A 230,686-nucleotide genomic window follows, 5' to 3' on the forward strand; every position below is an offset into this window, starting at 1 on the left:
CTGGTGAAGAGATTTGCACGGAGGAGTAGCGCTTTTGATAAAATAACTGCTGCCATTGCCGAACCATACCGAGATATCCATTATTCAATATGGCGATTTTGATCGGCAAATCATAGTCAACAGCAGTCATCAATTCCTGCAAGTTCATCTGGAAGCTTCCATCGCCCGTAATGCATAACACGGGTTGGGAAGAATCCGCGATGGCTGCTCCTATCGCCGCCGGGAAGCCAAAGCCCATTGTGCCAAGACCTCCTGAGGTCAGAAAACGCCGCGGGCGAGCAAATTTATAGTGATGGGCCGTCCAGATTTGATGCTGCCCGACATCCGTAGCCACAATGGAACTCCCCTGTGTAAATTGATCCAGCAGCGAAATGACCTCGCCTGGGCTCAACAGTCCCTCTTCACTAGTATAATGGGGGACCTTCTTGGGCCACCCTGTTGCTTCGACTAACCATGGTGAAGGAGTGTGTCTGCTTCCAGCCAAGGGCAGCAGACGGTTTAGCAGCTCGCGGAGATCGGCCGTAATACCGATTCCTGCCGGGATATTTTTATTTAATTCCGCATTGTCGATATCGATGTGAATTTTCAAAGAACCTGGCGAGAAGGATTGAGCCTTGCCTGACACACGATCATTAAAGCGCGTTCCGAGACAGAGCAGGAGGTCTGCTTGGTGAACTGCCCGATTAGCGGCAAATGTGCCGTGCATACCAACCATTCCTAAATACCAGGGATGCCTTGCTGGGAAGGCACCGATTCCCATCAAAGTGCTTACGACGGGGATGCCGGTTTGTTCGACCAGAGCGAGTAGAGCCTCGGCCGCTCCAGAGGAGATGATGCCACCGCCGGCAAGAATGACTGGTCGCTGTGCCTGCGTGATACAATCCCAAACCTGAACGATCTCTTCTTCCGTGATGCGCGGGATTGCGGAATAGCCACGGATATTCAGGTGCTCAGCGGGCAAGAGGCCATCTGCTGCTGCGGTCATTACATCTTTAGGTAGGTCAATGAGCACAGGGCCTGGTCTTCCCGTAGAGGCAATATGGAACGCTTCTTTGATGATACGTGGAAGCTCTGCGACATTCCTGACAACATAATTATGCTTAGTAACGTCCATGGTCATCCCATAAATGTTCACTTCCTGAAAGCTATCGCGTCCAATGAGTTGAGTGGATACCTGTCCTGTCAAGATGACCAGTGGAACGGAATCCATAAATGCGTTGGCGATCCCAGTAATGGCGTTCGTTGCTCCTGGTCCTGAGGTGACCAGCGCGACACCAGGTTTGCCCGTCACCCGGGCGTAGCCGTCTGCTGCATGGATGGCCGCCTGTTCATGCCGAGTTAATATATGCCGGATATGAGGGCAGTCGTACAGCGCATCGTAAATAGGAATAACCGCCCCACCGGGGTAACCAAAGATCGTGTTGACTTTCTCTTCGATCAGACAATCCAGTAGCAATTGGGCACCGATGGACGGAGCTTGCCGGACAGTATTGTTTTCTCTCATCAAGATCCCTCCATTTTGTTATTTTGACTATTTTACTGCGTTTCACGAACCCCGAAAGTGACCCTGGTCATACAGAGGTGCTACAGATATCAAAAAAGGAGAGCCGCAGCCCTCCTTAATGAATGGATGATTAGTTCTGTAGATGATGCGAATTTATGCTCGGTTCTGGCTAATTATGCCGCTTAACATTTTCATTCCTCCATACAAAGTGTAGAAGAAGGAATCAGGCGCATGGAGTGAGAAGGAAAGATATTGCTTAGGGTCGATCCCTAGCATTTTTTCAAATAAAGCCGCGGTATCATAGGCATAGAAGCAGAAGTAGGTATATTGAAACTCCGGCATTTTCTCTGCAATCGTCACAATCTCATTGGCATATAAATTGACATTATTACCAGCCTCAGCAATCATAGTCAGCGCATCGTCAAGATCTACAGAGATTTCGATTTTCTTCTGGTTGATGACTGTAATTTTGGCCACGTGTTAACGCTCCTTCCAGTCTTAGATTTTGCCGATTTTCACTTGAAAGGTTTCTGGCCCCTGTTCAATATACTCCCAAGTAAATTTGCCAGGATGCATAGATTCAAACTGAAAACGAAGAGGCACAGGGTCGTGATCATTAATAAGGAGCATGGCTTCTCCTTGTTGAAGGTCGTTGTATGCGGCAAAAATGGTCTTGTGCTTTAGTTGTGGCGGATATTCTGTTGCATTGACTGTCGTCTTAATATTGTTCATGGTTGAATCCTCCTGTAATTAAAATTTGATGTGTTTGCGATCATTATATCAAGCCAGCCTGATGACATTGTGATACAAATCACTTGTTGAGAATAAAAATAATGCTCTAAAATTAGGTATTTAGTCGTTGTTTAGCTTGAATAACACGAAAATCGACTCATTTAGACAATCTTCGACAAAGGATATAATGGTTAGAAGTTAAAAAGAAAGGGGGAAATGGCAGCATAATCCATAATTCCAAACACATCTAGGAGGTTTTACATCAATGAAACGGAGTGTGGCTATTCTATTATCCAGTGCCATGGCACTATCTATTTATTCGGCTATGCCGGCGGCAACGTCGGTGGCTGCGACCCAACAGAGCGCAGTGCAGACAGGAATTATTGTGGGCGGCGTCAATTTGCGTGACAAGCCCTCTGTGTCTGGAAAAGTCATTGGCTTTTTGAAGAAGGGTACAGCGGTTGAAGTTCTGGAGAAAAGTAACGGTTATTTCTATAAGGTGAAGAATGCTGAGGGAAAGACCGGTTATGTCAGCTCAGCGTCTAAATATATCTCGGTTCAAGGAGCAGCAACAACACCAGAGGTTTCAAGCTCCCAATGGAACGGCCGCGTCATATATGGAGTGAATCTGCGCAGCTTGCCTTCCACGTCGGGCAAGGTTATTAAAATGCTGAAGAAGGGTACTCGCGTAACGATTTTGGAGCAAAGTAACAGCTCTTTCTATAAAGTAAAGACCGATGAAGGCTTGACTGGTTATGTAAGTTCATCGAGTAAATATATACAGCGAGACGCATCCCAAGGGGGAGGTAACTCATCCCCTGCACCGCAGCCGACATTACCAGCGAATGTCAATAAGCAGGTAGATCAGGTGATCCAGACCGGGAAGAAATATTTGGGGACTCCCTATGAGTACGGATCCAATCGGAGAACGACAGCAACTTTTGATTGTTCTGACTTTGTAAAGCACATATATAAGGAGGCCCTGGGCATTACGCTGCCATCCGATTCCCGGAAGCAGGGGGCATGGATCAAGGAGAACAGCCAGGCAGTCCATCGCATAAGTGATTTGAAAGCAGGCGATCTTGTTTTCTTTATGAGCTATAGAGGCTCATCCGCTTCAGCCTATGCAGGAGTTAACAAGAATAGCGCACGGATAACTCATGTGGCCATGTATATCGGGAATGGGCAAATAATGCATACCTATTCTGTTAAATCTGGCGGCGTCCGGATCGATAAACTAAGTGGTTCATGGGAACATCGATTCTTATTCGGTGGAAGTGTACTGCGATAAGTCCTCAATCCTATCTTGAATATCAAATCGCTCCGCAGAACTTAGGGATTTCCTTAGTTCAGCGGAGCGATTTGTGCATCCTGGGTTTATTCTGTGTAATATATTAGTTATAGTCTGGAGTGTAGTTTGGCACTATAATCCAGGCTTTGCCGAGCCAAGTGTATATCTCAACCCAATAATCGTTGATGACTTGACCGGTTGGATGTACAAATTGCGGAGCAAGGGAGTTCAATAAATCTCCGTTCGGATTACTATACATACTAGTGATGCTCAGTAATTCAATAGGATTTGGGGCAATCACGGTTTCACCAGCCTGAATGATAGGCTCCTCCAGATTCTGCAATGGCGTTACTGTCTCTGCCTCTTCAGCTGCGGCTGAGGTAGCCAGAGCGGCAGAGACAAGCAGGGAAGCGGTAATAACTGATAATTTTTTCAATCGAAGTTCCTCCTTGAATATATATTTGGTTGTTTTCTTGCTCGTACTTATGTAATAAACAATCAAGCAACTTAAGAATCACTTAAAATGGTAGATTTTAATAAATGGTTGAAAAGGAGAGATTAAGGTGAGAAAAAAGCGGCCTAATTGGGGATTGCGCTTGCTCTTGTTTCTGCTGATTTTAATCGTGCTAGCGGCAGCTGCCATATGGTATATACGTCCGGAGCATGCATTGGATATGAATTATTCGAGAATACAGTGGAAGGATAAGCTGGTCAGGATGATTGAAACCCGTAAGCCGGAAATCGAGATTACAGAGGAAGAGTTCAATCATTTGGCTAAGCAGAAGCTTGTTGAGGAAATACGCGGACAAGAGCTCCCTGTTACGGTCACCGGAATGCAGCTTCAGCTTGCTGACAACCTGCTAACGGTTCATATCAACGCCGCATGGGGAGCTATAGAGTTCGGGGCAGCGATTCAGTATGTCCTCGAGTATTCAACCGGGCAATTCATCATGACGCCTGAAGCAGTGAAGGTAAGGGAGCTGTCCTTATCTCCGACCCTATTTGGGCTGAAGCAGGTGAAAATTGATCCAGGTCCTTATGTGCCCGATCCAGTTACGGTAGAGGATGTGCTTTTCCAAAATCGTCAAATTACGGTCAAGCTTGCGCTGGATTGGCTCGAAATTGCTGAGTATTTAGCTTCTTACTAAGAAAAAAGGCAGTCGCTTCATAGGAAGGGCTGCCTTTTTATTCTAACCTTTTACATAACACGATGGCGTGATCTATATGATGTCGCTTTGGATGAGCCTGCTAGTTAAAGTGAACGGCTGCGCCCCGTGAATAGGGAGATCACAAATAGTACGAGGAAGATAAAGAATAGCACTTTGGCGATTGAAGCCGCGGCCGCTACAATGTTAAAGAATCCGAAAATACCTGCAATGATTGCAACGATTAGAAAAATAACTGACCATTTCAACATGATAATCACCTTTCCTTCATAGTAAAATAGTGTAATATGAGGATTAAAGCGACAAAGGTGGAGTGGTGTAAATGACCTATGCCGGAGTAATTCCAAAATTGGTGCTCCGTCGCTGTAGTTGTCATTAACCGGGGGAAATCCGGATGAAACAGGTGGCAATATTTCGAGAATTGTCGACGCAGGGGTGTTGTTTCGCCCCGAAAAACCAAGGGTAACTAAGGAGTAGCGACTCCAAAGCCAGGGCTGGAAAGAGAGGGAATGGTATGATTTGGCAATTAAGTGTAGCACTTATCGCGGTAGCATTTGTAGTCCTAGTCATATTCGTGGTGAAAACTTTGAAGGCAGCCGAGAAGTCTCTAGATAAAACGACCCAGACGCTGCAGGAAATCCATAAGACAGTTGACGAGCTTAGTTATGAAGTTAAGCAGGTCGTTAGACAGGCCAACAGTATTACCGAGGATGTCGAGCATAAGATGAAACAGCTCGATCCTGTGCTGGAATCTGTAAAAAATGTAGGAGACGTACTGAATGAAGTGACGCTTGCCGCCAAGCAGGTATCTACTTCGCTGATCGGTAGAGTGAAGAAACCCCCACATCATACAGCAGGCAAGACGGGGGCGAAGCAAGTAGCGGCGGAGGATCCGATCGACTCTTCCACGTCTACCTATGGCTCGACTTACAATCGTGAGACAGCTTCTAAGTCAGAGCCCGGTTGGATGAAGTGGGTGGACATCGCTTCCAGCGTATGGCATAAATACCGCTCATAAATTTATGAAACAGGATCGAATCGGCAAGTCTTCAAAAAGAGGTGAGAACGATGCTGAACATCATGTTACTGTTAGGATTTCTTACTGCTGTAAGCCATTATCCGACAACTGTAGACAGTATTCCGCAGCTTTCCGTGAAACTTGCCTTTTCGCCGCAATCCTCCTCCGAACGCTCCGTGCCGGATGAGAACAAAGCAGCTTCACCGATTGATGAGTTTCATTCCATGGGCGACGTGACGTTGCATGATGATCGGGAAAGTGTCGTCCAGAAGAAAGGAAGACCGTTATCGATCCATAAGAATGCTTATTCCGGTTATACCGAATATCAATATGCGGATATTACGGTCGGGTTGTACGAGGATTTGGTTTATTATGTGCATATCGCCGCATCCCCCGAGAAAATCAAAGTGAATGGAAGATGGTTGTCTTTGCAGAAGCCGGGGCTTGATCAGGTCTTCGGTGAGCCGGACTATGTGGCAGAGGACGGGGATGTGTACATCCGTGATTTGGCGGCAATCAAAATATACCGTGATCCGGAGACAAGGGGGATTGTCGGTGTGGATTTGTTTGATACGATCGCATTTTAGAAATTGTTTAGGAAGTTAACATAAGCGTGTTTCAAGTCGCTGAGAGTAGGGTAATTACAGCCATAGCAACAGAGAAGGATAGGATTTCATCATAGACAAAGGAGAGTGCTGACGATGAGTATGACGGATAAGAAGTCTTATGCCAAGGTTGTGCAGAACGGAGTTCAAGCGGTAGAAACCGTTAATGAGCTGCGAGCTGCAGGATATGTAGGAGATCATATCTATGTTCTTGCTCATGACCAGGATCGTACAGAACGAATTGCAGACACATCCAATGCTAATGAAATCGGTATTAAGGAAGAAGGCGTATTTGATGCCATTGCCAACTTGTTCCGTTCCCGGGGTGACGAACTGCGTGCAAAAATAGTTTCGCTTGGCTTTACACATACAGAGGCTGCCTTTTATGAGAAGGAACTGGATTTAGGCAAAGTGTTGGTAATCGCAAGATATACGGCATAAATGAACAGGATCTTCCGGCCTGACACTATAATCTTAAACATAGATAAGGAATGGGGAAACTGCACCCATTCCTTATCTATGTTTATTGAGATAGAGTAGGATAGTAGTTAGAGTTTGAAAATTTTGGTTTTGATGTGAGGAGAAATCAATGAAAATTTTAATCGTGGACGATAATCCGACAAATATAATCATCATTAGAGAGATTTTGAAGAAAGAAAACTATAGAAATACAGTGGCCGCATCTTCGGCCGCGGAGATGTTCCAGCTGTTGGGGATCGAGCAGGCCAATTCTGAGATAATCCCTGTTTCATCGGATATTGATTTAATATTGCTCGATATGATGATGCCGGAAATGGATGGTATAGCTGCCTGCCGTGTTATTCAGCAATATGAGGGACTTAAGGATATTCCGATTATTATGGTTACCGCCATAGGGGATTCCAAGAAGCTGGCGGAAGCGCTTGACGCCGGTGCGGTTGACTATGTGACCAAGCCGATCAATAAAGTGGAACTCATGGCGCGAATACGGCTGGCGCTAAGGCTAAAGCAGGAGAAAGACTGGCATAAAGAAAGGGATCAGCGGATACAGGAGGAACTGAAGCTAGCTGCCTTAGTACAAAATGCAGTTTTAAGCTCAGCCATTGCGGATTCGCATTTTGAAATTGACGCCTTGTACAAGCCGTCCTTTGAACTGGCTGGAGATTTGTATTCATGGTATCCGCTCGGTGAGGGGAGATACGGCATTATATTATTGGACATGATGGGACACGGAATTTCCTCGTCCTTATTTTGCATGTTCATCGCTTCTGTCCTTAAGGATACAGTCAGCACCTACGTGGAGCCTGAAAAAGTCATGCAGGAGTTAAATCGGCGCTTTAATCAGCTCCATATTGAGAAACAATTGATTCAGTATTATTTTACGGCGATCTACCTTGTAGTCGATACCAAGCATAAGAAGATCGATTATGTGAACGCCGGCCATCCGCCTGCTTTATTTTTTCAAAAGGGAGGAGAGGCGATCAGATTGGAAACAGTATGTCCGCCCGTTGGCCTGTTTGAAAAGATGGATACTACGACCCACACGATTACATATGAAGGGGAAGGCCATATCGTCCTGTACACTGATGGCTTAATGGAGGTCATGGATGGAACGCAAGAGGAGCAGATTGAATTTTTGGAGCAGACCTTAAGTGGGAGCCATAGGCTGGACAAGGATAAAATGCAGCGTCTATTTTTTGATGAAGGGTATCCGCAAGAACGGGAGGACGATAAGTGTCTTGTGTGGATCAGGCTCAAAGAGGGAGAGGGAAGCGAATGAAGATCAGGAGCAAGTTAATTATCGGCTACAGTTCACTTTTGATCATTATGCTGATGCTCACATTCGCCAGCTACGATCGTCTGCATTTTATGAATGATCAGCTACAGCATGTGTATTCGGAAGGCTACTTGAAGGTTAAGGCCTCCACCGATATGCGCGGCGATGTGAACGATATGGCTCGAATCCTCACGAATATGGTGCAAGTGAAGAACCAGGACTATATCATTCAGGAGCGAAACAAGCTGGAGAAGAGGGGAGAATCAGCAAAGAAAAAACTGCAGCAGCTGCAGGATAGTTTGACTACTGGCGAAGATCGCCAGATGATGACAAAGATTGAAGAAGCAACTCTGGACTTCGAAAGCTATCAAAACCGGCTAATGACCCTGCTGCTTAATGGTGAGTTTGACAGGGCCAATGATTATCGGATTTCCTCTGGTCAAGGCATTCAGGATCGCTTGCTAAATACGCTGAATGAATTGAGGGATTATTTGGATATCCAAATTGAAACCGAAATTAATAAAGCGAACCAGGCTTATAACGATTCGATCCAGGTAACGATCATAACGATGGCCGTCGGCTTGTTGCTAGGCTTAGCGATTGTACTGTGGGTACTGCCAAATATAACCAAGGGCTTGAACACTGTAAATAGCATGATTAAGCATTTCGGAAAAGAGCAGTGGGATGAAATCAGATCCATTCCGGTACAGTCCAAAGATGAAATAGGCAGTGTAGCCCGGGTGTTTCAAGAGCTGGCGGACGATCTTCGAGAAAAGCAAGAACTTGAGAAAAAGTTCCTGCAGCAGCAAAAGGATTTGACGTGGATCAACTCTAACTTAGCGCGAATTACCGAACTGCTTCACGGCATTAATTCGCTGGAGCAAATATCTCAAATGTTCATTAACGAGTTTACTCCGATCCTTGGCGGCAATGTGGGTGCCGTCTATATTCGGAAGGAGAGCGAAAATCCGGACGAACTGCATTTGGGAGCTGCTTATGCCAGAAATGGGGAATTGAATTCTCCGGCGATGTTTAGAATCGGCGAAGGTCTCATAGGACAGGTGGCTCTGGATCAGAAGCCGTTATCGCTGAAAGAGACGCCGCCTAATTATTTATCCGTACGCTCTGCCCTAGGGGAGGCCAAGCCGGCACATGTTCTCATTTATCCGATCTTATTCGAAGATGAATTGCTGGGTGTCGTTGAGTTGGCTAACCTGGATCAATTTACATCGTTGGAAGAGCAACTGCTGTCAGAGCTGACAATTAGTTTGGGCGTTGTACTGAATAACGTGAACCGCAGGCTGCGGGTTGAAGAGCTTCTACGCGAATCGCAGGCTTTGACGGAAGAACTGCAGGTTCAATCAGAAGAACTTCAAACACAACAGGAGGAGCTTCGCCGTTCCAATGAAGCCATGGAGAAGCAAACGGCGGCATTGAAGCGCTCCGAGGAGCTGCTGCAGCGGCAGCAGGAGGAACTGGAGCATTATAATACGGAGCTGATTGCCAAGACTCGCGCCCTTGAGGAACAGGTGCAGGAAGTCAAGGAGAAGAACGAGGAAATTGAGAAGACGAGAGATGAATTAGAACGTCATGCAGCCCAGCTGGCTGTAACGAGCAAATATAAATCGGAGTTTCTGGCCAATATGTCTCATGAACTGCGGACACCTCTTAACAGTCTGCTTATTTTGTCACAGCTGCTCTCGGAGAACAAGGATAATAATTTGACCCCCAAGCAGGTGGAATATGCTCATACCATTCATATGTCAGGATCGGATTTGCTGAAAATGATCGATGAAATTCTCGATTTATCGAAGGTCGACGCAGGCAAGATGGAAGTGAACGAGGAACAAGTTGATATTAAAGAGCTGGAGAGATTTGTGGAGCATAATTTCCGGCCTGTCGCGGAGAGCAGAGGGATTAGGCTGCGCATAGAAGTCAGTTCGCAGGTACCGAAGCGAATTACGACCGATGGGCATCGTGTGAAGCAAATATTACGCAATTTGCTCTCTAATGCCTTTAAATTTACGAATGACGGTGAAGTCGCGTTCTTGGTTAAAGTGGCTGCCCCGGATGAACTTCCAAACGAATTGGAGCGTAATCGCCAGTATCTGGCGCTGACCATCAGGGATACAGGGATTGGCGTGCCTGAGGATAAAATGGACTTCATTTTTGAGGCCTTTAGGCAAGTGGATGGAACGACGAGCCGCAAATATGGTGGAACGGGATTGGGACTGTCGATTAGCCGTGGGCTGTCCGCCCTTCTTGGCGGTGGAATTGGTCTGGAGAGCAAGCAAGGGGAGGGCAGCAGCTTTACGCTTTATTTGCCGAGGGAGCCTCGCTCCGAGATATTCAGAGCTAGCAGGGAAGCGGCTGCGACTTCCCCTGCAGCTGTTGAAGAGCCAATGAGACTGGAAGCTTACGCTCCGTCTGTACCGGCAGATGAGCCAACTCCAATATTCAATCCGATTGTCGATGATCGGGAAGCCATTGCGGCAGAGGATAAAGTGCTGTTAATTATCGAAGATGATGTTGTATTCGCCAAAATCCTGCTTGAAATGACTCGTCATCATGGTTTCAAGGGGATTGTAGCTGTTCAGGGGGACGAGGGGCTCCGGCTCGTTCACGAATATTTGCCGGATGCGATCATTTTGGATATTCAGCTGCCAGTGATGGATGGCTGGTCGATTCTTAATGAATTGAAAAGCAATGCCAAGACAAGGCATATTCCGGTGCATGTCATTTCCGTTGTGGATGATGTGAAACAGGGATTAATGATGGGAGCTATCGCTTATTTGCGCAAGCCATCCTCAAGGGAGCATCTCGAACAGGCCTTTACTTATATCGAGTCTTATACGGAGAAGAGCCTGAAACATTTGCTTGTCGTCGAAGATGATGAAATCCAGCAGAAGTCCATTATCGAATTGATTGGTCATGATGATGTAGCAATTACCGCTGTATCGACTGGTGCAGAAGCGCTGCGAGAGCTGCGTATGAAGCATTATGATTGTATGGTTCTCGACTTAATGCTGACGGATATGACCGGGTTCGAGCTGCTGGATCAAATCCGCGATGATGAGAAGTTAAATGATTTGCCGATTATTATTTATACAGGCAAAGATTTGGATGCGAAGGAAGAGACCAAGCTGCGCAAGTATGCCGAATCGATCATTATCAAGGATGTTAAATCGCCGGAGCGGCTACTGGACGAAACGACATTATTTCTGCATCGTATCGAGGCTAACCTTCCGGAGGACAAGCGGAAAATTTTGCAGAAGCTGCATAATAAAGAAGAATTATTCGAAGGCAAGAAAATCCTGCTTGTCGACGATGACGTCCGCAATGTATTCGCCCTCTCCAGCGTGCTAGAAGGCTACCGGATGAACGTTGTATACGCAGAAAATGGCAGGGAGGCACTTGAGATTTTGGAAGAACAGAGGGACTTCGACCTCATTTTGATGGATATGATGATGCCGGAAATGGATGGATATGAAGCGATGCGTCGCATACGCGAGAAGACGGAGTTTGCGAAGCTTCCGATTATTGCATTGACTGCCAAGGCGATGAAAGAGGATCGTTCCAAATGCATTGAGGCTGGTGCCTCTGATTATGTGAAGAAACCGATCCAAACGGATCAATTACTCTCATTAATGCGTGTTTGGTTGTATTCGTAAGCTGACTTACGGGGTAATAGTATTTATAGAGACAGTAACATGTATTTATATTGGAAAGCGGAGTTGAACACATGTCATCCAGTGAATTCACGAATTTTGAAGATGATATACCTTACGACGATAGCCAAAGCGAGCGGGAGAGTATTGAGATTGAGCTGCTGTTAGAGGGGATTCATCGGCTTTACGGGTATGATTTCCGAAATTATGCAGTCCCCTCCCTGCGCAGAAGAATATGGCATCATGTCTATTCCGAGCAGCTCAAGACGATATCCGGGCTGCAGGAGAAAATATTTCATGATCGGGAGTGCTTTGAACGATTCGTCTACAATTTGTCTATCCCCGTAACGGAAATGTTCCGTGATCCGAACCTGTTTCGGGTATTTCGGGAGAAGGTAATCCCCTTGCTGCGAACCTATCCATATATTCGTATTTGGCATGCCGGATGCTCCACGGGCGAAGAGGTGTATTCCATGGCCATATTGCTTCATGAAGAAGGCCTCTACGACAAAGCCCGCATTTATGCTACCGATATGAATGATAGATCTTTGCAAATCGCCAAAGAGGGGATTGTCGGTATTCAAAAAATGAAGCAGTACACGAAAAATTACTTGGAGGCGGGGGGAACGCGTTCGTTCTCCGAGTATTATACAGCAAAATATAACTCGGTTATTTTCCAGCCTTTTTTGCGCAAGAATATTATTTTCGCCGAACATAACTTGGCGACAGATCGATCCTTCAACGAATTTAATGTCATTTTTTGTCGTAATGTGATGATTTATTTTGATGAAACGCTGCGAAACCGTGTTCATGCCCTGTTTCACGAAAGCCTGAATCATTTTGGCATACTCGTGCTTGGGGCTAAGGAATCAATTCATTTTACGGACTTCACGGACAGCTACGAGGCCTTGGATCGTGAAGAGAAAATATATCGAAAGATCAAGTGATCTCTCGACAGTATGATTGGCAGGGGGATTTCATGGGGGTTGAAGAACCGATTCACATATTGTTGGTAGACGACCGTCCTGAGAATTTAATGGCTCTGGAAGCTGTGTTGGGTAGCGAGAAGTACAAGCTTGTAATGGCTACTTCGGGTCAAGAGGCGCTCAAATATTTGCTTAAGGATAATTTTGCGGTGATTGTGCTCGATGTGCAGATGCCCGGCATGGATGGTATCGAAACGGCCAAGTTAATTAAGGCCCGCGATAAGACGAAAGATATTCCGATTATCTTTATTTCAGCGAATAGCAAGGACGCTGAGCATTTGTTCGAAGGCTATTCGGCGGGGGCCATCGATTATATGGTTAAGCCGTTTATTCCGCAGATTTTAAAATCGAAAATCGATGGGTTTGTCGACATGTACATCACGAATCAACGCCATAAAACTCAGAGCATGCTGCTGCAGCAGAAGACTCAGGAACTGGAGCGGATCAACGATGAATTGGTGCAGGCCAAGGAAGCGGCGGAGATTGCCGCGAAGGCTAAGACGGAATTCCTAGCCATGATGAGCCATGAGATCCGCACTCCGATGAACGGTGTCATTGGCATGATTGATTTATTACTTGAAACTGAGCTGCAGGAAGAACAGAAGGAATATGCGGAAATTATCCGCAACAGCGCGAACACATTAGTAACAATTATTAACGATATTCTTGATTTCACTAAGATGGAATCCGGTAAGATGGAGCTGGAGGAATGTCCATTTGAACTACGGGCCGGAATCCAGGAGGTGTTCAATCTATTCTCCATGGATGCGCACCGGAAGGGGCTGGAGCTTGTATATTTCATAGATGACAGCATTCCGCAAATTCTATATGGGGATATGGGAAGAATACGTCAAGTGCTGATCAATTTAATCGGAAATGCGATTAAGTTTACCGAGCAGGGCGGTGTTTATTTGGTCGTGTCCGCCAGCGAGAACAAGGACGATCAGGATAATCTCATGCTGGAATTCACGGTAAAGGATACAGGCATCGGCATTGCTCCCGATAAGGTAGATAAGCTCTTCAAACCGTTCTCCCAATTGGATTCGTCCATGACGCGGAAATATGGTGGAACCGGTTTGGGCCTCGCTATTTGCCAGACACTGGTGCTGTTGATGGGAGGCGATATTTGGGTTGAGCCCCAGGAGGAGAAGGGGGCGACTTTTGCTTTTTCCGTTCAGGTACGTAATTGTACAGAGGAGAATGAAGCGTTGCGTTATTGTCCAGGCATTTCGGTAGAAGGACAACCCCTGCATACAGATCGCATGCTCGTCGTCGATGATCATCCGATCAATCAACGCCTCATGGTCAGTATGCTGAATAAGCTGGGCTATGAAGCCGACGTAGCGGAAGATGGTGCCCAAGCCGTTCAAATGACTTTAGAAGGAAAGGCTTATTCCTTTATTTTTATGGATTTACAAATGCCTGTAATGGATGGACTTGAGGCCACAAGCCGGATTCGTGAAGCTGATCATTCTGGATGGTCGCCTGTCATCATTGCGATGACTGCCAATGTCATGGAGGGTGTCAGGAGCAAGTGTCTGAAGGCAGGAATGAATGACTATATCAGCAAGCCGGTGAAGCTCAGCTCCGTGAGAAAAATAGTCGCTAAGTACATCAACGGGTCAGATCATGGGTCTATGAAGCATTTTCCACAGGTATATCAGGAGAGCTTGGTTGATTCATAAGTAGTTCGATTGGGTTATGAATAGAGAAAACATTTTTCAGGAGAGAGTGTCTATGAATACAAATAAAAATGATAAATTTTCAGCTACATCGCAACTGGAGAACGACACTTGCACGGTGTATTTACGGGGAGAGCTGGATTTGTCTGTAGCTCCAGACTTCCGCCAGGTTATGGAACCTCTCGTTGGAGATGAGGCACTGCATCTCATTATCAACATGAAGGACTTGAAATATATCGATAGTACGGGCATCGGAATTCTGTTGTCTATTCTAAAAGCAAGACATGGCATGAAGGCCGAATTTCTGGTAAAAGAAGTGCCAGACCAAATTCAGAAGCTGTTTGACATGACCGGGATTGCCAAGTTTTTTGCCGCACAAGAGAATTCCCAATAGGAAAGGATCGAAGTAAGAATGAAAGACGAAGTTCAGAGAGTGGTTATAAGTTTGCCAGCGACTGCGGAGTATGTGGATATCGTCAGATTGAATCTTTACGGTGTAGCCTCTAAAATCGGATTCTCTTATGAAGAAATTGAGGATATGAAGGTAGCGGTGTCGGAAGCCTGTAACAACTGTGTGCTGTATGCATACAAGCACAAGCCGGGGATAATGGAAGTTACTTTTGAAGTGCAAGAGGATGCATTATCCATTACGGTGAAAGATGAAGGGGAGAGCTTTGATTCTTGGCGGAAGACGGCAGATCGGGCATCTTTACATGACAAGGATTTGAGCGAAGCTCAAATTGGCGGACTCGGCTTTTATCTAATGGAGGCGCTCATGGATGAGGTAAGCGTAGAGAGCGTTGCCGGACAAGGAACTAAGGTTGTTCTGACTCGCCGGCTCGTTAAGAGCGAGGAGAAAGTATGAGCGACAAATTGACTCCCCCCGAGTCTTTGAATGAATCAACCAGCCTGATCTGGCAATATCAGCAAACGAAGGACAACGAAATTGCTACTGCTCTCATTCAGAAATATGAGCCGATGGTCAAGGTGGCTGCAGGTAAAATCGCCCGCAATCGACCTGATTTATACGAGGACTTGTATCAGGTAGGCCAAATGGCGCTGATCCGGTTGCTGCAGCAATACGATATCGAGCTGGGTATACCATTTGAGCCATATGCTATGAAGAGCATGATCGGGCATATGAAGAACTTTCTGCGGGACAAGTCCTGGTATATCCAGGTGCCGCGCCGCATTAAGGAGAAGGGAGCACTTGTCCAGCAGGCTATTGATGAATTGACAGTGAGATTGGAACGTTCCCCCGATGTGAAGGAGATCGCCGAATACTTGGATCTTTCGGTGGAGGAAACGGTCGAAGTGCTTGCGGGTCGAGAATGTTATCACTATGTATCTCTCGATTCTCCGCTGTCTCAAGATGAAACCGCGGCAACGCTTGGTGAATTAATTAGTTCTGAAGCTAATGATTATGATACTGTGGAGAAGCGAATGGATTTACAGCAAGCGCTTAGCCAGTTAAAGGAACAGGAGCAGCAGGTTCTATTGCTGGCCTTTCAAGAGGGGCAATCTCAGCGTGCCATCGCTCAGCAGCTGGGGGTATCGCAAATGAGTGTTTCCCGGATACAAAAACGAGCGACCGAAAAGCTGAAGCAGATTATGGCAAACTCTAATTTATATTAAGCGGTTGCTCACCGCTCTCAATGAATTGCACGAAAAAGGCGCGCTTTCTTCTCTAAGGAACAGCGTGCCTTTTCAATGAGAGGAGGACGAAACTTGAACTACGGGAAACAAGGGGAACGCATTATCTCCTTCGATCAGGGATGGAGATGGTATGATCTTGAAGCCGAAGGTTTGGAGGATTCCATCTTCCATAAGCTTCGTCAGGATGTCCCGGACACCGAGGAATGGTTGGATATTATTCCTTCCGTGGATACGAATTATTTATCGGTACGTTTTCCCGACGGAAGAAATCCAATAATATTTGGTTCGCTCGTCTATTCGGTAGAGGAGGAGATGCAGAAAATCAAAGATTGCGTGCAGATTCACTTTTTTGTGAATCAAGATCGTTTTATTACGCTTAACCTGGATGGTCACACCCGGCAAAGGATGCATATGCATGAGAAAATGAAGATGCTGCACGATTGTAAGCTGCCGATCGAAGGAATGTTCGTACTCATTCGCACGATTTTACATTATATTCATGTCGGCATGGATCGGTTTGAGAACAATCTGCGTAAAGTTGAGGAAATGATGAAAAAGCACAACAAGAAGCATCTAATGGATCAAATTTTAACTTCGCGTTTTGAACTGCTTTACTGGTCGAATTTATTCATTCCTTTTCAAGAAATAGTAACGGCCGCACAAGAAGCTTACTTGGAGAAAGAGTTAGAGAATAGCGTTTATTTTAGACGGTTGGTATTCCGTACAGAGCGAATGAATGTATTGTTCAGGCATTATGAGAAGGAGATTGATACGCTAATTTCGATTGACGAGGCAATTTCTGCTTTTCGCGGCAATGATATTATGAAGACGCTGACCATCATGACGGCGATCTTTACTCCGGCAACGGTGATCGGGGCCATATGGGGCATGAATTTTGACTTTCTGCCTTGGGTAAAGACGGGAATTACCGGATTCTTGATCATTAGTGCAATTACGATTATCAGTACATTGGCCTTCTATCTATGGATGAATATGAAGGGCTGGACGGGAGATTTGCTGCAGGTAGACAAGAAGGATTCGCATTTGTAGAGGGATCAAATGTGAAAGAACCTGGCGCTAGAGAAGGCAGCAGGTTCTTGATTTTCCAGTGTTAAGCATCGTAATGGTACCAGTTATTGTTCCGGATCGGGCTTAAGCCCGCGAGCCTCATCCTCGCTATTGGTGGACATTTCATCCATATCCTCACTGAGCTGCTTTAAATCTTCCATATCGTTGACCATGGAGCCATTCTCGGCATCTTGAATGCTTTTATGCTCAGGATACTCGCCTTCACGCGCTTCCCTGATTTGTTTGTTTACATATTCTTCTTGTTCCTCTTCCGCATTGAATTGGACCATTTCTATCATCTCCTCTGAAGTATAGGGTGTTATCCCTTATACAGAGTGTGCCGTTATGGCTTGGATTTAATGTAATCCTGCAATTCTTTAATATAATCACCGATCATCGGGAGATCTACGAACAGACTCAGAAACCAGCCGAGCAGACCGAGTACGACAAAGGTGCCGACGCTCAGGCCGAGACCGCGTGACAGACCGGCCATAAAATTGGTAAGTATCCGTTTCTTGGGGCTAGTATAGTTCTCTAAGATGTCTTTAAACTCTGCTCTATTTAGCAAATCCGCGATATAGTCCAATCTCCCATTCAAACGCTTTACTTCGTGGCGTAATTCAAAGGGATGCTCCTGCGGGTCCATCGGTTGAGTGCGCGCCATACGGTACGGTACCTCCTTGGAAGTGGTATAGGCTAGCTCATACGATTGAAAAGATAAGTAGCCAGCTCTTTAGAGCTGGCTACGCAGGGAACAGCCCCATTATTGCTTCGCTTCAGTAATTACCTCATCCGAGGCGTTCTTTACATCTTCGGCTATATCGGCGGATGCTTCTTTGGCACTGTTCAAAATAGTTGACGCGCCTGCACTTACCGTCTTAGCCAAATCCGTCGTTTTTTCAGTCACATTTTTAGCAAGATCGGTCGCTTTCTCGCCTACGACAGTAGCGACTTCTTTTGATTTATCTGTCGCAGTGCTCAGTTTTTCGGATAGATCGCTGCGAAGCTCACGTCCGGGTTTTGGTGCGTATAGAAGAGCGGCGGCCGCCCCGAGCAATGCGCCGATCACGAGTCCTTTAGTAAAAGTAGAACCGCTTTGAACCGGATGATCCATTTCTTCTTTATTCATGTTCTATCGCTCCTTATATGTCATTTGTAGTGATTGACAGAAGTTGTCCTGCTTACTTCCTATATAAACGTCTGAGGAAGTGCTGAAACAAAAGATCCAGGCGCTAGTGCTTTCGAAGACCGCGCTGGACCCAGCGATTTGGTACCTGTCAAGCTGCTGTACTATACTGTAATGGCACGGTCTTTAGGAAAGGGGACATTAAGAGCGATGGACAGCTTTAGAGATACAATATTGGTTGAAGAATATCGTGGGGACATACTGGAGTGCAGTCATCGCGGATTTATTTGCGTGGTTGATGAAAAGGGACGCATTTTTAAGTATGCTGGCGCCCCCTATACCCAGGTGTTTACCCGTTCTGCTGCAAAGCCTCTTCAGGCGATTCCAGCAATTCGGGCAGGTATTCAGGAAGCTTATCAGCTTACCGATGCTGAGATCGCCGTAATGACTGCTTCGCATCGCGCCGAGGACGTTCATATGGATGTGCTGAAGTCCCTGATCTCCAAAATCGGCGTGGAAGAAGAGGGGCTTGTATGTGCTCCAAGCTTGCCTCTGGATCGTAAGTCCAGGGAAGCTCTTCTTCGATCAGGAGGAGATCGAAGAAGATTATATCATAACTGTTCTGGTAAGCACTTAGGTGTGCTCGCATATTGCAAAATGATGGGCTTCGATTTGAAGAGCTACCATGCTCCGACCCATCCTGTTCAGCAGGAAATTGTCGACACTATAGCTTCTCTTGCCGAAATGGCGGTGGAAGACATTGGCCGTGGCACGGATGGCTGCGGCTTTCCAGTATTTGCACTGCCCTTATCGGCATTAGCAACAGCTTATTTGAAGCTGGTTTGTCCTGATCTGATCAAGGATACCCGGACGGCTGAAGCCGTACGACAAATCACTCGGGCGATGAATGCACGTCCAGAGCTGGTCGGAGGGAGTGGACGCATTGACTCTGTCTTAATGGAAGATGACAACATCATTGCCAAAGGTGGCTTTAAAGGCGTGTATTGCTTCAGTTTGAAAAGGGAGCGCCTTGGGATCGCTTTTAAAGTATCGGATGGTTCGGAAGAAGAATGGGGCAGGATCGTTCTGGAAATACTGCACCAGCTCAACTATGCCAACGAAGAGCTTCTACTCAAACTGCAGGAGCAATTTCCTTCCCGTATCCTGAATGACGAGGGCAGCTCTGTAGGGCACATGGAGACGGTATTTACGCTTATAAATTAGTTATCTGCTCTCAGCTCGCACTTTCTGGAGATGTACTTTGATTAATGTTTTCACGTTACGGGTAAGAAATATCAAAACCACCCATCAAAACAATGAATCCAAGTATTGATCTTGATAGAGAGCGAGGAGGATAACGATGATCAAAGTGGTCACCGCTGAGGAGCGCCATACTTCGGACAAAGGTGCCGTTCATAGTGAATTCAGCTTCTCCTTTTCCGATTATGATGATCCGAGCAATGCTCATTTCGGTTGTTTGCTAGCATTGAATGATAACGTGGTTCAGCCTGGCCAAGGTTTGGCTTCTCATCCGCACCACGATCTTGAGATCGTCACATATGTAGTATCTGGCACGCTGCGTCATGAGGATGATCTCGGAAATAAGCGAGATTTGGCGGCTGGGAGTGTACAGGTGATAAGTGCCGGCGAGGGTATTCGTCATTCCGAGAGTAATCCTTCAGATACAGAGCCTGTGCGTTTTATCCAAATGTGGTTCCTGCCTGCGCAGAGGAACTTGAAACCGGATTGGTCTAGCGGATGGTTCCCATGGCAAGACCGGAGAGGGTGCCTGAAGCCTCTTGTGGCACCGCTGCCTCTGAAGGGAGGTCTGCGCATCAATCAGGATGTGCAGCTATATATTCCAACATTGGATACCGCGGAAGAATTGACAGTTCCTTCAGGCGATGGGCGTCGAAAGCATCTATTCATGCTGTCGGGCCATATCGATTTACACTGCGGACAACAGAAATTTGCGCTCCGGCCAGGCGATGCAGCGAGAATACGGAATGCCGAGGAACTGACCGTTCGCGGTACGGGCAGCGATGGTGCCGCAGAGTTTATACTGATCGATTTGCCTTAGCCTAAATAAGAAATGAAAAGAGTCCAATTTCCTGCTTCCTGATTTAACTGGAGCGGGAATTGGACTCTGATTTTATTCTGATCTAGTGTTGACCTGTGCCGAGACTAATTACCTCTTAGTTGGCCGAGTTCTTTGGCAAGTGCCTCCACTTCCGAAATGCTCAGGCGTTCCTTGCTCATAACGATTTCATAAACCTCCAGAATGTCTTCATAACGATCCACATGAAATGCTGAAGCTGACATGGCAGCCCCGGTGGCCATCCTTAATTTCGTCTTTATTGCTTCGATCATATATTCCACATTTTCTTGAGTCTTTTGCGTTAAATCTACCATGATCGTTCATCCTCTCTATAATATAATATGCTTATCCATAATGCTCATCGTTCCCGCTTCATGTATTGTATCATGACAGTTGATCCGGTTCTATGTTTTGCGGTGTATGTCTGGTTAGGGTACAATCAGAATACGTTTATACAGGGGGGATGAAGATGAAGTTAAAGGGTCAAGGGCTTCATAATGATTCTGCCTTTAGCCAGAGGAGACTGACAGGTAAGGAATTGCCTGTATTTATGCGTAACATTCGCCAGAAGCATCTATCAGATAATGTCACGTTTTTATGTATCGGGACAGATCGCTCCACAGGAGATTCGCTTGGCCCCATTGTTGGTACCCGGCTGGAGGAGCACGGGTTCCCTTCCGTTGTAGGTTCGCTTCAGCATCCCTGTGATGCTGACAATCTAGTTCATCGTATGAATGCTATTCCCAAGGATCATGTCATTATTGCGATTGATGCCTGCCTGGGAGTTCCTGCTTCGGTAGGCTCCTATATCGTATCGGGGAAACCGCTGCTCCCTGCGCAGTCTGTGGGCGGTGGATTGCCGGAGGCAGGGCACTACAGCATCGCGGCCGTAGTGAACGTAAATGGCCCAAAGCCTTATTGGACACTTGGAATGACTTCACTGTACCAGGTCATGCAAATGGCGGACGAAATCGTGCGTGCGGCGGTGGAAGGATTTCATAATTCATAATCTAGCCAGCATCATATAATTTGCAGCAACGTTTCAGAAGAGAGAAAATGGCTTAATTATATATATTCAATACATAGACAAGAAAGAAGGGTGAACGATGGACAAGCTAACGATAAGCGGAACGACACTCGCATATGAGGATCAGGGTAAGGGAGACGTTGTAGTGCTTCTACATGGTTTTTGCGGTAATGCATCTTATTGGGAGCAAGTGATGCCGCTGCTGACTAAGCAATATCGTGTCATCGCTCCTGATCTACGCGGGCATGGATTGTCCGATGCGCCGCTCGGCGCCTATACGATAGAACAAATGGCTGATGATATAGCCGGCCTGATGAAGGAATTGTCAGTTGATAAGTATACCCTGCTGGGCCATTCGATGGGCGGATATGTCACATTATCCCTGGCTCAGCGATACGCGGGCAGTCTGAGTGGGTTTGGCCTGATCCATTCCACGGCCTATCCTGACAGTGAGGAAGCGAAGGAAAAAAGGCTTCAGGCCGTTTCGGTTATTAGCACTGAGGGGATTACCCGATTTGTCGACGGCCTGGTCCCTGGGTTGTTTGCCCCTGCAAATGCAACCTCGCATGAAGCGGCCCTGGATCGTGTTAAAGAAATTGGCTACAAGACTCCCCCGCAAGGAGCCTCTGGAGCTGCTTTGGCTATGCGTGAACGAATTGATCGCAGAGATGTCCTATCATCGACGACATTGCCCGTCCTACTCGTGGCAGGAGAGAATGACAGGCTCATTCCGATTGATCGGACATTTACGACGGAAGGTAGTAATGTGACGAAGGCTGTTATTAAAGGAGCCGGACATATGAGCATGTACGAGGCCCCAGAACAGCTGGCAGTTGTCATTAACGATTTTCTACGTCAGATCCATAAAGAAAAGGAATAAGATTTCAAACGGGTATCCAGATTGGTTGCCCTGGAATATAGAGTAGCCGGACATCTCCTGAGGGAGAGTCCGGTTATTTGTGTAAAGCTGGACAATATATTTACTGACGAAAATAAGCTCCAAGCAAAGGGAGCTGGAAATGAAGATCGAAATCATATAAAATCGGTCTCTATACAAGTTAATTTACCGTAAGTGACTGATGGAAAGGGGGGCTATTGTATGTTTCGAAAAGATTACCTCGTCCGAGCCATTGAGGGGATTACGGAAGCTCTGGGTACCATTTTTGGTTTGAAGCAGCAGAAGAAGCACCCCGAAGCTCTACAGGAGCTTGAAGATTTGTTCAAAACGCAGTTTCGCTTAAATTCTTTGCTGCTTGGAACGCTGTCGCCTAAGGATATTACCGAGTTATTTCGCAGCGGCGGAATTATCGAGGCGGATAAATTACAAACTTTGGCCCGGCTGTTGAGAGAGGAAGCGGACATTATCCTGGATAGCGGGGGTGTGAATGAGGGCAGAGTACGGCAGCAGAAAGCACTCCATTTATTTCTGGTAGCAAGACAGCATGGCGCGGATCTATCCTTATGGCAATTGGATGAGGAAATTTCCAGTCTGTTGGCTCAGCTCAAGGGCCATCCTCTTCATCCGGATACAGAACGGCTGGTATTTAGCTTTGCTGAGGTGAAGGGCAGATATGCCCTGGCCGAAGATGCCTTGTATCGCTTGATGGATCAGCAAGTGATGGACGTGCAAGAGGGAATTGCCTTTTACGAGCGCTTGATAAACGTAGATTCGCGGGACTTGGAAGAGGGCGGTCTGTCTGCAGCCGAGGTGCTGGAAGGGCTTGTTGAACTGCGAAATCGCTTGTAAAATGACATAATTGCCGATGAGGTTGGAACAATTATTTGAAAAGCGAAAGAGAGTTGTCTAATTATGGAGTCTTTGCGGAATCTAGTCCATCAACTGGCGGAAGAAGGCACCCTGATCTCCGCTACGCTCAGTCAGCGCCGCAAAACGGGAGAGACCAGTTATACCAAGGTGGTCGTAAAACCCGTGGAACTGAAGAAGAGCCTTCATTATCAATTAGCGTATCATTATGCCAACAAGGTTACTCATGAGAATATAGCGGCTGCTTTATTCGAGGAACGGATGATGGCCATGTTCGAAGACACGTTTCGGCAGGGGCTGTTATGTACCGTAGATGCCGACTATCAGGTGTTGATCAGCAAGAAATATAAAGTGTCGATTCTTAAGAAGTCTCCTTCCAAGAAGCCCGGTGCACTGTCGCACAATCGGCAGAAGCAGTATATTTTGGAAGAGGGAACCCCGGTACCGTTCCTGGTGGAACTCGGTATTATGAACACGGACGGGAAGGTGTTTGCCAAAAAGTACGATAAGTTTCGGCAGATCAATCGTTTTTTGGAAATGGTGCAGGACGTTATTCCTCATCTTCCTGAAGATCGTCCGCTAACGATCGTTGATTTCGGCTGCGGCAAATCGTATTTGACATTCGCGCTCTATCATTATCTGAGCGTCCAGCAGCGTAGGGAGCTAAACATTGTAGGGCTTGACCTGAAAGCCGATGTGATCGAGCATTGCGGGACGTTGGCGCGGAATTTGCACTATGATCAACTGCGTTTTCTCGTGGGCGATATTGCCGATTATGACGAATTAAGCCAGGTCGATATGGTCGTTACTTTGCACGCATGTGATACAGCGACAGATGCCGCCTTAGAGAAGGCAGTGCGTTGGGGGGCATCTGTCATTCTGTCCGTGCCTTGCTGTCAGCATGAGCTGTTTAAGCAGATAGAGACTCCTGTACTTGAACCTCTACTGTCGCATGGCATTCTGAAGGAGCGCTTCTCGGCACTGGCTACTGATGCAATCCGAGCCAAATTATTAGATTTGCTTGGCTATAAAACACAGCTGCTTGAATTCATCGATATGGAACATACGCCGAAGAATATTTTGATTCGGGCCGTGAAATCGCCTGGTGCCGATATGGAGCGGTTGTGGCGGGAATATACCGCTTTCCGCGATTTTCTGAGCGCTGATCCTTATCTGGAGAAAGCGTGCCGGGACTTGCTGCCCCAGGGCTAAGCGAATTTGACAGGCTGAAGTCTTCAATGGCATCGAAATGGCATAATGGCTACGGTGGAACGTCGTGGTGTAGCATACTATTGCGATGGTGAAATAGCGAAATGGCGTAATAGCGCAATGGTGTAGCGGTGTAATGGTGTAGAAGCGTAATAGCATAATGGTGTGGCGGTGTAATGCGTAGAAGTGTAATAACTTAAAGGTATATCGACGCAATAGTAGAGAATAACAGTAACAGCACAGCGCAAGTAAAATCGTAATGGGACATGCGACAGCCCGAGGCTGCTCCAACTTGCGTAGTTTGAACTGCTTATGTGAGGTCAACACTTAAGGTGTTGGCCTTTTTTTATGAGAAAGCACATCTGTGGTGTCATACCTCCTATATTCAAGAGAAACAGGCTAAATCGCGTTATGTGAACCTGAAGGATGTTGAATTAGTGAGGGAAGGGAGCAGCATGCATGAAATGCGTAAAGAAAGGGCAGGAGACACCAAAATAAGGGCAGGTACTTTTGGAATGAGGCACGAAGCAAGATCTTGGCTATCGATATTAGTGGCATTCTTTTGTACGTTGACAGGGGGCTTCGCCTGCTTGAACCGCGGATTATATTTTGATGACACGTTGCTAACCCTGGGGTTAATGCTGATTGGCATTACGATGACAGCCCTAATATTAATGGGAAAGGCGGTGAGTGGACAGCGGATAAGCCGGAAGCTTTTGGACGAGAGACAGTCTGTTTATAAAATTCAGCTCACACATATTTTTGTGCTGGGTGGGTCGTTCTTAATAGCTGGGTTGTATGCGGCTCACCTTGTCTTCAGCCCGTTGTCTCTGCAGGCGACTGGGGAAGCTATGCTTAAGTGGTGCTTTTACGGCTGTTTTGGCCTGCTTATTTATTGCGCTGGGCGCTGCACCCGAGGCAAAGAGGTTCTTGAGACAGGCTGGAGTTTTCTTGGCCTGCTGCTTGGCGCAACGGCTTTAGCATCTGTGTATGGGCTGTTACCCTATCCCGAGGCTATTTTTCGGACGGATCAGAGCGAATTGTCCGCAAGCGGGGCAAGATTGGCCGGACTGCTGCAATATCCGAATACCTTCGGAGCGGTGATGGGGGTATTTCTCTTGGAACGGCTGATCTATCTAGCTCAAATCTCGGCCGCGAATTATACTCGTCAGCAGAGATGGAGAATATATGCTGTGGCAGGCAGCTCTTATATTTATATTGTTTGTTTATTGTTAACGGAATCACGTGGTGCTTATATAGCGGTTGCAACAGCCGGATTGGCTGGGTTTCTCCAGCTTCAAGGAGCTGATCGCTATCGTTATGCGAGGCAAAGCGGCGTGCTATTTTTCTTTGGATTAGTAACTGCAGGTCAATTGTTCTCTGCACGGCTTGCTCCACCATTGCTTTCTGGGCTACTCATATTTGTTACCATCATGTGTGCAGCCTTGGCCGGAGTTCAGCATCTTACTAGCTTTGGAGCTGGCAGGATAGCGCTTCGATCCTTTGCGGGGTCTGGATTGGCCCGGATAACCAGAGATCCTTTGATTGGTCGCGGAGTTCGTTGGTTAGCAGCTCCTTCCTTAATTGAGCCCGGAATTCGCCACGGCATCGCCGGGTGTCTGGAAGGCGCAAGGGTTCGCCGGGTTGCCGCTAGCAGCATTGTGCTGGTAACGGTTCTACTTATAGCCTGGTTGAGCATTGGCCCGCTTGAGAGGATGTATTCACTAGCGACAGCTTCTAGTCGCCTTCTTATGTACCGCGATGCCTGGAGGCTGTTCCTCACCTCCCCTTGGTTTGGACAAGGAGGGGGGACTTGGGATGTGATGTACCGGGCGATTCAGGCTACTCCTTACGTCGGGCGAGAAGTGCATAGCGGTTATATCAATATCCTGTTGGAGATCGGTCTAACGGGGCTTGTGGTTCTGATGCTATGGCTTGCCGTTTTCGGAGTTGTTCTAGCTCGTCAACGATGTCGTATATGGCCATCAAGCCTGGTGATCCTTCTCCACAGTATAGTCGATTTTGATATGAGCTATGGCCTGATTTGGTTGTTGATGATTTGGATGGCTTGCTCCGGGATCTCGCAACAGTCTGATTTGCCCCTAACTTCTTCGCAGCCGCAGTCTGATCAGCCCAAACCTCCGATACGGTCTATAGAACCTGTAAACCGCAAGGAGCCAGCACAATTCGTACAGCCCCATCAGGCTGTATATACTGTTCGGCTAGTGACTCGGCATATATGGTATATCTTCGTCCTTGTTGTTATGTCCGTATTCCTGCTGCTTGCAAGCCTGCTGGGAGCACGGCAGGCGACCAGCCTAGCATGGGAACGGCAGGCCTTGGCCGCGAAAGCCTCGGGCATGACGGAGCAGGCCAAGGCTTTCTTGGAGCAGTCGCTATCTATCTATCCAGCCAGAACATCAGCACGGCTGCAATTGGCTGGTTTGTCCGATGATTTGGGGGCAGCTAAAATGCTGCAGCAAGGGCTTGTCTACGATCGGGCCGAACCTGATTTATGGGCGGCCTTGGGACGAGCCCTTTCCGGATTGCACCCGAAGGATGCTGTTTCAGCCTGGGAGCATGCCGTCAGACTTGATCCCTTCAGTAGGACGAGGCAGACGGAGGCGATAAGCCATCTTACATCTCTTGTCCACCGGCTGCAGCGGGAGCAACGTCTGCAAGAGGCAGTGGCAACAGCCCTCATTGGGTACCGGCTATATGTTCGTTACGAGGAGCTTGCTAATAAGCTCGCTATGACAATAATGAAGCGTAATGATCGAAGCTTTATGGTGACTGCAGAAGCGAAATATCTGGGACGTCAGCTGGGAGAGTACGTCTTCCGTCACCCTCCCGGTCATCGTTAGCCGCCGAAAGCTGCCCGGAATGCTTTGCACAAAGCTTCGCGCTCGAGGTTCCATAGCTCGGCGAGCTCAGGGCCGACCTCGTCATCCCACCAATTCGCAAGCAGTTTGCGGTTGCTGCTGTTCTCGCTGATCCAGAGCAGGTTGGCAATCACTCTTTTGTAGTAAAGATCTTCTCCTTCTTTGAGGAGGTTATCGGGAATGTAAATCCCAAGCCTTTTGATCGTTCGGTATAATTCCTTGCTGCAGCCCCGGCGGATTTTGCGCGGCGTAGGAAGGGCGGCTTGATGCTTGTCGTGCATTTTATTCAGATTGATCGCCTCCTTTGTAACAGCATATGCTGGCTGAAGAGGGCGGGACACAGCAGCGCCATTCAATATTGAGCTATAGGCTACTAAGTCAGACCGTTCCTAGCAGGACATGATAGAGTCGAATGTAGTCTGGCGGTTCCTTAACTAGAAGGCATGTCTAAGGCTATGTTAGAATAGATTGGAAGTAAGAAGATTTTGGGGAGAGGACGAGTCGTGGAATGGTTGTCGAATGCAATCGGAGCATTGTTTGAATGGATACAACAGCTAGGTTATATTGGGATTATGCTGGGGCTCATGATTGAGGTCATACCGAGTGAGATCGTACTCGCCTACGGGGGCTATCTTGTGTTTACGGAGCGAATTAGCTTCACTGGGGCGGTTATATTCGGGGTGATTGGCGGTGTAATTGCCCAGCTGTTCGTGTATTGGATCGGACGATACGGAGGACGGCCCATTTTGGAACGATTCGGCAAATATATTCTGATCCAAAAAAAGCATATCGACTTATCCGAGGCCTGGTTTTTAAAATATGGATCGGGGGTTATTTTTACCGCTCGATTCATACCGGTAGTCAGACATGCTATTTCTATTCCGGCCGGCATGGCTAAAATGCCCGTGAGCCAATTTCTTTGGCTGACAACTCTTGCAGCCATTCCATGGTCAATATTGTTTGTTTATTTAGGTATGATGCTGGGTGAACAGTGGCAAGCGATCGATGAGAAGGCAGGGCCGTATATTATGCCGATTCTGCTCGTCGCCCTTGCACTGCTGATCGGGTATTTTATCGTGAAATGGTACGGGGCGAACAAAAGGAAAGGAGAGGCTTGATATGAGTGTGAATCTTAGAGCTAAATTCGGCAAGGGCATTTCGCCGAAGCAATTTATGGAGGGAATGCAGCGGAATAAAGAAGCGTTTCACTCCGGGTATGATGATTTTAAATGGGTGAACGAGGAAGATAGATTATATTTCGAGAGCCTGAAAAGACGGGATGATTTGCGGGTGTTGATTCTAGCGGCGGATTGGTGCGGCGATGTAATACGAAGTATTCCTGTTGTTTTTCGAGCGCTTGAAACGGCTGGAATCGAGACGGAGATCCTCATTGTGGAGGAGCATCAGGATGTTATGGATCACTTCTTAACGATGGGCGGCCGTGCCGTTCCGATCGTTATCGTAGCGGATGCGGGAGGAGATGTGCTTGGCCATTGGGGGCCGCGTCCGACAGATGTGCAGGAGATCATGATCCGATTCAAGCAGGAGAATCCGGATCGTGAAGCAGCGGACTATAATGAGAAAATAGCTGTAGTTCGTAAGCAAATGGCTGAGAAATACGATGAAGGAGCAGGAGTTAACGGCAAGGTCGTATCCGAACTGCGTGAGTTACTCTTGAAATTTTAATATGTTGAACATTGAGACATTTTCATTAGGACCATTACAGACAAATGCTTATTTGATTCGAGGGGAAGATGAGGGCAAGGCCATAGTTATCGATCCTGGAATGAACCCGGCCCCCCTGATTCGTAGAATCGAAGGACTAGAAATCGAAGCCATCCTGCTGACGCATGCCCACTTCGATCACATTGGGGGAGTCGAGGAAATCCGCCGGTTGAAGAAGTGCCCAGTATATTTGCATTCGCTCGAAAGCGATTGGTTGACGACGCCTGCGCTTAACGGCTCGCTCCGCTGGGCGGAAGTATCACCACCGATTCAGAGTGGGCCTGCGGAGTATGAGCTGGCTGAAGGACAGAAGCTGAAATTGATTGGCCATGAATTTACCGTATTTCACACCCCGGGCCATTCCCCGGGCAGTGTTAGCTTCCTTTGCGGAAACCACCTCTTTTCCGGCGATGTATTGTTTCGGATGAGCGTGGGACGTACGGATTTGCCAGGTGGCCGCGAGGCTGATCTTTTTAATTCTATTCGCGGAAAGTTATTCACCCTGTCGGATGAGGTTATCGTCTATCCAGGCCATGGCCCCAAAACGACGATTGGATTCGAAAAAGCTAATAATCCGTACGTTTCCTGAGCAAGAAATACGAATTAGTGAGAATTTGCTACAAAAAGTGCAAAAATACTAGACAAAGCTGCATTCTTTTGCTAGGATGTATCTTAATTAATTGTTTGTAACCTTTGCGAAGCACGCAAGCTGTGGAATAATCCCGGTTTGCGTTCTTTTTTTGTCTTTTTTCGGGTATGCGAGACAGTTGCAGATAGATATCAGGCGAGTCGGCAGGATCAGGAAGGAGAGGTCAATGTGAAACGCAGTGTATCATATGTTACGGATGATGGTTCCGGTCATCTGCAGAGGAAGAATAAAGAAGGTATGACAATTGCAGAGGCCTCCACATCCGATATCCCCCCTATGTGGCGCCAGGTTGTTATTGCTTCAGGCACAATCAGGCAGCCATGGCATCATAAGTTGATGCAAATACGCAGAGAACTATATAAATAAGTGTGCCCGGTAGAGCTGAATGAGTGACGGTGTATCCCTTCTTTCAGCTCTATTTCTTTTATATTTATTTTTACTCGTCGTTGAACGATCTGGGTTACCTGAACGTACTATAGATGCTATGGACAAGAAGGGGTGACACGATGCCGCAGGAGAGGGAATGGATCAAACAAGCGAAACAAGGCGATGCCACCGCTCTCGCTTCACTAATACAACATCATTATTCTTATGTGTACAAATATTTGGTGAAGGTGACCATGGAGCCCAAGATGGCCGAGGATTTGACTCAGGATACGATGCTTAAATGTATAGAAAATATACAACGTTACGATGGAACGTCTGCTTTTTCCTCTTGGTTAATGACGATCGGAACCCGGTTGTTCATTGATGTAACCCGCCGCCGGAAGAGAGAAAGGCAATGGCTAGTGCAGGATGGGGCGGCGAATCGGTTGAAATGGCATTTTGAAGCCAATCAAGAGGAATGGAGCGATTTACTTGAGCTGCTGTCCAGGCTGTCTCCTGAGCACAGGATAGCCATCCTGCTAAAGCATTATTACGGGTATAGCTACGATGAAATCGGAGATATGCTCAACATTCCAGCAGGTACGGTCAAATCTCGAGTTGCTTATGGACTACGCGAATTGCGAAAGGAGTTGAATCCACATGAGTCATAACGGACAAGACAAGGAATTAGAGGATGAGCTTATTCGAGAACTCTTGAAGGATTTACAAAGCTTGGAACGCGTCGTTCCGGAGAAGAACGGGCCTTCTGTAGAGTCATGGGAGCTGATCGTAAAAGAGCGCTGGCGGATGACGGCTTGGATGAGAAAATGGGAAGTCATGCTGTTCTGTTTGGTTGCCCTATTAATGATAAGTGGCGGCTTCCTGTTCCTATTAACGATTCCGGTAGTTTACGCTTTATTGCAAGGGCTTGGAGTTATCGCGGCGGTAGCGGTGATCATGGCGCTGCGCCCAGCCCGGAGGGAGGGAGCAGAATGAATATGTCGCAGATGATTCATACAGAGCCGCTTCCGCCATGGTGGATGCTCATTCTAGTAGCACTGCTGTTGCTAACTCAAGGTACGTGGATGTTTATAGATGCCCGCAAACGGGGGAGAAGAGCCTGGTTATGGGGATTATGGGGAGTGATTAATTGCCCCACTTCATTAATTGTATATTTGCTTGTCGTCGTATGGGCTGATTATCGAAAAAAGAAGAGAAGAATGGGGGAGAGATAATGAATATTAATTGGGGATTGCTCGCGCCCGTTATAGTATTGCAGTTTTTGCTTATGATTACGGCTTTCATTTCGCTGGCTCGGGCAGAATCGGTAAGGGGAGCCAAATGGATTTGGGTTTTTGTTATCCTTTTCGGAAATATTGTCGGGAGCATCGTTTATTTTATAATCGGAAGGAAAGAAGCCTAAATGTCATTTCTTCGTGTGGATCAATTGACTAAGAGTTTTGGTTCGCGTACCCCGGTTAGAGGAATTTCTTTCGAGCTGGAGCCGGGAAGCTGCACTGCGCTGCTCGGGCCAAACGGAGCAGGCAAGACGACGACAATGCGGATGATTGCCGGGTTGATCGCTCCGTCCGCGGGGCGGATTTCCGTGCAGGGACGACAGCATTCCAGCGGGGAATACCGCTCACTCATTGGATATTTGCCGCAGCATCCTGCATTTTACGGCTGGATGACCGGTGAGGAATTCGTTATGTATGCCGCATGTCTCAGTGGAATGAGCCGAAAAGAGGCTCGGAAACGGACGTTGTCTGTGCTAGAACGGGTTGGCTTGGCAGAAGCAGCAAAGCGGCGGATCGCAGGATATTCCGGAGGGATGAAGCAGCGGCTCGGCTTGGCACAGGCGCTGGTTCATCGGCCGCAACTGCTACTGCTCGATGAACCGGTATCAGCGCTTGATCCGATCGGGCGGCGCGAGGTTATGGATTTATTGCAGTCCCTGCGTGCGGAGGCGACGATTCTATTCTCGACGCATGTGCTGCCTGATGCGGAGGAGGTCTGTGACCGGATCATGATGATGCGGGACGGAGAAATTGTAGAAAACGGTGAGCTGCAGGTGCTTGCTGATAAATATCGTCTTCCGCAGCTGACTATTCAGGTGGAAAAGCTTGGTTCGGCAAATGCTTGGCTGCAGTCGCTGCAGAGCCGTCCGTATGTTCAAGATGCGCAAATTCAAGGCAGTACTGCCCTGCTGACTGTCCGTGATATGAAAGAAGCGAGACGGCTCATTTTAGAAGAGGTCTCTTCGAAAGGTATCCCTCTATTAAGTTTTCAGGCAGGTACTACCTCGCTCGAGGATATGTTTATGAAGGTGGTTACAGCATGAGGCAAGCATTGTACATGTACCGCAAAGAACTGTTAGGCATGACCCGAAACTACCAGCTTCTTTGGATTCCGATTGTTTTCATGCTGCTTGTAGTAATGCAGCCCGTAACTTCATATTATATGCCGGACATACTGGCTGCTTCAGGCAGTGTTCCTGCAGAGTTGATATCGAAGATTCCGATCCCCGGGCCTGCTGAAGTGATGGGAAGCGTCCTCGGACAATATAGCACCTTTGGGGTACTTATTCTCGTGATCGCGGGAATGCAGGTCGTGGCTGGCGAGCGTTATGGAGGAACGGCTGCCTTGGTTCTTGTTCGGCCCGTAAGTTCAGCCTCCTTTATTTCTGCCAAATGGGCGGGCCAAATGACCTTGATGCTAGTTTCCTTCATAGCGAGCTATGCGATGGCGTGGTACTATACTGCGTTATTGCTCGGCCCTGTGCCTTGGCGGATAGGGTTTATTGCAGGTGGGCTATATATTCTATGGCTTATGTTTGCTCTCTCCTTGAACCTTCTACTTAGCACATTGTTGCGCGGCAGTGCAGCTGCCGTAATATCCCTTCTCGTTGTTGCCGGATTATCGCTAGGCCATAGTCTTGCGCCTGCTTGGTTTGCCTGGAGTCCAGCTCGACTGTTAATGCTAGCAAATGCGGTAATCATAGGCTCGTCGGTAGAGTCGGCATTTGCATCAGTTATAATGACCTCCTTATTATGTCTTGCTTGTATAGGCATTGCCATTTGGAGCTTGCGCCGGCAAGGTATACCTGATTTAAGGGGAGATTGAGTGGAATTCTCACAATTTGCTCTACAAGTTTAATAAATCCCTGAAATGCTTGACCAATCTCGCTTATTTTTAGTAGGATAGTAAAATAACAGACAGTAATAATCAGGGAGGTAGACGATGCTGCAATTGGGAGAGAAGGTTGTTATCGTCGGCGATGCTTTTGAGCAGAATCTTCCTGTTGGGGAATATGGCTATATTATTGCTTATGACCGTAATCCGGACAATGTGTTTGATTATGTTGTTCGGGCTCCAAAGACTGGACGGAATTACTTTGTCCCATCACAGGATGTGGAATCCGAAGAGCGGCTGATTGAGCAAGAAGTAGAGCGCACCACCCAGGAAGCGTTGATTGACTACGCACTGGCCACGCATAATGAGAAGCTGTTCCATCAGGTCATCAATGGAGAAGATCCTTACGCGGAGGAGCAAGAAGAACCAACAAAGGAAGTTATGTCTCAGGCAGAATTCATCAAACAGGTGAATTTACGAGCTTGGATTTAGGGAAAGAGGTCGGCAGGTGCCGGCCTTTTTTGAATTTATTTTTGCTTTGCGTTCACCTTTGAGCTTATAGAGGCTTCGCGTTAATGGATTGAATTGTGGGATAATCTACAATATAATTTTAATCATCTATGCGGACATGTTAAAATGGACGAATCAAGTCCCGTGAGGGAAGGTTACGAGGAGGATTCACGTAAATGAGCATCGAGACTAAAGATGTTGAACATGTGGCCAAGCTGGCCCGTTTAAATTTAACGGATGAAGAGCGGGATCTATTCACGGAGCAATTGAATGCGATTTTACAATATGCCGAGAAGCTGAATGAGCTGGATACCGATGGCGTAGAGCCGACGACTCATGTACTTCGTCTCAGTAACGTTATGCGCGAGGATGTCGTGCTCGATAGCTTGACGCAAGAGCAGGTATTCCGCAATGCTCCGGAGGAAGAGGATGGGCAATTCAAGGTGCCTGCCGTTCTGGAATAATTGAACCGATCCGGTGCTGAATGAGGAGCAAGCAAGGCAATAAATGGATCAAGCTATTGATTTGAACTATGAACTTAATTAAGGCGTTAGGCAACACATATGCTGTCCTAGTGGACGAGCTGCCCAATTTTGGAAGGAGGAAGCGGTTGTGACGCTTTTTGATTTACGCTTACAGGATATACATAACCAGCTCCGCAACAAGGAGTTATCGGTTACCGATTTGGTTGGAGAAGCATTTGCCAAGATCGGGGAGAGAGATGAACGGATCGGCGCTTTTTTGACGTTGAATGAAGAGAGCGCACGTGCAGAAGCGGCACGAATGGATGACAAGCTGGTCAACGGGGAGGCATTGGGTCTCTTGTTTGGACTGCCGGTCGGAGTGAAAGATAATATGATCACAGAGGGACTACGCACAACTTGCGCAAGCCACTTTCTGTCTAATTACGATCCGATCTACGACGGAACCGTCATTTCGAAGCTGAAGCAAGCTGAATCGATTTTGATCGGGAAATTGAATATGGACGAGTTCGCGATGGGCGGCTCCAATGAAAATTCAAGCTTCCATCCCGTTCGGAATCCATGGGATTTGAACCGGGTACCCGGTGGCTCAAGCGGCGGATCGGCAGCTGCTGTAGCTGCGGGTGAAGCTTATTTTGCATTGGGCTCGGATACGGGCGGCTCGATCCGTCAGCCAGCTTCGTATTGCGGAGTCGTAGGCTTGAAGCCAACCTATGGCCTTGTATCCAGATACGGCTTGGTTGCATTTGCTTCGTCGCTCGATCAGATCGGACCGCTTACGAAGAATGTAGAGGATGCTGCATATGTGCTGCAGGCCATCGCGGGGTATGATCCGAAGGACTCCACATCGGCTCAAGTCGACATCCCGAATTATGCAAGTGCCTTAACTGGGGATGTTACTGGGCTTCGCATCGCGGTGCCGAAGGAGTATTTGGAAGGCGTTGATCCGCAAATCAAGGCTTCTGTTATGGAAGCTTTGCGCTTGCTCGAAAGTCTGGGCGCTGTATGGGAGGAAGTATCGCTGCCTCATACGGAATATGCCGTTGCCGCCTATTATTTGCTGGCCTCCTCAGAGGCGTCTTCCAACCTGTCGCGCTTTGACGGCATTCGCTATGGAGTACGTGCTGATCATGCGGGCAGTTTGATTGATCTCTATCATGAATCCCGCAGCCAAGGCTTCGGGCCGGAAGTGAAGCGGCGTATTATGCTTGGCACCTACGCGCTTAGCTCCGGATACTATGATGCTTATTATTTGAAAGCACAGAAAGTACGCACCTTAATCAAGCGTGATTTTGATCAAACGTTTGAGAAATATGATGTTATCGTTGGGCCGACGACGCCAACGACAGCGTTCGCGTTAGGATCCCAAGTGGATGATCCCCTGACGATGTACTTGAACGATATATTGACGATTCCGGTCAGCCTTGCTGGAATGCCGGCGCTTACCGTGCCTTGCGGATTTGCCGATGGGCTTCCAATTGGGTTGCAATTTATCGGCAAAGCGTTTGATGAGAGCACTATATTACGGTTAGCTCATGCCTTTGAAGCGAATAGTGATCATCACAAACGGCGTCCGTCGTTGTAAAAGGATGATAGCAGGATTGTTTCACTAAAGTGTTCAGGAGGATCAATATGTCAACGTCCAAATATGAAACGGTAATTGGGTTGGAAGTGCATGTGGAGCTGCACACGAAATCAAAAATTTTTTGCGGCTGTTCCACCGAGTTTGGCGCTCCGCCTAACAGTCATACATGCCCGATCTGTCTCGGGCATCCCGGAGTGCTGCCTGTGCTTAACCGCCAGGCGGTGGATTATGCGATGAAAGCCGCAATGGCTTTGAATTGCGAAATAGCAGATGTTAGCAAGTTCGACCGTAAAAACTATTTTTATCCCGACTCCCCGAAGGCTTATCAGATTTCTCAATTTGACCAGCCGATCGGACAAAACGGGTACATTGATATCGAAGTTGATGGCAAGACGAAGCGCATAGGCATCACCCGTCTTCATTTGGAAGAGGATGCGGGCAAGCTGACCCATATCGACGGGGGGTATGCTTCGCTTGTCGATTTCAACCGTGTGGGTACTCCGTTGGTGGAGATCGTATCTGAGCCGGAAATTTCTACTCCGGAGGAAGCACGCGCTTATTTGGAGAAGCTGCGGGCCATAATGCAGTACTGCGGCGTGTCCGATGTGAAGATGGAAGAGGGCTCGATGCGCTGCGATGCAAATATCAGTCTTCGTCCGGTAGGGCAAAAGGAATTAGGTACACGTGCTGAGCTTAAAAATATGAACTCTTTCCGCGGTGTTCTGCGCGGATTGGAATATGAACAATACCGTCAAGCTGAAATTTTGGATGACGGAGGAGAGGTCGTGCAGGAAACGCGGCGGTGGGACGAGACTCAAGGCAAGACCTTCTCAATGCGTGGTAAGGAAGAAGCGCATGACTACCGCTACTTCCCGGACCCGGATCTTGTCACGCTGCATATTGACCAAGCCTGGAAGGATCGGATCAGAGCTTCTATTCCTGAGCTTCCAGATGCCCGCAAGGCACGCTATACGGAGCAATTTGGGCTTCCGAGCTATGATGCTGAGGTTATTACCTCTTCCAAAGAGCTCGCTGATCTGTTCGAGAGCAGTCTGGAGTTCACCAAGGATGCTAAATCGGTATCCAACTGGATTATGGGCGATTTGCTTGGATATTTAAATAGCACCGGTCAAGAACTATCCGATGTGAAATTAACAGGTCAAGGGCTCGGCGAAATGATTGGTTTGATCGAAAAAGGAACTATTAGCTCTAAGATCGCTAAGACAGTGTTCAAAGAAATGCTGCAAAGCGGTAAGCGGCCTGAGCAAATTGTTGAAGAACAGGGATTGGTTCAAATTAGCGATGAGGGTGCGATTCTGGCTATTGTTAATGAGGTCATTGCCGATAATCCGGCTTCCGTCGAAGATTATAAGGCGGGCAAGGAGAAGGCGATTGGTTTCCTGGTTGGCCAAGTTATGAAGCGCAGTAAAGGGAAAGCTAACCCAGGACTCGTTAACAAGCTCTTGGTGGATATTTTGAAAGGCTAGGTCTTCCCGTCGGTAGGAGCTTCTCAAGTGTTGCTCTATGAAGAAGGGGGTGGGCGCGTGATCGTACCACTATCCGTGCGGGATCCGGAGATCGTTGAACAAATTTGGAGCCTGCAGCACGCAGCTTATCGCCTTGAGGCATGTGCGATAGGAGTTAAGTATATGCCCCCGCTTCCAGATACGTTTGAAACAATCATGAACAGTACTGAAGTTTTCTATGGGGATGTCACCTCGGATGGAGAGATCATCGGAGTGATCGCTGTTTCCACGGAAAAAGAGGGAACTACCGAGATTACACGTCTGATGGTGCATCCCGAGCATTTGCGTCAAGGAATAGGCAGGACGCTGCTGTGTTATGTAATCGAGCGTTATTCAGAAGCAACGCTGTTCGAGGTTACAGCCGGTACATTAAATGCCCCGGCTGTAGCACTATATACGCAGCAGGGTTTTGTAGCTGCAGGTACGGCTATGGCCATGCCGAATGTGGAATTAACGATATATCAGCTTGTTCCTGTGAAACTCTCCTCTTAGTAGGAGGGTTTCTTTGTATTTGCGCCAGTACATTCCAAGTTACGAATGGGTGTGAAATCGGTTATTATTAATATAATTAGTCAAAGAAGGTTTAATCGCTCACGGCAGCTTGCTAATGAGGAGGATGGATATGATGCAAGGCAGAATGAATATGAATGATGCCATGCAGCAGAGTCAACAGCTTGCGGCAAAAAAGGCGAATAAGCGCTACAGCCCCAGACGACTCAAACGCAAGTTTATGGCGTGTATGCTGTCGGCCTTGTTCCCGGGCCTCGGCCATCTCTATTTGCGGATGTTTTGGCGCGGAATAGCTATCATATATTTTTTAATCCTGGATGCTTCAGCATTGATTTATTTTTCGTCCGTTCGAATGACGATTAATATACCATTTTTATTTTTACTGGGAATTCTAATCCCTGTTATGTATTTCTACAGCATTTATGATGTGCTTCAATCTACCGATGCTGTCAATGCGAGGGTAAAGGGCGAGAAGGATGATTCCCGGGTAGGAATCCCTCGATCGGCTGATCATGTCTGGAAAGGGACTCTCTCTGGACTTGGGCTAATGGCAGGCGGTGGGGTCATATTTTTGCTTAGTCAGAAGCCGCCTTGGCTTGCAGACATCATTCAAGCAAGTGCAGGATATGTGGTATCCATGCTGTTGATCCTGAACGGCGTGTTGTTTATGATCCGGGAGTGTCGCCGAAGGAGGTATAGAACCGGCCGGCTGACGGCCGCCTTACTGCTTATCGGTGTAGGTCTTATTCTCCTAACGGATGTTGCGTTTGGCAGCAATTTTATGCTTCATCTGTTGAATTGGTGGCCACTGCTGCTTGTAGTTGCTGGGATTGAGCACATATATGTGATTCTGTGGAACCGTCGAAAAACCGCTCATGCGTTAAGACTGCTTCGTGTTGACATTAAAGGACTGTTGCTTTCGCTGTTTGCAGCATTCTCTGTGTTCGCGGTAACGCAGCAGGATCATTATATGCATTTATGGAACCGAGTCAGTCTCGATTTGACAACTGCCAGCACAGACTTCAGCGCGGAGGAAGGGTACAACTTAGTGAAGGAGTCCCTGGAAATTCCTATCGATTTAAGTACCGAGCAAATTATTATTAATGGCATAAATGGAAATATCGACGTAAGAAGAGCAGAGATTGAAGGGATTCGCGTGGAGAGCACGGTGTGGGTAGATCAGCTGCCGATTGAGGAAGCTCGGACTGTGGCAGAGGATACAGAGCTCCAGGCGACGACAGGGAAGGCGTTAACTCTGAATGTGAAAGATAGGGTCTATGGTGCTTCCGGCAAAAGGCATCCTCGTTTGAATATGACGGTATATCTGCCGGAGAATCGTTTTTTGGATATCGATATCAGTACTTCAAGCGGAAAAATCAAAATGAGTGGAGTTCGCGCCTTAAAGCAAATTAAGCTGCAAACGGGTAATGGTGATGTGAGGCTGTGGGACGTTAATGGTGATGTGACGGCAAAGACGCTAAATGGAGATGCGGAAATGTATCGGATCTTTGGAAATGTCCATGCAGAGACCCAGGGCGGAAATATGATGGGAAACTTGATTACGGGAAAAGTCTCCATGTCCACATTAGTCGGCAATATCGCTTTGATGAATGTGGATGAGGATATCCATGCTACGACGAAGAATGGTAATATTACTATTAAAGGTGTGGCCGCTTCGTTGAAGGCTGAATCTTTGAATGGTAAGGTTGAGATTGAATCCCCACTAATTGCAGGAGATTGGAATGTCTATAGCGCGGTAGGAGAAATGATCTTAACTATTCCTGAAGAAGGAGATTATATGCTTCAGGGATCGAGCGGGTATGGCGATATTACAACGGACTTGCCATTTATCGTTGATAATAAAGCAATAAATGGAATTGTTGGCACGGGAGAATATTTAGTAAAGATTGAAGGAAACAGCAATTTGTTTGTCATTAAACAATGAACTCGTTGTTTGTCAGGTTCACACTCTAGCCTGCGGGCTCGCCACTCAATTGACAAACGAATTATTGTAAAAGTACAATAAGTTTTAAGAAGATAGAAGAGGATGAGCAACCAACCTCTTAAAGGCGGTGACAATATGACTACGCGGGTACAGCATGCTCTGGATCAATTGAAACAGAGCGGGGTTCGAATTACACCGCAGCGTCATGCCATTTTAACGTTTCTTATGGAATCGATGGGCCATCCGACGGCAGACGAAATCTACCGTGCATTAGCGCCTCGTTTTCCCAATATGAGCGTGGCAACAGTATATAATAATCTCAAAATGTTTATTGAAGCTGGTATGGTTCGGGAATTAACATATGGTGATAATTCCAGTCGTTTTGACGCGGACGTCTCGAATCATTATCATGTAATATGTGAGAAGTGTGGCAAAATTAAAGACTTCACATATTCCTCGTTGGAGGATGTGGAACAAAAGGCCGAAGAGATGACCGGCTTCCAGGTGCATGGTCACCGAATGGAGCTTTATGGGGTTTGCGGCGATTGCCGGGAACAATAATCATTTGACCTGCGGGTTTGGAAGAACGTGACGGATTCCTTCGTGAATTCTTCACGTTTTTGTTTTTTTGAGGCTGTATGAGTTTTGCTACGTCGCAATTAATACTATATTTATGGAGGTACTGTGCATTGAAAAGTAAAAAAACGGCTCGCCCGAGGCGTAGACGTGGAGGGCGATTCAAGTGGTTTATGGTGTTTATACTGCTTGTGGCCGGTGCATACTGGGCGTCGTCTGAGCTATTGCCCAGTCGGGAGCATGCTGAACCAGACTGGAAAGGTAAGATGGATAAGCCGATTTTTGTGTCAGGCGAGGTGATGGAACTGCCCGCTTTGGGTAGCGGGGAAGGGTTGCAGCTTCCCTTTAGCGTAATTCAATCGGTGATTGATCCTAATGTAAGATATGAAGAGGAAACGAAGTCAGTCATTCTTACTACGCAGCGGAAGCTAGTATTGATGAAGACGGACGACGTGAAGGGAAAGATCAATAATAAGCCGGTGCAATTGCTGTTTGCCCCGATGGAGAGAGATGGTAATCTCTACTTGCCGACATATCTCTTGAAGGATTTATATGGTATTGAGGTTCACGAAGATAGCGGATCGGGTGCTGTTTTATTGTATCGGGCAGGCGAGTCAATTCAAATGGCGCACGTACAGTCCTCTAGCAAGAGGAAGGATGTCACGGTAACTATGCGTCAAGGCAACAGTATTCATACCCCGATTTTGGCGGAGATGAAGCCGGGAGAGAATCTGCGGATTTTGGACGAGGTTGATGATTGGTATTATGCCCAATTAGATAACGGCTATGCCGGATATGTGAAAAAAAAGAATGTAGCGTTAGATGAGCTCGTGACCATTCCAGCCCTGGAAGAGCAGTCTATACCTCCAGCAAAGCAAAAATGGCAATCCAAAGTTGTCAATTTAACTTGGGAGGCCGTGTACAATGTTGCGCCCAAGCCTTCTTCGATCGGGGAAATGCCGGGTGTGAACGTCGTCAGTCCTACGTGGTTCTCGCTCGTGGATGGAAAAGGGAATGTCCAGAGCAAAGCTGATCGAGCTTATGTGAATTGGGCGCATGGCCGTGGCATGCAGGTATGGGGATTATTTAGCAATAGCTTTGAACCCGAAATCACTTCGGAATCCTTAGCAACTTTTGAACGACGCATGACTACCATTGTGCAAATGCTGCATTACGCAAAACTATATGATTTAGACGGCATTAATATTGACTATGAGAATGTTCATACAAAGGATGGGGCTAATTTAACTCAATTTATGAGGGAGTTATGGCCGCTGGCACAGGAGCAGGGACTCGTAATTTCCATTGATGTGACTCCGAAGTCGAATAGTGAAATGTGGTCGGCGTTTTTGGATCGCAGGTCTTTGGCGGAGGTTACTGACTATTTAATTGTTATGGCATATGATGAGCATTGGGCTGCAAGTCCAGTATCGGGTTCAGTTTCCTCTCTGCCTTGGGCTCGCTCTTCGATGACGCGGATTATCGAGGAGGATGACGTGCCTCCTGGCAAGCTGATTCTGGGGATACCATTATATACGCGGGTCTGGACGGAGACGCAGGTGGATGGATCTACGAAGGTAAAGTCGAAAGCGATCGGTATGAAAAAAGCTCAGGAGATCATTAAGGAGAAATCGCTGGAACCGAAACTATCCGAGGAAACGGGTCAGAATTACGTCGAGTATCGAGAAGATGGCGCTCTTCATCGGATTTGGCTGGAAGACAAGGACTCTTTGGCTCGGCGGGTCGAATTGGCCAAGTCGCTCAAGCTTGGGGGTATTGCAACGTGGAATCGGAGTTTTGCTTCGAGTGAGGCTTGGGACGTGCTTAGTAAAATCGCAGAATAATTGGTTGATAGCAGAGATTATAGTGGGGAATAAAAAGGCGGGCACCTAGGGTGCTCGCCTTTTTGTTAGGTTTCGGCTGAAGGTGCAGCGGCAGTTTTTTGCTGCTGTAATTGTTCGGCAGTAATATTTGCCCGATCCGGATCTAGCGTCAACATGGTTTTGCAGAACATGCAGCGATCTGTCTTGCCTAGCATTTTCGTCAATTTATGGCACTCTGGACATTCTAGCTGAACCGCAGAGGTAGACAGCATGCCGGCGATGAAATAGATGGCCAGGCTTCCGAGCATAGCGATGAGTCCGATGACAAGTCCGATACCGGCAACAACTTTGCCGGATTGTCCCCAGAAGACGACGCCTGCTGTGCCGAGAACCATCAGTCCCATTCCCAGCATAGTGAGGAGAAGGCCCCATAATCTGAATTCATTGATTTTGCTTGATTTGAAGAACATTTGAGCAAACCTCAATTCATGATTATTTTTTTAAAACGCTGCCGCAAAAAAAGCAGGAAACTTCAATATAGCGTAGAACTATATTATAACGAATTGGCGGGATAACGCCAAGGTAGGAGGATATCGTGGAACCTACTATTTATTCATTAGTCGATGAAGGTAGTGTCGGTCGTCAAGTACTAGGCGCTATCGGATACCGCCACAACGGTCGAGATTTTCACAGCTCGGCAATTTACGATTTTGAATTGGTTGTTATAACGGTATGCGAAGGAATGAATGAAGCGGGAGTAGAAATCGAGCACTGCACGAATGGAGATATTCATTATCAATTGCTTTATATGGGGATCGAGGATTTGAAACGCTGGGTAATGGCCGGTGAGAACCGGGAAATTGTACAGTGTTTTTTACGTGGAGAAATCATTTGGGATGTTGAAGGAGAGTTAACTCGATTGCGTAATGAAATCATTGGTTTTGGAGATGATATCAGAGGACAGCGCAAGTTTATTGAGTTTGCTAAATTTCTAAAGATGTACATAGAAGCCAAGCGCTATACTCAAGATCGTGATTTCCTCGACGCTTACTATAATGTGCTACAGGCATTGAAGCATTATGCCAGAATTGAATTGATTGAACAGGGAATCTTGCCCGAAAATAGTGTATGGGAGCAGTTGCGTCCGTTGAACTCCGTCGTCTACAAGTTGTTTGATGAACTAACAGATAATAAGGAAACATTGGAGCAGCGGATTCAATTAGTACTGCTGGCTTGCGAATTTACGATTATGTCCAAAATGGCCGATTGTTGCTCCATATTGCTGCGTATTTTATCCAGCCGCAAAGAAGCTTGGAGCATTCAGGAGCTCCGACAACAGCCCGAATTAGAACATGTGCGGGAAGAAGTTCCGTTATTATTGAGAAAACTGGTGTATCATTCCCATGCATCTGAAGTAACCAGTGAGTCGAAGGGAAGCGCTGGAGAGGAACGCGAGATCAAGTATTTAGCGGAGAAATCCTTATTGTAGTTAATTTCCAGATAAGTATTTATAAATATAGATTGACTCTTATGTATGATCTGTGTTAAATTAAATCTCGCCCCTTCAAGGCGGCAAGTTCAAAAATGGTATGCAGGATTCACCTGAAAAAAGATTTTAAAAAAAAGTTGTTGACTTAACTCGGGTGGTCGTGATATATTATAAGAGTCGCTGCTGAAACAACGGCGGCACACGAAATAAGGTTTGATCTTTGAAAACTGAACAACGAGTGAGCGGGTTTCACGGAAGTGAAATCTAAAAATAGAGTCAGATGCAAATCTGATCTCGTCAGATTCAAAATGAGCAAGTCAAACACTTTGGATGGAACACCTCATCACCTTCGGGTATGAGCCTCCTTCCGATCTTTATTGGAGAGTTTGATCCTGGCTCAGGACGAACGCTGGCGGCGTGCCTAATACATGCAAGTCGAGCGGGATTATTTTGGAAGCTTGCTTCCGAAATAATCTAGCGGCGGACGGGTGAGTAATACGTAGGCAACCTGCCCCTCAGCCTGGGATAACTAGCGGAAACGTTAGCTAATACCGGATAATTTATTTCTTCGCATGAAGGAATAATAAAAGACGGAGCAATCTGTCACTAAGGGATGGGCCTACGGCGCATTAGCTAGTTGGTGAGGTAACGGCTCACCAAGGCGACGATGCGTAGCCGACCTGAGAGGGTGAACGGCCACACTGGGACTGAGACACGGCCCAGACTCCTACGGGAGGCAGCAGTAGGGAATCTTCCGCAATGGACGCAAGTCTGACGGAGCAACGCCGCGTGAGTGATGAAGGTTTTCGGATCGTAAAGCTCTGTTGCCAGGGAAGAACGTCTTGGAGAGTAACTGCTCTAAGAGTGACGGTACCTGAGAAGAAAGCCCCGGCTAACTACGTGCCAGCAGCCGCGGTAATACGTAGGGGGCAAGCGTTGTCCGGAATTATTGGGCGTAAAGCGCGCGCAGGCGGTCATTTAAGTCTGGTGTTTAATCCCGGGGCTCAACTCCGGGTCGCACTGGAAACTGGGTGGCTTGAGTGCAGAAGAGGAGAGTGGAATTCCACGTGTAGCGGTGAAATGCGTAGATATGTGGAGGAACACCAGTGGCGAAGGCGACTCTCTGGGCTGTAACTGACGCTGAGGCGCGAAAGCGTGGGTAGCAAACAGGATTAGATACCCTGGTAGTCCACGCCGTAAACGATGAATGCTAGGTGTTAGGGGTTTCGATACCCTTGGTGCCGAAGTAAACACATTAAGCATTCCGCCTGGGGAGTACGGTCGCAAGACTGAAACTCAAAGGAATTGACGGGGACCCGCACAAGCAGTGGAGTATGTGGTTTAATTCGAAGCAACGCGAAGAACCTTACCAGGTCTTGACATGCCTCTGACCGCTCTAGAGATAGAGCTTCTCTTCGGAGCAGGGGACACAGGTGGTGCATGGTTGTCGTCAGCTCGTGTCGTGAGATGTTGGGTTAAGTCCCGCAACGAGCGCAACCCTTGATCTTAGTTGCCAGCATTTCGGATGGGCACTCTAAGGTGACTGCCGGTGACAAACCGGAGGAAGGTGGGGATGACGTCAAATCATCATGCCCCTTATGACCTGGGCTACACACGTACTACAATGGCCAGTACAACGGGAAGCGAAGCCGCGAGGTGGAGCGAATCCTATCAAAGCTGGTCTCAGTTCGGATTGCAGGCTGCAACTCGCCTGCATGAAGTCGGAATTGCTAGTAATCGCGGATCAGCATGCCGCGGTGAATACGTTCCCGGGTCTTGTACACACCGCCCGTCACACCACGAGAGTTTACAACACCCGAAGTCGGTGAGGTAACCGCAAGGGGCCAGCCGCCGAAGGTGGGGTAGATGATTGGGGTGAAGTCGTAACAAGGTAGCCGTATCGGAAGGTGCGGCTGGATCACCTCCTTTCTATGGAGAATCGTTTCCTGCAACGGAAACATTCAAATCAGGTTGACGAAAGTCGCCGATCCCTTTGCAGATGCAAAGAGGTATATGCTTTCGAAGTAGCTTTACTTCGTAAAGCTTTTAGCTCACTCGTTGGTCAGTTTTGAGAGGTTAAGCCTCTTATGCGTTTGGTGATAATGGCGGAGGGGTTCCACGCGTACCCATCTCGAACACGACCGTTAAGCCCTCCAGCGCCGATGGTACTTGGACCGCAGGGTCCTGGGAGAGTAGGACGTCGCCAAGCGCAGCCCATTTAATGGGTTGCCTTTTAAATTTAACATTTTTTTGGGCCCTTAGCTCAGCTGGTTAGAGCGCACCCCTGATAAGGGTGAGGTCGGTGGTTCGAGTCCACTAGGGCCCACCATACAACTCCATATTTGCTTATACGTACTTATTGGAGTGGCGTATGGGGCCATAGCTCAGCTGGGAGAGCGCCTGCCTTGCAAGCAGGAGGTCAGCGGTTCGATCCCGCTTGGCTCCACCATATCTTTTCCATAACTTGCCGCTTGATTGGTGATTGTGGATTTGATAAGATAGTCTTCCGCCAGTCAAATGGCGAAGAAACTTGATCCTTGAAAACTGGATATACGAAACGAAATTTGCGTTTTAGAAACAATCCTTTTCTGATGAATTTAAATAAGCTGCAAAGCCAAATTTAAATTCATCATAGCTGAACTTGTGTCAAGTGATTGACCAAGGAAGTGAATAAAGGTAGTGATACTAGCGAACGTTTTGGGATAGGCGATCCTTTGTGAGTTGATTTCTTCCTTATATGAATTTATAAGATCAAGAAATCAAGGAGCAACAGAGCGAATAGCCCAAAATGCGAGCGATTATGGTTAAGCTACTAAGAGCACACGGAGGATGCCTAGGCGCTAGGAGCCGACGAAGGACGTGGCGAACAACGAAACTGCCTCGGGGAGCTGTAAGCAAGCTTTGATCCGGGGGTGTCCGAATGGGGAAACCCGGCTGTGGTCATACGCAGTCACTCACATCTGAATACATAGGGTGTGAAGAGGCATACCAGGGGAACTGAAACATCTAAGTACCCTGAGGAAGAGAAAACAAATGCGAATGCTTACGAAGTAGCAATACTTCGTATTGCTTTCAAGTGATTCCGTCAGTAGCGGCGAGCGAACGCGGAACAGCCTAAACCAGAGAGCTTGCTCTCTGGGGTTGTGGGACGTCTCACATGGAGTTACAAAGGAACTGATTAGACGAACAGGTCTGGAAAGGCCGGCCATAGAAGGTAAAAGCCCTGTAATCGAAAGTCTGTTCCCTCCGAGACGGATCCCGAGTAGTGCGGGGCACGTGAAACCCCGTATGAATCTGCCAGGACCATCTGGTAAGGCTAAATACTCCCTAGCGACCGATAGTGAAGCAGTACCGTGAGGGAAAGGTGAAAAGCACCCCGGAAGGGGAGTGAAAAAGAACCTGAAACCGTGTGCTTACAAGAAGTCAGAGCCCTATGTGGAAACTTGTTTCCGCACGGGTGATGGCGTGCCTTTTGTAGAATGAACCGGCGAGTTACGTTCCCGTGCAAGGTTAAGGTGAAGAGCCGAAGCCGCAGCGAAAGCGAGTCTGAATAGGGCGATTTAGTACGTGGACGTAGACCCGAAACCGGGTGATCTACCCCTGTCCAGGGTGAAGGTGCGGTAACACGCACTGGAGGCCCGAACCCACGTATGTTGAAAAATGCGGGGATGAGGTGGGGGTAGCGGAGAAATACCAATCGAACTCGGAGATAGCTGGTTCTCCCCGAAATAGCTTTAGGGCTAGCCTCGGTGGGACAGTCGTGGAGGTAGAGCACTGATTGGGTGCGGGGCCCGCCAAGGGTTACCAAGCTCAGTCAAACTCCGAATGCCATAGACTGATTAACCGGGAGTCAGACAGTGAGTGCTAAGATCCATTGTCAAGAGGGAAACAGCCCAGACCATCAGCTAAGGTCCCCAAGTGTGTGTTAAGTGGGAAAGGATGTGGAGTTGCACAGACAACCAGGATGTTGGCTTAGAAGCAGCCATCATTTAAAGAGTGCGTAATAGCTCACTGGTCGAGTGACTCTGCGCCGAAAATGTAACGGGGCTAAACACACCACCGAAGCTATGGCTTGAATCGACTTCACTGCTTCTTTGAAGCGGTGGATACTACGAGACATTTTTGCCGAAAGCAACCTTTGAAATGGTTCATGGGTTTCGGCCAAATGCTCCAGGGGTTAAACCGATCACTTCGAAGCTGGAGTGAAGTCGATTCAGGGGTAGGGGAGCGTTGTATGTGGATTGAAGTTGGACCGGGAGGACTGGTGGACTGCATACAAGTGAGAATGCCGGTATGAGTAACGAAAAGATCAGTGAGAATCTGATCCGCCGAAAGCCCAAGGTTTCCTGAGGAAGGTTCGTCCGCTCAGGGTAAGTCGGGACCTAAGGCGAGGCCGAAAGGCGTAGTCGAAGGACAACAGGTTGAAATTCCTGTACCACCGTAATCCGCTATGAGCGATGGGGTGACGCAGTAGGGTAGTGACGCGAGCGGATGGATGCTCGTCCAAGCAGTGAGGCTGATGTGTAGGCAAATCCGCACATCGTTAAGGCTGGGCTGTGATGGGGAGGGAAAATTTACAGTACCGAAGGTCATGATCTCACACTGCCGAGAAAAGCCTCTAGCCAGGAGAAGGTGCCCGTACCGCAAACCGACACAGGTAGGCGAGAAGAGAATTCTAAGGCGCGCGGAAGAACTCTCGTTAAGGAACTCGGCAAAATGACCCCGTAACTTTGGGAGAAGGGGTGCCCCGGTAGTGTGAATAGCACGAGGGGGCCGCAGTGAAAAGGCCCAAGCGACTGTTTAGCAAAAACACAGGTCTGTGCGAAGCCGTAAGGCGAAGTATACGGGCTGACGCCTGCCCGGTGCTGGAAGGTTAAGGGGAGCGGTTAGGGAGCAATCCCGAAGCTGTGAACCGAAGCCCCAGTAAACGGCGGCCGTAACTATAACGGTCCTAAGGTAGCGAAATTCCTTGTCAGGTAAATTCTGACCCGCACGAATGGCGTAACGACTTGGGCGCTGTCTCAACGAGAGATCCGGTGAAATTTTAATACCTGTGAAGATGCAGGTTACCCGCGACAAGACGGAAAGACCCCATGGAGCTTTACTACAGCTTGATATTGAACTTTGATGCGATTTGTACAGGATAGGTGGGAGCCTAGGAATCCGGAGCGCCAGCTTCGGTGGAGGCATCGTTGGGATACCACCCTGATCGTATCGAAGTTCTAACCTAGGACCGTGATCCGGTTCGGGGACAGTGTCAGGCGGGTAGTTTGACTGGGGCGGTCGCCTCCTAAAGAGTAACGGAGGCGCCCCAAGGTTCCCTCAGAATGGTTGGAAATCATTCGCAGAGTGCAAAGGCAAAAGGGAGCTTGACTGCGAGACTGACAAGTCGAGCAGGGACGAAAGTCGGGCTTAGTGATCCGGTGGTACCGCATGGAAGGGCCATCGCTCAACGGATAAAAGCTACCCTGGGGATAACAGGCTTATCTCCCCCAAGAGTCCACATCGACGGGGAGGTTTGGCACCTCGATGTCGGCTCATCGCATCCTGGGGCTGAAGTAGGTCCCAAGGGTTGGGCTGTTCGCCCATTAAAGCGGTACGCGAGCTGGGTTCAGAACGTCGTGAGACAGTTCGGTCCCTATCTGTCGTGGGCGTAGGAAATTTGAGAGGAGCTGTCCTTAGTACGAGAGGACCGGGATGGACGCACCGCTGGTGCACCAGTTGTTCCGCCAGGAGCATAGCTGGGTAGCTACGTGCGGATGGGATAAACGCTGAAAGCATCTAAGCGTGAAGCCCTCCTCAAGATGAGATTTCCCAATTAGTAAGACCCCTTGAAGACGACGAGGTTGATAGGCCTGAGGTGGAAGTGCAGCAATGTATGGAGCTGACAGGTACTAATCGGTCGAGGGCTTATCCAAACTTTACCCCAAAAAGTGAAGCGGAGGCTTCGAAGAGTATACCGAATACTGAAGGTTTGCAAAGCAAACTACTTCGGAAGGATAAACTTCGGGGGCCCCGGTGAACCAAGTAAGGGCTAACACGCAAATGAAGTTTCGTATCCAGTTTTCAAGCGATCAAGCTTGAGGTGAATATTGTTCCCTGATAGCTCAGTCGGTAGAGCACTCGACTGTTAATCGAGTTGTCACAGGTTCGAGTCCTGTTCGGGGAGCCATATGGAGAGGTGTCCGAGTTGGCCGAAGGAGCACGATTGGAAATCGTGTAGGCGTCACAAGCGTCTCGAGGGTTCGAATCCCTCTCTCTCCGCCATTATTTATTTAAGTATTATTGAAATGTGATACATATATGGCCCGTTGGTCAAGGGGTTAAGACACCTCCCTTTCACGGAGGTAACAGGGGTTCGAATCCCCTACGGGTCACCACTTTCTTTAATACTACGGATAAAGTATGAGAAATAACGAGTACCATAAAAATAACTTGATTTCTAGATGGGTTATATGGTACAATAGAAATTGTCTTTCCTTGGAGGCTTAGCTCAGCTGGGAGAGCATCTGCCTTACAAGCAGAGGGTCAGCGGTTCGATCCCGTTAGCCTCCACCATATAATTTTATAACTGACGCGGGGTGGAGCAGCACGGTAGCTCGTCGGGCTCATAACCCGAAGGTCGCAGGTTCAAATCCTGTCCCCGCAATTGTATTACCTAGTGTGGAGCCGTGGTGTAGAGGCCTAACATGCCTGCCTGTCACGCAGGAGATCGCGGGTTCGAATCCCGTCGGCTCCGCCATTAACTTCCTTGAATAAAGGATCAGAATCCGTTAAGGATTCGCAAGCTTGGCTCTGGAAACTGTCACTCTAATGAGCTGATCGCAGCGGAATAGGTGAAGGATCCAAGGGAACTATCCTATATGGCTCGGTAGCTCAGTCGGTAGAGCAGAGGACTGAAAATCCTCGTGTCGGCGGTTCGATTCCGTCCCGAGCCACCATTGATAATTGAAAATGCCGGTGTAGCTCAATTGGTAGAGCAACTGACTTGTAATCAGTAGGTTGGGGGTTCAAGTCCTCTCGCCGGCACCACATGGAGGCTTAGCGAAGTGGCCAAACGCAGCAGACTGTAAATCTGTTCTCGTACGAGTTCGGTGGTTCGAATCCATCAGCCTCCACCAGTTTTACCATAGGGGCATAGTTTAAAGGTAGAACAGCGGTCTCCAAAACCGTTAGTGTGGGTTCAATTCCTGCTGCCCCTGCCAGTTCTACAATATCATACTTTTATTATGGCGGTCGTGGCGAAGGGGTTAACGCACCGGATTGTGGCTCCGGCATTCGTGGGTTCAAGTCCCATCGATCGCCCCATTTTCATCTAAAAAATCATATATTGGGGATTAGCCAAGCGGTAAGGCAACGGACTTTGACTCCGTCATTCCATAGGTTCGAATCCTATATCCCCAGCCATATGTTGCGGACGTGGCTCAGCGGTAGAGCATCGCCTTGCCAAGGCGAGGGTCGCGGGTTCGATTCCCGTCGTCCGCTCCATTTATATATATGGCGCCATAGCCAAGTGGTAAGGCACAGCTCTGCAAAAGCTTTATCCCCAGTTCGAGTCTGGGTGGCGCCTCCATTATTACTCTGCGGGAGTGGCGGAATCGGCAGACGCACAGGACTTAAAATCCTGCGGTAGGTTACTACCGTACCAGTTCAAGTCTGGTCTTCCGCACTTGTATTGAGTTGAAGTTACACTATGCCGATGTGGTGGAATTGGCAGACACGCCGCACTCAAAATGCGGTGCCGAGAGGCTTGCCGGTTCGAGTCCGGCCATCGGTATTATGAATAAGAAGGTATATAAAATGGCTTACGTAAGCCATTTTATATACCTTCTTTATTTTGATAAATTTTTCGCATAGGCATAGGAGAAGGAAGTTTGACTTTAGTACTTGTAAAGTATATTTTGGGTATGAGATAGTTCTTAGCAAAGATTTTTTAACTTATTAAGGAGGCTTGCTACAGAATGAGGAACATGCAATCCACAGTAACCCTGTCGAATGGAGAACAGATGCCATGGCTAGGTCTTGGCGTGTTCAATTACAACAAAAGTATGGAACTCTGATCAAGGCTATGAAAATACACTGAAGGCATTCGATACTAGCATGAATAAGCTGGGGCTGGATTATCTGGATCTGTATTTAATTCATTGGCCAGTTAAGGGTAAATATAAAGAGACTTGGAAAGCACTTGAGAAACTACATAGAGATGGACGTGTTCGCTCCATTGGAGTTTCTAATTTTCAAATTCATCACCTGCAGGATTTGCTGGAAAATGCTGAAATCAAGCCAGTGATCAATCAGGTAGAACTACATCCCTTGCTTAGCCAGGTGGAGCTAAGGGATTATTGTAAGTCTCAGGGAATCCAAATTGAAGCATGGTCACCTCTAGCTCAAGGTCAACTATTGGATAATGAAGTCCTTAAAACTATAGGAGCCAAATACGGCAAGTCGACAGCACAGGTTATAATTCGCTGGGATCTGCAGAATGAAATTGTTACGATACCTAAATCCGCCAAGGAACATCGTATCATTGAAAATGCAAATGTATTTGATTTCGAATTGACTCAAGAAGAGATAGAGCAGATTAATAATTTGAATCAGAATAAGCGTATTGGCCCGGATCCTGACAATTTCGATTTCTAGTCAAGCGGTGTAGTAACATATACTGCGGGCTATATAAGAAAGAAGCGCCTTGAGTTCTATTAGAACTTACAGCGCTTCTTCTGATTTTAATTGGCTAGTTGTAAATAACCGCCAGGCTAGTATTCAGTTAGAAGGCAGAACATTAAGCACTTCCATTCAATAAAATCTGTCTAATCTGCTGCTGGTGCAGACGCTCGCCGATAACGACAACTAATGCGCCCGCTGTAAGTAGCAGATCCGGACCAGGATTGATGTGTTTGGAATGATTGCTCTCCACAACAGCGATGATCGTGGCGCTGGAACGCTGACGTACGCGCAGTTCGCCAATCGTTTTGCCGATAGCTTTGTAGTGAGGCTCTAGTTTGTACCACTCTATAATGAGATCGCCTAATGCGACTTCTATATTTTCCAATGGAGTAGGCTTATAAGTGACTCCGCCGATAATGGCAGAGACATATCGCGCTTCCTCGTCGGTTAAAGATATTTTGGAGATGCTGTCCTCAGGATTGTCAGCGCCATAGTGATAAACCTCGCGTCGACCATCATCGTAGATCGTAATGGTTAGTTTTTCGCCGCTGCGAGTTTCAATTTCAAACTTTTTGCCTGTGCCCGGTAAATCAGTTTCTTTTAGATTCATTAGCTTCCGACCTCCAATATAAGAAATATTATTGTTATAAGTTGTGTTCAATCGCCGTCAATCTTCTTTCACGAACGTGAATCAAAATCTTCCTAGTTACTTATCACTTACGTGTATCAAGCTGTATAAGGCTAGTAATTGAAAGGTAACATAATGACTCGTTTTCATGAGTTTATAGAAGAATGGACGAAAATAAGCCCCTGCCAAGCAAGCAAAGACTGGCTGCAGCAGGGAGGAATAACAGGTGAAGCGGGCATAATCATTGCTAAATTAGTATGTGCCGTGGCAAGAAGCAGTTTTGTGTACGGTCTTCCAAAGCGCTCAATCAACCCCAATGGCAGATTGGCCTAATTTTGCAATAAGTCATTCTTAATTTAGAGCTTGGGAAGCAATAGAAAAATCATGAAAAGCGTAATGAAAGCGGTAGAAAACCGGTGTCATCGATCGCCGAATATGTATCATGATACGTATCCCCTCTCTAACAATAGCTACTAACCTTAAGGATAGCATACAATCCCTTGTATCTCAAAAGAATGATGATAATTTATTTATCCAATTTAATGATAATTAGACACGAGCTGACGAGGATTTGGCGGACCGACATGGAAATTACTTTTTTTACTATAGAAAGTGGCTTACTTAATGGAGTTATATAAATGACGTTATATTCTCGGTTACAGCTATTAGTAATCTAGAGTCTTAAATCGTACTCGACTTAGGTCTAGGATGAAAAACCGTCCGTAGTCCGTTTTGAATTAAAGCATTTCCACCTACAATAAGGACATAAGGTTGAAACTTACGAAAGGCGGTGATGGATAAATGAGAACAAATCGATCAAGCGGCTTCGCAATCGTACTTATTGTTCTAGGAGCATTGATCTTGCTGGGCAAGCTAACTCCGCTTCTGGGCAGTCTTTTCGGATTGTTGTTCGCAGTAGCATTGATCGGTCTTGGTTACTATGGTATTCGCCGGGGCAATGCTTTTTTTGGATGGATCGTCCTCTTCTTTGGGATCATATCCTTAATGAACAAATTAGCTTGGCTCATCGTACCGGCAATCGGGATCGGCTTAATCCTCTTCGGCATTTATTCACTGAATGGAAGACGACGGGGGTATTGATCACATATATCGAATAATGATGATGACCGAATTGGTTAGGAGGGATGGGATGTCATGAGTGTATTTCGTCGAGTACGGGATATTACGGTAGCTAATTTAAATGAACGATTAGAGCAATCTCAAGATCCAGTGCGGCTAATCGATCAATTCTTGATTGAGACTCGTCAGGAAATTGCCGAGGCAGAGAAGCTGCACCAGCAGTATGCGGGACATACCAAGCAATTGAAGCAGCAAGTGGATCAGGCCAAGGTGATGCGCGATCGAAGAGAAGAGCAGGCGTTGCTTGCCCTTAAAGCCGAGGAGGAGCACTTGGCAAAGTTAGCACTGCAGGAGAAGATGCTCTACGAGGAGAAGATCGAGCAGTATTCCGGATTGTATGCTCAGAGCTTGGAGTCTCTGCAGGAATTGGAAAGCCAACTGAATGAATTAAAAACGGAATATCAAGTGGTATACAGCAAGCGGCAGTATTATTATGCCAGAATGGAGACGCTCCGTCTGCAGCAGCGTATGAACCAACGGATGAGTGGGTACGGTACACAAGACGTACCAAAAATGTTCCACCGTTTGGAAGACCGGGTATCTGATATGGAGTGGGAAGCCCGCAGCCTTCGCGATCTAAGAAGATCAGGCGAAGATATCTTAAACCAAGCCGGATCGGTTCTACAATCGACTTTAGAACAGGAGCTCTCTCGTTTGAAGCAGAAGCTGAATAACAAGGGAGAGGAGTAGAATCGATGGGAACACTATACCGTTCCAGACGTGATCGTTGGTTCAGCGGCCTAATTGGTGGGTTGGGCGAATATTTCGGCATTAGCGTTACCGGACTTCGCGTGCTAATGATATTTAGTATATTCATTACTGGTGGAGCAACGATCCTGATTTATTTAATTGCATCGCTTGTCATTTCCAAAGAGCCTTACGTTCCTCGTGAACCATACGGCGGGGGCTGGCAAGGCGGTCACGGCGGGTATGGCGGTTATGGGAACCCCGGCGGTCATGGAGGCCATGGATACGGGAATCCAGCCAATCAGCAGTACCGTGAACCGCAATATGCGAATCCGCACTACAGCGACCCAAGATACAATGATCCGCACTACCAGCAGCAATCCGCATTTGGCGGCAATGCATCGAATCTGGATTCGATGATGGAAGATATTGAGAAGAAGGCTATGGAGAAAGAGCTGGAGGAGCTCCGCAGAAAATTATCAAAATACGAGAACGAGAAGGGAGATAAATAACATGGGAGTATTCAAAAGAATTAAAGACATTACGAAGGCGTCTGTCAACGATATGCTTGATAAAGTCGAGGATCCGGTAGTGATGCTCAATCAATACCTGCGCGACATGGAGGCGGAAATCCGCGATGCTGAGGTGACTGTAGCGAAGCAGATGGCGAACGAGCGCAGAATGAAGCATCGTTTGGAAGAGGCGATTCGCATCTCTGCACAAAGAGAAAGCCAGGCTGAGGCTGCATTGATGAACGGTCAAGAGGAAGTAGCCCGCAAGCTGTTGGAAGAGAAAATCCTGTACGATCAGAAGCAAGTGGAGTTCAGCGACCTGCATGCTCAATCCGAAGCACAGGCCCTGGAGCTCAAGCAGCAGCTTCATGATATGAAAGATGAGTTCTATAAGCTGCGCAACAAGCGCAATGAGCTGGTCAGCCGTGCGCAAATGGCCAAAGCCAGAAAACAAATGTCTCAAATCAATACGCTTAATACGATTGAGAGCGGCAGCGCGTCTTTGGGCTTCCACCGTATGGAAGAGAAAATTATGCAGCTGGAAGCTGAAGCAGAAGTAGCCGGAATCGGTTATCGCAGCGTAAGCAGCTCTACTTCCTCCTACATTAGTCCGGCGGACGCTGAGAAGCAGCTTAAGGTGGATGCACAGCTAGAAGCTTTGAAAGCAAAGCTCAACCCATCTGCTAAACGCGAGGAAGACAAGGAATAACAGCTACACGACTACAGGGCAATGTGATATGCTATGTAATGGTTAAGCCATGCGGTATGAATATTTATACTGTTATGGCTTTTCCACTTACAATCTCACATATGAACTGATCTGGAGGTGCGGCATGGATAGGCATAGAAGCTTATTGGCCATCGGATTGATCGGACTTGGCGTATTTATCATCTTCGGCCAGTGGCTGAGCTTTTTTACCATCGTCGCGATTTTAATATTGGGCTTTGGCATTTATAAAATCCGTCTTGGTGATGACGTAAAAATAGGTTATATATTGCTTGCCATTGGTGGCGGAATGATTTTGCTGCATAATTTTATGCTAGTGATTGCTATTTTGATGATTTCACTTGGGTTGTATTATGCCAAGATGAAGAAGATGCATCCGGTCAACAATTATATTCAAAAGCAAAATGTGACATCCAGCATTCATTGGGATCGTGACCCATGGACGCTTCGTAATACTAGTATGTGGCATGTGCTCGGGGAAGTGAACATCGACCTGTCGCTTGCTATGGTAGATGATCAAGATAATGTGCTGATGTTTCAGGGTGTTGTCGGTGACATTGACTTGATCATATCTGAAGACTATGGTGTGGAGATTGAAGCGTTTGTTCTGTTCGGACAAATTGATTTAGGCGATGAGAAGGAGACCGGGATGTTGAACCGTGTCTACTGGAAGTCTCCGAACTATGAGCATCGCGATCAAAAGGTGAAAATTATTATTTCCTATCTTGTAGGAAATGTCGATATACATTTAACTTAATCACAGGAGGATTGACCAGGCATGAGAAAGAAAAAACCGTCCAACATGGTCTCTCGCAGTATGCGGGATGGGATCCTCCTGTCTTTTGTGCTGCTTGTAGGCATCATTTATGTTTTGTATACATATGGGTATTTCTTGCCGTCTTCCTCATGGAAGACCGGTATCCAGGCTGGTTTGACCATGCTTACGCTGCTACTTATAATCGGCGCGGTCTATGGATTCCTTCAGGGCTATCGCGCCAAGCGAAGGATAGATTTGCTTCGCGATTCCCTGTTGCAGTGGGAGAAGGGAAATCAGACCGGAACCGTACCCAAGCTGGGGGAGGATGAGCTGGGTCGACTCGGGGAGCAGCTTGAGCGAATAGGGAAGCGTTGGGAGGAGCAGGTAACTTCCTTGCAGCGATTGTCTACGGATAATGCTCAACTGGCTGAGCAGGCGAGGGTGTCGGCGATCGTCGAGGAACGGCAAAGGTTGGCTCGCGAGCTGCATGACGCGGTATCCCAGCAGCTGTTCGCGATATCGATGACAGCGACGGCGGTAGGACGTACATTGGAGAAGGATTTCGATAAAGCGCAGCGTCAGGTCGAGCTGATTGAGGAGATGGCCTCGGTCGCTCAGTCCGAGATGAGGGCCTTGCTACTGCATCTTCGCCCGGTTTATTTGGAGGGCAAGGAGCTGTCGCAAGGGTTGCTTGAACTTGTGCGCGAGCTGAAGACAAAGGTGCCTATGGATTTGACACTGGAAATCGATGAAGATCTGAAGCTTAGTAAAGGGATAGAGAATCATTTGTTTCGGATTATTCAGGAAGCCATGTCCAATGCGCTGCGGCATGCCAAGGCAGATAAACTGGAAATACGCATTCATCGCAGGGCAGAGACGGTCAAGGTCATCCTCCGCGACAATGGCGTAGGGTTTGAGTTAGACGAGAAGAAGCAGGCCTCTTACGGCTTATCTACGATGCAGGAGCGCGTGCGCGAGATTGGCGGCTCGATTCAATTTATAACTGCACCGGGCAAAGGGACGCGAATTGAGATTACAGTACCGCTAATGACCGAAGAGAGTGGAGGGGAGGAGTATCATGGAGATGGACAATGATATTAAAGTATTGTTGGTAGATGATCACGAGATGGTTAGAATCGGCCTGGCAGCGGTGCTTGGCACTGAGGATGGAATCGAAGTAGTCGGCGAGGCCAGCAGCGGAGAAGAGGGCATCCGGCTGGCTCAAGAGTATAAGCCGGACGTCGTGCTCATGGATCTTGTGATGGAAGGTATGGATGGGATTGAGACGACGAGGCAACTGCTGAAGCTCTATCCCGAATGCAAAGTCATCGTTCTGACGAGTTATTTGGATGATGAGAAAATGTATCCTGTCATCGAGGCAGGCGCGTTCAGCTATCTTCTCAAGACATCCCGTGCTTCCGAGGTAGCCGATGCGATCCGCGCTGCAGCACGCGGGCAGTCTGTTCTGGAGTCGCAGGTAGCCTCTAAGATGATGAACCGATTCAGACAACCGAAGGCAGAAGCTGCAGCCCATGATGAATTAACGGATCGGGAGATGGACGTACTGCGCCTGCTCGCGCAAGGAAAATCCAATCAGGACATTGCTGATGATTTGATTATCGGGATTAAAACCGTAAAATTTCATGTGACGAATATTTTAGCTAAGCTAGGCGTGGAAGACCGCACGCAAGCCGCCATTTATGCTTATAAAAATGGGCTGGCAGAATAACTTTCAGAAGACAGAAGAAGATGATCTTGGCATGGTTGCCTGTGATCATCTTTTTTATTTCTTGTTGGATTGGCGCCAAGCTGTGCATATCCTCTCTGATTTAATTTTTGTTTTTCAATCAGAGTAGAGTTATGCAAGTATAAATTACCGCTCCTATGGAGAACCTGTTGATAGAATCATAGAATGGTTCGGGAGAGAGGGTATCGTATTCATGAAAAAATTATGGGGAATTATCGTAATGATTATTATAGGTGGAGCAGTCATAATGGAATTTTTGAACAATGCTGGGGCAACCGCTAATGCGAATGCTGCTTCTTCGGCCGAGGCAGAATTATCGAGAGTGCAAGCAGAATTATCAAGAGTGCAATTTGAGAAAATATTGGCTGCCGGCGAGATGACGACTCAGGGAGAAATATGGGCCACTGTGAAATGGCAGGGAGAATGGCATACAGAACTGTCTTTGGATGAGGCGCAAAGGACTCTAGCTGAGGGTCTGGGATGGTCGGACAGTTATGTAGAAGAGGGGCATGAACGGAAAGTGTTCTATGTTGAAGGGGACGCTGGAGAACTCGAAGGAAAGCTCACGATCATGCATCAAGAAGAAGGGCAGTATTATGTTGTCCTCCGCCTTGAGAATCAAACGATGATGGGGCTGGGGCAACTGGCGGAATACGGCGAAGAGTATGGTAGAATGCTTCTTGCAGAGGGTGTCGATGCAAAATGGAATGCAGCACTACAAGGAGCAAGCGTGGATGTAACGGATGCGTTGGCTCTCCCGCGCTCCGGTGCTGCTATGATCAATGGTCAGGAGTTGGGACGACAGGGCGTCCCTGTGACAGCTGCCTTCGAAGCGATCGAGTCTCGTGCCGGGGAACGGTTGAAGCTGCGACAAGTGGAGAGCTTTGAGGATGAGCGTACGATCAGCCGCTCTTATACAGTGGAAGAGTTGCCGATCAAGGTGCAAAGCGCTGGCCAAAATATCAATTTGCAGCTTGCGCTTCATTGGAATACGGAGATGGAAAGATATGACTTATCTATAGGTACCCCACTGCTGACAGTTGAATATTAATGAATATCAGATAAATATTAGATGAATTTTCAAAGAATATAACTAATATTGATATGAATTTGATGGCATCCTTGTAGTGAATATGCTAAAATATCATCACATGCCGTGATGCCGTGTACGGTTATGGCATTGATGGGTGATTGAATAAATATACACTATATTACATAGAAAGAATGAGGAGCCATGACTGAAATTCAAAATCTAGAGTCAGTGAAGACACCAGGAGCGGTATATTTCATTTTCGGAGCAACCGGAGATTTGGCACGGCGCAAGTTGTTTCCCGCAATATATTCCTTGTATCGCGAGGGGAAGCTCGGAGAAGATTTTGCGGTTATCGGCGTGGCGCGGCGTCCCCGCTCACTAGAAGAATTCCGTGATGATGTGTATCGTTCCATTCAGGAGTTTTGTCGTTATTCCGTTGATGATCAATCGGAGTGGAGTCGCTTTGCAGAGCATTTCTCGTATAAATCACTTGACATTAACAATATAGATGGATATCGGGAGCTGCTTCAGCAGACAGAGGAAGTGGAAACACGCTTTGGCATTCCTGGCAACCGATTGTTTTATCTGGCCCTTGCGCCGGAGCTGTTCGGCAGCGTATCCTTCAATTTGCGGAAGGGCGGCATGCTGGATAGCAGCGGCTGGCATCGCCTCGTAATCGAGAAGCCGTTTGGCTATGATTTGATCTCCGCTCAGAAGCTGAATGAAGAACTGAATCAGGTGTTCAAAGAAGAAGAGATTTATCGGATCGACCACTATCTTGGCAAAGAGATGGTTCAGAACATCGAGGTAATTCGCTTTGCGAATGCGTTCTTCGAGCCGCTTTGGAATAACAAGCATATTTCTAATATACAGATTACGCTTAGCGAAACTGTTGGCGTTGAGGAGCGTGGCGGGTACTATGATAATGCCGGGGCTCTTCGTGATATGGGGCAGAACCATATGCTGCAATTGCTTACGATGATTGCGATGGAGCCGCCAAGCCGACTGCTTCCCGAGGATATTCGGGATGAGAAGGTAAAAGTGCTTCGTTCGCTTCGTCCATATACTTCTCCACAGGAAGTGAAGGAGAATGTTGTACGGGGACAATATTCCGAGGGCGAGAGCGGCGGCAAGGCGCTGCCAGGCTACCGTCAGGAGGAAAAGGTAGACCCGAACTCCGATACGGAGACGTATTTCGCGGCTAAGGTCTATGTGGACAATTTCCGCTGGGCGGGAGTTCCATTCTATATTCGGACAGGTAAACGCCTTCCGGTGAAGACAACGGAGGTCGTTGTGGAATTCAAGCAAATGCCAACTAACGTCTATCTCGGTCAAAAGCATAAGCTTGAGCCGAATCTGCTCGTCATCCGCGTCAATCCTATGGAAGGGATTTATATTAAGATCAACGCGAAGAAGCCGGGAACGGAGTCGCAAATCAGTCCGCTCGCAATGGAGTTCTGCCAAAGCTGCCAAGTAGGCATTAACTCTCCTGAGGCATATGAGCGTCTCATCCATGATGCAGCCAATGGCGATTCCACTTACTTTACGCGGTGGGATGAGGTTGCTACAGCATGGGCATTCGTTGATCGTATTGCATCTGCGTGGGCGCAGGAATCTGGCGACATCAGCACTTATCCCGCAGGTTCCTGGGGGCCGGAGGAAGCTGATAAATTGTTGGCGAAGGATGGTTTCCATTGGTGGCCGGTAAATGGCCAGGAAGAGGATAATGTCATTTGGATCAAAGGTTAGATTGATACGATTTGGATATAGAGTTAGCTAGCTAGAAGGTTAAATACAAGCCGCTGATCAGCTGAATTGTTGGTTGGCGGCTTTTTTTATAGAATATCGTTATTATGCATAAGCTAATACTAGGGCAGAGCAAAGGCATCCTCAATATCTCCCAAGATGTGAGGGTGTTTTTGCGTACAAAGAGACAAAATATGTTACAATATACAACGTGAATTTGTGGAATGAGAGGACTAGTGATATATGAGCAAAGCATTGGGACAAGTGCTGCAGCAGGAAGTGGACAAACGGCGAACGTTTGCAATTATTTCCCACCCGGATGCCGGGAAAACAACATTAACCGAGAAGCTGCTGCTGTTCGGCGGGGCGATCCGTTTGGCCGGGTCAGTAAAGGCTCGAAAAGCAAGCAAGCATGCAACAAGCGACTGGATGGAAATTGAGAAGCAGCGCGGTATCTCCGTTACTTCCTCCGTCATGCAGTTTGATTATAACGGTCACCGGGTGAACATTTTGGATACACCAGGTCACCAGGACTTTAGTGAGGACACGTATCGAACGTTGACCGCCGCGGATGCTGCCGTCATGCTGATCGACGTGGCCAAAGGCGTCGAGGTGCAGACAATCAAGTTGTTCCAGGTTTGCGCCAAGCGGGGCATTCCGATTTTTACCTTCATAAACAAGCTGGATCGGGAAGGCCGGAATCCGTTTGATCTGATGGAGGAGTTGGAGCAGGTACTGGGCATTCGCTCTGTGCCGATGAACTGGCCAATCGGCTCGGGGCGCGAGCTGTCGGGCATTTACGACCGTATGAATAATCAGGTTGAACTGTTCCAAGGGAACGATCATTCCCAGATTCAAGTGAAGAAGGTCGAGAATTATCATGACCCTGCGATCCGTGAATTAGCTGGGGAATTTCTTCATGATCAGCTCTGTCAGGATTTGGAGCTCCTGGATGTAGCGGGCGACCCCTTTGATATGGAAAAGGTGAGCCGGGGTGAACTCACTCCAATCTTCTTCGGCAGCGCTGTAAATAACTTCGGTGTTCAGACGTTCCTGGAGAGTTTCCTGCGCCTTGCTCCGAAGCCGGAGCCGCGCCATAGTTTAGCCGGGTTGGTTGAGCCGACTCATGAAAAGTTTTCGGGTTACGTATTTAAAATCCAGGCCAATATGAACCCGGCGCACCGAGATCGAATTGCCTTTTTACGTATCGTGTCTGGTAAATTTGAACGGGGAATGTCGGTGAAGCATGTTCGCGTTGGCAAAGAGATTAAGCTCTCACAGCCGCAGCAGTTCCTTGCTCAGGATCGGGATATCGTAACCGAAGCATATCCGGGCGATATTATTGGGTTGTTCGATCCGGGGATTTTTCGAATCGGGGACTCCCTTAGTCAAGGCAGCGAGATTGTATTTGATGAACTTCCGACCTTCTCACCGGAGATTTTTGCCAAGGTGACGGTGAAGAACGCTTTGAAGCATAAGCAATACCAAAAAGGGATCGATCAGCTTACAGAAGAGGGAACGATCCAAGTATTTACGACGGTAGGCTTCGAGGATATGCTGCTTGGCGTCGTAGGACAGCTTCAATTTGAGGTGTTCGAATATCGGATGAAAGGCGAGTACGGCGTGGATGTTCAGTTGCAGCGGATGCCGTATCAGTTCGCCCGCTGGATTGTCGGGGATAAGGTAGATCCATCAAAGTTCCGGATTAACTCTACGCTCGTGACGGATAAGAAGGGCAATTATGTTGCCTTGTTTGAGAACGAATATGCGATGAGAACCGCAATGGAGAAAAATCCAGATGCCGAGTTTTTAGAGACGGCCCCTTAAGCACTTGTCAGGGGGATAGGCCGAGGGCTTACCCGCCAAATACAGCTTGCTCGTAATATTTTTTTATAGTGGAAGGTCTATGCGTAAGTCTTTGGTTTAGATAACATGAAAGGAAGCCTCTTATCCGACATCAAGTCAGATAGGAGAGCTTCCTTTGTTGGGTTGAGCGGGCTCTTCTTATTTCAATGGCTTATGCTCGGCAGAAGAAAGCTCATTGTTCAGAAGTGAGATGAGCTCATCCTTTTTGGCCTCGTCAATATGCTTCCAGATGATCTCAAAGACGACACCAAGGCCGGGAAGCGCAGCTTCCTGGGCATCGATAGACCCTTCCACCATCTCTCGCAGACCGGATTCATTCTTACCGTGCATTTTATGCACAACTGCTTGTCTAAGATCAAGAGTAATTGGCATAGCAATACCTCCCTGAAATAGTCATTGCCCGGTGTTAATGTTCCCGATGTTGCCTGTGAAAATTCAAGTTTAAGGCATGTTGTGGTATACTATTTCGCATAAATAATGACTCGGGCAGGTGGAAGCATGGCACAATCGGGAAAAAAACAATATGCGGTCATCGGCATGGGCCGTTTTGGGCTTAGCGTGGCTAGTGCCTTAAGCGGAATGGGCTTTGATGTGCTGGCGATTGACTCCAACGAGCAGCGTACACAGGAGGTATCCAATATTGTTACGCATGCCGTCTCTGCGGATTCCACGGATGAGGAGGCGCTTCGTGCGCTAGGCATTCGGAATTTCGATGTGGTGGTCGTCGCGATCGGTGAGAATATTCAGGCAAGTATTTTAACAACGCTTATTATTAAAGACCTCGGCGGGCCGCTTATCATTGTAAAAGCGCAAAATGAGCTGCACGGCAAGGTGCTGAATAAGATCGGCGCGGATAAGGTCATTTATCCGGAGCGGGATATGGGCCTTCGCGTTGCCCACCATTTAACTTCTCCGAATATTTTGGACTATATCGAATTATCGGATGAATATAGCATTGTTGATTTGCAAATAACGAAGGCCATGGTCGGAAAAAACCTGAAGGAGCTCGATATCCGGGCGAAATTCGGCTGCAACGTCATGGCCATCAAGACAGGCGCCAAAATGAATATTTCACCGGCAGCCCATGATCGGCTTGCTGAAGGGGATATTCTTGTAATTGTCGGAGAGAAGAATGACCTTACAAAGCTGGAGTTGGCTTACTCGGAATCATAAATTAAGGGGATGAACTGAACCATGCAGCAAATTACTTCTCCACACAATCCCCGTGTGAAGGAATGGGCTGGACTGCTTGAGAAGAAAAACAGGGACAAGCAGCATAAATTTTTGATCGAAGGCATTCATTTGGTGCAGGAAGCGCTTAAGGCGCAGATCGACCTGGAATGCGTCTGTTACGAAATCGAACGCGGTATTCCTGCGGAGTTATCGAAGGCAGCGGCAGCTTCACTAGGAGTGGAATGGATCGGCGTTACGGCAGCGATAATCGCCAAGTGTACCGATGCGAAGACACCGCAGCCCGTGTTTGCGGTCGTTCGCAAGAGCGGCGATGAGCTGGGGCCTTTGCTGGCGGAAGAGCGCACTCTCGTTGTCGTGCTGGACGGAGTGCAGGACCCGGGCAATGTGGGCACGATCATTCGCAGTGCGGACGCCGTGGGAGCGAGCGGCGTAATCGTGGGACCGGGCTGCGCGGATATATACAATCCGAAGGTGATCCGCTCGACGATGGGCTCATTGTTTCATTTGCCCGTAATCGAGGGGGAGCTGGTCGATATTCTGCCCCAAGCGAAGGAGCGTGGCATCCGGCTCGCCGGAACCAGCCTGCAAGCTGCGGAGAGCTGCTATGCTTATGACTTTACAGGGCCGGTATGGCTCCTGTTTGGCAGCGAGGCGAGAGGTCTTAGCCCGAACGTCCGGGAGCTGATGGACGACGGGCTGCTTATTCCGATGCGGGGCCAAGCAGAATCGCTGAACGTGGCGATGGCCGCGTCGGTGCTGCTATTTGAGGCGCAGCGGCAGCGGTATTTTAAGTAATAAACTCTATTCATTCTTAAGTTCAAGCCCAATTATGTGGACATTGGAAAAAACACCTGGCTGTAAACCGGTGCCGATATTCTATCGGCGTCTGTTTATTTAATTTGCGTTGTGGTCGCCGTTGGTTATAAAACGTATGTATTTTTCGATTCGGCTTTATGCCTCAGCTACACTTCGGATACGATAGGGGGAGAGCCCCTCCGGTTTGAGATGCGAGAGGAAGCTCTCCATGGAGGCGTTGTCTAGACAATTGCCTCGATGAGACATACTGATTTGGGCGCTTGAATTAGTCCAAATCGTAAATCGTTCCTACCTTAAGTCCGTACAGCTCATTGTAGATTTTCTCCGCATAAGCGTCCGTCATGCCCGCGATGTAATCGATGATCATATGCTCCCAGGTCCATATCGGCTTCGCTTTCCGCTGATCGCGGTCGAAGCGGCGCAGCCAGTCACCAGGAATAATCGATTTGGATGTCTCCGGATCGACAAAAGCGTCCCACAGCCGCTTGATCACCCAAGCGCTGCGCTTCTGCAGCCGCTGCACGCGCAGGTCACGGATCATAGTCACCCAAGCGAAGCTTTTCAGCACACTTACGGTACGCAGCATGTCCTCGTCCTCCCGGCCTTCCTTGACGAACGTCACCTTTTGCCAGCTGCCGTCCGGGATGACGCCGAGGCTGGAGACGAATAGACTGACCCAGTATGCCTTAACCTCGCGGCGAGTCCGGGAATAATCATGGTCGCAAATCGGCAATTTCTCATTCCAGACCCGCAAGAACGAATCAAGCACCTCCTCGACCTTGACCTGTATTTTGTCCGGCGTCCAGCCGTCCCAGAAGAAATCGTCCAACGTCATAATTTTCTCGACGATTAGACGCTGAATGTGCGAATCCTTGAGAAAATGCTCATGTACCTCGATTTTTCCCGCTTTGATGCCATCTTCAAGATCGTGTGCCGAGTAGGCGATATCGTCGCACAGATCCATCAATTGCGCTTCGAAAGTTCTTTTCCCCTCCGGAATGCCCCAGCGGTCGCGGATGTAGGAAATATACTCCCATTCATGCAAGTAGAGACCTTTTTTATTGGCCGTGCCGGGATAAGGATATTTATTCGTCCCTAGCAGCACTGCGTCGGATAAATTGAGGCCGTCGATGTTTTCCCGTTTCTCTAGGAACATCATCAGCCGGAAATTATGGGCGTTGCCTTCAAAATGCTCATACCTCCGCCGGATGGCTTCCCGGATCTGCTGTTCTTCTCCGGGGGGCGGATTGGTGTTCCTCAAAGCCTGCTCAACCTTGTCTTCTACAAGCTTCTCTAATATACCGTCCAGCACTTCTTCACCTTTATGACCAAAGGGAGGGTGTCCAAAATCATGGCAGATCGCCGCGCACTCGACAACCTCCGGATCGATAATCAGTCCAGGATGGTCGGCTTTGTCCGCAGCGACATCCGGGTAGAAGCGAAGCAGGCTGCGTGCCGCTTCCCGGGCGATTTGCGCTACCTCCAGCGAATGCGTCAGCCGTGTCCGGTAATAATCCCCGGTTCCCGCCCCGAATACCTGCGATTTACCCTGCAGTCGGCGGAAGGTGGGCGAATGAATCAACCGCGAATAATCGCGTTCAAAGGTTGCGCGGCTCGTCTCCTGCCCGATATTGTCCGGATACTGCCGATGCTCCCTCAATTCCTGAATATTCATAAATCCAGCACTCCTTCGTTTCTTTCCTGTTGATGTTATTGTAGCCACCACAGAGCGAATCTTAAAGCGAAAGTTTATAATGAAATCATTTGCCCAATGAGTAGCACCCTTTTGTAGCATTAGTATGCGATAACCAGGTCCAGGTCATCTCGATCTGCCGCAGCGCATTAGTCAGACGCTTGAAGACCATTCAATATATAAGCTAACCGCCTAATCTGCCTCTTTATAACGATAGCAACAAAGTCCTCTTTAAAACGTCTAAAGTAGTAAATCCAGTATAGGGAGGGATATACAATCAACAAAGCCATTATCAGTCTCATACTTATCCTATTTCTTATTCCTCTGTTCGGATGTAATAATGAAAAAACAGTACGAATAAAATTTGGAACTATGATGAGGGGTATGTTGTTGCAAAAGATGAGGCTAATTTAATGATCTTAGTAGTGAAGAATCATGTTACCGATTTAAAGAATAAATCAATTGAAAAAATTATAGAGGAAGCAGATCCTAATGCAATTTGGATTACTACAGATCGAGCAACATATGATTCGATTTTAATTGGTGATCATGTAAAAATAAAGGATATAGGGACTGTTCTTCAATCCTACCCTGGTCAGACAAAAGGAAAAGTTACCAAAATGGAATAAAAGAATCCATACGTTTGCAGGCCCTTTTTCTTTCCTTATGGCTGGTACAGAAGTATCGTCTTACACACCACAAGCGGTGAAGGAAGCCAACAAGCTAATCCCGTATCTATAAAAAACGCACAACCCTCTATAGGAAGAGAGGTTGTGCGTTTGGCTGCAGCTGCAGCTTATAGTTCGGGAAGATCCTGCGGATCATTCTTTTCTAAAGGTCTTTCCAATAATCCGCCAATGCCGTTCTCGCTGACGTTCTTAATGAATTGCAGGGCTTCAGCGCGCGTTAAGGCGCTGTTGCCGTCAAAGCTGTCCACGCTAGCGACATTCGGGTCTTTGCCCGTAGCGAGCCCGAAAGCCAGCACGTAATGGATGGCATGATCTCCACTGAAGTTAACGCCCTCGGCGGCCGTGATCAGCTCGGCGACCTGTTCTCGGGAAATTGGTTGATTCCTAGAGGGAAGGTCTTTGTAGCCGGTGACCGGATAATTTAACTGATCTGCCCTTGTGTAGTAAGCATCGGCCCAGTGGTCTTGCTTAGCAGAGAAGAGCAGCTTCGGTTCAAAGGCCCGTAGCAGCATCGCAAGAAATTCAGCTTCGCTCACCGTTTGCTGCGGTCTGAATGTTCCGTCATTATAGCCCTTCACCATTTCATGAGCAATGGCCCATTGTACCGTCTTTTCATACCATGCTCCTTGTTTGACATCTGTGAAAGAAAGCGGCTCTGCGGCATGAAGTTTTGACGGCAAGGCTGTTCCGATGAGGGAAATGAGCAGCACGGTTATTAAGCTTAGCTTAGTCATTGTTCGAATTGTCATAGTTACAAAACCCCTATCTCGTTGTGAACTCTAAAATCAATGGGTTCTTCAGTTCAAAGCTGTCTGGCGAAAGCAGGCTCGGTTTGCCTTTAACGGTCGTGTCCATAATGATGGTGTAGGTTTCCTGGGAGGCAAACTTGCCGTTCTTCGGCGCAACATGAATTCGATTAAACAGGATTTTTATCCGACTGCATCCTCCAGGGACTCGCCCTTGCTGTTGAGAACAAAGATGTTAGCGCCTGGCTTGAGGGACGCTGGATCAATATATTTATAGTTTGCGCTCTTCATGGCCACTTGAAGACTGATTCGGACTGGCAGGGTTGAGCGCAGTTCTTTTTTGGCTGGAAGGTCTTGAATGCGCAACTCCTCCTTGAGACGCTCCAACTGTTGCTCAAACTCTTGGCGTAGCTCAGCATCGCTTAATCCTTGGATGGCAATTTTAGCTTGGACGAAGTCGCGAACCGATTGCGATGTTCTTGCTTGATCCAAGGAGTCTTTTGCTTCTTGAGCCAGGTTAGAAGTACCCTGTTCCGCTTCGCCCTGTTCTCCAACTTGGGCCGTATTTCCGGTTGGAGCAGGCGTTTGGTTGACCGGAACTTGGATTACACCCCCGGACGGGCCTGAAGACCCTCCTGAACCCCCTCCTGAAGCAGGCGGTGTTGAAGGTACATTCACGACCGGAGCAGCTAAGGTTCTTGCCGTCAGCGTAGCCCCGCTGGATATATTTCCATGGTTGTCCACTGTCTTGACAGTGATTTGATAGGTTTTGTCTGCAAGCAGCCCCGTAAAGTTGTACGACGCTGCGGTTGTATCCGCAATGAAGTTGTTATTAATATATAGTTTGACCTTAGCGAAATCAGGGTCAGTTGGAAGAGTCCAACGAACTTGCAGTGAAGAGCTTGTGGCCCTCTCAAGCGCCAGTTGAGTCACCTCGGCAGGTGGTGTCGTGTCCACGACAGGAAATTCGTTGCCGCCAGGCTCTGCAGGATTCTCGGAGTCAGCTGCTTGCGTGGAAGCAGTGATGCCTAGGCCAGACGAAATATTTCCGGTAAGATCCACGGTTTTCACAACAAAATGGTAGCTTGTGTCCGGGGTAAGTCCGTCGAATTTGTAGGTTGTTCCCGTTGTCGCATCCACCTTGTCCCCATCACGATATAGATAGACTTTGGAGAAATCAGGATCTAACGGATTTGTCCAGGAGAGTTGGACATAGGTTGATGCTGTTGCACTAACTGCCAGATCGGACACTTCAGCAGGTGCGGTAGTATCCGGAGTATCCAGGGTAGCTACTGTGATCGTCTGACCTGCAGCTTCATTCCCACTCCAATCAGTTGACTTGATAGAAATCTCATAAGATGTATTCGGCTGTAGTTGGGTCAGGGTAAAAGATTGGCCTGCTGTGCTACCGATTTGGACATGATTAGCGTAAATGTTATTGCTCGCAAAGTCTGAATTTATGGGATTAGTCCAAGCGAGTGAAATCGTCGAATCTGTTTTTCCTGTCACATGGAGATTCGTGATATTCTCAGGCGCTGTCTGATCGAGCGATCGATTGAAGGTCGCTGAGCCATATCCAAATTCAATATCCCGGCCCGGTTGTCCTAAATCTATAGCATATTTTCTAATTTCCTCTCGCAATTGCACGTTGGTCAATCCTGGATCCTGCTGCTTGAGCAGAGCGATCATACCGGAAATATGCGGAGCGGCTTGCGATGTTCCGCTAGATATGGCATAACCGTTGTTCAAATATGAGGATACGACGTCGACGCCAGGCGCGGCAATTTCGACTTCATTTCCAACGGAGGAAAAATCCCCGCGTGCTTGATGGGCATCCACGGCCGCGACGGCGATGACACTATCGTATTTGGCAGGATAATTTATCGTATAAGTGCTTAAAGGAACATGAATGATATTACCGTTGTTATCTTCAGTCGTTTGGCTGTTTCCAGCCGAGCCAACGATGACAATTCCCTGGGCGTAGGCCCGATCCACCATATCCTTCAACAGTTGGGAATGCGTGTCTGTCCCTAGTGAAAGGTTGATAATATCCATATTGTTCTGAATAGACCACTCCAGTCCCTCTAGAACGTCCTGGAGTGATCCTTCTCCGGTTTGATCCATGGATTTAACGGCATAGAGATCCACGTTAGGTGCAATTCCCACCATACCACTGTTGTTGCTTTTTGCAGCGATAATGCCGGCAACGTGCGTTCCATGTCCATTGTCATCCGTATAATCACTCGTATAATCCACAGTTGAAATTCCGCCGGCAATCGTTAATTCAGGATGCGGAGCTATCCCGGAATCAATGACAGCAACTTTGATGCCTGAGCCGGTATGGCCTGTGTCCCACATGATTGTAGGCTGAACGGCCTGGAAGTTCCATTGGCTTTGCTCAGAAGGAACGGAGGTGGTCTTGAAATCCCCACCCGTAATTCTAAACTTAATATTACGTTCGACTCTTTCAATATTCGGGTCGGAAACCAGTGAATATAGGTCGGTGCTCGTCACTGTAGCCGCTACGGCTGGAATGATGTCGAATTCATGGTGGATATCGACACTCTCGCTATAAACCGTTTCTTTGCCGTCGTCATTTTTATAAACAACGATGACCTCCTGCTCCACTTCGGGCAGCAATGGACTGGCGCTGGCGAGCCCAAGCGCTCCGGCATGAAGCAGCAGTGACAAGGTGAGAACAGATGTAATAATTTTACGTGTTAGTCTGCTCATAGAATACATAACTCTCCTCTTCATAATCTGTGGTATCTAAGAAGTGATTGAAGCGGCGTACCTCCTCGTCTTAAATTTGAAAAACAATTCTCATTCATATATCGGTAAAGAAATGATCATTTTTAATAGAAGAAAAGACTTTAGTCCTATGGAAAAACATGACTATTACCCTTGACAAAACAGGAAGTATAATCGATAATACAATTAACGAATTGTTAATTAATAAATATGCAATGGAGGAGGCCTTACCACCGTATGTCCAATGAACAGGCATTGCGGCAATATGACGTAAAGAAATACAGAACACCTGATGGGTATACCTCAGATATTGCGGTATTTACTATCAGATCTACGAGAAATGAAATGTTCAAGCCTCCGACTATGGAGCTCCACATTATGTTGATTAAGCGGAGTATGGTTGATAATGAGGGACGGCCCAACATCGAAGCGGGTAAATGGGCACTGCCTGGTGGATTCGTAGGTCCGGATGAGACGGCATACCAATCGGCTGCCCGGGAATTAAAAGAGGAGACGGGGGTAGATCATATCCACCTCCAGCATTATGGCGTGTACGATGCTCCGGGGCGCGATCCGCGGGGGTGGATCATTTCCAATGCGCATTATGCGATCGTGCCGGAACATCAGCTTGCCCATCGCCAGGCCAATGACGATGCGAGCGAGGTGGAGCTCTTTTCCGTGGAGGATGTGCTTCAGTTGGACCTTGCTTTTGACCACGCGGAAATTATCGCTGATGCGATTACAGTCATCCGGCATAAGCTGCTTGAAACTACGGTGGCTAAAGAGTTTTTGCCAGCAGAATTTACATACTCTGAACTTCAAGCCGTATTGCTTACCGTGACGAAGGATTCGGCGATCGCTTTGGATGCTGCGTTTGCTCGTAAAATTAAAACCTTACCTTTTATTCAGGAAATCACCGGGAAGAAGACAACGCGGACATCGAAGAAACCTGCCCAGCTTTATCGTTTTGTTGACGTAGAAGTGAATAGCTCGATCTATCACGCCAGAAAGTAATTTTTTTTAATTTTATTAATTAACAAAATAATAAGTGTTAAATATAAAAAGGGGGAATTTGCTGTGATTATCCCAAAGAGAAGAGCGTTAATTAATGTTGACTACACGTATGATTTTGTGGCTGCAGATGGAGCATTGACATGTGGCGAGCCTGCTCAAGCGATCGAAGGGCGGATGGCCGAGCTAACTAAAGAATTTATTCAGTATGGCGACTTTGTAGTATTGGCGATCGATATTCATAAGCATGGCGACATACTTCATCCTGAGACAAAGCTGTTTCCCCCACACAACATCGAAGGGACGGATGGACGCAAGCTGTACGGAGCGTTAGATACGGTGTACCAGACTTATAAGGATGCCGTGAACGTGTATTGGATGGATAAAACGAGGTATAGCGCTTTTGCGGGTACAGATCTTGAACTGGTGCTTCGTACGCGCGGAATCACAGAGCTGCACTTGGTCGGGGTGTGTACGGATATTTGTGTGCTGCACACCGCGGTGGATGCTTACAATAAAGGCTTTGAGCTCGTTATTCATGAGGATGCCGTGGCGAGCTTTGACCTGGAAGGTCATGCGTGGGCATTAAGGCATTTCAAAAGTACGCTTGGCGCGACAATGATACGGCAAAAGGAGGAAAAGGAGAAATGAACAATCTAGCGAATAATCAGTTTTCACCATTGCCTTATGCGGATGATGGACTTGCTCTGCACACGGATAAATACCAGATTAATATGACGGAGGCCTATTGGCGGGATCAAATGTACAACCGCAAAGCTGTGTTTGATGTCTATTTTCGCAAAATCCCGTTTCAAAACGGCTATGCGGTCTTTGCCGGGCTAGAGCGGGTTATCCGCTATCTTAAGGCATTCCGATTTACGGAGAGCGATTTAGCTTATTTAAAAGAAGAGGGCTATGGCGGTGACTACCTTGCCTATCTTGAGACACTGCGTTTTACGGGAACGGTGCGTTCGATGAGGGAGGGGGAGCTCGTTTTTGCCAATGAACCCATCATGCAAATTGAGGCTCCTTTAGCGGAAGCACAGTTAATTGAAACGGCCGTGCTGAATATCGTCAATTACCAGACTCTGATTGCCAGCAAAGCATCGCGCATCAAGCAAGTCATCGAGGATGGCATCAGCATGGAATTCGGCACTCGCCGTGCCCAGGAGATGGATGCAGCAGTTTGGGGAACGAGAGCCGCGTATATTGCGGGCTTTGAGGCTACATCGAATGTGAGAGCCGGGAAGCTGTTCGGCATCCCTACCGTCGGAACACATGCCCATGCCATGGTTCAGGCTTATCGCGATGAATATACTGCTTTTCGCAAATACGCGGAATGCCACAAAGACTGCGTGTTCCTGGTCGATACGTATGATACGCTGAGATCGGGGGTACCTACCGCCATCCAGGTCGCCAAAGAGTTCGGAGACCGCATTAACTTCAAGGGCATCCGCCTGGACAGCGGAGATCTGGCCTATTTCTCGAAAGAAGCACGCAAAATGCTTGATGAGGCTGGTTTCCCTGATGCGAAAATTTACGCTACTAATGATCTGGATGAGCATACGATTATGAACCTGAAGGCGCAGGGAGCAAAAATCGATGTTTGGGGGATCGGCACGAAGCTAATCACTGCTTATGACCAGCCTGCTCTTGGCGCTGTTTACAAAATGATTTCAATCGAGGACGAGCATGGTACAATGGTAGATACCATTAAAATCAGCTCAAATCCTGAAAAAATTACGACGCCTGGTCGTAAAAAAGTGTACCGTATTATTAATAAAGGAAACCAGAAGGCAGAAGGCGATTATATTGCGTTGGAACACGAAAATCCTCAGCGCGAAGGACGTCTTAAAATGTTCCACCCGGTTCACACGTACATCGCGAAATTCGTCACAAATTTTGAAGCGAGAGAGCTGCACCAGACGATTTTTAAAGACGGTGAATGTGTGTATGAGCTTCCGACCTTACAAGAAATCAGGGAATTTGCAGCGGATAATCTACAAGTGTTATGGGAGGAATATAAGCGTCTCTTGAACCCGGCCGAATATCCTGTTAATTTAAGTCAGGACTGTTGGGATAATAAGATGAAGCTAATTGAAGAAGCCCGGGAAAAGGTTCAACAGCGTATGGCAAATCAGGATTTACAGGATTTATAGATTTGGTTATAAATTGACTCAGGCTAGCCAGCTCAATACTAGAAGGGAGTAATTTTCAATGCCAATGGATCATACTCAGAAGCAAATTACCGAAGCATTGCACGTCAAGCCAAGCATCGATGTGAGGGCGGAAATTCGCAGCCGGATCGATTTCTTGAAGGAATACTGCCGGAAGGCTCACGCGAAGGGCTATGTACTAGGAATCAGCGGGGGACAGGACTCCACGCTGGCGGGCCGCCTGGCGCAACTGGCTGTGGAGGAGCTTCGTGCTGAAGGATACGACGCGACGTTCTATGCCGTTCGTCTGCCCTATGGAGTACAGAAGGACGAAGATGATGCTGAGGCGGCCATGGCGTTCATTCAGGCGGATCAAGAGTTCGTTGTGAATATTCAGGAGCCTGTTCTGGCTTTGGCTAATGTCGTTGAACAAAGCACTAGTCTCAAGTTATCCGATTTCAATAAAGGCAATGCTAAAGCACGGGTGCGCATGATCGTTCAATATGCCATCGGCGGAGAGACCGGGTGTTTGGTTGTAGGTACGGATCACGCCGCAGAGTCCATTACAGGCTTCTTTACGAAATTTGGCGATGGTGGGGCGGATGTTCTACCTCTGGCGGGGTTAACAAAGGGACAGGGGCGCGAGCTGCTGAGGGAGCTTAAAGCCTCGGAGCGTTTGTATCTCAAAGTGCCCACTGCGGATTTACTGGATAACAAGCCTCTGCAGGCAGACGAAACAGAGCTGGGGATCGCCTACGAAGTGCTTGATCAATACTTAACGGGAAATGCCGTTGATTCAGAGGATCAAGCGAGTATCGAGAAGCGGTACGCCGTATCCCGGCATAAGCGGGAGCTTCCGGCCACCCCGTTCGACACGTGGTGGAAGTGAGCGAGAATTCGCCATCCTGAAAGCTGCCCAGTCGGGCACACCTACTGCCTGGAGATTTACATTCCAATTTGAAAATGGCACCCTTCCCATGCTCTGTTATAATGAACAATGAGTGAAGCCGGGTAGATTCAGAGTACTTTACTGACTGCTCGGCTTCTTACTGGTCTCATCTAAGTAAATTGAGTGATTTGAAAGGAACGATCATGCAGCAAGAACATCCCTTTTTCATACGAAAAAAACAGCAGATCGCTGTTCATCTCAATGAAGTGCAGCAGCAAGCAGTATTGCATTCGGAGGGTCCGCTGCTGTTGCTTGCGGCACCAGGGTCGGGCAAGACGACGACCTTGCTCATGCGAGTTGGCTACCTGATCGAGGAGAAAGGGGTGCAGCCTTCGCGAATTAAGGCGATTACCTTCAGCCGGGCATCGGCCGGGGATATGAAGGAAAGGTATAAGCGATTTTTTCCGGAGCTGCCGTCCGTGGATTTTTCAACGATTCATAGCCTGGCCTTTGAAATTGTGCGGGAGCACTTTCGTGCAGAAAGAATCTTGTTCCAAATTATCGAGGGTCATGGATCGGGTCAGGACATAGAAGTGGGAGAGGCAGGCGATTCCGCGGCCCCGGCTTTGCATAAGAAAATGATATTGCGCGAAATATTCAGAACGGTCACGGGAGAGAACATCACGGATGACCAATTGGAAGAGTTAACGACTTATATTAGCTATATTAAAAATAAAATGATCCCGGTCAGCAAATGGGGCGATGTGTCTTGCGGTGTGCGACATGCCGAACAAATCCTTAGCGAGTACGAGAGATTTAAGCGAAAGCATCCGAGCGGGCTGCTCATTGATTTTGACGATATGCTGACGCTGGCCAATGACATTTTAAGCAAAGACGCTCGCTTGCTCCGTAAATATCAGCGGCGCTACGATTATATGCTTACGGACGAAAGTCAGGATACGTCGCTGGTACAGCATGCGATCGTCGAGAAGCTCGTTATGGAGCATCGGAATTTATGCGTTGTAGCGGATGACGACCAGTCGATTTATAGCTGGCGGGGAGCGGAACCTTCCTACTTGCTGGAGTTCCGGCAGGTATACCCGGAGGCGCGAGTTTTGTATATGGAGCAGAACTACAGGTCTTCTAAAAACATTGTGGAAACCGCCAATCAGTTTATTCAGCGGAACAAAAATCGTTACAACAAAAACATGTTTACGCATAACGTTGAGGGACAGCCGATTTCGATCAAAGCTCTGCCCGACTATAAGCAGCAAACGAAGTACTTAGTCGAAGAAATTCGTAAGTTGAGCCATTTGGGCGAAGTAGCCGTGCTATATCGGAACAATTCATCCTCCATTGATCTGATGAATCAATTTGATCGTGCCGGTATTCCGTTTTATATACGCGATGCGGACAATCGTTTTTTCTCCCATTGGGTTGTACAGGATATTCTCAATTTCATGCGGATGTCGTATACCGACCGTCGGCCGGATATTTTGGAAGCTATTCACACGAAATTTAACGGCTATATTACGAAGCAGCAGATGGCTGCATTAAAGGAAATTCATAATCATGAATCGGTGTTTGATAATTTGCTGAACTATGTCCCGCTGCAGGATTATCAGTTGAAGCAGCTGCCGCAATGCAAATGGATTTTTGAACAGATGAAAGGCATGCCACCTTTAGAGGCGATTGATGTTATCCGAACGAAGCTGGGATATGACAAGGCTATCGACAAAATGTGCGAACGTCTTGGTTTCCAAAAGGAATACTTGCTAGGGATCCTGAATTCGCTGGAGGAGATTGCGGAGTCGTTGAGTACGATGGAGGAATTTGCGCAGCGACTCAAACATTTGGAGGCTTTGTTGAAATCCTCTAAGTCCAGAAAGGGGCAGCATGCCGTCACGTTTTCGACCTTTCACAGCGCCAAGGGCTTGGAGTTCAAGCATGTGTATATGATCGATTTGATCAATGGCATCCTTCCATCGAAGGAGGATCTGAAGCATCGAGCAGGGGACCGGAATAGCGAGCTGATGGAGGAAGCGGCTCGGCTGTTCTATGTTGGCATGACGAGAGCCAAGACACAGCTTGAGCTGCTGACTTATCAGCAGAGGGAGGGCGAGAAAACGACGGAATCTGTATTTCTTGCCGAGGTGCGGAGTATTTTGAATCCTCCGCAGTTTAAGGTGAGCCTGGATTCTGGCCGACAAATCGGCAGAAGTACTAACAGGGGAGCTTCTTTTGGCGGGGGAGGTGGGGCAGCGGCCTTCCCGGCATCTTATGCGGTTCCAGCAGCAGCTCGCTCGTTCAATGCGAATACGATCCGGTTGTTGACGGATTTAGCTCAGGACATGCAAGTGATCCATCGTGCATTTGGTCTGGGAAGAGTAACGATGTTCTCGGGGCCAACCGATCTGATTGAAATCCAATTCGCCGCTGGAACCAAACGGCTATCGGTTCGTACCTGCCTGGATATGGGGCTGCTTGAGCGACCGTAGCCTGCGAATGCATCGAAGTGATTAGAAGGTACAAACCGGGAGTTAGTCCGTCTTTTTCGCGGTGATCCTGCATAAACTGGGTGGTGAAGTGATTCAAGCGCTGCCTGGGGGGAGAGAGATGCGGATCAGAAGAGGATGGCACAGCCGGAGAAGAAGGGGTAGGCTCAACAGGGGGAAAATATGGTCTATTGCTATAGTCGTTGTCATCGTTGCCTTCGTTATGTTTGGCCAATACGTTGAACGAAATATGATTGGACCGATTAAGCATCTCGCCCACATCCGGGTGAAGCAAATTGCTACTGAGTCGATTAATGAGGCCATTACGGCTCAGGTGGCCAACCGTGAGCAGATCGATCATCTTATCGATTGGAAGACCGATTCTTCCGGTAAAATTTCCGGGTTTATGCTCAACTATTCAGCGCACATGCAAATTACGTCTGATACGATCCAGACGGTCCGCTCCACGCTGGATGAAGTGTCCAGATTGTCGGAGCACATTCCGCTTGGGCAGGCGCTTGGCAGTCCCATTCTGGCTTCCTTTGGCCCCAATATTCCGATACGTATTGAGCCTAAGGGCGATGTGAAGGTCGATTTAAATACTCGGCGGCAGGAGGCGGGGATTAATATGATCCTCGTTGAAGTGTTTTTACGTGTACGGACGGAGCTTGCTGTTGTGGTGCCTTTTGATATGGGGGCGCAGGCGGTAGAAACGGAAATACCGGTATCCTACATGCTGGTGGTCGGCGATGTCCCGATGTATTATTACGACAGCAAAGGAAATCCGGTCGGGGATCATGGCGTTAGTGCGCCCAATATTGCTTTGCCGTCTCTTCCTAGTCAACCGGACACCGATAGCGGTACTCGAGCATTGGATTGACTGAATCTTATCGATTCATCAAAGGGAGTAAACTTTTATCATTGGAAAAAAGGAGCCCTCTACTGATTCAAGAGGCTCCCTTTTTGGTTTGCTTCGTTCGTTCCGCTCTTTCCCATTGCTTCAGGAGAGGGAACGGATTAAACGCCCATTCCCTCGTTCCGGTATCTTTGTAAATGCCGTAGTGCAGATGAGGAGGAAATCTGCCTTGTGTTCCCGGAGGCCCGTAGCCACTGCTGCCTACCCAGCCAACCGTTTGGCCGGGAGTTACCGTATCGCCAATATTGATGTTCTTCTCAAAGCCTTGCAAATGGGCGTAGTAGTGGTAGCGGTTGTTCAGATCGCGAATTCCGATTCTCCAGCCCCCATATGGATTCCAGCCTTTAGTCTCGACAATGCCATAGCATACGCTGCGTACCGGCACTCCATAGGGGGCGAACAGATCTGTTCCTTCGTGTGTGCGCAGGCCGCCCCAGCCACGCCGGTCTCCCCATGTATCGCGGTAAGTGTAGGTGCTTTTTACGGGAAGTGGAAAAGCACTGTCGGAAAGATCGATGCGATCAAATGTCCTGTAAATTTTAGAAAATTGGCGGATTCGCTCAACGGACGAATCATTTTGATAATAACGCCATAGGGCAATGCGGATATCGTCATCGCTGTAGCCGAAATGAAGCAAATAAGCTGCCATCGTGTACAAAGCGTCCCGGTCATTATAAGGATCGGCTGCCGCGTCCGCAGTGGCGTCTTTGCCGATTCCGCCGAACAAGGCGATCGTCGCGGGATTCGTATCGCTGGGGTTAGGATTTAAAGGGCCGGCCCAGATGGGCTCCTTAAAGCGAATGCCGATCAGCTTATTGTTATTATCCGGAATTTGCGCTTGGCGTGGAGTGATTGTTCGTTCATATTGATCTATAGCGGCGAGCCAATGCCAAGGAATTTGCGTCAATAAGCCGATTTCCTCATATAAGCTTCTTCTAAGCTCATAAGGAGTTTTGGGGAGAGACGAGCTCGGTTTGCCGGGAGCTTCTGCTGCGGATGCTCCGAAGCCGGGAATACTCCATAGTGACGTCAGCACAGTAACGCCAATGAGGCAAGGGAAAAGTCTGTTGACGAATAAAAAAATTGACCTCAATGTGAGATCTCCTCCTTTAAAATTCCGTCGTTGATCTCACCCTTAGAGTGAGTAACGTTTTTTTAGGTTGGGACAAAAGATGTTTTTTTATTCCATTTCCTCAAGGAGGTTTTTCCAAACGATTCATGGTATAATAATGGCACTATAGCCTATTCTAGGGGAAGGAAGGTCTCAATTCTTGTCCAAACTAGCTAAAGAACCAAAACCGGAATGGATTCGAATCAAGTTGACGACTGGCGATAATTATCAGGAAATTAAAGAGATGATGCGTTCAAAGACATTACATACGGTATGCGAAGAAGCGCGTTGTCCAAACATATATGAATGCTGGGCAAACCGAACGGCCACATTTATGATTCTAGGGGATATTTGTACCCGGGCCTGCCGGTTCTGTGCGGTTAATACAGGCATGCCTACGGAGCTGGATCTGCAGGAGCCGGAGCGGGTCGCCGATGCTGCTGAGAAAATGGGGCTGCGCCATTGTGTAGTCACCAGTGTGGCACGGGATGATTTGAAGGATGGCGGAGCGACTATATTTGCAGAGACGGTTCGCGCAATACGGGCGCGTTTGCCGCTTTGCAGCGTCGAGGTGCTGATTCCCGACTTTTTAGGCAATGAGGATTCGTTGCGTATTGTCATGGATGCTAAACCGGATATTCTTAACCACAATATTGAGACGGTAGAACGTCTTTCCGATCGTGTACGCGCCAAGGCGAAATATCGCCGCTCCTTGGAGCTTCTGCAGCGCGCAAAGCGAATGCAGCCTGATATTCCTACGAAATCCAGCATTATGCTGGGCGTAGGTGAGGAGTGGGAAGAAATTTTGCAAGCGATGGATGATTTGCGGGCTGTCGATTGCGATATTTTGACGATCGGCCAATATTTACAGCCTTCACCGCAGCATCTCAGTGTGGAGAAATACTATCGGCCGGAGCAATTTGCCGAACTGAAGGAAGAGGGCATGAAGCGCGGGTTTAGCCACGTTGAATCAGGCCCGCTTGTCCGAAGTTCTTATCATGCTCATGAGCAGGTTAAGTCGGCGAAGAGCCATCAGGCAAGCGTTCCGGCAGAAATTTAAGGGCAAGGCAAGAGGGGGATGCCGAATGATTCAGATCGGTGGCAGAACATACGAGTTAATACAGAATTACAAGGACGCATGGGACGTAGAGGTGTTTAAGCAGAGATATAGCGAAGTGTTGGATCGGTATGATTATATTCTTGGGGATTGGGGCTACGAGAAGCTGAGACTTAAAGGCTTCCTGCGGGACAACCATCCCAAGGTGAACCGGGATACTGCTTATTCGGGCATCACGGATTATATCAATGAATACTGTAATTTTGGCTGCGCTTATTTTGTCCTTCAAAAGACAAAGGAGCATAAGGAGAACAGGGGAAGCCAGAAGGCTTCAACGCCAAATGCAGCGTCTGCCGCAGAATAATGGACTAGGTCCGTAATTCGCTGGGCAAAATTCATTATTCATCAACCAAAGTGACTTAGGGCTGGTTCGCCTGGCAGCTTTCGGAGATATCCGGAAGACTGCCTTTTTTGTGTGAAAAAGCAGAAAATTCCTGCCTGTGTGCAGGAATTTTCTACATGAGAGATCTATGAATGTAATTATTCCGGTTAATTCGCTTGAACCTTGAGCTTCAAAGTATCTTGCTGATAGCTCCATTCGATGGCAGGATATTTCTTCTGAAAATCCTGGAGCTCGATATAGGTCTCGTCGTTAAGAATTTTTACGCTCCCGGCACTTCGTTTGAACTGCTGCTTACCCGAGTTATCGGTTATCGTCAACACCCCGGTGTTGGTTGCCCAGGAGGCATTGCCCTGAACAAGGGCAGCTAGCACGCGAGATTGGGCATAAACTTTGTTCCCCTCTTGCACGACATCAAGGTAACCGGTGAAGGAAACATTGTTAATGTTTAACTCAGAAGGATTGCCGCTTACTTCGAAGTTTTTCAGGCCGATTTCGTGCATTGCCACAATGAGCTGGGCAGTTGGGTTTAGGTTGACCTCAATATCGGGTTCGAGACCGATATAGTTAAAGTCCTCGCGGTTCGGTGTTAGGTATTTCAGGATCGTAAGCTTTAAAGAGCCGCCATTCGATAAAGAGTAAATATTTTGAATTCGTGCTTTACCATAGGTTTGAGTCCCGACGACAGTTGCGATGCCGTTGTCCCGCAGCGCCGCGGTTAGAATTTCTGAAGCACTGGCTGTCCATTCATTGGTTAAAATAACGACCGGCATGCCGAGCGAGCTGCCTTTCGTTATTTTAATAGCTTCCAATTTCCCGTTCTGGCTTTCGGTGTACATCAGTACGCCGTCTTTGATAAAATGCTTGGTGATGTTCTGTGCTGATTCCACATATCCCCCAAGATTGTCACGTAGATCAAGAACGAGTGATTTCATCCCTAACTTACGGAGCTTGTTCAAATGGGCGGCAAACTCTTCGTCCGCTTGATCCGAGAATGTGGAGATGGCGATATATCCGATATCTCCCGATGAGATCATTCGGCTCGATACGGAGGGCAATGCGAAGTGAGCACGAGTAATCATAAAGCTTAGCTGGCTGCCCCCTCTTTTGATCGTGACGTTCACCTTCGTATTTTCCTCGCCATGAATGAGGTGAATATCCTCTGCACTTGTAACCTGGTGATCATCGACTTTGGCAATGATATCTCCTTTACGCAGACCTGCCGATTTGGCTGGAGAACCTTCGAGCACTTCGGTCACATAGAGCTTGCCTTGAGTAAAACGGATCAGAGCTCCGATGCCGACATACTCCTGATTGAGCTGATCTTCAAATTCCTGAAGTTCTTCTTGGGTGAAATAATCCGAATACGGGTCTTCTAATGTGTGAACCATGCCGCGTATGGCATTTTCGATGAACTCTTCTCGTCTGACACCTTCGATATTGTTGTCATTCAAGTATTGCAAGACTTCCCGAAGTATTTCAAGATCGTCGGGCTCTGTTGCTTCATTCGCAGGACTCTCCGCGTATGCGGCTTGAGGAAGACAAAGGGTAAGAAAAAGAAGAGGAATTAAAACTGCTTTGTACCATGACTTAATCATAATAAGAATACGTCCTTTGCTATGTATTAACTAGAATATATAACTCTATCATACAGGTAAAAAAGGGAAAGTTATATAGGAAAACGGATGTTCTTGGAACATCCGCTTTATGGTAAGTACTCAATATTAACCTAGAAAAGCATTACGAACGCGATCCCAGAAAGGAAAAGGACGATAGCGCACAAAGCTGATGCTTTGCGTTGCCACCTGGCAGCGTACAGAGATGAGGTCGCTGATCGGATGGTTGATATGATCCAAAGTGAGCAGCAAATTCTGTTCCTTGCGGGAATAAATATCACAATGATGATGTTCAGGCAGTACCAGGGACGAGCCGATTGTTCGGAAGACCCGGTTATTGATTGAAGCAATTTCAGAGATTTGCAACGCTTTAATCGAAGGATGGATAATAGCTCCGCCTAGGCTCTTATTGTAAGCCGTGCTACCGGATGGCGTAGAAATGCAAAAGCCGTCTCCACGAAACATTTCGAACATTTGATCATTGATATCGACTTGGGCGACAATCGTCCCGTCCACACCCTTGAGCGTGAATTCATTCAGACAAATATACGAGGAGGTTCCTGATTTTTTCTGAATTTCCAGCTCAATCAGGGGATATTGAACGATCCGGGGCTTGAGCACGGATTCATCTTTGTGTCGGGCGATCATATCTACGAGATCAGGAATTTCATTGGCCTGCCAATCGGCAAAAAAACCGAGATGCCCCGTATGTACCCCTACAAATGAGATCGACGGAATACGGTCAATAAACGTATGGAAAGCGTGGAGCATCGTTCCGTCTCCCCCAATGGAAACGACGATCTCCGGTGACTCTGCATCCAACTGAAGACCTTGTTTAGCGGCCAATTGGTGGAATTTCTCACTCAATTCAACAGACAATTGATCTCCACGGTCAAGAACGTAATATCTCAAGATGACAGGCTCCTTTATATTATCCTTTAGTAACGATCATAATCAATTCTGAAACAGAACACAACGTTTTCATTTCCTTGATCTCCCTTCGCCTCGCGTCAGCAGACGATGAATGATTTGGGCAAGCAGTGATAAAATAAGGAGTACCGAGATCATTTTTAGAAAGATTAAAAAAGCATCAGGAATACTGCTCCACCCTGTTGGCATTTCTTTTCCTAATGAGTTTAGCCATGCAGAGTCTGTTTGCGAGCCCATCAGTGGGTTCCAAAGGAGCAGTAATAGTACCATTGCCATAATGCCGTGAATAAAGCGAGCGGCTAAGAAGGGAGCATAGCGCAAATCCGCCCCGTTCAAAATACTGGCAACCTGTGCATGTACGGACAACCCTCCCCAGGACAAAATAAATGCCGCCGCCGCAGCTTTATATATGAGCGGGACAGCCGCTGGCGCCGCAGCTGCCTTTGCCCCAAGTGTAACCTCAAACATACCTCCCACGAAGGGCTCGGCCAAAGCGCTTGGCAGGCCAGTCAAGCCTAAAAAGGATTCGATACTGGCATAGAGCAAGGTCATCATGCCTGAAGCGGTCAGCAGCTCAAGAATAACCGAGAAGACGACGACCAGTCCGCCGACTACCGCCATAAGCTGTAGGGAGGAGGAAATGGCCTGCTTCAGCAGTTCACCTAGGCTGCGCCCGTCATTTTGCCTAGCCTCGTGCATCGCTCTCAGGGCAAGTCGCAGGCTGAATTTTGCGGGAGGATTAGATGGTTTGCTTGACGGTGTTGAGCTTTTAACCGGATTGATTTGATGGCAGATTTCTTGGTCCAGGGTAACCTGACTAGTGCCGTAGAACCTCATCACGAAGCCCAGAATCAGGGCACTTCCGTAATGGGCTAATGCGAGAATGCCGGCTAGCTTAGAGCTGCCAAAGAAACCAACCGATACGGCGCCGATCAGAAAGATGGGGTCAGACGAAGTAGTGAAGGCCACAAGTCGTTCGCCTTCTATGCGGCTAATAAGCTGCTGCTGTCTGAGCTTGGTGGCGAGCTTGGCGCTGACAGGGTAGCCGGAAGCGAACCCCATGGCCGCGACGAAACCCCCGCTGCCTGGGATACGGAATAAAGGCTTCATGAGGGGATCAAGCAGTTTTCCAATGAAATGAACGATCCCGAAGCCGAGCATTAATTCAGAGATGACAAAGAAGGGAAATAAGGAGGGGAATAACACTTCCCACCAAATGGCGAGCCCCGTAACGCCTGCTTCCCAGGAAGCTTGGGGGTACGACAGCATCAGAACACCGACTGTTGCTAGGGTTATCACCATCAGAGATGTGGTGAATCGTGCTAAATTCATGAAGAACGCCTCCACAATGGGTCATAGTGGATTGTATGATTTGATTAGGACAAACAGCACAAAAAAAGAAAGAAAGCGATTACATTTTATACTGTATTTTTGATTGATATGTGTTAGAATAAAAATCACAGATATAAACTTCACGGGATAAAATCTCTGATGGATGGAGTGTTGGCTATGAGTTATGTAGCAGGAATACTGGTATGCGCTTTTGTGTATGTTATCCGCGCTTCTCGCGTCCATTCCAGTAGTGAAGAGGATTGGCGAAGTTATTGAGATTACAGCAGATCGGTCTGTTGATACGTAGGGGCTCCGGTAGGAGCTTTTATTTTTTTTTGCTATAATTATAGGGAGTATCAAAAAATTCAATGTGGAAGTTGGAGAGGAATCCAGTGAACCCAAGTTTAAGCATTTATGATAATCTGGGCGGCGAGAAGGCTATTCGGCAGCTTGTGGAGGCTTTTTATCCGAAGGTGCAGGCAAACCCGCTGCTCGGGCCTTTATTCCCAGAGGATATTCGGCCGGTGATGGAGAAACAGTTTATGTTCTTATCGCAATTTTTCGGTGGACCATCGTTGTTTTCGGACGCTTTCGGTCATCCGATGATGCGGGCGAGACATCTGCCCTTCCCAGTTACACGTGAAAGAGCCGAAGCTTGGCTGGCTTGCATGACTGAAGCATTGGGAGAAATCGGGGTTGATAATGAACTGAAGGATTTTATCATTCAACGGTTATCTGGACCTGCTTTTCATTTTGTAAATACACCTTAAGTATGACGCCGTGTCTTATGGCGGAGATGGAAAGGAAGTTATTGTGTTGGAACTGGAACCTCTTTATAAAATCAAAGTCACCTGTGCCTATTGTGAGAAAGAGTTCTCTACTTCTCGGGTGAGGCCAAGCCTAAAGCGGGCCTTTCGGACGGATACTGATTTTTGCGGCTATTACCGGGAGGAGAATCCGGATTATTATGTAGTGCGGATCTGCCCTTCCTGCGGATTTGCTTCTACGGAGAATTCACATCATCGATTGACAGAACATCAGCGTAAAGCATTCGAACAGAATATTAGCAATCGATTGGTGAAGCGAGATTATGGAGGCCGTAGAAGCTGGGAGAACGCGCTGGAGACATATAAGCTGGCATTGCTTTGCGCACAGACGATTGGCGAGAAGGAAAGAATCATCGCAAGTTTGCTTCACCATATCGCCTGGTTGTATCGCTATCGTGAGGATCATGAGCAAGAGCAGCGCTTTTTAAAACATGCTCTGAATTCTTACATAAAAGTATACGAGAATGAGGGCGCTGGTGATAATGATGCCAGGTTGATGTATTTAATCGGTGAATTGAACCGCAGAATTGGCGAAAATAATGAAGCTGTCAAATGGTTCGCAAGAGTTATCAATGACAAGAAAATTATGGATGCAGCCATGATTCGCGCCTGTCGGGAACAATGGGCACTGCTGCGGGAAGAAATGCAGAGCAAAGGGGAAGAGTTGACGGAAGAAGTAAAGGGATAGTCTCGGAAGAATGGATAATTTCATGATTGCGGGACAGAGCAAGGGGCCGTTCACATGAAAATGCGAACGGCCTCTTCTCGCCCGAGAGCTCATGGACTGTTTTATTTGCGGACGACCGTATCGGTCAATAAATAGTCCTGATCGCTATCCAGTAGCGTTAGTTTGTTCTTGCAGCAAGGAAAAACGAGCAGTTTCTTCTTGCCTTCATGGACATTCTGAACTTCATGAGGCTTCATAGGGAGTAGGACGTTTTCTTGTCCGCAAAAAGGGCATTTTGGCACGTACACATCACCCATGATAATATCGTAAGGAAGCGCCTTTTCAAAAGGAATCATGAGGATGTACCGGAATTATTGGAAGATGGAGGATTTGCCGCTTCTTCCTTGGCGATTTCGGCGATTTTTTGCATTAATATATGCTGTGGCATATGCATAAGGTGCTCAAGAGGCACCTTTAGTTTTTCGGCTAGTTTTACAGCAGTTTCCGGTGAGACTTGTAGTGGCTTCATATGATCCCCTCCTGTCGATCTGGTTTCTATATCATACACTTATAATGCTAGTGGCATCAACATTGGCATGAGGAAAGGATGCGTATCCATGGCACAATTGACAGATCCAGTACAACTGACATGGGAGCTGGATTCTATTTTTACCGGAGGTTCTGCCTCGTCCGATTTTGAGGATTTCTTACAGCGGTTGCAGGCTGATATTTCAGCGTTGCATCGTGATTTGCAGAATCACCATGCTCCTCAGAGCTTGGAGGATGCAGCGAGCCTAGATCCATTGATCAGCGGGGTGCAGAGCGCGGCTGCTAAAATTGTGGAGGCTGACAGCTTTGTAGCCTGCCTGACGGCAGAAAACCAACATGATAAGAAGGCAGTGCAGCTATCCGGCAAAGTAACCTCGTTGCGGGCTGCGTTTGAGAACGTGATGACATTGTTTCAAAATCTGCTGCGAAATACGGAGGATGAACTATGGGAAAAATGGATGCTCCGTGAGCAGATTGCCCCGATTTCATTTGTACTGAGCGAAAAGCGTGATGCTGCCCGCGAGAAGCTGGCGCCAGAGCTGGAGAGTCTTGCTTCTGACTTGGCCATCGATGGTTATCATGGTTGGGGACAGCATTATGATACCATCGTGTCGAAGGTGGCAGTACCATTCAAGGACGGAGACGGCAAGCTTACGTCCTTGTCTGTTGGCCAGGCTGCAAACAAGCTGGAGGACAGCAGCCGGGCGGTACGGGAAGAGACGTTTAAAAATTGGGAGCAGGCCTGGAGCGGGGTTGCGGATTATTGTGCCGATACACTTAATCGGCTGGCAGGTTTCCGAATTAAGCTTTATGAAAAACGAGGCTGGAATGATATTCTGAAGGAGCCGCTAGATATCAATCGAATGTCTCGGGCAACTCTGGACATGATGTGGCAGGTCATTGCGGAGAACAAACCGGTGTTTGTCGAGTATTTGAATCGAAAGGCCAAGCTTATGGGGGTGGATAAGCTCTCTTGGAGCGACCTGGAGGCCCCAATCGGCGAATCTGCAGGCAAAATCACCTATGATGCTGCTGCGGACGAAATCGTCAAACAGTTCCGCAACTTTAGTCCGAAGCTGGCGGATTTCTCGGCGGAGGCCTTTAATAAACGTTGGATCGAAGCCGAGGATCGCCCGGGCAAGCGCCCAGGAGGCTTTTGTACCTCGCTTCCGGTTAGCCAGCAGACGCGCATCTTTATGACCTTTGGCGGTACGGTTTCTAATGTTTCCACGCTGGCTCACGAGCTGGGACATGCGTATCACCAATACCTTATGGATGAGCTGCCGCAATTCAATCAGGATTATGCGATGAACGTTGCCGAAACGGCTTCCACTTTTGCAGAAATGATCGTTGCGGATGCACTCGTAAAGAATGCTGCGGACGACAAGCAAAAGCTGAGCTTGCTGGCTGATAAAATTGGGAGCAGCATCAGCTTTTTCATGAACATTCATGCTCGCTTCCTGTTTGAGACGCGTTTCTATGAGCGAAGAAAGCATGGGGCGCTAAGTGCGGATGAGTTGTCCGTACTGATGGAGGAAGCTCAGCGTGAGGCATATCAAGGGGCGTTGGCCTCTTATCACCCTCACTTCTGGGCATCGAAGCTGCATTTCTATATTACTGATGTGCCGTTCTATAATTTCCCTTATACGTTCGGATATATGTTCAGCACAGGGCTGTACGCGAGAGCTCAGCGTGAGGGAGAGGGCTTTGCTGCGAAATATGATGCCTTACTGCAGGATACGGGACGGATGACGGTGGAGGAGCTGGCCAGCAAGCATCTGGGAGTCGATCTGACCAAACCCGATTTCTGGCGCGAGGCCATGTCCGTAGCGGTAGCCGATGTAGAGGCGTTCTTAAAATTGACGGAATAAATAAGAGGCAGGACTTCCATTGGAAGTTCTGCCTCTTTGATTAGGAGATAGGTACAAAGGACTATTTCCGGAGTGAGAGTTGTTATGAATCATAGAAGCCGATGCAAATTATGTCAGTTGGTACATACCAGAGCTATGTGCGTTTTTCCAGTTTTAATAGGCGAAAATAACTTTGCACACCAGCGGCAATTAACTCCTGAAACCCTTGGGAAATAGAAGAAAAACGCTGTCGCAAAAGTGTGCATTTTGGCGAATGATTTATTTTAAACCTGTTGAAAAATATATATACATAGTAATAAATAACCAATTTTGTTTTATATTGTTGATCGACTAGTCATATTGGAATATAATGAGGCGTAAGCCCTATAAAAGGGAATCATATGGGAAGGGAGGGTGGATATGCTGAAGACGGACCAGCTTTCACTTGCCAGGCAGGTTGACATGGTGTTTAAAGAGCTCGAAGAAGAATTATCCGGTATGACTTCGGGGACTGTGTTTATTCAAATTCGTAATAACGCCATTGGAAAATTCGGTATCCGCCATAATCCGATTGCAGGTCGTAACGGACAAATGTCTGAGGAGGATAGAGGATTAACGAATCAACAGTTGAAATCGTTTAAAGCGATGGCTATTGAAGCTTTGAAGTTCAAGCGTTATTGGACACATGGAGAAATCAGTTATGAGTTTGCCCTACGGCAGGATAAGATCATTGTAGATGCTATTCTCGAGTCTAATTATAATATGGCAAATTTAATGATACAGCGTTATTCAAGAAAGGAATCAGCAAGTATATATCATGATATTTCATAATTTTTATGATCAATATGGACAAAATGGAATAAAGGCAGGCGATCTACTTGATGCAGACCGCCTGCCTTCTTATCGGTTGAATAAAACCTGCAAATTACTGGTTAGAACGACCCGACAGTTGCTGTTCAGCGATTTGAACAAGACGTTTTGTAATATAGCCCCCTAGAGAGCCGGTTTCGCGGGAAGTATAGTTACCGTAGTAACCATCTTGTGGAATTTGAACGCCCAGTTCTTGTGCAGCTTCATATTTCAGCTGCTGCAGTGCAGCGTTCGCTTGAGGAACGACAAGGTTGTTGGAACGGCTTCCGCGTTGGTTTGCCATGTTTGTCACCTCCTTTGCCTTTGTGAATTTAGTATGGATTCCATGAGCGAAAATATGCAGTCTTCAATCTTTCTATATCATTGGTAATTATTTCAACGCAAAACAAGCAATCCTCCATTGAGAATTGCTTGTTACAATTATAGGGCTATCGATTGTTCTCGCAGCTTGAATTTGGTGATTAGGTAGAGCTTGGATAGATCATTTCTAACTGCAGGTTAAGCTCCAAGGTCTGTGCGGGCTTAAGTTCAATCAGTCCCGTAACCTCGTTTGGCAACCCTGAGTTTGGAGCGTCCGGCAGCCAGGTGTATGGCTCAATGCAAAGAAACTGATCTGCCTCTCCCTTCGTATATAGCACCCAATGTTTGAAATAAGCAGGATCTGCAGAGTATATCAGTCCGTATCCATCATTATGCATTAACGTTGCTTGTACGGGGTTGTTGCCGATCTGAAACATGGTATCGAAATTCGTTCCTTGAAGATTCATGCCTGTGATTAATTGCTCGAGTTCACCCAGCGGCGTGATTTCGCCCGTAGTGATCAGTTCTTCGTCCAAATCATATTTTCCCGAAACGGGAAGTGTAATGGTCCACTTGTCAGGTTCGCCGTCCAATAGGAACCAGGTATGCAGGCCAAGGCCGAAAGGAGCAGGCTGATCTCCTAAATGATGGATCTTAAACGTCTGTTGTAGTTTGGCGCCTTGAAGACGTAAGGTCATTTCAAGCTTGAGCGGAACTGGAAACTGCCTGATCCACTGAGGGTCATCCGTAGTTTTGAACTCCGTTGTGATCGTGCAGCCCTCATCGTCTTCTTCAATATCGCTAACGCACCAGGCTTGTGTACGGTGAAGACCGTGGATGTGGTTGTCATTGGCTGTATTGACGTCAAACTGGTATTCTTGTTCTGCATAAGTGAATTTCCCTCTGCGAATTCGACCTGGGGGGATTAACAGAGGAATCCCGAAGTGATATGGCTTTTGCAAATAGAAATCGAGCTCACTCTCATCTGGGCGGCGAAGTACATCGCGTTGCTGGATATGATCCCGTATACTAATGACATTATTGCCAAGGCGGGGCAGCAGCGTGACATCAAGCTCGCGGCTATGTAACGTATAAGTATCGTAACCGTTCCATTGCCCTTTGGTCACTTTTTTCATATCGATGCTCCTTTTCCCACAAATAATCGAAATCGAACAACTAGCTTTATCATAACACTTTTTCTTGGGGACGAAAAACGGAAGTTGACATTGCAACTGCACGAGAAGTATGATTGGACATATAAAATTAACATGTAAAAGCGATGAAAGGGATAAGTAAGCGAAGCGGACTTCTCTTAGCAGAAAGCTGGTGGGTGATGCGAACCAGCGAGGTTGCTTAGGCCGAATGGACCCTGGAGTGCCGAGCGTAACAGATAGAAGCAACAATCTATCCTAATAAGCCGGCCGGCTTGCTCCACGTTACGGAGGATAAAGGCTAAGATACGACTTAGATCTATTATGCGGTAAATACGCTATTATCTTGGTAAATAAGGGTGGCACCACGGTCTCACGTCCCTTTCTGGGCGTGGGATTTTTTGCGTTCTGTTTGTGTCCTGATGGCAAAAATTATGATAAGAGGCAAGTGGCGTATAGAAGCGATTTTTTTACAAAAAATAAGGAGGATGTTAAACATGAAAAAAGTTCTTTCCGGCATTCAGCCCAGTGGTAAATTGACATTAGGAAACTATATTGGCGCCCTAAAAAACTTCGTCAAGCTGCAGCATGAGTATTTGTGTAATTTTATGGTGGTCGATCTTCATGCGATTACAGTTCCTCAAGATCCCGCTGCTCTGCGTGAGCAATCTGAAGAGGCAGCCGCATTATTTGTAGCGGCGGGTATCGATCCCTCCAAGGCAAATGTCTATATGCAGTCCCATGTTCGTCAGCATGCTCAGTTGGGATGGATTCTGACGACGCTAACAAATATGGGCGAGCTTGAACGAATGACGCAATTTAAAGATAAGTCCGAGGGCAAGGAATCGATCGGTGCCGGTTTGTTCGTGTATCCATCGCTTATGGCAGCGGATATTCTCGTCTACAATGCTGATTTGGTACCGGTCGGCGAGGATCAGAAGCAGCATCTGGAACTAACCCGCGATCTAGCGCATCGCTTCAACCATCGCTACGGCGAATATTTCACGATTCCAGAGCCGTATATTCCAGAGGTGGGGGCACGCATTATGTCCTTGGATGATGCCTCTAAGAAAATGAGTAAAAGTAACCCCAACCCAGGCAGCTATATTTCACTATTGGACCCGCCGGCCGATATTCGTAAAAAAATCAGCCGCGCGACGACCGACTCCGGCAGTGAAGTAAGATTCGATCCGGCGAACAAGCCCGAGATCAGCAATCTCATTACAATCTACAGCCAATGCGCGGAAATTTCAGTGGCTGAAGTGGAGCGGCTCTATGAAGGCAAGATGTATGGAGCCTTCAAGAAGGATTTGGCAGAGGTCGTGGTCGGTGTTATTGAGCCGCTGCAGCAGCGGTACCGTGAAATCCGGGAATCCGGCGAAATTTTCGATATATTGGCTCAAGGGGCAGAGAGAGCTTCGGAAATGGCGGAACAGACATTGGTGGATGTACAGCGGATGTTGGGATTCATTACGAAATAAGCGATGGATTAGTCTAAGTATGGGAACCCGGATGAAATATCCGGGTTTTTTGTGTTCCTCGTCACTGAATTGTCATAATAACTTGATTAATATGTAACGTTTGTCAGAGACTTCGTGGTTTTGATATGATAAAGTTTATAGCGTAAAGGTGTTTTTATAGAAATTTATTTGGATTTTATATATATAAGCATAGGAGGAAGATATAACGCATGGAAAAACCACTTGGTTATTCTGCTCCATCGGATTCCCCTGCGTTGTCCGTGAGACCAACTCCTCCGGGAGAAACGGCAACATGGAAAGATTTCATTGCTTTGACGAAGCCGGGCATTATCCGTTCGAATGTGATCGCGACTTTTGCTGGGTTTTGGCTGGCTTCTCAATGGAATTTGCAATACGGGAAATTAATTTGGACAATATTGGGTACCGTTCTTGTAATGGCTTCATCTTGTGTATTGAATAATTATTTCGATCGTGACTTCGACATGAAGATGGAGCGGACGAAGCAACGGGCTTTGCCTACCGGTAAGTTGTCACCGACGGTTGTACTGTGGTACGGGATTATTCTTGGCATATTGGGATTAACGGCCTTGTTCAGCTTCTCTGGGTTACTGGCTGGACTGTTTGGCATAGTAGGGATGTTTGTATACGTTGTTGTCTATACTTTGTGGCTGAAGCGCACGTCAACCTGGAGTACTTCAGTTGGTGCAATTTCAGGCGCAATGCCTCCGGTAATCGGCTATGTGGCTGTTACAGGCAAAATTGATTTAGGGGCATGGCTATTGTTTGCTTTATTGTTCCTATGGCAGCCTCCACACTTTTGGGCGCTCGGCATTCGTCGGGTAGAAGAATACAGGGCAGCAGGATATCCGCTTCTTCCAGTCGTAAAAGGTATTCTAAGAACTAAACTGCAAATGATTCCTTATCTTGTTCTATTGCTACCCATACCTATATTATTGTACGTTTACGGATATACCGGGATATGGTTCATGATTATCGGCGAAGTATTGTCCATAGTATGGCTGTACATGGCGCTGAAAGGCATCCGCTCACAGGATAATGATGCTTGGGCGAAGAGAGTCTTTATATTCTCCGTGAACTATTTAACGATCAGCCTGATCGTGATGATTTTGGATACAGTACGGATTTGATGATTGGATAGCGATGTTACGCTGGAGGCACTGGAATGACTCTGTTTAAAAAGTATAAATGGACATGGATGATCCTGGTGATTTGCGTCGTGCTGGCAGGTTACTTGCTGTGGAACTCCTTTGCTAAACCGAAGCTACCCGTCATCGGCACGGTTGCGCCTTTTACGCTGGAGAATTTGGACGGTAAGCAGGTGACGTTAGAGGATACGAACGGCAAGGTGAGGCTGTTCTACTTCTTCTTCTCTAACTGTCCCGATGTATGTCCGGTGACTACCTTGAGACTTTCCCAAGTGCAAGATGAACTGAAGGAGAAGGGCTTGTTTGAGAAGGATGTAACGCTTGTGTCGATTACCTTTGATCCGGAAAGAGATACGCAAGAGCGGCTTAAGGAGTTTGGCGATAAATTCAAGGCGGATTATTCGGGCTGGTATTTCCTGCGGGGAGAACAGGGGAAGGTTATCGATCTGGCGATGAATTCTTTTAAAATTCTGGTGAACCAGGACAAAGAAGGCAATTTTGTGCATATGGATCTCATTGGGCTCGTTGACCGGAAGGGGAATATACGTGAAATGTTGTATCCCGACGCAACGGCGGAGGAAATTGCAGGTGTCGTTGCGCGGTTAGCGAAGGAATAAGGAGTTTATAGGAAGCTGGGCGGGGGATAAATGATGTAGTCCTCCAGCCCGGCTTTTTCTAATTGGGCAATAATATATTCATCCGGCGTACCTTCAACCCCGGCGTAGCCGCGTCTCGTGTACATTTGAACAGCATCGGGAAAGGCGTCGCGGAGCACGCCGCGGATTCGTTTGCCGGAAGAGTCGTTATCCATGAATAAGAACACCTCGTCGTCTCTAACCTGCTTGCGCAGCGATTCCAATTTCAAGGAGTTTAAAGTTCCGAAAGTACAGAGTATCGTAATTTCCTCACTCACTAGGCGGCGGAGCTTGCTTCGGTCATTCTTTCCTTCAACGATAATGTAGATCGACAAATAGATCACCTCGGGCCGGCTGTTATCGATAGTAATTAAAAATAAGGTGTCAGGCCTCTCTAGTGTATACCGCAAACGGGAATCATGCAAAAAATGCCCAAAGGCAAACGGCTTGCCCACAGCAAGCCGTTATTAGTGAAGTACGTATGATTAATATAATGGAGCGCGGAGAATGATCACCAATAAAATGTACAGCACAAGGATTGTTCCCGTTGATGTCCAGAAACCGCCTGGAATGACTGGTCCAGATTTGCAAGGATCGATGTGGCCCATTTTTTTCCACCTCACTTTCGCTAGCTGATCGGTGACTACACATTATACTATGTGTATTTGTTGTTATTGCCCTGTGCAGCAGCCTAAAATGAAAAAGAGAATACGCTTTATTGATCGTCGTTGTCGTGGTTGTTTAATGAATATTTGTTCTTGTCGTTAACGGTGGAAGCGTGACTCCCTTTTTTCTTCCTGGCGGAACAATGATTATGACGGTCATCAAGAGCAGGAAAGCCACGAAATAAGGAGAATACGAACCGTGTATCGCTCCGGCAGCGACGGGGCCTATAAAGGAGCCTAGCGACATCGCGATGGATTGCAGTGAGAATACGGTACCGAGCCGCTCTCCGCCACTTAGATCGATGAATAGGGAAGACATTGCAGGATAGACGACTCCCTTGGCAATGCCAAGGGCAAATAGCGACACCGGCAATGGAACGGCGTCCAGGGCAGCGAGCGAGAAGAAGGATAGGGCGATGCCTAATATGCCTAAATGTGTTCGGATATAGGGAGAATAATGGCTCAAAAACAACATTGACAATGTTACTAATGCTCCCAAGCTAATAATTGAAAAATTGATGCCAGTATGCATAACCCCCTCTGTGCCGCCAAGCTGCAGCGGAAGCTCGAAGAATAATATCCCTTGGGAGCAGGATACCGCGAGGGGCAATAAATAATACCTTAGGGGGATGACCTGAAATACCGCAGGCGTGCTTTCCTTCCTCATAAGGGATCTTGCGCTCTCGATCTGAACGGTGCGAGGCTCATGAATCATAAATATGGCGATAATCCCCGTGACGATCAGTAGCCAGCCGAGGGACTGAAAGGTCATGGAATAACCGCTTTGGGCAACGAGAAATGCACCAGCCGCAGGAGAAACTACGGAAGCGAGTGTATGTACTACGCCATGTCCAGCCATGAGCTTGCCTTGTCCGACTGGATCCTTAGATAGCGAGGCGAGCAGCGCCAAGCAGGCTGGAGACAGAAACGCCAGCACGAATCCGCTGATTGAACGGAGAACGAGAAGTTGCCAAGGCTCGGTGACGTGGGCCTGCAGCAGGAGAATGATCCCCGCAGAGATCAGGCTGAAAATCATATAGCCTTTGCTTCCGTGTTTATCGACGCCTTGCCCGGCGAGCAAATTGCCGGGCAGGTGCGTGAGAGCGTAGATGCCCATCATCCAGCCGATGAATACAGGTGCCGCACCGAGCGAGAGCGCGAATGGAGTAAGAATCGGGTATTGGGCGTGCAAATCAAAGAAAGCGAGGAACAAAAAAAGGTAGAGCCAGAAAGCCATTTTCATCATACCTTGCCCTCCTGAGTAATTACCTTATGATCTACTTGTACGTTGAAGAGGACAAACTTATACCCTTTTAAATAGCTGCTTGCTGCTTTTCCTTGAATACCGGGCAATATCCAGGGGTTAGCTGACATCGCTTAGGTTGATCATGTATAATAACTTACACTGCGTAATGCTACAAATTTGAGATGAAACTAAGTTGAAGTTTGTTACGTTTAATCTAAGAGAAAATGTAATTATAGGGGTGTATTAAATGATGGATGTTCAGGTATGGACGGAATTTTTGAGGCAAAATTGGCTGGTGATTGCTGTTGCGCTGGTAGTTTTGCTTCTCATTGTAAACTTGGTGAAGACGGTTGTGAAATGGGCATTAGTTCTTCTAATCGCTGCTTTTATCGTCATTTACAGCGGAATATCTCTCAAAGATATTGGAGATGCGGTGAATACAGTTAAAGATCAGGCTGTGGAATACAGCAAGAATGAAGTGCTGAATGCGATGAAAAACGAAGCCAAGGAGGCAAAGTGGGTTCAGAATGGAGACGGCACTTTTACGATTACCACTCCGAACCTGGAAGTAACCGGAACTCCGGGGAATGACAAGGTAAAGGTCGTTTTTCGCGGCGTTTCCCTCGGAGAATGGAAGATGAGTGATGCGCTTGAAATCTTCGTGCAGGAAGCGGAGAAAAACTCAAAATAATAGGACTGTAGGGGGCGGACATGACGGAAATCTGGATTGGCAGTTTGCGGGAATACAACTTGATTTCCGCCTTGCTCTTGCTCATTATGATTGTTTCGATCTTGCAAGGTCTACTGCGGGGTGCCTCCCGTTCGGTCGGCCGATTGTTCACGTTGTTTAGCGGCGGGTTGTTATCGCTTCTTAGCATTCTAGCCTCCGTACCGTTTACGGTATGGATCGCTCCTAAGGTTCAGCAATGGCTTGGTAGCCTGGCTCTGCCTAGCAGGGAACTGTCGAGATGGGAGCAGCTGTACTATACGTTGATTACGGCAGTAAGGGATTTCCCGCTTATGCGCTTTGCCGTCGTGTTCATACTTAGCTACTGGCTGATTCGTTCGATTACCGGGTTGATTTGCGCATTTGCCTTTGGCGGCGGCTCTCTGTTCGGGCGCTTGGCTGCCGGTCGAGAGGGAACTGCTTCGGGAATCAGCCGGCTTATGGGGGCTGGAATCGGAACAGTCATCGGTGCTGCAAGATGCCTGATGGTCATTGCAGCGTTGTTCATCGTGGTCACCTTGTTTCCGAACAGCGGGTTCAGCCGTTATGTAGAGGCATCACCTGTTTACCAGCAGGGGGCCCGTACAATCATCGAACCATTAACCGGAGGTTTGATCAAGGAAAAGCTTCCTGTCTTCACCCGCGGCGCACGAGAAGAGCTAAACGAAATTTTACAGCGTCGGTATGAGGTCGTCGATGCGGAAATTTCACAAGATATTGAACAGGCAGCTGCAAAAATAACGGCCAACGCCAAGAATGATGAAGAGAAGGCACGGCGGCTCTATGAGTGGATCGGAAGTCGGGTAGATTATGATTACGATAAAGTAAGGGATTATGAAGAAAAGGATATTTGGCATGAGCAGACGCCGCAAATGACTTTTAATAGCAGGCGTGGTGTATGTATCGATTATTCCCGCTTATACGCTGTGATGGCCCGTTCACAGGGACTTCAGGTAAAAGTAGTGACTGGTCTTGGCTATGACGGCCGCGGCGGTTATGGGCCGCATGCTTGGAACGAGGTTTACTTATCGGAGAAAGAAATTTGGATTCCGCTTGACGCAACTTGGGCCAAGAGCGGAAATTGGTTCAATCCGCCAGCGTTTTACGAGACTCATATCGCGGACAATGTGATTTAGATTATGTTACAATAATTGCAAAATCAATTGCATAATGCATGAATTTGCAAACAAGAGAAAGCGAGATTTCTGCGATGAAAAAAGTATATTCTGATGATCCGCGTGAGCAGGAAATAGAACTGCAGCGGCATTTCAATATTCGCCTTAATTTATTTTTTTTCAGTGCATTTGCCATCTTTACGGTGATCATCATTCGGCTGGCTATTCTGCAGTTTGTAGAGGGACCGACATTGGCCAAACAGGGAACCGGTCTTAGAATAAAGGATGTTCCGCTTCCGCCGAACCGGGGGACGATTTATGCAGCTGGAGGGGAGAAGCTGGCCTATTCAACGCCGGTGCAATCTTTGTATATTACGCTGCAGAAGGACTACAGCAAGAGCACGACAAAGGGGAAGGAGAATCGACCGGAAGCCATCGCATTGGCAGAGAAGCTGAAGGCGGCTTTTGATAAGCACGGTGATCCTAATGCTACCCCGATGACGCTGGAGGATATTGTCGATGCCATGGATTTGGAATACCGGAGAGCGGGCGGTTTCGCACCGCGAAGAATAAAGATCGACTTGACGGATCGGGAGGTTGCTTATTTCCTGGAACGGAAAGATCAGTTTCCGGGGATTGATATTGTGGAGGAGAGTATCCGTCATTATGATGAAGACAGGGTAGCCGTTCAGACCATTGGCTATTTGCGGAAATTCAGCTCTACGCAGGATATCTCCTGGTATGATTCGGTCAGAGAATTGATGCAATCGGAGAATAACGATCCGGGGCTGGAATATACGGCCGAGGAATTCGTGGGCTTTGATGGTTTGGAAATGCAATATCAGCACGAGCTGCGCGGCAAGAACGGATATAAGAGTGTGCCGATCGATCCGCGCAACATGGCGAACGGAATTCCCGAGCTGACGGCACCGGAGAAGGGCTATGATCTGCATACGACGATTAATAAAAATGTGCAGCTTATCGCCCAGCAGGCCATCACCGACCAGCTCAAATGGCTGCACAATAATCCAGTATCCGGCAAGCTGCATCCGCATGCCAAGACAGGTTATGCGGTAGCGATGGAAGTGGAGACCGGTAATGTTATCGCTATGGCCAGTATGCCCGATTATGATTCTAACGTTTGGAAGAGCGGCGGAGTGACTGGCGACGTATGGAGACAAATCGAGAACAGTTACAAGAACGGAACGATTTGGCCCTATGGCTCAGGACGCTCAGGCCATGGCTTTGACTCGACAGTATATCTTGGATCCACGATCAAACCGTTATCTGTATTGATCGGGCTGAATGAGGGGTTATTTAATACAAATACCTATTACAACGATAGGGGAATAGCCTACTTCGGACGCAATGATTCTTCCAGCGTGCGAAACTCTGGAAAACGCGCTTATGGACAAATCGATCCATCTACAGCAATTTATAGGTCTTCCAATGCCTTTATGGTCGACATGATCGGGGAGAGGTTGTACAACAAGTACGGTGCCGAGGGAATTGACGTATGGGATAAGTACATGAAGGATTTCGGCCTAGGCGTCTTGACCGAAGTAGATTTGCCCTCAGAGTACTTAGGGCATCTCGAATATAAGGATGAGAATGAGACGCCATTAGCGAGACTGGTCTATGCCTCATTTGGCCAGCAGGGGAAATATAGCACCATGCAATTGGCCCAATTTACCGCCACTCTGGCAAGCCGAGGCAAAAGAATGGAGCCGCATCTTGTCAGTAAAATTACCGACTCTGACGGCAACATCATTAAAGAGTTCGAGCCGAAGGTACTGAATGAAGTGAACTTTAAGCAGGAACACTGGAATGAAGTGATCAGCGGCATGAAGACGGACGTCTCCGCATTCAACGGATTCCCTTATGATTTTGCCCGGAAGACAGGAACCTCTGAGCAGTCTTACCGCGGTAAAATGATTGATAACGGGGTATTTATCGCCTTTGCTCCACGGGAGAATCCGAAGCTGGCGGTGGCGGTCGTTGTTCCTGAGGGAGGATTCGGTTCGATGAGCGCCGCACCGATCGCGCGGAAGATCTTTGATGCTTACGATCAGGAATATGGATTGGACGGCGTGCCGAAGAAAACAAAACAATCGCAGCAAGAGACAGCGGGCGATTAATTGATACATTTTGACAAATAGATAACCTAAGATTAGGCCGTCCTATGGTTTTATGACCGAGGGCGGCTGCTTTTTTTTTGCGAAATTTCCCACCTTTTCCCTCAGGCTCTATGTTACAATAATTGTATATTATGAGCGATAGTAGGAATGTGGAGATTTATGTGATGAGAAAATTATATTCAGGGGATTTGCGCAAGCAAGAAGCAGAGCTGCAGCGTCATTTTAATATTCGCCTTAATTTGTTCTTTTTCATTTCATTTGCTATTTTTACGGTCATTATTGTCCGGCTGGCCATTCTGCAATTCGTGGAAGGGCCCACGTTAGCCCAGCGAGGCATAGAGCTGAAAGTGAGGGACATCCCTTTTTCGCCGATTCGCGGAACGATTTATGCGGCAAGGGGCGAGAAATTGGCTTATTCAACATCGGTGCAATCCCTGTATATTACGCTTCAGAAGGACTACAGTAAAAATACCGATAAAGGAACAGAGAATCGTCCTGAGGCTGTAGCTTTTGCTGAGTCATTAAAGACTGTTTTTGACATATACGGCGACCCGAATGTTGTCACGATGACGCTCGATGAAATTATTGATGCGATGGATTTGGAATATCGGAAAGCAGGTGGATTTGCGCCGCGGCGTATAAAAATCGGTTTGACGGAGCTGGAAATTGCTTATTTTGTGGAGCGGAAAGATCAGTTTCCCGGAATCGATATCGTAGAAGAGAGCATCCGCCATTACGACGAAGACAGGGTAGCGGTTCAGATGATTGGCTATTTGCGGAAGTACAGCTCAACGCTTGAAGAGCCTTGGTACGCTACCGTGAGAGAATGGATGGCATCGGATGATAAGAATCCGGGGTTGGAATATACCCAGGAGGAATTTGTCGGCTTCGACGGACTGGAGATGCAGTACCAGCATGAACTGCGTGGCAAAAATGGATATAAAAGCGTGCCGATTAACCCGCGAAATATGGCGAGTGGCATTCCTGAATTGACGGCACCGGAGAAGGGCTATGATCTGCATACGACGATTGACAAAAAGGTGCAGCTGGCCGCTCAAAAGGCGATTACTGACCAACTTGAATGGCTGCACAACAACCGGGTATCCGGAAGGCTGCATCCACATGCCAAGACAGGTTATGCCGTGGCAATGGAAGTGGAGACCGGAAATATCGTAGCGATGGCCAGCATGCCGGACTATGATACGAACATCTGGCAGACAGGCAGCCTTACCATTGAGCAGTATGAACGAATAAAGACAAATTATCGGAATGGAGCGATCACGCCATATAGCTCGGGTCGTTCAGGGCATAATTTCGATTCGACGGTGCTCTTGGGCTCGACGATCAAGCCATTGTCTGTGTTGATTGGGCTCAATGAAGGATTGTTCACGACGAATGATACTTATCAAGATCGAGGGATCGCGTATTTCGGAAAGAATAACTCCTCTAGTGTTCGGAATTCAGGGAGGTTTGCATATGGAGGGATGGATCCGTCCAGGGCGATTTATAAATCTTCCAACGCCTTTATGGTTGATATGGTCGGAGAGAGACTCTACAACAAGCATAGAGCTGAAGGAATCGATGTATGGGATAAATATATGAAGGAGTTTGGCTTAGGGATTTCGACCGGTATAGATTTACCTAACGAGTTTCATGGGATTCTTGATTACAGGGATGATCGGGAGACGCCGCTGGCGAGGCTGGTATACGCCTCATTCGGTCAGCAAGCGAGGTATACAACCCTGCAACTGGCGCAATATACCGCTACTTTAGCTAATCGAGGTAAAAGAATGGAGCCACATCTTGTCAGCAAAATTACTACTGCGGATGGGGATGTGGTGAAAGAGTTTAAGCCGAAGGTGCTGAATGAAGTCAGCTTTAAGAAGGAGCATTGGAATGAAGTTATCAGTGGTATGAAGACGGATGTTTCCGCATTCCACGGGTTTCCATATGATTTTGCCCGGAAGACAGGAACGTCCGAGCAGGACTATAAAGGGACAATGATGGATAACGGGGTATTCATTGCCTTCGCCCCTCGGGAGAGTCCGAAGCTTGCGGTGGCGGTCGTTGTTCCTGAGGGAGGATTCGGTTCAATGAGCGCGGCGCCGATTGCGCGAAAAATCTTTGATGCATACGATCAGGAATATGGGCTGGCTGGGGTCGCGAAGAGGCAGAACCTGCAAAATTAATTCCGTCGATAATCTTGAAATCCGCCATTGCAGCGGTAGTTTGAAGCAAGAGAAAAATTTTCTCTTGCTTTTTTGTATAGATATGCCTTAAAATTTGCACTAGGGAAACTTTATTTTATGAAGCAAACAATTAAGGGTTGGGGAAACATATATTTCTTCCTCCAACTCATGAGGAAAAATACATAGATGATTAGGAGGGATTATCATGGATCAATTAAAAGTAAAGAAAAGTCCGTTTCAGCGCGTAAAGATGACGCTTGGTGTACTGGCGTTGATCATAGTAGCGGCCTGCTCTAAGGTGGACGGCGAAGTATTGCATGCTACGCGCGGGGAGAAACAAGAGGTTATTCAAGTTGTAACAACGACGGGGATGATCGCTGATCTTGTTCAGGAAATCGGCGGGATAGAGGTGAACACCGTAGCTTTAATGCGCCCGGGGGTAGACCCTCATTTATTCAAGGCATCTCAAGGGGACATTCAGAAGCTGGATGAAGCAGACTTGATTTTTTATGGCGGTCTGCATCTGGAAGGAAAGATGACGGAAATTTTAGAGAAGTTGGGACGGCATAAACATTCGGTTCCGGTCTCCAAGGATATTGATCAGGCCTCTCTTCGATCCGGAGCGGATATCAATGGAACGCAATTCGATCCGCATATCTGGTTCGACGTAAAGCATTGGATTTCTGCCGCGGGAACGGTACGGGATACGTTAATCGCATTCGACCCGAAGCATGCGGATCTTTACAAGCAGAATGCGGAGGCATATATCGGGCAATTGAATGCACTGGATGCAGAGGTCAAGGAGAAATTAAATGAAATTCCCGAGTCCGATCGGGTATTGGTTACCGCTCATGACGCTTTTGGATATTTCGGCGATGCTTATGGAATGAAGGTAATGGGCCTCCAAGGTATTAGTACGGCTGCCGAATACGGCTCGAAGGATGTCAGCAAGCTGCGGGATTTTCTTGTGGAGAACAAAATCAAAGCCGTGTTCGTGGAATCGAGCGTTCCGCCGAAAGCGATGGAAGCGGTCATCGCCGGGGCCAAGGAGAAGGGACATACCGTTAATATCGGCGGAGAGTTGTATTCCGATTCGATGGGTGATCCTGGTTCGGGTGCAGACACTTATATTACAATGGTTCGCCATAATGTGAACACCATTGTTGAAGCATTGAAATAAAATGTAGGACGTAAAATTGCCTAAGGAATGAAAGGAGCGATCATCGATGCACTCAAATCCACTGGAAGTTCAAAATTTAACGGTGGCCTATCAGAAGAAGCCTGTACTGCGCTCCGTATCTTTTCAAATCCCGTCCGGGAAGCTTATAGGTGTTCTTGGGCCGAACGGTGCGGGAAAATCAACCATGCTTAAGGCGGTGCTGGGGCTGCTTCCGAAGGTAGACGGCGAGGTGTTGATCTATGGGAAGCCTTATCAGGAGCAGCGCAAGCTGGTTGGTTATGTGCCCCAGCGGGAGTCGGTTGATTGGGATTTTCCAACCAACGCCCTGGATGTCGTAATGATGGGTCGATACGGACATCTGGGCTGGTTTCGGCGGCCTGGGGCGGAGGAGCGGCGAATTGCCCTCGACTGTTTAAGCAAAGTCGGCATGGCTGATTATGCCAGCCGTCAGATTAGTCAGCTGTCCGGGGGGCAGCAGCAAAGGGTTTTCCTAGCCAGAGCGCTTGCCCAGAATGCCCAACTCTATTTCATGGACGAACCATTTGCTGGAGTGGATGCAACGACAGAGAAGGCGATTATCGGACTTCTTCATGAATTGAAGGAGCAGGGCAAAACTGTATTGGTCGTTCACCATGATCTGTCCACAGTCAAGGAATATTTCGATCATGTTATATTGCTTAATGGAGAATTGGTTGCCGAAGGGACGACTGAGGATACGTTTACCCCGCAGAATCTGCAGAAAACGTATGGAGGCCGGATCGCCATGCTTCAGGATTTTGCCGCTGTACCGATAGAGATGGGGTGATGTGGTTATGTTCGATACGATGTTTGGATGGTTTAGCGACCCGAATATGAGATGGATTCTCACGGGCTCGCTGTTGCTTGGCTTAGGCAGTGGAGTCATCGGCTCGTTCACCTTCCTGCGCAAGCAAAGTCTGCTGGGGGATGCGCTTGCTCATGCCGCCTTGCCGGGCATTTGCATCGCATTTATGCTTAGCGGCGTGAAATCGGTGGGGTTGTTCATGATCGGAGCGATATTGTCCGGGATGCTGGCCACCTTCGGAATACATTTTGTCACCCGTTACTCCAGAATCAAGCAGGATGCCGCATTGGGAATCGTACTTACTGTCTTCTTTGGCGTTGGGGTCGTTCTGATGACGAAGATTCAGCATAGCGGCAACGGCAATCAGAGCGGATTGGATAAGTACATGTTTGGGCAAGCGGCCTCGATGATGTTATCTGATGTTTATTTAATGGGAGCCGTATCTGTGCTTCTTGTACTCATTTGTGCCTTATTTTTTAAGGAGTTTAAGCTGGTCAGCTTTGATCCCGGTTTTGCGCGCGGAATGGGCCTGAAGGTCTGGCTATATGAGCAATTGCTGCTCCTGCTTACTGTCATCGCCGTGGTTGTGGGGATTCAGGCCGTCGGCGTAGTCCTCGTTGCTGCTTTACTGATTACCCCTGCGGTCGCTGCTCGTTATTGGACGGACGCGCTTGGGATCATGGTTGTTTTGGCAGGGCTGTTCGGTGCATTGTCAGGAGTTACGGGTACGCTCATTAGCTCTACATTGTCCAATTTGCCGACGGGGCCGGTTACGGTGCTCGCGGCGACGGCGCTGTTCGTCGTATCTATCGTATTTGCCCCGCGCAGAGGCTTGCTAGCGAAGTGGCTACGGCATCGACGGACGCGCAAAGATGTGCGCAGTGGCTTGGGAGTTCAAACAGCACCTTCGATGATTAGTCAGCATGCAGCCGAAAGGGGGGCGGATTGATGTTTGATTTCTGGATTATTCTAACCGGAACACTCGTTGCCGCCACCAGCGGCATTCTCGGCTGTTTTCTCGTATTGCGCAAAATGTCGCTTGTGGGGGATGCGATTAGCCACTCCGTGCTGCCGGGAATTGCCATCGCTTTTATAGTTAGCGGTTCAAGGGATTCCTTGCTTATGATGGTCGGTGCGGCCATATTAGGACTTATCACGGTTTTTCTTATTCAGTTGCTTCAGCAAGGGGGGCTGCAGTCGGATGCCTCGATCGGCATCGTCTTTACAGCGTTGTTCGCGATTGGTGTCATCTTGATCAGCCGTAATGCCTCGAACATAGATCTCGATTTGGACTGCGTTTTATTCGGAGAAATCGCTTATGTTCAATGGGACATCCTTGTTATTAACGGTTATAATATGGGGCCTGCCGCTGTTTGGTTCCTCGGCATCACCTTATTGATTGTCCTGCTTGTCATCGGTTTATTCTATAAACAGTTCAAAATATGCGCATTCGATCCGGCATTAGCCGCAGCCTTAGGCATTCCCGTGGCTCTGTTCCACTACTTGCTGATGGGGCTCGTCTCGCTCTCCACGGTGGCGTCGTTTGAAAGCGTCGGTGCGATTCTCGTGGTCGGCATGCTGATCGTTCCGGCTTCCACGGCTTACTTGTTGACCGATCGTTTGAGTATAATGCTGTTGTACAGCGTACTGGTCGGTGCGCTCAGCTCAGCTGGCGGATATTATTTCGCCAAGTGGCTGGATGCTTCTATTGCCGGGTCGATGGTTACTGTTGCAGGGCTGCTGTTCCTGTTGGCCTTTCTATTCTCCCCGCTTCACGGGCTGGTTGCCCGGTTTAGCAGGCGGCGCCGTATGAAGTCCATGACGGCATAATAACGTATGAAAAATATGACGCATTATGACGCATTATGACGCATATTATGGCGTTTGATAATCGAATTGACCTCCCTATATATAGCACAATGATTCTGTCTAAGAAGCTGCATTTCCCGATTTTGCGGGGTGCAGCTTTTTTCCTATTTTAAAAGTGTTGAATGTTGATGAAGGAGTAATGTAATGTTAGATCATAAATAATGTGGAGCAAAGGAGTTGTTGATGCTTGTTGATCAAGCTGGACGTCACGAATTGCGATACAGCCAGAACGATGATTGATATACAAATACCCGCCTATAAGGTTGAGGCAGAGCTGATCGGTTATGACGGAATCCCTCAATTGCTGGACACTGTGGAAACGATGATGGAATGTAAGGAGAATTTTGTGGGATACTTCCTGGAGGGAGAACTGGCCGCTTTCGTTTCTTATGAGGAAACGGAGCAAGAGGTTGAAATATGTCGGCTTGTTGTGCATCCTTATCATTTCCGCAAGAAAATCGCCACGATTCTCGTCGAGCATGTCGTGGAGACGATTGCCCAAGGTCGGCCGATTAGCGTTAATACAGGAGCTTTGAATTTTCCTGCGAAGGGATTATATCAAATGTTCGGTTTCCGGCAGGTTAGAGATATCGAAGTGGCTCCAGGAGTATTCATTACCGAGCTTAGGAGAAGCTGAGCAGCCTGTATGCAATCTTCGGTATATGGTAGAATGGCCTTAGATAGAGAAGATTGCATCATTGGAATGGAGGAACTGGATTGAAGTACAAACTGTTAGCTCTTGATATGGATGGTACGTTGTTAAACAGCAATCATCAGATTTCCCCAAAGACAGAAGAATGGCTTCGCAAAGCGATGGCTGCGGGAGTTCATGTCTGCTTGTCGACGGGAAGAAGTTATGATGAGGCCGTTTCTTATGGAGAACAGTTGGGGCTTGAAACTCCAATGATTACGGTGAATGGCAGTGAAGTATGGCGGACGCCCCATGAGCTGTATCACCGTGAATTATTTGATCACAAGCTGATCGGGCAAATGCATGAAATTGCCAGGAAGAAGAACGTTTATTTTTGGGCTTATGCCGTAGAAGGTGTGTATAGGGAAGACAATTGGGATCGAAGCTTGCTGGAGCGCAATCAGTGGTTGAAGTTCGGCTATACCACCAAAGACGACCAGCTCCGCCACGAGATTAATCTAGAGCTGCAGAGCATGAGCGGGCTAGAAATTACGAACTCTTCACCCTACAATTTGGAAATTAACCCACAGGGGGTCAACAAAGCCAGTGGGGCTGCCCTCGTCTGTGATCTTCTAGGCCTTCAAATGTCGGAGGTTGTGGCGGTTGGTGACAGCCTGAATGATCTGGCGGCCATTCAGGCAGCCGGTCTAGGCGTGGCGATGGGTAATGCGCAAATCGCGGTGAAGGAAAATGCTGATGTGGTAACGGCTTCGAACGATGATGATGGGATTGCCCTGATTATTCGCGATTATATTTTGACGGAGGAGTGATCCGCTTTTGGATATACTCGGTTGGATTATTGTTATCGCGCTTTTTGCTGTCGGGATGGCGGGGGCGATATTTCCCGTGCTGCCGGGCGTATTGGCGATTTATTTCGCATTCTTTGTATACGGATGGTTTTTCTCGTTTGAAGCATTGGGACCCGTATTCTGGATTGTTCAGACGCTTGTTGTCGTAGCTCTGCTAGTGGCGGACTATGCCGTTGGTGCCTGGGGCGTCAAGAAATTCGGGGGCAGCAAGCTGTCGGTCTGGTTGAGTACGATTGGCATTATTGTCGGCCCTTTTCTCATTCCGGCATTTGGTCTTATTCTGGGACCGCTTATCGGTGCAATGATCGGAGAAATGATTAGGGGCGAGACACCGGCAAAGGCCTTTAAGGTTGGCGTAGGCTCTGTCGTCGGCCTGCTGAGCAGTATGGCCGTCAAGATTGTACTGCAGCTTGCGATGATTATCCTGTTCGTTATATGGATCGTATCTTCTTAGTGGAAGGCTGGAAGGTGCCTAATCGAGTGGAAAGAAGGAAAAATCGTTGTCTAAGAAGGAATCGTTTGTAAAAGGAACGCTAATTTTAGCCGGGGCTGCGCTGATTGCCAGGCTGCTGGGACTATTTCAGCGTGTGCCGTTAGAGCATATATTAGGGGACGTCGGTAATGCTTCCTATGTTTTGGCTAACGGCATTTACTTTATGCTACTGCCCTTGGCAACGGCTGGCTTGCCAAGCACGCTGAGCCGGATGGTCTCCGAGCGCCATGCTCTGGATCGGCCAGCGGAGTCGGAAAGAGTATACCAGGCTGCGCTTTGGTTTGCCGCTGTCATGGGTATGATTATGTCACTGTTTTTATATATTGCCGCACCTTATTATGCGGCTGCTTCCCGAGTTCCGGAGGCGGCCATCGCCATTCGATCGCTGTCGCCGGCATTGCTTATTTTTCCGCTGATCGCCATTATGCGCGGTTATCTTCAGGGCCGCAATATTATGATCGCGGGCGGCATCTCGCAGGTGATCGAACAAATCGTGCGTGTTGGCTCCGGTATCTCGCTGGCCTTTGTGTTGTATCATATGAATGCCAAAGGCGAGGAAATTGCTGCGGCAGCTACGTTCGGAGCCGTGCTTGGCGGTGTGGCCGCATTCATCGTTATGTTGTATTTCAATGCTAAAACGAAGCGGCAGGATCGAGCGGATGGTTTGCCTCAGGCCAAAGACGATCCTAATCGCCTGCCTTTCTCCAAAATTTATATGGAAATTTTCAAGCTCTCGATTCCGATCGTGCTGTCCTCGCTTACAGTTCCTGCCGTCAATTTTATCGACGGCTCGATTCTAAAGCCGCTGCTCAGCCAGCAGATCGGTGCGGATCAAGCTACGTATATTCTCGGGATACTGGGTAACCGTGCTCAAATGATTGCGGGCATTCCGCCGATTTTAGCGATTGCGCTTAGCACATCGCTGCTGCCGATCATTTCCGCGGCGTTTGCCCGGAAGGACGAGGAGCATCTCCATCGGCAGGTTTCGCTCGCGATGCGTGTATCTGTATTGACGGGAATGCCGATGGTTATCGCGTTAACTACGGCGGCTTACTCGGTAAACGGACTGTTGTTCAGTACCCGTGACGGCAGCAGCATCATCGCGCTGTTAACCTTTGGTACGATATTTCAAATCACGATGATGATTAGCAACTCGATACTGATCGGGATCAATAAAGTAAATCTCTCGATGGTTCATGTCGGAATCGGCGTGACTGTGAAGTTTGTTCTTAGTTTGCTGCTTGCTCCACTGTGGGGGATTTACGGTATCATTCTGGCGACGATCCTATGCTTCCTAACGATCACATTGCTCAACGTAAGAACCATGAAGAAGATCGTTCCATTCTCGATCATGGGCAATCGCTGGACAGGCTTTCTGGTTACGATTGTTGTGTTGTCGGGCGTCGGCTACGGTCTTAATCAAGCCGGCATCAACTTGGTATCTGTTATGCCGGATCGCTTGGCTTTCTTCATCACCTGCTGCATTGTCGGTGTAGCCGTTGTTGCGCTGTATCCGGTGCTGCTGGTCGTGCTGCGCGTCGTCCGCAGGGACGAGCTTGCGACATATCCGGCGCCGCTGCGTAAGCTGCTGGCCCCATTGATGCGCCTGCAGGGCGGCGGCCAGCCCGGTGAAGGCCGTTAATCGGCCTTGAAGGGCAAGGCGGCGTCGTGCGCGAACGCCGTCTTCAGGACGCCGGTTCGGTGCTCGCGACTGATGTCGCAAAGCAGCGGCGTCTGCGGCGCGCTGATACCGTCCAGCGCGCTTGTATCCTTGAGCCAATCCTCACGGGATATTGGCTCATAAGGCGTGTCGCCCCAAGCCTCAAGGAGCTTGGGGCTGTAGAGACGCTCGCCGGTTGGCAGCGTCTCGCTTTCAAGAAGCTCTGACCCCTGCAAGGGCGCGGTCAGAGCTTCTTCTGGATTGGCCGTGAAGATGTCCGGCCAATAATCGGCGCGCGAGCCGCTGTGCGGCACCGCTCGCGCAAAGGCTTCGGCGCCGCTCTTCACGGCGCGAAGACCCATGAGCATCGCGTAGAGGCATTTGCCTAGCGCGATGCGGGCGGGGAGGCTGCCGAAGTCGGTGACGGTTCGGCCGGCCAGTCGGGTCACGCTGTTGCCCTCAAAGAGAGGGATGATCAACTGGTTGAGTCCTGCCAGGCTGTAGAGGTGAAAATTCGTTTTATCTGTTACATGCCGCTGGTAGAAAGGATGGCGGATCACCCGCTGCTCGATATAATTCTGCTCGTTGATGATCAGGCCGACCGTCAGCAGGGCGCTGCCCTTGTCAATCCAGAAACGCTCCCAGAAGGGGCGCATAAAGCGTGATACGCTAAAATAACGCAGCAAATGAAACTGGCTTGCGCCAAGCTCACGGCTTTTCTGATATAGCAGCAGCTGTGGGTAGGCATCTTGAAAAATAAGCGCATTGCTGCGCTCCAGAAATCGATAGACGTTCCGCTTGCCCTCTTCATTTAGAGCATCCGCCATTCGGCTCCCGCGCAGATCGGTCATATTCCAACCTGCGTTTCGGGATACTACGTGAGCCAGGAATGCCCAGTGGAGTTCAGGGAATGCTTCGTAGCAAGACAGATAAGCTGCGGTGCGTGAGATGTTGCTGACGCCAGCCCGGCTTGTCGCGGTTAGAATATCCTCGGCTATTTTACGGTCGGAACGGGTAAATTCCTCATCCTCCTGGGTGCGGTAGGCGGCTCCTCGCCTTAAGAGCTCTTCAACTTCGTTGGATACCGTTCGGGCGGAGGCTTCATTCCAATGAAGCGGAAGACGCTCTTCGCGCAGCTTAGTGGAATGAGCGATGTCCTCGGCCCTGCTGCGGATCGCATTCCGAACGGCAGCCGGCAGATGCAGCAGCAGCTGCTTGAAACGATTCTGCTTCATATGAGTTCCTCGCTTTGTCGTTCACGCATTTTATTACAAAGTATGGCCTAAAGATTTGACTTCCACTCTTCAATTTGCTTGACTTAACTAGAGAAGGACACAGAAAGGAATGATCCCGAGTGAAACAAGTGGCATCCGCCGGAGAATTTAATGTCAGCATTCAATCCAGCAATTTAGTCGTTGCCGTATTTACAGCAAGCTGGTGTGTCGATTGCAAGTTTATCGATCCGTTCATGCCTGAGGTCGAGGAGAAATACGCCGATCGTTTGACCCTGATTGAAGTCGATGTCGACAAAGTGGGTGAAGTGAGCCGGGAGCAGAATATATTGGGGATTCCTAGCTTCGTAGCTTATGCGGACGGACGAGAGCTGGTTAGATTCGTGAACAAGCTGCGGAAGTCGCGTGAGGAGATCGAGGATTTCTTGAACAGAGCTTTGGATGTCTACCATGCTTTGCATGACACTTCCGAGAGAAAAGAGTAGGACTATATAGGATGAATGAAAGAATGGGATTAAGCAACGGAGAAAAATGATTCCGAAGAAATATCGCTATAAACAGTTGAATCAACAACATAAATCACATCGTCTTCTAAATTCATAGGGAGGCGATGTTTTATTTTTGAACATTTTGTCACAGTTTTACTATGACGTCATGTTCCTTATCGGTTATAATGAAGAATGATTTGATCGAATTGTATAATTTTTATAAATCCTGAATAGCAGGTGAGAAACCTTTGAACACGAAGCAACTGAAATGGATTGCCTATCTTTCCTGTTTTGTCATGTTTTTGGCTACATTGGGCGGAAGCGTTGTCACGAAGACAGAGTCGGGACTTGGCTGTGGTAATGAGTGGCCGCTCTGTCATGGAAAGTTCGTTCCGGCGCATACGGTAGCATCCTTGATTGAATACTCGCACCGGGCGGTCAGCGGTGCTGCCGGGCTGCTTGCCGTGGCGGCGTTTGTAGCGTTTTGGAAGTATCGCAAAAACCGTAAAGACCTACAGATGTACGCATTACTGGCTCTTATTTTCGTCATGGTACAGGCATTCATGGGAGCGATGGCTGTCGTCTATCCGACATCCTCAGGGGTTATGGCATTGCATTTCGGTTTCTCGCTGATTGCCTTTGCCAGCTCTATCATGCTTGTGCTTGGCATCCGTGAGGATGAAGTCAGACAGGGAAAATCCGCTTCAGTTCCGGTCGTGCGGGTGTCAAAAGCTTTCCGTAATCTGGTATGGGTGATAACTGCCTATACTTATGTTGTCGTGTATCTTGGGGCATACGTAAGCCATACGGATTCTGCTGGCGGCTGCCTCGGCTGGCCGCTTTGTAACGGGCAGTTGATTCCTGAACTGTCGGGCGGGGTCGGCATTGCTTTCCTGCACCGCGTGGCGGCTGCATTGCTGTTGATTCTTATCGCCATCATGGGGCATATCGCTTATTGGAAGCACCCCGCTAATCGCGAGTTGCGGACATTGGGGTTGGCCGCGACGATCCTTTCGGTGATTCAAGTATTAACGGGAGCCAGCATCGTGTTTACTGTGAATAATTATCATGTTTATTTATTTACGTCATTGGCTCACATCGTCGTTTTGGCAGCTCTGTTCGGGGTTTTATCTTATCTATGCGTACGCACCTGGCAAATGAGCCGTTTGCCAAGCGAGCAGGGGCAGGCGTTTAACTCTTTGGAGTCTTAACCCGTACTTTAATGAGATGATTTTTTTTTTGTGGTAGGTCAGCAGTTAAGTGGCGTGCTGTTCATGCCTGGAGGGCTCATGAAACGTTCCAAATTGTGATAAAATAATAGCTGTACGATCATCCAGGGAAGCGAGGAATAGGTATGCTGCGGTCATTGCTTGGCGAACCTCCCAGACAGAATGAAGGAATACTGGCGGATACGATGGACGCCATTTTAAAAATGATAAGGATCCTGCAGAAAGAAATAGAGCGGCATCGAGATCCCTCGCATGATTTACGCAAGCTTGAAATTTGGATTTATGGCTTAATCTCTTCTCTAGATGAGCTTGAACAGTGCAAGTATGCGGCTAATTATTTTCGGCGCAAGGTCACCCATGACTATTTAGAGGATATGCCCGCCGCAGAAAAGGGTGATTATGCCAGGTACGTCTATTTTTACAAGGATGGATTCATTCGGGTGTTTTCTATATTGGATAAGCTCGGGACGGTATTGAACGAGTTGTTTGAGCTGAATACGTCTAAGGTGAAGGCGCACTTTTCCTATTTTACGGTGCTTCGTCAGTTTCGTTATTTGAAGGTGCATCCAGAACTAGCGGATCAGTTGTTCGACATTAAGGACAAACATAAGGAATCAATGAGCATACTGCGTCGTCGGCGCAATACGGAGATCCATTATATGAATGCAGAGATGCAGGATGACTTGTGGCAGCGTCATCAGGGGCTGGATGGCAAGGTGGAGCTTGAGAATCTCGACAAGCATCTGAATGATTTGGAACATGGATATTCGATGGTTTGCGAGTCCCTGCATACGGTGTTTACTTATACGAACCAAAGATGGAAAAAAGTTAAACAGAGTTAGCGCATAGATAATATAGTAATTTCCTTTGACAAACGAGAGGAAAGAATCTATACTCTATTTCTATAGAATAGTTTCAGAAAGATTTCATTGCTGATCTTTCATCAATTTCATATTTTCTTATCAAGAGAGGCGGAGGGAAAGGCCCGATGAAGCCCAGCAACCGATTTGTAAAGAACTGCAGCTTGGATCGCTGCATCTTTAGCAAATGTCATGGTGCTAATTCCTTCAAGATCGCGTAACGTGGCAACGCGCAGGGCGGTTTTGGTAGATGAGAAGGCATTGTCTTTACGTAAAGAGAGCCCTCTGAATCTGCAGGGCTCTTTATTTATTATTCGCATAAATAAATGATTTGATTGGGTATGAACATGTAGGAGCGAAAATATGCTTTGGCGTCATTATGATGAGACGGGAGGATACTAGCTTGATTGAACTCAAACAGCTCACCAAAACTTACGGCAACAAGAAAAAAGCGACCACTGCCTTATCTGGGCTGAACCTTACCGTGAACAAGGGAGAAGTATTCGGGGTCATCGGTCATTCCGGAGCCGGTAAAAGTACGCTTATCCGCTGTATCAATTTGCTGGAGCGTCCAACAGAAGGGGAAGTATGGGTAGGTGGGGTGGAGCTGACTAAGCTGAAGCGGCGAGAGCTTCAAATGCAGCGCCGGAAAATCGGTATGATTTTTCAACATTTCAATTTACTGTCCTCCGCCACTGTATATGACAATATCGCTTTTCCTCTAACGCTCATGGGCGTCCCCAAAAAGCAAATAGCGGAAAAAGTGAATGAACTGCTTGCGCTTGTTGGATTAACAGAACACCAGAAGAAATATCCTGCTCAGTTATCCGGGGGGCAGAAGCAGAGGGTAGGAATCGCCCGGGCGCTTGCCAGCGACCCTGACGTGCTGTTATGCGACGAAGCGACCTCTGCCTTGGACCCGCAAACGACGGATTCGATTCTGAATCTGCTGCTGGAGATAAACCGTAAATTTAATCTGACAATTCTGCTGATTACGCACGAGATGCATGTGATCCAGCGAATTTGTGACCGAGTTGCCGTCATTCATCAGGGCGGTATCGTGGAGGAAGGCCCGGTCACTGAGGTGTTTCTGAAGCCAAAGCATGCGGTTACGCGTGAATTCATCAGTCGGGAGCTTGCCGGAGAAGAAGGCTTTAAGCAAGTCACTTCGGTTCCGCTGCCTGCTTGGGCAAGATTGGTGAGAATTACGTTCCTGGGCGCAAAGACGTATGAATCGGTGTTGTCTCAGGTTGTAAGAGAGACGGGAGTTAATTTTGCCATACTGCAGGGGACGATCTCCACAATTAAGGATGTCCCGTATGGTCAATTGACGGTTTCCTTCGAAGGCGATAATGCCAAGGTGGATGAGACGCTGAAGCTGTTGCGGGAGCGGGATCTTGATGTGGAGGTGATCGGGTAATGGGCGATTTGGATTTCTCCAAAATCAATTGGGATGAAATGCGCATTGCCACAGGCGATACGCTGCTCATGATGGGCTATGCGACTTTCTTTACTTTTCTGATTGGCCTGCCGCTCGGAATTATGCTATATAGCTTTTCGCGATCCAATCACTGGCTAATCGGTCTGCTCTACAGAATATTATCGATCATCGTTAATATTGTCCGATCTGTACCGTTTATCATCTTGATCGTAGTCCTGATTCCATTTACCCGGATGGTCGTCGGGGTATCGATAGGGGTTCAGGGGACGATTCTGCCGCTCGTGATCGGAGCTGCTCCGTTCTTTGCGCGTCTCGTCGAGACTTCATTGCGTGAAGTTGACCGCGGTGTGATTGAGGCCTCTCAGGCGATGGGAGCATCCCCGCTGCAAGTGGTTCGCAAGGTGCTTCTGCCCGAATCGCTGCCAGGGCTGATTGCCGGAATGACAATTACGGCGGTTACTCTAGTCTCCTATACGGCAATGTCCGGCATGGTTGGGGGCGGTGGACTTGGCGACCTGGCGATCAGGTACGGATATCATCGTTACCAGAAGGAAGTTATGATCGTAGCGGTGGTCTTTATGGTCATATTCGTGCAGCTGCTGCAAATGATTGGCGACCGTCTAGTTATTTATTTTACACGGAAATAAGGAAATACTATATATATCGTGCGGGTTTAAATAAGAGTTCAAAAAGTTGCTTTTTAGCACCGAGAAGGTTGTAAGAACCTGAAGAAGGAGGAGCGGAGTGTAGGTAGAACCTACATGAGCACCGGACTTCGAGGGTGAATGCAAGATTCGATGAGAAATCACAACTTGAATTACTTCGTGATCAAAAGATAACTTTTTGAACTACCTCTAGCACATCCTTATTCAAAAAAATCATATTCATTAGGAGGGCATACTGTTATGAAAAAATGGACATTATCTTTCTTGACGCTGGCGCTTGTACTGGTACTCGCTGCTTGCGGAAGCAAGCCTGCGAACAACGGCAACGGGGCTGCAGAGGCACCGCAAAACAATGCGGGCAACGCAGAACAAGCAGCACCGGAGGAAACTGTTAAGCTTATCGTAGGTGCTACTGTACCGCATGCTGATATCCTGAAATCTATCGCTCCGCAATTGAAAGAGGAGGGCGTAGAGCTGGAAGTCAAAGAATTTACGGATTATGTTCAACCGAACGTACAAGTGTTCGAGAAGCAGCTTGATGCGAACTATTTCCAGCACCAGCCGTACCTTGATAATCAGAATGAAGAAAATAAGTTGGATCTTGTCTCCGTTGTAGGCGTTCATGTAGAGCCCTTTGGAGCATACTCGAAAAAATATAAATCTGCAGATGAAATTGCAGACGGCGCGAAGGTAGCAATCCCTAATGACCCTACCAACGGGGGACGTGCGCTTCTGTTGCTTGAGAAGCAAGGTCTGATCAAGCTGAAAGAAGACGCGGGCATTAAAGCTACAAAAGCCGACATTGTTGAGAATCCTAAGAACTTTAGCATTATAGAGCTTGAGGCTGCAATGCTTCCTCGCCAGCTGGATGAGGTGGACTTTGCTTTGATCAACACGAACTATGCGATCGAAGCAGGCTTGAATCCGGTTAATGATTCCCTGTTCATTGAGGATAAAGAATCTCCTTACACGAACATGTTGGTAGCTCGTCCGGACAATAAGGATTCCGATGCGATTCAAAAGCTGGCAAAAGCTCTTACTTCCGACGAAGTAAGAACATTCATTGAAGAGACGTACGAGGGAGCATTAATTCCAGCATTCTAATCGTACTTCATATGCTTGAATCCAAGTCCCGTATACCCTTTTGGGTATGCGGGTTTTTTTGATGTTTTTAGATAATAACAGTCAATGAAACGTTGTATACGTGCAATTCAACCCTTCTTATTGTGAAAATAATCACGTGATCCAGCAAGAGGCGATGGTATAATAAGTAAAAGAGAATGATAATTATTTTCAATTATGTTAGATCAATAAATTAAAGGATTGGATAGATCGTGAGAAATTTAACCCATGGGAAACTGAACACGGAATATATCATCAAAGCTGTCGAGACGAATGATAAAGAACTTAAGGAGTTCTTGTTTACATTAGGTTGTTATGAAGGGGAGACTGTTACGATTATATCCATACTCGCGGAGAATTACGTCATTGCGGTAAAGGATGCTAGGTACAGCATTGATAAGGATTTAGCCGAGGTGATTAGCATTTAGTTGTATATCAACCTATAGTCCAAATTATAATGAGTAGGGGTTAGATGGCCATGAAGCTAAGAGGCAATATGAAAGTAGCGTTAGCTGGAAATCCCAACAGTGGGAAAACAACGTTATTCAATGCATTAACCGGTAAACAGGAGCATGTAGCCAACTGGGCCGGTGTAACTATTGAGAAAAAGGAAGGTAAGATCAAGAATAGCTTGAATACAGCAAATGTACAGATGATCGTCGTGGATCTACCAGGGGCTTACTCGATGTCTCCCTTCACCTCGGAGGAAAGTATAACGAGTGATTATGTTAGTAAAGAAGCACCTGATGTAATCATCAATATCGTGGATGCCACAAATTTAAGTAGAAGCTTGTTTTTTACGACTCAGCTCCTGGAACTAGGTGTCCCCGTTGTGGTTGCTCTTAATAAGGCGGATTTAATCAAAAAGAAGAAGACGACAATTGACGTTGACGCATTGTCCCAACTATTGGGCTGCCCGGTGATTGAAACCGTCGCAACGAAAGCAAGCGAGAATGGCTTAGAGCAATTAGTTGCTACAGCCTTAGGGGCGAAAGCTCAACCTCCAGTGCCCCCTTTTGACAGTAAAGAGGTCAATCACGCAGATCAAAGCTCTGTTGAAGCCTCCGACAAAAAAAGATATGAGTTTGTGAAGAGCATGGTTTCCAAAGTAGAGAGCAGGCAAGTCACTAGTAATAAACAAACCAAACAAGATTCTGCAGATAGAATACTGGCTCATAAATGGCTTGGTATTCCGATCTTTGCTGTCGTGATGTGGACGGTGTTCTCCATTTCTCAAACCTATGCTGGTCCATGGCTGGCAGATTTATTGGTGGGCTGGATTGATCTATTCTATGGATGGGTAGAAGGGGTAATAGGTGAAGAGGCTTCTCCTTTACTTGCTTCTATCGTCCTGGATGGGATGATTGGCGGCGTCGGAGCCGTTGTTGGATTTTTGCCACTGATTATGGTGCTGTTCTTCCTGTTGGCATTGCTAGAAGATTGCGGTTATATGGCCCGGGTTGCTGTCGTGATGGATCGTTTCTTCAAAAAAGTAGGATTGTCCGGCAGATCCATTATTCCGATGATTATTGGGACCGGTTGTGCGATTCCAGGAGTCATGGCTGCTAGAACGATTAAGAATGAAAGACAAAGAAGGACAACAGCTATGTTAACTCCTTTTATGCCATGCGGTGCAAAGTTGCCGGTTATTGCGTTATTTTCCGGGGCGTTCTTTGCTGATTCAGCCTGGGTTGGAACTTCGATGTATTTTGTAGGAATTGGCATTATCCTATTAGGGGCTCTTATGGTCACTAGAATAACGGGCGAGAAAAATGTGAGAACATATTTCATTATGGAGCTGCCCGAATATAAGTTCCCGAGTATAGCCAGAGCAACGCTGTCTATGCTGTCCCGAGGTAAAGCCTTTATTATCAAAGCCGGTACGATTATTCTGCTCTGCAATACGGCAGTCCAGATCATGCAAACCTTCAACTGGAAGTTCCAGGTTGTTGCGGAAGGTGCGGAACATACCAGTATTTTGGCTAGTATCGCTTCGCCTTTTGCTTATTTGCTAATTCCTTTAGGCTTTGGTGTATGGCAACTGGCCGCTGCTGCGGTTACTGGTTTTATTGCCAAGGAGAATGTCGTAGGTACATTAGCGGTAGTTTACGGTATAACAAACTTTATAGATACGGAGGAGTTCGCTCTTGTCTCGGATGGACAAAGTGTTGCTAGCGTGATTGGTTTGTCCTCTGTAGCTGCCTTGTCCTACTTGGTGTTTAATTTGTTCACTCCGCCTTGCTTTGCCGCAATTGGTGCGATGAACTCGGAGATGGAGAATAAGAAGTGGTTATGGGGTGCGATTGCCTTCCAATTCGGTTTGGGTTATGCCGTGGCCTTTATAACTTATCAAGCGGGCGCTTTGATTACGACAGGTGCGGTGGGCAGCGGCTTTATACCTGGCTTTTTCGCTGTAGCGGTGATGATTGGAATTGTAGTCTATCTTATCAAAAAGGGTAATCAAAAAGCCGATCTTAAGCTGGCACTAAATCAATAGGAGGAGACCGTTATGATAGATATTATTCTTATTCTGGTTATATGCATCCTGGTAGTTGCCGCAGTGGTCAAGATCGTGATAGAGAAGAAAAGGGGCGCCAAATGTATTGGTTGTCCTTCTAGTGGAGCAGGTAAGCAAGCCTGTCCATGTTCTCCATCCAAGGATTGTTCAATGGAAGAGAGCGGTAATTCTCTACTCTGATCCTTGTAGTTTGTGGGAAGGCTTCAAATCTTTTATACTTGATATATGTGTATATAGGATGAGGAGGAGAAGGACATTGAAGGGTAAAGTCGCTCTGATCACCGGAAGTGCCAAAGGACTTGGCAGAAAAACGGCGCTGACGCTTGCGGAACAAGGATGTCATATCGCACTGAACTATGTACATAGCGAAGCCGAGGCATTTACTCTGAGGCAGCAAATCGAGCAGCTAGGCGTATCCTGTATCGCGGAAAAGGCGGATATATCGCAGCCTGAGGAGATCGAAACCTTGGCCAATGAAGTCGTAGCCAAACTGGGGACGATCGATATTCTTGTCAATAATGCTGGTCCGTTCATACGGGAGCGGCGCTTGTTTGCCGATTACAGTCAGGCTGAAATTTTATCGATGATCGAGGGGAATCTGGTAGGCGCGATGCTGCTGGATCATTATGTACTGCAAGGAATGCGGGATAAGGGTTGGGGGCGCATTATTCATTTCGGCTTCGGGCATGCGGCGGAATCCAGAGCTTGGCCGCATCGGGCGGTATATGCCGCAGCGAAGACCGGTCTGGTGTCCTTTACGAAGACGCTTGCAGTAGAGGAAGCGCCATATGGGATTACCGTGAATATGGTCTGTCCAGGAGATATACGAGGGCACAACAAGGAGATGTCGATTGAGGAAGCACGACGGCTCCCGGATGGGGAGACTCCGCTGGGACGACCGGGTAGCGGCGAAGATATTTCCAGAGTGATCGCTTTTTTATGTCATGAGAACTCCGATTTCATTACGGGAAACATTATGGACATTTCCGGTGGGCTCGATCCGATCCGTCCGTGGATTAAACCGTCATGAGCAAATTAAGCATATAAAAAAGAACACTCGGCCAATCCGGAAAACCGGAGGAGCCGAGTTTCTTAAAATTATAGAATGAAATGACGTTAGCCGGGGCCAACCACTCTATAATAAAAATTCGAGTTTGTATCTGAAGGAGTTATTTACGTTAGAATACTTGGAGGACCTCTTGTACGCCTTCCACTTCTTCAAACAGCGCGCGCTCGATACCCGCTTTGAGGGTAATGGTGGAGCTTGGGCAGCTGCCGCATGCACCTACCAGCTTCAATTTAACGATGCCATCCTCAACATCGACGAGTTCAACGTCACCACCGTCGCGTTGCAGGAAGGGGCGAAGCTTATCCAGAACTTCCAATACTTCGTCATACAATTTATCTTGTACATGTTCGCTCATTGTTTTCAACTCCTTTCCTTTCTATATTATAGTACAAATAAGCTAAAAATTAAATGGTATGAAAATGGGGGATGCGCAAGTTGAAAGTCATTGTTGAATTTTGCGCGAATAATGCTCACTTTGGAACGGATGAAGTGATGAAAAAGCTGGAGCAGCATCCGAACTTCGAGGTTTATGAATATGGCTGCCTCACCGGATGCGGCATGTGCTATCTGACACCTTACGCACTGGTCAACGGAGAGACCGTCGAGGCTGAGACAGCTGGCGCTTTGTATGATGTAATTATTCGTATTCTAGACCAAATGAAATCGGACAATACATGATGAATGAATTGACAATAGTGGACTTGATAGAACAGTAATTGAATTAACCGATATGATGCTTGGATAACCAGAGTACTCCGCTCTTCAGAATTCGCGGCACGCGGCCAGTCACCTGTGCTTTGCCCATTAGACCAAAGCCGGCTTTTTTGCCCAATGAGCCTAAGGTGCCTTTGAGCTTCAGACGCTGGAGCCTCGGCGCCTCCCCCCGCCATAATGCGGAGGCAATTTGGGCGACTTGCTGGCCTTGGCCTTCCGCTGCTTGTGTGCTAGGCGCAAAGGGGAGGCTGGCGCAGTCACCGCAGACGAATACCTCGGGATGTTCGGGAATTTGGTAATTTTCGTTCAGTAGAACCCTTCCCTGGTGATCCTTCCGGATATCCAACTTCCTCACGACAGCAGGGGGCTGTATGCCTGCCGTCCAGATGGTCACATCGGAAGCAATCTCGCCATCAGCATGGTAGATAACTCCTTTATCCAAACCAGTCGTGGAGATGCTCGATAAGCTTTCCACCTCATGCTCCTCAAACCACTTCGTTACATAGCCCGATACTTTAGGCGGAAAAGCCGACAGCACCCTTGTTCCGCGATCGATGATGCGAATGTTGAGGTCGGGGCGGCTCTCCCTCAGTTCGGCGGCAATTTCGACGCCGCTAAGCCCGCCGCCAATTACGTTCACCTTGCCGTAAGGCTTGAGGTTGTTTAACTGCAAGTAGGCTTCACGTACAGCAGCGAAGGATTGAATACCAAAGGAATGCTCCTCGGCACCCGGAATACCATGATAATTATCGGTGCAGCCAAGAGCGATAACAAGCTGGTCATATTCAAGCTGATCACCCTCTTGAAAATGGATTGTCCGGTTGCTCAAATCAATGGAACGTACCTCTCCGTACTTCATCAGCAGCCCAGAATAGCTCGGAAACGGCACGCGCAATTCATAATCAGAAGCGGTGCCGGCAGCTAATGCGTAATACTCGGTCTTCAAACTCTGGAATGGCATTCGATCCACCAAGATCACTTGAATGTCGGAAGGAATAAATCCTTTGAACAGTTCATGAATTACGGCGGTGCCGCCGTAGCCCCCACCAAGAACGACGAATTGTTTCATCTCATCGATGTCCTTTCTACCTGGGGCTTCATTGCATTACCAGCTTTGCATCATGAAGCCCAGAAGGCTTTATTCGTAGATCTGAATTTCGTTATAAAAGGTATCCCTTTCTACAGGAATGCGTCCAGCACCTTGAATCAGCCAAATGAGCTCCTTACGGGTCAGACCCTCCGGAGTCAACGCCCCGGCCGCGTGGCTAATCTTTTCTTTAATAATCGTTCCGTGTACGTCGGATGCTCCAAAAGTTAGGGCAACTTGGGTCAACTGTACGCCGATGTTGATAAAATAAGCTTTAATATGCTGAATGTTATCCAGCATCAGTCGGCTGATCGCAATCGTTTTAAGATCCTCATAGGCCGAATTGCGGCGGGTAATGCTGGCGTTCTTATTGCGAGGCTGCATAGATAGCGGGATGAACACCATGAATCCATGGGTTTCGTCCTGAAGCTCGCGAATTTGCAGCATGTGGCGAATGCGATCCTCATGGGACTCGATAGCACCATACAGCATTGTTGTATGAGTTTTCATCCCCAACTGATGAGCAGTCCGGTGAACATCGAGGTATTGATCGACATTTGCTTTATCCACTTTCATTTTTTGCCGGTATTGATCGGATAGTATTTCTGCTCCGCCCCCCGTCAGGGATTGCAGTCCGGCCTTTTGCAGCTCCATAAGCACTTCGCGCGTGCTGAGCCCGCTGATTCTTGTGAAAAATTCAATTTCCGCTGCGGTATAAGCTTTAAGTGTCACTTCCGGAAAACGATCCTTCAGAGCCTTAAGCGAATCTACATAATATTGAAAAGGCACATGATTATTATGGCCGCCTACAATATGGAATTCACGGATACCTGGATGAATATGCTGCTCCACATAAGCAACCATCTCTTCGCCGCTTAATGTATAGGAGCCCTCCTCACCCTGATCCTTGCGGAAATTGCAAAATGCACAGTAGGATTCGCATACGTTTGTAAAATATAAACTCATATTTTCGATGAAATAGACTTTATGGCCGTTCTTCTTAAGATTGACCTCATTTGCTAACTGACCAATGGTCAACAAATCATCGCTTTCATATAAATATACCCCATCCTCCAACGAAAGACGTTGTCCTTGCCGAACCTTAGCTACGATGTCCGCCATTTTGCTGTCGATATTCGGGCTGATTGCAATAGACATGTTAAAACCTCCGTTTCCATAAGTGACTCCGGCGGTCTTGGCATAAAAGTAGGATGAGAGTAGAGTCCCGACTGCCGTCACTGCCGTGTTGGAGAGTATCCAATTAGACAGTAGTACCACCTTCCCTATTATAAACTTCCAAATGGTAGCGGGCAACAAAATGTAATAAAAATCACATATCTTGAGAGGGGTTGTGATGTGGAGTATACTTTAATAAAGTAAGGATAAGGAGTGTGAAGATGAATGATTAACATTTCAGATAGCGCATTGGCTCGCATTAGACAGATGCTGGAGCAGGAAGAGACACCGGATATGTTCCTCCGCCTTGGTGTGAACGAGGGCGGATGCAGCGGTTTTTCATATGGAATGGGCCTGGATGATCAGGAGAGCGAGGAAGATGTCTACATGGAAGTTAGCGGCCTTAAGGTCGTTGTGGATAAGGAAAGCATCCGTTACTTGAACGGACTGGAGATCGACTACAAGGAATCCGGCATGAGCGGCGGCTTCACGATCCATAATCCGAATGCAATTGCTTCCTGCGGCTGTGGCCAGTCGTTCCGTATGAAGGACGAGGAAGGCCGTCCGGAAGTGTGCGATTGATTTTCGCTGTAAGGCGCTGGTTTTACGGTTTCGATTTCCGTTGATCTGAATGGAAGCCGAGACGGAAGCCTGTGCTCAGGTAATCGTGAGGGATTGCGGATAACGGCCTCCACTACGTAAGTTTCGCTATTACGTATTTGGAGGTCTTTTTATGTCGCTTAAAAAACGAGAAAGGCGCGTATCGAATGGGGCGCGAACATACGGGAGTTTCCGCGCGTATCGATAGGCCAGGCGTTGGAATTTGCAATCAGCGCGAAGAGAGCAGAAGAGCTGCGCGATCGAACGATAACCGATTATGCCAAGTATTATGGATATTTCACAGCGTGGTTAGAAGAAGCGCATCCAGACGTTGAGTTTATTGACGAGATCACTACGCAAATGGTTCGCGATCACATTTTATGCTCTCCATTTGTTTTCCGGATTTGCCCGGTGCAATTACTTGCGGAGAGAATGACGAAGAAGCACTATATATGGCGGAGGATTGTTTGGCTCTACATTTATATGGTATGGAAGAGGATGGTGATGAGATTCCAGAATCGTCCCGTGATAAATTAAAAACCAACAAGCCGTTATTCCCTATAGGAAGCGGCTTGTTGGTTTCATAATCGGTTTAGTTCTTGCTTTGGCTTAATCCTGCTCCGTTTTGTCCGGGTTTTGAGATTCTGGAGCGTCTGCTGTTACGTTTACCTCTGGAATGGATGAATCAGCGGTGCCGTTGTTGTCCTCCTCTTCATACAGTTTGGAGCGATGCTCAAACCACTGAAAGAGGTGGGTGCAAATGACCTTTAGCACAGCATAGCCGGGAATGGCAAGGATGACGCCAAGCACGCCGAACAAATTTCCAGCCGTCAGGATGACGAAGATAATGGTAATCGGATGAATCCGCAGGGTTTTGCCCATGATTTGCGGGGATATGAACTTCCCTTCCACGAGCTGAACGACGGTCCATACGATAATCAGCTTCAGCAGCATAAATGGCGATGTAACGATAGCAATGATCAATGCTGGAGTAATCGCGATTGCTGGTCCCAAATAAGGCACAATGCTGGTAAAGGCTGCGATGATCGCGAGTACCAGGGAATAATCGAGTCCGATTATCAAGAAGCCGATGTAGAGCAGCCCCCCGATACAGAAGCTGACGATGATTTGCCCGCGAATGTAAGAGCTGATTTGTCCGTTAGCTTCGGACATTACGCGATGAGTCTGCTCGCGCAGCTTCACTGGAACGAATCGAAGGATGAAGTGCGGGAGCTTTTTTCCGTCCTTCAGAAGATAGAACAGGATAAACGGCACTGTCACCAAAGTAAGCACGATGTCGACGACTGCGCCGACAAAGCCGCCGATGCCGCTAAAGGCATTTTGCGCTATCGTGGTTGCCCGTTCGGACAGCGTTTGGGCCAAATCTGTCAGATTGAAGCCGGTCGATTGCTGGAATTGATGATAGAACTCACTACCGATTAGGGCCTCGAACTGAATCTGGACTTCTTGACTGTATATCGGGAAGTTATAGACTAGTCCGGTTACCTGTTCTTGGACGAGCGGAATGACAGAAATAATGATGATCGTGAGAATCCCGATAATCAGTAAGTATAGAGCGGCAATGGTGTAAACACGGGGTATCTTTTTTCGCTCCAGCAAATCGACTAGCGGGTTGAGCAGATAGTATATAGCTCCCGTCAGAAGTATGGGAACCAACACCGTCTTGAGCAGCACGATTAGAGGCTTGAATACGAATGAAATTTTAGTCAGAACAAAAATATTCAAACCAATTAGCAGCAGCACGAGTAAAAACAGCACGAAACGATTGTTAATGAAAAACTTCCTGAACCGGTTATTCCAAATTTGCGAACCACTCATGTAGAACTTGTCCCCTCCTGTTAACAACCTAGTTGTTTCTATATATTAAATAATACGTATAAATAAGATTTAGTTTCAGCAAATTTCAAAAAAAAGATTCATACCTCGCTTCGAATGAGCTAAAGGGGATGAATCTTTCTGCAACACAGGCTCTCCTGTTAAAAAAATTGCTTCTGTAGCATAAGTATGATCATTGCAGTAGCGATAATTGAAAATAAAATGGAACCGCTTCCTAACAATTTGCGCGAGTTTTTAATAAAGTTGATGCCTATGGCGAATACGCCGACGGTAATGGCAATGAGTACAAGTGACATGCTGATCATGGCAATCCAGTACAATACCTCAAATAATGATGCGGTGAAAGAGTGGTCTGTATTCAAAACATGATCCTCCTTTTCTCGTTCCGAGATAAACACTACACCAAATTACTATACGTCAAAACAGTGATTTTGCAAAGAAAAACGACTCTGTTAAAACAGGCACCCGCTGTTGGACAATCATACAAGAACAGGAGCCTTGTCCTGAGTATGTATATACTATACGCCATAGAAACGCCAGAAAGGGGAGAGTATCATGGCTGGAAGACAGTTAGCCGATAAATGGCTGAAAACAGAAGCTCTTCTAAGGAACCCCGAAGTAGCTCTTCATGTGCCAAAGACTCGGAAGTACAGTGCAAAAGCTCTGCAAGGCGTATTGCGTCAGTTTGGAATGGCGGTTATAAAACCTGTTCGCGGTGGAGGCGGCTACGGAGTTATTAAAGTATTTTATGCAGGTGGGAGCTACGGGTTCACCTATATGTCCCGCAGTCGCTCATTTAAAAGCTTTGATGCGATGTTCAACGCCTTAAATAAAACTAAGGTTGATCGGAAGTATATTATCCAGCAAGGGGTTCAGCTAGCGCGGATAGGGGGGAGACCTATCGATTATCGCGTCAAGGTAGCCAAGCAGAATGGAAGTTGGGTATACCGATCTATGCTGGGCCGCCTTGCCCGTCCGGGTTTATTCGTGACGAATTTATCCAGGGGGGGGACGCAGCTTAGCGCAGGCGAAGGATTAAAACGTTCCCTCGGTAAAGTATCCATACGCAAAAAACGGGGGGAGATGCGCTCGCTCACCAATAAGTGTATTACCATTATGGAGTCGGCTTTCCCTGGTGTTGGCGAGCTAGGCTTTGATTACGGTATTGATGCTAGAGGAAAGATATGGATTTTTGAAGTGAATACTCGTCCTCAATAATCTCAATCACAGTTTTATATGAAATGAATTTATGCCAAGTATGAACAGAATATTAATTTAAAAGCAAAAAAAATTTTAGTCGAAAAATGGATTATGCAGCCTGTGAATAACTTTTGTCCACATTACCCCTATATATATTTCAACGGTTTTAGACAATTACTCACAAGTTATTCACAGGATTTCCACAGCTGATTGTGGATAACAAGAACGCTTGTTCCACTCTTCATTTCTTGATATGATCTAAATATAACATTAGGAAAAAAATAGAAAGGATGTGTTACCATTGGCGATGTTAACAGACGAAATGCTGCTCGAATCCTATCAAATGGCTAAAGAATTACAGCTTGATATGGAGTTCATTGCTCTTCTGTTGGCAGAAATCCATAAGCGTAACCTGGATATGAATTTAGCTATAGTACATTGATCAACGTAATGATGGCCAATGAAGACTTTAAGGCGCTGGCCATGCGTTGACATGATAAATATAAGCTTCATGACAGTGGGGGCATTGTACAACATGCTCACAGCCCGTCCAATGGAACGCGGAGATCACCGAGGTATATTGATCTGCTGATCCATAAGGGCTGTAGGGGCCAGCATAGTCCTGTTTCCTTCCGGCATGCTCCAAGATGGTGCCGCAGTCAGGACATGATGCTGTAAGTGGAGCTAGACCGTTACATAACGGGCATATATATGTCAAAGGGTATCCCTCCTTTACGGCAGTATACATCCGTATAGGTAAGATACCCTTTTTGACAGTTGTTATGAATCTATAGTTTTAAGTTACTACTGTGACCTGGGGACAACTTTGCTTCAGGATCGACATATACCTTCGCATTATTCACAGCTGTCGGCGCTTCGCCGAATCCGACGGCAATCAATTCGAGCTTGCCAGGATATGTCGTAATGTCTCCAGCGGCAAAAATACCGGGAATCGAAGTTTCCATTTTCGAGTCGACGACGATGGAGTTGGACTCAATTTCAAGTCCCCACTCGGCAATTGGGCCAAGGGCGGATACGAATCCAAAATTAACCACGACATCATCCACTTCGATTTCCTGCGTCTCTTTCGTTTTCGTATGCGCGAGCGTAACACGTTCGATCCGTTCGTCTCCGTGCAGTGCAACGATTTCGGTCGGCGTAATGACCTGGACGCTGGAATTCATCAACTTCTCAACGCTATGCTCATGCGCCCGGAATTTATCGCGACGATGAATGAGTGTAACCTGTTCGGCAATCGGCTCTAGCATCAGTGCCCAGTCTACAGCAGAGTCGCCGCCGCCGCTGATCAGTACCTTACGTCCGCGGAATTTATTCATATCGCTAACGAAATAATGCAGATTGGTTTTCTCGAAGCGAGGGGCTTCCTCAAGCTCCAGACGTCGAGGCTGGAATGCCCCGACCCCAGCTGTAATAATAATGGCGCGCGCGTGATGAACATCTTTATCTGTCGTAACCACGAAGTGACGCTCTTCCTTCTTCTCAATACGTAGTACCTTCTCTTCCAGACGAACATCTGGATTGAACAGCTTCAACTGCTCATTCAGGTTATTAACAAGCTCTTGGCCTGTTATTTTAGGAAAGCCAGCAATATCGTAAATATATTTCTCAGGGTAGAGGGCAGCAATTTGTCCCCCTAACTGAGGCATGCTTTCGATCAATTTGACGGATGCCTTTCTCATACCGCCATAAAAGGTAGCAAACATGCCTGCCGGACCTCCCCCAATGATTAGCAGGTCTGTAAATTCGCTCCCGGAATTCAAGGATGACACTGGCAAACACCTCCAGAATGTATTCGAAATTTCATAATGTCATTTCTACTTTATTATAAGCGTCCACCTTGCACTTGCAAAGTAAGCGTGTTTTGGCAGTTTTTCACTGTATTATATGACTAAAAACCCGATAAAACCGCGTAAAATAAGACTTGATCTTTTGCACAAAAGTCGATATCATTCAAAATATGTGTGCACATAAATGTGACGAAATAGGTAACTATTATGAATAGGAACATATTTTTTTTGATAAAACCGCTATAAAGGATTAGAATTGATGTGACAAATGTCTCATTGTTTATCGCGCATGATGGCATGGATAATTACCAGAGACTATATTTTTATGTGTTAAATTTCACATTTTCAGTTTTTGGTTTTATTTAAAATATAGAGTGCCCATACTGGAAGGAGAACAAACCCATGAGTACCATACCTAAAATCGTTATTCTAGGAGCAGGTTATGGCGGCGTCTTGACGGCGCAGCGTTTACAAAAAGAATTAAATTATAACGAAGCCGATGTCACCCTGGTGAACCGTCATGATTATCATTATTTCACGACGCATCTGCATATGCCGGCAGCAGGAACGGATTCGATCGAGAATACGCGCGTACCGATCTCTAAGCTGATTGATGAATTCAAAATCGATCTGGTCAAATCGAATGTTCAGGAAATTCGCATTGCGGATAAGAAGGTTGTGCTTCAAGATGGCACATTGTCCTATGACTACCTTATTATAGCGCTTGGTGGCGAACCTGAATCCTTCGGCATACCGGGACTTGGTGAATACGCGATGCCGATCCGCAGTATTAATTCGGTTCGTTTGATCCGTCAACATATTGAGTATCAGTTCGCACTGTACAAAACAGATGAGAGCCGTACAGATCGCCTGAATTTCGTAGTAGGTGGCGCAGGCTTCAGCGGTATCGAGTTCGTTGCCGAGCTGGCCGACCGTGTGCCTGAATTGTGTAAGGCATATGATGTTGATCCTAACCTGGTTAACGTCTATAACGTAGAAGCAGCTCCTACTGCATTGCCGGGCTTTGACCCTGAGCTGGTTGAATATGCCATGGATGTGCTTCGCAAGAAGGGCGTTCAATTCAAAATCGGCGTAGCGATTAAAGAATGTACTCCAGATGGAGTTATCCTTGCTACGGGCGAAGAGATCAAAGCAGCTACTGTCGTATGGACCGGAGGTATCCGCGGTAATCGCCTGATTGAGGCTGCCGGATTCGAAACCGCTCGCGGTCGGGTGAAGATCGACGAGTATCTGCGTGCGCCAGAGCATGACAATGTATTTATTATCGGCGACAACTCGTTGATGTTTAACCCAGAAGGACGTCCGTACCCGCCAACAGCTCAAATTGCTATGCAGCAAGGTGTGACTTGTGCGCAGAACGTCGTCGCTTCTATCCGCGGTAAAGAGCTGAAGAAATTCGTGTTCAGCAACAAGGGTACCGTTGCTTCTCTTGGTAAAGGTGAAGCTGTTGCATCTGCATTCGGCAAGACATACAAAGGCTGGGTCGCTGCTCAGTTGAAGAAGATAGTGGACATGCGTTATCTATTCATCATCGGCGGCATTCCGCTTGTCTTGAAGAAAGGCAGATTCTTTTAAAATGCGCCATTGCAGTGTTCAGGTACGAGGTCTGTTGACGCGGGATGAGCTTGACAGATACAATGCCTTGATGGAAGTAGGCTCTTATTTGGAGTCACAGCAGAAATATGATCTGGCTTACCATGTGCAAAAGGAAGTCGATATTCTCATTCTTCCGGCGATCGAAAGATTGAAGGAGAAGGGAAGAGCCCGTGACCGCGCGACGGCAGAGTTTCTGGAATCGTTGCGGGACGAAGAGGAATAATATTAATATAAATAGGGCAGGGGTGTTCCAGTATGATTCTGGAACACCCCTTATTGTATATTGCGATGAATTTGAGTTATAGCCTCAGCATCTCTTCAAAGAGCTGTTCGTTCAACAGATTGCCGACGTAGAAGGAGCCAAATTCGCCAAAGCGGGCGCTGACTTCATCAAAGCGCATTTCATAGACTAGTTTCTTAAAGTGCAGGGCATCATCCGAGAACAGGGTAACGCCCCATTCCCAATCATCGAGCCCCACGGAGCCTGTGATAATCTGCTTCACTTTGCCTGCGTAGCTGCGACCGATCAGACCATGGCTACGCATCATAGCGCGGCGGTCATCCATGGACAGCATGTACCAGTTATCGCTTAGATCCCGCTTCTTATTCATCGGGTAGAAGCAGATATGTTTCGATTTCGGTAAAATCGGTTGGAGTCTAGCCATGACCTCTGGATTGGCTTTAGGATCCCCATCTCCCGAAGCTAAGTAGTTGCTCAGTTCTACGACGCTGACGTAAGAATACGACTTCACAGTGTATTTCGCGAAGGTTGTTTTATTGAAGGCGTTTTCGAGTGCATTGAGCTCTTCTAACGTTTCACGCAGATGCATGAATACAAAATCGGCTTTCTGCCCTACGATGGAGTATACCGCTGTGCTGCCATTCTTGGCTTCCTCCACACTGCTCCATTCTTGGAGGCAGGCATGAAGCTCCTCCAAAGCGACGGCACGCTCTTCATCGTCAGCTGCTCTCCAGGCAGTCCAGTTCATAGAGCGGAAATCATGCAGGGCATACCAGCCCTCCAGTGTTAAAGCTGCTTCATTCATTTATATCACTCCTATGGTTTCCTATAATTACAAGAAATAATACGCTGATCCTATTGTATCCTATGGCTGACAAGCGGGCAAATCGATTCACAATCTATTCATTGAAAGTTCGTTGCTTCGCAACATTTTTTCTAGTAAACTTACTACTAGTGCCTTAAAGATGTGATCTAGCTTATAGAACTTGTTGAAGAGAGGTTGGGGGCAATGGGTTGGCTAGTCGTACTGATATTGATGGTCCTTTTCTTTGTTATGATGTTTGGTATCGGATTTATTCTTAATATGCTGATGAAAACAACATGGTTTCCGGCTTATGTTTTTATTATTGTCATTTTGCCAATTGTCGTATACTCGCTTTGGAACCATGAGCAGAGTTTCTGGTCGTATGTTGCTTCATATCGCCTCGTTGACTATTTAACGGCTGTAGCCGGATTGCTCGGAGCTATCCTTAGTGGATGGACGATCCGCAAGCTGCGCCAGGGCGGGTACAAAATGTTCTAGTCTGTAAAGAGGATTTGAATAAAATATGTTGCAGTATAATAAGCCCCGGGTTATTGCCTGGGGCTTATGATTTGTTATTTTCCTGATTTGGATTCGGCGTTAGGCTTTGCTCGAGCTTCCATTTTTGAAAATCAAGGAAATTTTTGAACTCCTGTTTGCTGATCCCTGATTTCATTGCTTCCTGCACGAGGAGTGACCATTCCGGATCCAACAGATGCTCCGGGGACGAGTCTCCATACAGCAGCATGGGAATCGTTACATTTAAGGCGTCAGCGATTTTCTCGATGAATTGAATGGAAGGGTTGCTTTGTATATTTCGCTCGACGTTGCTTAAATAGGATTTAGCGACATCCGCTCTGTTCGCAAGCTCTGATAAGGATAGCCCCTGCTCCAGACGGAAATTCTGTATGCGCTCTCCAATGCGATCTGCCATAAGGACGATGCCTCACTATCATAGTTGAAGATTTAGGATAAGTACGTAAATGTACATTAAATACCTTTAGGACATTATATCAGAAGATGCAGTATGCAACAAAAGAAGGCGGGCTTAAAGCTGCAAAGAAGCAGACACCTCAATCCATAGCCGGATTAAGGTGTCTGAAGAGGAAGCCAGGCTATTTGGCAGCGCCAGCTCCTTGCCTTGCTTCAAAAGTCCATTTCAGCTGTAGGGAATCTCCCTGGAATTGATTTTGATCCTCGTCATTGTCTACGAATTCAAATTTAACAATGAGATTGTCCGAGGTTCCGGCTTTGAGCCCGCCCCGCTCCTCGAACCACTCCTGCCATTTATTTTCAACGGCATCCGGTGCCAGGGACTGCAAGTCATAAAGCGTCGTTTCATAGATAACGTCTTCCTGCTTATCGAGATTTGTCAGGAAGCTCACTTTGATATGTTTTCCGAAATCATCTGTATTCTCGGGAGCGCCGACCTGATTAATGACGCTGTAGTTCGTGTGCAGGATTACTTTTTCGATATCCAGCGTACCCTTGTTTAGCAGCTTGAAGGTGCGAATCCCAAAGTCGCCAGGTTTGATGTTATCGAGATTAATAATTGTCGTTGGCTCAGCGTTTAAATCGAGTGTCCCAGCGGCGAAGGTGCTTGTCGTCTCCACAGCGTCGCTAAAATAAGCAAATGTGCCTCCCCCGATCAAAGCCAGCCCCAATGCGGCTGTCATAATACCCAGACTCAAAGCTTTCTTTAATCCCATATCAAACTCCTCCTTAAATGACTAATTTATTGCGACCTTATAGCTGGCATAAGGACAACAATTGTACGGACTTTCCAATAGCTGACTTTGCGGATCAAAGTTGAATCGTAGCAGAGCATGAACCCGGCCTTAACCCGAGCCGTGGTCCGAACCGGAATTAGGACTTACTCGGTCATTAAGCTGCTGCTCTAGCCTGGAAATGAATTTGCATATGGAAAAAGCTCCGTATAAGAAGAGAAGCAGCCCCGGAATGATGAGAAGGGCGATGCTGCCTGTCTTAGTGACGGCAAAGCTGATGAAGTACCCCGCATAGGGGATCGTAAAACCGGTATAAGCTCCAACAATATTAGCGGGGCTAACGAGGGCGCTGTCAGGAGCTTGATTGTTATCTCCTTGTGTGCGATAGAGAACGTTATTGTCTGCTTTATTCATCCTGACTTCGATGATACGATGGGTGATTAATCGATGCTTATCAGCTTGGAATGTGATGATGTCGCCGGTCTTGAAGCGGTTCCCTGACCCAATATCTGAAGTGGATATAGCTATGACTGATCCTGTACGAATAGCTGGTTCCATCGATCCAGATAATACCGTTTTAAGTTTATATCCGTAGAAGCTCGGTTCATCTCCGGTTATTTTGGCCACAAGGATTGAGCCGATGACAGCAACACAAAAAAGAAGGATGATGCAATACAATGCCTGAACTGCTGTTTTCCATATTAGCCGCATGATGATTACCTCCCATTTACTGCTACTCGTTTTGAAAGTGTGATTCCATCTCTTCCGTTACGTCGAGGTCTGATTCTGAAGCGGAATCTCTGTGATCAACACTGCCTGCCTCTGGGTCGGCAGCCTTTTTAATGTCGGTTAGTCGCGATTCGAGAACCTGTATTTCAGAGGAAATGGCTTGTTTTTGAGATTCTAGCGAGCTTTGTAAGTCATGATAGTATTGAAGCAGTTCTGGACTGGTTGCAAAGCCGGCTGCTTTACGTAGTGATCTGAAGTCTGAATCCCTTTGGCTTAACTGATTTGTGAGCGAATTCGGGACGTTCTGAATAGCGATCCCGGCATCATATACTTGTCGCAAGTATTCCATCAGATCAGTCATAGAAGCATAGAAAGAGGGGGATAACGGATTATCCTGATTTAAAAGGGTCTCCACTTCGTCCAATAAAGTACTCTGTGAAAATTTGGCACAGTTGGCGGGATTAAGCTGGATTTGTTGGATGACGTCGTTGAGATGGGAGGAGCCTGCTTCTAGCTCTTGCATTATCTTTTGGAGAAACAAGGTGTTGGTTGTGAGCCGCTCGTTAATGGCAATCATCGATTCTTGGGACAGAGTGATTTGAAGGGAGATGAATTCAGCTGCGCTTTCACGTTCGGATAAGTTGTAGGCATTGAAGGAATCCATGTCCGCATTGCGGTAAGTGGCACTGGTTACATTTTCAAGGGAAGCTGCGGGTGCTATGGCTGTATTTGCGGGTGGGATGAACGGTTCATACGGTAGTGGTGTCGTTGGTGCTGGAGTAAAGGGGGGCGATGCTGAGACTTTTATTGTGCTGGCATTGAAGGAATGGAGCTGATTTTTGATAGCGCTTGCATTTTTGATGTGCATATGAACCTGGGATAGCCTTCCTTCGATTGCATCTGGAAAAATCCCACAGGTGCTGAATGTGACGGCAGCATCACTGGAGCTTGCAAACTCGCCATAAGTGATGCGGATTTGACCAGAGAGGTAGAAGAGAAGCACTGACAGGAGGAAAAGCATATTCAACAATGGCGTTCCTCGCGGCTTCCTCTGTTTTCGCAAATATTGAATGATGAAAGCTTTGGGACTGCGCAAGTAGCCTCCTCCTTTCTGAGTGAGCAAGATAGTATGTTTGTTCTCTATAAAGAACAGTTGTTTAAATCTAATATAAGGGATTGCTGTATAAAAAGAAAATTGTTTAAGGCTTGAAAAAACCTGTATAACGAACGGATATAGTCTTTTTTCTTTATTTATCTTTAATATGCTTTGAATTTAACGGATATAGTGTTCTTTTTAAGGAACATTTAACTCGTTGCCTGTGGACAAAAAATCCATTCATCTTTAGGAGGAGATTGATGATGAATAAGTCCGTTCAGGTTATTACTAGTGAGCGTTCAGTCAGCTCCGAGGCTGCGGAGTGGATCTATCTGCTGTCGATAGCCAAGGAATCGGGGATTCCGATCGAGACAGTTCGTTCATTCCTTCAGGGAAGAACGGCACACGAGTCGGAACTGGCTTCTCCCAAAAGTTTCTTTGCTAGCAGTAGCATTCTGGAAGAAGAGCAAGAAACATCGTCTCTCATGCTGGGAGAGTATATTTTTCGGCGAAATTTGTAGGGTATTCACGATTCAGGGAGATAGCTTTTGTGATAGAATAGAGAAAGTCTACACGGACGTGAGCTTGGAAGGAGCGAAGAAATCATGCGCATGAACAATATGCTGCACTTTACCGAGAATCATCGTTACTGCGTATACCGCGACTTCGGCCTCAGTGCTGTCGACGGCAGAATGCTAAGTCTAATTTACCAGCCGATGGTCGGTGCGTTTGCCATCGGCTTTTATCGCCTGCTCGCTGAACGAGTCTCTATAGAGCAAGTTGGGTACTCCTCGATCGAACAGCAGCGGGAGCTGTTTCTTACTTTGGGCGTCGAGCCGAGTGAGAAGGGGCGCAAATATTTAATCGAACAGGCATCTAAACTGGAGGCTGTCGGGCTTCTGCAGACAAGTCGGTTATATATACCGGAAAATGATGATTATATATACGAGTATGAATTGCAGGCGCCGTTATCTCCTGCTGATTTTTTCCGGACCCAGCATTTGACTCTGCTGCTTCGCGACAAGATTGGCAAGTTTGCTGTTCTATCTTTGCGTGAGCGCTTATTTTGCGAGGAACCGGCAGAATGGACTGGATTTAAGTACAATAGGGAGAATATTTCGGTACCTTTCTACGATATATTTGAATTGAACACGCATGCCATAGATTATGAGCTGGAGCAGGCGATCGCTGAATCTTCCGTGGTCAGGCAGCCTGGCGTAATGCAAGGGTCAGAGGAAGAAGCGATCAATTATGCCGATATCATTGTTCGTTTCCCACGCGAATCTGCAAACCGTTCCTATGTTGAGGCGCTTCGCTTTGATGTTGAGGGAATGGGAATCGTCAATTATGTAGCTCGTAAATATGAGCTCAGTGTTCAAGATTTATGCCGGCTGCTGGATGAGGATGGGGTATTTGGCTCGGATGGGAGCCTCCTGCTGGAGAGTTTGCAGCACAAAGCGAATCTTCATTTCAGGCAGGGGAAACGACGCAAGGACGAGAGAGAAGTTGCCTATGCGAAAGTCGTAGCATTGCGTTCAACTGAATCGGGTGTTGAGGAAGGGCTGCCGGAAGAGGTGGCTGTGCAAATGGAATATTATGTGGACGTCCCTCCACAATTCCTCAGTAAATGCGATATTCATCAATACAACATGATGCTGCGCAATGAGCCGTATACGCGGCTGTTAAAGACGTTTTTTCCGGGGGCGGTACCCGATAACTTGCTGGATATATTTGAGAAAATCGATTTGAATTATAAGCTGCCTGGCGAGGTTATCAATGTACTGATCCATTATTTGATGGAATTGCTCACATCAGGCGGGGAGCAGCGGATCAACCGCAATTTCGTGGACGCGATTGCTGCGAATATGCTGCTGAAGCGGATTGATACCTATGAGAAGGCCGTTCAATATATTCGTAATCAAACGAAGATCAGGAAAGAGAAGAATAATTCAGGAGCGTCCAAGCCGAGTGCTGGCCGTAGTCGAACTTACGGCAGGGCGGGAGTGGCCAAGCCGGACATTCCGATTGTGCAAAGCTCGGCTAATGAAGGCGAAGTATCGGAAGAGGAATTTGCCGAGCTGCTTAAGATGGCGGAGCAGATGCAGGCGAGCAAAAATAAAGGAAGTATGTAACTAGGAAGGTGAATGTTAGCTTATGGAATCACTGGGGGAATTGCTGTCACAGATGAAAAGTCCGGGACTTCGCCGGCGCTCTGAGGAATTAACGGCAAAGCTGATGAACGATCCGCTCGTGTTGGAGCTAAGAGCTCGTTATCCAGAACTGAGCGATAGTCAGCTTACCTTGAATATGGCGAAGCTTTATCAATATGTGCAGACTTCGCGTCACTGTGATAGCTGTCCAGGGCTCGAGCGCTGCCCCAATGATTTTCCCGGCCACTATACCAAGCTAACGGTTGAATCGTTTCATGGAGCTGCGACGATCAATGATCGGCAAGTGCCCTGCAACCTGCAGGCTCAGAGGGAACGGGAACTGGCGATCAAAAAGCGGATTCATAGCTTTTATGTAGATGAACGGGCACTGGAGGAAGGTTATAGTGAAGTCGAGATCATGGGCAAGGATCGGGAGCGGGCTCCAGCCGTCAGCCGAATATTCCAATATATTAATGAGGTGAAGGCTAGCGGACTATCGCCTCGCGGATTGTATTTGGAAGGCCATTTCGGAACAGGCAAGACGTTTCTAATGTGCTATCTGCTGCATGAGCTGGCCAAAGCGGGATATTCTGGCGTTATCGTATATATGCCCGAATTCGTAGAAGATTTGAAATCCATGTTCCAGGACAACCAGAAGTTGAAGGAAACTGTCGAAATCATGAAGCAGGCCGACCTGCTCATCTTCGACGATATCGGCGCTGAGAACTTGAATCCTTGGGTTCGTGATCATGTGATGGGTTCGATATTGAACTTTCGCATGAATCGCAAGCCGACCTTCTATACGTCGAATTATTCGCTTAAGGGACTGGAGAAGCATCTTAGCTTTACGAGCAAGGATGGAGAGGAGATTCATAAGGGGCAGCGTTTAATGGATCGGATCGCTCCGTTTGTTGAGGTAGTGCAAGTACGCGGCGTGAATAAGCGTGGGCTGAAATAATCAGAGATAATTCAGGGACTAAAGAAGAATAGCAGGCCAAGAGCTGTGAAGCTCGGCCTGCTATTTCAGTTTACAGAGGGTTCCGTATGTATAGCCTTATCAGGGGACCCGTGCGCCGTGATGGGTCAAGACCATTAGCCGGCGAGAAACTTTACAATGACCATGCCGAAGAAAATGACGGCCATTAGCGTCAGCATACCAAAGAAACCGTTCATGAGGTCAAATAAGTCGTTGCGCGGCTCTTCGTTGATATGCTCCCGCGGATCATTTACATGCGTATTTGCATCCATGGCGATGGGCCTCCTCAAGGAATAATTTATTTATCAATGAAGTATGTCATAGACAAAATGCTTTTTGGTTATTATTAGTATAACCAAACGTTCAACTGTTTGTAAAGAAGAAGCAAGGAGTACGATTTTTCATTTGCTATATAATTGTGGTATACTTTGAATGACGCTTTTTTAGCGTTTTGTTCAAATGTATGACACAATCATGTTCAATGACATGTTATGCGTGCCCTAACATGAAGGAGGAGATTTATATGGCAATCGTTAACGTATCCGATCAAACTTTCAATAATGAAGTGGAAAGTAAAGGGACAGTCCTGGTTGACTTTTGGGCTCCTTGGTGCGGTCCTTGCAAAATGATCGCTCCGATTCTGGATGAATTGGCGGCTGAGGTGGGTGATTCCGTTAAAATCGCCAAACTGAACGTGGACGATAACCCAGAATCAGCTTCCCGCTTTGGCGTGATGAGTATCCCGACACTCATTCTCTTCAAAGACGGACAACCGGTCGATAAAGTCGTCGGTTTGAACTCGAAAGATGCTCTGAAAAGCCTCATCGCTAAGCACCAATAAGATATTAGTGCGAGGATAAGTGCTTTTACACGCCTCCGGAAATTCCGGGGGCGTTTTCTATGTTATTTGAAGTCGTGTTATGTTATATCTTAGTTGTAAATATGTACTGGGGAGGAGGGGACAAGAGTTGAATCATAAACCGGTTAATGAGCTGCAGGAGCAGGAAAAAGCACTGGAGAATATTCGCCATAAGCTGGCCCTTCTACCGGACTTGCCAGGTTGTTATTTAATGAAGAACAAAGAAGGAACGATCATTTACGTCGGGAAGGCCAAAGTGCTGAAAAATCGCGTGCGCTCTTATTTTACAGGCAGTCATGATGGCAAAACTCAGCTGCTCGTCTCGGAAATCCGCGATTTTGAATATATCGTTACCGCCAGCAATATGGAAGCACTCATTTTGGAATGTAATTTGATTAAGACGCATCATCCGCGTTACAATGTCCTGCTTAAGGACGACAAGACGTTCCCCTATTTGAAAATTACGAACGAGCCTCACCCAAGGCTGGAGGTTACGCGGCGGGTGCTTAAGGATAAAGCGAAATATTTTGGCCCTTATCCTAACGCTTATGCGGCCCAACAGACCAAAAAGCTGCTTGACCGCATGTATCCCTTGCGTAAGTGCAATGTTATGCCTAAAGAGGTCTGTTTGTATTATCACATGGGGCAATGCATGGCTCCCTGCGTGCAGGAGGTGCCTCAAGCGAAATACGACGAAATTACGCAAGAGATCCATTCGTTTCTTAACGGAGGCCATGAAGAAATCAAGAAAGAGCTGCAGCGTAAAATGCAGGAAGCAGCGGAGGAGCTGTACTTCGAGCGAGCGAAAGAGCTGCGTGATCAAATCATGAATATCGATGCGATCATGGAGAAGCAGAAAATTACGATGGCCGATGCCAAAGACCGTGACGTGTTTGGTTATGCAGTCGATAAGGGCTGGATGTGCGTACAAATCTTGTATATGCGCCAAGGGAAAATGATTGAAAGACATGCCTCTGTTTTTCCATTCTATGGTGAGGCTTATCAGGATTTCCTGTCGTATGTGACCCAGTATTACAGCGATAATCCGGCATTGCCTCAGGAAATTTTGCTCCCGGCAGAGCCGTCCGGCAAAGTGGCGGAAGCGGGAGCTGTCTCTGATTCCGGTTCTAAGGAAGTAACGGATGCAGCGGATGAAACGGTAGACGCCACGACGGACGTCATGACCGACGCGATTAACGGGGCGGCGGAGCTCCAGCAGTGGCTCGGGGTCAAAACGCATGTGCCGAAGCGCGGACTAAAACGGCAAATGATTGGGATGGCCGAGGAGAATGCCAAGGTATCTCTGGAAGAAAAGTTCCGCCTCATTGAGCGAGATGAGGAGCGTACCTTGAAAGCGGCTGAGAACCTAGGCCTGGCGATTGGTCTGGAGTCGCTGTCGCGTATTGAGGCTTTTGACAACTCGAATATTCAGGGAACGAATCCGGTTTCCGCGATGGTCGTGTTTATTGATGGAAAGCCAGCGAAGAAGGAATATCGTAAATACAAGGTGCGTACGGTCGAGGGGCCGGACGATTATGAGACGATGCGGGAAGTCATTCGCCGCAGATATGAGCGGGTCTTGAAGGAAAATCTGCCGCAGCCCGATTTGATTGTCGTGGACGGCGGCAAGGGTCAAATTTCGGCGGCGATCGATGTGCTGGAGAATGAGCTGGGCTTGTTCATTCCTGTATGCGGACTTGTCAAGGATGACAAGCATAAGACAGCCCAGCTTATGGTGGGAGATCCGCCGGAGCCGGTTCATTTGCCGCGTGACAGTCAGGAGTTCTATCTTTTGCAGCGGATTCAAGACGAGGTTCACCGTTTTGCGATCACGTTTCACCGCGAGCAGCGGGCCAAATCCATGGTTACCTCTCGTCTAGATGCGATACCGGGCATCGGGGAGAAGCGGCGGACGATGCTGTTGAAGCATTTTGGTTCGCTCAAAAAAATAAAAGAGGCCTCCGTCGAAGACTTCAGGCCTCTGTCGATCGGCGATAAGCTCGCCAATCAAATTATAAATGCCCTTCGGGACGAGGAGTCGTAAGCAGCGGCTCCTCTTCTTTTGGTTGTACCGGTGGAATGCTTCTCTTCCGGCCCGGAGGGTTGAATAAATAGATCACAAACGCAACGATGGCTGGCAGCGCGATATAGAATATACCAGCAGACCAGTTCAGTGCTCCGCCCATCAGCATAAGACTAAGCGACATGAGGATGCTGTTGAAGATGACATGAGTGAACATCGCCGTAATATAGCCGTAGCGCAAGAAGACGAAGCTGAACATCAAACCGATAATCGCCAGCTCGATCGGGCGGGAATAGACAGGGTAAATGGGATACAAGGTATGCCCGAACGCCCAGATAATCGACGATAATAAGCTGGCAATGAACGTACTGCGGAAAATTTTCTTCAGCATCGGTATGCCGAATAAACGATATACTGCTTCTTCACCGATCCCCGCCACCCAGGCAAGTAAAGGGAACAGGACGGGATATAGCATGTTGTAAGCAGATTGCGTTGGATCGGTCGTGGACCAGGTGCCGAACACCCGCTCTAGGATCAGGAAGATGACCGATTGCGTACCGAGCAGAATCAATGCCCATAAATAGCCGTTTTGCATGGAGGCCAGGACATGCCGTCCATACTCCGGTTCTTTGGCGCGAGCCCACAGATTGAACCCTTCCTTGCGCCATAGTCCATCTCCCCCAACCAGCGAGAAGTAGATCGAGGCCGCTAGGAGCAGTGTGACCAGGCCTTGGATTACGAAGCCGATGATCAAGATGCCGGTTCCCATTCCCTCTACTTGCAGCATGGGAAGCATATTTATTGCTCCAGCCATGGAGAATATAAAGTAAATGGAGGATAGAACCAGACCGCGGACAAAAGAAGAAAACGGGCGCGTTTTTACACTATAGACGATGGCTAAAATCCCAAGCACGAACGTGAAAAGAGCATAGCCAGCCCATGTGAACCAGTTGGCCAGCTTCTTCTGGCCCTTAACATAGTCTGAGTGGGCTTTAGGGGGATCGAAGTAAGTCTCCATGGAGGAAACTTCTCCATCCTCATAATTAAATTGAATCATCCCGTGTGATTGACCGGACTCATAGCCGGATACATCATAGACCAGACCTGGCTTGTTAGTCGTGATGTTCGGTCGGAGCTTGGCGGGATCAAAGCCAAATGCTTTCAGGTAAGGCTCAGCCAGGCGTTCCCTGTCTTCTAGCGACAAGTATCCTTCCATTGCCTGCAAGCTCTCGCTGTTTTCTAATCCTTGTTTCTTAAGCAGTTCTTTGGTCGCGTTGCTATAGGTTAGGATACGTTCGAACCCGACGACCCGGCCACTATACATATTAACATCTACCGTTAAGGCTTTAAGCTCGTTATCAGGCTGCTCGAAGCGAACGCGAAACACTTCTAACGGGAACTGTTCGCCATAAGTATCCGTATAAGTTTTCATCAGGCCTTCCTTGGATAAGTAGCCATATATGTCTGATCGAGTTTCGTATGTAACCAGGGCATTGTCCAAGGGAACAGGCAATTCCAGCGTGGATCTGGCAAATTCAGCCGCTAATTCGGTGGCCTGTTGCTTCGTAATTGTCTTCTGTATTTGCTCTACCGACCCGGGGGTGAACATAGGCAGAACAAACTGAAGAGTCAAAAATAAAAGAAGACCTACAGCGGCCAACACCCGAACGGTATTGCGTTTCGGCGTTCGTCCTGTTGACGAAAAGAAAGAGAACATTCAAAAACCCCTTTGCAATAATATGAATGGATATCAAAGTAAAGAGTACCATAAGCCTCGCGCAATCGCCAGAATAGGGCAGGAAAAGGGCTATATGATCGCTAAAAATACAGCATGGCTCAGAGAATGAAGGGTGGCGGGCTTTGTTTCGGGCGGAAAAGTTTTTTATCAAGATATTTCGGATTAAGCAAGCTTTGTAGTGAGCATGAATTAGGATTATAATCCAAATCATAGAGATCGATGAAAATGAAATGAAAAAAGTGAAAAGATCGAAAGGCACTCTGGATTTCCAGTGCTTTTTTCTTTTACGAAAGTGCCATAATATTGAAGTGACTTATAACGGGAATGCTGAAGGAAGATGAGGTGAACACGATGCTGTCCCAGTGGTTTAAATTAACTCCTCCGCGTATATTAGTACTCGGTTTTGCAGCTATTATATTGACTGGGTCTCTGCTGCTTATGATGCCACAGGCCAATACGACCGGGGAGCGGCTTCCTTTTGTCGATGCTTTGTTTACGGCTACTTCAGCTACCTGTGTCACAGGACTCGTTGTTCGGGATACGGGACTTTACTTTACGACATTTGGTCAAATCGTAATTTTGACGTTGATTCAGGTGGGGGGCCTCGGCTTTATGACGATGGCAACCCTGTTCTCTCTAGTATTCAAGCGGCGCATTTCGCTACGGGATCGTCTTTTACTGCAAGAGGCGATGAAGCAAAACTCGATGGAAGGTATCGTCCGGCTCATTCGCAAGGTGCTGGTGTATTCCCTGGTTATTGAAGCTAGTGCGGCACTGTTGTTTACGATTCGCTGGGTTTTCGACATGCCCTTTGGTCAGGCGGTTTATTATGGAGTTTTTCATGCTGTCTCTCTGTTCAACAATGCGGGCTTTGACTTATTCGGGGAATATCGCAGTCTGATGGGGTATGTGAACGATCCGCTCGTTAATATCGTGGCGATGTTTTTAATCGTATCGGGGGGCCTCGGTTTTATCGTCCTGTCCGAGCTGGTAGATTTCCGGCGCACCCGCAAGCTGTCACTGCATTCCAAGATCGTATTATCGATGACGAGTGCTCTCATTCTGGCCGGGGCTGTAGTTATCTTTGTATTTGAATTTACGAACGTGAAAACGATGGGCTCCTTGGACTGGAGCGGGAAAATTTGGGGCTCGTTCTTCCAATCGATTGCGACAAGGACCGCGGGAGCGAATTCGGTGGATATCGGCGGACTCCGCCAGGCCTCCCAGTTTTTCGTTATTATGCTGATGTTCATCGGCGCTTCTCCCGGTTCGACGGGGGGCGGGATTAAGACGACGACATTTATGGTTCTGGTCGGGGCGGTCATTTCTATGATTCGCGGACGCCATGATTTGGTGCTCTTCCGCTATCGGATGACTCAGGAGCGGATATTCAAAGCGGTCACGATTACGATGTTGGCTTTGTTCCTTATCATTTCGGTAGCGATGGTGCTGTCAACGACCGAAGACGCCAGCTTCCTAAGCATTTTGTTCGAGACGACTTCCGCCTTTGCCACGGTAGGTTTATCGATGGGGCTGACGATGGATTTGACCGATATCGGGAAGGTCATACTGTGCTTCATGATGTTTACCGGCCGGCTCGGACTCTTGACGTTGGCTTATGCGCTTGGGCCAAAAAAGGGTAAGGAGTTGTATCGCCACCCCGAAGGGAAAATGATTATAGGATAGGAGATTAACCATTCCATGAAAATGCAGCAGTTTGTAGTGATCGGCTTAGGACGTTTCGGCTCCAGCCTAGCCCTGGAATTAATGGATTTGGGTTTCGAGGTGTTAGGTGTCGACTTGAACGAAGAATTGGTGGACGACATGAGCGCCTATTTGACCCATGCCGTCGTGGCTGATGCTACGGATGAAGAGATGCTAAAGTCCCTTGGCGTCCGTAACTTCGACTGCGGGATCGTAGCGATCGGCAGCGATATACAGATGAGTATATTGACGGCGATTCTGCTCAAGGATTTGGGCATCAAGACGGTGGTCGCCAAGGCGATCTCCGTGTTGCACGGTCGTGCCCTAGAGAAGCTAGGCGTGGATCGGGTTATTTTTCCGGAGAGGGATATGGGAGTTCGTGTGGCACATCAGCTTGTTACCCCGAATCTTCTCGATTATATCGAGCTGTCGAAGGAATACAGCATTGTCGAGCTCAGGGTGCCGGATGGCTTAGTCGGAAAAACGTTAGGGGAGATTAATCCGCGGGTCAATTACAACTGCAGTGTCGTTGCGCTTCATAAGCGTACGGGAGTTATTGTTGCACCTACCGCGATGGATGTGCTGGATGCTGGTGATATTATGGTACTGATCGGCTCTAATGAGAGCATAGATAAATTTGAAGCTGTGATTAACGAGAGCGAGTGATCGTTCGCTGCATCGAGAAAGGAAGCTGCAAATCGGCCGCAGGGGCTGAGGAAGCAGCTTTTTTTTGATTTGAATGCAAATGCAATATTTGCCGATCCGGATCTGATGTCAATATGGTAGTTCGGAACTTACAGTAACCCGTCTTATTCATTGTTTTCGTGAGGGGGTTAGGAGGTTTTCACCTCAGCGCTGCGGTATAGCAACCAGCAGATGAGGGCGGTGGCTAGGGAGGCTGCAATAGCATAATGAGGCGCAAGGACATCCGCCAAAGTTCTAGCTGTCGCATCGATAAGGGTAGGATTGTTCGTTCGAAAAACATTCAAACCGAGAATATAGACGGCGATTAATCCAGCGCCCCAGAGGAAACCGTATCGATACATTAAGGTGCTCAGCAGGAAGAACAGCATAGCCAGAAGAAAGTAAGCTGCAAACAATGAATACCACATCCGGCCGAAGGATATGATGTACTCGTCCAGATTGAAGCCCAGTAAAGGGAGCAGTTGCTTAAGCACCAGCGTTAGAAGGGTTTGCGCAAGGGATATCGCCAGATTGAATGCCCCCAAATAGGCGAGGCTGCCCCAGAAGTATTGCTTACGGGTGTAGCCGGAGCCTAACAGCAATGGGAACGAATTGGCGGCTGTAATATAAGTGATCAATACGATAAAAATAGAAATCGCGAAGAAATTATTGTTCGCCACTAGAGCCATCGCATTCTCGGGCTCGTATATGCCGTACCCGGCAAGCAGCCAAATATCAAGGAGTAGCAAAATAGCTCCGAAAACGAATAAGCGCTTGCGGTTTTCATGCCAATGGAAGGCCATCTGATTACGAAACGCTCTCATGGACATTCACCTCCGAGGTTCGATGCTCTTGGCGGGTTAAATAGACGAATAGCTTCTGCAAGGGGATAGGACTGATATCGATCCCTTGCTCTCTTAAAGAAGGTTCATTGTCTAGGGAGCCCAACCAGGCAATTCTTGTTACATGGCCGAGGGACTCTCTGTTCAAGACTCTTGCATCTCCAAAGAAGGGCTCTAGTTGCTTCGTGCTGCCCTGGAGATAACGCGCTTGATCCGCGAATTCCTCCGCATTCTTATGGGCGGTGACGGTTCCCTGCTGCAGCAGCGTGATAAATTGCAGCAGATCAGCGGATTCGTCGATCAGATGTGTAGACAGGATTAGGGTTCGCGGATGCTCGCTATAATCGCGCAGGAGCAGTTCATAGAACGCTTCCCGCTTTTCCGCATCCAGTCCGAGCGTCGGTTCGTCGAACAATGTAATCGGACTACGGCTCGCAAGCCCTTTTACAATGCCGAGCAGCGACTGGTTCCCTCGCGACAATTGCTTGAACCTCTGATTCGGGGGGATACGGAACTGGTGCAGTAGCTCTGCGGCGAGTTTGGCGTCCCAGGCTGGGTAGAGCAGGGAGCAGAACTTCATGATATCTCCGACTTTGTATTGGCTCCAAGATCGTTCTTCCGCTTTAACGAGGCATATATTGGAGACGATGAGCGGATTTTCATGTATGGGATAATGTCCTGCCGTAACGCTTCCTTGATCCGGAAACAACTGGCCGGATATTAAATGAAGGAGTGTCGTTTTGCCGGCTCCGCTAGGGCCCAGCAAACCATGGATCGCATTGGGCTCAAAATCGACAGTGACATCATGAATGGCCTGCACGTCTCCGAGCTTTTTATAGATTTGATGGCATTTCAAGGTGTATTCCAGCATTAGGACTCTCCTTTCAAGATCATTTCGGTGAGTTGCTCGGTCGTTATGCCCAGCTTGGTTGCCTCGCGGATCATCGCAGTTACGTACTGCTCATAAAACTGCTGCTTCCGCTTCTCTAGAATTGCAGCACGTGCTCCCTCTGCAACGAACATGCCGATTCCGCGTTTCTTGTACAACATCCCTTCGTCAACTAGGAGATTGACTCCTTTAGCAGCGGTAGCAGGATTGATTCGGTAGAAAGCGGCAAATTGATTCGTAGAAGGAACTTGAGATTGCTCCCGAAGCCGACCTTCGATGATGTCATCTTCGATTTTCTCTGCAATTTGCTGATAGATGGGGCGGCCGTCTTCGTTTAGAAAGCCCATAACCTTACACCTACTTTAGTTCATTACTTATGTAACTAACCATACTGCCATAGCTCCCTATTGTCAATGATTTACATACATTTCGTTTCTTTCATCACGGCATATCCGTGATTGGTATCTGCCCAGCTCATGTAACCGGAGTCGAAGCTTCGGGCTTTGCCGGGATGAGCATTGAGCATATGACACTGTCATATCAAATTGATGATTGCTGTGAATATCGCATATCACGGTTCAAAGGTAAGATACAGATATGAACTGAAAGGAAGGGATGATGGGCGTCATGAAGGGGAATGGCGGCAGATTGCGCTTACTGGATATTTTAAGAGGTTTCGCCATTTTGGGGACACTTGGAACGAATATTTGGATTTTCGCCCATTTGGGGGATCTAAACTATATTTTTACCTTCGCTGAAAATGGATGGTGGGCCTCATTTCAGGATTTCATCAGAATGTTTGTGTTGTTCTTGGTCAATGGCAAGCTGCTTGGCTTGTTGACGATTATGTTCGGGGCTGGACTGGAGATGAAATATCGGCAGTCATTAAGAAAAGGCCAACCTTGGCCTGGTCTCTATATATGGGCATCTATTATTCTTATGGCAGAGGGCCTCATTCATTTCATCCTAGTGATGGAATATGATATTCTCATGAGCTATGGCTTCACGGCTATCATTACTGCGTTTATTATAAAAGGAGGAGACCGTGCCATTCGCATGGCGATGAGGCTCATAGGTGGTCTGCATGGGGCTGTTATACTGCTGATTTTGGGTTTTGGTATCTATCTTGGCATAATGGGCGCTCATCTATCCTTAGGGGATATGCAAGGGACCGCATTACTATATAAGGATGGTAGCTGGCTCCAGCAGGTAGCTTACCGGCTTGAGAATTTCATGGTGCTGCGGTTAGAGGTTGTACTTGTAGTCCCTATGAACATTTTTCTGTTTTTGTTGGGCATACGTATGATGAGGTCGGGTTTCTTTGCGGCGGATGAGGAGGGAACAAAGAAACGAAAGAAGCTTTTACAAATTGGGCTTTATGCAGGTATCCCGCTTAACTTGCTTCTTTTTGTGCCCGGTGGATACTTTGAATTACCAGTACGATATTTATTTGCGCCGATCCTCTCTCTCGGATATATCGGGTTAATCGCTAAGCTGGTAGAGGCAAGTGAAAAGGCGTGGCTTTGGAGTAAGCTTGAACAAGTAGGCAAAATGTCACTTAGCTGCTATGTGTTGCAAAATATTCTTTCTTCCTTCATTTTTTATGGTTGGGGTCTCGGTTTAGGCGGCAAGGTGGATTCGGCAGCCATCGTACTTATCTGGTTGGCAATATGTTCATTCCAAATCATCTTTGCTTCTATATGGCTGAGGATTTTCAAGTACGGCCCGATGGAATCCGCGCGAAAATTCACGTTAGATCTCATAGGGAAATAATAGGTCGATGGATGAACGGAAAAGGTGTATATGATGTTGCAAAAATGGTATCCTGCAGATCAAATTGAAAAATATTTTTTGATTGATGTGTTTGCCGTCATGATATTAATTTATCAAGTCTTCATTGCGCACGGCACTGTCAATTTAGTTCTCAAACTTGTCCTCACCCTCCTGCTGCTCACTGCCCATTATGTTGGATTATGGTGGCGGGACTGGCGTCTACTTGCGGCCAGTCTTTTAGGGATGCTAATGCTCGCGGCGCTTAGTACTTACGTCGTCAGCGGAATCTTGATGTACGGATTTATTTTTGCAGATTTTCTTGGAAGAGCGAATAAAAAGGCAACGATGATTACGGGCATGGCAGGCATCGTCGCTATGTTTATCCTATACGGCTGGCTGGATCAAGGAAATCCGTTTGCTATTTTTTCAACTTTTTATTTTCCAATTATGGTTGCCCAGTTGGCAGCACCAATCGTGGTTTATACAAGAGAAAGGGCAAATATATTGAAAGAAAAACTGGATATCGCCAATGCCCAGTTGGAACGGTATATTCAAGAGGAGGAACGAAACCGGATTGCCAGAGATCTTCATGATACGCTCGGTCAGACACTAACGATGATTAAGCTGAAAAGCGAGCTGACGTTAAGATTGGTGGAGAAAAATCCAGAGAAGGCGAAGCATGAGCTGCACGATATTCTGCACACCTCAAGGTATGCGCTAAAGCAGGTGAGGGAGCTTGTCACAGATATGAAATTTGTTTCCCTGGAGAAGGAAATGCAGCTATCGAGAGATATTTTACAAAAGGCTGGCATTGAATTCATTGTGAAGGATGATGGAGCCATGATCCCCCTCTCCAATGCGGCCGAAACGGTGGCAGCACTTACTGTCAGAGAAGCTATTACCAATGTGATTAAACATAGTGAAGCCAGTCAGTGTACGATTACATTACATACAGAGCCCGAATATTATTGTATTCAAGTGAGTGATAACGGCAATGGCAATCTGAGAGAGGGAGAAGGAAATGGACTGCAATCGATGAGGGAGAGAATGGATATGATGCAGGGGGATATGCATATAACGGCAAGTCCGGGCAGCGGAACTAAGATTACGTTTAGGGTTCCAATGACGAACAGGCAGGAGGTTGCAGCAAGGTGATACGCATAGTGATCGCAGAAGATCAGCAATTGCTCCGTGGGACGTTATCGGCTTTATTATCCATGGAGGAGGACATCGAAGTTGTAGCGGAAGCTGATAATGGGCATGCGGCTTGGGAGGCTATTGAACAGTACGAGCCGGACATTTGTTTGCTTGATATCGAGATTCCTTTGCTTTCAGGTCTTGAGGTGGCAGAGAAGCTTAAGAAAGAAGGGCGATCCGCAAAAATCATCATCGTCACCACCTTTGCTCGCCCTGGCTTTTTGCAAAAAGCCGTGGAACTAAATGTAGAGGGCTATTTATTAAAGGATGAGCCGATTGAGCTTTTAATCGATAGCATTCGCAAGGTGATGGCAGGTGAGCGAGTGGTTAGCACCGACCTAGCAGCAGCTCTCTTCCTTAAGCAAGAGAATCCGCTGACCGAGCGTGAAACGGCTGTGCTGCAATTGTCCAGGTCGGGACTGTCAACCAAAGAAATGGCCAAGCAATTATTTCTAACGGAAGGAACAGTCCGGAATTATTTGTCTATGGCTATTCAAAAAATGGGAGTAGAGACTAGGCAGCAGGCGACTGAAAAAGCGTATGAGCGCGGCTGGATTACATAAACAGGGTGAAGGGGCTGTTCCAGAAGGGATATGCTCCCCATATCGTAGACAGGTAAAAAATAAAACCTGTTACTGTGAGGGGAATATATCAGATGGAGTGGACCCATACCAAGCTGTGATGCCACGCTGTGTATGCTAAGTACGAACCAGGGGGCTATGCCATGTAGTGTACCAGGGTGTGTGTACCGTGTGGTGTACCAGGATGTGTGTACCAAGTTTCGTATCCAAGGTGTGTACGCAAGGGCCAGTCCAAGATACCTATCGAAAGTGTGTGTATTAATTGGAATTAATGTATCTAATGATGCTCTAAACGAATATTACAGGGGATTAGATGGGTTTTATGTATTTAAAATCAAGGATCCAGCCCATGATTGGTTAGATCCATTTTTTAGTGACATGAAATCCATTAAAATCTACACTTCCTTCTTGTCGCAAAAATTTAGTACTATAAATCCATTTATTAAATTGAACTATAAAATGGAGACTGAGCTAGTACGGAAAATGTTCTTCCTGCGATTACTGCTGTTTCCAGATTACTTCGGTGAAATAGGTTCATAAAGGTAGGAATCTGATTGCTAGGGCGACTATAAGCTTATGCCTCCGAAGCGAGCCAGTGTTTTTTTCATTATGGCAATGAAATCTAATCTAATCTAATCCAGCTTCAGGGCATCGATCAGGCTGTCTTTGATATCCTGAATCCATTCCTTAGTCTCATGGGTCAGCTCTGAACTGCTGCTATAGATCAAACAGGTCTCTCGGCGAGTCTGCTCCAGTTCCTTCATAGGCAGAGCGACTAGTTCATTGTCCTTCAGCAGTTGGGGTCTGAGATAGGATTGCGGAAGCAGTGCAGCGGCTCGGCAAGTCGGGAGGAGTCGCACGATCGCTTCAAAGGAGTCGATCTCCATCCGTACGTCTGGAATAATGCTGTAGCGGCCAAACAGATCGTCAATCAACTTACGGTACCAGGTTCCTTTGGAGAAAATAATCATAGGCAGGCCGTTCAAATCCTCCATGGTGGCGGGCTCCCCCGCAGCTAGCGTATGGCTCTTCGGAACGACAAGCTCCAGGTGATCCTGAAACAGGGGAATACACTTCAAACCCTGCTCGGAGATGGAGGAGGCGACGACGCCAAGATCGACTCTTTTGTCGCGGACGTAGGAGACGATTTCATGAGTTTTGCCCGTAACTAGCTTGACCTCGATATCCGGCGATTTGTTCATCAGAGCGGTAACCAGCGGCGGAAGGGTCGTCTGGATCGTCGTGAGGCTAGCACCGAGCGTGATAACTCTGCGTTCGGCCGTTTTAAAACGGGAGACTGATTGCAGAAATTGCTGGTGGCGTTGGCGCTGTTCAAGAGCGTAGATATAAGCCTCTTGCCCGACGCGGGTCAACTCCAGCCGCTTTCCTTTGCGATCGAATAGAGCCACGCCCCATTCATCCTCCAGCTTAGCTATTTTGCGAGATAAGGCAGGCTGTGATAAATTAAGCAGTTTTGAAGCTTTGTTCAAGCTGGACTGCTCCACCACCGTCGTAAATACGAGTAAATCTTCCATCATAGAGTAAATCCCTCCCAAAAAATTTATATTAAGCCCAACTATTCATATTCTCATATCCGCTCCGCCTTATGGCCAATGCTATGGTACTTCTCGTTACTCCATGGATGGTTACACAGGAAAAACAATCCAAAGTCTAGTTATGCATAAATGTTATAACGATTAATAAGTATATTGCAATTCCATTATAAGATAAAAAGGAGTAACATTAAAAGTGACACAAGATGTTCACATGTTATTTAAATCACATGGTGATTAGGTCGTTTTGATGTGGTATTTATCATATACATTTTTGGCGACCGGTGCTGAATGATGTTATTGAATTGGGAACGATGGAAACGAGAAAGGGGAACACGCACTTATGAAAGGGTTTTATTCCAGAAAGCTGCACTCGCTCCTGGGTGTCATTCCATTAGGTTTTTTTATTCTGGAACACATGCTTACGAACTTTTCAGCCGTTGAAGGCGGAAGGCAGGGATTCATGAATGCCGTGGCATTTTTGAATAGTCTGCCGCTTGTGATTGTTATTGAAGCGTTGTTTATTTGGCTGCCACTGCTGTATCACGGTGTATATGGGATGTATATCGCATTTCAGGCCAAGCCGAACAATGGAAGGTTTCGCAATGAACGAAACCTGCGTTATTTGCTCCAGCGGATTAGTGGTGTCATCGTATTTGCGTTCGTGATTTGGCATGTTTGGGAAACTCGTGTACAAGTTGCTTTAGGTAATGTGACGCATGAGGAACTTGGTGCGGTAATGCATGGCATCGTTACGCAGCCGATCTTCTTTAGTATTTATTTAATTAGCGTAATTGCGGCTTCGTTCCACTTCGCCAACGGCATGTGGTCTTTCCTCGTTAGCTGGGGAATCACGGTTGGCCCGCGTGCGCAGCGCGTTTCCTCTAATATTTTCATGGGGTTGTTCGTGATTGTATCGGTAATGTTCGTCTGGTCGTTGTTCGCATTCCGAAACGTGGAATTTGCCGCAGAAGGAACGGCATTGCTGGAGACGCTAAGAGCGTTTGTAGGTTAAGGAGGCTTAGCTTGATTTAGAACTCGCTGTATAAAACTAGGTGAATGCTTCCGGAGCAAGTTTTGTTCGAAGTATTTCTAATGCAGTAACGCTGTACAAAACTAAGTGGATGCTTACGAAGTGAGTTTTGTTCGAAGTATTTCTAATGCAGTAACGCTGTACAAAACTTTTAGGAGTTGAAACATATATGGCTAAACAAAGCATTATCGTCGTAGGCGGCGGCCTTGCGGGGCTGATGGCTACGATCAAAGCGGCGGAGGCCGGGATCCAGGTGCATTTGTTCTCCCTTGTTCCGGTCAAGCGTTCTCACTCCGTCTGTGCGCAGGGCGGCATTAATGGAGCTGTTAACACAAAGGGCGAAGGTGACTCTCCTTGGGAGCATTTTGATGATACGGTATACGGCGGAGACTTCCTCGCGAATCAGCCGCCAGTTAAAGCAATGTGCGAAGCGGCTCCAGGCATCATCCATTTGATGGATCGGATGGGGGTTATGTTCAACCGGACGCCGGAAGGCTTGCTGGATTTCCGCCGTTTCGGCGGTACGAAGCATCACCGCACGGCGTTTGCCGGAGCAACGACAGGCCAGCAGTTGCTGTATGCGCTTGATGAACAGGTACGCCGCTATGAAGCAGCGGGATTGGTTGCTAAGTACGAAAACTGGGAATTCCTCTCGGCTGTTCTGGATGACGAAGGCATATGCCGCGGTATTGTGGCACAGGATCTCCGTTCGATGGAAACCGTGACCTTTGCGTCGGATGCGGTAATTTTGGCGACAGGCGGACCGGGGATTATTTTTGGCAAAACGACGAACTCGGTCATTAATACAGGTACTGCGGCGAGCGCTGTGTATCAGCAGGGCGTTCATTATGCGAATGGGGAGTTCATTCAAATCCATCCAACGGCGATTCCGGGCGATGACAAGCTGCGTCTTATGTCTGAATCGGCTCGTGGCGAAGGTGGACGAATTTGGACTTATAAAGAAGGAAAGCCTTGGTACTTCCTAGAGGAAAAATACCCAGCTTATGGGAACTTGGTACCTCGAGATATTGCTACCCGGGAAATATTCAACGTCTGCGTAGAGCAAAAGCTGGGTATTAACGGTGAGAATATGGTGTATCTCGACTTGTCTCACAAGGATCCTAGGGAGCTTGATATTAAGCTCGGCGGAATTATTGAGATTTATGAGAAATTTATGGGAGATGACCCTCGTAAAATTCCGATGAAAATATTCCCGGCAGTTCACTACTCGATGGGTGGCATGTGGGTTGATTACAATCAAATGACGAATATTCCGGGATTATTTGCTGCTGGTGAGTGCGAGTACCAATATCATGGAGCGAACCGGCTTGGTGCGAACTCACTCGTCTCGGCGATTTACGGCGGCATGGTAGCCGGACCGAAGGCGGTAGAGTATATCCGCGGGCTGAAGAAATCAACCGAGGATATCAGTTCTGCTGTATTCGAAAGAAATCGCAAAGCTGAAGAGAATAAGTTTGAAGGCTTGTTGGCGATGAATGGTACAGAGAATGCTTATGTCATTCATAAGGAGCTTGGCGAGTGGATGACCGATAATATGACGGTGGTACGTCATAACGATAAGCTTGAAGCCACTATCGGTAAAATTAAAGAACTGAAGCAGCGTTATCAAAATATTAATATCAACGATACGTCCCGCTGGAACAACTCCGGTGCGGCCTTTACTCGTCAGTTGTGGAATATGCTGGAGCTTGCCGAGGCGATGACGCTGGGTGCTCTGCTGCGCAATGAGAGCCGTGGGGCTCACTATAAGCCCAATTTTCCGGAGCGTAATGATGAGGAGTTCTTGAAAACGACGAAGGCAACATGGACACCGGACGGTCCACAAATTTCATATGAGGAAGTGGATGTGTCTTTGATTCCACCGCGGATTCGCGATTATTCGAAGGAAAAATAGGAGGGGAATGTCATGGCTATAGCGGAAACAGCGGCCAAGAAGGTAAAGTTTATTATTACGCGCCAAGACAAGCCGGAATCGGCTCCCTACACGGAAGAGTTCGAGTTGAACTACCGTCCGGGTATGAACGTCATTAGTGCCCTGATGGAAATTCAGCGCAACCCGGTAAATCTGAACGGTAAGGATACGGCGCCGGTATGTTGGGACTCCAACTGTCTGGAGGAAGTATGCGGTGCCTGCTCGATGGTAATTAACGGCAAGCCGCGGCAGGCTTGCGCTGCATTGATCGACAATTTGGAGCAGCCGATTCGTCTGGAACCGATGAAGACGTTCCCGGTCGTACGGGATCTCGTCATTGACCGCAGCCGTATGTTTAATGCACTGAAGCGCGTCAAAGCATGGATTCCGATCGATGGCACATACGATTTGGGTCCAGGCCCGCGCATGGCGGAGAAGAAGCGTCAATGGGCGTATGAGCTGTCCAAATGCATGACGTGCGGCGTATGCTTGGAGGCGTGCCCGAATGTGAATGAGAAGACCGATTTCATCGGACCAGCAGCAATCTCGCAGGTAAGGCTGTTCAATGCGCATCCAACGGGTGAAATGAACGCTGAAGAGCGACTGGATGCGCTGATGGGAGACGGTGGTATCGAGGGCTGCGGAAATTCGCAGAACTGCGTGCGTGCCTGCCCGAAAGGCATCCCGCTTACAACGTCCATCGCGGAGATGAATAAGGCAACGACAAAGCATATGTTTAAAAGCTGGCTAGGCGTGTAGCTCGCTTGATCAACCTGCGCAGTGTCTAACAGGATAAGCTAGGCTTCCAGATGGCGCAGTGTTTAACAGAATTAGAGAGGTCTGCTCTTCCCTTATGCCTGAGGAGGAAGCAGACTTCTTTTTTTTGGTTACGAGAACCGCTGGCTGTTCGTTGAGAACTGGAGACGATCGCATAAAATAATAAAATATTTACAGGAGAAATTAGCGATCTGGTCGAAATATTGTAAATTGGCATCTTCTCTAGCTTCTTCAACCAACCTGTTGGCAAACCATATTTCTGTGAAGCCCTTGGTTATTAATATGGACGAAGGTGCGCTTTATCGTTAATTATTTTCAAAAAAACGGCTTTGATTTGATAATGTCAAACTGGATTCGACCATATAAAATTAACTATTGCTTTTTCGAAGGGAATCACTATAATTAAATTCATACTTAACTTATAGGAATAATTTTGGTATATGAGGGGGAGCAATATGAAGAGGTCTTTTTTAGTAGTTATATTGGCAGGAATGCTTGTCGGTATATTGGGTGGATGTGCAGCGAACGACGGCAAGCAGGCTCAGAGCGATACAATTCGAATTGGTCTGGCGGCACCGATTTCCGGCACGCAGGCACAGTATGGACAGGCATTTAAAAATGGCGCCGAGCTCGCAGCGGCACAAATTAATGAGGCGGGCGGAATCGACGGCAAGCTGGTCGAGATTGTCGTTCAGGACGATAAGGGAGATTCTAACGAGGCTGTCAACGTAGCCAACAAATTCGTATCGGATAAGAGCATTCTCGCTGTAGTCGGTCATTTTAACAGCTCGGCTACATTGGCGACAGCACCTGTTTATAACAAAAATAAAATCGTAGAAATTTCACCATCTTCCAGTGCGCCTGGCGTTACGCATGCAGGAGAGTACACATTCCGGGTCATTACGACGGATGCGTTCCAGGCCGATTATTTGGCAGGCTGGTCTAAGGAACTCGGATACAGCAAGGTTGCACTGATTTATGAGCAATCCGACTTTGGGCTTGGTCTGCTGGATGTCTACCAAAAATCAGCTCCAGAATATGGTGTCGAGGTTGTAGCTGCAGAAGCTTATAACCCTGGTGACAAAGATTTTAGCACGATTCTGACGAAGATCAAAGAAAAACAGCCGGAGGCCATCTTTATCGGTGGATTCTACAATGAGGCAGCTTTGATTTCGCAGCAAGCGAAGAAGCTGAACCTGTCTGTTGACTTTATTGGTGTGGACAGCCTTTACTCGGAAGCCCTGCTTGAGCTGGGCGGAGAGTCTGTCGAAGGCTTTAAGATCATCGGCTTCTTCTTTCCAGGCGGCGACAATGAGGAAGCAACTAAATTTGCTGCAGATTACGAGGCGGCTTACAACAGCCAACCGGATACCTACGCTGCTTACTCCTATGTGGCGACTTCGGTTGTCATCGAAGCGATTAAAGAGAAAGGCGCCGATCGTGAGAGCATTAAGACGTATCTGGAAACCTTGAAGGATTACAAGGGAGCGACTGGCGTGCTAAGCTTCGACGAGAACGGTGACGTCGAGACGATTCCTTCGAAATTGACGGTTCAAGACGGCAAGTTTGAATTGTATAAATAATTGATTCCGGAGCAGGATTGAATTTCATTCCTGCTCCCTGGCTTTGAAAGGATGTTAGTATGCTCCTTCAACAATTAACCAACGGATTGACGATCGGGATGATATACGCCCTGATCGCGCTAGGCTATACGATGGTCTATGGCATATTGAAAATCGTGAATTTCGCGCACGGCGATATTTTTATGATGGGCAGTTTCTTGGGGCTCTTTTTCATGAAAGAGTTCGATCTGCCGTTATATCTAGCCTTTCTGTTATCTGCCGTTGTGACGTCCGGGATTGGAATTCTGATCGAGCGGTTGGCTTACCGTCCGCTGCGGCTGGCAGATCGGATCGTTCCCTTAATTAGTGCGTTAGGGGTATCCACATTTTTAATCAGTTTAGCTCAAAAATTATGGGGGACGGAAATGCGTCCGTTTCCGACGGCGTTTGGCAGCCGTACCTATACATTAGGAAGTATTACGTTTTCGGAAATTCAAATATTAATATTGATTTTGTCTTTTATCTTGATGCTGGGCTTACATCTGTTCGTCACGAAGACCAAGACCGGAACGGCGATGCGCGCCACATCAATGAGTCTGAACAACGCGGCTCTGATGGGTATCAATACGAACCGCATGATCAGCCTTGCCTTCGGCATTGGCTCTGCACTGGCGGCATGTGCTGGTATTATGGTCGGTATTTACTACAATGCGGTGTATCCAACGATGGGGTATATGGCAGGGATTAATGCGTTTACGGCTGCGGTACTCGGCGGAATCGGCAACATTCCCGGTGCGATGCTGGGCGGGATACTGCTCGGGCTGGTCGAGACGCTGGGCGGAGCCTATATTTCTACGCAGTATAAGAGCGTCATATCGTTTGCGATTCTGATCATCGTGCTGCTGATCCGACCGTCCGGCATACTCGGCAAAAAAGATATCAACAAGGTGTAGGTGATGAACTTGAGCTTAAGGAAAAAAACAGTCACATGGGCAATGGCGGCACTGTTAATCGTTTTGCCATTGGTGCTGCAGCAGGTGAATGATTACTGGATGCACATCGTGATCATGATCGGGATTTTTTCTATCCTGTCCATGAGTCTCAACGTCATTATCGGATACGCCGGGCAATTTGCGCTTGGACATGCTGCTTTTTATGGCATCGGCGCTTATTCCGCGGCCCTGCTTATGATACATTTCCAAATTTCGTTTTGGGTTGCGCTTCCTGCCGCCGCTATTATTGCAGGATTTTTCGGTTTTTTATTGGGAACCCCAGTCATACGTCTACGGGGGGATTATCTTGGAATCGTGACCCTTGGCTTCGGAGAAATCGTACGGCTCATCTTCGTTAATTGGGTGGATGTGACGCGCGGGCCTATGGGGCTGCCAGGGATTCCCGCTCCAACTTTATTTGGCTTCACCTTTAGCGGAAAAATGGAATTTTATTATTTGATTCTAGTGCTTGTACTGCTGACGTTTTTCGTCATTAACCGTATCGTGCATTCCGGCGTAGGCCTCAGTCTCTTGACCATTCGCGAGGATGAGACTTTGGCGCAATCGATCGGCATCCGTCCGAATAAATACAAGCTGCTCGCTTTTACGGTGGGAGCATTTTTTGCCGGTATCGCGGGGGCCTTCTGGGCAGCATATATTTCCTACGTCAGCCCGGATGCCTTCCGCTATTTGGATTCGGTCAATATTCTGGCGATGGTCATTCTGGGCGGATCGGCCAGTCTTCCCGGCTCGGTTCTCGGTGCGGTCATTCTCGTGGTGGCTCCTGAGCTGCTGCGGTATATGAGTGATTATAGAATGATGCTGCTGGGACTGGCGATTGTTCTGATGATGATCTTTAAGCCAACTGGATTCTGGGGAGAGAAGCACCGCAAGTATAATTTTTACGGCATGGCGCGGAAGGGTGAGGGCAAGTGATGGAGAAGGTACTGGAGCTGGATAAAGTATCAGTTAAATTCGGCGGACTGGTCGCCTTGAATAACGTCGACATGACGTTATGCCGTGGCGAGATATTATCGATTATCGGACCGAACGGAGCGGGGAAAACAACGCTGTTCAACCTGCTAACAGGCATCTATCAGCCTACCTCCGGTAAAATCATTTATAAGAATCGGGTCATCAATCGGTTGAAGCCGTTCAAGCGGGTGAGCTTGGGGATCGCCCGAACCTTTCAAAATACAAGGCTGCTGAAACAAATGACCGTGCTGGAAAACGTGCTTGTCGCTCATGCCGAGTGCAATGGGGAGACGCTGCTGCAATCGATTTTTGCTCGGGGATCGACGGAGAAACGGCGTGCAGCCATTGTGCAGGAATGCGTAGCGAAACTGGAGGTAGTAGGGCTGGCGGATAAGCTGGATATTCTCGCTGGAAGCCTGCCTTACGGGGAACAGCGGCTGCTGGAGATTGCCAGGGCGCTAGCCACCGGTTGCGAGATTTTGCTGTTGGATGAACCGGCGGCGGGAATGAATGCAACGGAAAAAGCCGAGCTCGTCAAAAAAATTCGCCAGTTGTCGAAGGAATTTAACATAGAGATCATTTTGATTGAGCACGACATCAGCATGATTATGGATATTTCCGACCGCATCGTTGTTTTGAACTACGGCGAGAAGATTGCCGAAGGCAGCGCGGAGCAGATTCAAAGCAACCCTGAAGTCATCAAAGCTTATTTGGGCGGGGAGGTCGAGGAAGCTTGACAAGCGACAACCAATCCATCTTAGAAATAAAAAATTTAAGCGTGAATTACGGAGTGATCTCGGCTGTAAAACAGATGAATCTCCATATTCAACCCGGGGAAATCGTGGCGCTGATCGGGACGAATGGCTCGGGGAAAACCTCGGCGCTGCGCAGTATTTCCGGCCTGAACAAGGAACTTCAAGGGCAAGTCTGGTTTGAGGGAAAAGAGATTACGAAGCTGGAGCCGCATCAGATCGTGAAGAGAGGCATCTCGCAGGTTCCTGAGGGCAGAGGCGTGTTTCCTGATTTGACGGTGCTCGAGAACCTGAAGTTAGGCGCCTATGTCCGGAAAGACAAGGCGGCCATTGCCACGGATATACAAAGCATGTTCGCATTGTTTCCGCGCCTGGAGGAGCGCAAGAAGCAGTTGGCCGGAACGATGAGCGGCGGGGAGCAGCAAATGCTAGCGATCGCTCGCGCTCTAATGGCCAGACCGAAGCTGCTGCTGCTCGATGAGCCTTCTATGGGTCTTGCTCCGCTGATCGTGAAGGAGATCTTCGCAGCAATTCGCCAGGTGAACGAGGAAGGCGTATCCGTGTTGCTGGTGGAACAGAACGCCACCATGGCGCTGGCTACAGCGCATCGCGGATATGTGATGGAGACAGGCAGCATTGTCGTAGAAGGCGAGGCTGCGGAGTTGAAGAATAATGACGTGGTCAAATCCGTTTATTTGGGGATCGGCTAATGGCAAGGAATAGAGAGAGGTTGTGCTTATGAACTTAAATCATCTAGAAATCTGGGTGCGACAGCGATCGTAGGAAGGAACATTTTGCGTACTTATACGTATTTGTCCGCATCTATTACGAAGAGTGCGAGCGATATCGAAGAGTGCGAGCTATATCGAAGAGTGCGGAGACTATATCGAAGAATGTGAGCTATGTCCAGGAATATGATCTATGTCGAAGTGTGCGAGCTATATCGAAGAATGTGGGCTATGTCCAAGTGTGCGAGCTATATCGAAGAATGTGGGCTATGTCCAAGAATATGATCTATGTTGAAGAGTGTGACCTATAGTATAGCAAGAGTGTAACTTATTTTAAGAATGCAACCTGCCTAAATGGATTTATAGTAGTTAGTTTTTGCGTAAAAGATGGGAAAGTAGATCTAAATGGATTTCATGTCGTTAGAAGTGGGGAAAAAGCCTAACTCGGGCTGGATTCTTGATTCTAGGAGCATAAAATCCATCTAGTTCCCTGAAACAATAGCTTAGAGCGTAACTAGATACATGAAATCCATTTAGAGTACGATGGCACAGTGTGTTACCGCTTCAGTGCAATAGTCTAGTGTATGATGGCTTAGTTCAATAGGCTAGTATGCAACAGCCTAATATGCAACAGCCTAGTGTATGACAACTGGGAATACAATAGCTTATATAAGATGAACTAAAGGATGTATTTGCCCCAGATTGATTTTAATAGCATTCCTTTGAATATTATTGTGCAATATACAGCCGCTTGTGCTGCAATGGGATATTGTTGAAGTTAGTACAGATAGATTATTAGAGGAGGCGTCTGAAAATGAGCCAAGAAAAACAGGATAAAATACAAGAGGATTCGCAGCAAAAGCTGAACCATGACGAAAGTCTGGAGCCGGTATCCCCTTATACGATCATGGCGAAATTGTTCGCCCATCTCTCCAAAGCAGTAGTGGACCGCTTTGGAGAAGAAGGGAAGGACGCAATCCGCGAAGGAGTGCGCACGTTTGGCGAGGAACGTGGGCGGGATATAGCTCGCCGTGCTGCGGCTGCCGGGCAGCCGAATGATATTCATAGCTATTTGCCGAACTACGATATGGGGCGCAGCGATCTGTTCGAATATGAGACAGAATACCATCCGGTTGAGATCGAGCAGAACTTTACAAGATGTGCATTTGGGGATCAATGGAAGAAGGATGGGATGGAGGAGTACGGAATACTCTACTGCGAGATGATTGATCCGGCGATTGCAAGAGGCTACAATCCGAATTTTGAAGTTGTGCATGACAAATACTTGCTTAAAGACGGGAATTGCCATTTCAGGTTCCAGATGAAACCATCGGAGAAGGAGCCTGGAGGTGAGGAGAATGGAGATCAATAAGGATCGCTTGTGGACGAGAGTGATGGAGCTCGGGGAAATCGGAAAGCAGACTAGCGGGGGAGTTACCCGCTTTTCTTTTACGCCTGATGAATCCCGTGCAAAGGATCTTGTTATCGCATATATGAAGGAGGCCGGGCTGGCTGTTCGGGAAGATGCAGTTGGTAATATCATCGGCCGTCGGGAAGGGACGAATCCCGCCGCCTCCGTAGTCCTCACAGGGTCCCATATCGATACGGTTCCCGACGGAGGAATGTTCGATGGAGCGCTCGGCGTGCTGTCGGCCATAGAAGCGCTGCAGCGAATGGATGAGCTGGGAATTCAGAACGTTCATCCAATCGAGGTCATCGCTTTTACGGACGAAGAGGGCTCCCGGTTCGGATTTGGGATGATCGGCAGCCGAGCTGTGGCCGGAACGCTGCGGCTGGAGGATTTGGAGCAGCGGGATGAACAGGCGGTTTCGATTGCCGATGCGATGCGGACTGCGGGTCTTGTGCCTGAACGTATAGGGGAAGCGGAGAAGCCGCCGCATGAAGTGAAGGCCTATATAGAGCTGCATATTGAGCAGGGGCGGGTACTGGAGAATTTAGATGAGCCTGTAGGCCTCGTGACAGGCATCGCCGGGCCCCTCTGGCAGCAGTTTACGTTGAGTGGACAGGCTGGTCACGCCGGGGCAACCCCGATGCATCTGCGAAGAGATCCGATGCAGGCAGCAGCGGAAATTATGAGCTATATTTATGCTGAAACGAGGAATTTCAGAAACGCAGTGGCTACGGTAGGGAAGCTTCGTGCTCTGCCTGGCGGAGTAAATGTCATCCCGGGGGAAGTTCAATTCTCGCTCGATTTGCGGGATATCGATGAAGCTGAACGGGACCGGCTGGAGGCGAGTATTCATGCCTACAGCAAGCAGGTCTGCGAGAAGCAGGGGATCGGATTGCAGATCGATCTGCTTCAAAGAGTAGCGCCAGCTCCCAGTTCCCCAGTGGTGCAGGAGGCGGTAGCCCAGGCTGGCAAACTCGCCGGATTGTCAGAGCTGCCACGATTAGTGAGCGGTGCCGGCCATGATGGAATGCAGTTTAGCTCCCATTGGCCGCTGGGCATGATTTTCGTGCGTTCCCGTGACGGCATCAGCCACAATCCGAAGGAATGGAGCTCTCCCGAGGACTGCGCGGCGGGAACAGAAGTGCTGTATCATACCTTGCTGGAGCTGGCGAAAGAAAGATAGATAGAGGATCATTCAGTATTAGGGAGCCGTCAGAATAGGAAGGTGCTAGCTTAAAAGGGGTAACAGACGGAGCCTCTGATATTAAGGTATATTCTGGAATATGCTAAGATAAACTTAAATAAGGGGCCGGTTGCGCCCGACCCCTCTGCACAACTTCCGCTATAAGAGCGGTTGGCTGGATGAGGTACAGAAATAGACCGTCACCCTATCACTAGCTGCACCCTAATTGTTAGACACACTTAAGGGTCTGTCAAGAATTTTGTGTAAACGAATGTAGAGGGTGATGCTTAGAGGGGGACTCCGCCCCCCTACCTCAAGTGCTGACCCACGCGATCAGGGAAGAAAACCGAAAACTGTAGCAGCATTTGTCCCCAGTTCTGAACACGGCCCGTCCATTTCCGTACAACGTCCATTGTGGATAAATACAGCATTTTAAGGAGAGCCTCGTCGCTCGGAAAGATGCTTTTGCCTTTTGTCACTTTGCGCAGTTGACGGTGATAACTCTCGATCATGTTCGTGGTGTAGATCAACTTGCGAATTTCCGGCGGGTACTTGAAGAATGTAGCGAGCTCGCTCCAGTTGTTGCGCCAAGAACGGACGATCAGAGGATACTTTTTGCCCCACTCCTCCTCAAAGCGATCTAGCTCCACAAGCGCCGCTTCTTCGGTTGCTGCTTTGTAGATCGGCTTCAGATCGGCAGTCACCTTCTTCAAGTCCTTGTAGGACACGTAGCGCGTTGAATTACGGATTTGATGGATGATGCACTTCTGAATTTCTGTAGCGGGATAACAAGCGCTTATCGCTTGCGAGAAACCGGTTAGATTATCGACACACGTAATGAGAATGTCTTGTACGCCGCGGTTTTTTAACTCGTTCAAGACATTGAGCCAGAACTTGGCCGACTCGTTTTCGCCAATCCACATGCCTAGGACGTCTTTATTCCCGTCCAGATCGATGCCGATGACCATGTAAGCCGCCTTGTTGACAATAGCTCCGTCTTGCTTCACTTTGAAATGAATGGCGTCGAGAAAGACAACGGCATATACGCTCTGTAGCGGCCGATTTTGCCATTCCTTAACCATAGGGATAACCTTGTTTGTCACGTTCGAGATCAGTGTCGGGGAGACTTCGATGCCATACAACTGCTGTAGATGATCTTGAATTTCACGCGTGCTGACGCCCTTCGCGTAAAGCGCAATGATCTGTTCCTCAATGCCTGTGACATTGGACTGATGCTTCTTCACCACAAGCGGTTCAAACTCGCCCAAGCGATCACGGGGTACGATTATTTCTTGCTCACCATACTCACTGACGACAGTTTTCTTGCTTTTGCCATTACGGCTGTTTGACGTTGCTTTCGCCGTGATGTCGTGCTTGGCATAGCCCAGATGTGTTTCCATCTCCGCTTCGAGCATCTCCTGGATTGTTTCTGCAAACAGGTTCTTTAATGCGTTTTGAGCATCCTGTGCCGTTACCAGATTATTCTCTTTAATGAAGTCGCGCAACTGTTGTTTCGTCCAAAGTCCCATGTATTCTCCCAACCTTTCTATTAGTTCCATTTTAATAGGTTTTGGAGTTTACACAAACTATTTTACAGACTCACACTTAACATTGGAGGTGTATTTTCTTTATGGCTAAATAAACAACAAATACAAGCTGTAAGGAAGTATTTTGAGGGGAGAAAGACTAAAAATCCCTTGCCCTTTGCCTTCGAAAACAACCTACCCAGCTTACCTCCAGTTCCCACCAACTTATTTATTACTGTTCTTATGGTGATGTTTTAGCTGTAATTATCTTCGTCAGCAATAGACGTATAGCTTCACTACTACTCACAATATCAACGGTCACATTAACTAATTTTATATACCTTGCATTAGGCAGGTTATAGACATTCCTGTTAAACTCAAGTTTACCTTCGAACAAAAGAAATGTTCACAGCCAGACTTAATAAACATCAAGTGGTGCGGATTTGTCAAAACGGAAAGACAATAGCCAGCATTGGTTGTGAATATGATCTTAGTGAATCTGCATTGGATTGTTGGATAATAAAAGCATAAACTAGAATGTTTTATAGAGAGTGAGAACCGAGCCTCAGAAGAACTGCTTGCTTTGCATAAAAAAAGTCAACGTTTCAAGGTATAATGCAAGCTCGCTAAATATGGGGCGAAGTAATGCACTTTAAAACAACTCCTTGGTATCAGCAATGTACGAAATCCAACAACTGCCATGAAGTACCTTAACTGAAAGGTTTAAGCCCGCCAAAAACGAAGAAGAACAGTGACTTAATGGAATATGGATAGCTACGTTAACTGTAGGGATACAAAATTCTTGACGCTATTCAATCAAGGTGGAATTAGGAAGGTATTCCATGTTAGCTTATCGAAAAAGCTGTTCCACATTACGCCGTGTAGCCAAGTAAAGTGCTAACATAAATCAGAAGAAATTTTACATAATTAGATATATAATGTATTATATAGTAATAGTTCATGAGTTACAAAAAAAGTAAAGATGAGGTTAGTGATAATTTATGTCTAAAAAGGGTTTAATTACAATTCTCTTGTATGTATTTTTAAATATATTTGTATACTTACTATCCTTTAATCTAACTTACTTTCTAATATCTGTATCTTTATCTACTATATTAACTGGGGTTATTGTAAAACTTAGACCGAGCTTTACTGGTATCAAGTTTAAAGATAGAAAAAGTTTTTATATTATGATGGTTGTGGGTATTGGAGTTTTTTTGCTGGAATTGATAAGATAAATCGTGCATTTCAAAGCGCAAACCTAGTATGAAAATGTAATGCTCCCCATTATCAAGACACGATTTCTTAGGAAATAAGTTAATTTTCTTGTCTTGTAATCTAGCAATTTAGGGTGCAATTTCTTCAATTAAATGCGCATATAATTGATCAGGTTTGGCTTCGGATAGATCGCCTCCAAGGCCATTAGTTGCATCAGACGGCGGACACGCTTACGATTAGTTTCGAAGCCCGGAACCAGGTCATTCGTCGATAGCCAAAACAAGGATGCTGGCGTATAAATCTCGTCAATCCGGTGCATGTTCTGTACGTTTTCTTTCCGGAGCTTCTGCGATTGGCGCAGGTGTAACCGCTAACATTGAAGCTAGAAACCTACTAAATCTTTTCATTGTAAAACCTCCCAGTTTTATTAGGTTATACATTATTATACTAAAAATATATAATATTTCACCGGTTACAAGTATAATGTGGACGTTACTTTGAACTTAGATATATAATTCACATATTTGGCCGGAAACAAGACAGCGTTTACAGATGATTGGTGAGACTAAGAATATGAATGTATATATTCTGTCTCTAGTTTAGCTGGCGCAAGTTCCAGTGGACTCAAGATGAAGCACTATAGTTATCATCTTATTACAGATGACTTAACGATCAAGGGCATTTGGTAAACTATGAAAGGGGAATATGCTTAAAGAGTATTGTACTGTTAAAAAACGTTTGGTTTAGAGGGGGAGTTTTGAAAAGATAGCATCAAATATATTGAATCGAGACTTTTGCGATACAATAAAGCTAAATGAATAATGGGTAACGAATATTCCGGAATTCATTTTTTGTTAACGACGAAGTTAATACATATAACTCGCGTATCCAAGATTCTAGACAATTCATTTCAACGTTTGATTGACAAGTGCACAGAACTTACACATTTAAAGTAGGGATTTGGGTATTAAATACCTTAGTACCAGTAGGCTGTATAATATCGAACTCATGCTATAATAACAGTCTGACTATAAATTGTCTAACTTGTAGGTTCGCATCAATAACGGGCAATGTCATTAAGATAAGATCAAAGACAAGACCGGGAGTAAAACTGGAATGCAAAACGGCATGGGAAAAAGCCCTGTGCCGTTTGTTTTTTGGTTCAAGCAAGAAAAAAGCGCACAGCAAACAAAGCGGATAGACTATCCGCTTAAAAATTGTTCATGTGAACCGAATTATGCTACTCTGTAGACGAAGCTAACAACTGATTTATAGCGAATTTTACGCGTATTCTTCTGCCCTGGGCGAAGGGGGCGAATCGGTAAAATGTTATTGCGAATCAGTGCTTCAACATCGGGCGGGGGTTCATCATCCCTTGAGCGCAGGAAATATCTACAAACGTGAACGGCGACTGTGAAGTTGACTTGGTAGGAGTGCCGTTTATCCATTTGCGAAATGACGACGTGTGAGGTCATCATTTCAGCGAAATTGTACATGATCATTCTTGCAAAAATCTCTTGGATGATGAACGCTTGCTTCTTTGCGTGAAAATTGGTCAGGCCAACGGTATATTTTAAGGCCCGGAAAGAGGTTTCAATGCCCCATCGTAAGGATAAATAGACTTGAGTTCATCGGGTGGGAAATCAGCGGCAGATAGATTCGTTATGACGGTTTCATATACACCATTGAACAGGACAAAACGAACAACCCGAAAGGAGAAGGGTAATACAAGTTCTCCTGTCGATCCAAAAAATCAAAAGTAGAAGCGGAAGGGACGAATTGTAAATCTCAGGATGAGCTTTGACCTCTTTGGTTTGTTTTTTGGTGAGTGTCAGATGAATGTGGCGATCAAACTCTCCGCTAGAAGGCAAACGCAAGCCCGAAAGAATGCCATTGGAATCCAAATCCTTTACCCGTATGACATAATTCCACCCTTTGCGTTCCAAATGCGCCAAATTGTTGTAACTTTCATAACCCCGATCGGCAATCACAATGGTTTTGCCTTTGATGGGGGAACGGCCAACCATAGTCGCCAGCGCCCTTCCCTTGTTGCACAACCTTCGTGGCTGAACAAGAGCATCAACGTAAAGTCGGTTACACAGGTCATAGGCTGCATTCAAATGCAGCAGGTTATAGCCTTTCGTGTTTGGTTGGCTTTGAAAATAGGTGTCCCTGTACGTAGGATCCGTTGTGAAATGCAAATCCGAACCGTCTATGACGAGTAAACGATACCCCCGGTAGGGTTTTTGACATAGGGTGCTGGCGCGGCTGATATTTCTCGGATGAGGGATGTCAGCGTTTCTATTAGCGAATTCGCATACTCATTCATTGGCGAAACCTCCTCGTTTTTTCAAGGGGCTTCGCCACACACTTCCATCCACTTGTCAAGTCCTTTTTTCTTTTGCATGCAAAAAAAGAGCGGGCTATCATTTCGATAACCTGCTCTTTTCACGATATTTGGATCCCTAACTTAATGAAATTGCAATAACGGGCGGTCTATTTCTTTGCAATTGGTTGACAAGCGCTACAAGGATGGTAACGACCAGCGTTAATAGCGCTGCAATAAGCGAATCAAATTTGGAACCGACCTAGCCTTGGACGGATCTGAAAGGATAGCCAAATTGATTAGAAATCCTTCCAGCCGCAGTGAGTAAATCCGCAAGGATTAGCTCTTCATTCTCCTTAATTCGGGCGAGCGAACCAATGACGCTGATCGTGCCGATAGTTTGCCCTGCGGCATCCTTTACTGGTGCGGCGATACTATATGCGCCCGCCTCGATTTCCTCGTCCTCGATGCTGTATCCTTGCTCCCGGATTTGCTGGAGGCAGTTCAGCAGCTTCTTCTTCTCCGTTATCGTCTTTTCTGTCAGTTTGGTCAGTTTATAGTTTTGTAGTAGACTTTGCAGCTCAAGCTCCGGCATATGGGCTAGAAATATTTTGCCCGAAGCGGAGGCGTGCATCGGCAGCTTGCTGCCTGCCCGCGAGCTAACAATGAAGTAGTTGTTTGGGGATTCCACCTTGTCTACGCAGAAGATTTGCTCATGCTGATAAACGTATAAGTGAGAGGTCTCGTGAAATTTCCTAGTTAATTCCGTAAGATATGGATGCCCAATTTCCTTAAGGTCTAGGCTTTGTGAGACCAAATTGGCCTTGAGCAAAAACTCCAGACCGAGTCGGTATTTGCCGTTATTCGGGTTTTTGTCGATATATGAATAAGCGCAAAGCGTATTAATCAAACCATACACGGTGCTTATGTTCAAGTTCAGCTTCTCGCTGATCTCGGTAAGGGAAAGCTGCGTATGTAGCGAATCAAAGCAGTTTACGATATCAAGCGCCCGTTTCACGGATTGAATCAGGCGTGGATTTTTCTCGTTCAACACTATAACCTCCAACTATATTTCTGTTATTTTTATCTATATTCACTATGTTCAGGTCTTTATCCGACAATGTCAATAGGAGTTTAATATGTAGTCGGCATCAACTCTAGCGAAGCATCGAAATATGCATTGTACGAACAACAACATAAAGCTTTAAAGGTATACCCTGCTACAAGATGACGGCCTTGACCCGAATTTAATCGGAGCCAAGGCCGTCGTTTTATTATGCCTATGTAAAACGATGCAATCTAGCAAGCTTCACTTAACTGCACCTTAATATAAGGATAATACCAAGCTAATAGAATGAATTTATAGTAGTCGTATAGACGTCTAGACAAATGAAAAAGAAGGAGAACGATTTGAATCGGTTACTAACAAGCTCCAAATATGTTTTTGTAGGTTTTATGCTGCTGTGGACGTTGTTCCCCATTTATTGGGTGACGGTCATCGCCACGCAAAATTCATCGGATTTATTTTCTAAGGTGTCGCTGCTCCCTAGTTCCATCACATTGCAGCATCTGCTGGACATTTTTGCGGAGGATCATTATGTATTGCCGTTGTTCAACAGCATTCTCATTACAATGTGTTCCCTGTTGGTTGTGTTGTTGTTTGGGGTATCCAGTGCTTATGTATTGGGAGGAAGGACATTTAAAGTCGCGTTTAAGAAAACGCTGCTCATCTGGATTCTGCTGGTCAGAGTATTGCCGCCGATTACGTTTGCGCTGCCTCTCTACATAATAATGAACAACGTAGGTCTTCTGGATACAAAGCTCCCGATTATACTAGCCCATGTGCTGGTCAACATCCCTTTAGTGATTTGGTTTATGATAGGCTTCTTCGCTAACGTACCCGATGAGATCGTAGAAAGTGCGCGGATCGATGGAGCCTCCGAATTCCAAATTTATGCTAGGGTCGTGCTGCCGTTAGTGGTGCCAGGGATTGCCGCTGTAACGATTTTATCATTTATGGCTTCATGGAATGAATATTTGTATAGTGTTATTTTCATTCAAAGCCCTAGCGACTTTACGATTCCGCTGAAGCTGGCCACGCTAAACAGTGAACAGGAGTTGACGGAGTGGGGCAAGGTGGCGAGCGGCGGTATCGTGTCTTTGATCCCCGTAATATTGATCGCTATGCTTATGCAGAAATACTTGATGAGCGGTCTAACTGCGGGCGCTGTGAAAGAATAGGAGGATAACCATGAAAAAGAATGTTTTTATACTCATTAGTCTAATTTTAGTCGTTAGCCTACTGGCAGGCTGCCAAAGTAAGGGGCCGGACAAGCTAGTTGTTGCCGCAAGGGGAGGCTCTCATGTGACGGCGATGGAAGCTGTGAAGGAGGCCTTCGAAAAGGAGCATAACGTGCAGGTTGAAATTCTCGGGCTTGAAGCAGCGGATTTGAAGCAAAAAATATCGTTGGACGCAAAAAATAAAAACGGTGCTTACGATGTAATCATGGCTGACGATCCTTGGATGCCGGAATTCAGCGAGGCGGGCATTTTTGCTAATCTATCCAGCCTAGGCGTTACAGAGGACGCAGATTTTGAAGCATCGTCACTGGCCTTGGGTAAGCATCCGTATGCTACGGGCGAGCTATATGCTCTGCCGTTCTCTGGAAATGTCCAGTTGTTCTTCTACAATAAGCAACTGCTCGATAAGCATAATTATGAAGTCCCTCAAAGCTGGGAAGAGGTGCTGAGTATGGCGAAAGCGATTCATGAAAAGGACGGAGTCGCCGGTTACGTTATTCGCGGCCAACAAGGAAATCCGATCGTATCCGACTTTTTGCCCATTTTCTGGGCGTACGGCGGACAAGTATTCGATGAAAATTGGAGTGCGCAGATCGATTCTGAAGCAGGTAAAAAGGCATTAAACACATACATGGAGCTTCTCGCCGTAGGGGTGAACTATGAAACGACAGATATCGTCAGCTCGTTGTCAACGGGTCAGGCGGCGATGGCATTGGGCTGGCCGTCATGGTTTATTACGGGCGAAGAGGCAAGTGCAGAATATTCGCCGGTACCGGCTCAAGCTGCAGATGGCGCCGAAGCGTTCGCTACGGGAATGATCGGCAACTGGATGATGGGAGTAACGGCGAATTCGAAAAAACCTGAGCTGGCCGCCGAGTTTTTAACGTTCATTACAAGCCGTGAAATTCAAAAACAAATGGTAGAGCATGGCGGAGTGCCAACGAGAAAAAGCGCATATCTGGACAGCGAATTGTCTGCGAAATACAAGCATTTTCCGGTCCAATTGGAGGCATTGGAGAACTCTGTGGCAAGACCGAGAACACCGCTTTGGTCACGCGTAGAAGAAGCCCTCGGCACGGAGCTATCCGCTGCGATCGCTGGCACGAAGACGGTGGGGGATGCACTGTCCACAGCGAATCAAAAGATCAATCAGATTATGAAATAAGGTTCATCCAAAGGTGAAGGAGTGGAATGAACTTGGATAGCAAGCAGCGGTTTCAATGGGCCATGCTGGCCCCTGTTATTGTTCTCTTAACTGGATTAACGGTTTTTCCAATCGGCTACACGATCCTGAACAGTTTTACCGATTATTATTATTTGGCCAATGAATCCAAGCAGTTTGTCGGGTTTGCTAATTACATCAAGGTCATACAGGACGAAGTGTTTCTTAAAGCGGTTTGGAACACGGTGAAGTTTATGGTGCTGGCGGTTACAGCTGAAATCGCTTTGGGACTAGGGCTGGCTGTGCTTGTCGAAAGCCTGAAAAGGGGCTTGAAAATACTCCGCATTTCGTTTCTTCTCCCGTCTTTGCTGCCGCCCGTGACCGTGGCGCTGATTTGGCAAATGATGCTCAGCAATCATAATGGCATTATCAATCATTTGCTGTCTTATTTCGGGGGAGGGCCGTTTAATTTCTTAATGGATATCCACATGGCCTTTTATGCCATCTTATTCATTGATATTTGGCAATGGACGCCGTTTGCCTTCTTGCTGATCTATGCCGCGCTGCAGGCAGTCCCTAAGCTGCAGTATGATGCAGCCAAGGTGGACGGGGCAGGAAAAGGCCGCATATTTCTTCATATTACGCTGCCGAATATTATGCCAAGCCTGCTGATGGTCGTTTTACTCCGCACGATCGATACCTTTAGACTGTTCGATAAAGTGAATATATTGACCGGCGGGGGGCCTGCCAATTCTACAACGACGATCACTCAATATATTTACAGGCACGGCGTATATAATTTGCAAATCGGCTATGGCGCTGCCGCTTCGATGATCATGGTTCTTCTCGTGCTGACGTTCTCGATATTCTACATTAAGCGGTCGATCGGAGGAAACGGGCATGACCTACGTTATTGATTTTTTGAATGTTGGCTTCGGTGAGGCTGCGGTTGTTCGAATTGAAGATGGGCAGCGTTCCTATTGCCTTGTAGTGGATGCTGGCGATGCGGATTGTCACAAGCACGCGAGAAGATGCAGCCTGGAGCAGTATGTTCGGGAATACGGGATTAATAAAATAGATGCGTTGATTTTGACTCATTTCCACAAGGATCATATCGGCGGGGTGCGCGAGGTGCTAGGGCATGTTCCGATCGGGGAAATTTTACTACATGTGCCTTTGCCGTCGCATCTGTTAAACAGTAGGTTGAGCGATCATTCTACGCCGATATTGGCGTCGCTATCTCTGTACATTGCCATTCTGAAACAAGCCAAGGAACTTGGTATTCCTGTGCGTCAAATCAGTGAACCATTCGCCTTGTCCGAGCTAGCGGTTGAGTTCAGGCTGCTGACGCCAAACCAGGCGAAGCTGCAGCAGCTCCAGGCTGAGCTGGAGAGCTTGGAGGTGGAGGCGCTGAATCGTCAGCAGGAACGTTTAACGAGGATTGATCGAATGCTGAACGATACCGCCCTGGCCGTGTTGATTCGCTACAAACATAATCCGGCCGCCCTCCTGACTTCTGATGTTGGATTGGATTTCTGGAGCCCGTATGAATCGGAGATCAAGGACGTCTATCTGCTGCAGGCACCGCATCATGGAGATGCACAGCGTATCTCCCAGGCGTTGTTGCACACCGTGTCGCCCAAGGTTGTCGTGGTCAGTGCCGATGATGAAGGGACGTATCAATTGCCGCACCCTGAATTTGAGGTCGCTGTAACAGAGCATTCTGCGGCGCGCATTTACTATACGGAGGAAGCCGGGAGTAGGCATAGAATCATTCGCATGGACTTGAATGAGAGGACGATACACCTGATTAAGTAAGCACGGATTTATAAAATCAGATCGAATAAGGGAACAGTGATGGCATGAATTTAAATGACTTGATGAATGAGATGGAGGAATGGGTAGAGCAAGCAGCCGCCCTCCAGCTGGATGCGCTGAACCGTAAACATATGCAGGTACAGACCAAAGCACATGATACGGATTTTGTTACGGATATTGATCTCAGATCAGAGGAGATCTTGATCGATTGCATTTTGAAGCGATATCCCGATCATAGTGTGTGGACCGAGGAAGGCGGCAAGCTTGACAAGCAAAGCGAGTTTGTATGGGTGATCGATCCGATCGACGGCACGACGAACTTTATCCATGGTTTTCCGTTGTCATCGATTTCGATCGCCTTGCAGCATAACGGGATTACTCAACTGGGAATGGTCTACTCACCACCGTTCTCCATGAAGTTTCAGGCAATTAGGGGGCAAGGTGCCTATTATAATGGGCAGCGTATCCAAGTGTCACAGACAAAGGATTTGAAGAGCAGCTTGCTTACAACGGGTTTTCCTAGCTGTGGCCATGAGCCTATCATTAACCTGAAGTATTTTAACAAAATGATAGGTAGGGTGTCGGGTATTCGCCGTACAGGCAGCGCTGCGCTCGACTTGTGTTTTGTTGCGGCGTCGTTTTTTGACGGATATTGGGAGTTCGATCTTCATGCATGGGATTGGTGCGCGGGGGCTTTGATCGTGGAAGAAGCAGGGGGCGCGCTGTTCACGAGGGAGGTGGACGGCCATTCGCTTTTGATCTGCGGCAATCCAGAAATCGCGGAGCTGCTCCAATCCAGCTTGTTGGAGAAGGATGAACTATACAAGAATCGGGGTCAATCGATTGGTTAGTTACCAGAATATTAAGTTGGAAATTGAAAAAATGATCGACAGCAAGCTATGGAAGGTCGGGCAGCGGCTTCCGTCGGAGTATGAGCTGGCGAAGTACTTCAATGTCAGCCGGGAAACGCTTCGAGCGGCCATCAAGCTGCTGGAGCAGGAGGGGAAATTGCTTGTCAAGCACGGCGTGGGCACCTTCGTCATTAAACCGCTGCCGATGATACCGAGCCGTCTGGAGTTTCTTCAAAGCATCGGAACGATGATTAAGCTATCTGGCTTAACGGAGGAGAACAACAAGGAAATGATTGGGGAGGTGTCATGCACTGATGAATGGGCTAAGGCGCTGAATATTCAGGCAGGCGATAAAGTTGTGAAGCTGGAACGTATTCGTTATGCAGACGGAGAGGCCGTCACCTATTCCATCAACGTGATGCCAAAAGATTTGGTAGGCGATGCTTTCGAACGTGTGGATTTTAACGGCTCGTTATTCCGTTTTCTTGAGGAGGAATGCGGTATTGTTATCGCCAGAGCGGATACGGAATTGCTGGTTCCGTTCAAAAAGGACAAGCATGTGCAACGATTGCAGGTCGATAAGGAGGAAGAGACGCCGGTTATTTTGCTGAAACAACTCCATTATGACGAGCAAAACAGAGAAGTGCTGTACTCTTTCGACTATTTAAGGAACGATGTCTTTCATTTCTGGATACGCAGGGAACGAAAATAACTCCGATAAAACGCCTCCAAGCGTGGATTAGAATGCAGATAGCAACATACTTATCGATATTCATAAAGCAGCATGAATGATGCATTATGGTATAACACGGGCAGAATCAACGAATGACCATGACTTAGCAGACAATGTTTTATAAAGTGCATTCTGGTGATAGCATAATTAGAAGAGGACGTCTTGGAATTTCCCGAGATGTCCTCTTTTTGCCCTTTCTTTATTTTGATAGCGTTGCCTATTTGGTCGAGAACGCTGGAGTATTGGTAGAAACCGATAAGAACACGTACACGAATTTCAACGAGGGAACACCTGATCAATGAGGAGCTCAGATGCTGGGATCGCTGCTTCGTATCTGATTCGGGGAGTTATGCTACCAGGGCTGGAAAAGGCACAAAGTGGTGGCAGATGCTAGTACGGCGAAGGCTGTTGACACAGTCAAGCCATCTATTTTAATCGTTCAACCTATATAAATGGATTTTTAGCAGTTAGTTTCTTTGGCAAGGAAGAAAAAGTAGATTTAAATGGATTTCATGTCGTTAGAAGGAGGCAAATTGCCAATCCTGAGTTATATTCTTGATTTAGGTGCATAAAATCCATTTATTCTCTGAAACATTCGTTTAGAGCATAATTAAATACATGAGATCCAATTAGTCTACGGATAGAACCTATACCATCCAAAGAATCTGGGAGCAACAGTAATCGCAGGAACGTTTTACGTGTTTGCCTGTTTGCCTGTTTGCCTGCTTCCTCACATTCCTTTCAATAGTATCTTATATACTTTCTTTTTGAGAAAATGCATGATTTAGAGAGAGTGTTAGAGTTAAAAGAAACTTTGGATTATTAGATTTTTATCTATCTGTTTCTAGCGAACAGGTTTTCTATACATTAGCTAAGAAGGCAACCGAACGGGAAGTTGAAACAATCAAAATGATTTCAACCGACAGATCCCCATTAACTAAATTCAAGAACATCTAGAACAGATCAACTACTAAGCGCCGCTTGACCTGTTCTATTGTTGCAGTCCATATTATAACCATCAACAAAGATCGCCGGAAATGAGAAAGAAAGGATAATGAGGATGGATATGTCTAGTTTTTTTCGGGTAAAGGATGCTCCCGATTTTGTGATGTATTCGACTTCCCATCTCGTAGGGATGGGGCTGTTGCTATTGCTGATTGCAGTGCTGTTTGCGGGGAGAAGGTATATTGGTTCCAGCGTGTTAGCTATGAAGGTGATTCGCTATGGCCTGCTTGGTTTGCTGTTGTTATCTGAAATTGCTCTAAACTCTTGGTATGTGTTTGAGGGACAATGGGATATTACGGATACTTTGCCGCTGGAGCTGTGCAGTGTTTCATTGCTACTGTCGATTGTAATGCTGCTAACGAGGAACCGATTGCTGTACCAGATATTGTTTTTTGCCGGAATTGGCGGGGCCCTGCAGGCATGGCTGACACCGAGTTTGGACTTTGGGTATCCGCATTTTCGTTTTTTTCACTTTTTCATTGCGCACGGGGCGATCATCCTTGCTTCGCTCTATATGACCTGGATCGAACACTATCGGCCGACATGGAAATCCATTGCTTGGGCCATGCTATTCCTGAATGTACTCGCCTTGGCTGTCGGTGCGCTGAACTATGCCATCGGTGCTAATTACATGTTTTTACGAAATAAGCCGAGCACGCCTTCCATACTGGATATGTTCGGACCACATCCCTATTATTTGTTGGCGGAGGAGCTTATCGCTCTCACGATGTTTATTGTTATGTATGCGTTGTTCTTCTGGATTCCTGATCTAAGGAGGAGGGTTACCAGACAGTCGGAGAAGGAGAGAGAGCTTACAGGTTAGACGAAGCTGTGTGTATTATAATGATGTTGTATTGTCCACAAAAGGAGGAAGCTAAGATTATGTGCGAAGCAGATGAATCCAAGGCATTAACAGCCATCTCGGATCATTTGGACTACGGATTAAGCATCGTGTTCATCGGCTTTAATCCAAGCATTCGTTCCGGGCAGGTTGGGCATCATTATGCCAATCCTCGCAACAATTTTTGGCGCATTTTACATAGCTCCGGCCTCACGCCTAGATTGTATCAAGCTTCCGAAGATGGGGAGCTGCTGAAGCTCGGGTATGGCTTTACGAATATCGTAGCGCGTCCGACAAAAGGAGCCGAGGATATAACCCGGGAAGAGTATGCGGAAGGCCGTAAAATTTTGCGGGCGAAGCTGGAGAAATATCGTCCGAAGGTGGCATGCTTTGTTGGTAAAGGCGTCTATACGGAATATAGCCGCAAGGCGCGAGCAGGTTGGGGATTTCAGGAGAGTCCTGTCGTGGAAGGAATTCATGAATTCATGAATTCGTAGCCCCTTCGTCCAGCGGTCTGGTGCGAATGCCGATGTCTGAAATCGTGGAAATTTATGCGAAGTTAAATGAGTTCATAACGGAAGTGCCTGCTTCAGAATAAGGGCGTATAAGGGCCTTTTTTTAAGTTTTTCGCGGAGCTGAAATCATTTTAATAATCGCAATAATCATAAGAAAAAAACAACCGTTAAAATGTGGTCTATCAATAGAAAGTCCGTCAATAGACCTTTTTAAGAAAGCTTATCCTGTTAGGCCAAAATCGAATAAAATCATGGAATTGGAAATTTGATCCACCCCATCATTCCTCTCGACTCTTTCAAGGTGATATGCTATGATATAACCTTGATAACGTATTAACGAACTAAAGTGTTTAAAGTTGTAGGGACGAGACGGGGAGGATCAACATGAAGAGAAATAAACTAATTGTGCTTGGTTTAATTGTGGCAGTGATGATAGCTGCGTTAGTAGGATGTTCCGGCTCCGGTGGAGCGAAGGATGACGGAAAGCTCATTATCGGAGTTGACGATAAATTCGCGCCAATGGGATTCCGGGATGAGAAAAATGAGTTGGTTGGTTTTGATATTGATTTTGCGAAAGCGGTCGGCGAAGAAATGGGTGTGGAAGTAACCTTCCAGCCGATTGATTGGAAAGCGAAGGAATCTGAGCTGAACAGCGGACGGATTGATCTGATTTGGAATGGATATACAATTACGGAAGAGCGCAAAGGCAAGGTTCTGTTTACGAAGCCTTACTTGGAGAATAGTCAGATCATTATTACTTTGGCGGATTCCGATATTAATTCCATAAATGACCTAGCAGGTAAAAATGTAGGTCTACAATCGTTGTCTTCGGCGGCGGACGCGCTTAACGCTAATCCGATCAAATCCGAAGTAAAGAGCGTTACCGAGTTCGCGGATAACGTACTGGCACTTACTGACTTGAAGACGAAGCGCCTGGATGCGGTCATTATTGACGAAGTTGTGGCTAGATATTATATGTCCAAAGAAGAAGGAACATTTAAACTGGTTGAGGAGACCCTTGCTCCTGAGCAGTATGGAATTGGTGTCAAAAAAGGCAACGAAGAACTGCTGGAGAAGCTGCAAAATGCAATAGATACACTGAATGCGAACGGCAAGATTGCTGAAATTTCAGAGCAATGGTTCGGCGAGGACAAAATTTTGAAGTAGACGTTGGTTAGTTATCCATCCATTTATAGATAGGAATTTAAGAAAAGTCATCATACGATAACCGGATCGCTTATTGTCCGGTTTTTGTTTTTGGGGAGACGAAATATATGAGTATAAGTTACCTATGGGACATCACGATACCGATGCTGCAGGGCGCCAGAACGACGATCCTACTGTTTCTGCTTGTCATCCTGATATCGATTCCGCTGGGCTTTCTCGTGACGTTAATGGTGAATAGCCGTGTGAAGCCAATTAGCTGGCTGGCTAATGGTTTTGTGTACGTGATGCGTGGAACGCCGTTGCTGCTGCAATTAGTGTTCTTTTGCTTTGGCTTGCCTATGCTCCCAGTCATTGGTGAGTATCTTGTTTTGGATAGATTTGTTGCTGCTGGGCTAGCTTTTATATTGAACTATGCTGCCTATTTTTCGGAAATTTTCCGGGGCGGTCTACTGGCTGTAGATAAAGGTCAGTATGAAGCGGCGAAGGTACTGGGACTTAGCCGCTGGCAGGCGTTAACACGAATTATATTGCCGCAAATGTTTCGTGTAGCTCTCCCTGCGGTTTCTAATGAGTCCATTACACTTGTCAAGGATACGGCCTTGCTTTATGCGGTATCTGTACCTGAATTGCTCTACTTTGCACATACAGCAGTAAACCGTGACTTTACGATCATCCCGCTCATTATCGCAGGAGCTATTTACCTGCTAATGACTTTAGGGCTTACCCTGTTGTTCAAAGCACTTGAGCGAAAATTCAAATTCGAATAAAGGACTGTGAGGACTGTCTAGTTATGGCAATCATTGAAGTTAATCAATTGAAAAAAGTGTTTGGTCAGCTTGAGGTATTAAAGAGCATCTCCTTCAACGTCAATTCGAGCGAAGTAGTAGCTGTGATCGGCCCTTCTGGCTCTGGGAAGTCTACGATGCTGCGCAGTCTAGTCCATTTAGAAGAGGCGAATGGCGGCAGCGTCAAAGTAGGGGATAGATATCTTGTTAAAGACGGCGTTTACTCCAGCAGTCAGCAAATCAAGGAGATTACTTCCCGTATGGGGATGGTGTTCCAGCATTTTAATCTGTTTCCGCATTTAACGGTCAAAGGCAATTTGGAGCTGTCACCGAAGCTGGTTAAGGGGATGTCCTCTGTCGATGTGTCCAAGATGAGCCTAGAGCTGCTCGATAAAGTAGGCTTATCTGACAAGGCTGACGTTTATCCGTCCAGTCTGTCCGGAGGGCAGAAGCAGCGGGTAGCCATTGCTCGCGCCTTGATGATGAATCCGGAAATCCTGCTGTTCGACGAGCCGACCTCTGCCCTCGATCCCGAACTGACGGGGGAAGTGCTGCAGGTTATGAAACGCTTGGCCGAGGAGCGGATTACGATGATCGTGGTGACGCATGAAATGGGCTTTGCCCGGGAAGTCGCGGATCGAGTCCTGTTCATGGCGGACGGCGAAATCATCGAGTCCGGCGCGCCGGAGCAGATCTTTGGAAATCCGCGGCATGAGCGGACACGGGCATTCTTGACCCGGGTATTGGCTTGATCAGTGTTTCGTCTCGCGAACAATGAATATAATACTACAAGGGCTGTCCCAAGATCTGAAATGACTCGGGAACAGCCCCTGTTTATATGTGCACTACAGCAAAGCCTATAATCATTTTGACTTAAGACTGCAAAGATACTGGTACAGGTACTCCCTGCTTATCAACTGAACAGCTACATTCAACTGCATACACCAAACTGCGCACACCACGTTGTCGTACATTAAGATGCATACACCAAACTGCGCACACTATGCCGTCGCACATTAAATGGAGTCCGTGTATCTAATTATGCTCTGAACGAATGTTTCAAAACAATAGATGGATTTTAGGCACCTAAAATCCAAAATCCAGGCCATGACTGGCAAATCCCCTTCTTTTAACACATGAAATCCATTTAAATCTACCTTCTCTTATTTGCCGTGGAAACTAACTACTTTAAATCCATCTATATAAGTTGAACTATTAAAATGTATACGTTGAACTATAGACTCTCAAGCTTGCTGCGATACATTTTCGGAGACACACCCTCCTGCTTCTTGAACACTTTGCTGAAATATTTGACGTCCCGAAACCCGACCATTTCCGCAATTTGCGAAATTTTCAAATGAGGGTTTTGCATGAGCTGCTTCGCCTTGTCGATCCGGTAAGTGGCTAAATAGTCGGAGAAATTAATGCCGAATTCCTGCTTAAACTTACGAGAAATATATTCCCGGCTGACGAAAAAAGCGCTAGCAATATCAAGCAAGGACAGATCATCGTCCATATAGTTCTGCTCAACGTATTTGACGATATCATTAATTGTCCGCTTGTCTTTAGCCTGCCGTTCGTTGATCACGCGAGCCAACTCGCTCATTAAACTATAAGACCAATCCCGCCAGGCGAACAGCGTAAAAGCATAACTGCCCGGGTGGGGAGGCTGATTCAGCCGGTCGCTTTGCTCCAATGCGGTTTCGGCATTCCCGGCGGCATCGCCCAATGTCTCCCGCAGGAGCTGGACGCGAAACTGCATGACCGCAGTTGTCCATTGCTGAAGCTGCTCCGGCGTAATGCCCTCGGTTCGGGCGAGCTCGCTAACCCATTTTTGCGAGGCTTCGGAAATTTGCCCGTCACTTCCGCTAAGGACAGCCATCTTCCATTCCTCTCTAACCGAACTGAAGGTATACTGGCCATGTCTTTCCGCCGAATCGTCGCTTTCTGCTTCAAGTGAATGCACATAGGCGTCGCTCCGCAGCACGTTGCGCCTGGCCAGTGCCATCTTCGCTTCGGCATATTGAGCCGGAAGGCTGTGCGGAAGCTGGCCTGCCAAGCCGATCCCGAAATGCATTCTGCGCTGAAATGTATGGAACAATCCTTCGTTAATGCGGAAAATCAGTTCCTGAATGTTGCAGAATCGCTCCCAGGTCAGAATAATAATTTCCCAGGGAGCACCCCAATACTTGAAGGCGATGCCAGAACGATCTTTGGCGAGGAACTCATTGCAAACATTAATGATGGCAAAGTGCATTAATTCGCTGTTGTTGCCGAATCGCTTGAAGAGCAGCGCATCGCTGGCATCCAGCTGCAGCAGCGATAGCTGTACGGCTTCGGCTTCCATTGGGATGGCACCCTCATTGCGAAGGCGACGAACAGAAGCCTCGGCGGCGCTCTGATCGTCAATAAGGGAGGAGAGCAGCTTCTCCCCGTAAACCGGTTTGAATTCATTCAACTGGATGTTTTGCCGCTGTATGTCGATCCGATCCCGCTCCTCTTCGCGCCATTCCGTCACTGCTTTATGAACCGCGGCATTGATCGCCTCAGCTTCAATCGGCTTTAGGATATAATCGATTCCTCCATGGCGGACGGTGTTGCGGACGAATTCGAAATCGTTGTGACCGCTGACCACGATGAATTTAATGGTATCGGCAAATTCGCTGATCCATTCCATTAGCTCCATGCCGTGTCCGGAGGCCATCATCATGTCCATAATGACAAGTTCTGGGCGGGACTTGCGGATGAGCTCCATCGCCTCGTTGCCGCTTCCGGCCTCCAGAATTTCATTGATGCCGTGGGCATCCCAATCTACGAGAAGATGGACAGCCTTACGGACTCTGGCTTCATCATCTACAATAAGTGCTTTCATCTCTAATCACACTCCGCTTCTATCTTGATCAGGAATGATCAGGGTGATTTGTACGCCGACCGGATCAAGGTTGCTGATCGCCAGCGCGGCATTATCTCCATTGACAAGCTGCAGCCTAGCGAGAACATTGGCCAAGCCGATCGAAGGGCGGCTTGTCTCATCCCCGTCATTCACCGGTTGATGGATTGTGGCGGGGGATAAATCGCTTAGTTCCTCCTGCAGCTGTTTCAATCTGATTTCAGGGATCTGTGCCCCATTGTTCTGTACGACGATCTCCACCTGTCCTCCCCGCCGCAGCCGCTTAGCAAACAGCATGACTTCGCCATTCCAAGCTGTACGATCCAATCCGTGTTTAAAATAGTTTTCGACGATCGGCTGCAAAATCATTTTAGGCATAGGCAGGTCAAGCAGCGAATCATCCACATCATAATGAAATTGGAAGCGATTTTCAAATCGTTCCTTCTGCAGCTCGATATATGCTTTCACATGTTCAAGCTCGTCCCGCAAGGTAACGTTCTTATCCTCGTTATGCATGCTGTAGTGCATCATTTTCGCCAGAGCCGACAGCAGCGCATAAATTCGCGGCATCTTCAATTCCAGCGCTAGTGTGCCTATAATTTGCAGCGTATTATTCAGAAAATGGGGATTGATCTGGGCCTGCATCGCCCGCAATTGATTCGTCTTGTTCGCCAGTTCCAGCTTGTATTCACGCAAAATCAGGTTATTGATCGTGTCCATCATACTGCGGAAGCGCAGCATGACCGCACCAATCTCGTCATTGCTGGCCGGCTGGATGTCAACGTTCAAATTACCGGATTGAATTTGATTCATATACCGATTTAATTGCTTAATAGGTGCAGTAATTCGCAGTGTTATAAATATAGTGGCACCGGCGATGACCATAAGAGAGATAGCGAGAAGCAGCAGATTTATAGTTACTGCCTTGTTGGCTTCTTCGTTTAAATACGATACGGGGATTTGTTTAACAAGCACCCAGTTTGCCCCCGCCTTTTCTAAACGCTGATATATGAAAACATTGTTATCTTGCTCGAAATGTCCGTGAAGCTTGCTCGCAGCCGCGATATGTTCATTATACCAGTCCGATTCCAGCGGCAGTCCAAGCTGACTTTCATCGTCGCTATAAACGATAGCACCGTTCTGGTCAAGAATATATACTTTTTCATGATTGATTTCGTATAAATGCTCCACGATTTCTGTAAGCGCCGACAGCTTTACATCGATTGCCAGATAGCCGATGACTTCGCTTGAAGGTACCTTTTCTATCTTGCGATGCAGCGTAAATACAGGCTCGGGCGGGTAGTTTGGCTGAATGGGAGCAAATCCGTAAATATGACTCATATGCGTCTTCTGCACGGTTAAACTACGATCATTATTAAGCAAAATATCCTCATATGGATCGGTGTCGTAATGTCGTTTAGGCGTGTTCAATGTGAGCAGGGTAGCTCTGCGATTTACATTCTCGTAGAGATACACCTGATAAATATCCGGGATTGATGTTGAAATATAGGACAAGGCGGCATATACCCGCGAACTGCTCTGTGGGTCATCATACCCACCTTCGAGAAGCCGGAATAATTCCGCATTGGAATAGATGGTGGACGAACTACGATTGAGATCACTTAAGAGTTCAGCAAGATTTCGCTGACCTTGGTATAGCAAATTGGCATTCTCCTGAACAGCCCTAGTTCTTAATGACTGAGTGGTGTACAGGTAAGTGACAAACATGGTGGCTACAATGGGAATGATCGTGGCGATCAGCATAAAGACGATTAACTTGGTGCGAATGCTATTCCATTTCACTAGGATATCTCTCCGATCAATAAATTACACCTGAGTGTTCACCTTAGTAGGTGTTCCGAAGGATGGAACACGTTCATAATTAACAATACAACAGTTACTCGGTAGAAAGAAAGGGGGCTGCGGCATGAGCAGCAAGCGACTGTCTTCATGGGGGCTGCAGTTATTTTTTATAGGGCCTGTTCTACTGTTCTTTGCAATTATCATGATCGTTCCATTCTTGCTTGGTATGTATTATTCGTTGACGGACTGGAACGGTGTATCTGGATCAGTGAACTGGGTAGGTTTAGAAAATTTTATCAAAGTATTCAGGAATGACCCGGATTTCTGGTCTTCGTTCTGGTTTACGGTAAGATTTACTCTTGTAGGTGTAATACTTACGAACGTTGTCGGATTTTTCTTGGCCTATTTCCTAACTAAGGCTTTGAAGCTCCGCAACGTTTTGCGAACGATCTTCTTTATGCCGAACGTCATCGGTGGACTGCTTCTCGGGTTTATCTGGCAGTTTATTTTCATTAAAGGATTCTCTACGATGGCGGATCTGACCGGATGGTCATTCTTTGGTCTACCATGGCTAGGGGATGCAGCAACAGGGTTCTGGGGAATTACAATTGTGTTCGTATGGCAAACAGCAGGGTATTTGATGGTTGTTTATATATCCTCACTGACGAATGTTCCCTCTGAAGTGATGGAAGCAGCAGAAATCGATGGTGCAAGCCGTTGGCAAATGCTGCGCAGTATTATTATTCCGCTGATTATGCCAGCTATCACCATCTGCTTATTTCTTGCCATATCCTGGGCGTTTAAGATGTTTGACTTGAATCTGTCACTGACAAAGGGTGGGCCATTCAAGTCGACAGAATCCGTAGCTATGAACATTTATGTGGAGGCTTTCCAAAATAACAGATATGGTATGGGGACGGCTAAAGCGATGTTGTTCTTCATCATTGTTGCTGTGATCACTTTGTTCCAGGTTCGCCTGACGAAGAGCAAGGAGGTCGAAGCTTAATGAAGAAATATGGCGTTCGAATGATAGTTACAGAGCTTGTTATGGTATTGGTAGCGTTAGTCTTCTTGGCACCGTTCTACTTCCTGTTTGTTAACTCAGTCAAGCCGTTTGGTGAAATTATGTCTAATTCGGCAAGTTGGCCAGCGGTATTTCATTGGGAGAATTACAGTAAAGCGTGGGAGCTTACTAGATTTCCAGAGGCGTTTACCAACTCATTAATCATAACTGTCATTAGTGTGCTGCTCATGGCGCTGATCAGCTCCATGGGAGCATACCGTATGGTTCGCTCAGATACAATATTCAATAGATTGCTGTTCTTCTTATTCATAGCAGCGATGGTTATTCCGTTCCAATCGATTATGATTCCGCTTATGCGCGTCGTGAACGTGCTTGGCGTGAATAACAGCATGGCAGGCCTTATTCTAACCTATCTCGGTCTGGGCGCGCCGATGTCGTTATTCCTCTTCCATGGTTTCGTCAAATCGATTCCACTGGAAATTGAAGAAGCGGCTACGGTGGATGGATGCACGCCGATTACTGTCTTTTTCCGGATTGTACTGCCTATGCTTAGACCGATGTTGATGACGGTTATTGTACTAAATTGTCTTTGGGTATGGAATGATTATCTGCTTCCATCACTAATTTTGCAAAGACCCGAGATGCGCACGATTCCACTTGCAACCTTCGCATTCTTCGGACAGTACACGAAGCAGTGGGATATTGCTCTTCCAGCCTTAGTGCTAGGGATTGCTCCGATTATTATTTTCTTCCTTTTCCTGCAGCGTTATATTGTTGAGGGAATTGCAGCTGGCTCGGTCAAAGGCTGATAGAAAATGAATATGACCGAGTAAGCTGTTCCATAAAAAAGTGAAAATACAGCAAGGGGGAAACAAACGAAATGAAGCAAAAAAAATATTCTATTGTATTGTTGTCAGTCATGATGGTAATGTCTCTGTTTCTTGCAGCATGCGGCGGTAAAGACAATGCGTCGGGTAATGCAAACGGGGCAGATGATGCGAAGAAAGAACGAAAAACAGTAACCATTTTTCAGTTTAAAACGGAGATTGTAGAGGGGCTTAACGAATTAAAAGTTGAATTTGAGAAGGAGTACCCGGATATCAAGCTTGATATCCAGACGGTCGGCGGCGGCGCGGACTATGCTGCTTCATTGAAGACGAAGTTTGCTTCCGGTGATGCGCCTGACATTTTCTCTAATGGCGGATACACTGAGATGGAAATGTGGCTTGATAAACTGGAGGATTTGTCTGATCAGCCTTGGGTAAAGGATTTGATTCCATTGGCAGCAGAGCCAATGACCAAGGATGGTAAAGTGTATGGTATGCCGATGAACCTGGAAGGCTTCGGATATATTTATAATAAGGAATTATTTGAAAAAGCGGGCATTACCACCCTGCCAAAGACATATTCCGAGTTGGAAGCTGCGGCTAAGCAACTGCAGGAAGCGGGTATTACACCTTTCGCAAACGCTTATCAGGAATGGTGGCTTATGGGGAACCAAGGGATTAGCGTAGCCTTTGCCCAGCAGGATGACGTTGATGGTTTTATTGCAGGACTGAATGACGGAACAGCATCATTCGTCGGCAATGAGAAGTTCGAAAACTGGGCTAAATTGATGCAGCTGACGGTAGACTATGGCAACAAAAATCCATTGACAACCGACTATAACACTCAAGTTACAATGTTCGCCAATGGGGAAGCGGCCATGATGCAAGAAGGCAACTGGGCACAAACGATGATCGATGGCATTAATCCAGATATGAGCATTGGTGTGCTGCCTATGCCGCTCGGCGATGATCCAGAGGAAAATGATAAATTGACGATCGGTATTCCAGCCAACCTAGTGATCAACAAGGAATCTGATGCTAAGGAAGAAGCAAAAATATTCTTGAATTGGCTCGTAACATCGGATATAGGGAAAGAGTACATTGTAAAGAAATTTAAATTTATCCCTGCATTGTCAACGATTGAAGCAACACCGGAGGATATGGGTGACATCGGTACAGAGCTTTGGAATTACATTGAGGCAGATCAAATTTACGGATTGCAGTCCTCTAAATTTCCAGATGGGGTAGCTCAAGAGTTCGGCAGTGTCATTCAGCAATTTATTGCAGGTAAATCTGATGTGAATGGCTGGGCTGAGAACATGCAGGCAGCATGGGACAAGCTGAAATAACATAATAAATTAGTAACATCGGCTGCTTCTGAGACTTATCAAAATGTGATGAGTGAAAGGAGCAGCCTTTTCCATTCGAAATTTACTTAATTTAGAACGATCGGGAGGCACTGGCTATGAACAAATTTGCGAATCAGGTACAAATCGGCGTCGTTTATTATCCGGAGCACTGGGATCCGTCCCTGTGGGAAGAGGATGTTCAACTGATGAAGGTGACGGGCGTACGGGTCGTTCGGTTGGCGGAGTTCGCCTGGAGCCGGATGGAAAGCACTCCAGGGGTGTATCATTTCGAATGGCTGGATCAGGCGATCGATTTGTTCCATAAATACGATATCCGCGTCGTCCTTTGTACGCCGACCAATACGCCTCCACGCTGGCTGACCGAGCTTAGGCCCGATGTCCTGCCAAGGAATGCGGACGGTACCATCACTTATCCGGGCGTGCGGGGTCATCGGTGCTATAACAGCGAATCGCTGCGGGTCTACGGCTCGCGGATTATCGAAGAGATGACACAGCGCTATGCCCATCATCCTGCGGTTATCGGCTGGCAGACGGATAACGAATACTGGGTAATCGATTGCCATTGCGATGCTTGCGATAATAAATTCCAGGAATGGGTCAAGCGGAAATACGGTACGCTCGAAGTCGTTAACCGTGAATGGGGAACGGTCGTTTGGAGCGGGGAATACAGCGATTGGTCGCAGGTCGGCGTGCCATATGGAGGATCGAGACATCAGAACCCGTCCTATTTGCTGGATTTTGCCCGGTTTCAGTGGGACTCCATAGAGGAATTCCAGCGGGGTCAGCTGGATATTATACGCAGGAATTGCCCAAGCCATTTCGTGACTCATAATTTTCATACGTATCCGCAGAGGCTGAATTTGTACCAGATCGGTGCTGATTTGGATTTTGTCTCCTTCGATTATTATCCGAACACCGCGCCGGACAAGCAGTCGACCGGTCCGTACAGCGGAGCGCTGGCCCTTGATGTCACCCGCGGAATCAAGCGGCGGAACTTCTGGATTATGGAGCAGCTCAGCGGCTCGCCGGGCTGTTGGTTTCCGACGTGGCGGGCGCCGTATCCGGGCTTCATCCGCGCGTTCTCCTGGCAGGCGATCGCCAAAGGGGCTGATACGGTGGTGCATTTCCGCTGGCGCACGGCGGCCACAGGGGCCGAGCAGTTCTGGCATGGCTTAATTGATCCCAGCAATGTTCCTGGACGCAGGTTCTCTGAATTTGCCGAGCTTTGCGGAGAGGTTAACGCCTTATCCGGTAAGCTTCAGGGAACGGCTCCAAAGCATGAGGCGGCAATACTGCTGTCGCATGAGCAGCTTGAGGCGCTTTGCATCCAGCCTCAGGTGGAAGGTATGGACTATTACGAGAATGTGAAGGACTATCATCGCGCGCTGACGAAGCTGGGGATCGGCTGCGATGTCATCGAATGGACGCAGCCTTTGGACGGCTATAAAATCGTGGTTGCTCCAAGCTTCTATCTGCTAAGCGAGGAGGCTGCAGCCTCGCTGGAGCGTTTTGCAGAGGCAGGGGGCACGGTAATTGTCACGAGCCGCTCAGGGGTTAAGCATATGAACAATCAAGCGGTTATGCTGCCGCTGCCTGGACTGCTCGCGGAATGTACCGGAGTCAGGGTAGAGGAATATGATCCGATCGGTCAGGACAAGCATCGGGTCGTTAATAGCGAAGGACGCTCCTTCACCTGCTCGCAGTGGTGCGATATCCTGAGCCTGCAAGGGGCGGAAGCGATCGCTTGGTATGATGAGGATTTCTACAGCGGTGTGCCTGCTGTGACGGTGAATTCATTCGGCGGAGGGCGAGTGTATTATCTTGGTACGCATTTAGAGGAAGCTTATTTGCAGGAACTGTTCGAAAAAGAGGCAAAGGCGCATGGAATGCTGATGTTCCCTGATTTGCCGGAGGGCGTGCAAATTGTGGTGCGCAGCGGGAAATCCGCAGCTTATCTGTTCGTGTTGAACTTGAGTCGTCAGCCCCGTCAAGTCATATTGCCGGCGTCTTATCACAGCGTCCTTTATGGCAAGAGGCGGCAGGAGACGCTAAGCCTGGAGCCTTATGGTGTCGATGTAATGGAACTGCCCGCATTACCTTAAGAGAATCATACCCTGATCTTGATTTAGTCGCCTTTACGGCAGCGCCGGGTTTATCTAGTATTAAGTACAGAACGGATCGCTATACGATCGAAGAAGCAGTTATATATTTTAATGCAAATTTCATTCTATTAACTTGGCAGGGGGAATTCACGGTGACCATCATACAATTTCCGGAGAACTTTGTTTGGGGCGTATCTACCTCGGCTTATCAAATCGAAGGTTCATTGGATAAGGACGGGCGTGGCCCGAGCATCTGGGACGTTATGGCGGCAACGCCGGGTAAAATCTATCAAGGCGATGACGCAAGCATTGCCTGCGACAGCTATAACCGCTACGAGGAAGATATCCAACTGATGAAAGAGCTTGGCGTGAAAGCCTACCGATTCTCTGTATCGTGGCCGCGAATTTATCCGAACGGCTTCGGCGAGGTCAATCGCCAGGGAATAGAGCATTACAAGCGGATGGTGAAGAAACTGCTTGAGAACGGGATCGAGCCGTTCTGTACGTTGTACCACTGGGAGCTGCCGCAGTCGCTTCAGGAGAAGGGCGGCTGGGAGAATAGAGAAACGATCGACGCCTTCGTCATGTTTGCTGAAACGATGTTTCGCGAGTTTGACGGCCTAATCAAGCATTGGATGACTTTCAATGAGCCATGGTGCACCGCGATCAACGGCCATTTGCTGGGCAGGCATGCACCGTGCATTATGAATTGGCAGTCGGCCATTCAAGTGGGGCACCATTTGCTGGTTGCGCACGGCAAGACGGTGGCGAAATTCCGCGAGCTTGGAACAGCGGGCGAGATCGGCTATGCGCCAGACATTTACTGGTACGAGCCGTTCTCACGCAAACAGAAGGATATCGACGCAGCATATCGGGCATTTTCCATTTACACCTGGTTTGTGACCCCTGTATTTACAGGGAAATATCCGGAGGAGATGGCCGCTTGGATCAAGACGAAGGGCGCCGAACCCGTCATTGAGCCGGGCGACATGGAGATCATTTCGCAAAAAATAGATTTCCTTGGTCTGAACTTCTATGGCGGTAACATTGTACGGCATAAGGAAGGCAATAATTATTTGGATCTGGAGCATGTCGATCTTGGATACGATAAGTCGGATAAAGGCTGGTTCATTTTCCCCGAAGGTCTGTACTTGACCTTAAGCTGGTTGACCGAGCAGTTCGGACCGATTCCGATTTATATTACCGAGAACGGTGCCTGCTACAATGATGAGGTAGTCGATGGGAAGGTCAACGATGTTCGCCGTATTAAATTTTTGGAGAGTCATATTGCCGAGTTAGGTCGAGCGATCGAATCCGGCGTGAAGGTGAAAGGCTATCTCACTTGGTCTCTGATGGATAACTTCGAATGGGCTTTCGGATACTCCTGCCGCTTCGGTCTGATCCATGTGGATTACAGAACGCAGGTACGCACACCGAAAGAGAGTTATTACTGGTATCAAAAGCTGATTCGCAAAAACTGGTTTGAGCTGGAAAGCCGCTAAATTTGGCGAAAAAATATCATTTTACTGAAACATGCCCGCCCTCGATGCGAAGGAGCGGGCTTTTTGTCGGATTTAATTCAAATTTAAATAGTTTATAATAGTTTGAAGATTTGACAGCAGAGGTGATAGTGGCGGGATGAGGAGATGGAGATGGTTATGGCTTCCGCTTGTATTTTTGATCATTCTACTGGCGGGCTGCGAGGAGAGCAAGAAATTTACTATGGAGCAGGTGGATGTGTCGGCGAGGATCATGTCCAATGGAGATCTTTTTATACAGGAGTTATTCACCTACCGGTTCGAGGGCAGTTGGAATGGTATGACGAGGTATGTCGACCCGGAAGGGCATGAGGGAATTGAATTTTTTGAAGCGTATATTCCGCCGGACGGAAAGCATTTTGCAGACTTTACATACGACGATTTGCAGCGTCTGACCGTTGATTTTAATGAGAAAAATGATACGTATTATATTCACACGCCATCTTCAAATGAAATGAAGCGCGTATATTACCGATATCGGGTGAAGGCTGCTGCGATACGTTATACGGATACGGGCGATTTGTCATGGAGCTTTTTTAAGAACAACAATGATGATATTCAACATGTCACGATCGAATTGCAGCTGCCGAAGGATGATAGCGGGGATAGGATTTATTATTTCCTGCATGATCGTACTGGTGGCGAGGTCTTGGCCAAGGCCGGGGAAGACGGGAAAGCTTACATTCATTATTACAATGAGCTTCTCGATCAGGGAGGCACATGCCGCCGAATCCCTCTTCCAGCAGCAACGGAGGCTTCTCCAGCGGGGGCGGCGGAGGAGACGGTGGAGGAACCGGAGCTTTTTAGCTGCTGCGATATAAAGAACCTGACAGCTTGCCTGTCAGGTTCTTTGAGTTTTGATGGTGATGGGATTGGGACATTACATTTGCTCCAGCAGCACCTTCGTGATTTCCGGGTATCCGGTTACTAGGTGATGTGGCTGATGATCTGATTCCGGCGTGACGTTGCGGTGATTGAACCAGAGCACCTTCCAGCCCGCATCCAGCGCCCCGACAACATCGTTACGCCAAGAGTCGCCGATATAACAGCAGTTCTCAGGAGCCAGACCAAGCTTGTCGGTCACGTGTTGAAAGAGCCGCACATCCGGCTTCGTGAAGCCAACAGCTCCTGAGATGAATATTTGGTCTTCGGGTATCAGTTTGGTTAGAGCGAGAGCCTGGATTTTATTCATTTGGTGGTCAGGCGGGCCGTTCGTGATTACGCCGACTATGAAGTTCCTGGCTTTCAAGTCCGTGATTAGTTCCTTTACACCATCAAACAATCCAATAGCATACTGTAAGCTGAGATATTCCTCCTGCACGGCTTGAGCTTGCTCAGACGTAAGCTGTAGGTCAAATTCGGCTAAGGCCATCTGGAAGCGTTGGCGCCGCATTTGATGCAGCTCTTCGCCGTGGGTGGGCGTTCCCCCGAGCTCAGCAGACAGAGCGTCACTGAAGTACCGCATTCGGTGATAGGCTTGCTCGTATGGAAAGTCCTCTTTAGTAGCTAAAATACGGGTCAGTGCGGTGCGGAAAGGAATTAGATGATCGTACAATGTATCGTCGAGATCAAAAAATACGGCTCGTTGCTGCGAAGAAAATGTCATGAAATACAGTTCTCTCCCTTGTAATTGATAGTAGTACTAGCTCCTATTATACTGCCTACCGGGTGAGAACTGGGACTAAAATCGGCGGCTCGCTCCTCCTCCGCCGGATGAACCTCCGCCCCCGCCGCGAAAGCCGCCCCCGCCGCCTCCACCTCTACCTCCGCCCCGGCCAAGAATGGACAGGAAGAACAGGGTGAATGTTCCACGAAAAAATACGATGTCGAGGATGAGGAGAGCCCCGATGATAATGACCCAGGATATGGACATGCCGCCGCTTTCTCCCGCATCAGCGGAGCTCGGCAGTGCGACTTCTTGCGGGTTCAGCTCTCCCTCCACGCCATATTCCTTGGCAACCTCGTTATAGAGAACTTTGTACGTTTCAACAATACCTTGTCCAGCCTCCTGGTTGACAATGTAAGGTATAGTGACCTGATCGATAATCCGGCCAACTTTGCCATCCGGCAGCGCGCCTTCCAACCCGTAGCCGACCTCGATGCGAACCTGGCGGTTCCCGGGCTGGTTATCGCCCAGGGAGACTAGCAGCAGAATGCCATTGTCCAGCTTGGCATCGCCCAGCCGGTAGGTCCGCAGAGCTTGAAGCGCATACTGCTCGATGGGCTCATCCCCCAATGATGGTACGGTTAGTACGGCAATCTGGGCTTTTGTGCGATCTTCGAGCGCTCGGCCGAGTGAAAGGATGTATTGCACCTGCTCTGCAGACAGGATATGCTCGAAATCTTGAACATAGATATCCCCTTGGGGATCGGGGATCTTCGGTGCAGCGGCGGCCTCCGTACCATGGCAGATAAATACAAGCAGGCATAGAACAAGGAGTGAGAGCAAGCTTCGACTCGATCGATTTCGGCAGGTTGTGAGGCTCATGCTCATTCACCTTCCGGTATAAGATAAGCTAACTGAGAGAGAGCCGGCCGCAGCGCGGGAATCCATGAAGTATCCTCGGTTCCGAAATCAACCTCCGGATTGGTTCTTGATTCTGGTGTGGTCTCGAAATATTGCTTTTCACTGAAGCCCATGATTCGCGCGATAAATACACCAGGGAAACGGCGAACGAGTTTGTTGTATTCTGCAACTGCATTGTTATAGTCGCCCCGGGCAACAGCGATGCGGTTCTCTGTTCCAGCCAGTTCATCCATGAGCTGGGTGAACTGAGCATCTGCCTTCAGTGTCGGATAATTCTCTACGACAACGAGCAGTCGGCTGAGTGCGCCCTGAAGCTGTTGGTCAGCCGCAGCGAGCTCATCGGGGGTGCGTGCTCCGCCCAGCGCAGCCCGTGCGTTGGATACCGCTTGAATCACTTCTTTTTCATGCTCGGCATAGCCCTTGACGGTGTTGACCAGGTTGGGAATGAGATCGTATCTCCGCTGCAATTGCACATCAATTTTACTCCATTGCTGGTTTACCGTTTCCTCGGAGGTCATGAACTTATTGTAATTTCCCGCAAATAGGGTGACGCCGATGAGAATTATCGCTGCGACGATCACGATGGGAATGAGGCAGCCTTTTCCCTTTAAATTCATTAGTTGTTCCTCCTATCCTTATGTGTGTGGGGATGACCTGTTGTTTTGTTATTACTTATCTTTATACCCTGTGCTTTATTTCTAAAAACTAAACAAATTTTTGCAGTCGATTTTTACATGCTGGAAGACAAACTACTTTGCTTGGCAGCTAAACTCTGGATAGGCTTTTATGGATTATTGGTCATGACAAGCTAAGCCGTTACATGAGTGTTTACATGAAATGGCAGGGATATGGATGATAAGCGAGCATTTGTGCGGATGTTTATGAATGCGAGGTACAGGGATGATGAGCATGAAGGTAACACTGACTTAAGTAGAAGTATGCAGTCTCACTGCGTTTTCCCTTTGAGGAGCAACACTTTATAATTAGAGATGTTTTTCAAATAATATACTGAGGAGTTGACTTAAGCTTGGCTTATAATGAAGTGTTGGAGCGCCGTAATGAGCTGTTAAGAAGACAGATAGGGAAAATGCTCGCCAAGGAGAACCAATATGGATTGAAAGATCAAGAGAGTCATTTCCTCCGACGAATGATTAAAGAGCTGCATCAGACAGAATTCGAGTTAAGCGGCAAATCATTGTAATTATTGAATACAGCATGAAAATGGGGAAGTATGACGACCGTAGAGGATATGCACTCGCTGCATATCCTCTATTGGTTATTGAGAGGGTTTATCTTTTGGTGGCTGGGATAGTGGTAATTTAATTTCCGATTTCGCCGGTCGCCGCAATCTGGCCAGCTTGATGATCATTTGGTTAATGACTTCCGACAAGACGAGCCCAATGGCTATGGAGCCAGAGATCAGTAAGGCCTTAGCCGCAAGCTGAATGGCGAGGTTGTATTCACTCTCTACAAATTGCCGCATGGCATCATAGGCAAGCCCTCCGGGAACGAGCGGAATGATTCCTGAGACGCTGAAAATAATCACCGGTTTCTTGTGTAATCTGGCGAACAATTGGCTAATGACACCGACGATAAATGTTGCCACAACAGTAGCGAAGACGACATCTAGCCGCGTGGCGAGCAGGATATAGGTGATCCATCCCATCATCCCAGCCAGACCGCATTGCAGAAGCATTCGTCTTGGAGCATTAAACAGAATGCCGAAGGCAGCGGAAGCGATAAAACTAGTGATGAGGTGTAGGATAATTGATATTGGAGACAGTGATGCCATCACGTGAATTCAACTTCCTTCCAGCTAAAAAATAGTGGCTACTACAGCAATACCCGCGCCGATAGCGAAGGCGGTGAGAAAAGCTTCGGCTCCCCGGGACAAGCCTGAGACCAAATGACCAGCCATCAAATCCCTTACAGCATTTGTAATAAGGAGCCCAGGTACAAGGGGCATGACGGAGCCGATAATTATTTTATCCAGCTCTTGCCCCATTCCTAACGCAACGAAAATAACAGCCAACAGCCCGATTATAAACGAAGCGGAGAATTCCGCAAAAAATTTAACTTTGACCAATCGGTGCAGGGCGAGAAACATGGAGAAACCTGCCCCTCCGCATAGAATACCGGGAATGATGTCAGCCATGCTTCCCTTGAACATAAACGTGAAGCAGCCGCTGGCTGCAGCGGCGGTGACAATTTGTAGAAGTACCGCGTATTCGTGTCCGGCCCGATTAATGTCCATCAGCCGAATATGTGCTTGAGAAGGGGAAATGTCCCTACTTCCCAGCTTACGCGATACATCATTTACGGCAGCTACCTTTTGTAAATCGGTCGTCCGTTCAATAATGCGAGCCAGCTTGGCTGACTGCGATTCGCTGGCTTGGAACATGATTCCGGTAGGGGTGACAAAACTGTGGGAATCTTCAAGCCCCATAGCTTCGGCCATGCGAGCCATTGTATCCTCAGCGCGGTAGGTTTCTGCCCCGCTTTGCAGCATGATTTTTCCAGCCAATAGACAAAGGTCAGCCGGGTCGGAATGCTCTTGCTCAACTGCCGCATGCCCGGCTGCATGTTCGCTTGCTTCAGTTTCCATGATTTCTTGAACAGTGGTCTGGCTGTGCGCAGCATGGCCTTCGGTATCAATTATGTCCTGATTTGTACTCACGTCCGCTTTGGACATCGTCTCTTCACCTCTAGTTATTACTGTGTTCATTATATCATGATCATCCTTAATTAGGCTTTAAATCTACTTCTGGCCATGCTCGCACTGCCCGACTACGGTCGAATTGTTACTCTTGTTCCAACAGGCACAAGTGAAGAGAGGGTCAGCACGTCTTGGTTATACATACGAATACAGCCATGAGATACTGCGTGACCGATGGAGGAAGGATTGTTCGTCCCATGAATCCCATAATGGGGCTTGGATAGTCCCATCCAGAACGCTCCGAATGGGCCGCCGGGATTAGGCTGCTTATTGATGATGGCATATTCCCCGGTTGGGGTCTGTGTAAGCATTTTACCGATACCAACAGGGAAGGCTCTTACAACGGTATCTCCATCCAGCAAATACAATTGCCGATCCGATAAATCAACAATAATTCGATAATTGGGCATAGCGGATTCCTCCTACTTAGTTATAGCACGTGTTCAAAAGCCGACGATACAACACATCATATATATATTCCTGTGGAGGCTCGAATGTCCGGCAACCCGATCATATTCTACCCTATAGCTTATGATTATCCCCTTACGAACTGTAAACGCTATCACTACAATAGGGGTATACAAACAAGGGAGGTCATGAAATGAAAATAAGTTATAAATTTATGGCTTTAGTATCCATCCTGGCGCTTGTACTGGCAGGCTGCGGCGCAAAGGAGACTGCCGAAAACGGGCAAGCGGCGCCGGAGAAGGTGAAGTTGACGATCTGGCATAACTGGACTGGGCAGGATGCCAAAGCCGTCACGATGAGACAACTGATGGAGGATTTCAGAGCAGCGCATCCTGAGATCGAGCTGGAGGATGAAGGTCTCCCAACGGACGGCTTGAAGACGCGGCTAAGAACAGTAGCGGCAGCGAATGAAATGCCGGACCTGTTCGTGATGTGGCCTGATGCGATGACGAAGGAGTTTGTGAAGGGCGATTTGCTGCAGCCGATTAATGAGTTCATTGATAGCAAGCCGGAGTGGAGAGACAACTTCATTCCAAACGCACTTGATGGTTACACCGTTGATGGAGCCATTTATTCCGTGCCGATGAATCTGGCGCCAAGCTCCTTCATCTATTACAACCAAGCTATCTTTGACGAGCATGGCGTAAAGGTACCGACAACCTGGGCTGAATTGGAGGCGGCGATCGGGCATTTCAACGAGAAGGGCGTTATTCCTATGGCGCTGGGTAACAAAGCGAACTGGGTAGCACAATCCACCATATTCAGTACAATTGGCGACCGTGTTACGGGAACAGAATGGTTCCTGAAAGCAGTTGAACAAGACGGGGCTAAGTTTACAGACCCGGAATTTATCGAAGCTTTGAAAGTCATGCAAAATCTCGGGAGCATCGGTGCTTTCCAGGAAGGATTCAACAGCATTGATGAGACGCAAATGATGCAGCTTTACTCCCAGGGGAAATCGGCGATGTTCATGAACGGCGGTTGGGCGCTGGCTAATCTCGTCAACAATGCACCGGAGGAAGTGCTGGATAACACGCATATTATGATCTTACCTCCGGTGGAAGGCGGTAAAGGCGATCCGAATTCGACATCAGGTGTAGTAGGCACAGGCCTCGGTGTCAGTAAAAAATTGACCGGAGCGAAAAAAGATGCTGCTCTTGAACTGCTCTACGCCTTAGGCGGCCCAGAGGGGCAAAAAGCGACATTGGACAGCAGTACGCTAGTCAGCTATAACATCGAGCTGGATACAAGCAAGGCTCACCCACTCTTCATAGAGCTGTATGAACTGATGAAGAACGTGAAGATTAACCCAGTCTACGACTCGAAGCTGAGCTCCGCTGCCGTTGAGGTGATTAACAACGGGCTGCAAGAGCTGCTCATGGGCGGCAACCCGGAGGATATTGCCAAGAAAATTCAAGATGCCCAAGCAGGCGCGCTCGGCAAATAAACGAATAGATGATGCAATGGCCCTCCTGCATAGGAGGGCTCATATTTACCCTTTAAGGAAGTGAACCCCAATGAACCTAAGAAGTCACCGGAATTTTATCGTTCTTGCGCTTCTGCCTGCATTATTAATCTATGCCCTGTTTGTGTTCGTGCCCGTGATTTGGTCGGCCTATTACGGATTCTTTAATTGGTCAGGCATCGGAGAGGCTAAATTTATCGGCATTAAAAACTACATCGAAATTATGCAAGATCCCGTATTCTGGCGGTCGCTGAAAAACAACTTCATTTTCGTGCTTGCCGCCGTGTTTGGTCAAGTGCCTATTGCGCTCGTGCTGGCAGTTCTTTTGCATAAAAGCAATATGCTTCAGCGTTTTTTACGATCCGCTATATTTTTGCCCATGGTGCTGTCTACCGTGGTGATCGGGATGATCTGGCAGTACATCTACCATCCGCAAATCGGTATACTGAACTTTCTGCTAGAATCCCTCGGACTGGAGAGCTGGAAGCTGCAATGGTTATCGGACAATAAAATCGCGATCTACTCGCTCCTTCCGCCGCTGATATGGAGCTTTGTAGGACTGTATCTCATCATCTTTATTTCCGCGCTGCAGAATATTCCGGGTGAAGTGCATGATGCCGCCAAAATCGACGGAGCTTCAGGTCTCAGAAAGCTCGTCAGCATTTCCATTCCAATGATTTGGGGAACGATTCAGGTGGCGATTATTCTTTGCATCTCTGGCAGTTTGAAGTCGTTCGACCTTGTATATATTATGACCAAAGGTGGCCCGGCGCACGCGACGGAGCTGCTGGCTACCTATATGTACAACTCTACCTTTACCTCCTATCGATATGGGTTTGGTAGTGCCATATCGACGACAATCGTTGTCATCAGTCTGCTGCTCATCGGAACAAGCCAGTGGCTGACCAGTAGAAGAGGCAAGAAATAAGGAGGGGGAGAGATCATGAGCAGTGCAATGTTAGGTATTAGAAAAGGAAGATCATCAATATTTTGGGCATTATTAATCGCATATGGTATCGTTACGATATATCCTTTTTTTTGGTTGATTATTAGTGCATTCAAGACGAATGAAGACTTCTATAATCGTCCATTCGGACTGCCGATGAACTGGCAGTGGGAGAATTTCACCCGGGCCTGGGAAAGTGCCAAATTAGGCACGGCATTCATGAACTCATTGATTGTATCGTTGGGATCGCTTGTCGTGACATTGTTTATCGCGGCATTGGCATCCTTCGTATTGGCCCGGTTTGAGTTTCGCAGGAAAGGCATGATCATGGCCTTCTTTGTCGTCGGGATGTTGATTCCGATTCATAGCACGTTAGTACCGCTATTTATACTCCTGAAACAAATCAAGCTTTTGAATACGTATTGGGCACTCATACTACCTTACACAGCATTTGCTTTGCCGACGGCGATCTTTGTCCTGTCCGCTTACTTAATGTCAATTCCGAAGGATATTGAGGAAGCCTCTTTCATCGATGGCACAGGGGTGTGGGGCCTATTCCTTAAAGTTATCCTGCCGATGTCATTGCCGGCTTTGGCTACGGTGACGATACTGAGCTTCCTGCACTCTTGGAATGACTTCTCATTTGCACTTGTGTTCATTAGCAAGACGAGTCTGAAAACTCTCCCGCTAGGCATCGCTAATTTTGCCGACGGCTACCAGACAGACTACGGTCTGACGCTGGCGGGAATGACCATATCGGTAATACCAACGGTAATCATGTATTTGATTTTCCAGGAGCAAGTTATGAAAGGCATGACGGCGGGCGCCGTCAAAGGATAGCCGTTCGAATATTGATAATGACAACATGGGGTGGTGGATGGAATGTCTTTACGGCGAAAACTTTCAATTATGATGCTGGTTTCCATCCTGATCCCTCTGCTATTTCTAGGTTCCTTCGCATTCATTACCTCATCAAGGGTAACGGAAGAGAAGACGAAGCTGTCAGGTATTGAGACCTTAAGACAAATGGACGGGAATCTTAAATTCATTATTCAGGACGTTGAGAACATCTCGCTGTTTCTGATCAGCCAAAGCGATGTGCAGCAGTATCTAAGCGCCGCGAACGAGGATGAGAAGGTAAAGTCGCGAATTGTAGGCATGATGATGAACCTGGCCAGCTCGAAAAGCTATATTGCTGATATTTCGATCGTTTCAAGAAAATTCCCGGATACGATGTCCACGGCGACGCTGTATGAATCCGATTTGCCCAATCAGGTTAATATTCGCAAGGTAACGGATAAGATGTGGACCGGCGTGTATCAGGTCAAGGACTATTCAGGTCTTAAAAATGTCATTACCTTTATTCGCCCACTGCGCAGTACGCATAATTACAGCGATCTCGGCTGGCTGGCGATCAGTATCGACGAGAAGGCGATATCGCAATATTGGTCGCAGCCTAAACTGGGGGAAGGGAGCGGACAGGTCGCACTTCTCAATGAGCATGGGCATATTTTGTCGGCGACTGAGAAGGGTTGGCTGTCGAAACCGCTGGATGAGCTGTATCCCAAGGTTATTGACCAGTTTAGTGCCAGCCTTTACGGGAGCACAACCTACGGCGAGGGAGCGAGTAAGCAGACAATATTGCATTTTCGCGAGCCCAGCGTCGGCTGGATGCTGATCGGTTTTATTCCTTACGAGCAGTACAGTGCCCAAAATCGCTACATTTTGCAGTTAACGATCGCGGCTGTAGCGCTCGCAGTTATGATCAGCGTTGGCTTGATTCTGTTTGTCGTCCAGCGTGTAATGAATCCGCTACGGCTATTGACCCGCTTGCTGGCTAAGATTGACCCGGAAGCTCCGCTTCCACTGTTCCCGGCGGATTCGGGCGATGAAATCGGCAAGCTGGGAGCGAGCTACAACATGCTTGGCAGACATATCGAGAAGCTGAAAGCGGAGCTGATCCGAAATGAGGCGAGGAAAAAGGAGGCCGATATTCTGGCGCTGCAAGCCCAGATTAACCCGCATTTTTTGTATAACACCTTGTCCTCGATTCACTGGATTGCGCTCATGGCCGATGAGAAGCGCATTGCCGGTATGGTCGAGGCACTGAGCGATTTTTTGAGGATCAGCCTTAACCAAGGCAAGGAGTTTTATCCGGTACGGCAGGAAATGGCCCACATTCAAAATTACGCACAGGTACAGGCGATTCGCTTTCCCGACAAATTCAATATCGATTTCATCATCGATGAGAACTTGCAAAACAAATATATGCTGAAGCTGCTGCTGCAGCCTTTAGTGGAAAATGCGCTGATTCACGGTATCCAGAAAAAAGAGGGGATCGGCACGATCACCGTATATTTGGAGCAAAAGGGGAACGTCATGAGCTTCTTGGTATTGGATGACGGCATCGGCATGACCGAGGAGCGGCTGGCAGCGGTTCGGGCTAACTTACAGCCGAATGGAGAACAAGCGGAAGCGCGATTGACAACCCTAGCAAGCTATGGTCTGCGCAATGTTAATGAACGGCTTATACTGCATTATGGTTCAGATGCTAGGCTTCAAATCGAAAGCAAGCTGCATGTCGGAACAAGAGTGTCCTTTTCAATTCCGATTCTGGAGGAATACGATGAGAATCATGATAGTTGACGATGAAGTGATTATTAGAACCGGGCTGGCTCAAGTTATAAAATGGCATGAGATCGGAATCGAATTGCTGTCCCCGGCTGCCTCGGCGGAGGAAGCGTTGGAGCGGATACCGGGGGAGCGGCCGCATATATTGCTGACGGATATTCGGATGTCCGGGATGTCCGGTCTGGAATTGGCGGAAGAGGCCAGACGGATCAACCCGGATATCGAGGTGATCATTTTGTCCGGGCACGATGATTTTGTCTATACGCAGCAGGCGATCCGCCAGGATGTGTGCGACTATTTATTGAAGACGAGCAGACCGGAGGAAATCATCAAGACGGTGCTCAAAGCGAAGCGGCGCGTGCAGGAGCGTTGGGCTGCCCAAAGCCAGAATTATCATCATAAAAAAGAAGAGATCAGCCGCTCGTTTGAGCAGTGGACCGTAGATGGTCAGCCGGAAGACGGCAGGGCTCTGGCAGATCCGCTTTTCCTGCCGTCATCTATAGATGAACTGCAGATCCAGAACTGGAAGAAGCAGGTGCTGATTATTGCCGCAGACGGCTGGAACGATTCGCAATCGGAAAATTTGCTGCTCTTTGCCGTTGAAAATCTGCTGAGCGATTTGCTGACTTGCACGACGATGATCCAAAAGAAACGAATCGTGGCTGCTGTATACCTCGACCCTCGAAAATACGACATTGACGTCCCATACCGCCAAGCAATTCGCCATATTGAGATGATGATGAAATGTACGCTCTTCGTTGCTATTGGACAGCCGGTATTTCAACTGGAAAAGCTGCATGAGTCGTATTTGACCGCTGACGAGGCGTTTGGCTACCAGGTCATCATCGATCATAAAATGTGCAGCTATGAGGAGATCAAGCAGCGCAAGGGCGGTAAAACCGTCTGCACGTATGAGGAGGAAATCGAGCTATCCTCCATCCTGCTCGAGGGGGATCTCATCGCTTTGAAAAGCTGGGTGCAGCGGTTTATCAAGGAGCAGCGACAGGATCCGAATGCTACGCTGGAATCGCTGTCTGCGTGCCTGCATTCGGTTGTGATTGCCGCGCACCGCTGGCTTGAACGAGTGCTTACGGCTACCGGGAGAGAGAAGCAGCTGGAACTGGACCATCCCCCTGCACCGTTTCATTTGAAGCGCGGAGAGGTCATTATTCCTCAAGACGCGCTATTCCAGCATCTCTATTCGGTGATGAAGACTTATCATACCCAGCATGCGGAAGGACAGACAGCGCATGTTCATAAAGCGATGGCCTTTATCGAGGAGCAATTGGAGCAGGATGTCAGCTTGCAGCAGGTGGCTAAGCATGTGCATTTGCATCCGAATCATCTGAGCGAGGTGTTTAAGAAGTCAACGGGGATGACCTTTGGCGATTTCGTCAGTCGCAGGAAAATGAGCCGGGCGATGGAAATTTTATCCGTATCCCCGGCCAAGATCAGTGAAGTTGCTTCACAAGTCGGGTATGAGGATGTCAAATATTTCAGTAAAATTTTCAAAAAGCATACGGGGAAGACGCCTAGCGAATTTCGTGATGATCCTACGTTGAAGCTAGAGCCGCATGGAATGTAGACATAATTTAGTATCATATTCGTCGAAAGGGGAGAGAGGCATGGAGCTTGAAGGACTGTGGCAACTACAGCATTTTGATGTCGGTCAAGTGAAGCCTATGGATATTGCATCGCCGGGTCTTGATGATCGATTCTGGATTACGGCGCAGGTGCCGGGCGACGTTCATTCCGCATTGATTGAACGGAACATCATCGATGATCCGTATTTCGGACATAACGATGCCAAGAGCCGCTGGATTGAGCAGAAGGAATGGTGGTATCGCATCGGATTTGATTATACTTGGCCGGAGGGCGAGGATGATCATCAGCTGGAGCTGACGTTTGGCGGGCTGGATACGTATGCTACGATATATGTCAATGGCCATGAGATTGGAGCGACAAGCAATATGCTTATGGCGCATACATTTAATGTCACTCGCGTCATGAGACGCGGCTGGAACTGTATCGCTGTGAAATTTGATCCCTTACATTTGCATCATCAGGACAAGGAACAGTTCCAGTGGTCTTCCTATACGAAGGAGCGCCCCTGGATTCGTAAGGCCGCGATGAATTACGGCTGGGATTGGGGGCCGCGCATGGTTACCGTTGGCATCTGGGGCAAGGTGACGATTGAACGGCGAATCAGAGCGAAGATTGATGGCGTATACGCTCGGACGATCACAGCGGATCAGGCTCAAGCAACCGTGCGGGTCGACGTCGATGTGAAGGCTTATCGCAACAAGCGACTTTCTTATGGCGCGAATTCGTTATACGGCACCTTGTCACAGTTACCACAGATGGAATGTGAAATCCGTTTACTGAGCGAGTCTGGTGACGAAGTAGCCAGCTCTCGTCAGCCTGTGGAGGGCAAGAAGGTAACGAAGGATTTGCATGTGGATGCGCCTCGTTACTGGTGGACGCATGATTTAGGGGAGCCTTATTTATACAACCTCGAGGTGAGGCTTTTTGTCGGGGGACAGCAGGTCGATTTCTATCAGCAGCGCTTCGGAATTCGAACCATTGAATTGGAGCTGCACAATGAAGCTGGAGAATCATCCTTCGCCTTTGTGCTGAATGGGGTGAAGCTGTTCGCCAAGGGAGCAAACTGGATTCCGGTTGATCATTTTATCGGAGCGGCTCCCGATCAGAGGTATCGTCATTTGATCGAGCTCGCTGTTGATTGCAATATGAACATGCTTCGCGTATGGGCGGGCGGGATTTATGAGAAGGACGTGTTCTATGACGAATGCGACCGGCTTGGCGTGTTAGTCTGGCAGGATTTTGCCTTTGCAAATGCGCTGTTCCCGGACTTTAACCGCGACTTTATGGACAATGTCAGAGCCGAAGTGATCTATAACGTAAAACGGCTGCGTAATCGAGCTTCTCTAGCGTTATGGTGCGGCAATAACGAAATCGACTGGCTGTATGACATGAAATCTTCCGGCGGGGATATTACTTGCCCGTTCTACGGCGAGAGCATCTACCATGAGCTGATTCCTGAAGTACTGGAGGAGCTGGATGGAAGCCGGGCCTATTGGCCATCTTCGCCATTTGGCGGCAATGATGCTAATGATCCGGATATTGGAGATCGCCATAATTGGCAGGTATGGCACGGCTCCGTGTACCCGCGCAAATCCGGGGAGGCACCGCTGCTCGATTATAGTGTAGAAGGGGTTACATTTAAAAATTATAAAAAGGATTTCACCTTATTCAGCAGTGAATTCGGAATGCATGCCTCCGCTAATCGGCATACCTTGGAGAAAAATATACCCGAAGGTGAATTTTACTGGGGCAGCGTGGAAATGGCGTATCGGAATAAGGATACGAATCACCAGAAAGGGATTTTGCTCATGGAGGGCTATACCGGTATTCCGCAGACGATTGAGGAGTACATGAAATTTTCCATGTTGACGCAAGCTGAAGGCTTAAAATACGGCATCGAGCACTATCGCCGCAATAAACGCCGAACGAGCGGAACCCTGGTGTGGCAGCTCAATGACAGCTGGCCGGGGACGAGTTGGTCTGTTATTGATTATGAGCTGTTGCCGAAAGCCTCCTATTATTATATGAAGAAGTTTTATCATCCCTTGTTGCTGTCGATTCATCATGACGCTGGGCAGCCGCTTCAGATTTGGGTCGTCAATGATACATTGGAGGCTTATGAGGGCAAGGTTGTGCTGAAGGTGTATGATTATGCTGGAACAGAGGTATATAGCCAAGAATTCCCTGCTGTCCTTCCTGGCAATGCGGCCGTTCAGCTCGGCAGCTTGGTGGAAAGCGAGGTGCTTGGCGGAAGACCGGCCAACGAGGTAGTGGTTAAGTTATCCTCCGAGGGCTTTGTTGCTCCGAGCAATTTATACTATTTGCGTGATCAGAAGGATTTGGATCTGCCCCCCGCTTCATTGCAGGTTGAAATTGATGAGCAGGAGCAGAGGGTAAGCATCACGGCGAAGGATCATTTGGCACGAATGGTCGTTTTGGATTTGCCGCAAGGCCATGTAAGGTTCAGCGACAATTATTTCGATCTGCTGCCGGGCGAGAGCAAGACGGTTCATATTCGGCATTTGGATGGCGGGACTGTGCTGCTGGATCAACTGCAAGTTAGCATGCTGAATGGCTGAAGGGAATGGAGTTTAGGAGTGTAGCTCGTCTAAATAAACAAGTAAAGATTATATTATGCAACACCTGGTTACAGTATGTTACTGGGTGTTGTTTTTGTTTTGTCGAATGATAGCGAATTTTAGCGAATTTTAATCTTTTATATGTCGATTATGTGTTATGCTTACATCATTCTAGGGTATCTCATCCTTTCGAGAAGACGACAATTAAGTATGTGCAGCGAGGGATCTTCGATGTTTGAGAGTTTGGTCAATAATTTTACGACTCTAACGACCTTTTTGTTTTTAGGAAATATATTCCGGACCAAATATTTATTGAAAAGCAGCTTTAAGGATCGCGGCAGGCGCATTGTATTGGGATTTGCTTTGGGCTTTTTTGGTGTTGTACACATGTATTTTACCTTTCCGATTACAGACGATGTATTCGCCGATTTCCGCCAGCTGCCGATACTCATCTCGGTATACTTGGGCGGATTTACGTCGGGAGGAATAGCGACGCTTATCATCTCGATTTATCGCATGTTTTTCCTCCAAGGGGTGAGTCAGGTCTCTATTTTCGGAGGAGGCATTAATGCCATATTCACACTGATCATCGCCCTTCTCTTTATTCAACACCGCAAGCTTTCTTTCAAAAGGTGGTTAGCCGCGCTATCTCTGTCCATATTGGCCACGGACATCGCCTTTTACTTCACGCTGGAGGGGGATTCTAGTACAGAAGCGATCGTGATCTTTAGTATGATTGTCGCTCTTGGAGGAATTTTTACTTATTCGATGCTGCAATATTTACAGAAGTCGGGCGACTCCCTTCGCATATTGAGAGAAGCCGCCCATCGCGACTTTCTGACGGGATTGTATAATGCCAGAGCATTTGAAGTGCTGATGCAGCAAAAAATAGATTCCTTCCATCGCTATCAAATTCCATTTACTCTGCTTATGGTCGATATCGATCATTTTAAAAAAGTGAACGACACATACGGACATGCGGCGGGGGATGCGGTATTATCTCAGCTTGCTGATCTGCTGAGAGATACCTTTCGCCCTGGGGATGAAATCGCCCGTAAAGGCGGTGAAGAGTTCGTTATTATTGTGGATAATTGCGATAAGGAGAAGATTGTTCATATTGCTGAGCGATTACGGCACAATGTGGAGAGTGAGCCCTTTTTGCTGCCGCAGGGACTGGTGCTTCATTTGACTATTTCCGCAGGAAGTGCAACATATCCTGACATCGACGAAGAGCAGTTGCTCAATATGGCGGATCGGGCATTGTATAGAGCAAAGAAATCGGGGAGAAATCAGGTTTGGCGGGCTTAACGCCAGGCCTTTTTTTATGCGGAAAATTAGGTTGATGTGCAGGAATAGGAAGAACAAATTGAATATAATGTATGATTTTACCGTTTCATTGGCAAAATAACCGGACTGAGTATAGGTGAAAGGATATTTATTATGCCAACGAAGCGCACTGAGCAACGGGTGGAGGAATGGCTGTCTGAGCAATTGTCCGACACGATGGATTTTGAAGAACGATCTTTAGGGAAATCCATAAAAATTGCATTTATGAAGAGTTTAAGCGATTCGGATACGGTGAAACGATTCATTGTCGTACCTTCTTATGAGATGGACTTGCCAGCTTACGAGAGTTATATAGCTACATTCCCGGGCTGCGAAAAGTCACAGGATAAACAGAAGGTATTAGAATTCGTTCTAAAAGGCTACATTTATATTCGAATTGAAGCCAACAGTTATCTATTTGATGCGAAGAAGACCGAGTATAGCGGAATCTCTGCAAACATCACTGAGGCGATAGTGCAGGGGCCGAATGATGCGCTGACAGAGAACATCGAAACCAACATGAATTTGATTCGCCGCCGCTATCAGTCGAAGGATTTGAAGATAGAGCCCATAACGATCGGCAATGTGTCCAAGACTACGGTGGCTGTCATGTACGATGCTTCCCGGGTGGACAGGGAAGTGCTGGAGGAAATGCGAAAGCGATTATCCAAGATTTCAGTTGATATTTTGCAGTCTGCGGGTGAATTGGAGAAATATCTCAGCGAGCGTAAGTATCGCATGTTCCCGACGACAATTGTAACGGAGAGACCCGACCGGGTTGTATTTAATCTGGCTGAGGGCAAGGTGGCCTTGCTTATGGATACCGTGGACTACGCCATTATTGCCCCTAGCATATTTAATGATTTCTTTACGGCCATGGATGATAAAATCCAGGTTCCTTTAGTTGGATGGTTCATGAAAATTATCCGCTATGTCGGATTATTCATTACGGTTACCCTCCCTGCCTTTTACGTCGCCTTCACTTCCTATAATCCAGAAATATTGAAGGTACAGATTACACTCCTCATTGCGGGAAGCCGTGCGGCCGTGCCGTATCCGTCTTTTGTGGAGGTGGGCTTGATGCTGCTTATGATGGAATTTCTGATTGAGGCGAGTTTACGGCTTCCCAAAGCGATCGGACCCACTGCTACAACGGTTGGAGGTCTTATTTTGGGTCAAGCGGCAACGCAGGCCGGGCTGGTCAGCAATATCATGATCATTATCGTTTCGGCGGTAGCCATCTCCAATTTTGTAATTCCGCTGAATATGATGGCCTTTACCGTTAGGGTGCTTAAGTATTTCTTTATTTTTTTTGCGGCTATATTCGGTTTGATTGGCATCGTGGTGAGCATGATCGGACTTATCATGTATCTGTCTGAGATACGCAGCTTCGGGAAGCCATATATGAAGATCTTTGCTATAGAGGGTAAACAAGGCAAGGGAGACCAGCAAAATGGTTAAGGAAAAATATTTTTACTACTTGTATTTGATCAATGCGTTGATTAACATCATTCACTTTGTTCCCAGAGTCCTCATCGAACATCGATTTGAGGGCGCTTTAATGTCCATTTTCATTTCGGTCATCATAGGAACAGGATTGCTGGTCAGCTTTATAAAGCTGATCAGCAATTTTCCCGGGGAAGGTCTGCCCGAGCTTTTTTATGGCAGCCTTCCCAAAATGATAGGTGTTCCCCTGCTCATTTTTTTCGCGTTCCTATGGTATGAAGCCGGTGCCATTAATTTAGCTGTTTATGCTGACATTACGCGGCGCTATATAAGCCCTGACGCCTCCCCGTTAGTTGTAATCATCTTCTTTTTACTGCTGGTTACCCTGTGCAGCCGGCTTAAAACGGAATCGATCCTGTATGCTCTTGAGACGACTATTATTATCAACGTTCCTCTGATGGTCTATATGCTGATCAAAGCTCTGGTGAATCCAAATTTTAGCTGGGATGCGGTTATGCAGGTCATTACTCATCTCTGGACTGCGCCGAACTATGAATCGATTGCTGGGGCGACGTTTATTTTCACGGGCTATGTCAATCTGGCTATTTTTAATCGTGCTTTTAGTAGCCTGAAGCCCAGACATTTATGGCTGATCCCCATATCCGGATTATTGGTTCTACTCGTTACCCTGCTTGTTCCTATAGGATATCATGGGACGATTGGCGTGGAGGATCAGGTATATAAGTGGTTCTCCACAGCTGATTCCATTCGCAGTGAATTTTTTCTTGTGGAGCGCGTGCTGTTTATATTCTATTTCACCTGTTTATCCTTAACTTTGGTTAGTGCGGTCATTCAATGGCATAATGCGTTAGAAATTGTGAAAGCCATATCTGTCAAAAGAAAGCCAAAAGAGTTGAAAGCTGCTTCGAATAAGGATTGGTGGGTTCTTGCCCCGATGGCCTTGGGTACAATAGGAATGGAGTATTGGTTTGATGAAGATATTCTGCGCATATTCGGACAATGGTTTCTTAATGTTCGTCTGATCGGAGAAGTGCTGTTTGTCGCCACGATGTTCGTTGTGTATCGGAGGAGGAAAAAGAGGGCATGAGAGGAAGGCTGTATACTACATTGCTAATTATAGTGCTATGTACTTGTGGGATCATGCTTACGGGCTGCCAACTAAAAGATGTGGAGCGGCGGTCGTTTGTCCTCGCTTTCGGAATAGATTCTGCCCCGACCGACGAGGGGAAGGACAATCAAAATTTGATCGAGGTGACGTTGAAGCTTGCTATTCCAGAAGGTGATCCGTCAAAAAGAGATCAGGAAGCGGTGATCATCTCGCAAGTTTCTAACACTATTCCGGAGGCCATCCGTTTGTTGAAGTCAAAGGTGGATAAGGAATTGGATTTCAGCCAATGCAAAACGTTGTTATTCGGCGAAAGCTATGCCAAGAAGAGTATATCTGAAATTAGTGACTGGATGGTTCGACGCAGAGATATTCAGTTGGTCGCCTATAATGGAGTAGCTCGGCCTAGTGCGAAGGAAGTGCTGTCTTTGCATCCCAAGAGTGAACGTGTTCCTGCATACTCCCTTATTTTAAGCTTAGGGAGAGAGGGGACGGAGTCTCCTTTTATCGTAGGCATGTTCTCATACAACTTTAGACGCCATTTGTCAGAGCAGGGGTTAGATCCTATTCTGCCTTTGGTTGAAAAAGATGGGGAGGAGGCCATCCTTATTAATAAGTCAGTCCTGCTGGATAAAAAGAGAGCGCGTGCTGAATTGACGCCTGATGAAACCCGGCTCTATAACCTGCTTATGACACAAAATTTGCGAACCAGTTTCTTCGCTGAAAAGGATGGTGTTATTTATAGCTACAATATGGAGTCGACGCATGCAAAATTTAAATTGATTACCTCCAAAGAGGGTAAGACAATTGTTCAATATTATGTTGGGGGCCGAGCGATATTAGAGGATAACAACCAGGACGTTGAGACGACGGGCTCCCTTCTTCGAGAGGTTTCAAAAGTGGCTAGTGAAAAATGGGAGAAGGATATCAATAAGTTTCTCGTTAAAGTCCATGGAACCGGGTTGGATCCGCTAGGCTGGGGTTTAAGATATATGGCTTTGAATTGGAATAATGCCACGGAGATTGAAGACTGGGAGAAAATATATCCCCAGCTTGAATTCAGGGTTAAAGCTGATGTGGAAATTAAGTACTCGGGGATGATCCATTAAGGATCTGACTTCGCCGAAAGCAAATAAGACCTCCCGGGCAGAGGAATCTGACGGAGAGGTCTTTGTTAACATTTAGGAACGGGAAGAATCATGTTCCTCCCCGCTATAGCCATTTAAGACATCGATGCCAGGCATCGCGTTCGGGTCTGGGGCTGCCGGATCCACCGGACTGTTTGCTGAAATTTCATCAGCATCGGGGATATCTGGAAAGTCGTTGTCGTTGTTGTTGTTGTTGTTGTCCGCTATTGCATCTAAATTATCACCGGAGTCATCTTCGCTGAGAGTCTGGGTAATACGGGTATCATGCGGTAGCAAATCATCGCCGGGAATGTCGTTCTCCGGACGATATTCTCTTAATATCTCGTAACGTTCATACTCGTGATCAGCGGCTTTTGTCTTAGGGAACTCTGATTCTTCAGTCAAAGGGAATCCCTCCACAGTTATAGTTGTGCCTGCATGAAGCTGAGGTCTTACTTGGAGTTTACCCTAGATCCTGGTATTCAAACAGTAATGTTCAATTTTTTTTGTAGTTGACTTGATGCAGCAGAGACGACTACAATTTGCTTGACCCCGTATATGAGCTTGCTCGGATGAATGTACCAGGAGATGAGAGAACGATTGACTACGATTTATGATATTGCCAAGTTAACGGGCTTTTCGCCGACCACAGTATCTAAAGTGTTTAACGGATATTCCGATGTTAGCGAGAAGACACGCCGCAAAATTCTAGAGGCGGCACAGCAGTTGGGGTATGTTCCGAATGCGCATGCCCGGTCGCTGACGACCAAGCGATCCTGGACGATCGGCGTATTGTTTAATGAATCATCGGGAGCAGGGCTACTGCATCCTTATTTTGGCGGTGTAATTGAGGGATTCAAGAAGGTGGCTACCTCCAAGGGCTATGATCTGATGTTTATTACGAAGGATATCGGAGGCAAACCGAGCGGATATTTGGAGCATTGTAAAATACGAGGCGTTGACGGAATTGTCGTGATTTTGCCCGATTATTCGGACCCCTACTTTCATGAGCTGGTGGAGGCGGACATCCCTTGCGTGTTGCTGGACTCCGACCTGGAGCACGCCAGCACGATCTATTCGGATAATATTATTGGATGTGAGCTTGCCGTCGATTATTTATATTCGCTGGGCCATCGTTCCATTGCCTATATTGGAGGCGGACATTCCTTTGCGGGAGAGAAGCGGATGCAAGGATTCAAGGAAGCGATGCAGCGTCACGGATTATCGATCTGTCCTGAATTCATCGTTCAGGGAAGCTATGATTTTACCGTGGAGAGCGGACGGAAGGCGATGGGGCAGCTGCTGCAATTGGCAGATAGACCGACAGCCGTGTTTGCTGCTGGGGATAATCTGGCCGTCGGTGCGATGATAGCCATGAGAGAGCAGGGGCTATCCGTACCTGAAGACATCTCTGTTATCGGCTTTGATGATATTGAAATGGCAAAATATTTAACGCCTGCTCTGACAACGATCCGCCAAAACACATATAGACTTGGCAGCAGGGCCGCTGACATGTTAATCTATTCAATAGAAGGACATAAAGAATTGCAGCGAGATTTGCTTCCCGTCGAACTGGTCATACGCGATTCATGCCGCCCATTGTAGTTCCTCTTATGGGTTGGCTTGTTTTTCGAAATAAATCGAAACCGGTTTCGACCCTTCTGCTATGCGGAAGTCTCTTGAATATCGGATGGGCTGAAAACAATAATTTATTGGAGGTCAACAGTATGTCTAACTATTCTTTTGATCAGAATGCTTTTGTCATCAAGCAATTTGATAAAGCGAAGCCATTCTCAAGCTTTCTCCCCGGTTTGGCAGGATTAAAGGGGATTCCGATGTGGACGTTCTATGTTAATCGGGGGCAAGCGGTCTGCAGCTTCGGAATTCGTGATAAGAACAGCCCGATTATGGAGTTCTCCCCGGCGAGCATTACTTACCAATCGGTATCTTCCAAAGGCTTCAGAACCTTCATTAAACGAGAAGGCGCTGAGGATATCTATGAGCCATTCCAAAGTGCGGCTCCAGATGCTGCGGCGGAGCGGAAGATGGTGATTCTGCCAAATGAGATCGGGATCGAGGAAGTGAATAAGAAGCAGGGCATTGCAGTTAAGGTCACTTATTTTCAGATGCCGAATGATGATTATGCTGCTTTGGTTCGAAAAGTGGAGATTACGAATATATCGGGGCAGCCGGTAAAGCTGGAGCTGTTGGATGGCCTGCCGGAAATTCTTCCTTATGGCGTAGATAACGCAGGGTACAAGGAAATAGGGAATCTGCTACGAAGCTGGATGGAAGTGTATAATCTGGACAATAACATTCCTTATTACCGCGTGCGGTCCAGCACGAACGATAGCGCGGAGGTCAGCGAGGTGCAGAGCGGCCATTTCTATCTATCGTTCGACCAGGACGGCAAAATCATCAAGCCGATTGTCGACTTCCAGATTATTTTTGGCGACAATACGTCCCTCGCCTATCCGGATTGCTTTGCGGAGCGCTCTCTCGCTGAGCTAATGGCGGAGCAGGAGTACTGCACAAATAAGGTGCCGTGCGGCTTCACAGGAGTATCCGCTCAGTTAGCACCAGGAGAGACAACTACGCTGCATACAATTATTGGGCATATCGACAGCGTGGAGCGCTTGAATGAGAAAGCTCCAGCGATTTCCACCCCGGCTTATATTGCCGCTAAGCAGAAGGAAGCCGGGCAATTGACTGATCAACTGACTGAAGATATCGCTACCCAGACGTCGACGCCATTATTCGATGCTTATTGCCGACAAAGCTATTTGGATAACTTCCTGCGCGGCGGCTATCCATTTCTTTTCGAGAATGGCCGGGATGGGTTCGTCATTCACCTGTACTCCCGTAAACATGGGGATTTGGAGCGGGATTACAATTTCTTCTCCATTGAGCCGGAATACTATTCTCAAGGGAACGGGAATTTCCGCGACGCGAACCAGAACCGTCGGAATGATATCTATTTCAACCCGCGCGTTGGTACGTTCAATATCGTGACATTCTTCAGCTTGATTCAGGCTGATGGCTACAACCCGCTTGGCGTAGAAGGAACGAGCTTTACGGTGCCAAAGGAGCAGGCTGCCAAGCTTCAGGAGTGGGTAGAGACTTCAGTATCGAACCCTCAAATTGTGGACCAATTGCTTGTCCTGTGCCTTGGCAAGTATACGCCGGGCAAAGTCGTTTCCTTACTGGCAGACAAGGATGCGGGTTTAAAACGGGGCGAGGAAGAGATTCTGACGGGAATTCTGTCGCTCTCAGAACAAAATATTGAAGCTGCTTTCCGCGAAGGCTACTGGTCGGATCACTGGACGTACAACATGGATCTGGTAGACGGTTATCTGGAAATTTTCCCGGATCGCAGAGAGGAACTGCTGTTCGGGGAAGAGGTGTATACGTTCTTCGACAGTCCAGCCCGAGTGCTTCCTCGAAGCGAGAAATACGTGATCAATGGAGACAAAGTTCGTCAATATGGCGCGTTGGAGCACGATGAAGAAAAAATGCAGAAATTCGGCTTGTCCCTCAATGATACGAACTGGCTGAAGACCAAGCATGGAGAGGGCGGGATATTCCGTACGAATTTGCTCGTTAAGTTAGTCTCGCTGTCGTTGAACAAGTTCGCAACACTTGATCCTTATGGCATGGGCGTAGAAATGGAAGGCGATAAGCCGGGTTGGAACGATGCGATGAACGGCTTGCCAGGATTATTCGGCTCCGGTATGAGTGAGACGTTCGAACTGAAGCGTATCGTAAATCTGGTGATTGAGGCGAGCGAGGCTTACGGCGATAAGAAGATCGGGCTACCAGAAGAAATGCACCAGCTGCTCGTTCAGGTTAGCCAGCTATTGCAGCGTAATTTGGACGGTCAGCTTGAGCAGTTCGATTACTGGGATCAAGTCGCCTCCGTACGCGAGCAATATAGGGATGACATCCGTTTTGGCATTAGCGGTGAACTGCAGCAAATTTCATTGGGCGAGCTAGGGCGTATTTACACGCAAATGCTAAGTAAGATCGATCAAGGCATCAAACGGGCTATTGAGCTGGGGGATGGTCTGACACCGACTTATTTCGTCTTTGATGCGGTTGAATATGAGCCGGTTACAGATGCGCAGGGCAAGCCTGTCATTAGCGGCTACGGCCTTCCCAAGGTTATCGTTAAGAAATTCGAGGCGAAGCCGCTGCCGCATTTCCTTGAAGGGCCTACACGTTGGCTGAAGACGATAAATGATAAAAATCAAGCCAAGGAAGTATATGAGCTGATTCGGAAAAGCGATCTGTACGACAAGGAAATCCAAATGTACAAAACCTCGGTAAGTCTTGATGGCGAATCTCAGGAAATTGGCCGGATTCGGGCGTTTACGCCAGGCTGGCTGGAGCGGGAATCCGTGTTCCTTCATATGACCTATAAGTATTTATTGGCGCTGCTCAAGAGCGGGCTGTATGAGCAGTTTTTTGCGGAAATGAAAACATCCTTGATTCCGTTCCTTGATCCTGCGGTATACGGCCGTAGCACGCTAGAGAACTCGTCATTTATCGCCACGAGCGTCAATCCCGATCCTCATGTACACGGCCGCGGCTTTGTCGCCCGCTTGAGCGGATCGACTGCGGAATTTATCAGCATGTGGATTAAAATGATGATAGGCACTCAGGCGTTCAGCGTGAAGGACGGTCAACTGCAGCTTGCTCTCGATCCGACATTGCCAGGCTGGCTGTTCAACGAGCAAGGGGAAGTCACCTTCAAGTTCCTCGGCAGCACGCAAGTGACTTACCATAATCCACGCAAGGCGGATACATTCGGCGTCGATTCCGCAGTGGTTGAGCGGATGCAAGTGGTGAAGAAGGATGGCAGTGCAACTGACATCACAGGTGGTGTCATAACTGGCGAACTGGCGCATGAAGTCCGGAATGGCACAGTAGAGGCTATTCATGTTTATTTGAAGTAACTTGTAATAACCGCTTCGGTGAGGCAGGTTGATTTGGCGTTAACCTTTGGCGGTATGTCGCGGTAATTTTTAGGACGTATACTGGAATCCTGATCGGACGTGTACTGGATAATGTGCGTTATATACGCGCAGTCCAGTCACGTCCTTTCTGTTATTATTCCGTATTTTATTCCGAGAACTGGTATGAGCAAAAGAGTGCTGCCTGAGATCCCCGGAATACAGCTTGCGGCCCCTCGCTCTTCTCTCTCATTTGTCTTTTGCAGAAATGGCTAGATCTAACTTTCTTGGTATAACTATTCTTTAATATGGTAATGTAATAATTAAGGTTCACTTGGATCGGCACAATTTATGAGTTCAGCATTTATAAATGGATTTATAGTCGTTAATTATTGAAATATAGGAGGGTAGGCAGATTTAGGTGGATTTCATGTCGTTAAAAGACGGGAAGTGGCCAATCATGGCAGGATTCTTGATTTTAGGCACGTCAAATCCATCTAATCCTTGAAACATTCGTTTAGAGCAGCATTAGATACATGAAATCCATGTAAAATGCTGACTTGTCTCAAGCAGCTAGGCATAAATTGCAGATCCACCAAACTTCTAATCAAACCTCCAACCTCACCTCCAATCAAACTTCCAATCAAACTACGAATCCAGACATTCTAATTCAGACGTTCCAGGCAAGGCGTTTACGAGGCGATGGTTAATGAGGTGAACTAGCTTAAGCCACTTAAATTTATGGTAGCAAGGAGTAGTCGTATGATTATCAGTGCCAGCAGAAGAACAGATATTCCGGCTTTTTTCGGTGAATGGTTTATGAAACGGATCGAGGAGGGGTACTTCTACAGGATCAATCCATTCAACCCGAATCAAGTCAGCGGATTTAGCCTGAAGCCTGAAGATGTTGACGCGATAGTGTTCTGGACTAAAAATCCTAAGCCATTTATAAAACACTTAAATACGTTGGATGAAAAAGGTTATCGTTATTACTTTCAGTTTACATTAAACGATTATCCCAAAGTTCTTGAGCCTTACGTTCCATCCGTCGGACAAAGAATCGATACCTTTCAAGCTTTAAGCCGAAAAATTGGAGCAGACAAGCTGGTTTGGCGCTACGATCCTATTCTGATAAGCAATATTACACCCATTTCCTATCATATAGATAAATTGCAGCACTTAGCCAGCCAGTTCAAAGGTTATACGCACAAGTTAGTGATCAGCTTCATGGATTTTTACAATAAAACGGAGAAAAAAATAGAAAGGCTTGAAAAGGAACACCAGATCACGGTTTCAGATATCACTATGCTTGAGCATAAAGAGGAACTGGAGAAATTCGCAAACGCAATTCGTGAAATAGCGGCCAGAAATCAAATTCAGGTTGAAACTTGTGCTGAAGCTTTGGATCTGGATCATTGCGGCATTTCACATGGGAGCTGTATAGATGCCTCTCTCCTATCGCGTATTTTTAATTTAAATTTGAATTATCGTAAAGATAATAATCAACGCGGAGCTTGCTTATGCACGGAATCCGTGGATATGGGAGTTTATAATACTTGTAAATTCAATTGTGTATACTGTTATGCCGTTCAAAGTGAAAGTGCGGTTAACAAGACGTTAGAGAAGCACAATCCGAATAGTGCTGCGTTAATTCATACGTATGAGGGGCAGTTTGAGATTAGGAAAGAGATAGGTCGTATAAAAAAAGGGGGAGGACGGCTTATATAATTAAGATAACAACAATCAAATGAAAGCGTTTTAGGGCGTGTTACCATGAATGTGGGCATGAGCCAGGAAGACAATGACTATAATGTATAGTCATTGTTCTTCTTGGCTCTTTTTGCTGGTTTTCGAAGTGAGTGAGACAACAGAATCATGCCATTATTCATTTGACCCAAACTGCAAACGCTTCCTTTTGGTGATGCTCAAATAAGGCAAGATGTATAAAAATCGAGAGGATGATGGATATGCTGGCTAAACTGCAAAAACTGGGTAAGTCTCTTATGCTGCCGGTGGCTACACTACCTGCGGCGGGTATCCTGCAAGGGCTTGGAATGATCGACTATCAAAACGATATTCCTTTAGGGGCTTTAGGAGGTTTTCTGAATCAATTCGTGACACCCTTCATGACTTCAGGCGCCCTGGCGATCCTTGACAATTTGCCTTTCATTTTTGCGATTGGCGTTGCGATTGGATTTGCTGGAGATGCTGTTGCCGCTTTATCAGCCTTTATCGGATATATGGTATTTACGAGAGTGCTTGCTCAAGTTCCGCTGCAAATGCCGTTCATACCGGATGATGTGAAACTGAATATGGGGGTTCTGGGTGGTTTCTTTGTCGGCTTATGGTCTGCTTTTCTATATAACAAATATCATAATATCAAGCTGCCGGATTGGCTTGGCTTCTTTGCCGGGAAACGATTCGTACCGATTGTTACTGCGGCCTCAACGATGGTGTTTGCTGTCCTGATCGGTATGGTGTGGAGTCCGATTCAAGACGTGATTGCCGATTTCGGCAACTGGGTGGTTGGATTGGGGGGAATCGGATCATTCGTATTCGGAACCGCGAATCGTTTGTTGATCCCACTCGGCTTGCATCATGTGCTGAATTCTATCGCCTGGTTCCAGATTGGGGAATACACCAATGCTGCTGGCGAAGTCGTTCACGGCGACCTGTGGCGCTTTTTTGCCGGTGATCCGACGGCGGGAATGTTCATGTCCGGCTTTTTTCCGATCATGATGTTTGCAATGCCAGCGGTGGCCTTGGCCATTATTCATACCGCGAAGCCATCCAAGCGCAAGTTCGTTGGCTCCATTTTTATGGGTTCAGCGCTGGCTTCATTTTTGACCGGAATTACCGAGCCGCTTGAGTTCGCGTTTATGTTCGTTGCCCCGTTATTATACGTAGTTCATGCGATTTTGACGGGTCTTTCTGGTCTTATTATGTATGCGCTGGACGTGCATTTAGGCTTCTCGTTCTCTGCCGGTCTGATTGATTATCTGGTAAATATAAAGCTGTCTACGAACGCCTGGCTGCTCTTTCCGGTAGGTCTGGGCTTCGGTGTGGTGTACTACTTCTTTTTCCGGATTCTCATCGCCAAGCTGAACCTGAAAACCCCGGGGCGTGAGGAGGAAGGTGAGAATGAAGACGATGCGGATAAGGAGGAAAAATGGGGAGCAAAGCCAGCCCTAGAAGCAGAGGTCAACGCTGGTGTCGACCCAGCAATGCCTAAAGCTTCCAAAGCGGCTCAAGTGCTGGATCATATCGGTGGGGCGAATAATATCGTAAGCATCGACGCTTGTATTACCCGTCTTCGTCTGATCGTGAAGGATGACAAGGCGGTGAAGGATTCCGAGCTGAAAAAGCTTGGCGCATTGGGAATTATACGTCTCGGTCAAGGTGCAGTTCAGATTGTCTTTGGACCGCAGGCGGAATCCATTAAGGATGAGATTAAAAAGATCATACGATGAACCATGTAGCAAGTAGCGCATAAAGGATAGCCCTCGCGATGGATGAACCTGTCTGGAGAACGCAGGCAACTTTGTCATCCGTCACGAGGGATTCTTTTTCACGATATCTCGGTCTCTCTTTTCAATGACAAGCATAAGATAAGAAAGCAGGACTGGCTTGTCATTCCAATCTATGAAGGATGATTGATTTCATATGAATTTGCCGTTCATTCCCGGCCAAAACAAGGCACTCTTCTATCGCCGTGTCATTAAGAAATTTATCTTCATCACGATCGGCTCTGCTATGCAGGGCTTTGCCATGGCTATTTTTCTGTTTCCTCATGCCATTCCCTCCGGAGGAGGGGCAGGGATTGCTGTCCTATTGAATCATGCGTTCGGTTTGCCAATGGGCTTCGGGTTATGGTTTGCTAATATCGTTTTTCTTGTTTTTACGGTCAATTATTTAGGCAAAATCAGTGCTTTCGGAACCGTATTTGTCATCACGGCAACTTCCGTATCCGTCAATTTTTTTGAGGTGTTTGTTGATCCTCCGTTTGCGAACGTATGGATTGATCTGTTATTCGGTTCGGTTATTCTGGGTACTGCTGTCTCGATCCTGATCAAGCAGCGGGTATCCAACGGAGGAATCGGTTATGTAGCTTTGGCGATTTACAAGTACAAAGGAATTCATCCCGGCACATCGTTGTTCTGGATGAACGGATTTATCTTTGCCCTTACTGCATATGTTATTGATTGGAAGATTATAATTCTTGCCGTTGTATGCCAGTGGCTATCTACCCGAATTATCAACTGGTTCCATCAGTTTCCTAGTTTGAAATCGGTTTTTTATCCTGCTTGGCGCAAAAAGTGAGTCCATCTATTTTAATTAATTCTGTACCAGTACCTTTTCAATAAGCGGAAGTTCGTCCTTATAATTTACTTTCATAACAAATTCAGCGGGCAGCTCTTGGGTGCAAAGCGCTATGTCCTCCTGTAAAAAGTCTGGTTTCGCAGGATCGTAAAACTTCTTGGCCGCTTCCGACTTGCGAATTCGCTGAATCGTTTCATCCGTTGAAAATCGGTCGGAATTTTGCAGAATTCCTGCTATATATTGCGCGCAAGCCAGGTCATCATCCCCGGATGGGTGGGAAGCAATTAAATGAATAGGCATGTCGATGTCTTCCTTCAATAGTTTCTTCTTTATAAAACTCGCTGTCGTTCTTGCATTTGTGAACCCCGTAACAAAAATATGATCCGCATTTAATGAGTTTAGTGCTGCTTTTACTCCGTTGGTTGTTTTCTGAATGAGGAATTTCCCCCGAAGATTTGCATTATGCAAACGTACGGGAGAATTGTCCAGATCAAACCCCGCAATTGGCAGACCTTTGATCTCCCCCGCTAAAAGAACCCCCGGATATTGCTTTTTTAAGTGAAAAGCTTCATCCAGTGTTCCTGCCAGAATGATTCCCTGTACCCCCTTAATAAAAGCATAATGCGCAACCGTAAAAGCTCGGATAACATCAATGATCACATTAACACTTGAAGTTCCGGGTTGCTGGTTGTGTCCCTGTATAATCTTTATGGTCATTTAATATCCCCTTCAGCCAGCACAATGCCAGGTTTTATAACAGTATATTGGGCTTATTGGAAGAAGTGCCTCTCCCCACTAACCATAGAAATTCTGAAGCCCATCGTTTCTAAGTTATCCAAAAGAATATTTCCTTAGAAATTAGCAAATGATAACCAAAAATTCCTGGTCAGGGGAGCTATCACAAATGGAAAAAACAAAGTCACGAAAGCTGAATATTAGCTTCCAGAGCGATATAGAACTGACGGAGCCATCCAAGTCAAAAGACACGTCAACTAAATCGGGTAATGGCTCAAAAGGGCGCATCTGGGAGTTTACTGCGCTTGCCACGATCCCGATCGTACTGGTCTTCGGCAATTCCATGCTGGTGCCGGTTCTCCCCGTAATGCAAAGAGAGCTTGGGATCAGTAAATTTCAAAGCAGTTTGATCATCTCCATTTTTTCTTTGGCTGCAGGCATCTTTATTCCGGTGATCGGTTATCTGTCCGATCGCTTTGGCCGAAAAGTCATTATTGTGCCGGCCCTGATCATTTATGGGGGAGCCGGAATCCTGGCCGGGTTTGGGGCTATATGGGACTCCTATGCAGTTATTATTGCGGCCAGAGCGATTCAGGGGCTTGCGGCGGCAGGAACGGCACCGATTGCCATGGCGCTCGTAGGCGATTTGTATGATGGTGGTACGGAGAGTAAGGCACTTGGTTTAATTGAGGCATCGAATGGAACGGGAAAAGTGCTTAGTCCGATTATCGGCTCCTTGCTTGTTTTGATCGTCTGGTATGCTTCGTTTTTCGCCTTTCCCGTATTTTGTGCATTGTCTCTGTTGGCAGTGATCTTTCTGATTAAAGAACCAAAACAGACTGAAAAAAACAACCAATTATCAAAATACATTAAAAAAATTGGGCAAATATTCAAGGAAAAAGGAAAGTGGCTCATCACTTCATTTTTTGCGGGATCATTAGGGCTTTTTATATTGTTTGGAGTGCTTTTTTATTTGTCTAACATTCTTGAGGAGGAGCCTTATAATATTGATGGAGTTATGAAAGGTTTGGTGCTGGCCATTCCATTATTAGGTATGGTCATTACTTCATATACTACGGGAAGCTTGATTAAGAAAAATGGCAAATTAATGCGCTGGCTTATGAATATCGGGCTGGTTGCCATGACGCTTTCTCTTGCTGCCACCTTGTTCTTTTTAAAAAATATATATGTATTTATCGGGTTGCTAACGGTTAGCAGCATTGGAACAGGCTTGCTTCTCCCCTGCTTAAATACGATGATCACCGGCGCGATTCAGAAAAGCGAACGAGGAATGATCACGTCCCTGTATAACAGCTTGCGGTTTTTAGGTGTAGCGGCAGGCCCTCCATTATTCGGCTGGATGATGGATCAGTCTGATCGCCTTGTTTTTATAACGGTTTCCGCATTATCATTGGGAACGCTTGGTCTGGTATTTTTTTTAATTAAACCCCCTCCTCAAATTGATTGAACCGTTTATAAATTTCAAAGTCATGGGCACATGACATGAAAATTCAGCATATGATGCCTATGTCATTGGAATGAAGCGACAAGTCAAAAAGAATTGAGGAGAATCCAGATGAAAAGTTCCTTACATGAAATTTGGCCAACCGAATTATGTGATCCGTGCGGATTTCGCAAACCATTTGTACAGGATAGCACGCGCGAAACACGCGATGTCACTAGTCGAGGGCATACGATGGTCATCGATAAGGGTCTTGGCAAAAACTCATTTATGGATCTAATGGAAACAGGTTCAAATTATATCGATTGCGTTAAATTTGGTTTTGGAACCGCCCCACTCTATAAGACGGAATTGTTGCTCTATAAGATCAACTTAGCTAAACAGTATGGGGTCACAGTTATGCCGGGTGGAACGCTGTTGGAGACAGCTGTTCTGCAAGACGTAGTTTCGGAATTTTTCAACACCATATGCAATCTTGGTTTTAATGCTATTGAAGTATCAGATGGTACAATTGAACTCTCCCGTGATCAACGTACAGAACTGATCCAAGAAGGCATAAAGAATGGCCTGAAGGTCTTCACAGAATACGGAAAGAAAATATCGGGATCGCTTATAGATGCAGTCGTGCTGGCCGATACGCTTGAGGTCGATCTGAAGGCAGGGGCAGAGCTGTTAACGATTGAAGCACGTGAAACAGGCATGGGGGTTGGCGTTTTCGATGAACAGGGTGAGTGTCGGTTGAATCTTCTCGATGATGTTCTGAAATTTGTCACGGATACGGATAAATTAATTTGGGAGGCGCCTTTAAAGAGTCAGCAGGTGCTGTTTCTGAACAAGTTTGGCCCTAACGCCAATTTAGGCAATATTTCGCCAGGCGATATCCTTTCTCTTGAGACGTTGCGGCGAGGACTGCGTCAAGATACCTTTACCTTCGGGGTAAGAACGAAAAAAGAAAAGGAAAAGGAATTTTTTTATGTAATTTGACTTTGGATGCCCATGCCCGGTTAAGCAGATCGATGAAGAAGCTATGTAACCAGCGCGTACCGAAATTCAATCGGTGCGCGTTATTCTTTAACTGCTGTAATTTTTTGTAAAAGTAAGAGGTATTGATACAGAACTCCTCCACGTCTACCCCCTGAGATAAAGTCATGGTATATTAACACTTTGAAGCAGTGACAAAATATGATAAAAAAAGTTTGGTTTTTTCCAGAATATTGAAGGTTTAAGAGAGATTATATCGAATAATAAATGAGAGAATGAAAAATGTTCTTATTTTACTGGCAGGGGTGCTGTAATGAAGGGGTTATTTAAAGGAGTATCCATCGCTCTTGGAATAGTACTAGTTGCATATTGCGCTTTTTTACTAGAAAGCTCTGGAAGAAACACTGTGGCTAATGAGAATATTATTTCCCAGTGGGAGATAGCGTGGATTGATGAAGATAATTTGCATCTAACTGAACAGGATCTGGACAAGATAGAAAATTGGACTAGTTATAGTACGTCAACTCCAATAACTGCTAAACGTAACGAAAAGGCTACACAATGGATTAAAATGAAACTTCCAGAAGTTAATTTTGACTCACCGGCAATATTATTTGATAAAGTTTATGGGCATAATATCCTGATGATGGTTAATGATCAGGTTATTTATGAATCTCAACGTCAATATAACTATGAAATTAATACGATACTCGCTCCTTTAAAAAGGGAGTTTAGTGGTAGTTATTTGTATTTGGGCATTAGTTCCAGTAACAGAATTGGAGTTCAAGACTCAGTACTTATTGGTGAATTTTCCTCGCTTCAAATTGACTACATAAAAAGTAATATAACTGACTTTATTTTAGGCAGCGCTCTAATTTTTATTGCGATTGTTATGCTTTTTTGCTTATTTTTGTTAAACTCTGAAACTGTATCAACTTGGTTAGCACTTTGTGCTGTAATTTTGGCAAGTGGAGTAATTGTAATTACTTATTCATCTTTTTTATATTCCTTGTTAGGCAATTTTGGTGATATTTATGTTACCCTATTTGACTTATCTTTATTTTTACTATTGCCTTCATTTACTTTCTTTTTCGAAAAGATATTTGGATCAGGCTATTACTCGATAATTAAGAAATTCAGAAAATTTCAAGTGTATTATTCATTATTCTGTTTTGTGGCAATGATTATTAATAACTTCTCGGGTTACCGTTATCACAACATATATAGTTATATTTCTGCTACAGCACTAGGAATGATTATGATAATCCAGTTTATTATATTAGTAAGCACCTCCACAGTTTATGCAATTAAGGGTAACCGAGAGGCTATTATTTTTTCTTCTGGTTTCGCTATATTTGCAATTCTTGGGATTGGGGAGTTGGCTTGGTTTTATTTAAACTCAGCGTATTATGATTTATTCCTGTGGAAATGGGGTGTTGTTAGCTTTCTCATTTCTCTGATCATCATACTAGGCAGAAGATTTGCGGAAACTCACAAACAAGTTGTTGAATATTCTAGACAACTGGAAATGTTCAATAACGAATTGCAGCGTGCTGAAAAAATGGAAATTATCAGTGAAATGGCTGCTTCTGTTGCTCATGAGGTTCGTAATCCGTTACAAGTAACCAGAGGTTTTTTACAGTTGATTGCGGAGAAGGAACATAATTCTGATAAAGTCTATATGAATATGGCGTTGGATGAATTAGATCGTGCCTCAAATATCATTACTGATTTTCTAACGTTTGCTAAACCGGAGGTAGGGAAAGTCACGACTCTAAATTTGTTAAATGAATTTATTCATATTGAGGGGATATTAGTGCCTATGGTAAATCTTCAAGGAGGAAGGATTTCTGTCCATATTCCCAATGATTTATATATACGAGGAAATTCTTCAAAATTTAAACAGGCTTTTATCAATATTATTAAAAATAGTATTGAGGCTCTTCATGGTGATGGCGATATACAGATTTGGGCACATAAAGAGAACGGAAAGGTTTCAATTCATATAAAAGATAATGGTGAAGGGATGGATAAGGAGGCATTATCTAGACTAGGGGAGCCTTATTTCTCTACTAAAACTAAAGGTACAGGACTGGGACTTATGGTTACTTTCAGAATTATAGAAGTCATGGAAGGTGAAGTGCATTTCACTAGTGAAAAAGGGGTAGGAACAGAAGCGATAATCAGTTTCCCTCAGGTAAACGAACCTGAAAGTTAGGTATTCAATCTCCTACCCCAATTATTGTTATTTTAGTTACCCCACACAGCGTTAGGCTTGATGTCACTCTTCATTACTTCCGACGGATTTGGGGGAAGAACAAGATAAAATTCGTCGGAACTTTCCTCAACTGTCTTAACCTTGATGTGATCCGGAAGTGTAACCCCAAGTTCCTCCTGGATCGCCGCCTTTGGATCGTCTAACAACTTGGCTTTGAAGCTAGGATCTTGCCAAGCTTTCTGAATAATTTGCGTTTGAAGGAGAGCTCCTGATGTTGTCATAAGATCACCCTTTCTCAGAAAAAATGGTAGTAAATGCTTACATATTATAACATTAGTCACAGTTTTAATCTAGGAATTATTGATTTTTGTCGACAACCAATATTCTAGTCCGCCAGATTTTAATATTTTTCTATCTGTTTCGATTTGATTCGCGCCTTGTTGGACATTTCGGATAAGAAATTCATGAAAATCATAAAGATGACGTGCGTTAGGCCGGATATTTACTAGCGATTGATGGTGAGCTTCGGCTTGTTGTGCATATTCTAGTAAAATGCCTTCCGTATAAATCGCGTTCCGAATCTCCTGCGGTGTAGGTCGCTGGTCCTTAGGCAACTTCATTTTACTCTCAATGAGAGCGATAAGGCAATTATAGCTGCCTTCCTTCAGATCCTTCTCCCAATCCATCCAATCATCCAGCATTTGCAGTGTAATGAGCACGGTATCCACGTTCTCTTCAAGCGATGGAATCATTGGTTCCTGGTTAGCAAGCAAGCAAATGGCGACAACGGACAGCTTCACTGGTGCAGCCTTATGAGCAACGCGTACGGGCTCCTCGAGGAAGAAATTATTGCTGTTCTCATGTGTGACGGCATCCGCCCATTCGCCGACATACTTGCGGAAATACGACCAGAATGATGAGCCGATCGGAAAGTACTCTCTATAGATGCTCATAAACTCGAAATGAATGAGGTCGGCTAGTGGCAGCTGGTGCTTGAACCTGGCATCGGGATTATCCATTAGATCATCGATCAGATGATAATACAACATCCCGAAAATGTTCGCAATCGCTATCCTGCGGCAATCTGCGGTGGATACTCCTGACTTCTCCTGCAGCCAGAATGGGAGAAGATAGCAGATGTAATTTTTTGAGCGGTGCTCCTTCATAACATGGAATTTATCAAGGAAATCACGGGCTGGTTGGCTAAAGGGGGGAGGGAGTGCGGATAACAATTTGTTCGCTTCAGCGAACGCTTGCTGTAGATCTTCTTCATAATTGGAAAGCCAGAGCAAAATAAACACCTCTCATCATAGTTAAAGCCCCGGTATACCTACAAAATTATCGTTAGGCAAAGAAGACGAGAGTAGTCCGGTTATTATAATTATAGCGTATATGAAATGTTCCAAAATTACAAATATGTGACTTTTGATCTACGTTGGTGAAAACCGGACTCCAAATTATCTCATTGTATAAAGTAGGGCTTATTATACACAGGGGAGTTTTGGGGGGAGGAATTTTTATTCATGGATTTTATTAACTTCTATATACCACTGACTCTAAAGGCAACAAAAAAATGGTCAGAGATATATACTAAATGTATACAATGATCCGGTTAATAAGCTTAATATAGTTCCTTTACCACCTAAAATTTAATGGACGGGATATAAAGCCCGAAGATAAGTATAAATGCGATACCTGTGTATAGTATTTCTACGACTATGTATTAGGTCCTAGCGATAATGTAGCTCTTATAAGTTATGACAATTGGTTTACGGAAATGTATGGATACAATCGGTATGATTGCTTTATTATCCTATGCATTTTTTTCTTTACGGGAAAACAAATTTCCGTTAATAAATCGGCAGACTCGTTGGCCTCTTCAGGGGAGATATGATAAATATTAAATTGGGAGCCGTTTAGTTCATAATCATTATCTAATATCCAATGAGCGACGGTTTCATTCACTTCACTAAGCTTGTTATAACTTCCTTCATATATAAATGAAGCCACGGTTTGTTCTTTTGATATTTTTAAATTAGCTTCTTGCAGATTTTCATAATCTCCTGAGATCGATTTTTGGACTTCAACATCAATTTTTTGATTTTGAACATCTTCTTCGTGAAAAACCGCTATATTAAAATGCGGATAGCTTAGCCGTATATTCTGATCATGAATGATTTTGGACAATCTTCTCCATAACAGAGTTTCATCTTGATACTGCCTGATTTGTGCGCGTAAATAGACTACTCGTCGTTGTGGAATTTTCTTCACGGTAACCGTATATTTTGATGCGTCTTTCTGAGAGTTCAGGTGTTTAATCATGGAGTTTATCAACAATAATTTATCCTGCTTCTCGTTTATTTCCTCCTGTAATTGTGCTGCCTGCATGTTCAAGAACTTCATCAGATGAATATCCTCATCATATTCATATAGAATTTTCTTTATTAAATGCAGACTGAATCCCATGGTTTTCAACATGTTTATTTTGTTAGCCATTGCTAGCTGGTGTTCAAAATAATACCGATAGCCGGTACTTTCATCAATAAATCCCGGAGGAAGTAAATCAATGTCAGCATAATGCCTGGCCTATGTTTTCTTTGAAAAGCAATCAATAGGCGCAACACTTGTCCATTACGAATTGAATGAGTTTGCCTCGATGCTGTATTGCTCGGACAGCACCTTACAGATACTTTGGACAATTGTATCCACGTTGCCTTTTCCGCCAAATTCAGCAACGAATTGTCCGCCTTCCTGAATGACATTCCTTATGCAAGCAATGACCACCTCGGCGTCCTTCATCAAGTGCAGAGCTGCATTGGAGAAAACCGCATCCACCTTCTGATTCAAGCTGAAATCGGTGGCATTGCCTACGATAAAATCAATGGGCGGATATCTTCAGAACAATTGCCGAAAGCCGATGAAGATCAGCAATAAACCGGAAACTATCGTCGCTCGGTTCCCTAGCTTTTCGGCTGCAAATTTCTCCCCGAATCCGGCGCAGACAGCCAGTAGAATAAAGCTGAATATACCCACGGACAGTGAGGTATACCATATATTCAATTGGGTAATACCTGCATTGAAGCCGCCGGCGAGAGCATTCATCGCCAGAGCAATTCCCAGTAATATTGATTCGGTTAGACTTATAGACTTGGAGCTGTCTATATCGGCTTCCTCTGGATTTTGAAGCAGTCGGGTGAAAGAACTGGCCGGGGGCACCTCACTGGGGACGGGCTTTTTTTCTACATAAGGCTGAAGCAGCACCCATACGCCAACACCGATGATGACGATGGTTCCAATCAACTGGCCGATCCAGGGGGAGATCCAGGTAGATACTAAATTTCCGAACAAACCAGAGATCAGGGTAGCCAGAAAGGATATGAGAGCAATAGCCAGGTTCGAGTACCAGGGAATGCGAATTTTACGGACACCGTAGGCAATTCCGACCCCCGCATTATCCAGATTGGAAGCCAAACCGATTGCTATGATTGCTAACAGACTGTAGGAACTCAAGAGGTTCACTCCTTTGCGTCGCTTTGATCACAGCATATGCCCAGGGGTCTGATTTGGTTTCTTTCACAATAATTGACTAAAACGAGTAGAAAAACTCCCCTTCAATCGTATAAAGTAGTATAATTTACAATAAGATATATCTAGGGAGTGATAAATGTGCTTGAAAACTTGTTGCGGCCAACACATCTGCTGTTGCTGGTCATTGCCGCGCTCCTGTTGTTCGGTCCCAGCAAACTGCCGGAACTTGGACGCAGTTTTGGCACGATGTTAAGGGAGTTCAAGAAAGGCGCTCGCGGAGATTTCAAAGAAGAGGAAGATAAGCCGCAAGAGATCAAGTCCATCGAAGATAAAAGCAAATGAGAAGATAGATAGAGATGAGGCGCCGGGAGGTGCCTTTTTTGTTTGTGCGGATAACTATCTGCTTGATGGCTAATGCTTGTGAGATAGTAGGAATCATTAAAATAGTATTGGTCAAACCTACAACAGTTCTTTGTAGTAATTATCCTAAAAAAGTCAAACGAGGTAGATGTAACTAATTGGTCGAAATAAACGTATTCCTATTTGATTAGACACGTGTAATCAATTTAGGAAAGGTGTGACTATAAGATGGGATCCAAATTACACAAAAGATGGGGAGATCAGCTGGAAAAATCCGTAGTCAGCAGATGGTTGAATGTTATATTTTGTGTACTGTTTATCGTTTATGTTTTCATTGCCATTAAAATTATTATGTTTAAGACTATTCCTTTCTCAGCACTATTCCATACAGGAATAATGCCAGCATTAAGAAGCATTAATATGATTCCTTTTAATACGATTATTGAATTTTTTACAGGCGAGAATATGGATATGGGGAGGGCATTAGAAAATATAGGGGGGAATATTGCTATCTTTGTTCCATTTGGTGTGTTTCTAGCTTATGTTGCACACAGAAGGCCTTTTCATATTCCAATTCTCTGGTTGTTGTTTACCTCGTTTACGCTTGAAATTATTCAGTATGTTCTTGCATTGGGCAGCAGTGACATCGATGATATTCTATTGAATTTCATTGGAGGGGTTCTAGGTATTGGTATACACAAATGGTTCTATAAATCGACAACCTCCCGGAATCAACTCCTGATATCGCTTATTGGCTTCTTCTTGGTTACAGGACTCTCTGGGGGCATCGTTATTAGGATGAT

220 protein-coding genes, 18 tRNA genes, 3 rRNA genes, 4 pseudogenes and 1 riboswitch (2 of these 246 cut by a window edge) are annotated in these 230,686 nt (G+C 47.1%); of the genes and pseudogenes, 178 read left to right on the top strand and 67 right to left on the bottom strand.

Annotated elements, in window-relative coordinates; all coding sequences use genetic code 11:
* From ilvB to EIM92_RS08095, 3 genes are all read right to left on the bottom strand, one after another.
* Positions 1-1,504, bottom strand: partial view of a biosynthetic-type acetolactate synthase large subunit gene (gene ilvB / locus EIM92_RS08085; protein ID WP_125082224.1) — the 5' portion only. It extends 200 nt beyond the left edge of the window; only the first 1,504 of its 1,704 coding nucleotides appear in the window; its start codon is at positions 1,502-1,504; the stop codon falls past the left edge of the window.
* 153 nt (positions 1,505-1,657) lie between these two features.
* Positions 1,658-1,981, bottom strand: a complete 324-nt coding sequence (locus EIM92_RS08090; protein ID WP_125082225.1) for a hypothetical protein — start codon at positions 1,979-1,981, stop codon at positions 1,658-1,660.
* A 21-nt stretch (positions 1,982-2,002) separates the two neighbouring features.
* The gene (locus EIM92_RS08095; RefSeq protein ID WP_125082226.1) at positions 2,003-2,236 is read right to left on the bottom strand and encodes a DUF2249 domain-containing protein; all 234 of its coding nucleotides are present in this window, start codon (positions 2,234-2,236) and stop codon (positions 2,003-2,005) included.
* Between the two features lie 265 nt (positions 2,237-2,501).
* On the opposite strand from EIM92_RS08095, the gene EIM92_RS08100 reads away from it, so the two are divergent.
* A complete protein-coding gene (locus tag EIM92_RS08100; RefSeq protein ID WP_125082227.1) occupies positions 2,502-3,527 on the top strand; it encodes a C40 family peptidase in 1,026 nt (341 codons plus the stop codon).
* Between the two features lie 103 nt (positions 3,528-3,630).
* On the opposite strand, the gene EIM92_RS08105 is transcribed toward EIM92_RS08100, so the two are convergent.
* The gene (locus tag EIM92_RS08105) at positions 3,631-3,963 is read right to left on the bottom strand and encodes a hypothetical protein (protein WP_125082228.1); all 333 of its coding nucleotides are present in this window, start codon (positions 3,961-3,963) and stop codon (positions 3,631-3,633) included.
* Between the two features lie 127 nt (positions 3,964-4,090).
* Between EIM92_RS08105 and EIM92_RS08110 the strand changes: the two genes are divergently transcribed.
* Entirely contained in the window at positions 4,091-4,675 is a 585-nt protein-coding gene (locus EIM92_RS08110) for a hypothetical protein (RefSeq protein ID WP_125082229.1), read from the top strand.
* Positions 4,676-4,779: 104 nt separating this feature from the next.
* On the opposite strand, the gene EIM92_RS08115 is transcribed toward EIM92_RS08110, so the two are convergent.
* A complete protein-coding gene (locus EIM92_RS08115; RefSeq protein WP_125082230.1) occupies positions 4,780-4,944 on the bottom strand; it encodes a DUF1328 domain-containing protein in 165 nt (54 codons plus the stop codon).
* Between the two features lie 263 nt (positions 4,945-5,207).
* Between EIM92_RS08115 and EIM92_RS08120 the strand changes: the two genes are divergently transcribed.
* From EIM92_RS08120 to EIM92_RS08170, 11 genes are all read left to right on the top strand, one after another.
* Complete coding sequence (locus tag EIM92_RS08120; protein ID WP_125082231.1) at positions 5,208-5,711, top strand: DUF948 domain-containing protein; 504 nt, start codon at positions 5,208-5,210, stop codon at positions 5,709-5,711.
* A 50-nt stretch (positions 5,712-5,761) separates the two neighbouring features.
* On the top strand, positions 5,762-6,298 hold the full coding sequence (locus EIM92_RS08125) for a hypothetical protein (RefSeq protein ID WP_125082232.1): 537 nt from the start codon (positions 5,762-5,764) through the stop codon (positions 6,296-6,298).
* A 114-nt stretch (positions 6,299-6,412) separates the two neighbouring features.
* On the top strand, positions 6,413-6,757 hold the full coding sequence (locus tag EIM92_RS08130) for a YflT domain-containing protein (RefSeq protein WP_125082233.1): 345 nt from the start codon (positions 6,413-6,415) through the stop codon (positions 6,755-6,757).
* 148 nt (positions 6,758-6,905) lie between these two features.
* The gene (locus tag EIM92_RS08135) at positions 6,906-8,075 is read left to right on the top strand and encodes a PP2C family protein-serine/threonine phosphatase (protein WP_125082234.1); all 1,170 of its coding nucleotides are present in this window, start codon (positions 6,906-6,908) and stop codon (positions 8,073-8,075) included.
* A complete protein-coding gene (locus EIM92_RS08140; protein WP_125082235.1) occupies positions 8,072-11,743 on the top strand; it encodes a response regulator in 3,672 nt (1,223 codons plus the stop codon). Before EIM92_RS08135 ends, EIM92_RS08140 begins: the two co-directional genes overlap by 4 nt.
* Positions 11,744-11,814: 71 nt before the next feature.
* The gene (locus tag EIM92_RS08145) at positions 11,815-12,687 is read left to right on the top strand and encodes a CheR family methyltransferase (RefSeq protein WP_125082236.1); all 873 of its coding nucleotides are present in this window, start codon (positions 11,815-11,817) and stop codon (positions 12,685-12,687) included.
* 32 nt (positions 12,688-12,719) lie between these two features.
* The gene (locus EIM92_RS08150; protein ID WP_125082237.1) at positions 12,720-14,411 is read left to right on the top strand and encodes a response regulator; all 1,692 of its coding nucleotides are present in this window, start codon (positions 12,720-12,722) and stop codon (positions 14,409-14,411) included.
* A gap of 52 nt (positions 14,412-14,463) precedes the next feature.
* Positions 14,464-14,802 carry an STAS domain-containing protein gene (locus tag EIM92_RS08155; protein WP_125082238.1) on the top strand — a complete coding sequence of 113 codons (339 nt, stop codon included), beginning with the start codon at positions 14,464-14,466 and terminating at the stop codon, positions 14,800-14,802.
* An 18-nt stretch (positions 14,803-14,820) separates the two neighbouring features.
* Positions 14,821-15,273 (top strand): anti-sigma B factor RsbW, encoded by a 453-nt coding sequence (gene rsbW, locus EIM92_RS08160; protein ID WP_125082239.1) that lies wholly within the window; start codon positions 14,821-14,823, stop codon positions 15,271-15,273.
* Positions 15,270-16,043: a sigma-70 family RNA polymerase sigma factor gene (locus EIM92_RS08165; RefSeq protein ID WP_125082240.1), complete on the top strand. Its 774-nt coding sequence runs from the start codon at positions 15,270-15,272 to the stop codon at positions 16,041-16,043. The genes rsbW and EIM92_RS08165 overlap by 4 nt, the downstream gene beginning before the upstream one ends.
* A 93-nt stretch (positions 16,044-16,136) precedes the next feature.
* Positions 16,137-17,114: a magnesium transporter CorA family protein gene (locus EIM92_RS08170; RefSeq protein WP_246021252.1), complete on the top strand. Its 978-nt coding sequence runs from the start codon at positions 16,137-16,139 to the stop codon at positions 17,112-17,114.
* Between the two features lie 83 nt (positions 17,115-17,197).
* On the opposite strand, the gene EIM92_RS08175 is transcribed toward EIM92_RS08170, so the two are convergent.
* The 3 genes from EIM92_RS08175 to EIM92_RS08185 all read right to left on the bottom strand — a co-directional run bounded on the left by EIM92_RS08175 (position 17,198) and on the right by EIM92_RS08185 (position 18,261).
* Positions 17,198-17,422 carry a hypothetical protein gene (locus EIM92_RS08175; protein ID WP_125082242.1) on the bottom strand — a complete coding sequence of 75 codons (225 nt, stop codon included), beginning with the start codon at positions 17,420-17,422 and terminating at the stop codon, positions 17,198-17,200.
* Between the two features lie 53 nt (positions 17,423-17,475).
* Entirely contained in the window at positions 17,476-17,796 is a 321-nt protein-coding gene (locus tag EIM92_RS08180) for a DUF5665 domain-containing protein (protein ID WP_125082243.1), read from the bottom strand.
* Between the two features lie 99 nt (positions 17,797-17,895).
* Positions 17,896-18,261 (bottom strand): YtxH domain-containing protein, encoded by a 366-nt coding sequence (locus EIM92_RS08185; RefSeq protein ID WP_125082244.1) that lies wholly within the window; start codon positions 18,259-18,261, stop codon positions 17,896-17,898.
* Positions 18,262-18,468: 207 nt separating this feature from the next.
* On the opposite strand from EIM92_RS08185, the gene EIM92_RS08190 reads away from it, so the two are divergent.
* Both EIM92_RS08190 and EIM92_RS08195 read left to right on the top strand, forming a co-directional pair.
* Positions 18,469-19,482: an asparaginase gene (locus EIM92_RS08190; protein WP_125085068.1), complete on the top strand. Its 1,014-nt coding sequence runs from the start codon at positions 18,469-18,471 to the stop codon at positions 19,480-19,482.
* A 136-nt stretch (positions 19,483-19,618) separates the two neighbouring features.
* The gene (locus EIM92_RS08195) at positions 19,619-20,338 is read left to right on the top strand and encodes a pirin family protein (protein WP_125082245.1); all 720 of its coding nucleotides are present in this window, start codon (positions 19,619-19,621) and stop codon (positions 20,336-20,338) included.
* Between the two features lie 104 nt (positions 20,339-20,442).
* Here the strand turns inward: EIM92_RS08195 and EIM92_RS08200 are convergent, their stop codons facing one another.
* The gene (locus EIM92_RS08200) at positions 20,443-20,670 is read right to left on the bottom strand and encodes a DUF1128 domain-containing protein (RefSeq protein WP_110931377.1); all 228 of its coding nucleotides are present in this window, start codon (positions 20,668-20,670) and stop codon (positions 20,443-20,445) included.
* 155 nt (positions 20,671-20,825) lie between these two features.
* Between EIM92_RS08200 and yyaC the strand changes: the two genes are divergently transcribed.
* The 5 genes from yyaC (at position 20,826) to EIM92_RS08225 (ending at position 27,221) form a co-directional block, all read left to right on the top strand.
* Positions 20,826-21,365 (top strand): spore protease YyaC, encoded by a 540-nt coding sequence (gene yyaC, locus EIM92_RS08205; RefSeq protein WP_125082246.1) that lies wholly within the window; start codon positions 20,826-20,828, stop codon positions 21,363-21,365.
* A gap of 97 nt (positions 21,366-21,462) precedes the next feature.
* Positions 21,463-22,263: an alpha/beta fold hydrolase gene (locus EIM92_RS08210; protein ID WP_125082247.1), complete on the top strand. Its 801-nt coding sequence runs from the start codon at positions 21,463-21,465 to the stop codon at positions 22,261-22,263.
* A 219-nt stretch (positions 22,264-22,482) separates the two neighbouring features.
* Positions 22,483-23,130 carry a DUF6483 family protein gene (locus EIM92_RS08215; protein WP_125082248.1) on the top strand — a complete coding sequence of 216 codons (648 nt, stop codon included), beginning with the start codon at positions 22,483-22,485 and terminating at the stop codon, positions 23,128-23,130.
* 63 nt (positions 23,131-23,193) lie between these two features.
* On the top strand, positions 23,194-24,360 hold the full coding sequence (locus tag EIM92_RS08220; protein WP_125082249.1) for a class I SAM-dependent methyltransferase: 1,167 nt from the start codon (positions 23,194-23,196) through the stop codon (positions 24,358-24,360).
* A gap of 587 nt (positions 24,361-24,947) precedes the next feature.
* The gene (locus tag EIM92_RS08225) at positions 24,948-27,221 is read left to right on the top strand and encodes an O-antigen ligase family protein (RefSeq protein ID WP_164515054.1); all 2,274 of its coding nucleotides are present in this window, start codon (positions 24,948-24,950) and stop codon (positions 27,219-27,221) included.
* On the opposite strand, the gene EIM92_RS08230 is transcribed toward EIM92_RS08225, so the two are convergent.
* Positions 27,218-27,520 (bottom strand): dehydrogenase, encoded by a 303-nt coding sequence (locus EIM92_RS08230; RefSeq protein ID WP_125082251.1) that lies wholly within the window; start codon positions 27,518-27,520, stop codon positions 27,218-27,220. The genes EIM92_RS08225 and EIM92_RS08230 overlap by 4 nt on opposite strands.
* A 222-nt stretch (positions 27,521-27,742) precedes the next feature.
* Here EIM92_RS08230 and uptA point away from each other — a divergent pair, with 222 nt between their 5' ends.
* From uptA to EIM92_RS08320, 18 genes are all read left to right on the top strand, one after another.
* Entirely contained in the window at positions 27,743-28,357 is a 615-nt protein-coding gene (uptA, locus tag EIM92_RS08235) for an undecaprenyl phosphate transporter UptA (RefSeq protein ID WP_125082252.1), read from the top strand.
* A 1-nt stretch (position 28,358) separates the two neighbouring features.
* Positions 28,359-28,925 carry a thioredoxin family protein gene (locus EIM92_RS08240; RefSeq protein WP_125082253.1) on the top strand — a complete coding sequence of 189 codons (567 nt, stop codon included), beginning with the start codon at positions 28,359-28,361 and terminating at the stop codon, positions 28,923-28,925.
* Between the two features lies 1 nt (position 28,926).
* A complete protein-coding gene (locus EIM92_RS08245; protein WP_125082254.1) occupies positions 28,927-29,553 on the top strand; it encodes an MBL fold metallo-hydrolase in 627 nt (208 codons plus the stop codon).
* 228 nt (positions 29,554-29,781) lie between these two features.
* On the top strand, positions 29,782-29,979 hold the full coding sequence (locus EIM92_RS08250; protein WP_125082255.1) for a hypothetical protein: 198 nt from the start codon (positions 29,782-29,784) through the stop codon (positions 29,977-29,979).
* Between the two features lie 140 nt (positions 29,980-30,119).
* Entirely contained in the window at positions 30,120-30,650 is a 531-nt protein-coding gene (gene sigY, locus EIM92_RS08255) for an RNA polymerase sigma factor SigY (protein ID WP_125082256.1), read from the top strand.
* Positions 30,640-30,975: a DUF5345 family protein gene (locus tag EIM92_RS08260; protein WP_125082257.1), complete on the top strand. Its 336-nt coding sequence runs from the start codon at positions 30,640-30,642 to the stop codon at positions 30,973-30,975. Before sigY ends, EIM92_RS08260 begins: the two co-directional genes overlap by 11 nt.
* Entirely contained in the window at positions 30,972-31,214 is a 243-nt protein-coding gene (locus tag EIM92_RS08265) for a hypothetical protein (protein ID WP_125082258.1), read from the top strand. The genes EIM92_RS08260 and EIM92_RS08265 overlap by 4 nt, the downstream gene beginning before the upstream one ends.
* Positions 31,214-31,402 carry a PLD nuclease N-terminal domain-containing protein gene (locus tag EIM92_RS08270; RefSeq protein ID WP_125082259.1) on the top strand — a complete coding sequence of 63 codons (189 nt, stop codon included), beginning with the start codon at positions 31,214-31,216 and terminating at the stop codon, positions 31,400-31,402. Before EIM92_RS08265 ends, EIM92_RS08270 begins: the two co-directional genes overlap by 1 nt.
* The gene (locus EIM92_RS08275) at positions 31,403-32,320 is read left to right on the top strand and encodes an ABC transporter ATP-binding protein (RefSeq protein ID WP_125082260.1); all 918 of its coding nucleotides are present in this window, start codon (positions 31,403-31,405) and stop codon (positions 32,318-32,320) included.
* Positions 32,317-33,102: an ABC transporter permease gene (locus EIM92_RS08280; RefSeq protein WP_125082261.1), complete on the top strand. Its 786-nt coding sequence runs from the start codon at positions 32,317-32,319 to the stop codon at positions 33,100-33,102. Before EIM92_RS08275 ends, EIM92_RS08280 begins: the two co-directional genes overlap by 4 nt.
* A gap of 117 nt (positions 33,103-33,219) precedes the next feature.
* On the top strand, positions 33,220-33,603 hold the full coding sequence (locus EIM92_RS08285; RefSeq protein WP_110931394.1) for an ATPase: 384 nt from the start codon (positions 33,220-33,222) through the stop codon (positions 33,601-33,603).
* A 194-nt stretch (positions 33,604-33,797) separates the two neighbouring features.
* Positions 33,798-34,085, top strand: coding sequence for an Asp-tRNA(Asn)/Glu-tRNA(Gln) amidotransferase subunit GatC (gatC, locus tag EIM92_RS08290; protein ID WP_125082262.1), 288 nt, complete (start codon positions 33,798-33,800; stop codon positions 34,083-34,085).
* A gap of 148 nt (positions 34,086-34,233) precedes the next feature.
* A complete protein-coding gene (gene gatA / locus EIM92_RS08295) occupies positions 34,234-35,688 on the top strand; it encodes an Asp-tRNA(Asn)/Glu-tRNA(Gln) amidotransferase subunit GatA (RefSeq protein ID WP_125082263.1) in 1,455 nt (484 codons plus the stop codon).
* A gap of 47 nt (positions 35,689-35,735) precedes the next feature.
* Positions 35,736-37,175: an Asp-tRNA(Asn)/Glu-tRNA(Gln) amidotransferase subunit GatB gene (gene gatB, locus EIM92_RS08300; protein WP_125082264.1), complete on the top strand. Its 1,440-nt coding sequence runs from the start codon at positions 35,736-35,738 to the stop codon at positions 37,173-37,175.
* Positions 37,176-37,202: 27 nt separating this feature from the next.
* A complete protein-coding gene (locus tag EIM92_RS08305) occupies positions 37,203-37,706 on the top strand; it encodes a GNAT family N-acetyltransferase (RefSeq protein ID WP_246021253.1) in 504 nt (167 codons plus the stop codon).
* Positions 37,707-37,836: 130 nt separating this feature from the next.
* Positions 37,837-39,669 (top strand): DUF4097 family beta strand repeat-containing protein, encoded by a 1,833-nt coding sequence (locus EIM92_RS08310; RefSeq protein ID WP_246021254.1) that lies wholly within the window; start codon positions 37,837-37,839, stop codon positions 39,667-39,669.
* 135 nt (positions 39,670-39,804) lie between these two features.
* Positions 39,805-40,230, top strand: a complete 426-nt coding sequence (locus tag EIM92_RS08315) for a Fur family transcriptional regulator (RefSeq protein ID WP_125085071.1) — start codon at positions 39,805-39,807, stop codon at positions 40,228-40,230.
* Between the two features lie 188 nt (positions 40,231-40,418).
* The gene (locus tag EIM92_RS08320; RefSeq protein ID WP_125085072.1) at positions 40,419-42,089 is read left to right on the top strand and encodes a glycosyl hydrolase family 18 protein; all 1,671 of its coding nucleotides are present in this window, start codon (positions 40,419-40,421) and stop codon (positions 42,087-42,089) included.
* A 65-nt stretch (positions 42,090-42,154) separates the two neighbouring features.
* On the opposite strand, the gene EIM92_RS08325 is transcribed toward EIM92_RS08320, so the two are convergent.
* Positions 42,155-42,538: a DUF2614 family zinc ribbon-containing protein gene (locus EIM92_RS08325; RefSeq protein WP_125082265.1), complete on the bottom strand. Its 384-nt coding sequence runs from the start codon at positions 42,536-42,538 to the stop codon at positions 42,155-42,157.
* 125 nt (positions 42,539-42,663) lie between these two features.
* Between EIM92_RS08325 and EIM92_RS08330 the strand changes: the two genes are divergently transcribed.
* From EIM92_RS08330 to EIM92_RS08440, 23 genes and pseudogenes are all read left to right on the top strand, one after another.
* Positions 42,664-43,557 (top strand): nucleotidyltransferase-like protein, encoded by an 894-nt coding sequence (locus EIM92_RS08330; RefSeq protein ID WP_125082266.1) that lies wholly within the window; start codon positions 42,664-42,666, stop codon positions 43,555-43,557.
* Between the two features lie 374 nt (positions 43,558-43,931).
* A 16S ribosomal RNA gene (locus EIM92_RS08335) occupies positions 43,932-45,486 on the top strand.
* A 163-nt stretch (positions 45,487-45,649) separates the two neighbouring features.
* A 5S ribosomal RNA gene (gene rrf / locus EIM92_RS08340) occupies positions 45,650-45,766 on the top strand.
* Between the two features lie 43 nt (positions 45,767-45,809).
* Positions 45,810-45,886: transfer RNA gene (locus EIM92_RS08345), tRNA-Ile, on the top strand.
* 44 nt (positions 45,887-45,930) lie between these two features.
* A tRNA-Ala gene (locus tag EIM92_RS08350) sits at positions 45,931-46,006 on the top strand.
* A 353-nt stretch (positions 46,007-46,359) separates the two neighbouring features.
* Positions 46,360-49,475: ribosomal RNA gene (locus tag EIM92_RS08355) — 23S ribosomal RNA — on the top strand.
* Together the 16S, 23S and 5S rRNA genes with 18 tRNA genes alongside form the textbook arrangement of a ribosomal RNA operon.
* A 178-nt stretch (positions 49,476-49,653) precedes the next feature.
* Positions 49,654-49,729: transfer RNA gene (locus EIM92_RS08360), tRNA-Asn, on the top strand.
* A 3-nt stretch (positions 49,730-49,732) separates the two neighbouring features.
* A tRNA-Ser gene (locus EIM92_RS08365) sits at positions 49,733-49,824 on the top strand.
* Between the two features lie 38 nt (positions 49,825-49,862).
* A tRNA-Glu gene (locus EIM92_RS08370) sits at positions 49,863-49,937 on the top strand.
* A 102-nt stretch (positions 49,938-50,039) separates the two neighbouring features.
* A tRNA-Val gene (locus EIM92_RS08375) sits at positions 50,040-50,115 on the top strand.
* A gap of 17 nt (positions 50,116-50,132) precedes the next feature.
* Positions 50,133-50,206 (top strand) — tRNA-Met (locus EIM92_RS08380).
* Between the two features lie 16 nt (positions 50,207-50,222).
* Positions 50,223-50,299, top strand: a tRNA-Asp gene (locus tag EIM92_RS08385).
* Between the two features lie 123 nt (positions 50,300-50,422).
* Positions 50,423-50,498 (top strand) — tRNA-Phe (locus tag EIM92_RS08390).
* A 15-nt stretch (positions 50,499-50,513) separates the two neighbouring features.
* Positions 50,514-50,589 (top strand) — tRNA-Thr (locus tag EIM92_RS08395).
* 3 nt (positions 50,590-50,592) lie between these two features.
* Positions 50,593-50,678, top strand: a tRNA-Tyr gene (locus tag EIM92_RS08400).
* Positions 50,679-50,688: 10 nt separating this feature from the next.
* Positions 50,689-50,762: transfer RNA gene (locus EIM92_RS08405), tRNA-Trp, on the top strand.
* A 27-nt stretch (positions 50,763-50,789) separates the two neighbouring features.
* Positions 50,790-50,865 (top strand) — tRNA-His (locus EIM92_RS08410).
* 23 nt (positions 50,866-50,888) lie between these two features.
* Positions 50,889-50,964 (top strand) — tRNA-Gln (locus EIM92_RS08415).
* A 6-nt stretch (positions 50,965-50,970) separates the two neighbouring features.
* A tRNA-Gly gene (locus EIM92_RS08420) sits at positions 50,971-51,045 on the top strand.
* 11 nt (positions 51,046-51,056) lie between these two features.
* Positions 51,057-51,130 (top strand) — tRNA-Cys (locus tag EIM92_RS08425).
* Between the two features lie 10 nt (positions 51,131-51,140).
* A tRNA-Leu gene (locus EIM92_RS08430) sits at positions 51,141-51,226 on the top strand.
* A 26-nt stretch (positions 51,227-51,252) separates the two neighbouring features.
* Positions 51,253-51,334 (top strand) — tRNA-Leu (locus EIM92_RS08435).
* A gap of 184 nt (positions 51,335-51,518) precedes the next feature.
* Positions 51,519-52,197 (top strand): annotated as a pseudogene (locus EIM92_RS08440) (aldo/keto reductase).
* Between the two features lie 142 nt (positions 52,198-52,339).
* Here the strand turns inward: EIM92_RS08440 and EIM92_RS08445 are convergent.
* Positions 52,340-52,834 (bottom strand): cation:proton antiporter regulatory subunit, encoded by a 495-nt coding sequence (locus tag EIM92_RS08445; RefSeq protein WP_125082267.1) that lies wholly within the window; start codon positions 52,832-52,834, stop codon positions 52,340-52,342.
* A 153-nt stretch (positions 52,835-52,987) separates the two neighbouring features.
* On the opposite strand from EIM92_RS08445, the gene EIM92_RS08450 reads away from it, so the two are divergent.
* The 11 genes from EIM92_RS08450 to EIM92_RS08500 all read left to right on the top strand — a co-directional run bounded on the left by EIM92_RS08450 (position 52,988) and on the right by EIM92_RS08500 (position 63,028).
* Positions 52,988-53,185, top strand: a complete 198-nt coding sequence (locus EIM92_RS08450) for a hypothetical protein (RefSeq protein WP_125082268.1) — start codon at positions 52,988-52,990, stop codon at positions 53,183-53,185.
* Between the two features lie 468 nt (positions 53,186-53,653).
* Positions 53,654-53,953 carry a LiaF transmembrane domain-containing protein gene (locus tag EIM92_RS08455; RefSeq protein ID WP_110931412.1) on the top strand — a complete coding sequence of 100 codons (300 nt, stop codon included), beginning with the start codon at positions 53,654-53,656 and terminating at the stop codon, positions 53,951-53,953.
* 54 nt (positions 53,954-54,007) lie between these two features.
* A complete protein-coding gene (locus EIM92_RS08460) occupies positions 54,008-54,682 on the top strand; it encodes a PspA/IM30 family protein (RefSeq protein ID WP_125082269.1) in 675 nt (224 codons plus the stop codon).
* A gap of 5 nt (positions 54,683-54,687) precedes the next feature.
* A complete protein-coding gene (locus EIM92_RS08465) occupies positions 54,688-55,191 on the top strand; it encodes a PspC domain-containing protein (protein WP_125082270.1) in 504 nt (167 codons plus the stop codon).
* A gap of 1 nt (position 55,192) precedes the next feature.
* On the top strand, positions 55,193-55,900 hold the full coding sequence (locus EIM92_RS08470) for a PspA/IM30 family protein (RefSeq protein WP_125082271.1): 708 nt from the start codon (positions 55,193-55,195) through the stop codon (positions 55,898-55,900).
* Between the two features lie 124 nt (positions 55,901-56,024).
* Positions 56,025-56,675 (top strand): cell wall-active antibiotics response protein LiaF, encoded by a 651-nt coding sequence (liaF, locus tag EIM92_RS08475; RefSeq protein ID WP_125082272.1) that lies wholly within the window; start codon positions 56,025-56,027, stop codon positions 56,673-56,675.
* A gap of 21 nt (positions 56,676-56,696) precedes the next feature.
* Entirely contained in the window at positions 56,697-57,770 is a 1,074-nt protein-coding gene (locus tag EIM92_RS08480) for a sensor histidine kinase (RefSeq protein WP_125082273.1), read from the top strand.
* Entirely contained in the window at positions 57,760-58,404 is a 645-nt protein-coding gene (locus tag EIM92_RS08485) for a response regulator (protein ID WP_425464196.1), read from the top strand. The genes EIM92_RS08480 and EIM92_RS08485 overlap by 11 nt, the downstream gene beginning before the upstream one ends.
* 211 nt (positions 58,405-58,615) lie before the next feature.
* Positions 58,616-59,473, top strand: a complete 858-nt coding sequence (locus tag EIM92_RS08490) for a YwmB family TATA-box binding protein (protein WP_125082275.1) — start codon at positions 58,616-58,618, stop codon at positions 59,471-59,473.
* 183 nt (positions 59,474-59,656) lie between these two features.
* The gene (gene zwf / locus EIM92_RS08495; protein ID WP_125082276.1) at positions 59,657-61,204 is read left to right on the top strand and encodes a glucose-6-phosphate dehydrogenase; all 1,548 of its coding nucleotides are present in this window, start codon (positions 59,657-59,659) and stop codon (positions 61,202-61,204) included.
* Positions 61,205-61,444: 240 nt separating this feature from the next.
* Positions 61,445-63,028 carry a peptide chain release factor 3 gene (locus tag EIM92_RS08500; RefSeq protein ID WP_125082277.1) on the top strand — a complete coding sequence of 528 codons (1,584 nt, stop codon included), beginning with the start codon at positions 61,445-61,447 and terminating at the stop codon, positions 63,026-63,028.
* A gap of 177 nt (positions 63,029-63,205) precedes the next feature.
* Here EIM92_RS08500 and sspI read toward each other — a convergent pair whose 3' ends face one another.
* Positions 63,206-63,439: a small acid-soluble spore protein SspI gene (sspI, locus tag EIM92_RS08505; RefSeq protein ID WP_125082278.1), complete on the bottom strand. Its 234-nt coding sequence runs from the start codon at positions 63,437-63,439 to the stop codon at positions 63,206-63,208.
* 126 nt (positions 63,440-63,565) lie between these two features.
* Here sspI and EIM92_RS08510 point away from each other — a divergent pair, with 126 nt between their 5' ends.
* The gene (locus EIM92_RS08510; RefSeq protein ID WP_125082279.1) at positions 63,566-64,240 is read left to right on the top strand and encodes a potassium channel family protein; all 675 of its coding nucleotides are present in this window, start codon (positions 63,566-63,568) and stop codon (positions 64,238-64,240) included.
* Positions 64,241-64,261: 21 nt separating this feature from the next.
* Entirely contained in the window at positions 64,262-65,056 is a 795-nt protein-coding gene (locus EIM92_RS08515) for a TrmH family RNA methyltransferase (RefSeq protein ID WP_125082280.1), read from the top strand.
* Between the two features lie 286 nt (positions 65,057-65,342).
* Here the strand turns inward: EIM92_RS08515 and EIM92_RS08520 are convergent, their stop codons facing one another.
* Positions 65,343-66,752 carry a deoxyguanosinetriphosphate triphosphohydrolase family protein gene (locus tag EIM92_RS08520; RefSeq protein ID WP_125082281.1) on the bottom strand — a complete coding sequence of 470 codons (1,410 nt, stop codon included), beginning with the start codon at positions 66,750-66,752 and terminating at the stop codon, positions 65,343-65,345.
* A 380-nt stretch (positions 66,753-67,132) separates the two neighbouring features.
* Here EIM92_RS08520 and EIM92_RS08525 point away from each other — a divergent pair, with 380 nt between their 5' ends.
* The gene (locus tag EIM92_RS08525) at positions 67,133-67,399 is read left to right on the top strand and encodes a DUF3221 domain-containing protein (protein ID WP_281279676.1); all 267 of its coding nucleotides are present in this window, start codon (positions 67,133-67,135) and stop codon (positions 67,397-67,399) included.
* A gap of 167 nt (positions 67,400-67,566) precedes the next feature.
* On the opposite strand, the gene EIM92_RS08530 is transcribed toward EIM92_RS08525, so the two are convergent.
* On the bottom strand, positions 67,567-68,208 hold the full coding sequence (locus EIM92_RS08530) for an S-layer homology domain-containing protein (protein WP_125082283.1): 642 nt from the start codon (positions 68,206-68,208) through the stop codon (positions 67,567-67,569).
* 180 nt (positions 68,209-68,388) lie between these two features.
* Positions 68,389-70,938, bottom strand: coding sequence for a S8 family serine peptidase (locus EIM92_RS08535; RefSeq protein WP_164515055.1), 2,550 nt, complete (start codon positions 70,936-70,938; stop codon positions 68,389-68,391).
* A gap of 255 nt (positions 70,939-71,193) precedes the next feature.
* On the opposite strand from EIM92_RS08535, the gene EIM92_RS08540 reads away from it, so the two are divergent.
* From EIM92_RS08540 to yunB, 6 genes are all read left to right on the top strand, one after another.
* A complete protein-coding gene (locus EIM92_RS08540; protein ID WP_125082285.1) occupies positions 71,194-71,970 on the top strand; it encodes an NUDIX hydrolase in 777 nt (258 codons plus the stop codon).
* A gap of 69 nt (positions 71,971-72,039) precedes the next feature.
* Positions 72,040-72,618 (top strand): cysteine hydrolase family protein, encoded by a 579-nt coding sequence (locus EIM92_RS08545; protein ID WP_125085073.1) that lies wholly within the window; start codon positions 72,040-72,042, stop codon positions 72,616-72,618.
* Entirely contained in the window at positions 72,615-74,126 is a 1,512-nt protein-coding gene (locus tag EIM92_RS08550; protein WP_125082286.1) for a nicotinate phosphoribosyltransferase, read from the top strand. Before EIM92_RS08545 ends, EIM92_RS08550 begins: the two co-directional genes overlap by 4 nt.
* Positions 74,127-74,190: 64 nt before the next feature.
* A complete protein-coding gene (gene nadE, locus EIM92_RS08555; protein WP_425464197.1) occupies positions 74,191-75,012 on the top strand; it encodes an NAD(+) synthase in 822 nt (273 codons plus the stop codon).
* 203 nt (positions 75,013-75,215) lie between these two features.
* Positions 75,216-77,510, top strand: coding sequence for an ATP-dependent helicase (locus tag EIM92_RS08560; protein ID WP_125085074.1), 2,295 nt, complete (start codon positions 75,216-75,218; stop codon positions 77,508-77,510).
* Positions 77,511-77,628: 118 nt separating this feature from the next.
* On the top strand, positions 77,629-78,387 hold the full coding sequence (gene yunB, locus EIM92_RS08565) for a sporulation protein YunB (protein WP_125085075.1): 759 nt from the start codon (positions 77,629-77,631) through the stop codon (positions 78,385-78,387).
* Between the two features lie 67 nt (positions 78,388-78,454).
* On the opposite strand, the gene EIM92_RS08570 is transcribed toward yunB, so the two are convergent.
* The gene (locus EIM92_RS08570) at positions 78,455-79,516 is read right to left on the bottom strand and encodes a M23 family metallopeptidase (protein ID WP_125082288.1); all 1,062 of its coding nucleotides are present in this window, start codon (positions 79,514-79,516) and stop codon (positions 78,455-78,457) included.
* A gap of 178 nt (positions 79,517-79,694) precedes the next feature.
* Here EIM92_RS08570 and lipA point away from each other — a divergent pair, with 178 nt between their 5' ends.
* The gene (lipA, locus tag EIM92_RS08575; protein WP_125082289.1) at positions 79,695-80,594 is read left to right on the top strand and encodes a lipoyl synthase; all 900 of its coding nucleotides are present in this window, start codon (positions 79,695-79,697) and stop codon (positions 80,592-80,594) included.
* 25 nt (positions 80,595-80,619) lie between these two features.
* On the top strand, positions 80,620-80,955 hold the full coding sequence (locus tag EIM92_RS08580) for a YutD family protein (protein WP_125082290.1): 336 nt from the start codon (positions 80,620-80,622) through the stop codon (positions 80,953-80,955).
* Positions 80,956-81,140: 185 nt separating this feature from the next.
* Here EIM92_RS08580 and EIM92_RS08585 read toward each other — a convergent pair whose 3' ends face one another.
* The 3 genes from EIM92_RS08585 to ylbJ all read right to left on the bottom strand — a co-directional run bounded on the left by EIM92_RS08585 (position 81,141) and on the right by ylbJ (position 84,869).
* Positions 81,141-82,589 (bottom strand): S41 family peptidase, encoded by a 1,449-nt coding sequence (locus tag EIM92_RS08585; RefSeq protein ID WP_125082291.1) that lies wholly within the window; start codon positions 82,587-82,589, stop codon positions 81,141-81,143.
* Positions 82,590-82,715: 126 nt separating this feature from the next.
* A complete protein-coding gene (locus tag EIM92_RS08590) occupies positions 82,716-83,519 on the bottom strand; it encodes an NAD kinase (protein ID WP_125082292.1) in 804 nt (267 codons plus the stop codon).
* 69 nt (positions 83,520-83,588) lie between these two features.
* Complete coding sequence (ylbJ, locus tag EIM92_RS08595) at positions 83,589-84,869, bottom strand: sporulation integral membrane protein YlbJ (RefSeq protein WP_125082293.1); 1,281 nt, start codon at positions 84,867-84,869, stop codon at positions 83,589-83,591.
* Between the two features lie 392 nt (positions 84,870-85,261).
* Here ylbJ and EIM92_RS08600 point away from each other — a divergent pair, with 392 nt between their 5' ends.
* Together EIM92_RS08600 and EIM92_RS08605 are read left to right on the top strand one after the other, a co-directional pair.
* Positions 85,262-85,639 carry a globin domain-containing protein gene (locus EIM92_RS08600; protein WP_125082294.1) on the top strand — a complete coding sequence of 126 codons (378 nt, stop codon included), beginning with the start codon at positions 85,262-85,264 and terminating at the stop codon, positions 85,637-85,639.
* Between the two features lie 46 nt (positions 85,640-85,685).
* On the top strand, positions 85,686-86,384 hold the full coding sequence (locus tag EIM92_RS08605) for a DUF2225 domain-containing protein (RefSeq protein WP_125082295.1): 699 nt from the start codon (positions 85,686-85,688) through the stop codon (positions 86,382-86,384).
* A 101-nt stretch (positions 86,385-86,485) separates the two neighbouring features.
* Here EIM92_RS08605 and EIM92_RS08610 read toward each other — a convergent pair whose 3' ends face one another.
* Complete coding sequence (locus EIM92_RS08610; RefSeq protein WP_125082296.1) at positions 86,486-86,719, bottom strand: hypothetical protein; 234 nt, start codon at positions 86,717-86,719, stop codon at positions 86,486-86,488.
* Positions 86,716-86,892, bottom strand: a complete 177-nt coding sequence (locus tag EIM92_RS08615) for a YycC family protein (protein ID WP_125082297.1) — start codon at positions 86,890-86,892, stop codon at positions 86,716-86,718. Before EIM92_RS08615 ends, EIM92_RS08610 begins: the two co-directional genes overlap by 4 nt.
* A gap of 88 nt (positions 86,893-86,980) precedes the next feature.
* On the opposite strand from EIM92_RS08615, the gene EIM92_RS08620 reads away from it, so the two are divergent.
* Together EIM92_RS08620 and EIM92_RS08625 are read left to right on the top strand one after the other, a co-directional pair.
* Positions 86,981-88,783, top strand: a complete 1,803-nt coding sequence (locus tag EIM92_RS08620) for a M3 family oligoendopeptidase (RefSeq protein ID WP_125082298.1) — start codon at positions 86,981-86,983, stop codon at positions 88,781-88,783.
* 399 nt (positions 88,784-89,182) lie between these two features.
* On the top strand, positions 89,183-89,593 hold the full coding sequence (locus EIM92_RS08625) for an O-methyltransferase (protein ID WP_125082299.1): 411 nt from the start codon (positions 89,183-89,185) through the stop codon (positions 89,591-89,593).
* Between the two features lie 94 nt (positions 89,594-89,687).
* On the opposite strand, the gene EIM92_RS08630 is transcribed toward EIM92_RS08625, so the two are convergent.
* Complete coding sequence (locus EIM92_RS08630; RefSeq protein WP_110931448.1) at positions 89,688-89,915, bottom strand: alpha/beta-type small acid-soluble spore protein; 228 nt, start codon at positions 89,913-89,915, stop codon at positions 89,688-89,690.
* 178 nt (positions 89,916-90,093) lie between these two features.
* Positions 90,094-91,068 carry an aldose 1-epimerase gene (locus EIM92_RS08635; RefSeq protein WP_125082300.1) on the bottom strand — a complete coding sequence of 325 codons (975 nt, stop codon included), beginning with the start codon at positions 91,066-91,068 and terminating at the stop codon, positions 90,094-90,096.
* Positions 91,069-91,580: 512 nt separating this feature from the next.
* Between EIM92_RS08635 and trpS the strand changes: the two genes are divergently transcribed.
* The 3 genes from trpS to EIM92_RS08650 all read left to right on the top strand — a co-directional run bounded on the left by trpS (position 91,581) and on the right by EIM92_RS08650 (position 94,347).
* Positions 91,581-92,564, top strand: a complete 984-nt coding sequence (gene trpS / locus EIM92_RS08640) for a tryptophan--tRNA ligase (RefSeq protein ID WP_125082301.1) — start codon at positions 91,581-91,583, stop codon at positions 92,562-92,564.
* 209 nt (positions 92,565-92,773) lie between these two features.
* The gene (cyoE, locus tag EIM92_RS08645; RefSeq protein ID WP_125082302.1) at positions 92,774-93,712 is read left to right on the top strand and encodes a heme o synthase; all 939 of its coding nucleotides are present in this window, start codon (positions 92,774-92,776) and stop codon (positions 93,710-93,712) included.
* 35 nt (positions 93,713-93,747) lie between these two features.
* Positions 93,748-94,347, top strand: a complete 600-nt coding sequence (locus tag EIM92_RS08650; RefSeq protein ID WP_125082303.1) for an SCO family protein — start codon at positions 93,748-93,750, stop codon at positions 94,345-94,347.
* A gap of 5 nt (positions 94,348-94,352) precedes the next feature.
* Here the strand turns inward: EIM92_RS08650 and EIM92_RS08655 are convergent, their stop codons facing one another.
* The 3 genes from EIM92_RS08655 to EIM92_RS08665 form a co-directional block, all read right to left on the bottom strand.
* The gene (locus EIM92_RS08655; RefSeq protein WP_125082304.1) at positions 94,353-94,700 is read right to left on the bottom strand and encodes a toprim domain-containing protein; all 348 of its coding nucleotides are present in this window, start codon (positions 94,698-94,700) and stop codon (positions 94,353-94,355) included.
* 150 nt (positions 94,701-94,850) lie between these two features.
* Entirely contained in the window at positions 94,851-94,973 is a 123-nt protein-coding gene (locus EIM92_RS24130; protein WP_125082305.1) for a sporulation protein YjcZ, read from the bottom strand.
* 133 nt (positions 94,974-95,106) lie between these two features.
* Positions 95,107-96,273, bottom strand: coding sequence for an MFS transporter (locus tag EIM92_RS08665; protein ID WP_125085076.1), 1,167 nt, complete (start codon positions 96,271-96,273; stop codon positions 95,107-95,109).
* Positions 96,274-96,526: 253 nt separating this feature from the next.
* Here EIM92_RS08665 and EIM92_RS08670 point away from each other — a divergent pair, with 253 nt between their 5' ends.
* The 12 genes from EIM92_RS08670 to EIM92_RS08725 all read left to right on the top strand — a co-directional run bounded on the left by EIM92_RS08670 (position 96,527) and on the right by EIM92_RS08725 (position 109,952).
* Positions 96,527-96,967 carry a hypothetical protein gene (locus tag EIM92_RS08670; protein WP_125085077.1) on the top strand — a complete coding sequence of 147 codons (441 nt, stop codon included), beginning with the start codon at positions 96,527-96,529 and terminating at the stop codon, positions 96,965-96,967.
* Positions 96,968-96,987: 20 nt separating this feature from the next.
* Positions 96,988-98,139 carry a transglutaminase domain-containing protein gene (locus tag EIM92_RS08675; RefSeq protein WP_125082306.1) on the top strand — a complete coding sequence of 384 codons (1,152 nt, stop codon included), beginning with the start codon at positions 96,988-96,990 and terminating at the stop codon, positions 98,137-98,139.
* Positions 98,140-98,213: 74 nt separating this feature from the next.
* The gene (locus EIM92_RS08680; protein ID WP_125082307.1) at positions 98,214-100,256 is read left to right on the top strand and encodes a peptidoglycan D,D-transpeptidase FtsI family protein; all 2,043 of its coding nucleotides are present in this window, start codon (positions 98,214-98,216) and stop codon (positions 100,254-100,256) included.
* A gap of 164 nt (positions 100,257-100,420) precedes the next feature.
* Entirely contained in the window at positions 100,421-102,445 is a 2,025-nt protein-coding gene (locus EIM92_RS08685) for a peptidoglycan D,D-transpeptidase FtsI family protein (RefSeq protein WP_125082308.1), read from the top strand.
* 205 nt (positions 102,446-102,650) lie between these two features.
* Entirely contained in the window at positions 102,651-103,625 is a 975-nt protein-coding gene (locus tag EIM92_RS08690) for a metal ABC transporter solute-binding protein, Zn/Mn family (protein ID WP_125082309.1), read from the top strand.
* A 46-nt stretch (positions 103,626-103,671) separates the two neighbouring features.
* The gene (locus EIM92_RS08695) at positions 103,672-104,430 is read left to right on the top strand and encodes a metal ABC transporter ATP-binding protein (protein WP_125082310.1); all 759 of its coding nucleotides are present in this window, start codon (positions 103,672-103,674) and stop codon (positions 104,428-104,430) included.
* A 7-nt stretch (positions 104,431-104,437) separates the two neighbouring features.
* Complete coding sequence (locus EIM92_RS08700; protein WP_125082311.1) at positions 104,438-105,397, top strand: metal ABC transporter permease; 960 nt, start codon at positions 104,438-104,440, stop codon at positions 105,395-105,397.
* On the top strand, positions 105,397-106,278 hold the full coding sequence (locus EIM92_RS08705) for a metal ABC transporter permease (RefSeq protein ID WP_125082312.1): 882 nt from the start codon (positions 105,397-105,399) through the stop codon (positions 106,276-106,278). The genes EIM92_RS08700 and EIM92_RS08705 overlap by 1 nt, the downstream gene beginning before the upstream one ends.
* 226 nt (positions 106,279-106,504) lie before the next feature.
* Positions 106,505-106,954: a GNAT family N-acetyltransferase gene (locus EIM92_RS08710; protein ID WP_211344437.1), complete on the top strand. Its 450-nt coding sequence runs from the start codon at positions 106,505-106,507 to the stop codon at positions 106,952-106,954.
* Between the two features lie 80 nt (positions 106,955-107,034).
* On the top strand, positions 107,035-107,778 hold the full coding sequence (locus EIM92_RS08715; protein ID WP_125082313.1) for a Cof-type HAD-IIB family hydrolase: 744 nt from the start codon (positions 107,035-107,037) through the stop codon (positions 107,776-107,778).
* A 7-nt stretch (positions 107,779-107,785) separates the two neighbouring features.
* Positions 107,786-108,271 (top strand): DUF456 domain-containing protein, encoded by a 486-nt coding sequence (locus EIM92_RS08720; RefSeq protein ID WP_125082314.1) that lies wholly within the window; start codon positions 107,786-107,788, stop codon positions 108,269-108,271.
* A gap of 46 nt (positions 108,272-108,317) precedes the next feature.
* Positions 108,318-109,952, top strand: coding sequence for a putative polysaccharide biosynthesis protein (locus tag EIM92_RS08725; protein ID WP_125082315.1), 1,635 nt, complete (start codon positions 108,318-108,320; stop codon positions 109,950-109,952).
* Here the strand turns inward: EIM92_RS08725 and EIM92_RS08730 are convergent.
* Positions 109,949-111,205 (bottom strand): DUF2515 family protein, encoded by a 1,257-nt coding sequence (locus EIM92_RS08730; protein ID WP_125082316.1) that lies wholly within the window; start codon positions 111,203-111,205, stop codon positions 109,949-109,951. The two genes, EIM92_RS08725 and EIM92_RS08730, sit on opposite strands and share 4 nt — an antisense overlap.
* Positions 111,206-111,324: 119 nt before the next feature.
* Between EIM92_RS08730 and EIM92_RS08735 the strand changes: the two genes are divergently transcribed.
* From EIM92_RS08735 to EIM92_RS08780, 10 genes are all read left to right on the top strand, one after another.
* Entirely contained in the window at positions 111,325-111,687 is a 363-nt protein-coding gene (locus tag EIM92_RS08735; protein WP_125082317.1) for a thioredoxin family protein, read from the top strand.
* 251 nt (positions 111,688-111,938) lie between these two features.
* A complete protein-coding gene (locus EIM92_RS08740; protein ID WP_125082318.1) occupies positions 111,939-112,901 on the top strand; it encodes a COX15/CtaA family protein in 963 nt (320 codons plus the stop codon).
* Between the two features lie 143 nt (positions 112,902-113,044).
* The gene (locus EIM92_RS08745) at positions 113,045-113,761 is read left to right on the top strand and encodes a Cthe_2314 family HEPN domain-containing protein (RefSeq protein ID WP_125082319.1); all 717 of its coding nucleotides are present in this window, start codon (positions 113,045-113,047) and stop codon (positions 113,759-113,761) included.
* Between the two features lie 114 nt (positions 113,762-113,875).
* Positions 113,876-114,036: riboswitch (SAM riboswitch) on the top strand.
* Between the two features lie 146 nt (positions 114,037-114,182).
* Positions 114,183-115,199 carry a methionine ABC transporter ATP-binding protein gene (locus EIM92_RS08750; RefSeq protein WP_125082320.1) on the top strand — a complete coding sequence of 339 codons (1,017 nt, stop codon included), beginning with the start codon at positions 114,183-114,185 and terminating at the stop codon, positions 115,197-115,199.
* Positions 115,199-115,867 (top strand): methionine ABC transporter permease, encoded by a 669-nt coding sequence (locus EIM92_RS08755; protein ID WP_125082321.1) that lies wholly within the window; start codon positions 115,199-115,201, stop codon positions 115,865-115,867. Before EIM92_RS08750 ends, EIM92_RS08755 begins: the two co-directional genes overlap by 1 nt.
* A 258-nt stretch (positions 115,868-116,125) precedes the next feature.
* Entirely contained in the window at positions 116,126-116,989 is an 864-nt protein-coding gene (locus EIM92_RS08760; protein WP_125082322.1) for a MetQ/NlpA family ABC transporter substrate-binding protein, read from the top strand.
* Positions 116,990-117,219: 230 nt separating this feature from the next.
* Complete coding sequence (locus EIM92_RS08765) at positions 117,220-117,435, top strand: FeoA family protein (protein WP_125082323.1); 216 nt, start codon at positions 117,220-117,222, stop codon at positions 117,433-117,435.
* A 50-nt stretch (positions 117,436-117,485) separates the two neighbouring features.
* The gene (gene feoB / locus EIM92_RS08770) at positions 117,486-119,504 is read left to right on the top strand and encodes a ferrous iron transport protein B (protein WP_211344438.1); all 2,019 of its coding nucleotides are present in this window, start codon (positions 117,486-117,488) and stop codon (positions 119,502-119,504) included.
* A 12-nt stretch (positions 119,505-119,516) separates the two neighbouring features.
* On the top strand, positions 119,517-119,705 hold the full coding sequence (locus tag EIM92_RS23900; RefSeq protein WP_211344439.1) for a hypothetical protein: 189 nt from the start codon (positions 119,517-119,519) through the stop codon (positions 119,703-119,705).
* A 76-nt stretch (positions 119,706-119,781) separates the two neighbouring features.
* Entirely contained in the window at positions 119,782-120,555 is a 774-nt protein-coding gene (locus EIM92_RS08780; RefSeq protein ID WP_125082324.1) for an SDR family oxidoreductase, read from the top strand.
* A 148-nt stretch (positions 120,556-120,703) separates the two neighbouring features.
* Here EIM92_RS08780 and EIM92_RS08785 read toward each other — a convergent pair whose 3' ends face one another.
* Positions 120,704-120,949 carry a NifU family protein gene (locus tag EIM92_RS08785; RefSeq protein WP_125082325.1) on the bottom strand — a complete coding sequence of 82 codons (246 nt, stop codon included), beginning with the start codon at positions 120,947-120,949 and terminating at the stop codon, positions 120,704-120,706.
* Positions 120,950-121,029: 80 nt separating this feature from the next.
* Between EIM92_RS08785 and EIM92_RS08790 the strand changes: the two genes are divergently transcribed.
* Positions 121,030-121,272 (top strand): YuzB family protein, encoded by a 243-nt coding sequence (locus tag EIM92_RS08790; protein ID WP_125082326.1) that lies wholly within the window; start codon positions 121,030-121,032, stop codon positions 121,270-121,272.
* 43 nt (positions 121,273-121,315) lie between these two features.
* On the opposite strand, the gene EIM92_RS08795 is transcribed toward EIM92_RS08790, so the two are convergent.
* The gene (locus tag EIM92_RS08795) at positions 121,316-122,377 is read right to left on the bottom strand and encodes an NAD(P)/FAD-dependent oxidoreductase (protein WP_125082327.1); all 1,062 of its coding nucleotides are present in this window, start codon (positions 122,375-122,377) and stop codon (positions 121,316-121,318) included.
* Positions 122,378-122,446: 69 nt separating this feature from the next.
* Positions 122,447-123,553, bottom strand: a complete 1,107-nt coding sequence (gene mqnE / locus EIM92_RS08800; protein WP_125082328.1) for an aminofutalosine synthase MqnE — start codon at positions 123,551-123,553, stop codon at positions 122,447-122,449.
* A gap of 243 nt (positions 123,554-123,796) precedes the next feature.
* Here mqnE and EIM92_RS08805 point away from each other — a divergent pair, with 243 nt between their 5' ends.
* Together EIM92_RS08805 and EIM92_RS08810 are read left to right on the top strand one after the other, a co-directional pair.
* Positions 123,797-124,153, top strand: coding sequence for a HesB/IscA family protein (locus tag EIM92_RS08805; protein WP_125082329.1), 357 nt, complete (start codon positions 123,797-123,799; stop codon positions 124,151-124,153).
* Between the two features lie 398 nt (positions 124,154-124,551).
* A complete protein-coding gene (locus tag EIM92_RS08810; protein ID WP_125082330.1) occupies positions 124,552-124,758 on the top strand; it encodes a type II toxin-antitoxin system HicB family antitoxin in 207 nt (68 codons plus the stop codon).
* A 22-nt stretch (positions 124,759-124,780) separates the two neighbouring features.
* Here the strand turns inward: EIM92_RS08810 and EIM92_RS08815 are convergent, their stop codons facing one another.
* Together EIM92_RS08815 and EIM92_RS08820 are read right to left on the bottom strand one after the other, a co-directional pair.
* Entirely contained in the window at positions 124,781-126,010 is a 1,230-nt protein-coding gene (locus EIM92_RS08815; RefSeq protein WP_125082331.1) for an AI-2E family transporter, read from the bottom strand.
* A 158-nt stretch (positions 126,011-126,168) separates the two neighbouring features.
* Positions 126,169-126,390 carry a hypothetical protein gene (locus EIM92_RS08820; RefSeq protein ID WP_125082332.1) on the bottom strand — a complete coding sequence of 74 codons (222 nt, stop codon included), beginning with the start codon at positions 126,388-126,390 and terminating at the stop codon, positions 126,169-126,171.
* Between the two features lie 193 nt (positions 126,391-126,583).
* Between EIM92_RS08820 and EIM92_RS08825 the strand changes: the two genes are divergently transcribed.
* Together EIM92_RS08825 and sda are read left to right on the top strand one after the other, a co-directional pair.
* Positions 126,584-127,246, top strand: a complete 663-nt coding sequence (locus EIM92_RS08825) for a YheC/YheD family protein (protein WP_125082333.1) — start codon at positions 126,584-126,586, stop codon at positions 127,244-127,246.
* 283 nt (positions 127,247-127,529) lie between these two features.
* Positions 127,530-127,670, top strand: a complete 141-nt coding sequence (gene sda, locus EIM92_RS08830; RefSeq protein ID WP_125082334.1) for a sporulation histidine kinase inhibitor Sda — start codon at positions 127,530-127,532, stop codon at positions 127,668-127,670.
* A 27-nt stretch (positions 127,671-127,697) separates the two neighbouring features.
* Here the strand turns inward: sda and EIM92_RS08835 are convergent, their stop codons facing one another.
* Positions 127,698-127,946 carry a hypothetical protein gene (locus tag EIM92_RS08835; protein WP_125082335.1) on the bottom strand — a complete coding sequence of 83 codons (249 nt, stop codon included), beginning with the start codon at positions 127,944-127,946 and terminating at the stop codon, positions 127,698-127,700.
* A gap of 70 nt (positions 127,947-128,016) precedes the next feature.
* Positions 128,017-128,952, bottom strand: a complete 936-nt coding sequence (locus EIM92_RS08840; protein ID WP_425464198.1) for an NAD(P)/FAD-dependent oxidoreductase — start codon at positions 128,950-128,952, stop codon at positions 128,017-128,019.
* A 486-nt stretch (positions 128,953-129,438) separates the two neighbouring features.
* On the opposite strand from EIM92_RS08840, the gene EIM92_RS08845 reads away from it, so the two are divergent.
* Both EIM92_RS08845 and EIM92_RS08850 read left to right on the top strand, forming a co-directional pair.
* Positions 129,439-130,632, top strand: a complete 1,194-nt coding sequence (locus EIM92_RS08845; RefSeq protein WP_125082337.1) for an NAD(P)/FAD-dependent oxidoreductase — start codon at positions 129,439-129,441, stop codon at positions 130,630-130,632.
* Between the two features lies 1 nt (position 130,633).
* Positions 130,634-130,876, top strand: coding sequence for a hypothetical protein (locus EIM92_RS08850; protein ID WP_110931485.1), 243 nt, complete (start codon positions 130,634-130,636; stop codon positions 130,874-130,876).
* Positions 130,877-130,952: 76 nt separating this feature from the next.
* Here EIM92_RS08850 and hemQ read toward each other — a convergent pair whose 3' ends face one another.
* On the bottom strand, positions 130,953-131,699 hold the full coding sequence (gene hemQ / locus EIM92_RS08855) for a hydrogen peroxide-dependent heme synthase (protein WP_125082338.1): 747 nt from the start codon (positions 131,697-131,699) through the stop codon (positions 130,953-130,955).
* 204 nt (positions 131,700-131,903) lie between these two features.
* Between hemQ and EIM92_RS08860 the strand changes: the two genes are divergently transcribed.
* On the top strand, positions 131,904-132,197 hold the full coding sequence (locus tag EIM92_RS08860) for a YuiB family protein (RefSeq protein ID WP_125082339.1): 294 nt from the start codon (positions 131,904-131,906) through the stop codon (positions 132,195-132,197).
* Between the two features lie 64 nt (positions 132,198-132,261).
* On the opposite strand, the gene EIM92_RS08865 is transcribed toward EIM92_RS08860, so the two are convergent.
* From EIM92_RS08865 to EIM92_RS08880, 4 genes are all read right to left on the bottom strand, one after another.
* The gene (locus tag EIM92_RS08865) at positions 132,262-132,630 is read right to left on the bottom strand and encodes a helix-turn-helix domain-containing protein (protein WP_125082340.1); all 369 of its coding nucleotides are present in this window, start codon (positions 132,628-132,630) and stop codon (positions 132,262-132,264) included.
* 181 nt (positions 132,631-132,811) lie between these two features.
* Complete coding sequence (locus tag EIM92_RS08870; protein WP_125082341.1) at positions 132,812-133,405, bottom strand: TasA family protein; 594 nt, start codon at positions 133,403-133,405, stop codon at positions 132,812-132,814.
* A 129-nt stretch (positions 133,406-133,534) separates the two neighbouring features.
* The gene (gene sipW, locus EIM92_RS08875) at positions 133,535-134,134 is read right to left on the bottom strand and encodes a signal peptidase I SipW (protein WP_125082342.1); all 600 of its coding nucleotides are present in this window, start codon (positions 134,132-134,134) and stop codon (positions 133,535-133,537) included.
* 22 nt (positions 134,135-134,156) lie between these two features.
* Complete coding sequence (locus tag EIM92_RS08880; protein ID WP_125082343.1) at positions 134,157-135,248, bottom strand: hypothetical protein; 1,092 nt, start codon at positions 135,246-135,248, stop codon at positions 134,157-134,159.
* A 260-nt stretch (positions 135,249-135,508) separates the two neighbouring features.
* Between EIM92_RS08880 and EIM92_RS08885 the strand changes: the two genes are divergently transcribed.
* The 3 genes from EIM92_RS08885 to dnaI all read left to right on the top strand — a co-directional run bounded on the left by EIM92_RS08885 (position 135,509) and on the right by dnaI (position 138,356).
* Positions 135,509-135,769: a hypothetical protein gene (locus EIM92_RS08885; RefSeq protein ID WP_125082344.1), complete on the top strand. Its 261-nt coding sequence runs from the start codon at positions 135,509-135,511 to the stop codon at positions 135,767-135,769.
* A gap of 84 nt (positions 135,770-135,853) precedes the next feature.
* Positions 135,854-137,380 (top strand): replication initiation and membrane attachment family protein, encoded by a 1,527-nt coding sequence (locus EIM92_RS08890; RefSeq protein ID WP_125082345.1) that lies wholly within the window; start codon positions 135,854-135,856, stop codon positions 137,378-137,380.
* Positions 137,381-137,402: 22 nt separating this feature from the next.
* Positions 137,403-138,356 (top strand): primosomal protein DnaI, encoded by a 954-nt coding sequence (gene dnaI / locus EIM92_RS08895; RefSeq protein ID WP_125082346.1) that lies wholly within the window; start codon positions 137,403-137,405, stop codon positions 138,354-138,356.
* Between the two features lie 134 nt (positions 138,357-138,490).
* Here dnaI and EIM92_RS08900 read toward each other — a convergent pair whose 3' ends face one another.
* On the bottom strand, positions 138,491-138,646 hold the full coding sequence (locus EIM92_RS08900; protein ID WP_125082347.1) for a YqzM family protein: 156 nt from the start codon (positions 138,644-138,646) through the stop codon (positions 138,491-138,493).
* 251 nt (positions 138,647-138,897) lie between these two features.
* Between EIM92_RS08900 and trxA the strand changes: the two genes are divergently transcribed.
* Both trxA and uvrC read left to right on the top strand, forming a co-directional pair.
* Complete coding sequence (gene trxA, locus EIM92_RS08905) at positions 138,898-139,215, top strand: thioredoxin (protein ID WP_125082348.1); 318 nt, start codon at positions 138,898-138,900, stop codon at positions 139,213-139,215.
* A 127-nt stretch (positions 139,216-139,342) separates the two neighbouring features.
* Positions 139,343-141,277 (top strand): excinuclease ABC subunit UvrC, encoded by a 1,935-nt coding sequence (uvrC, locus tag EIM92_RS08910; RefSeq protein ID WP_281279666.1) that lies wholly within the window; start codon positions 139,343-139,345, stop codon positions 141,275-141,277.
* On the opposite strand, the gene EIM92_RS08915 is transcribed toward uvrC, so the two are convergent.
* Positions 141,246-142,973 carry a CPBP family glutamic-type intramembrane protease gene (locus EIM92_RS08915; protein ID WP_125082350.1) on the bottom strand — a complete coding sequence of 576 codons (1,728 nt, stop codon included), beginning with the start codon at positions 142,971-142,973 and terminating at the stop codon, positions 141,246-141,248. The two genes, uvrC and EIM92_RS08915, sit on opposite strands and share 32 nt — an antisense overlap.
* A gap of 345 nt (positions 142,974-143,318) precedes the next feature.
* Here EIM92_RS08915 and EIM92_RS08920 point away from each other — a divergent pair, with 345 nt between their 5' ends.
* Complete coding sequence (locus tag EIM92_RS08920) at positions 143,319-144,680, top strand: TrkH family potassium uptake protein (RefSeq protein ID WP_246021255.1); 1,362 nt, start codon at positions 143,319-143,321, stop codon at positions 144,678-144,680.
* 15 nt (positions 144,681-144,695) lie between these two features.
* Positions 144,696-145,364, top strand: coding sequence for a potassium channel family protein (locus EIM92_RS08925; RefSeq protein ID WP_125082351.1), 669 nt, complete (start codon positions 144,696-144,698; stop codon positions 145,362-145,364).
* 167 nt (positions 145,365-145,531) lie between these two features.
* Here the strand turns inward: EIM92_RS08925 and EIM92_RS08930 are convergent, their stop codons facing one another.
* From EIM92_RS08930 to EIM92_RS08940, 3 genes are read right to left on the bottom strand one after another with little or no spacing between them, the layout of a single operon-like run.
* Positions 145,532-146,206: a DUF4052 family protein gene (locus tag EIM92_RS08930; RefSeq protein WP_164515056.1), complete on the bottom strand. Its 675-nt coding sequence runs from the start codon at positions 146,204-146,206 to the stop codon at positions 145,532-145,534.
* Positions 146,190-147,095: an ATP-binding cassette domain-containing protein gene (locus tag EIM92_RS08935; RefSeq protein ID WP_125082353.1), complete on the bottom strand. Its 906-nt coding sequence runs from the start codon at positions 147,093-147,095 to the stop codon at positions 146,190-146,192. Before EIM92_RS08935 ends, EIM92_RS08930 begins: the two co-directional genes overlap by 17 nt.
* Positions 147,095-147,460 (bottom strand): GntR family transcriptional regulator, encoded by a 366-nt coding sequence (locus EIM92_RS08940; protein WP_125082354.1) that lies wholly within the window; start codon positions 147,458-147,460, stop codon positions 147,095-147,097. The genes EIM92_RS08935 and EIM92_RS08940 overlap by 1 nt, the downstream gene beginning before the upstream one ends.
* A gap of 280 nt (positions 147,461-147,740) precedes the next feature.
* Between EIM92_RS08940 and EIM92_RS08945 the strand changes: the two genes are divergently transcribed.
* The 3 genes from EIM92_RS08945 to EIM92_RS08955 are packed head-to-tail and all read left to right on the top strand — an operon-like array spanning position 147,741 to position 150,646.
* Entirely contained in the window at positions 147,741-148,886 is a 1,146-nt protein-coding gene (locus EIM92_RS08945) for a DUF418 domain-containing protein (protein ID WP_125085081.1), read from the top strand.
* Positions 148,887-148,916: 30 nt separating this feature from the next.
* A complete protein-coding gene (locus EIM92_RS08950; protein WP_246021257.1) occupies positions 148,917-150,041 on the top strand; it encodes a sensor histidine kinase in 1,125 nt (374 codons plus the stop codon).
* Positions 150,038-150,646: a response regulator transcription factor gene (locus tag EIM92_RS08955; RefSeq protein WP_125082355.1), complete on the top strand. Its 609-nt coding sequence runs from the start codon at positions 150,038-150,040 to the stop codon at positions 150,644-150,646. Before EIM92_RS08950 ends, EIM92_RS08955 begins: the two co-directional genes overlap by 4 nt.
* A gap of 650 nt (positions 150,647-151,296) precedes the next feature.
* Here EIM92_RS08955 and EIM92_RS08960 read toward each other — a convergent pair.
* Positions 151,297-152,202, bottom strand: coding sequence for a LysR family transcriptional regulator (locus EIM92_RS08960; protein WP_125082356.1), 906 nt, complete (start codon positions 152,200-152,202; stop codon positions 151,297-151,299).
* 358 nt (positions 152,203-152,560) lie between these two features.
* On the opposite strand from EIM92_RS08960, the gene EIM92_RS08965 reads away from it, so the two are divergent.
* From EIM92_RS08965 to EIM92_RS09010, 10 genes are all read left to right on the top strand, one after another.
* The gene (locus tag EIM92_RS08965; RefSeq protein ID WP_125082357.1) at positions 152,561-153,232 is read left to right on the top strand and encodes a succinate dehydrogenase cytochrome b558 subunit; all 672 of its coding nucleotides are present in this window, start codon (positions 152,561-152,563) and stop codon (positions 153,230-153,232) included.
* A 187-nt stretch (positions 153,233-153,419) separates the two neighbouring features.
* On the top strand, positions 153,420-155,165 hold the full coding sequence (sdhA, locus tag EIM92_RS08970) for a succinate dehydrogenase flavoprotein subunit (protein WP_125082358.1): 1,746 nt from the start codon (positions 153,420-153,422) through the stop codon (positions 155,163-155,165).
* Between the two features lie 12 nt (positions 155,166-155,177).
* A complete protein-coding gene (gene sdhB, locus EIM92_RS08975; protein WP_199925554.1) occupies positions 155,178-155,942 on the top strand; it encodes a succinate dehydrogenase iron-sulfur subunit in 765 nt (254 codons plus the stop codon).
* Positions 155,943-156,415: 473 nt separating this feature from the next.
* Positions 156,416-157,543: an ABC transporter substrate-binding protein gene (locus EIM92_RS08980; protein ID WP_125082359.1), complete on the top strand. Its 1,128-nt coding sequence runs from the start codon at positions 156,416-156,418 to the stop codon at positions 157,541-157,543.
* A gap of 59 nt (positions 157,544-157,602) precedes the next feature.
* A complete protein-coding gene (locus EIM92_RS08985; protein ID WP_125082360.1) occupies positions 157,603-158,475 on the top strand; it encodes a branched-chain amino acid ABC transporter permease in 873 nt (290 codons plus the stop codon).
* A 3-nt stretch (positions 158,476-158,478) separates the two neighbouring features.
* The gene (locus EIM92_RS08990) at positions 158,479-159,450 is read left to right on the top strand and encodes a branched-chain amino acid ABC transporter permease (RefSeq protein WP_125082361.1); all 972 of its coding nucleotides are present in this window, start codon (positions 158,479-158,481) and stop codon (positions 159,448-159,450) included.
* A complete protein-coding gene (locus EIM92_RS08995) occupies positions 159,450-160,226 on the top strand; it encodes an ABC transporter ATP-binding protein (protein WP_125082362.1) in 777 nt (258 codons plus the stop codon). The genes EIM92_RS08990 and EIM92_RS08995 overlap by 1 nt, the downstream gene beginning before the upstream one ends.
* Entirely contained in the window at positions 160,223-160,951 is a 729-nt protein-coding gene (locus EIM92_RS09000) for an ABC transporter ATP-binding protein (RefSeq protein WP_125082363.1), read from the top strand. The genes EIM92_RS08995 and EIM92_RS09000 overlap by 4 nt, the downstream gene beginning before the upstream one ends.
* Before the next feature lie 832 nt (positions 160,952-161,783).
* Entirely contained in the window at positions 161,784-162,341 is a 558-nt protein-coding gene (locus tag EIM92_RS09005; RefSeq protein ID WP_125082364.1) for an L-2-amino-thiazoline-4-carboxylic acid hydrolase, read from the top strand.
* Positions 162,328-163,563 carry a Zn-dependent hydrolase gene (locus tag EIM92_RS09010; RefSeq protein ID WP_125082365.1) on the top strand — a complete coding sequence of 412 codons (1,236 nt, stop codon included), beginning with the start codon at positions 162,328-162,330 and terminating at the stop codon, positions 163,561-163,563. Before EIM92_RS09005 ends, EIM92_RS09010 begins: the two co-directional genes overlap by 14 nt.
* Before the next feature lie 308 nt (positions 163,564-163,871).
* On the opposite strand, the gene EIM92_RS09015 is transcribed toward EIM92_RS09010, so the two are convergent.
* The 5 genes and pseudogenes from EIM92_RS09015 to EIM92_RS09035 all read right to left on the bottom strand — a co-directional run bounded on the left by EIM92_RS09015 (position 163,872) and on the right by EIM92_RS09035 (position 169,687).
* Positions 163,872-165,092, bottom strand: coding sequence for an IS256 family transposase (locus EIM92_RS09015; RefSeq protein WP_125081887.1), 1,221 nt, complete (start codon positions 165,090-165,092; stop codon positions 163,872-163,874).
* A gap of 1,363 nt (positions 165,093-166,455) precedes the next feature.
* Positions 166,456-166,626 carry a transposase gene (locus EIM92_RS09020; protein WP_125082366.1) on the bottom strand — a complete coding sequence of 57 codons (171 nt, stop codon included), beginning with the start codon at positions 166,624-166,626 and terminating at the stop codon, positions 166,456-166,458.
* Positions 166,627-167,542: 916 nt separating this feature from the next.
* Positions 167,543-167,917, bottom strand: a pseudogene (locus EIM92_RS09025) (transposase); the annotation flags it as partial.
* 63 nt (positions 167,918-167,980) lie between these two features.
* Complete coding sequence (locus EIM92_RS09030) at positions 167,981-168,598, bottom strand: transposase (protein ID WP_125085084.1); 618 nt, start codon at positions 168,596-168,598, stop codon at positions 167,981-167,983.
* A 297-nt stretch (positions 168,599-168,895) separates the two neighbouring features.
* Entirely contained in the window at positions 168,896-169,687 is a 792-nt protein-coding gene (locus EIM92_RS09035; protein ID WP_246021261.1) for an IclR family transcriptional regulator, read from the bottom strand.
* A gap of 356 nt (positions 169,688-170,043) precedes the next feature.
* Here EIM92_RS09035 and EIM92_RS09040 point away from each other — a divergent pair, with 356 nt between their 5' ends.
* The 11 genes and pseudogenes from EIM92_RS09040 to EIM92_RS09090 all read left to right on the top strand — a co-directional run bounded on the left by EIM92_RS09040 (position 170,044) and on the right by EIM92_RS09090 (position 180,563).
* The gene (locus tag EIM92_RS09040; protein WP_246021263.1) at positions 170,044-170,874 is read left to right on the top strand and encodes a carbohydrate ABC transporter permease; all 831 of its coding nucleotides are present in this window, start codon (positions 170,044-170,046) and stop codon (positions 170,872-170,874) included.
* Between the two features lie 10 nt (positions 170,875-170,884).
* Positions 170,885-172,099 (top strand): extracellular solute-binding protein, encoded by a 1,215-nt coding sequence (locus tag EIM92_RS09045; protein WP_125082368.1) that lies wholly within the window; start codon positions 170,885-170,887, stop codon positions 172,097-172,099.
* Positions 172,100-172,125: 26 nt separating this feature from the next.
* Positions 172,126-173,013 carry a carbohydrate ABC transporter permease gene (locus EIM92_RS09050; protein ID WP_246021264.1) on the top strand — a complete coding sequence of 296 codons (888 nt, stop codon included), beginning with the start codon at positions 172,126-172,128 and terminating at the stop codon, positions 173,011-173,013.
* The gene (locus tag EIM92_RS09055) at positions 172,997-173,914 is read left to right on the top strand and encodes a ComEC/Rec2 family competence protein (protein WP_125082369.1); all 918 of its coding nucleotides are present in this window, start codon (positions 172,997-172,999) and stop codon (positions 173,912-173,914) included. Before EIM92_RS09050 ends, EIM92_RS09055 begins: the two co-directional genes overlap by 17 nt.
* Positions 173,915-173,958: 44 nt before the next feature.
* Entirely contained in the window at positions 173,959-174,765 is an 807-nt protein-coding gene (locus EIM92_RS09060) for an inositol monophosphatase family protein (protein ID WP_125082370.1), read from the top strand.
* The gene (locus tag EIM92_RS09065; protein ID WP_125082371.1) at positions 174,728-175,477 is read left to right on the top strand and encodes a GntR family transcriptional regulator; all 750 of its coding nucleotides are present in this window, start codon (positions 174,728-174,730) and stop codon (positions 175,475-175,477) included. Before EIM92_RS09060 ends, EIM92_RS09065 begins: the two co-directional genes overlap by 38 nt.
* A gap of 1,087 nt (positions 175,478-176,564) precedes the next feature.
* Positions 176,565-177,326: a YwaF family protein gene (locus tag EIM92_RS09070; protein ID WP_342772910.1), complete on the top strand. Its 762-nt coding sequence runs from the start codon at positions 176,565-176,567 to the stop codon at positions 177,324-177,326.
* A 59-nt stretch (positions 177,327-177,385) separates the two neighbouring features.
* Positions 177,386-177,942, top strand: a pseudogene (locus EIM92_RS09075) (mismatch-specific DNA-glycosylase).
* Positions 177,943-178,243: 301 nt separating this feature from the next.
* Positions 178,244-179,026, top strand: a complete 783-nt coding sequence (locus EIM92_RS09080) for an amino acid ABC transporter substrate-binding protein (RefSeq protein ID WP_125082373.1) — start codon at positions 178,244-178,246, stop codon at positions 179,024-179,026.
* Between the two features lie 107 nt (positions 179,027-179,133).
* Positions 179,134-179,793, top strand: coding sequence for an amino acid ABC transporter permease (locus EIM92_RS09085; protein WP_125082374.1), 660 nt, complete (start codon positions 179,134-179,136; stop codon positions 179,791-179,793).
* A 23-nt stretch (positions 179,794-179,816) separates the two neighbouring features.
* Positions 179,817-180,563: an amino acid ABC transporter ATP-binding protein gene (locus EIM92_RS09090; protein ID WP_125082375.1), complete on the top strand. Its 747-nt coding sequence runs from the start codon at positions 179,817-179,819 to the stop codon at positions 180,561-180,563.
* 482 nt (positions 180,564-181,045) lie between these two features.
* On the opposite strand, the gene EIM92_RS09095 is transcribed toward EIM92_RS09090, so the two are convergent.
* Together EIM92_RS09095 and EIM92_RS09100 are read right to left on the bottom strand one after the other, a co-directional pair.
* Positions 181,046-182,683 (bottom strand): response regulator transcription factor, encoded by a 1,638-nt coding sequence (locus tag EIM92_RS09095; RefSeq protein ID WP_125082376.1) that lies wholly within the window; start codon positions 182,681-182,683, stop codon positions 181,046-181,048.
* 6 nt (positions 182,684-182,689) lie between these two features.
* On the bottom strand, positions 182,690-184,504 hold the full coding sequence (locus tag EIM92_RS09100; RefSeq protein ID WP_125082377.1) for a cache domain-containing sensor histidine kinase: 1,815 nt from the start codon (positions 184,502-184,504) through the stop codon (positions 182,690-182,692).
* Between the two features lie 124 nt (positions 184,505-184,628).
* On the opposite strand from EIM92_RS09100, the gene EIM92_RS09105 reads away from it, so the two are divergent.
* From EIM92_RS09105 to EIM92_RS09130, 6 genes are all read left to right on the top strand, one after another.
* Complete coding sequence (locus EIM92_RS09105; protein ID WP_110931560.1) at positions 184,629-185,510, top strand: carbohydrate ABC transporter permease; 882 nt, start codon at positions 184,629-184,631, stop codon at positions 185,508-185,510.
* The gene (locus EIM92_RS09110) at positions 185,510-186,337 is read left to right on the top strand and encodes a carbohydrate ABC transporter permease (protein WP_110931561.1); all 828 of its coding nucleotides are present in this window, start codon (positions 185,510-185,512) and stop codon (positions 186,335-186,337) included. The genes EIM92_RS09105 and EIM92_RS09110 overlap by 1 nt, the downstream gene beginning before the upstream one ends.
* Before the next feature lie 71 nt (positions 186,338-186,408).
* Entirely contained in the window at positions 186,409-187,704 is a 1,296-nt protein-coding gene (locus EIM92_RS09115; protein ID WP_125082378.1) for an ABC transporter substrate-binding protein, read from the top strand.
* 116 nt (positions 187,705-187,820) lie between these two features.
* On the top strand, positions 187,821-189,827 hold the full coding sequence (locus EIM92_RS09120) for a beta-galactosidase (protein WP_125082379.1): 2,007 nt from the start codon (positions 187,821-187,823) through the stop codon (positions 189,825-189,827).
* A gap of 152 nt (positions 189,828-189,979) precedes the next feature.
* A complete protein-coding gene (locus tag EIM92_RS09125; RefSeq protein ID WP_125082380.1) occupies positions 189,980-191,329 on the top strand; it encodes a GH1 family beta-glucosidase in 1,350 nt (449 codons plus the stop codon).
* A gap of 136 nt (positions 191,330-191,465) precedes the next feature.
* Positions 191,466-192,296: a DUF2207 domain-containing protein gene (locus EIM92_RS09130; protein ID WP_125082381.1), complete on the top strand. Its 831-nt coding sequence runs from the start codon at positions 191,466-191,468 to the stop codon at positions 192,294-192,296.
* On the opposite strand, the gene EIM92_RS09135 is transcribed toward EIM92_RS09130, so the two are convergent.
* From EIM92_RS09135 to EIM92_RS09145, 3 genes are all read right to left on the bottom strand, one after another.
* Positions 192,246-192,971 carry an HAD family hydrolase gene (locus tag EIM92_RS09135; RefSeq protein WP_125082382.1) on the bottom strand — a complete coding sequence of 242 codons (726 nt, stop codon included), beginning with the start codon at positions 192,969-192,971 and terminating at the stop codon, positions 192,246-192,248. The genes EIM92_RS09130 and EIM92_RS09135 overlap by 51 nt on opposite strands.
* A 75-nt stretch (positions 192,972-193,046) precedes the next feature.
* The gene (locus EIM92_RS09140; protein WP_125082383.1) at positions 193,047-193,853 is read right to left on the bottom strand and encodes a TPM domain-containing protein; all 807 of its coding nucleotides are present in this window, start codon (positions 193,851-193,853) and stop codon (positions 193,047-193,049) included.
* 2 nt (positions 193,854-193,855) lie between these two features.
* Entirely contained in the window at positions 193,856-194,509 is a 654-nt protein-coding gene (locus tag EIM92_RS09145) for a LemA family protein (RefSeq protein WP_125082384.1), read from the bottom strand.
* Positions 194,510-194,919: 410 nt separating this feature from the next.
* Here EIM92_RS09145 and EIM92_RS23655 point away from each other — a divergent pair, with 410 nt between their 5' ends.
* Entirely contained in the window at positions 194,920-195,093 is a 174-nt protein-coding gene (locus tag EIM92_RS23655; protein ID WP_164515058.1) for a hypothetical protein, read from the top strand.
* A gap of 75 nt (positions 195,094-195,168) precedes the next feature.
* Here EIM92_RS23655 and EIM92_RS09150 read toward each other — a convergent pair whose 3' ends face one another.
* The 3 genes from EIM92_RS09150 to EIM92_RS09160 form a co-directional block, all read right to left on the bottom strand.
* Positions 195,169-195,684: a threonine/serine exporter family protein gene (locus tag EIM92_RS09150; protein ID WP_125085087.1), complete on the bottom strand. Its 516-nt coding sequence runs from the start codon at positions 195,682-195,684 to the stop codon at positions 195,169-195,171.
* A gap of 24 nt (positions 195,685-195,708) precedes the next feature.
* Positions 195,709-196,401, bottom strand: coding sequence for a threonine/serine exporter family protein (locus tag EIM92_RS09155; protein WP_246021393.1), 693 nt, complete (start codon positions 196,399-196,401; stop codon positions 195,709-195,711).
* A 278-nt stretch (positions 196,402-196,679) separates the two neighbouring features.
* On the bottom strand, positions 196,680-197,018 hold the full coding sequence (locus EIM92_RS09160; protein ID WP_125082385.1) for a L,D-transpeptidase: 339 nt from the start codon (positions 197,016-197,018) through the stop codon (positions 196,680-196,682).
* Between the two features lie 191 nt (positions 197,019-197,209).
* On the opposite strand from EIM92_RS09160, the gene EIM92_RS09165 reads away from it, so the two are divergent.
* The 10 genes from EIM92_RS09165 to EIM92_RS09210 all read left to right on the top strand — a co-directional run bounded on the left by EIM92_RS09165 (position 197,210) and on the right by EIM92_RS09210 (position 211,309).
* The gene (locus EIM92_RS09165) at positions 197,210-198,523 is read left to right on the top strand and encodes an extracellular solute-binding protein (protein WP_125082386.1); all 1,314 of its coding nucleotides are present in this window, start codon (positions 197,210-197,212) and stop codon (positions 198,521-198,523) included.
* A 70-nt stretch (positions 198,524-198,593) separates the two neighbouring features.
* Positions 198,594-199,469 (top strand): carbohydrate ABC transporter permease, encoded by an 876-nt coding sequence (locus tag EIM92_RS09170; RefSeq protein ID WP_125082387.1) that lies wholly within the window; start codon positions 198,594-198,596, stop codon positions 199,467-199,469.
* A gap of 15 nt (positions 199,470-199,484) precedes the next feature.
* A complete protein-coding gene (locus EIM92_RS09175) occupies positions 199,485-200,327 on the top strand; it encodes a carbohydrate ABC transporter permease (protein ID WP_125082388.1) in 843 nt (280 codons plus the stop codon).
* Between the two features lie 42 nt (positions 200,328-200,369).
* Positions 200,370-202,133: a cache domain-containing sensor histidine kinase gene (locus EIM92_RS09180; protein WP_125082389.1), complete on the top strand. Its 1,764-nt coding sequence runs from the start codon at positions 200,370-200,372 to the stop codon at positions 202,131-202,133.
* Positions 202,114-203,703 carry a response regulator gene (locus EIM92_RS09185; protein ID WP_125082390.1) on the top strand — a complete coding sequence of 530 codons (1,590 nt, stop codon included), beginning with the start codon at positions 202,114-202,116 and terminating at the stop codon, positions 203,701-203,703. Before EIM92_RS09180 ends, EIM92_RS09185 begins: the two co-directional genes overlap by 20 nt.
* Positions 203,704-203,743: 40 nt before the next feature.
* Positions 203,744-206,302, top strand: coding sequence for a beta-mannosidase (locus tag EIM92_RS09190; RefSeq protein ID WP_125082391.1), 2,559 nt, complete (start codon positions 203,744-203,746; stop codon positions 206,300-206,302).
* A 231-nt stretch (positions 206,303-206,533) separates the two neighbouring features.
* Positions 206,534-207,610 (top strand): diguanylate cyclase, encoded by a 1,077-nt coding sequence (locus EIM92_RS09195; RefSeq protein ID WP_164515059.1) that lies wholly within the window; start codon positions 206,534-206,536, stop codon positions 207,608-207,610.
* Between the two features lie 132 nt (positions 207,611-207,742).
* Positions 207,743-209,089 carry a spore germination protein gene (locus tag EIM92_RS09200; protein ID WP_125082393.1) on the top strand — a complete coding sequence of 449 codons (1,347 nt, stop codon included), beginning with the start codon at positions 207,743-207,745 and terminating at the stop codon, positions 209,087-209,089.
* Positions 209,082-210,182 (top strand): GerAB/ArcD/ProY family transporter, encoded by a 1,101-nt coding sequence (locus EIM92_RS09205; protein WP_125082394.1) that lies wholly within the window; start codon positions 209,082-209,084, stop codon positions 210,180-210,182. The genes EIM92_RS09200 and EIM92_RS09205 overlap by 8 nt, the downstream gene beginning before the upstream one ends.
* Positions 210,179-211,309, top strand: a complete 1,131-nt coding sequence (locus EIM92_RS09210; protein WP_125082395.1) for a Ger(x)C family spore germination protein — start codon at positions 210,179-210,181, stop codon at positions 211,307-211,309. The genes EIM92_RS09205 and EIM92_RS09210 overlap by 4 nt, the downstream gene beginning before the upstream one ends.
* A gap of 72 nt (positions 211,310-211,381) precedes the next feature.
* Here the strand turns inward: EIM92_RS09210 and EIM92_RS09215 are convergent, their stop codons facing one another.
* Complete coding sequence (locus tag EIM92_RS09215) at positions 211,382-211,732, bottom strand: hypothetical protein (protein ID WP_125082396.1); 351 nt, start codon at positions 211,730-211,732, stop codon at positions 211,382-211,384.
* 195 nt (positions 211,733-211,927) lie between these two features.
* Here EIM92_RS09215 and EIM92_RS09220 point away from each other — a divergent pair, with 195 nt between their 5' ends.
* The 5 genes from EIM92_RS09220 to EIM92_RS09240 all read left to right on the top strand — a co-directional run bounded on the left by EIM92_RS09220 (position 211,928) and on the right by EIM92_RS09240 (position 220,599).
* A complete protein-coding gene (locus tag EIM92_RS09220; RefSeq protein WP_125082397.1) occupies positions 211,928-212,932 on the top strand; it encodes a LacI family DNA-binding transcriptional regulator in 1,005 nt (334 codons plus the stop codon).
* Positions 212,933-213,054: 122 nt separating this feature from the next.
* Positions 213,055-216,282 carry a cellobiose phosphorylase gene (locus EIM92_RS09225; RefSeq protein WP_125082398.1) on the top strand — a complete coding sequence of 1,076 codons (3,228 nt, stop codon included), beginning with the start codon at positions 213,055-213,057 and terminating at the stop codon, positions 216,280-216,282.
* Positions 216,283-217,041: 759 nt separating this feature from the next.
* Positions 217,042-218,007 (top strand): DUF1848 domain-containing protein, encoded by a 966-nt coding sequence (locus tag EIM92_RS09230; RefSeq protein WP_125082399.1) that lies wholly within the window; start codon positions 217,042-217,044, stop codon positions 218,005-218,007.
* Positions 218,008-218,246: 239 nt separating this feature from the next.
* Positions 218,247-219,749: a PTS transporter subunit EIIC gene (locus tag EIM92_RS09235; protein ID WP_125085089.1), complete on the top strand. Its 1,503-nt coding sequence runs from the start codon at positions 218,247-218,249 to the stop codon at positions 219,747-219,749.
* Positions 219,750-219,942: 193 nt separating this feature from the next.
* Entirely contained in the window at positions 219,943-220,599 is a 657-nt protein-coding gene (locus tag EIM92_RS09240) for a YitT family protein (RefSeq protein ID WP_125082400.1), read from the top strand.
* Between the two features lie 15 nt (positions 220,600-220,614).
* Here EIM92_RS09240 and EIM92_RS09245 read toward each other — a convergent pair whose 3' ends face one another.
* Positions 220,615-221,316 (bottom strand): 2-phosphosulfolactate phosphatase, encoded by a 702-nt coding sequence (locus EIM92_RS09245; RefSeq protein WP_125082401.1) that lies wholly within the window; start codon positions 221,314-221,316, stop codon positions 220,615-220,617.
* Positions 221,317-221,503: 187 nt separating this feature from the next.
* On the opposite strand from EIM92_RS09245, the gene EIM92_RS09250 reads away from it, so the two are divergent.
* The 3 genes from EIM92_RS09250 to EIM92_RS09260 all read left to right on the top strand — a co-directional run bounded on the left by EIM92_RS09250 (position 221,504) and on the right by EIM92_RS09260 (position 225,995).
* On the top strand, positions 221,504-222,802 hold the full coding sequence (locus EIM92_RS09250) for an MFS transporter (protein ID WP_125082402.1): 1,299 nt from the start codon (positions 221,504-221,506) through the stop codon (positions 222,800-222,802).
* Between the two features lie 108 nt (positions 222,803-222,910).
* Positions 222,911-223,780: a phosphosulfolactate synthase gene (gene comA, locus EIM92_RS09255; protein WP_246021265.1), complete on the top strand. Its 870-nt coding sequence runs from the start codon at positions 222,911-222,913 to the stop codon at positions 223,778-223,780.
* Positions 223,781-224,090: 310 nt separating this feature from the next.
* On the top strand, positions 224,091-225,995 hold the full coding sequence (locus tag EIM92_RS09260) for a sensor histidine kinase (RefSeq protein WP_125082403.1): 1,905 nt from the start codon (positions 224,091-224,093) through the stop codon (positions 225,993-225,995).
* 32 nt (positions 225,996-226,027) lie between these two features.
* Here EIM92_RS09260 and EIM92_RS09265 read toward each other — a convergent pair whose 3' ends face one another.
* The 6 genes and pseudogenes from EIM92_RS09265 to ytaF all read right to left on the bottom strand — a co-directional run bounded on the left by EIM92_RS09265 (position 226,028) and on the right by ytaF (position 229,514).
* Positions 226,028-226,276 carry an NHLP leader peptide family RiPP precursor gene (locus EIM92_RS09265; protein WP_125082404.1) on the bottom strand — a complete coding sequence of 83 codons (249 nt, stop codon included), beginning with the start codon at positions 226,274-226,276 and terminating at the stop codon, positions 226,028-226,030.
* A 69-nt stretch (positions 226,277-226,345) separates the two neighbouring features.
* Complete coding sequence (locus tag EIM92_RS09270; RefSeq protein WP_125082405.1) at positions 226,346-227,287, bottom strand: class 1 isoprenoid biosynthesis enzyme; 942 nt, start codon at positions 227,285-227,287, stop codon at positions 226,346-226,348.
* 463 nt (positions 227,288-227,750) lie between these two features.
* Entirely contained in the window at positions 227,751-228,398 is a 648-nt protein-coding gene (locus tag EIM92_RS09275; RefSeq protein ID WP_164515060.1) for a GyrI-like domain-containing protein, read from the bottom strand.
* 36 nt (positions 228,399-228,434) lie between these two features.
* A pseudogene (locus EIM92_RS24720) lies at positions 228,435-228,566 on the bottom strand (MerR family transcriptional regulator); the annotation flags it as partial.
* 60 nt (positions 228,567-228,626) lie between these two features.
* On the bottom strand, positions 228,627-228,878 hold the full coding sequence (locus EIM92_RS09280; RefSeq protein ID WP_125082407.1) for a class I SAM-dependent methyltransferase: 252 nt from the start codon (positions 228,876-228,878) through the stop codon (positions 228,627-228,629).
* A 12-nt stretch (positions 228,879-228,890) separates the two neighbouring features.
* On the bottom strand, positions 228,891-229,514 hold the full coding sequence (ytaF, locus tag EIM92_RS09285; RefSeq protein WP_342772911.1) for a sporulation membrane protein YtaF: 624 nt from the start codon (positions 229,512-229,514) through the stop codon (positions 228,891-228,893).
* 147 nt (positions 229,515-229,661) lie between these two features.
* Between ytaF and tatA the strand changes: the two genes are divergently transcribed.
* Positions 229,662-229,865, top strand: coding sequence for a twin-arginine translocase TatA/TatE family subunit (gene tatA / locus EIM92_RS09290; RefSeq protein ID WP_125082409.1), 204 nt, complete (start codon positions 229,662-229,664; stop codon positions 229,863-229,865).
* A 246-nt stretch (positions 229,866-230,111) separates the two neighbouring features.
* Positions 230,112-230,686: the 5' portion of a VanZ family protein gene (locus tag EIM92_RS09295; RefSeq protein ID WP_125082410.1), read on the top strand. It continues 406 nt past the right edge of the window; the window shows 575 of its 981 coding nt (coding positions 1-575); it begins with the start codon at positions 230,112-230,114; its stop codon lies beyond the right edge, outside the window.

Source organism: Paenibacillus lentus (assembly GCF_003931855.1).
GTDB classification, from domain to species: Bacteria; Bacillota; Bacilli; order Paenibacillales; family Paenibacillaceae; genus Fontibacillus; species Fontibacillus lentus.

Excerpts from the sequence above, each read along its gene's own strand:
- liaF (WP_125082272.1), top strand. The coding sequence starts at position 56,025 with ATGGATAGGCATAGAAGCTTATTGGCCATCGGATTGATCGGACTTGGC.
- EIM92_RS08920 (WP_246021255.1), top strand. The coding sequence starts at position 143,319 with ATGCTGAAGGAAGATGAGGTGAACACGATGCTGTCCCAGTGGTTTAAA.
- EIM92_RS09070 (WP_342772910.1), top strand. The coding sequence starts at position 176,565 with ATGTCTAGTTTTTTTCGGGTAAAGGATGCTCCCGATTTTGTGATGTAT.
- EIM92_RS08950 (WP_246021257.1), top strand. The coding sequence starts at position 148,917 with ATGATGTTGCAAAAATGGTATCCTGCAGATCAAATTGAAAAATATTTT.
- EIM92_RS08240 (WP_125082253.1), top strand. The coding sequence starts at position 28,359 with ATGAGTGTGAATCTTAGAGCTAAATTCGGCAAGGGCATTTCGCCGAAG.
- EIM92_RS08585 (WP_125082291.1), bottom strand. The coding sequence starts at position 82,589 with ATGATTAAGTCATGGTACAAAGCAGTTTTAATTCCTCTTCTTTTTCTT.
- mqnE (WP_125082328.1), bottom strand. The coding sequence starts at position 123,553 with ATGTCTATTGCAATCAGCCCGAATATCGACAGCAAAATGGCGGACATC.
- EIM92_RS08265 (WP_125082258.1), top strand. The coding sequence starts at position 30,972 with ATGAATATGTCGCAGATGATTCATACAGAGCCGCTTCCGCCATGGTGG.
- EIM92_RS08915 (WP_125082350.1), bottom strand. The coding sequence starts at position 142,973 with ATGTTCTCTTTCTTTTCGTCAACAGGACGAACGCCGAAACGCAATACC.
- EIM92_RS08580 (WP_125082290.1), top strand. The coding sequence starts at position 80,620 with ATGATTCAGATCGGTGGCAGAACATACGAGTTAATACAGAATTACAAG.
- sdhB (WP_199925554.1), top strand. The coding sequence starts at position 155,178 with ATGGCTATAGCGGAAACAGCGGCCAAGAAGGTAAAGTTTATTATTACG.
- EIM92_RS08885 (WP_125082344.1), top strand. The coding sequence starts at position 135,509 with ATGATGAATAAGTCCGTTCAGGTTATTACTAGTGAGCGTTCAGTCAGC.
- EIM92_RS09205 (WP_125082394.1), top strand. The coding sequence starts at position 209,082 with ATGGTTAAGGAAAAATATTTTTACTACTTGTATTTGATCAATGCGTTG.
- EIM92_RS09265 (WP_125082404.1), bottom strand. The coding sequence starts at position 226,276 with ATGACAACATCAGGAGCTCTCCTTCAAACGCAAATTATTCAGAAAGCT.
- EIM92_RS08445 (WP_125082267.1), bottom strand. The coding sequence starts at position 52,834 with ATGAATCTAAAAGAAACTGATTTACCGGGCACAGGCAAAAAGTTTGAA.
- EIM92_RS09090 (WP_125082375.1), top strand. The coding sequence starts at position 179,817 with ATGGCAATCATTGAAGTTAATCAATTGAAAAAAGTGTTTGGTCAGCTT.
- EIM92_RS08230 (WP_125082251.1), bottom strand. The coding sequence starts at position 27,520 with ATGCACGACAAGCATCAAGCCGCCCTTCCTACGCCGCGCAAAATCCGC.
- EIM92_RS08930 (WP_164515056.1), bottom strand. The coding sequence starts at position 146,206 with ATGAGAGCGTTTCGTAATCAGATGGCCTTCCATTGGCATGAAAACCGC.
- nadE (WP_425464197.1), top strand. The coding sequence starts at position 74,191 with ATGGATCATACTCAGAAGCAAATTACCGAAGCATTGCACGTCAAGCCA.
- EIM92_RS08985 (WP_125082360.1), top strand. The coding sequence starts at position 157,603 with ATGCTCCTTCAACAATTAACCAACGGATTGACGATCGGGATGATATAC.
- EIM92_RS08115 (WP_125082230.1), bottom strand. The coding sequence starts at position 4,944 with ATGTTGAAATGGTCAGTTATTTTTCTAATCGTTGCAATCATTGCAGGT.
- EIM92_RS08805 (WP_125082329.1), top strand. The coding sequence starts at position 123,797 with ATGATTAACATTTCAGATAGCGCATTGGCTCGCATTAGACAGATGCTG.
- rsbW (WP_125082239.1), top strand. The coding sequence starts at position 14,821 with ATGAAAGACGAAGTTCAGAGAGTGGTTATAAGTTTGCCAGCGACTGCG.
- EIM92_RS09185 (WP_125082390.1), top strand. The coding sequence starts at position 202,114 with ATGAGAATCATGATAGTTGACGATGAAGTGATTATTAGAACCGGGCTG.
- EIM92_RS08125 (WP_125082232.1), top strand. The coding sequence starts at position 5,762 with ATGCTGAACATCATGTTACTGTTAGGATTTCTTACTGCTGTAAGCCAT.
- yyaC (WP_125082246.1), top strand. The coding sequence starts at position 20,826 with ATGAAGTTAAAGGGTCAAGGGCTTCATAATGATTCTGCCTTTAGCCAG.
- EIM92_RS09145 (WP_125082384.1), bottom strand. The coding sequence starts at position 194,509 with ATGAATTTAAAGGGAAAAGGCTGCCTCATTCCCATCGTGATCGTCGCA.
- EIM92_RS08275 (WP_125082260.1), top strand. The coding sequence starts at position 31,403 with ATGTCATTTCTTCGTGTGGATCAATTGACTAAGAGTTTTGGTTCGCGT.
- EIM92_RS08685 (WP_125082308.1), top strand. The coding sequence starts at position 100,421 with ATGAGAAAATTATATTCAGGGGATTTGCGCAAGCAAGAAGCAGAGCTG.
- EIM92_RS08130 (WP_125082233.1), top strand. The coding sequence starts at position 6,413 with ATGAGTATGACGGATAAGAAGTCTTATGCCAAGGTTGTGCAGAACGGA.
- EIM92_RS08860 (WP_125082339.1), top strand. The coding sequence starts at position 131,904 with ATGGGTTGGCTAGTCGTACTGATATTGATGGTCCTTTTCTTTGTTATG.
- EIM92_RS08560 (WP_125085074.1), top strand. The coding sequence starts at position 75,216 with ATGCAGCAAGAACATCCCTTTTTCATACGAAAAAAACAGCAGATCGCT.
- EIM92_RS08140 (WP_125082235.1), top strand. The coding sequence starts at position 8,072 with ATGAAGATCAGGAGCAAGTTAATTATCGGCTACAGTTCACTTTTGATC.
- EIM92_RS08200 (WP_110931377.1), bottom strand. The coding sequence starts at position 20,670 with ATGGTAGATTTAACGCAAAAGACTCAAGAAAATGTGGAATATATGATC.
- EIM92_RS08470 (WP_125082271.1), top strand. The coding sequence starts at position 55,193 with ATGGGAGTATTCAAAAGAATTAAAGACATTACGAAGGCGTCTGTCAAC.
- EIM92_RS08745 (WP_125082319.1), top strand. The coding sequence starts at position 113,045 with ATGCTGCGGTCATTGCTTGGCGAACCTCCCAGACAGAATGAAGGAATA.
- EIM92_RS08665 (WP_125085076.1), bottom strand. The coding sequence starts at position 96,273 with ATGAAAATGGCTTTCTGGCTCTACCTTTTTTTGTTCCTCGCTTTCTTT.
- EIM92_RS08195 (WP_125082245.1), top strand. The coding sequence starts at position 19,619 with ATGATCAAAGTGGTCACCGCTGAGGAGCGCCATACTTCGGACAAAGGT.
- EIM92_RS08185 (WP_125082244.1), bottom strand. The coding sequence starts at position 18,261 with ATGAATAAAGAAGAAATGGATCATCCGGTTCAAAGCGGTTCTACTTTT.
- EIM92_RS09110 (WP_110931561.1), top strand. The coding sequence starts at position 185,510 with ATGAAGAAATATGGCGTTCGAATGATAGTTACAGAGCTTGTTATGGTA.
- gatC (WP_125082262.1), top strand. The coding sequence starts at position 33,798 with ATGAGCATCGAGACTAAAGATGTTGAACATGTGGCCAAGCTGGCCCGT.
- EIM92_RS09105 (WP_110931560.1), top strand. The coding sequence starts at position 184,629 with ATGAGCAGCAAGCGACTGTCTTCATGGGGGCTGCAGTTATTTTTTATA.
- EIM92_RS08990 (WP_125082361.1), top strand. The coding sequence starts at position 158,479 with ATGAACTTGAGCTTAAGGAAAAAAACAGTCACATGGGCAATGGCGGCA.
- EIM92_RS08650 (WP_125082303.1), top strand. The coding sequence starts at position 93,748 with ATGACTCTGTTTAAAAAGTATAAATGGACATGGATGATCCTGGTGATT.
- sipW (WP_125082342.1), bottom strand. The coding sequence starts at position 134,134 with ATGCGGCTAATATGGAAAACAGCAGTTCAGGCATTGTATTGCATCATC.
- hemQ (WP_125082338.1), bottom strand. The coding sequence starts at position 131,699 with ATGAATGAAGCAGCTTTAACACTGGAGGGCTGGTATGCCCTGCATGAT.
- EIM92_RS08695 (WP_125082310.1), top strand. The coding sequence starts at position 103,672 with ATGCACTCAAATCCACTGGAAGTTCAAAATTTAACGGTGGCCTATCAG.
- EIM92_RS08510 (WP_125082279.1), top strand. The coding sequence starts at position 63,566 with ATGGCACAATCGGGAAAAAAACAATATGCGGTCATCGGCATGGGCCGT.
- EIM92_RS08155 (WP_125082238.1), top strand. The coding sequence starts at position 14,464 with ATGAATACAAATAAAAATGATAAATTTTCAGCTACATCGCAACTGGAG.
- EIM92_RS09195 (WP_164515059.1), top strand. The coding sequence starts at position 206,534 with ATGTTTGAGAGTTTGGTCAATAATTTTACGACTCTAACGACCTTTTTG.
- EIM92_RS09235 (WP_125085089.1), top strand. The coding sequence starts at position 218,247 with ATGCTGGCTAAACTGCAAAAACTGGGTAAGTCTCTTATGCTGCCGGTG.
- EIM92_RS08945 (WP_125085081.1), top strand. The coding sequence starts at position 147,741 with ATGAAGGGGAATGGCGGCAGATTGCGCTTACTGGATATTTTAAGAGGT.
- EIM92_RS08705 (WP_125082312.1), top strand. The coding sequence starts at position 105,397 with ATGTTTGATTTCTGGATTATTCTAACCGGAACACTCGTTGCCGCCACC.
- EIM92_RS09230 (WP_125082399.1), top strand. The coding sequence starts at position 217,042 with ATGATTATCAGTGCCAGCAGAAGAACAGATATTCCGGCTTTTTTCGGT.
- EIM92_RS09115 (WP_125082378.1), top strand. The coding sequence starts at position 186,409 with ATGAAGCAAAAAAAATATTCTATTGTATTGTTGTCAGTCATGATGGTA.
- EIM92_RS08520 (WP_125082281.1), bottom strand. The coding sequence starts at position 66,752 with ATGAATATTCAGGAATTGAGGGAGCATCGGCAGTATCCGGACAATATC.
- EIM92_RS08840 (WP_425464198.1), bottom strand. The coding sequence starts at position 128,952 with ATGTTTGCTACCTTTTATGGCGGTATGAGAAAGGCATCCGTCAAATTG.
- EIM92_RS09150 (WP_125085087.1), bottom strand. The coding sequence starts at position 195,684 with ATGGCATCACTGTCTCCAATATCAATTATCCTACACCTCATCACTAGT.
- EIM92_RS23900 (WP_211344439.1), top strand. The coding sequence starts at position 119,517 with ATGATAGATATTATTCTTATTCTGGTTATATGCATCCTGGTAGTTGCC.
- EIM92_RS08280 (WP_125082261.1), top strand. The coding sequence starts at position 32,317 with ATGAGGCAAGCATTGTACATGTACCGCAAAGAACTGTTAGGCATGACC.
- EIM92_RS08635 (WP_125082300.1), bottom strand. The coding sequence starts at position 91,068 with ATGAAAAAAGTGACCAAAGGGCAATGGAACGGTTACGATACTTATACG.
- EIM92_RS08480 (WP_125082273.1), top strand. The coding sequence starts at position 56,697 with ATGAGAAAGAAAAAACCGTCCAACATGGTCTCTCGCAGTATGCGGGAT.
- dnaI (WP_125082346.1), top strand. The coding sequence starts at position 137,403 with ATGGAATCACTGGGGGAATTGCTGTCACAGATGAAAAGTCCGGGACTT.
- EIM92_RS08325 (WP_125082265.1), bottom strand. The coding sequence starts at position 42,538 with ATGTTCTTCAAATCAAGCAAAATCAATGAATTCAGATTATGGGGCCTT.
- EIM92_RS08100 (WP_125082227.1), top strand. The coding sequence starts at position 2,502 with ATGAAACGGAGTGTGGCTATTCTATTATCCAGTGCCATGGCACTATCT.
- EIM92_RS08995 (WP_125082362.1), top strand. The coding sequence starts at position 159,450 with ATGGAGAAGGTACTGGAGCTGGATAAAGTATCAGTTAAATTCGGCGGA.
- EIM92_RS08210 (WP_125082247.1), top strand. The coding sequence starts at position 21,463 with ATGGACAAGCTAACGATAAGCGGAACGACACTCGCATATGAGGATCAG.
- EIM92_RS08145 (WP_125082236.1), top strand. The coding sequence starts at position 11,815 with ATGTCATCCAGTGAATTCACGAATTTTGAAGATGATATACCTTACGAC.
- EIM92_RS08690 (WP_125082309.1), top strand. The coding sequence starts at position 102,651 with ATGGATCAATTAAAAGTAAAGAAAAGTCCGTTTCAGCGCGTAAAGATG.
- EIM92_RS08680 (WP_125082307.1), top strand. The coding sequence starts at position 98,214 with ATGAAAAAAGTATATTCTGATGATCCGCGTGAGCAGGAAATAGAACTG.
- EIM92_RS09225 (WP_125082398.1), top strand. The coding sequence starts at position 213,055 with ATGTCTAACTATTCTTTTGATCAGAATGCTTTTGTCATCAAGCAATTT.
- EIM92_RS09005 (WP_125082364.1), top strand. The coding sequence starts at position 161,784 with ATGAGCCAAGAAAAACAGGATAAAATACAAGAGGATTCGCAGCAAAAG.
- EIM92_RS08190 (WP_125085068.1), top strand. The coding sequence starts at position 18,469 with ATGGACAGCTTTAGAGATACAATATTGGTTGAAGAATATCGTGGGGAC.
- EIM92_RS08980 (WP_125082359.1), top strand. The coding sequence starts at position 156,416 with ATGAAGAGGTCTTTTTTAGTAGTTATATTGGCAGGAATGCTTGTCGGT.
- EIM92_RS08890 (WP_125082345.1), top strand. The coding sequence starts at position 135,854 with ATGCGCATGAACAATATGCTGCACTTTACCGAGAATCATCGTTACTGC.
- yunB (WP_125085075.1), top strand. The coding sequence starts at position 77,629 with ATGCGGATCAGAAGAGGATGGCACAGCCGGAGAAGAAGGGGTAGGCTC.
- EIM92_RS08540 (WP_125082285.1), top strand. The coding sequence starts at position 71,194 with ATGTCCAATGAACAGGCATTGCGGCAATATGACGTAAAGAAATACAGA.
- EIM92_RS09210 (WP_125082395.1), top strand. The coding sequence starts at position 210,179 with ATGAGAGGAAGGCTGTATACTACATTGCTAATTATAGTGCTATGTACT.
- EIM92_RS08120 (WP_125082231.1), top strand. The coding sequence starts at position 5,208 with ATGATTTGGCAATTAAGTGTAGCACTTATCGCGGTAGCATTTGTAGTC.
- EIM92_RS09180 (WP_125082389.1), top strand. The coding sequence starts at position 200,370 with ATGTCTTTACGGCGAAAACTTTCAATTATGATGCTGGTTTCCATCCTG.
- EIM92_RS08630 (WP_110931448.1), bottom strand. The coding sequence starts at position 89,915 with ATGGCAAACCAACGCGGAAGCCGTTCCAACAACCTTGTCGTTCCTCAA.
- EIM92_RS08315 (WP_125085071.1), top strand. The coding sequence starts at position 39,805 with ATGACTACGCGGGTACAGCATGCTCTGGATCAATTGAAACAGAGCGGG.
- sspI (WP_125082278.1), bottom strand. The coding sequence starts at position 63,439 with ATGCCAATTACTCTTGATCTTAGACAAGCAGTTGTGCATAAAATGCAC.
- EIM92_RS08810 (WP_125082330.1), top strand. The coding sequence starts at position 124,552 with ATGCTCTCCATTTGTTTTCCGGATTTGCCCGGTGCAATTACTTGCGGA.
- EIM92_RS08825 (WP_125082333.1), top strand. The coding sequence starts at position 126,584 with ATGGCTGGAAGACAGTTAGCCGATAAATGGCTGAAAACAGAAGCTCTT.
- EIM92_RS08870 (WP_125082341.1), bottom strand. The coding sequence starts at position 133,405 with ATGGGATTAAAGAAAGCTTTGAGTCTGGGTATTATGACAGCCGCATTG.
- trpS (WP_125082301.1), top strand. The coding sequence starts at position 91,581 with ATGAAAAAAGTTCTTTCCGGCATTCAGCCCAGTGGTAAATTGACATTA.
- EIM92_RS08615 (WP_125082297.1), bottom strand. The coding sequence starts at position 86,892 with ATGAAGCCACTACAAGTCTCACCGGAAACTGCTGTAAAACTAGCCGAA.
- EIM92_RS08260 (WP_125082257.1), top strand. The coding sequence starts at position 30,640 with ATGAGTCATAACGGACAAGACAAGGAATTAGAGGATGAGCTTATTCGA.
- EIM92_RS08285 (WP_110931394.1), top strand. The coding sequence starts at position 33,220 with ATGCTGCAATTGGGAGAGAAGGTTGTTATCGTCGGCGATGCTTTTGAG.
- EIM92_RS08550 (WP_125082286.1), top strand. The coding sequence starts at position 72,615 with ATGAACAATCTAGCGAATAATCAGTTTTCACCATTGCCTTATGCGGAT.
- EIM92_RS08310 (WP_246021254.1), top strand. The coding sequence starts at position 37,837 with ATGATGCAAGGCAGAATGAATATGAATGATGCCATGCAGCAGAGTCAA.
- EIM92_RS09160 (WP_125082385.1), bottom strand. The coding sequence starts at position 197,018 with ATGCCCAATTATCGAATTATTGTTGATTTATCGGATCGGCAATTGTAT.
- EIM92_RS09020 (WP_125082366.1), bottom strand. The coding sequence starts at position 166,626 with ATGCACCGGATTGACGAGATTTATACGCCAGCATCCTTGTTTTGGCTA.
- sdhA (WP_125082358.1), top strand. The coding sequence starts at position 153,420 with ATGGCTAAACAAAGCATTATCGTCGTAGGCGGCGGCCTTGCGGGGCTG.
- EIM92_RS08165 (WP_125082240.1), top strand. The coding sequence starts at position 15,270 with ATGAGCGACAAATTGACTCCCCCCGAGTCTTTGAATGAATCAACCAGC.
- sigY (WP_125082256.1), top strand. The coding sequence starts at position 30,120 with ATGCCGCAGGAGAGGGAATGGATCAAACAAGCGAAACAAGGCGATGCC.
- EIM92_RS09170 (WP_125082387.1), top strand. The coding sequence starts at position 198,594 with ATGAACCTAAGAAGTCACCGGAATTTTATCGTTCTTGCGCTTCTGCCT.
- EIM92_RS08500 (WP_125082277.1), top strand. The coding sequence starts at position 61,445 with ATGAGCAAAGCATTGGGACAAGTGCTGCAGCAGGAAGTGGACAAACGG.
- EIM92_RS08220 (WP_125082249.1), top strand. The coding sequence starts at position 23,194 with ATGGAGTCTTTGCGGAATCTAGTCCATCAACTGGCGGAAGAAGGCACC.
- EIM92_RS08610 (WP_125082296.1), bottom strand. The coding sequence starts at position 86,719 with ATGATTCCTTTTGAAAAGGCGCTTCCTTACGATATTATCATGGGTGAT.
- EIM92_RS08175 (WP_125082242.1), bottom strand. The coding sequence starts at position 17,422 with ATGGTCCAATTCAATGCGGAAGAGGAACAAGAAGAATATGTAAACAAA.
- EIM92_RS09085 (WP_125082374.1), top strand. The coding sequence starts at position 179,134 with ATGAGTATAAGTTACCTATGGGACATCACGATACCGATGCTGCAGGGC.
- EIM92_RS09200 (WP_125082393.1), top strand. The coding sequence starts at position 207,743 with ATGCCAACGAAGCGCACTGAGCAACGGGTGGAGGAATGGCTGTCTGAG.
- EIM92_RS08675 (WP_125082306.1), top strand. The coding sequence starts at position 96,988 with ATGACGGAAATCTGGATTGGCAGTTTGCGGGAATACAACTTGATTTCC.
- EIM92_RS09250 (WP_125082402.1), top strand. The coding sequence starts at position 221,504 with ATGGAAAAAACAAAGTCACGAAAGCTGAATATTAGCTTCCAGAGCGAT.
- EIM92_RS09260 (WP_125082403.1), top strand. The coding sequence starts at position 224,091 with ATGAAGGGGTTATTTAAAGGAGTATCCATCGCTCTTGGAATAGTACTA.
- EIM92_RS08670 (WP_125085077.1), top strand. The coding sequence starts at position 96,527 with ATGGATGTTCAGGTATGGACGGAATTTTTGAGGCAAAATTGGCTGGTG.
- EIM92_RS08270 (WP_125082259.1), top strand. The coding sequence starts at position 31,214 with ATGAATATTAATTGGGGATTGCTCGCGCCCGTTATAGTATTGCAGTTT.
- EIM92_RS09140 (WP_125082383.1), bottom strand. The coding sequence starts at position 193,853 with ATGAGCCTCACAACCTGCCGAAATCGATCGAGTCGAAGCTTGCTCTCA.
- EIM92_RS08460 (WP_125082269.1), top strand. The coding sequence starts at position 54,008 with ATGAGTGTATTTCGTCGAGTACGGGATATTACGGTAGCTAATTTAAAT.
- EIM92_RS09045 (WP_125082368.1), top strand. The coding sequence starts at position 170,885 with ATGAAAAAGAATGTTTTTATACTCATTAGTCTAATTTTAGTCGTTAGC.
- ylbJ (WP_125082293.1), bottom strand. The coding sequence starts at position 84,869 with ATGAATTTAGCACGATTCACCACATCTCTGATGGTGATAACCCTAGCA.
- EIM92_RS08180 (WP_125082243.1), bottom strand. The coding sequence starts at position 17,796 with ATGGCGCGCACTCAACCGATGGACCCGCAGGAGCATCCCTTTGAATTA.
- EIM92_RS08755 (WP_125082321.1), top strand. The coding sequence starts at position 115,199 with ATGGGCGATTTGGATTTCTCCAAAATCAATTGGGATGAAATGCGCATT.
- EIM92_RS24130 (WP_125082305.1), bottom strand. The coding sequence starts at position 94,973 with ATGGGCCACATCGATCCTTGCAAATCTGGACCAGTCATTCCAGGCGGT.
- EIM92_RS08620 (WP_125082298.1), top strand. The coding sequence starts at position 86,981 with ATGGCACAATTGACAGATCCAGTACAACTGACATGGGAGCTGGATTCT.
- EIM92_RS09010 (WP_125082365.1), top strand. The coding sequence starts at position 162,328 with ATGGAGATCAATAAGGATCGCTTGTGGACGAGAGTGATGGAGCTCGGG.
- EIM92_RS09050 (WP_246021264.1), top strand. The coding sequence starts at position 172,126 with ATGAACTTGGATAGCAAGCAGCGGTTTCAATGGGCCATGCTGGCCCCT.
- EIM92_RS08965 (WP_125082357.1), top strand. The coding sequence starts at position 152,561 with ATGAAAGGGTTTTATTCCAGAAAGCTGCACTCGCTCCTGGGTGTCATT.
- EIM92_RS08850 (WP_110931485.1), top strand. The coding sequence starts at position 130,634 with ATGCGCCATTGCAGTGTTCAGGTACGAGGTCTGTTGACGCGGGATGAG.
- comA (WP_246021265.1), top strand. The coding sequence starts at position 222,911 with ATGAAAAGTTCCTTACATGAAATTTGGCCAACCGAATTATGTGATCCG.
- EIM92_RS09120 (WP_125082379.1), top strand. The coding sequence starts at position 187,821 with ATGAACAAATTTGCGAATCAGGTACAAATCGGCGTCGTTTATTATCCG.
- EIM92_RS08865 (WP_125082340.1), bottom strand. The coding sequence starts at position 132,630 with ATGGCAGATCGCATTGGAGAGCGCATACAGAATTTCCGTCTGGAGCAG.
- EIM92_RS09240 (WP_125082400.1), top strand. The coding sequence starts at position 219,943 with ATGAATTTGCCGTTCATTCCCGGCCAAAACAAGGCACTCTTCTATCGC.
- EIM92_RS09095 (WP_125082376.1), bottom strand. The coding sequence starts at position 182,683 with ATGAAAGCACTTATTGTAGATGATGAAGCCAGAGTCCGTAAGGCTGTC.
- EIM92_RS08900 (WP_125082347.1), bottom strand. The coding sequence starts at position 138,646 with ATGGATGCAAATACGCATGTAAATGATCCGCGGGAGCATATCAACGAA.
- EIM92_RS09130 (WP_125082381.1), top strand. The coding sequence starts at position 191,466 with ATGAGGAGATGGAGATGGTTATGGCTTCCGCTTGTATTTTTGATCATT.
- EIM92_RS08135 (WP_125082234.1), top strand. The coding sequence starts at position 6,906 with ATGAAAATTTTAATCGTGGACGATAATCCGACAAATATAATCATCATT.
- EIM92_RS08515 (WP_125082280.1), top strand. The coding sequence starts at position 64,262 with ATGCAGCAAATTACTTCTCCACACAATCCCCGTGTGAAGGAATGGGCT.
- EIM92_RS08095 (WP_125082226.1), bottom strand. The coding sequence starts at position 2,236 with ATGAACAATATTAAGACGACAGTCAATGCAACAGAATATCCGCCACAA.
- EIM92_RS08960 (WP_125082356.1), bottom strand. The coding sequence starts at position 152,202 with ATGATGGAAGATTTACTCGTATTTACGACGGTGGTGGAGCAGTCCAGC.
- EIM92_RS08490 (WP_125082275.1), top strand. The coding sequence starts at position 58,616 with ATGAAAAAATTATGGGGAATTATCGTAATGATTATTATAGGTGGAGCA.
- EIM92_RS09055 (WP_125082369.1), top strand. The coding sequence starts at position 172,997 with ATGACCTACGTTATTGATTTTTTGAATGTTGGCTTCGGTGAGGCTGCG.
- EIM92_RS09245 (WP_125082401.1), bottom strand. The coding sequence starts at position 221,316 with ATGACCATAAAGATTATACAGGGACACAACCAGCAACCCGGAACTTCA.
- EIM92_RS09190 (WP_125082391.1), top strand. The coding sequence starts at position 203,744 with ATGGAGCTTGAAGGACTGTGGCAACTACAGCATTTTGATGTCGGTCAA.
- EIM92_RS09080 (WP_125082373.1), top strand. The coding sequence starts at position 178,244 with ATGAAGAGAAATAAACTAATTGTGCTTGGTTTAATTGTGGCAGTGATG.
- EIM92_RS08700 (WP_125082311.1), top strand. The coding sequence starts at position 104,438 with ATGTTCGATACGATGTTTGGATGGTTTAGCGACCCGAATATGAGATGG.
- EIM92_RS08795 (WP_125082327.1), bottom strand. The coding sequence starts at position 122,377 with ATGAAACAATTCGTCGTTCTTGGTGGGGGCTACGGCGGCACCGCCGTA.
- trxA (WP_125082348.1), top strand. The coding sequence starts at position 138,898 with ATGGCAATCGTTAACGTATCCGATCAAACTTTCAATAATGAAGTGGAA.
- EIM92_RS08535 (WP_164515055.1), bottom strand. The coding sequence starts at position 70,938 with ATGAGCAGACTAACACGTAAAATTATTACATCTGTTCTCACCTTGTCA.
- EIM92_RS09165 (WP_125082386.1), top strand. The coding sequence starts at position 197,210 with ATGAAAATAAGTTATAAATTTATGGCTTTAGTATCCATCCTGGCGCTT.
- EIM92_RS09175 (WP_125082388.1), top strand. The coding sequence starts at position 199,485 with ATGAGCAGTGCAATGTTAGGTATTAGAAAAGGAAGATCATCAATATTT.
- EIM92_RS09015 (WP_125081887.1), bottom strand. The coding sequence starts at position 165,092 with ATGGGACTTTGGACGAAACAACAGTTGCGCGACTTCATTAAAGAGAAT.
- EIM92_RS08760 (WP_125082322.1), top strand. The coding sequence starts at position 116,126 with ATGAAAAAATGGACATTATCTTTCTTGACGCTGGCGCTTGTACTGGTA.
- EIM92_RS09065 (WP_125082371.1), top strand. The coding sequence starts at position 174,728 with ATGAACTATACAAGAATCGGGGTCAATCGATTGGTTAGTTACCAGAAT.
- EIM92_RS09060 (WP_125082370.1), top strand. The coding sequence starts at position 173,959 with ATGAATTTAAATGACTTGATGAATGAGATGGAGGAATGGGTAGAGCAA.
- EIM92_RS08530 (WP_125082283.1), bottom strand. The coding sequence starts at position 68,208 with ATGACAATTCGAACAATGACTAAGCTAAGCTTAATAACCGTGCTGCTC.
- EIM92_RS08455 (WP_110931412.1), top strand. The coding sequence starts at position 53,654 with ATGAGAACAAATCGATCAAGCGGCTTCGCAATCGTACTTATTGTTCTA.
- EIM92_RS08245 (WP_125082254.1), top strand. The coding sequence starts at position 28,927 with ATGTTGAACATTGAGACATTTTCATTAGGACCATTACAGACAAATGCT.
- cyoE (WP_125082302.1), top strand. The coding sequence starts at position 92,774 with ATGGAAAAACCACTTGGTTATTCTGCTCCATCGGATTCCCCTGCGTTG.
- EIM92_RS08935 (WP_125082353.1), bottom strand. The coding sequence starts at position 147,095 with ATGCTGGAATACACCTTGAAATGCCATCAAATCTATAAAAAGCTCGGA.
- EIM92_RS08940 (WP_125082354.1), bottom strand. The coding sequence starts at position 147,460 with ATGGGCTTTCTAAACGAAGACGGCCGCCCCATCTATCAGCAAATTGCA.
- EIM92_RS08815 (WP_125082331.1), bottom strand. The coding sequence starts at position 126,010 with ATGAGTGGTTCGCAAATTTGGAATAACCGGTTCAGGAAGTTTTTCATT.
- EIM92_RS08150 (WP_125082237.1), top strand. The coding sequence starts at position 12,720 with ATGGGGGTTGAAGAACCGATTCACATATTGTTGGTAGACGACCGTCCT.
- EIM92_RS08485 (WP_425464196.1), top strand. The coding sequence starts at position 57,760 with ATGGACAATGATATTAAAGTATTGTTGGTAGATGATCACGAGATGGTT.
- feoB (WP_211344438.1), top strand. The coding sequence starts at position 117,486 with ATGAAGCTAAGAGGCAATATGAAAGTAGCGTTAGCTGGAAATCCCAAC.
- zwf (WP_125082276.1), top strand. The coding sequence starts at position 59,657 with ATGACTGAAATTCAAAATCTAGAGTCAGTGAAGACACCAGGAGCGGTA.
- EIM92_RS09135 (WP_125082382.1), bottom strand. The coding sequence starts at position 192,971 with ATGACATTTTCTTCGCAGCAACGAGCCGTATTTTTTGATCTCGACGAT.
- EIM92_RS08785 (WP_125082325.1), bottom strand. The coding sequence starts at position 120,949 with ATGAGCGAACATGTACAAGATAAATTGTATGACGAAGTATTGGAAGTT.
- gatB (WP_125082264.1), top strand. The coding sequence starts at position 35,736 with ATGTCAACGTCCAAATATGAAACGGTAATTGGGTTGGAAGTGCATGTG.
- EIM92_RS08730 (WP_125082316.1), bottom strand. The coding sequence starts at position 111,205 with ATGAAGCAGAATCGTTTCAAGCAGCTGCTGCTGCATCTGCCGGCTGCC.
- EIM92_RS08215 (WP_125082248.1), top strand. The coding sequence starts at position 22,483 with ATGTTTCGAAAAGATTACCTCGTCCGAGCCATTGAGGGGATTACGGAA.
- EIM92_RS09155 (WP_246021393.1), bottom strand. The coding sequence starts at position 196,401 with ATGCTGCAAAGCGGGGCAGAAACCTACCGCGCTGAGGATACAATGGCT.
- EIM92_RS08625 (WP_125082299.1), top strand. The coding sequence starts at position 89,183 with ATGCTGAAGACGGACCAGCTTTCACTTGCCAGGCAGGTTGACATGGTG.
- EIM92_RS08925 (WP_125082351.1), top strand. The coding sequence starts at position 144,696 with ATGAAAATGCAGCAGTTTGTAGTGATCGGCTTAGGACGTTTCGGCTCC.
- EIM92_RS08450 (WP_125082268.1), top strand. The coding sequence starts at position 52,988 with ATGACTCGTTTTCATGAGTTTATAGAAGAATGGACGAAAATAAGCCCC.
- EIM92_RS08320 (WP_125085072.1), top strand. The coding sequence starts at position 40,419 with ATGGTGTTTATACTGCTTGTGGCCGGTGCATACTGGGCGTCGTCTGAG.
- EIM92_RS08465 (WP_125082270.1), top strand. The coding sequence starts at position 54,688 with ATGGGAACACTATACCGTTCCAGACGTGATCGTTGGTTCAGCGGCCTA.
- EIM92_RS08845 (WP_125082337.1), top strand. The coding sequence starts at position 129,439 with ATGAGTACCATACCTAAAATCGTTATTCTAGGAGCAGGTTATGGCGGC.
- EIM92_RS09275 (WP_164515060.1), bottom strand. The coding sequence starts at position 228,398 with ATGAAGTTCTTGAACATGCAGGCAGCACAATTACAGGAGGAAATAAAC.